Raw genomic sequence first — 230,686 nt, forward strand, 5'->3', positions numbered from 1 at the left:
CTTTCAATTCCTACATAACTAGCAAACTCCTTTTCAAAATTATCAACATTTGGCCCTAACGGAGCAACCCAATTAGTATCAAACGCCTCTTTTACATATTTTTCTTCATATCCCTGTTCACTCATGTGAGGGGATGAAAGAAATATTCTTTCTTTAGTCATCACTTAACTCCCCTTTACCTACTTGAATCATTCGCAAACCGAACCAGTTCCTGACTCAGCTCGTCAGTATCTTCTGGTAGTTGTTCAATAAAACCCATCACATCTTCTAAGCAAAATCCATTCACACTACCAATAAAAATCTTATCAAATACTTGTTCCGTATTCTTTTCTTTACTTACTAGCAACTCTTCATAGAGTTTTTCTCCTGGTCGAATCCCTGTTTCAACAATCGCTATTTCACCTTCTTGGTAACCACATAACTGAATCATATTCTTAGCCAAGTCATAAATCCTAACCGGTTCTCCCATATCCAAAATAAAGATTTCTCCACCTCGGGCAAGAGCACCGGCCTGAATAACGAGACGACTGGCTTCTGGGATCGTCATGAAATAGCGTGTCATTCGGAAATCTGTAATTGTTACTGGTCCACCTTTTCGGATTTGCTCTTCAAAGACAGGAATCACGCTACCACGGCTTCCTAATACATTACCGAAACGAACTGCACAGAATCGAGTCTTTCCTTCTTCATTCATGCCAGTAACGATCATCTCAGCAATACGTTTTGTCGCTCCCATTACATTCGGAGGATTTACTGCTTTATCTGTAGAGATCATCACGAAGCTTTCGACATTTTGCTCTTTTGCCGCTTCTGCCACATTTTTTGTACCAAACACATTATTTTTTACTGCTTCTTCCGGATTATATTCCATCAGCGGGACATGCTTATGCGCCGCGGCATGATACACAATATTTGGTTGGTATTTTTTCATGATCTCAACGATTCGTTCCTTATCTTGTATATCTGCAATGATCGGAACGATTTCAGTTACTTTATCCCCATACTTCTCATTCAATTCTCTATGAATCAAATAAATGGAATTTTCTCCGTGACCAACTAGAAGCAGTTGCTTTGGATTAAAACGAATCAATTGACGGCAAATTTCTGAACCTATCGACCCTCCGGCACCCGTTACCAAAATCACTTTATTCGTCAACTGATCCTTCAACTGGCTGACATCCAGACGCACTTCTTTTCTACCTAATAAATCAACTACATCGATTGGTTTCAAACGAGAAAGTGTAATATTTCCGGAAGCAACCTCTTCTAATGCCGGCATAGCTGTTACAGGAACTCCTAAAGGAGTAATAACATCTAGCATTCGTTGCAATTCTTCTTTTTTCAATGAAGGAATAGCAACAGTCAGCATCTCGATGCCATGCTCTTCAACAAGCTTCGGAATCTGTTGGGTGTTTCCCAGTACCTTTATGCCACCTAGGTACATTCTTTGCTTATCTGGTGCATCATCCACAAAACCAACGACCCGAATATCACTTGTTGTAGAGGTACTCAAGCTTGAGAGCAAGATACGACCAGCTTCGCCTGCACCAATGATCAATGTTTTCTTAGCCTTAACATGGCCATACCGTTTTCCGTTACGCCACTCCACAATCAAGCGCCAGACCAAACGACTTGATATGATTATAAATGTTGTCAACAAGTAGGTCAGTAATAAGAACCGCCGGCTACCTGAAAGCAAAATGAGCCCTTCAAGAAGCACTGTAATACTTGTAGCTGAAAAAATGGCTACCATTTCTCTCAAATTAGTAAAACGATTGATTCGTGTAAATATTTTAAAAATAAACCCAAAAACTATGTAAAACACTAATTGTAGCATTGTTGTTTGAAACACAAAATTTGTTGAAACATGAATATATGGAACCATATAAAAATAAGAAAATACATTCGCTCCGATGATGATGATAGAATCCAACATCAAGAGCACAAATAATTTTTGTCTCCTTGACATACCACTAGCCACTCTTTCTAAAACAATCGGAATTTCTTCCTTTTAACTTCCTTAAATTGCAAAATCTCTGTTTCATCCCCATTCAATATATCTCTTGCACAGTATTCCAATGCAGTTGCTTTTCTTTTCCCATGATCTTGTATGATCGCATCAAATGCTCGCTTCATAAAGAAATTCCGTCGTTTGACATTATGCGCATCAGAAGCAATCATATGAACCAAATTACATGCGACTAATTCTTTCGCTGTTGCTTCAATTTCTTTGCCGAAAACCCCTACATAACTTGGTGCTGTTACCTGTGCCAAAGCCCCAAACTCAATAAATGGAATCAAACGATTCGGGTCATCAATAAACCCTTGATTTCTTTCCGGATGCACAATAATTGGTCGATGACCGCGTTGCACTAAATTGAACAACAGTTGCTCTGCATAAGACGGAATCTCTTCAAAAGGAAATTCGATCAGGATATACCTATTGTTTAAATCCGCAAACAGAATCTCTCCGGTTTCAATTTTTTCTAACAAGTCCTCACTGATTCGAACTTCCTGACCTTCATACAAACTCAAAGGAATATTTCTTCTATCCAACTCATCTTGTAGCTTTTGCACTTTCAAGATGACTTCTGCCGCTGGATTGCTATATCTGCCGTTATTATGATGAGGTGTACAAAGAATATGTTCGATTCCCTGAGCTGCTGCTGTTTCTGCCATTAAAATGGCATCTTCCAAGCTTTGAGCCCCATCATCGACATTCGGTAAAATATGACAATGTAAATCGATCATGTCCATCCTCCACACATTAATTACCCGTAATAATAATTTTGATCTATAAGGTTTTTAGCCCCGTTGTATACGACACCAAGAACGTTCGCCCCAACATACTCAAGCAAACTTTTCGCTTTTTTCAATGATTCTCTTTTCGAAACACCTTCACGAACAACTAGAATCGTTCCATTGACCTTTGAAGAGAGTATCTGTGCGTCCGTCACAGTTACCACTGGCGGCATGTCAAAGATAATCATATCGTATCTTTTACCCAATTCTTCAATCAGTCGCTCCATACGTTGCGAACCTAGCAATTCGGAAGGGTTGGGCGGCTTAGGGCCACTTGTCAAAATACTTAAGTTATCCACCCCGGAATCTTGAATGGTCTGATCTAAATATGTTTGCCTATTTCCAAGAATACTGCTTAAGCCATTTGCATTTGAAAGGTTAAAGGTCTTAGCTACAGTTGGTTTCCTTAAATCGGCATCAACAAGCAACACTCTTTTGCCTGAGTTGGCAAAAACAATCGCCAAGTTTGCTGCAGTCGTTGATTTTCCTTCTCCAGGACCTGATGAAGTGATGACCAATGTACGCAAATCGTAATCGACCATGGAATATTGTATATTTGTACGAATCGTCCGATATTGTTCAGAAACTGGTGAAGCTTTATCTGCTAAAGTAATTAGGCTAACACCTTTTTCGCTGTCTTGATTTTTCAAATATTTTGCCATTCTTTTTCTCCTCTATACTCTTGTTCTATTCCGTCGCATAGGTCCTTGCCCATCATCTGGATTACCTTCCCCATGATGTTCGGTACCCATCGATGATTCATTGGACGGCCGAGTAATTTTCACATTTAGCTCCTTAGCAGTCATATTAGGCACTGCGCCAAGAACTGGCAACTCCAACTCTTCAGAAATGAACTCTTCACTTTTCAGTGATCGGTCAAACATCTCTAACACAAATGCAAATAAAATACCTACCATCAGACCAAAAACAAGACCAATAGCTAAATTTAGTTTATTATTCGGAGATACAGGCGTCATATTTGCCGAAGCATTTGAAATGACAGTAATTTTGTCTATACTAAGTGTCTGCTGTGCCGTTTCCTGAAAAATTGCCGTCGTCTTATTCGCGATCCGTTCAGATAAAATCGGATCTGTTGTTGTTGAGCTGATTGAAAACATCTGTGAATTTTGAGATTGAGTAACCGCTAAGCTACTACGTAAATCTCCCATACTAATCTCTTGTTCATATTCATCCCTCATTCGTTGCTGTACTTCACTCAAAACTGTATCACTAGTAATCAAATCCTTATACGTATTGATCATTTGTAAGTTTGCATTGATATCATTAACATTTGCTGCTTCACTTTGCGGTAATTTAACGATCAGCTGCGACTGAGAGCTGTATTTCGGCGTAATAACAAAAAAAGTCAACACCCCTGCAGCACTGATTCCAAGAATCAAACAAAAAACCAATAGCGCAAACCGTTTCTTCAAAATACTCACTATATCCTGTAAACCAATTGTCTCTTCCATGGTTCCCTCCTGATACCATTTACTATCTATTATACTACTTTTCACTTAACGTTAGCAAAACGTCACAACTGTTGCTTCAAAAATTCCTTGTACTCCCTCTGTTCCTCTGTTTCATGAATTGAAAGTTCTGAAAAATCCCCATTGACTAGCGAATCTAACGATCCCTTAATAAGATGTGTTACGGTCGCATTCCCAATCAACTCCATCCAATAGCCGCCATCATTTGTTTCATGAACAACGGTTTGCACAAATCCTCCCACATTACGAACGGTGATTTTTTCATAAAATTGTTTTGTATGTAACAAGGTATAGAGCAAACTGCTCGCACACATAGCCGTTCCACAAGCACTGGTTAAACCAACGCCACGTTCAAATGTACGGACAAACAACTCATTCCTATTTAAAATTTCAACAAAGCTGACATTGATTCCATCAGGAAAAATTGGATTTTCTCCATTGACATACGTAGCGATTCGCTCTAATTCTCCATCCATCAATCCATCATGATCAACAAAGGCAATCAAATGTGGATTTGGCACAGAGACAACCGAAAACTCCAGTGTATCTGAAAGAGCCGGAATTCGTTCATTAATGATGGTTTGCTGTACACTATTCATTGGTACCGTTTCTTTGTCAAAGCTGACCGGTGAAATCTCGACCTGATAGGCCGATACCTTATCAGAAAAATCTGTGGTTTTCCCTACTTTTAAATCAGCAAACATTGTTTCAACAGAAAAAAAAGCTTCATTATATTTTTCAAATAAATATCTTGCTACTGTGCGTAATCCATTGCCACACATACTAGCCTCAGTTCCGTCACTGTTTATCACACGCATTTTTGCAAGACTGGTCCCCTTACTCGCTTGCTCCACAAGTAGGATTCCATCGGCACCACCCAATAATCCAGACTGACGATTACATAGATTTTTTCTTAATAATTCAATTGCTGCTTGAGTCAGTGGCTCAGCAAGCAGTGTCTCATCTAAGATAAAAAAATCATTCTCAGAACCATGCACTTTCTGTAACTCAATTTCCATTTTAATAAGCCTCCCACCCATTGACACTCTAAGTACTAGTATGCCATAAAAAAAAAGAAGAGAACAGTTATTTTTACTGAACCCCTCTTTATTTATACAAATTATTTAGCTTTGTTGAAATATTCATTAACAGCAGTCCAGTTAACCACATTCCAGAACGCAGAAATATAGTCTGGACGAACATTTTTATATTTCAAGTAATACGCATGTTCCCATACATCAAGGCCTAAAACCGGTGTTTTCCCTTCCATTAATGGAGAATCTTGATTTGCAGTTGAAGTGACTTCAAGTTTGCCATTGTTCACAACTAACCAAGCCCAGCCTGAACCAAAACGGCCAGTTGCAGCTGTTTTGAATTCTTCTTTAAGGTTGTCAAAGCTTCCAAAAGTTTCGTCGATCGCTGCTTTAATTTCACCAGTTGGTTCTCCACCAGCATCTGGTCCCATAATTCCCCAGAAAAATGTGTGATTGGCATGTCCGCCACCATTGTTTCTAACTGCTGTGCGGATGTCTTCTGGAATGCTATCCATATCAGCAATCAGCTCTTCTACTGTTTTTTCACCAAGCTCAGGATGTTTCTCAATTGCTGCGTTTAAATTTGTCACGTAAGTGTTATGATGTTTGTCGTGGTGCAAATGCATTGTTTCTGAGTCAATGTAAGGTTCTAATGCGTCATAAGCATAAGGTAAATCTGGTAATGTGTAAGTCATTGTACGTCTCCTCCAAAATTGTGTTTTAAATTCTATACATCTATAAGAATACCAAATTTAAAGCAAACCTACAAAATAATTGCCTGTAACTTTCACATCATGCCCCCATTCTTTTCTCCTCCGATTCTTTCTATGTTCACAGTAATACCGCACATACTATGATTTTCGATTTCACTCGGTACTTAGCATAATTTTAAACATTTTTTTGGTTCTTCTTGTTGTAGAATGTGGTAGTATAGGTTATTGAGCATTGAGACTGAATAACCACCTAGACATGAATGACTAATCTAAATGAATCAAATGGGCAATTTCTGACTAACAGAAGCGGCTTTTATCCGGTTTCAACGGGCTGACACATACTAATGTCACAATCCCATACAAACAGATTCTTTGTACTTTTGTGCTTTACTGACTTAGAAGCACTTCCTGTAACACTATTATTAAAACGTCCTCACTCAGAAGCTGTGGTACTATTTTTCTACCTATCGTTTCTTCCTATTTTAAACAGAAGAGATCACAGCTCTCAAAACAGTGAATTTTGGACCTAATCACAAAGGAGAGAACTATCCATGAGCACGATGACCCATCGAAAAGATACTCGCCCTGTAAATGTAGGCGGACTGACCATCGGCGGAAGCAATGAGCTATTTATTCAAAGTATGTGTACAACCAAAACACATCATGTAGAAGAAACTGTCGCTCAGATCCTTGAACTGGAAGAAGCCGGTTGCCAGATTGTTCGTGTTGCCGTTCCAGATGAAGAGGCAGCAAACGCATTAGGCGCAATCAAAGAAAAAATCCATATCCCTTTAGTTGCGGATATTCACTTTGACTATCGTTTGGCTTTAAAGGCGATCGAACAAGGTGTAGATAAAATAAGAATCAACCCAGGAAATATCGGTCGAAAAGACCGTGTGGAAAAAGTAGTTACAGCTTGTAAAGAAAAAGGAATTCCCATCCGAATTGGTGTAAATGCCGGTTCACTGGAAAAGAAATTTTTGCAGCAATATGGCTATCCTACCGCTGAAGCGATGGTAGCTAGCGCCATGGAGCATATAAAAATTCTTGAAGATCTAGATTTTTACGATATCATCGTTTCTTTAAAAGCAAGTGACGTCAATTTAGCTATCGAAGCTTATTCTTTAGCAGCGGAAAGCTTTAACTACCCGCTACATTTAGGAATCACTGAAGCTGGAACGAAATTCTCCGGCGGGATTAAATCTGCCGCTGGTTTAGGTGCCTTGCTCTCAAGAGGAATCGGTAATACCTGCCGTGTTTCTCTATCTGCAGACCCTGTCGAAGAAATCAAAGTGGCTAGAGAGGTATTAAAAGCCTTCGGTTTGGCCAGTAATGCTGCTTCATTGATTTCTTGTCCTACATGTGGCCGAATAGAAATCGATTTGATCCCAATCGCAAATGAAATTGAGGAATACATCGAAAAAATCAAAGCACCTATCAAAGTAGCTGTCCTAGGTTGTGCTGTCAATGGACCTGGCGAAGCCAGAGAAGCAGATATCGGCATTGCCGGAGGTCAAGGAAAAGGAATGCTCTTCAAAAAGGGCAAAATCATCCGCACCGTTCCGGAAGAAATCATGGTTGATGAACTGAAAAAAGAAGTGGACCTTTTGGCGGCAGCTTATGCCAGAGGCGAAGAAATTTAACTTGCAGAATGAGCCTTGTTTTTATTACAGGGCTCATTCTTTTTTGTTTTCACTCTTTTTTTGATACAATTAATAGGATGAGCTTTCTCACAACTTGATTTTGTTCCTATCTATTGTATTAAATATATTAAATTGTAGGAAAAGTCAGGTCGATAAGAAGATGGACTTATTTATTGAGTCAGAAAAAGGAGGCCCTACCGTGTCAAAACCAATTATTTTATTAAAAGAAAAATTTAAGCCTGATCAAATCGATCGAATCAAAGCCGCTGCCGAAGAGTACCAAATTATTGATACCCATGATTCGGCTGTTTCCTATCAAGAAGAGGATATTCAGATTATGCTAGGTTGGGATAAAGAACTCGGACCACGCTTATTGAACAACCCAAACAGCAAACTGAAATGGGTTCAATCTATCTCCGCTGGCGTGGATTCTTACGATCTATCTGCCTTTGAAGAACGAAACATCCTACTTTCAAACGGCAGTGGTATTCATACAATTTCCATCTCAGAACATGTCTTAGGTGTGCTTTTAGCAAGATACAGAGGTCTCCTGCAGGCCGCCACTGTTCAACAAGATAAGCAATGGAAAGATGCTTCTGTTGATTACCGTCAACTTTCTGGACAAAGTATGCTGATTGTGGGGACTGGTAACATTGGACAGCAACTGGCTTCCTTTGCTCAAGGATTAAAAATTCGAACGTATGGTATCAATTCGAGCGGACATCCGTCACCTGGCTTCTTAGAATGCTATTCCCAGAAAAACATGAATCGAATCATCAAAGATATGGATATCGTCGTGAACATCCTTCCGTTAACCGAAGCGACATACTATTTGTACAATGAAGAAATGTTTCAATCAATGAAAGAAAACAGCATTTTCATTAATGTCGGACGAGGACGTTCTGTTAAAACGGACGACTTGGTCCAAGCACTTGAAAATGGTCCAATTGCTTTTGCGGCATTAGATGTCTTTGAAGAAGAGCCTTTACCGAAGGATTCTCCTTTGTGGACGATGGAAAACGTTCTGATTACACCACATATTTCCGGTATGACTGATGGATTCAAAGAAAAACTCTTAGCGATTTTCCTTACGAATCTTGCTTCCTTCATCAATGAAGGCACCCTTAAACAAAATCAAGTGAACCTTGAAAGAGGTTATTAACCAAACAATAGGGACAGCGCCTAAGCGCTGTCCCTATTGTTTGGTAGTATTCTTATCTAATCAGACGTTATCTTTCTCAGTCTCTTTTATTAGGTAAACCGGTCGATTTTTGGTTTCCATAAATATTTTCCCAATGTATTTTCCGATAATTCCCAAGCATAGCAGCTGCAAACCGCCTACAAAAAGAAAAATGACGACCATCGAAGGCCACCCGCTTGTCGGATCTCCATACATGAATGTTCTAAAAAGAATGACCAACATAGCAAGCACTGAACCCACACAGGATAAGGCACCTACATAAGAAGCAAAATTTAATGGGGCTTCTGAAAAGTTAATGATGCCATCCAACGAATAACTGAATAAGCTCCAAAATGACCATGAAGTCTCTCCGGCAACGCGCTCTCTGTTTTCATAAGAAAGGTATTTCGTATTAAATCCTACCCAACTAAAAATCCCTTTAGAAAATCGATTATACTCTGTTAATTCGAGGATACTGTCAACCATCTGTCTCGTCATCAAACGAAAATCTCTCGCACCGTCTACCATCTCTGTTTCGCCGATCTTGTTAATCAGCCTATAGAACATTCGTGCAAAGAAACTACGAATCGCAGGTTCCCCATCCCGAGTTGTTCTTCTAGTTCCGACACAATCGAAATCCTCTGTCTCGATAATCTCAATCATCTGCGGAAGCAGATCAGGAGGATCTTGTAAATCAGCATCCATTACAGTGACTAATTCACCTGAGGCTGCTTGAAGTCCGGCATATAACCCGGCTTCCTTCCCAAAATTTCTTGAAAATGATAAGTACCTTACTTTATCAGGATGTTGTTTATGTAAATCGCGTAAACAAGAAAGTGTATTATCCTTTGAGCCATCATTGACAAACACATACTCCACGTCATGCTTAATTAGCTGGCTGATTTTTTCTACCTCGTTAAAAAAAATGGGAATAGATTCCTCTTCATTGTAACAAGGAACGACAATCGATAGCATGTTTCCTTTTCCTCCTATGCATAAATCTGTGTATCTATTATAACACACAGTAAAATTGAAATCTCTCGAAAATTAAATAACAATCGTACGGTTAAATTATAGTTAAAATATAAAAAAAACGTTCTTAATATTAGCTATTTATACTGATTTTTTATATATAAAAAAACATTTTTATATCATTTTCTCTTGTAATTAATCATTTTCATAGGTATTATGTAATAGAGATAGTTAAAGAACTAACATGTCAAACACTTACAAAAGAAGGAGATGCTTATGCTTGAAACAATCATTTTAGATGACTTTGCACAAAAAAAATTAGATATGTTTCATCAATTCCTTGACTGTGATGATGGAACTTATTCCCCTCGACACTTTAAACAATTTTCAGATTTCTCTCACGCTCGTTTGGTCTCTCTATTTTCAGAAATGAACGAGGACCTTATCCAACAAAACGAAACCCCATTACTGTCAGCAGATGGCAAACTCACGATCAACAAGGAGCAACTCATTACTATTCCCTACCAACAATACCTCTTTCAAGAAAGTATCGCTTATAAATTTTTATTAGCGTCTATTTTGGAAAAGAATTACCGACTTGAAGATTTTTGTGAAGAAAATTACATAAGCAGAGCCTCCGTTTTGCGAAGACTCCAACCAATCATTAGCTATCTGAAAAAATTCGACATACAGATAAACTGTTCCAAAATGAGAATCACCGGTAATGAAGCCATCATCCGCATCGTATACTTCAACTTTTTCTGGCTCACCTCTTTCGGAGAAGACTTCTTTTTAGGCTTAGGGGAAAGCAAACGTGGTCCGGAGTTATTCGACTTCAACGATAAACAGTGGATGAAGTACGTTGAACCGAGACAATGGTTTCTGTTAACTTCTATTAATAAATTGAGACTTGAAAAATCTCATTTTCTAGCAGAGACTCCATTTGACCAATTGGTTTACCCAGAAACAAACCTATCCTTTTTCGATGAATTGAAACAATTGGGCATTTCACAAAAATATCGTTCTAGAGAAGCAGATTTCTTGTCATACATGCTCTTTTATTGGATTCCTTATTTCCATTCAGATGATCCACGTATTCCTTACGTAAAATCCTATATGTTTAGCAAGAACCATCCTTTAGGAAATTTGATTGAACATTTTCAAAGTTTTTACATACACTCACTTGGTGAGAACTCTCTAACTGAAGATGAAAAGGAATTATTACATATCAACATCTTCACAACTTTTTTAAACCATGCAATAAGAGAAGATAGACTCCCGTTGGCTGTTGATTTTTCTTATAACTTATTTAATGGGCTCCATCCGTTGTTTGAGCCGCTTTTTCACGACGTTCAGATATTCTTGAAGAAAACAGCACAGTCAAAACAATACCAGTGGATGCTTAATTGCCTGGATCATTTGGTCTTTAGTTGCACCATGTTCTTATTGCCTTTCTTTGAACGAGCAAAAGAGAACCATCATCTACGCGTAGGTGTCATCCTTTTCCAAAATGCGATTGTTTCTCAGTCGCTCTTCGAGTATCTGGGAAAAATTCCCTTTGTCGAAGCTGAGCTGATTACTTCGTTCGAAAAAAAGGACTACGATTATTATATCGCAACCTCTCCGTTACTCTTACCAAAAAGCGTACGACGAAAAGGAAATTTCAAATTGATCACCTTGACTGAAATAGAGAATTATCAAACCATTCTCTTTTCTACATTACAAGAAAAATATGCAGAAAAGGCAGATAGTTTTATTGCGGGGTAATAGCGATTAATAGAAAGCAACCTCCCCTGTTTTCCATTAATGAGCTTTAAAAAAAATAGAAGAATCGAACAAACTATCATACAGTTTGCTCGATTCTTCTATTTTTCATTTTTATCGTTTTTTTCAAATAAATAGGTTGGCTCATCCAACACTTCATCATAATCAACAAGTAGGTTATACTCAGAAAAAAACCAATCATCGTTTTCTTCTACATAATAATTTAGTCCGTCCACTTCTGTTTGGACTAACGGTTTCTCCGGTGTATCAACCGACATTCCTACAGAAAAACCTTCATGCACATTCGTATTGCCATAAACCTTTCCATAAAAGCGAATACCCATTCCAGGACCCACTTGAAGCTCTTGTTTAAACCACTCTTGTGCACGTGGTGTAATTTTCAATTCCATCCATAATCCCTCCCTACCAAATCATTGTAGCATAGAAGAGATTACTTTCCTGTATAAATTGCCTATTGACTCATCTTATCATCCAGCAAGTCCACATCATCCGTATTTCCAATAACCAGCAAATTATCATTTTCTCTAACGATTTCTTCTGCTGCCGGTGACGCAATTACTTCTGTTTTCGAGCGACGTATAGCTACAACGGTTAGTCCAAAGCGCTGACGAAAATTCAAATCAGCCAACGTCTTATTGTAAAATTTAGGATTGGACACTCGAATTTCTGCTAAAGAAAATTCGTTGGAAAGCTCAATGTAATCTAGGATATTTCGTGATACCAGCTTATGAGCCACTCTGATTCCCATATCTCGTTCTGGATGAACAACAGCGTCTGCCCCAATTTTCTCAAGAACACGCGCATGATAAGAATTAACCGCTTTTGCCAGTACATTAGGCACACCCATCTCCTTTACCATCAAGGTAACGAGGATACTTGCTTGGATATCTTCTCCAATTGCGACAACCACATGATCAAAATTACGAATACCTAAAGAACGAAGAGTCATTTCATCTTGCGCATTTGCTACAACAGCATGGGTCGCAATATTCATATACTCATTCACTTTATCCTCATTACTGTCAATCGCTAGAACTTCCTGTCCAGACTCAATCAATGTTTGGCAAATACTTCCACCGAATCTTCCTAAACCAATGATGGCAAAATTCTGTTTCATAATAACTGTCTGCTCCTATTATTCCATTTATTTGAAATCCAAACGATTCAAAAAAATAATTTATTTTACTAGCTTGTGCTTAAATGCGTAAATTGTCGCTTGTGTTCGATCATCAACATCTAACTTAGCAAGAATGTTAGATACATGTGTTTTCACTGTTTTTAGCGTAATGAATAGCTCATCTGCAATTTCTTGGTTACTTTTGCCTTTAGAAATCAGCAACAGAATCTCAAACTCCCGATTTGTTAAGTCGTCATGCAAAACAGGCTCCTGCTTCTTCGTCAGTCGTTCCATCATCTTCGTAGTCACTTCCGGCTCAAGAACACGTTCCCCTCTGAAGGTTGCTCGGATAGCATTCGCAATTTCATGGGCTGTTGATGTTTTCAATAAATAACCAGCTGCACCAGCCTCAATCGCAGGGTACACCTTTTCATCATCAATAAAGCTTGTAACAATGATTATTTTTGCTTCAGGCCAGTCCGATAAAATTGCTTTGGTAGATTCAATTCCATCCATTTCATCCATAACTAAATCCATCAATATGACATCCGGACGTAGTTCCAACGCCTTTTCGTATCCTATTTTACCATTTTCAGCCTCGCCGACCACTTCAATATCATCTTGAATAGACAAATAAGAAGAGACGCCCAAGCGCACCATTTCATGGTCATCAACCAGCATCACTTTGATCATCTGTAAGTTCCTCCTTTATCACGGGTACTTTAATCTCTACGCTTGTTCCCTGTCCTTTGAAGCTGATGATCTTGATCGAGCCACCCATTCCTGCAACTCGCTCACGAATGTTTTTCAGACCATAACTACCAGCCTTATTTTCATTCTCATTCATATCAAATCCGACACCATCATCAACTAGACGTAAAAGAACATTTTCACCGACCTGATGCAAATAAACTTCTAATTCATTTGCTTTCGCATGCCTCAGGGTATTGGACAAAAGTTCTTGAACAATTCGAAACAGATGATCTTCAATGCTATTGTTTAAACAAACATCTTCTACATCCCAGGTCAATTCGATTTTTATTTTCGTTTTAAGCTCCTTCAACAGCTGCTCGATTCCCTTTTTCAGACTCTTGCCTTCCAGACTGACAGGTCGTAAATGCAACAGAAGGGCGCGCATTTCAGATTGAGAAGCATTGATGACATCACCAACGATAGCTAACTGTTTTTTGAAGATATCTGATGTATCTGATTTTTGCGCCTGTTCATTCAAAGCTGAAATCATCATCATTGCACCAAACAATTGCTGACTAACAGAATCATGCAGCTCTCGTGCCAAACGATGTCGTTCTTCCTCAAGAATTTCTTCTCTTGTTTCTCCATCGAATATCTGAGGTCGACTGTTTAACATTTGCAGCTCTTTGGACATCTCTACCAGTTTACTTCGTACGGCGCTGATATCTGCATCTATATCACCAATATACACATCATTATCTGGATGAGGGATCTTTTTACCAATCAGCGGGCTGTCATAATTTCCAGCAGCTAACAAGCGTAACTTTTCTTCAATTCTACCATACTGAGCTTTTTGCACAATAGAAATCAACAGGAAAGTCAACAAACCCGCCAACATAGATAGGAGTAAAATATGAAAAAAGAAAGGTACATAGAAGACTTTTCGACGGAAAAGCTCGACTATCCAATCTTTTTGTTTAATCGCATGAAAATGAGAGAACAGCGTAAACAGCACCACTAGAAAGGTGCTGAACGCAGCATATAAAGCCATCATTTGTCGGGATATCTTCCCAGCTATCATACTCGGATCACCTCTACATCACCTACAAGAGTGTTCGTCATAATCTTCAATCTTCTTGGGTTACTATCATAACTGTCACTGTATAATTTCAATGATTCATTCTTCAAATGGTATTTTTCGTTCTCAAATGTCACATTCCCATAAAAAGTGGAATGCTCCAACATAACAGCCACGCCTAAAGGAACAAGGATGCGTGTTCGACCAAAGCCTTTTCTAACGATAATTACGTTGTCGTCTTTTGGAAGAAGCGTGTTACCAAGATCGATAATAGTATCACCAGATAAGATATCGATATTGATGTCATCCCATTCATAGACATTGCTGCCAATACGCTCATTCGCAAACCACGGGCGTTTAAACTTCTTGCCATTCTTACTCTCAACATTTGTCGTTTCAATAATCATCATTTGTTTCTTTTTCCACGGTGCCCTTTGCGTAAGATCAACGCCTGATATCTCCACTCCTTTAAGTCCTACAAAAAGGATACCAAACACCACCATTAGCCAGAACGCCGGACTATTGATCACACTAATAACTATCAGTATAACACCCATAATCAGCGAAAAACTTCCGAAGCTGTTTCTTTTGTTATTTTTAAGAGCAAAAACAACGCTCAAAACACCTATAATCAATAAAATAAGCAAAGGTGTATTATGTATAATTTGCCATAAAGCAAAGATGAAAAGTAATGCTTCCACGATAATAAAAAATCTCCATGGACTATTCATTTCATTTCCCCCTTTCTAACTGTATGAATACTGTTAAACCCTTTTTCTTTGAAATACGGGTATAAATCATTTTTTGGCTATGCGCAGATTCGTATATAGTGCTTCCCTTACATATCTCTTCTAACAGTATACTTTATTTCCCATACTAATATTAGTTGCTTTGGCAGTATTTTGCTATAGGTCTTTAGCCTGAATTTTCAACAAAAGAGGATAGGACACTATGTTCCCATCCTCAAGAAAAGCGTTTCTGGAAGCCTTCAGCTAACTGCCGAAGCACCTTCCTGAATAATGCTTAGTCAATTTCGGGGCTATGGCATACGAATGTCACGGCCCCGAACAATTGAATAATCAGCTTACTTTTGTAATTTTTACCTGCATGTCTCCACCAGGTGTTGTGATTGTTACTTCATCGCCAAGAGTCTTGCCAATAAGCGCATGCGCGATTGGTGAATCATTTGAGATTTTCCCTGAGAAGGGATCTGCTTCTGCACTACCAACAATCGTATATTCCTCTTCATCACCATCTGGCAGTTCAATAAAGGTAACAGTTTTACCAATAGATACCTCGTCAGAGTCTACACCGTTATTATCAATGATTTGCGCAAAACGAATCATATTTTCTAATGTTGTGATTCTACCTTCAACAAAGGCTTGCTCATCCTTTGCTGACTCATATTCCGAGTTTTCAGACAAGTCACCAAAGCTACGAGCAATTTTGATTCGTTCAACAATCTCTTTTCGCTTCACTGTCTTTAATTCTTCTAATTCCTGTTCTAATTTTTCTTTTCCTTCAATCGTCATAGGAAATACTTTTTCCACCATATTAATTCTCCCTTACTTAACTTACTACAATTTGTTATGTACTTTTTTCTAAAATACAGGGTATTTGTAATCCACAAAGAGATTACCATGCTTTCTAAAAATTGTAAATAAGATTCATTTAAATTTAATTTTTTCAACTCTACATATTCCGTTAAATTACCAAATGTTACCCCTAATTTTTTGTCTGTAGTTCAGACAAATAAATCAGGGATAACACCTAACCAGATCGATAAAAATCTAACGCTTTCATAAATTTATCAAAGCGAAACGAGCCTCACCATAACAGTTTGGCTCGTAAAATAATACTCAAAATCATTCGCTATTCATTTTTTCTTGATTATTCATCTGTATTATTTACATATTTTTCCACTAATTCCAAATGCTCTTCATACGTTTCTGCGAAGTACACTTTTCCTGTAGTGATGTCAGCAACAAAGTACAAGTAGTTGTTTGGTTCCGGATTAAGTACCGCTGAAATTGCTTGCTCACTCGGGCTATCAACAGGTCCAGGACCATAACCTGTATTCTTATACAGATTGTATGGTGAATCAACTTCAAGGTCTTTATTGTACACTTTTTCTTTGTGTTCACCTAGTGCGTAAAGAATAGAAATATCAGACTGCAACGGCATATCGATTTCCATTCGATTGAAGAAGACTTGCGCAATTTTCTTTCGATCCGCTTCTTCTACCCCTTCTTTTTCGACTAGCGCAGCCAATGACAATACATCTTGAATCGTCATTCCTTTTGCACTGATCGATGGGATAAACGGCTCGATTACACTGTCGGTTTTGACGATCATCTGCTCCACAAAATCCTGTAGCGTCGTTTCTTTATAATAGTCATACGTCGCTGGGAACAAATAGCCCTCTAAGCGGTAACGTACGCCTTCTGCTGTTGCTGCACTGCCTAATAAATCAGGGTATTTCGCGTTCATCGCATTGAAATAATCCGCATTTTGCATCAACGCAATAAAGTCAGCTTTCTTATAGTCCGTATTCTCTTCAATCGCATCACCGATTTTATCAATGTCATAGCCTTCCGGTATCGTCACTTTCCCATCTGCAATCTGCATCGGTTCAGCAGTTCCACCTTCCTTCAGCATTGCACCAATATCATCTAGTGTCATATCTGGTGACATTTGATAAAACCCTGCTTGAAAATCGGTCAGGTTCTTAAATTTAATATAGTAATTAAAAACCATAGCACTCTTGATGACTTTGCTTTCTTCTAAAATTGCAGCAATTTGCTTATTGGAAGAACCTGCTGGGACATGAACCTGTACTAAGTCAGAATCCTTTTTATCCAAAGGTTGAAGCCCATCATTTACATATTTATAAAAAGTGAACCCGAAAACTGCAACCACCAGTATCAATACAGATATGATCAATAAGACGATTTTGTTAACGATTCGGTCTTCTTTTCCTCGGTTTTGTTTCAACGCTTCTTTAGCATCTGCTCGACTCTCTGCAACACGGGATAGATGCTCGCCTTCTGGAAAATCTGGCTGTTCTACCTCTGTTTGCTGTTCAAACTGTTGTTCAAATTCATGAGACTCAGATGTTCTTGAAAAATTATCAGATGACTCCTCTTGATTGGAGGTCCAGTTTGATGAACTGGAATAATCTGTTTGTGAATCCAGATTATCATGTTGATAGTTATTTTCAGAAGAAGATGCATGATCATCCTCAATATTATCTCCTCTCAGTGAACGTAATACCTGATCTTTGAAAGAAGAATCCGAATGATCTTGATTATTTTGGTTATCGTTTGCCAAAATTAATCCTCCTTGCTCTCTAATTAACTTCTATAACTCCAACTATTATACATGAAAGTCTTCGAAAATTAAACTTATTTAGAAAAATGTATTATAAATTAACGAATCTTTTACCGTTTTCTAGAAAAAAATGCCCCATAAGTAACTTCGACAAAGGAAGTTACTTATGGGGCATCCGACTATTCTTTTTTTCGTCTTACTCAGCACTTAAAGCAGCCATTGTAATATAGTTATACGGCTGGTTGAAATGCGGCAAGAAGAAGATATCTAATAATTTAAGCTTATCGATCGTTACACTTTCTTCAATCGCAAGAGAGAACATATGAATACCCATTGAGATGTCCTCATATGAAGCAAGTTGTGTCCCTAGTACTCGACGTGTTTCTTCATCGTAAACGATGCGAATCTTAACTTTGTGGTTGTCTTTCATAAACCCAGGCTTTTGTGTATCTTCAAATTGCGTGTATTTCACTTTAAAGCCTGATTTTTCAGCTTCCTGAACAGTTAAACCAGTCGATACCATGTTATAACCGAAAATTGAAATCCCATTTGATCCTTGAACACCAATTGATTCAAGCGGTGTACCGCCAACATTGTGTCCACCGACAATTCCTGAGCGGACAGCATTAGTTGCTAATGCAATATAGGTTGTTGTTTGAACAGCATTTGAGAAAATAGTTGCACAATCTCCTACTGCATAAACATCTGGATCGCTTGTTTGTTGATGGCTATCTACTAAGTAAGCACCATTCGTAAATAACTTCAGATGGTCCTTTCCTAATTGATTGTTTGGTTTGAAACCGATCGCATTGATAACTAAATCAACAGGGTATTCGCCTTTATCAGTAACGATTGCTTCCACCTTTTCGGTACCTTTATACTCTTTTGCCAATTCGTTGTAATGAAGCTCAATGCCATTGTCAGACAATACTTTATCCATGTCGTCTGTAAACCATTTGTCATAGTAGTTTGGTAAGCAACGATCCGCTGCGTCAAACAACAGGACATTTTTACCACGACGTTTTGCTGCTTCGGCAATTTCTACACCAATGTAGCCTGCCCCGATAACAGCAACTGTTTCAATCCCTGGTTGAGCCATTGCAGCATCTACTGCCTGACCATCTTGGAATAATTTTAGGAACTCAACATTTTTCAAATCTTTTCCTGGAATATTTGGAGCAATCGGTGCTGAACCTGTTGCCAAAATCACTTTATCATAAGTTTCGGTAAATTCTGTTCCATCGTTCTTTTTGCAGTGAACGATTTTTTTATCGAAATCAATGCTATCCACAGAGGTTTCCATGTGAATTGTTGCACCTTTAGCTTCAAAATCTTCTTTTTTCGTGTAGAAAAGGTTCTCGTAGGAATCAATCTGACGACCTACCCAAAGTGCTGTTCCACAGCCAAGATAACTCAGGTTTGTGTTTCTATCAATCATTACCACTTCTTGATCTTTGTAGTTATCTAACAATGTGTTTGCCGCTGCGATACCTGCGTGATTAGTACCGACAATAACTGTTTTTGCCATTAAAAAATTCCTCCATTCATCTTTCGTTGGTATTATTTTATTATAACTGATGAAAAGGATTTCTTTTATCAAAATATACAACCATTTTAAAAAATTTTGAGAATTTTCAAACAAATGATTGATTTAACAAGCTTTCGGACCGACACCCACCAATGTAAAAAATAAATTTCGAAAAAAGGATATAATTTTCTCTTATTTGCTAGTAAAATAGAACTATCATCAAAGGAGGAACGAATGAAATGAAATTGAACAAATGGGGTCTAGGGATTCTTACAATACTATCCATCTTTTTATTAGGAGGTTGTTGGAATGATCCTAGAACAGAATTTATCGAGGCACTCTCCAATGCAGGAAGCAGCGCTGCTGAAGCTTCAAAATTTGAATTAAGTGTGGCTGATTTCGATTATGCTGGCGGTGATACAGACAGTGATTTATATATAAGTATGTTCGCCAGTCAGCTAAAAGCGATTTCTCTAAAAGGAACTTTTGCTTCAGATGAAGATAAAGAAGTTTCTGAAACAGAACTGGCTTTAGGTGCCTATGGTCAGAAAATTCCTTTCCAGTTTGTGACAGAAAAAGAAAATATGTACGTATCAACAAGCTTCATTTCCGGTGCTTTAGATATCGCGGATATGTTCCAGTATCCAGTAACTATTGATGAAGATGAGTTGCAGAAATTAGATGGTAAATTCATCAACATCGATAATATAAAGGATCAGTTGGATGGTGAAGATGAGGATGAAAAGGATACAGACAGTAATGTAGGATTCAATTTTTCTTTGATGAAAAAAGCCAAAGAGCTTATGGATATTTTTGACAAGGAATCCTTCACTAAAAAAGATGATGTGATTTCTCATACCTTTACCAAGAAAGAAATCCTCGCTGTTATGGAAGCCATGAAAGACTATGCGAAGGAAGAAAAGGACAAAGAATCACAGAAAACATTTGAAGAAAGCATCACAGCACTGAAAAGCAGCTTCAAAGATCTTAAAATCAAAGTAAGTGTTAATCAAAAAACAAACAAAATTAACAGTACAATCACTATGAGCTACTTGTATGATGCAACAGCAGCTAAGTTCGACGTTTCCTTGAAGCTGACGATCACGCCTCAGAAGAAAACCGGGAAGATTAAGGTACCAGGGAAAAAAGACATTTTAAGTGAAGAAAAATTTGATGAAATCCTGAATTCTATTTTTACTGTAGAAGAAGAGGAAGAAGTAGATTTAGACACTTATAAGGATATCTATGGTGATGACGAATACATGGATGAATACCTAGAAGACTTGATTGCAGAAATCGAAGCTTCACCAGAACTCTTCTCAGAAGAAGAGGTAAATTCTATACGCGAAAATGGTCCTCTTGTTTTTAATAAAGACCAAATGAAACGCTTGAATGAAGCGTTAGATAAAGCATTGCTATAATTTTAAGAGTCTGGACAATTTTTTTAATTGTCCAGACTCTTTGTCTGTTTTACTCGTTTCTTAGTAGGTATTCTTTCAGCTTCTCTGGTGTCGCTGCCAAATAAATAGCTCCTGCATTTTCCAGTTCCTGCCTGTCTCCATACCCATAAAGAACACCGACACAATCGAGTCGATTCTCTTTTGCTCCTAGTACATCATGCTCCCGATCCCCAATCATTAGGCTGCCCGCTACTGAAACATCCCCGGATTCCATTGCATAACGAAGCACAGCTCCTTTTTTGGATCTACTACTATCCAAACTCGCACCATAAATTTCTTCAAAAGAGCTTTCCAAATCAAAGTGCGTCAAGATTTGTCTGGCAAAAACTTCTGGCTTCGAGGTTGCCACATATAGCTTGAAACCCAATTGCTTCAAGTCGGCCAACACTTCAGGAATACCCTCATAAACCAAATTCTCATACATCCCTGTTTTAGCATAGTACTCTCGATAATAGCTCACTGCTTGTTCAGCTTCTGATTCGTTCAATCGATACTTTTCCATAAAAGAATCTTTTAGCGGTGGACCAATAAACGAGTAAAGCTCGGTCACTTCAGGAACAGGCAAACTCATTTTTTCTAAAGCGTAGCAGACAGAATTTAAAATTCCAGGTCCTGAATCCGTAATTGTTCCATCTAAATCAAAAAAAAGTGTCTTATAAGTCATTGTACTTCCCTCCATCTTCATTATCCTAGCATATTTTTAAGGAATACACGATAATGAGAGAGACAGATTTGTTGCTTTTCTTTCATTATGGTTATATACTTACTTTTAGTAAGTTGATGATTTTTGAAAGAAAGATTTGGAGGGTTTTATTATGGATACAAACATTAGAGGATTACACCACGTAACAGCAATGACTTCAAGTGCGAAAAAAATTTACCGCTTCTTCACTGATATTTTAGGTCTTCGTCTGATAAAGAAGACAGTTAATCAAGACGATATTGAAACTTATCATTTATATTTTACGGATGATTTAGGTAGCGCCGGTACAGACATGACTTTTTTTGACTTCCCGGGAATCCCGAAAGGAACCAAAGGGACAGATTCCATTTCGAGAACCTCTTTCCGAGTAAAAAGCGATGATTCTTTGATGTATTGGATTGAGCGTTTCAATGAAAACGACATTTCTCATGGAGAAATCATGGAGCGCTTCGGAAAAAAATATGTAGAGTTTGAGGACTTTGATGAGCAGCGTTATCAATTGATTTCTGACGAAAAGAATAAGGGGGTCGCTGGTGGTACTCCTTGGAAAAATTCAAATGTCCCAGCGGAACATGCAATCATTGGTCTCGGCCCAGTATTTGTAACTGTAGCAAATTTTGAACATATGCAGTTAGTTTTGACAGACGTCTTAGGCTTCCATCTGGTTGACGCAGAAGGCAGCTTCCATCTATTTGAAATAGGAGAAGGTGGTAACGGTGCCAGTATTATTGTGGTTCATCGGGATGACCTTCCGCAAGCAATGGAAGGCTTTGGTAATGTTCATCATCTCGCTTTGCGCGTCGCTGATGAAGATGCGCTACGTTTTTGGATCAACAAAATCGATCAATTAGAGTTTCCAAATTCTGGATTTGTCGAACGGTTTTATTTTGAATCTGAGTACTTCATGGCTGCTCCTCACGTATTGTTTGAGCTTGCTACAGATGGTCCAGGTTTTCTTCAAGATGAAACTTACGAAAACGCAGGTGAAAAGCTTTCTCTGCCACCATTTTTAGAACCTAAACGCAAAGAAATAGAAGCATTTGTTCGGCCGTTTGATACCTCCGATGCAAATCAAGCTCGTTAAGGAGATCGTCTATGTTGCACTACTCAAGTCATATGCTTTCAAAAAAACAGCAATATAAATTTTTATCTGGAAGTATTATTCCTCGCCCCATCGCATGGGTCACGACAATGAACAAAGAATCCTCGGTAGTTAATGCCGCACCTTTTAGCTTTTTTAGTGCGGCATCTTCCGAACTGCCACTGATTACTTTGGCCGTTCTCAGGAGACAGGGACAGATGAAAGATACTGCTAAAAATATCTTGCAGAATCAGGAAATGGTTATTCACATAGTTGATGACGACGTACTTGCAGAAATGAACCAGACAGCTGCCACATTGCCAGAGGATGAAAGCGAACTTTTGCTTAACCATATTGAAACAGTCCCAAGTCAATCAGTCACTGTTCCTGGAATCAAAAAAGCGAAGCTCCGTATGGAAGCAACTCTTTATCAACATGTTCCTTTACAGGATCATGACGGCAATATCATCACGGATTTAATTATTGCAGAAGTAACGGCTTTCCATTTTAGGGAAGACATTTTTGATCGCGAAAAAGAATATATCCTTCCAGAGGCTCTCCAACCTATTGCTCGTTTGGCAGGTAATAATTATGCCCATATTGATAACATCACAGAGCTGAAGCGACCGGATTAATAGAAACAGGAGAATAGATTTCAAGTACTCACCCCATAGATTTTCATCTGGTGTTTAGGACTTGGTATCTGTTCTCCTGTTTTTTTCAAATGAATGGATAAAACTAGTTGGTTATCTCTTCTTCAACCCAAAGTTTTTTCAGGTCTTAAATCAACGATTGGGACATTACTGTCCAATACACCACTAGGACCATTAAGGCGTAGGGTGTGTAGACGATCATCAAAATCTAAGGTCATTGCTTCATCTAAATAACGTTTGGAATAATCCTTGATATAGATATCCCCAATATTATTTTCCAAAAATTCAGCATAGTCCTTATGAGATTGTGCTTTATCCAGTACTAACAGACGGAAGCTCGTATCCAAAGAGCAATAGCCAACCTTAGAATATTCTCCTACACCATCATCTAAATCTAAAATGAGAACCGCACCTTCTTCAATATATGCCAGCAGCTTTTCTTGTGCCTGATCCATAATCTTTAAATACATGAACCTCGCCCCTCTCTATCTCTGATTCTATCACTTAGATTCGAAATTTCCGATCAATCTGCATTCGCGATTACTTCTGTTTTGAAAACATATTATTTTTGTGCTTGCGAGCGAGTTCTATATAATGCTCAGCGTTTCTTCTGTTCTTTTCTATTTCTTCCTCCGTCAACGGTCGGACAACCCTAGCCGGTCGTCCAAAAGCAAGTACCCCCTCTGGAATCACAGTCCCTTCTGTAACTAACGAACCAGCTCCAATCATTGCATTTTCACCAATACTCGAACCGTTCAATAGAATACTACCCATTCCAATCAATGCACCGTCCTTTATTTCACAGCCATGAATCATGCATTGATGACCGATCGTCACATAGTCCCCTACTTGAACAGGTGCATGTTGGTCCACATGAATCACGGTTCCATCCTGTACATTACTCCCTTTCCCTATTTTAATCCGTTGATTATCTCCTCGCAGCACGGTCTGATACCAAATACTAGTATCTTCAGCAAGCTCAACAGTTCCATATACATCTGCACTTTCAGCAATAAAGCGATTCTCATCTTTCATGTTCTTCCCCTCTCTTCTCACTAAAGTATAGCAAAGCATTCACGTTTGACTATAGCAAAAAAACTGTCTACAGTTCAAAAGTCTGACTGTAAACAGTTTCTAATTTTAATGATTAATCGTAATCCCCATCTTCAGCAAATTGACTGTTATACAATTTCTCGTAAAACCCACCTTGCTCAAGAAGTTCATTATGCGTTCCCTTTTCAATGATTTCACCTTGGTTCATTACCAAAATCAAATCTGCTTCTCTGATTGTTGATAAGCGATGGGCGATAACAAAACTTGTACGACCTTGCATCACTTTATCCATTGCTTTTTGAATCAGCGCTTCCAGACGTGTATCAACTGAGCTAGTCGCCTCATCCAGAATCAAAATTTTTGGATCAGAAATCACTGCCCGTGCAATGGTAAGAAGCTGTTTCTGACCAAGAGAGACATTGTCCCCTTCTGCATTGATTGCCATTTCATACCCATCCGGCATGGTTCGAATAAAATGATCTACATTGGCTGTTTCAGCTGCATCAACGACTTCATAATCCGTCGCATCTAATTTACCAAAACGAATATTATCTGCAATCGTTCCTTGATATAACCAAGCATCTTGTAGAACCATACCAAAAATCGAGCGAACATCGCTTCGATTCATTTGCTTGGTATCGACACCATCAACTTTGATTGCTCCTTCATTCACATCATAGAAGCGCATCAAGAGATTGATCAAGGTCGTTTTCCCAGCTCCGGTAGGACCAACGATCGCGACTGTTTGTCCGGCTTTCACTTCAAAATTCAAGCCTCGAATCAACGGTTTTTTCGGATCATAGCTAAAGCTGACATTGTCAAACTGAACATTCCCCTCAACTGGTGTTGGTAATGGCAGATCCTTTTCATTGATTTCTTCTTCCGGTTCATCAAGAATTTCAAATACCCGCTTGGTTGCAGCAGAAGCACTTTGTAACGCAGCAGAAAGCTGAGTAATATTCCCCATTGGTTGACTGATTTGCCAGATATACTGAATCATCGCTTGCAGTTGACCAACTGCAATAACTTCATAAATGACATCTCTACTTCCCAGAACAGCAATAACGATATACGTAGCGTACGCAGTCAGCTGCACAAGTGGCATCATCAAACCAGAAATGAATGTCGCTCTGAATCCGTAATTTTGTAAATTTTGATTGACTTGTTTAAAGCCATCCAAGGTCTGCTTTTCACGACCGTATAGCTTTAAAATACTAAATCCAGTCATGTTTTCCTGAACATAGCCATTCAAATCGCCCAACGCATTTTGCATCCCTTGAAAATATTTCTGAGAGATTCTTACGATTGTCTGAGAAATGAAAATGGACAATGGAATCATGATCATAGAAATCAGTGCCAGACGAACATTGATATAGAACATCATACCCGCTGCCATCAAAATACCTAAAACTGCTGATACGATATTGATAAAACTTTGTTGAAACGCGTTGCTCACTGCATCCACATCATTCGTTACTCGAGAAAGGATATTCCCTTGTTGGTTTCTATCGAAGTAAGAAACCGGTAAACGATTGATTTTTTCATCAATATCTCTACGTAGATCTTTCATTGAATCCTGAACAACGGTTGTCATCATATAGCCTGACAAAAACTGTGCTGCACAATAGCCGATCCCCACAAGTAAAATCCAAATCAAGCATTGCAATACATAAGAAAAGTTAACTGCTTCTCCGCGAGAAAGATTTTTCGCAATTTCAGTTGTTGGAAGTCCTGATACATACGGCATCGCCGCATTAAAAGCAACTGTCAGTATCGTAAAAATGATAACCATGATAAACGATTTCTTGTAAGGCTTGATATATTTTCCTAAACGTCTAATAGAAGAAAGTCCATTTTTCATGCTAATTCCTCCTCTGACAATTGAGAAGCCGCGATGTCATAGTAGACCGGACAGCTCTCAAGTAATTCTCTATGTGTCCCCATTCCAACAATGTTTCCTTCATTTAAAACAACAATCTTATCTGCATGCATGATCGTCCCCACACGTTGTGCGACAATCAATACTGTAGAATTACCTGTTTCCTTTTTCAGACGTGCACGCAGCTTCGCATCCGTCTGATAATCCAATGCTGAAAAACTATCATCAAAGATATAGATTTCCGGATTTCTGATGACCGCACGAGCGATAGATAAGCGCTGCTTTTGTCCACCAGAGAAGTTCGCACCTCCTTCAGAGAGCAGCTCATCAAAGCCTAATGATTTTTGAGAAATAAAATCTGTAGCCTGTGCAATATCTGCAGCACGTTCCATCTCTTCCATCGTTGCATCCTCTTTCCCGTAACGCAGATTCTCTGCAATCGTTCCGGTAAATAGTAATGCTTTTTGAGGAATATAGCCGATTTTTTCACGCAACGCACTAAGCCTATAATCTTTTACATCGACACCATCTACTAATACCTGTCCCTCAGACGTATCATAAAATCTTGGAATCAGCTGAATCAGTGTCGACTTCCCACTACCAGTACTCCCTATAAAAGCGACAGTTTCGCCTGGTGAAGCAGTGAAGCTCACATTTCGAACTACCGGACTCTGTGCATGACCTGGGTAAGCAAAGGTCACATTTTTAAATTCCAGATACCCCTTTTTCTCAGTTTCCGTTACGCCTTGTTCGTTTTCTTTAATGTCCGGCTGCATATCGAATGCTTCCTGAATTCTTCGAGCGGAAACAGCTGCTCGTGGATACATCATGAACATACTGGCAAATAACATAAACGAGAACAGGGCATGGAAAATGTATTCGATAAACGCAATCAAATCTCCGACAGCCAGATTCCCTGCATCAATTTGTAAGGTACCATTCCAAATGATCAATACCATCACAATATTGAATAAGAAGAAAAATCCTGGTTGTGCTGCAGCCATTAATCGGAACAGACTTTTAGAGCTGCTTGTATAATCATCATTCACTCTTTTGAAGCGTGATTCCTCAAACTTCTCATTTACAAACGCCCGGATTACACGCAATCCGGAAAGATTTTCTCTTAAAATACCATTAATTCCATCAAGATTTTTTTGTTGCTTGTTTGATAATGGCTCCGATATTTTCGCAATCAGCACCACTGCAACCAATAAAATAGGCAATGCACCTAAAACGAATAATCCCAGAAACGGACTCGTCCGAACAACCATGACCAAGCTGACAATGAACATCATCGGTGTCATAAAGCCTGTTCTTAATACATTTCCCATAAACAACATGATTTGATATGCGTCGTTTGTTGTACGGGTAATCAATGAAGAAACGCCTAGCGATTCATACTCATGATGAGAAAATGTCTGTACCTTTTCAAACAGGTCATTCCGTATATCCTGAACGATATGCGTTGTGATTCTTGCGCCGAAATAGCCCAACATGATATTCATGATAACACCAATAATCGTAATGCCGATCATTAGAAGGCCTTGTTGTTTCACGTACTCAAAGTCATTCTTCTGGATACCATTATCAATCATGCGCGCCAAAATAGTCGGCAACCCCAATTCAATCAATATAAACCCAAATACACAAATGAAATCTGCAAGCAATAATTTCTTATATCTCATTGTGTAATGCCACATCAATTTCAAGTAATCATCTCCTTCTTCAAAATTTAGCTCAGTGCTTCCACTATAGCATAAAATCAATAGATTGGTAAACTTTCTGAAAAGAAAAATCTGATTTTTTTCATTTGGAAAAACAGGATAAATCCTTCTGATTAACTACGTTTTAATTCTAAAGATCCTGATAAATATTAGGAGTCCTTTCTATACTTCTGAATTGTTCTATGATAAAATAGCAATAATTGTTGTAGCAACAACAAACAGGACGGTTGAAGTTTTTTTACATCATACACATAATAAAATGAAGTAATGACGAGGCTTCATTCTCCATTAACTCTATGTTTTTGGCGGCAAATACTTTTCAGGGTGGAGAACCACCTCATTTTGTTGTGTACAAATTTTAAAAAAAATCAATAAAATTGCGCAAGCATATAGAAGGAGATAATTTACTATGATTTACAAAGTTTACTATCAGGAAACAAAAACAAGAAATCCTAAAAGAGAAGACACACAATCTATCTACGTTGAGGGCGACAGTGATGTTGCCGTTCGCCAACTCGTTGAAGAAAATACCCCTTATAATATTGAATATGTCCAATTGCTTGATGGAAACCACTTAGCTTATGAGCAGGAGCATGCGGATTTCAAATTGACGGAGTTTTAACCTATGAAAGTAAATATTAAAAACAATGAAACCGGCGTCTTCGGTATTGGCGGACTAGGCGAAATCGGTAAAAACACCTATGGAGTACAATTTCAGGATGAAATCATTCTGATTGATGCAGGAATCAAATTCCCTGAAGATGATTTACTGGGGATCGACTATGTTATTCCAGATTACAGTTATATCATTCAAAATTTATCAAAAGTCAAAGCACTGGTCATCACCCATGGCCACGAAGACCATATTGGTGGTGTGCCTTACCTGTTACGTCAGGCAAATATTCCTATTTATGCAGGCCCTTTGGCTCTTGCGCTTATCACGAATAAGCTTGATGAGCATGGCTTACTACGCGATGCAGAGCTTCATGAAATCAATGAGGATACAGTCATTCGTTTTAGAAAAACAGTTGTCAGCTTTTTCAGAACCACACACAGTATTCCAGATGCTTTAGGGGTCGTTGTAAAAACACCTTCTGGTAATATTGTTGCCACAGGCGATTTCAAGTTCGATTTCACACCTGTTGGCGAACCAGCTAACCTTCATCGAATGGCAAAAATTGGTGAAGAAGGCGTACTATGTCTGCTTTCAGACAGTACAAATGCAGAAATTCCAACATTTACTAAATCTGAAAAAACGATCGGCAGCTCGATCAAAAAGATTTTTGAAAAAATAGACGGCAGAATCATCTTTGCTAGCTTTGCCTCCAATATATTCAGACTGCAGCAAGCAGCAGAAGCAGCTGTTCGCACAGGTAGAAAAATTGCTGTATTTGGACGCAGTATGGAGAACGCGATCGTTAATGGCGAGCGTTTAGGCTACATCAATGTACCAAAAGGAACATTTGTCGATGCCTCTCAATTGAATCAGCTTCCTGCAAACGAAGTCATGATTCTATGTACAGGTTCTCAGGGTGAACCTATGGCTGCTTTGAGTCGAATCGCGAACGGGACGCACAGACAGATTTCTGTACAACCCGGTGATACAGTCGTCTTCTCAAGCTCGCCGATTCCTGGAAATACAACCAGTGTGAATCGTCTGATCAACCTGCTTTCAGAAGCAGGCGCAAAAGTCATTCACGGAAAAATCAATAACATCCATACATCCGGTCATGGTGGACAAGAAGAACAAAAATTGATGCTTCGTCTCATGAAGCCAAAATATTTTGTTCCCGTACATGGAGAGTTCCGAATGCTGAAAATTCATGCCTCTCTGGCAAATGATGTTGGTGTTCCAGAAGAAAACTGCTTCATCATGGAAAACGGGGATGTTCTTGCCTTAACAGCTGACAGCGCACGTTCAGCCGGTCACTTCAATGCAAGTGATGTTTATGTTGATGGAAATGGTGTAGGAGATATTGGAAATATCGTTTTACGTGACCGCAGAATCCTATCAGAGGAAGGTCTTGTTTTAGCTGTCGCAACTGTAGACATCAAAAATAAAGAAATTCAAGCTGGTCCGGATATCTTATCTCGCGGTTTTGTCTACATGCGTGAATCTGGCGATATGATCAATGAAGGCCAACGTTTATTGTTCCACGCCATGCGTGATGCCTTAAAGGACAGCAACTGTACTGAAGCGAAATTATGTGAAGCAATCACAGCGACCTTACAGCCGTATCTGTTTGAGAAAACAGAACGCCACCCGATGATCTTACCAATGATTATGACGGTTAATTAGAAACCAAAAGCATGAGACGAAATGGGTCTCATGCTTTTTTGCTATCTAAAATAGGTGTAGATTTCAGCTAATACCCTACTTTATAGTGCCAACAATATAAATAGACTGAGTCAACAGCAAACAGTATGCATGTTGGTCCAGTCTAAATAGAATATTTCAATTAGATGGTTATTCCTTTGTCATTACAAATTCAAAAGGTGTTCCCATATAAACTCCATGTTCATAATTCAACTTCCCATTATTGATCCAAAAGGTGTCATTCGATACGCGCGAACGAGCATATACTTCAAAATAAATCGTTTCATTCTTTGCTAGTTCTATCACTGTGTCATCCGGATGATATTTCAACACCTTACTATTGGACGTCCAACCGTTTGCTGCCGTGTAATAATCGATGTTCACACTATAATAAATACTGTTTAGCTGAGCTAGACTACCATCCGGATTTTTAGCAAACATATCAAAAAACTCATTATAAACGCCATATTCTCGCTCATAAGCCACCGTATCCGGATTATCCAGATCAACAGTCATCGAAAGGCGATAGGTTCCTGCTTCTGGTGCTGTCATTCGATACATTCCTTTACTTCCAGTTGTATAATGTGAACCATACCACAACTCTTCATTCCCGCTGAAATACTCTGTTGCTGCTCCATAATCAAAGGTGTCTGTAATCGTCTGTCCTACGGTTTTTATTAAATACGTCTTGTTGTCCTTATTTGTCACAACTACTTGATAACTGTCTTTAACAGTTCCATTTTTTACAGATTTAGCAGTGATCGTCACGATTCCATTCTTTTTACCTGTCACTAATCCATTTGTGACGGTTGCTACTTGGGTGTTTGCACTTTCCCATACGAGGTCCTCTTTGTTTGCATTGGCTGGTTCAAGTGTCGCAGTTAATTGCATCGTGCCATTCAAATACACTATATTTTTCTCCGGTCTTACAATCGTGATTTTACTAATATCCGGATACGTCTCAAGAACATTGATTGTCGCTTGGGCCGTTTTCCCACCATCTTCAGTCGTTACAGTAATAAGAACCGACCCTTTTTTCTTAGCTGTGACTATCCCATCTACAGAAACACTTGCCACTTCTGTATTTGAACTGCTCCAATTCACTTTTTTATTGCTGGCAAGCTCAGGCTTGACTGTTGCCACCAATTGCTGTGTTTCACCAATCATCATTTCTGCCATAGGTGCAGTGACTTCCACTCCTGTTACAGCAACCTGCTCGCCTTCATATTGATCGTACATCCCCACAAAACGGGTATTGTACTGATACTCTTCCGTATGGCCATTTCGTTCAATTCCTGTAACCTTCACCGTGTACACGGTATCCTTCTTCACTTCGTATGAATTGTTTGGTCTAAAGACGATTGTATCGTAGCCTCTATTCACAGCAGAACTAGAAGTAACATCAGCAACTGTCAATTCACCACCATTTGAATCGTTCACCATCTCTGTTGTAACCCCTGTATCATTATCCGTCAAATAAACCTTGATACCATCCGCTGGAAGATATTGGTTGTTTTGGTGCATGTAGATACTCCAACGCATATTTTTCTCGTGTTTGGCTTTTATCGAAGCATTCGTATTATTCTTATAATAATCTGTATTGTAAGGGTTCTCTGCATTGTACATTTCATAGGGAAATACACCTTCTGCCGGCCAATGACTGATGGTATCTGTACTGTATTTACTGAAAGCAGCCCAACTTGATCCTACATATAAAGCAGTAAAATAATTAGAGCCCGTCGCCTTTACTTCCTCAGATTGAGCATAACCAACACCAAAATCTGTTGCAGTTAACCCCAAAATCCCTCTTCTGTGTCCCGCCTGCTTATTATTTACACCATAATCTACCATAAACCCATTGGCATGATGTTCAAGCGTCTGTTCTGCTAATGAAGAATGGATATTAGAATACTTTGCGCCTTCTCCAGCAGCGCTCCAAAATTCCTCTGTCATCCCAATTGGTTTTGAGAAGTTGTCATAAATATAATGAGATTGTGTCTGTACAGCTGCCATGCCGATCGATCCTTGTTGAGCAATAACCTCTGAAGCCTTTGAATAAGGAACGGCTTCTACTCCTGACAGTTTACGATAAAAGTTCACAATCTCTTCGATACTTTTTGTCTGTTCTGTCTTAAAAGTACCTAAGGCATAGCCATTTACAGCTGACACTACTGGTGCAGTAATAAATTTTTCTCCAGTTGGTAAATTGTCATAGATTGCTCTATATTCTGATTGCAGCTGAAGAACCTGCTGGTATTCTGTTGCAGAGAGTATCGGACTTGATGACATCTGTCGTGCTTTTCTCGTTTTCACTTTAGCAATTGCCTGAGAATTCGTATCCGCTTCCAACTGTTCAGATACCTCACTCTTAATCCCGTTTTCCTCTGCTGTAGCGGTCATTGCACTATAAATACCACCTACCAATATGAAACTCAAACCTAAGAAACCAACGATTTTTTTCTTTTTCATGATTTTCCCCCTTTGACAAAATCTCTGCCAATAATAGTTTTAACTCATTTTGTAAACAAGACACAACTCCATTGTATCATCTAATTAATAAAAGTTAAAATAAATCATTATATAATTGAAATTCATACACATTTTTTGAAATCAATTCATTTATCCAAAATAAAAAAAGATATTCCAGCATTGAAATGCATATTGAGCCTTTACTGTTAAAAAACGAGTTTCTTGAGGCTTGAAACGAAGTTCTCTATGCTATGTAAAATTAAATAGATTTGTCAACAGATGCTTCACCACCAAAACAAAAAAAACACCCAGCACACAGCCGGATGTTTCGAATGGGCAAATTATTGTTTTTCAACGTTTGTAGCTTGAGGGCCACGATCTGAATCTTCTACATCAAAAGTTACAGGTTGACCTTCTTCTAATGTTTTGAATCCGTCTCCTTGGATAGCTGAGAAGTGTACAAAAACATCGCTTCCATCTTCACGAGAGATAAATCCAAACCCTTTTTCTGCGTTAAACCATTTTACTGTTCCTTGTTCCATTACTGTTCCTCCTCGTGCTTAAGCACTGAAATAATTGTAACTTTGCCCGTGTACGATAGAGGGTTTTATTTAACCAAACTTCTATACTGTCCCAAACAAGATTACAAATTCATTTTACACGCGACCTTTTATTTTTGCAAGAAATCTAATTCTCTCCGCTTAAAAAGTTCTCTTCCCGCATACTGACATAGCTTTCTTGTCCAATAATAATATGGTCCAGTACCTCGATGCCCATCATTTCTCCACATTCCTGCATTCGCAGAGTAAAGTTGATGTCGCTCTGAGAAGGCGTTGGGTTGCCAGATGGGTGATTATGTGCAAGCACGATTCGAGCCGCTGAGTACTTGACTGCTCCCTTAAATACCTCTCTTGGATGCGCAATGCTTTGATTGAGTGAACCTTTGAACACTGTTTCTTGACGAATTACTTCATTCTTGGTATTCAGATAGATACAAACCAAGTGTTCCTGTTGAAAATCCCTTAATTCATAAATCAAGTTCTGAGCAATTTGATAGCTTGAGGATATCTTGCCAAATTTCACTTGACTACTTTGCTGCAGTCGATAGCCAAACTCAATCGCCGCTCTCAATTCGATCGCTTTGACCTTTCCAATTCCTTTGAGGATCATTAATTCATGCAAGCTTGCATTTTTCAATTCATACAAATGCTGAAAATGATTCAAGACAGTTGACGCGAGCGCCATGACGTTTTCTTCTCTTGAGCCTGTCCGCAACAAAATGGCCAACAGCTCCTGATTGGAGAGTGCTTTTTCACCAAACATTTCAAGCCGTTCCCGCGGAAGGCAGTCTTCCGGTACTTCGTTGATAAATAATTTTCGCTTTTCCATAAAAAAACTCCTTTACGTATTCATTAGTAACATACGCAAAGGAGAGCTTGTTTTATTAGAATGTGATTGAAAAGTTTACCAGCTGCCCTATTCTGTTAGATATGCCGGGACTTCAATCAAACTGTCGAACACCTGCAAGGTTTTGCTTCGGAGCTCTTCGTCCGGCTGTAGTAAGTCAGGAACCATAATTACTGGTATTCCAGCTTTATAAGCCGCTGTAACTCCGTGCGAGGAGTCTTCTAAAACCAGTGTTTTTTGGGGTTCTGTCTTTAGAAAGCTCGCTGCTTTTCGAAAAATTTCTGGATCAGGCTTCGCACGACTAACATCTTCAGCTGATACGATCCCTTCAAAACGGTTAATAATTCCAGAGTTGGTCAACAATAGCTCAATTGCCGGACGAACATTGCTTGAGGCTACCATCTTAGGTATGCGTTGCTCTTCCAGATAATCCAGCAACTCCATCACGCCGGGCTTCATTGGTACCCTCCCAGCTTCAAAAGCTTCGAGCGTATCTGCATAAGAACGCTGAATGAACTCTTCTACCTTTTCTCTTCCGTATTCCTTGAATATTTGGTGATAGTTTTCTTGCACCTCTTCATCAGAAACACCTAAAAATTGTAGGTACAGCTCCTTAGAATAAGGGAACCCCATATTGTCTGCAATTTTCTGTGAAGATTGATAATAAATCAGCTCTGTATCAAATAAAAGCCCATCCATATCAAAAATGACACCATCAAATTTTTTCATTACTTCCTCCTATTGTTAGTAATAGCTCCCTTACTTGGGAAACAAAATATAAAGAACCAGTGACCAGGAGCATATCCTCGCTACCCATCTTTTCCAATATTTCTCCCAGCCCAAACTGCCATAAAGAGACAATCTCTGTTTTCTTATCTGCATATTTTTCAAGCGTCGATAACTCAACAGCTCGCGGATAATCAAAAGTAGTCAAATAAAGATGGACATTCGGCACCCGTTTCAACAACTGAATCATTTGGTCTACATTTTTTGTCGAAAGAGAGGAGAAAAGAATATGGATTGTACGTCCTTTGAACTCCTTCTTCAAATTATCTGCTAATCGCTGAACTGCATGATCATTGTGCGCGCCATCAAGAACAATCATTGGTTCATCATTTATTTTTTCCATTCTCGCCGGCCATTGTGCCTTCAACAATCCTTGCCGTATCGTTCGAGCTTGAAATGGCTGACCTGTGAGTTGACAATACACATAAAATAACTCGATCGCCACCCCAGCATTTTCTGTCTGGTGCTGCCCTAATAATGGTGTTTTCAGCTTTTCTATTTTTCCGTTCTCCCCTGTAAACGAAAAAACCTCTCCCCATTCTTTATCAAAATGAAGGTATTTAACCGTATAGGCCTCATCAAAATGATAGACAGGCGCTGACATTTTTTTCGCCTGCGCATCAATAACAGCTAATGCTTCCTTCTCAATTTTTCCAGTAACAACGGGAATCTTTTCTTTGATGATGCCAGCCTTTTGAAAAGCAATCTCTTCTATTGTTTCTCCTAAAATATCAGTATGATCCATTCCAATAGTTGTAATTGCCGTTAACATCGGCTCAACAACATTCGTACTATCCATTAACCCGCCCAGCCCGACTTCAATGATTGCTACATCCACTTTTTTATCCAAGAAAAACTCGAATGCCATAGCTGTTAATGTTTCGAACTCTGTGATTCCGCTGATTGCCTCTTCTTTATCCATTTCCTCAACTAAAGGACGATATTTCTCCACATAATGAATCAATTCTGCATCTGCGATTCCCTGTCCATCTACTGCAAGCCTCTCATTAAAGGCTTCTATGTAAGGAGACGTAAAGGTTCCAACGTTTAGACCTGCTTCCTCTAGCAAGCAACGCAAGTAGGTTACCGTTGACCCTTTTCCATTTGTGCCAGCTACATGAATCGTCGGCACTTTCTTCTGTGGTTCGTCTACACGCTCTAATAATGCCACTACTCGTTCCAGCCCTGGTCTTGAACCAAACGGCAAGCGGCTGTGTATCCATTCGATTGCTTCTTCTACTTTCATCGACATCTTCGTCACCTCGCACTTCTTATTATAGCGAAAGCCATCCTTGATTTCACTAATAAAGATAGTTTACTGAAAGAAACGATAAAAGAAGCCACTTTATTCTCACTTTAAATCAGCGGCAGTGCATACAAAAACTTTCTCTCATAAAAATGATTTTTAAAGAATCTGTTAAGTTCTAGACGAAAAACAGCAATGTCTCTTTGTCTTGCTATATTTAGAAAGGCGGTATGATAAAATAACAGATGTCAATATACGTCATGCGTACACTACTAATTGATACAATGAATACTTACATTAAAACCAGCTAAATTTTGCAGAAAATTTCCGTAGTATGCTACACTACACTTACTAGGAAGCAACTCCCGCCAGTCAATGGTTGAAAATACTTTGTTTCTCTGTTACTCCATAGTCATACTTTAACTAGAAAATACACACTTTTGCTTGAAATTATTTGGAAACTACTAATAAAAATGGTTATTACGAGGTGAGAACATGAATAAAAAGAAAACCGGCCTGCTTATAGGGAGCTTTTTGATCCCATTTACTATCGTGATTGTTATTTGGTCACTTCTAGGCGTCGCTCCTTTTGGAGACAATAATCTATTGGCAAGCGATTTAGGCAGTCAATACCTACCTTTTTTAAATAACTTTAAACGATTCGTTGAAGAAGGTACGCTAACCTTTTATTCTTTTACTAATGGGATCGGAGATACGATTTTTCCACTGAGCTCTTATTATTTACTCAGTCCTTTCAACATACTCGCTTTGTTCTTTTCTTATGAAGAATTGCCAATCGCTATTGTCTGGATCATCACGCTTAAAATTACTTGTATTGGCGGCTCCATGTTCTACTATCTGAAAAAAACCTATACAGATGTCTCGGCATTTACATGGATTTTTTCCACAGCCTTCAGCCTTTGTGGCTTCGTCGCAGCCTACAGCATTAATTTTATGTGGTTGGATATCCTGATTCTATTGCCCTTATTAGCGATCGGTCTTCAAAAACTTTGGTATGAAAAAAAGGTCACGCTTTATGTCGCGATTCTGTTTCTATCCATCTTTACGAATTATTACATGGGCTATATGGTCTGTATTTTTGCTGTTGGCTACAGCATCTACTTATACATCAAACAAAGCGCCGCACCATCGATCAAAGGATTTATCCAAGAAGGAAAAATTTTCTTTATCTCGTCTTTGTTTTCGGGTATATCCACAAGCTTCATTTTATTGCCTGCACTGGAAGGAATGTTGCAGACAAAGAAAACCGATTTCAATCTCTCAACATTTATGCCTTTGCCAAAATTCGGACCGTCCTTCTTCTCTCAATTCGGTATCGGAACCGTTGATTTTGATTTACGTCTTTCGCATTTACCTACAGTATTCTCAGGTATCTTAATCCTGTTATTATTTCTAACCTATTTTATGTTAGATTCGATTCCTAAAAAAGAGAAAAAACTGACGCTCTTTTTGGTTCTCTTTCTCTTTGCAAGCTTCTGGTTGGAGCTGATCAATACAATCTGGCATATGTTTCAAAGTCCGGCAGGCTTCCCTTATCGTAACACATTTATCTTCAGTTTTTTGATTATCAAGTTTGCATATGAAGCCTTTTTACGATTGAAGGATGGAGAGAAGCTACCCTTAAAGGCACCGATTGTTTACACTCTCTGTCTGGGTGCGGGATATATTTTCCTTGGTTTCTTCTATCAAGAATTCGTTTTATCCTATAGTTACGCAGCAATCAGTCTGCTGCTCATTTGGCTCTATTACTATTTATTCAATCACAGAAAAATGAACGAAGAACAACATCCCCAGAAAAAATATGTAAGTATTCTGCTGTGCTTGCTGGTATTTGCTGAGCTTGGAGGAAACTATTGGATTTCTCTTAAGGCAATCCCATTCGGTAATCAGTCAGCATTTGAACGTACTTACAAAGAGCAAGAACAAGCCTTAGCTATTATAGAAGGAGAGGATCTGTTTCGAATCAAGCAAACGATCGTCTCTGAAGATGCAGGCTATGCCGAGAAGAACAACGGATATAACGATTCGATTCTTTATGGTTACGCCGGAATTTCAAGCTACACCTCTACTTTACATTCAGAAACGCAGGATAGCTTGAATGCTTTGGGGCTTTATCAAAAAAATGATCGACGGATCGGCTATGTGGATGATTCTCAGGTGGTAAATTTTCTTCTAAATGTTCCTTATCAGCTCTCACCAACTGAAAATAACTTTAGAGAAACTGTCGATACCGTTGGGAACACAACGATTTACAAAAATAATGAAGCGATCGGTATGGGATTTCTTGTTCCACAGGAATTTTCTGAGGTCGATCTGATTACAGACAAGCCGCTCAAAAATCAAGAAGAGCTACTCCAAGCAATCAAATCGAATCCTGATAACTATTTTAAAACAACAAAAAAAATATCCGAACAAGTAGCAGAGGATAAAAAGAGCTATGAGCTTAATATGACGCCAACTGCTGATGGCGAAGTGTACTTTCACCTACCAAAAATGCGTTGGTCATCTATAGAAAGCTTTACCATTAATGGCAAAGTAATCAAGCCTAATGTCTATATTAAAACCAATCAGCTCTTTAATTTGGGCTATTTCAAAAAAGATGAACCTATCCAATTGGTGCTTACCAGTAAGAAAAACTTAAAGCTACAAAGTATGGAGTTGGCTACCTTAGATCAGGCTGCCTTTGATTCATTGGTTGATACACAGAAACGAAAAGCCATTGATCTACGTTGGACGAAAAAGGGCGAGCTGTTTGGAAATATCTCTGTCAAACAAGAGAAACAGTTATTGTACCTTTCTGTTCCTTATGATGAAAACTGGTTGATCAAAGTAAATGGTGAAAAAGTAGAGCAAGTCAAAGTGGTCGGCAATCTCATGGCCATCCCCTTGAAAGAAGGAACCTACTCGATTGCGATGGTCTATCAATCTGTCAGCTTCTATACTGGCGGTCTGATCACACTCTCTACACTTGTCGGCTTCGTGCTTTTCAAATACTGGCTGCGTGTAAAGAAAAAAAGAGAAATGCAGAAGTGCTGACGCACGATAAAAAAAATAGAGGGAACAGGATTTTAGTGTCACCCTGTTCCCTCTATTTTTTAATACGATTATCCGATTGTTTTCAGCTGTTCGATTCTTTCACGGACAGTTTTTTGTTTTTCCAAGTAGTCTTTTTCTTTTTCCTTCTCTGCTTCTACCACATCATCTGGTGCATTTGAAACAAAGCGTTCATTAGACAGTTTACCTTGTACTCGCTTCACTTCCTGATCCCACTTAGCCAGCTCTTTTTCTAAGCGAGCAATTTCTTCTTCGATGTTGATCAACCCTGCAAGAGGCAGATAAATTTCTACGCCCGTCAAGATGGCCGACATCGCTAATTCAGGAGGAGTGATATCTCCACTAATTGTCAGTTCTTCCGGATTACAGAAGCGCTCAATATAGTTTTTATTCGTAATTAGGAAACGGTCGATCGCAGGATCTGTTGTTTTGATCAACAACGTGATCGGCTTAGACAATGGTGTATTTACTTCTGCACGAATATTTCGAACAGAACGAATCACTTCTTTCAATACTTCCATCCCTTGTGCCGCTTCTTCATCGGAATATTCTGACTGAACCACTGGATAATCCGCTACGACTAACGATACGCCTTCATGAGGGATTTTCTCCCAGATTTCTTCCGTCACAAACGGCATGATTGGATGTAACAGACGTAAAATATTATCCAGAACATGAACAAGAATACTCTTCGTCGTTTGCTTCGCTGCTTCATCTTCTCCATAAAGGATTTCTTTACTCATTTCGATATACCAATCACAGAAATCGTCCCAGATAAAGTTATACAACTGACGACCTGCCTCCCCAAATTCAAAACGGTCAAATAGCTCTGTTACGCGTTCGATTGTTTCGTTCAAGCGTGTCAATATCCAGCGATCTGCAACTGATTTCTCCCCACTGAAGTCAATATCTTTCACAGTCATCCCTTCGATATTCATGATAACAAAGCGACTGGCATTCCAGATTTTATTGATGAAGTTCCACGCTGCATCCATTTTCTCATAGCTAAAACGAACATCCTGCCCCGGTGCTGAACCATTCGATAAAAACCATCGTAAAGCATCCGCGCCATATTTTTCAATGACATCCATTGGATCGATCCCATTGCCAAGCGATTTACTCATCTTACGGCCCTGTTCATCACGAATCAAACCGTGGATCAAAGCGTACTGGAATGGGCGCTCCCCTGTAAACTCAAGACTTTGGAAGATCATCCGGCTTACCCAGAAGAAAATGATGTCATAGGCTGTGACTAATGTGCTTGTTGGGAAGTAACGCTGATAGTCACTGCTTGCTTCATCCGGCCAACCCATTGTTGAAAATGGCCATAGCGCCGAGCTGAACCAAGTGTCCAATACATCGCTGTCCTGAGTCCAGTTTTCACTATCTGCCGGAGCCTCCAGTCCAACATACATTTCCCCAGTTTCATTATGGTACCACGCTGGGATTTGATGTCCCCACCACAATTGACGTGAAATTACCCAGTCATGAACATTCTCCATCCAACGGACAAATGTGTTATTGAATCGCTCAGGGAAAAATTCTACAGCGTTATCTGATTGTTGATTTTTGATGGCTTCTTCTGCTAGCGGCTGCATTTTAACAAACCATTGTGTCGATAAACGCGGCTCTACGACAACGCCTGTACGCTCTGAATGGCCAACGCTATGATTCATTTTTTCGATTTTAATCAAACGACCCATTTCCTTCAAATCAGAAACAATCAGTTTACGTGCCGCAAAACGATCCATTCCGGCATATTTCCCTGCCAGCTCGTTCATGCTGCCGTCATCATTCATCACATTTACTCTTGGCAGATCGTGACGATTTCCCACTTCAAAGTCGTTCGGATCATGAGCTGGTGTAATTTTCACAACGCCTGTCCCAAACTCCATGTCTACATACTCATCTGCAATAATCGGTATCTCTTTATTCATTAATGGCAACGTTACAGTCTGACCGATCAACTCTTGATAACGCTCATCATCAGGGTGAACCGCAATCGCTGTATCTCCAAGCATCGTTTCTGGACGAGTCGTTGCGATTTCCACTACTCCTGAACCATCCGTCAACGGATAGCTCATATGATAAAACGCACCTTCAATATCCTTATGGATTACTTCAATATCAGATAAGGCTGTTCTAGCCTTCGGGTCCCAGTTGATAATGTATTCCCCGCGATAAATCAAGTCCTTTTCATAGAGCTTTACAAAAACCTTGCGTACCGCATCAGATAGCCCGTCATCCAAGGTAAAGCGTTCGCGACTATAATCTAATGACAAGCCCATTTTTGCCCATTGTTCACGGATATGAGAAGCATATTCCTCTTTCCATTCCCATACCTGTTCCACAAATTTTTCACGCCCTAGATCATAACGAGAAATCCCCTGTTCAGCCAACTTCTCTTCTACCTTTGCCTGTGTCGCAATTCCGGCGTGGTCCATTCCCGGCAGCCATAAGGTATCATAGCCTTGCATTCTCTTTTGACGAATGATGATGTCCTGTAATGCAGTATCCCAAGCATGGCCTAAATGAAGCTTTCCAGTAACATTTGGTGGTGGAATAACGATTGAATAAGGTTTTGCCTCCTTATTTCCATTAGGCTTGAATAAGTCTTGATCCAACCACTTCTGATACCTGCCTTGTTCGATTTCAGTTGGTTGATATTTTGTGGGTAAATTATTTTCTTCCGGCATCTCTATCTCCTTCTTTCTTTTCCTGCTCTATCAAATTTGGGTAATAAAAAAAGTCCTAAAACAGCAACAGTTGCTGTTTTAGGACGTAAATACTACGCGGTACCACCTAATTTGTAATTGATCAAATAAATCAATTACCTCTTCATTCAACGTGAGATAACGATCACGACTCGAACCACCCTACTGAAAATTGTTCAAATGATTGACTCACAAGCTACCTTCCTGTCAGGATCGTAAAATCTTTCACCAGCCGATTTTCTCTCTAAAAATCCCGCTGACAGTACTCCTCTTGCTCTCTGTCTATTTTATTAAACGGTGCGTGTTCAAAATATGTCTTTCAATGAACAATAAGACACCCCGTTGAATTCCTATAACGCATTTTACAATGAAGCCATCAGATTGTCAATTTCCGTTTGTTCAACGTAATGCTTTTGCCTTTTCTAACGCTTCGTTATAATCAGGTTCTTCTGAAATTTCCGGGCTGATTCTTTCGTAAACCAGCACACCTTCTTTATCAATAACAAAAATTGCTCGAGCCAAGTGTCCCATTTCAGGAATAAACAGACCATATGCCTCTCCAAATGTGTTCGCCTCATCACGAAGCATCTCCATGTCAACACCTTCAGCCGCGCACCAATTGCTTTGCTCTTCTTTGCTATTATTTGAAATCGTCAAGAATGATACACCATCAACAGCACCAGCTTCCTGATTGAAGCGTTTTGTCTGCAATGAACAAATCCTAGTGTCAATATCCGGAACCACGCTGATTAGGACCGGCTGTCCTTTAAGCGCGGAAAGACTGATTGTCTGATCCTCCAGGTTTTTCAACGTAAATTCAGGTGCTAAACTTCCTATCTCCGGTTGTTGTCCTGCTAATTCTAATGCTTGCCCTTTTCTTGTTACGATCATAATAAGCTCCTCCTATATTCCACATCATATAAATCCTACTTTATTTTCCTACTGCCATAACGCTATTTCACTCAACATAATCAAACGAGCGTTTGCTTAATAGGATTCATAATTAAGTATAGTGGAACCATTTTCAGAACTCAAAGAAACTGCCTACTTTGAAAACGCCGTATCAAAGTAAATCAACGTCTGTAATTCTGTTGTTAGATCAATGTATTGTACGTTAACATGGTTGGGAACTGTCACTCTGTCCGGTGCAAAATTCAGGATTGCAGTAATTCCGGCATCAACAATTTCATCGATCGCCTTTTGTGCATACTTGCTGGGAACCGTAGAAATTGCTACTGTCACACCATTTTCTTCGATCATCTTCCTCAGCTGATCCATCGGCTGCACACAGATGTCATTCACTTGTTCCCCAACAATTTGTTCATCACTATCGAAGGCGCAAACAATATTCAGGTTTTCGTTCCGTCTAAAATTGTTCCTAATTAACGCTCGACCAAGATTCCCGCAGCCAATCAACGCAATTCGTTTTTCCTCTTGCGTATTCAAAATATTACTGAATACTTCAATCAGATAAGGAACATCATAGCCATAACCGCTTCTACCAAGCTCACCCAAGTGAGAAAAATCTCTACGGATTGTCGCCGGTGGAATTTGGACGATTTCACTGAATTCTCTGGACTTGATTCGGACAACACTCGAATCGTCGAGCATCTTCAAATAGCGCAAATATAATGGTAGGCGTTTAGCTGTTGCTTTAGGTATTTTCTTTTCATTTGCCAATATTTCCATTTTACTTCTCCTTGTTAATTATTTCACATTCTAGTGTACCATCTGCCGAAGAATACAGCAATCACTTTGTGAAAAAAAGTGATTTTCTTTACAAAAAAGACAATTTCATTAGAAAAATCCTCATTAACAGTTGAAACATTTCGCTGAAGAATGACTGTAAAAAAACAAAGAACTGAGGGAAATATTTCCCTCAGTTCTTGTTTTTGTCTACCTAAAGCAAATCAGAAAAATCTTCCTCGGTTTCTGTCTGACTATCTGCTGTTATTTCACTAACTTTAATCCCGGCGAGCGCACGAGCCATCAATCCTTCCAGATCAAGACGTGCTTCATAAGCTTGTGTCTTTTCCAGCTTTGGCCTTGTTTTTGGTTGAGGCGGTGCAAAAATCGTACAGCAATCTTCAAAAGGCTGAATTGCCAGTTCAAAGGTATCGATTCGTTCAGCAATCTCAATAATTTCATTCTTATCCATTGAAACAACAGGACGAATAATTGGTGTGCTAGTGACTTCATTAATTGCTACCATACTTTGCAAGGTTTGAGATGCAACCTGTCCTAAAGATTCACCGTTAATAATCACCAAACCATTTCGTTGTTCTCTCAGCGCATCTGTCAAGCGAAGCATCAATCTGCGCGTCACAGTCATCAAGTATCCTTGAGGCACTACTCGTTTAATTTCTTCCTGAATTTCAGTGAATGGCACTTCGATAAACTGAACACTTCCTGAGTATGGTGCCAGCTTTCCAGCCAAATCCTTTGCCTTTTGCAAAGCTTGTTCACTTGTATAAGGAGGGCTTGCAAAATGTACGGCTTCGACTTCAACGCCACGTTTCATAGACAAATATCCCGCTACCGGAGAATCGATACCACCGGAAAGCATCAACATACCTCTGCCACTGGTTCCTACAGGTAAGCCGCCAGCACCCAGAATTGTTTCGTAAGACAGATAGACTCCTTCTCTACGAATTTCAACGCGGATATTGATATCTGGTTTCTTCATTTGCACTTGAATATCCGGATAGACTTCAAACACAGCTCCACCTAATTCACGATTCAACTCATTAGAATCCATCTCATATGTATGATCGGAGCGTTTCGTTGTGATCTTGAAAGTCATGCCTTCTTGATAAATAGTTTTGATAATTTCCTGTACCGCAGAACGTACAACCGAAAACTCACGATCCACACGAATACTTGGCGAAAAGCTTTGGATGCCAAAAACCTTTTCTAGCTTAGGTATGATTTGTGTACTATCCTCACCATTTAATAATAGATGCATTCTATCGCGATCTGCATGAATCTTAATTGCCGGAAAGCTGCCTAGTGCATGCTTCACGTTTGCAGCCAACTGCATGATAAATGATTTTCTATTTTTTCCTTTGGTCGATAATTCACCATAACGAACCATTATTTCTGTATATTTCAATTAGAAACCTTCTTTCAATTAATATTATTGGTCATTCTATCAGATGTACTACTATGTATAAAGAGCATAGCCACTCTAGCTCAAACAAAAATACTTGTTGGGAGCAAATGAGTCAGCAAAGCTTCTATAGAAATAAAATCCTGTTCCACTATAACATAGGAACAGGATTTTTCAAGCTTTTGTTTTGTTCAGAAATAATGAATTGTTTATTTCATACGCAGTCATATTCTAAAATCACGTGTTTCAGCCATGTACCTTCGAAAACTTCTTATGCAGCTGATTGAAAATAATCATGAATTGTTCAACTTCTGCCAATGTATTGCTTTCATCCAGGCTTATGCGTACAGCTGAACTGGCTTCTGCTTCCGATACTTTCATTGCGTGTAATGTGCTGCCAACAGTCTTCTTTCGACTAGAACAGGCGCTAGTTGTCGAAATGAAAATCTGCTTTTCTTCCAACGCATGAACCATCACCTCTCCACGAATTCCAGGTAAGGCGAAGCAAACAATATGCGGTGCAAAATCCGCAGCACATTCAGAAAACAGGCGAACATTCGCAAAGCCAGCTAGCTCTTCGATCAGATAATTCCGAAGTTGCACAACACGACCTTCACGTTCCTGTGTTTTCTCCAGATAAAGCCGAAGCGCTCGTGCTGTTGCTACGATCCCCGCAATATTCTCTGTTCCACTACGTTGGTTCTCTTCCTGTCCACCACCAGTCAATAGTGGCGCCAACTTGCGCCCCTTTTTCCAATAAATGAAGCCCACACCTTTTGGTCCATGAAATTTATGAGCTGAAAATACCGCAAAATCTACACGTGGTGTCAGCCAGTCCTCTTTCGCTACTTTACCAATGGCCTGTACTGCATCTACGTGGAAATGAATCGTCGGAAATTCTTCCAGTAGCTCACTGATTTTTTTTATCGGCTGCATTGTACCAATTTCATTATTGACAGCCATCACAGAAACTAAAATCGTGTCTTTTCGAATCAGCTTGCGCAACTCGTCTACTTGAACAACTCCTCGATTATCTACAGGTAAAATAGACAGCTCAAAGCCTAATTTTTCCAGTTGAGCGGCCGTTTCTGAAACAGCTGGATGCTCAACACTTGAGATAATGATGTGTCTGCCAAATGCTTGTTTTTCAATAGCTGTACCCTTCATGATCCAATTATCGCCCTCAGTTCCTCCAGAGGTAAAAAAGATTTCTCCTGTCTCAACAGACAATAGCTCAGCTATCTGCTTTCTTGCTTGCTCCAATAAGCGATGTGCCTGGTTTCCCAAATCATGAAGACTTGAGGGATTACCGATGATTCGCTGACTGGTTTTTATGTAAGTATCCAGTACTTGCGGATAAATAGGAGTTGTTGCACTATTATCAAAATAAATCATTCTATGTCCTTCTTCCCAAAAAATTCTTTACTATTATATCCTTTTTCCTATGCCTCTTCAATCAATCGCCATTAGAAAGCAACCACTTATTAACCAATCCTATCTCTAGTAATTAGGATCAAAGAAAAACAGAGCAGCATATTCAAGCTACTCTGTTTTGACTATACTGCGTCTAAGTTTTTGAAATAGATATTCTCGATTCGTCTAAAGGCACCTGGTTCTACTCGTTCAAGTGCTGTGCCGATGACATCCAGCGCATCTTGATAGCGGTATTCTTTAGAAAACAGATCCAATGTTTTTTCCATCGCCTGACTAATTGCTTCATTCGTATGGCGGTAACGGTTGGCATACTGCATCATTTGCTCTGTCAAAGCTGCTGAGTTAACCAGATCATTGGTTTTCTTATCTAACAGCTCCAAATCTTCTTCACAAAGATCAGCAAGCTTATTGATTTCATCAATGTTGATACGAATACGATTTAATGCTTTACTCAATTCTTCAATACGATCAGTCGCTACAAAGAAGAATTCCAGATAGGTTGTTGGCAACCCCGGCAGACGTTTCTTCTCTACAAAACGCTTCAAGTTACGCAAACGAAATTCGAATTGATCTACTTTATCTTGTGCTTCTTTTTCGCCTTTACGCAATTCTTTCAATGACATGTCGATTTCCATTTGCTGATTTTCGATATCAGCAAGAACACGGTAACAGTCTTTGAAAAATACTTGTACTTCTGAATAAGGTACTGTATGCTCAGCCATCTTCGGCTCATAATCTTCATAACGACGAATCAGTTCTTCAATCTCAGATTGGAACCCTCTTGAACGACCAAGCTCATTGTGATTCAAGGTATAGCTTTGAGACGTATGATCCAATTCAATCATCAACTGACGATTGTTTCTAAGAACGTGTGCAATGTAATCACCAATTGTTTTATGGTTATTCACTACATATTTTTTAGAGTTGATTTCTTTTTCCATTACTTCATACAGTGCATCAATTGCTGCAGCTGTATCTCTATTCGCAACTTCCACAGCAGCAACTTCTGCTTTTTCCAAATCAACCGTCGAATTCTTCACGCGTTTCTTCACACGATTCAATTCTTCTTCAAAATTTTGTTCCGGGAAGACAAAGTGATCTTCTCTTAAACGCTTGTACCCTTCTTCGATTTCCTTGATTTGATCAGGGAACACTCTACTAAGCTCATCGTGTAAAGGCGGAATGCGTTTCATCACGTCGTCAAGCTCATACGTATGACGTTCTGCACTTTCCAATACCTCTCTGGCTTCCACAGGGTCACCGGAAGTATTCAATGTAACAAATTGCGTGAATTCGATTTCGATATTTTTCACTTGCTTTTGTAATTCAGAATAAGCTGGACCAAATCCATCCTTTTCCTCTTGAAGCAAGCCACTGATTTCTTCATAAATGTCCAATGCTTTTTGAACTTCCAGTGAATTACGTCCTTCACTATCATTTAGTTCTTTCAAGCCTCTACGGATTTCTTCAACTTCTGATTCCATCTCATCCATCGTTTGCTCGGCTTCCGCCACTGCTCGTTTTGCCTTCATATAACGGAAAGAATCATTCAACTCTTCAACTTCAAAAATTTGGCTTTCCAGCTCTGCAAATGAACGAGTCGAAATATCTGCCCAACGCTGATTCCACTCTCGGAACGTATTCTGGCTTTGACCGACCATATGCATCTTTTTGATTTCATCTACTTCTTCAATCACAGGCAAATCGAATAGCTCTTCTTTTCTTTTCTCAAGAACCTTGAGCTTAGATTGATTTTGCCTCCGCATAAAATGACCAATCAGGTATAAGATAGCCGCAACGATGATTATCACTAGAACCACGATAATAATCAAATTGTTCTTCATTAATGTTTCCTCCGTTTACTCAGCATTCTATAATAGGAATAGGCAGCTCTCTCAATGAATAATTGCTTGATTACTATTTGAAAGACTGGGACAAATTCTTTATCATTCTCGTCAAAAAGACAACCGTAGAGAATTATATCACAAAGCGGCTCTTCAAGCACTAATTTAATGAGGAAATAACAAAAATCTTTCTGTTGCCCTCTTCCTCTTAAGAGTCTCTTAAGCTTTGTATATTCTAGTCGTAAAATAATTCCATTGCTTCCAGTTTATCAAAATTTTGGATAAAAATGAAGTGATTTATTTAATACTTGAAAAAAGAGACAGAAAAGTCCTTTTTCCTGTTGCTTTTCAATAAAAATTTCGGTATTCTTTATACACCAATATTACAGAACAATGAGAACGAAGCTCTTTATATTTTAATCAAAAAATTAGAAAGTATTGCCTCATAAAAAAATTTGTTAACTAACTGCGTATGCCAGATCAGAAAGCGGTGGAAGAAATTGAGTCAGATTGATAGAAAAGATATAAATGAAGATTGGGCACACACAGGTGTTGCTAAAGCCGGTGATTTTGTCTTTACAAGCTACTGTGTTGGACCTATCGGCGAATCCATAGAAAATCAAATAGCTGGGGCTTTTGATATGTTAGAAGAACGCTTAAATATGTTCGGCCTAACTATTGACTCTGTGGTTAAAATCGAAGCACTCTTTAGAGATATTTGGGACATTCCGGTTTTAGAAAAAATACTAAAAGAACGATTTAAAGAAAAAAACTATCCCGTAAGGAAGTCTATTCAAACAGAGTTTGCTCACAAAGGTGGAAGCAACGGTATGCTATTTCAGCTGGACGCAATCGCATATGCTGGCAAATGAAGAATACCAACAATTACTTGCCCAGTTTCGTCAATAACTAAAAGGCGAATCGCAGTCCTTACTTCTTTTAGAAACAAGGGAATGAGAATAACCGACCCAAAAATGAAGAATTCAAGCAATTACTTGACTGTTTTCCTCTACAAATATAAAGGAGTGCCATTTCCCTTTCTTCAAGTTTTCTAGGGAAATGGACAACGGACCTCTAGAATGTAGGAACTGACCAATTATTTGGACAGTTTCCTCAACAATACAAAGGAGTACCATTATTCTAGTGTAGGAACCTCTAGAGATAATGGATAACGGACCATAAAAATGAAGATTTCAGGCAAATGCTTGACTGAAATCCTCTACAAATATAAAGGAGTGCCATTTCCCTTTCTTCAAGTTTTCTAGGGAAATGGACAACGGACCTCTAGAATGTAGGAACTGACCAATTACTTGGACAGTTTCCTCAACAATACAAAGGGGTACCATTATTCTAGTGTAGGAACCTCTAGAGATAATGGATAACGGACCATAAAATGAAGATTTCAGGCAATTACTTGACTGAAATCCTCTACAAATATAAAGGAGTGGAATTTGTGAAAGTTATTAAGTTTGGCGGGAGCTCTTTGGCTTCAGCGCAGCAGCTGCAGAAAGTGTTTCAAATCGTGAAAGATGACGCAACGCGAAAGTTCGTCGTTGTTTCCGCTCCTGGTAAGCGTTCAGATGCAGATATCAAAGTAACAGATTTACTGATCAGCTATCATGAAAAGTACCTAAAAGACGAAGACACAACAGCGCTCGTTGAACAAATCGTTGCACGATATGAAACTATTATGGATGAGCTTTCGATGGATAAAACGATTTTGGCGGATATTCGCCGATCAGTAGAAGCATTGGCTCAGCTACCAAAAGAAAATAATCCACATTTGTTTGATGCTTTCTTAGCAAGTGGAGAAAATAATAACGCCAAGCTAGTTGCTTCGTTCTTCAAGGAACAAGGCTTGCCTGCTGTCTATAAAAATCCACTTGATCTGGGAATTATTGTTTCAGATGAACCTGGAAATGCGCGGATTTTACCATCCTCTTATGACAAAATCGGCAGATTTAGAGAAACAGAAGAAATTTTTGTTATCCCAGGCTTCTTTGGTTATACAGAAGCCGGCGACATTTGTACCTTTTCACGTGGTGGCTCAGATATTACAGGTTCGATTGTTGCTGCCGGCGTTCAAGCAGATCAATATGAAAACTTCACGGATGTTGATGGAATTTTTGTGGCCCATCCAGGTATTGTTCGACAGCCAAAAACGATTAAGGAATTGACCTATCGCGAAATGCGAGAATTGGCTTATGCTGGCTTTGCTGTGTTACATGATGAGGCTTTAATGCCTGCCTATAAGGCTCACATCCCTGTAGTTATCAAGAATACCAATAATCCGACCCATCCAGGAACCTTAATCACAACTAAACGTGAAGCAGATGAGGGACCGGTTGTAGGAATTGCCAGTGATCAAAATTTTGCTACTATTTATATCAGTAAATATTTGATGAATAGAGAGCTCGGCTTCGGGCGCAAGGTATTACAAATTCTGGAGAACTTGGGACTGAGCTATGAGCATATGCCTTCCGGAATCGATGACATTTCTATTGTTCTGCGAGAACGACAGCTGACTCCGGAAATTGAAGAGCGTCTAATTCAGGAATTGGAGCATGAACTGAAGCCAGATGAATTAAGAATCACACATGGACTTTCCATGATCATGATCGTAGGAGAGGGTATGCAACGTAGAATCGGGGTAACGGCAGATAGTACCGCAGCTCTGGCAAAACACAAAATCAACCTGGAAATGATCAACCAAGGTTCATCTGAGGTCAGTATCATGTTTGGTATTCGTGGTGAAGAAGAAAAGGATGCGATTCGTGCTCTTTACGATACATTCTTTGGCGAGCAAACCGAGGGATAAAATGTTATTGATATTAACAGTAAAAGACAACAATCTTAGAATCATTCGACTCTAAGATTGTTATCTTTTCTTTTTCTGACGCTCTAGCTCTGCCTTGAGCTTCGGTTCAGGTGCATATTTTTCTTCCCAATCATCAGGCTTCAATACTTTATGTGTTACTTCATGGTATCGCGGTTTGCCATCTGGAAAAAGCTTGCCCATGTTCGCTTCGTGAACGATAGTGAATAGTTCCGTCGGATCAACACCTAACAACGAAAATGACCCATACGTAAAATAAAGCAAGTCAATCAATGCGTCTACTTGATCGACTAAGGGGTCTTCAACGACCTTTTCCTTTTGCTTCATCTTTTCTTCTGCACTATCCACATCTGTTTTTAACTGCTCAACGAGTGTATGAAACAAGGTCTGATCATTCCCCGCAGCAGCATATAAAAACTCAACGAGTTCCTCCGCCTTGAAGCCTGCACGAGCAGAAGCTTCCTTGCTGCTGAAAGCTTTCGGTGTTTCCGGACGCCTATTATCGAAGGTTTGATGGAAGAGCTCCGTTTTTTCATAAGGATTATCGATTTTCATAAGAAACCTCCCTGATTATATCGTAATGTACCAACGCATGATAGATGCCATGGTCTTCATTGGATTTCGTGACATAGTCTGCAGCCTTCTTCACTCCAGAAGGAGCGTTTCCCATTGCCACACCGATTCCAGCTCCCGCTAGCATTTCAACGTCATTCCAGTTATCACCAAAAACCATGACTTCATCCAAGCTCAATTGAAAATGCTCGATACATTTTTGAATGCCTCGTAGCTTTGAACCACCTTTCGGAATAATATCTACTACATATGGATTAGAGCGTGTCATGGTACAATTCGGTAGTTCCTTCATAAGAAATTCTTTTTCCTCCACGGGACTGAGTAACACACATTGATAAATATCCTCTCCAAGGATGTTTAACTCATGGTAACGGCATTCTTCTTTTCTTGGGCGATATTTGATAAGAAAATTTTTGACAAAAGCAACAGGAAACCATTTTGGTAGAAAGCGTGCTAATTTTTTGGCTTTGGTATTTTGTCCAAACTTCATCAAAGAGCTGCCCTCCATCCTAGTCCGACCACCAAACATCATTTGTCGATGCCCCTTGTCTGCAAAGTCCACAATTCGCTCTAAGGTTTCTTCAGAAAATGCCTGTGCATGAAGTGTCTCTTCTTTCGTATAAACCAGTTGTCCGTTATATGTCACAAAGACATCCAAATTCAGTGCATCAATTTGCTCTGTCAGATGGATTGGACCTCGCCCAGTTGCAACACCGCAAATGATCCCCTGTTTCTGAGCCGCATGAATTGCTTCTCTGGTAGAGTCCAATGCACGTGCATGCTTATTTACTAATGTCCCATCAATATCAAATAAAATCATTTTTATCATAAATCACCTTAAAATAAACCCATTTGTTTCGGATTCAAATTTTCATAGTCTAATTTTAGTCTTGTCTTCATATCTAACGCATTGCCCGCCGCATCCCCACCGGAATTATTGTTAAAAATAATACCTATTTCTTTTGATTTCTCAGCGATATGTTCAACCGCTTGACTCAATTCATCGATTTCCATTTGATTATAGCGATACAAGGTCCGTTTTTTCCGCCACTCCTTATCATTCGCCATCCAGCCCGCTGCATTTCGGCCATGAAAACGGAACAATGTAAACTCTTCATTCGTCGCAAATGGATAGAAAGGAACAGGATTTAATGGGATTTGGGGTTCATCGACAATCACTAGCGAAAATTTCTGTTGCTTCATGAAACCTAAGGTCTGCTTTATCCGTTCCGGTTGATACCACGTGCTATTTCTCAGCTCTACAGCTATCGGATAAGTTCCAAACCACGTACGTATTTTACTTAGATAATCGACATGCTCCTTTGTACAGCTAAAGCTTCCGGAAAACTGGACTAAAAAGGCAAAAAGCTTACCGCTTTGAATTAGAGGCTCCATGCTATGAAGAAATGCCTGCATCATCTCCTCTTCGCTTTGGTAGTAGGTCTCCCAGTCGCCCTGACAGCTGATGCCGCTATATACTTTAATTACAAAACGAAAATTACTTGGAACAGCATCTACCCAATTTTTGACGGATTCCTGTTTTGGGATACCATAATAAGCCGTATCCATCTCGACCAGAGGCAAATGGCCCGCATATTCATACAGTGTGGTTCGCTTTTTTCCTGTTAAGGTCTCGTGCTCATTAAACGAGGTAAGCCCTATACGGATCATCCTACTCGCTCCTTTTCATTCATCGTTATATTCTATTATCCTACACAAAATAGTAGAAAATGAAAACCTGTACACTGCGAGAAAAATGAACCCGCTCCTTTTACGCATCAAAAAATTTAGATTTCTTGCCAGCGAATGTTTGCTTCACAATACAATTGATCCCCAATACGAATTTCATGACGTGTTTTCAGCTCTGCTTCACCCTCGACTATATCATAGTGGCTTTCTACTACATGACCATATTCGACTTCTTTGTCAAACTTCACATTCACGTGAACAGGTTGATGTGTCGAAAGGAAATCATACCCCAACACATCCAATAGCCAGTTAAAGTAAATTGCATTATTAACATGTTGATTACCATCAATATCAAAATAGCGGACACTATACTGGTGGGATTGGCTATTCTCAACTTTTTCTATTTTTTCACTGCGCTGAATTTTTTTAATCTTTTCACTTTCATAAGGAGCGATGATCTCTTCTGACACACTCCCCATCTTACGATTTTCTTTATTCATCAATACAAACGTCGATTTGATCAGCACACATTCATTTCCAGCTTCATCATGAATCCAAAAATTACGGTAACAGAAGTATTTATTATACGACATTGCTTCTGTTGTAATATCGATTTTTTCTCCTACTCGAGGCAATCGATTGATGGTTATTTCATAATTGGTAATTACCCAACCTAGACCTAAGCTACCAATGTACTCAGCGCTCCGTCCAAGCATGGCACTTTGCTCTTCTGACGTTCTTATTACTACTGCCAGCATTGATGGCAACGTCATCTTTTTTGTGATATCTCCATCATAATAGGCCACTTCATAAGGCATCGTATATCTTTTTCCCATTCCCGATCTCCTTTCAATCTACAGCAGATAACAGATTTTTTATTCTTCCGAACTGCTTTCAGAAACAATAAGTGAATCGATTGCTCCTGATTCCTAAAATATATAATTCATTTCTGTAAATTATAACATATGTACGAAATATGTATGCGTTGTGTGCCGGCTTTTTTTCGATCTTTCTTTTCTCGCACAATGAATCCTTTACAAAGCATCCGCAAACATCATAATAAAATAAAAGCATATCTTTTGAACAGATGAACTATCCATGTTACTTTAGCATTGTAAGCGTTACAAAAAAACTCTAGGAGGCAACACAATGAAGAAAGTATTGTTGAAAACGATTTTGGCACTTGGTCTATTCACCGTAGGTACCGTAGCAGCAGCAACCGTTTCAGAAGCCCATGGCTATATCTCCAGTCCTGGCAGCAGAGCTTACTTCGGCACTGCAGCTGGCGGCAAACTCAATACCAATGTTGGACGCGCAGAGTGGGAACCTCAAAGTATTGAAGCAACCAAAGGGGTATTTACAAATGGAAAGCTTGCCAGTGCAGGTGTAAGTGGATTTGAACCATTGGATGAACAGACAGCTACCCGTTGGCATAAAACAACCGTTTCAACTGGCTTATTACCACTAAGATGGACATTAACTGCACAACATCGTACCTCTACATGGGATTACTATATGACAAAACAAGGCTGGGATCAAAATGCGCCATTAAAAATGAGTGATTTTGAAATGATTGGCCAAGTAAATGATAACAATGCGATTCCCGGCGCAACAGTGAATCATACAGTGACGATTCCAAGTAATCGTTCCGGTTACCATATCGTATACGGCGTGTGGAATGTCGCAGATACAACAAATGCTTTCTACCAAGTCGTTGATTTGAATGTTCAATAAGTAAGTTGAACTGACCTGGTCTGACACAAGTCACTTATTATTTCATAAAAGACAGCAGGTATCCGAATCCATCACTTTCAGATATCTCTTGCTTTGACTATCTACAAAATGAAAACCAGCAGTTGGAAGATTTTGACTCTTCCGGCTGCTGATTTTCGTTTTTATTTATTCGACACTGTTTTCTTCGTACGGTAGACGCCATCTTTTTTTAGATGATAGTAGATCGTTGCAGTCGAAATACCACAACGTTTAGAAATCTCTTGAGCAGGAATATCAGTAGTATGGTACAGGTTCAAAGCTTCTTTTACCTGCTCGACTAACGGGGGTCTGCCCAGTATGACGCCTTTGTTTTTTGCTGCACTTAATCCTGCCAGGACTCGTTCTCTAATCATCTCTGCTTCCATTTCAGCAAAAGCACCCATGATCGTAAAGAAAAAACGACCCGTTGCTGTTGTCGTATCAATATTGTTCTGGATGCTGACAAAATTGATTTGATTGCGTTCAAAATCCTCCATTAGGCTCAGCAGTTGCTTCGTTCCTCGTGCCAGTCGATCCAACTTAAAAATCACAAAAGTATCTCCGGATCGAAGCGTCCCCAATGCTTTATTCAGCTCTGTACGCTCCAGTTTTCGTCCACTCTCATGCTCTTTGAAAATTTTGTCTACGCCATACGCTTCCAACGCCTGCAGCTGTGAATCAAACTTTTGATGTGGCGTACTTACGCGCATATACCCTATCACCGCCATCAAATTCCTCCTTCTTTTGTCTGTCTGTGAGTCACTCAATACTCAATTGAAAAAAAGGGGCGCTCGACGCTTGATTCTGTTGGCTCATGGTAAATCGAATAGTAGTGTCCTTTCTTTTGAATCAGTGTTTCATGTGTACCTTCCTCCACGATTCGTCCCTGATCCACTACCAGTATTCGGTCAAAATGTCTCACTGTATTTAATCGATGCGCAACAACGATACAGGTAAAATCATAATGCTTCAGCTGATTCATGATAAAGTTTTCTGAAATATTATCCAGAGAACTGGTTGGTTCATCCATCAGCAGTAGCTGTGTCTCCTTTACCAATGCACGTGCGATAGATATTCGTTGCATCTGCCCTCCGGAAAGGTTCATACCGCCTTCCGAAATTGGTGTTTCCAGACCTAGTGGTAAATGTTGAATTATTTCACTGACTCTGGAATCATAGATAGCCCGTTCCAATCGTTGTTCATCAAACACCTCTTGATTCATGACAATATTCTCCAGCAACGATGCATTAAAAATCGTCGGCTTCTGATTCACAATACTTGTGATTTTTTTGATTGATTCATCATGAACATTTCGGAGATCCTTGTGATTGACTTCAATCGATCCTTCCGTTGGTTCGTAAAGTCCGGCCAAAAGCTTCAATAATGTACTTTTCCCAGATCCGCTTTTTCCGACAATCGCAATTTTCTCACCCGCTCGAACGCTAAATGAAATATCTTCTAAAATGTTTTCTTCAAAACGACTATATTTAAACGAGACTGCATGGATATCAAGTGACTGGATTTCTTGAATCGTTACTCCTCCACTTTTTTCTCGTGTTTCCGTTGCATCTAAAATCTCGTTCAGTTTTCCGAAGTAAGAACGCAGTAATAAAATCTCTGTGTAAGAATCAAAGACAACCACTATTGGTGTGATAAATGCACCTGCCAATGAGTTGAAACTGATGATTTGTCCCAAGCTCAACTGGTCGTTCATCAACTGAAAAACGCCAATGTAGATTAACAAGACTGGTAGAATAAACTGAATCGAGGTCTGAATTGTACGAACCCATGTAGAGAATCGATCTTTTTCTACACGAAGGTCGATTTGCTGTTTAAAGTTCGTCAACCACTTCGTATAAAACTGCTTTTCTGAACCGGAGGATTTCACGGTTTCCATTCCTTCAAACAGTTCCACCAATATCCGCTGCACGCGAGATTGCGCCAGCAGCTCCTTATCTGTTATCGCCTGTACCTTCTTCGAGTTGACAAAAGATATCCCTCCCATCACAAAAGCTCCGATTAATGCAATCATCGTCATTTGGGGTGAGATCGCCAACATCAAAATGAGGTAGATGAAAACAAATAGGAAATCTACAAACAATGTCAGCATCCGCTGGCTCATGATTTGTTGGATGATCACACTAAGATTTGCTCGAAAAATCAGATCCCCTGTGGACCGATTAACAAAAAAACGTAAGGGCAAATGCATGATCTTCTCCATGAAGGCTTTCATCAAAGTCAAATCAAACAGATTTTCCAGAACGATCAGGGTCAGCCCCCTGGCCACCTGCAGCAGATAATAAGCAATAAACAGGAGGACAATTCCCCAACCGACCTGTGTAATCAATTGTCCTGGCGCCTGCGCTCGATCGATGATCAATTGCGTCAGTCGGGGGACGAGAATACTGACACCTTGAATCAACAGGGTCAGACCGATGAATAGAGATGCTTTCAATTTCTGCTCTTTAAATATTCGTTGAAAAATGGCTACAGCAGCATTTTTCTTTTTTCCAGTCGAAGAGACAGAAATGGACGCTTTCTCCACTAGTAAAGCAAAATTCGTAAACAACTCCGCAAACTCCGCAAAAGAAATTTTCTTCTTACCAAGAGCCGGATCTAAAATAACTGCAAATTCTTCCGTTAGCTTTTCCAAAACCACATAGTGTCTATTCTCCCAAAAGCAAATGACCGGTTCCGTTTGCTCCATCAAAATGTCAAATTCTAACACTCGAATCGCTTTTGTTTCTATTCCTTGCTCTGCCAATATCTCTTTTAGATGCAACAACGTATTGCCCCCCTTGGGAACACCATAGACATCGCGAAGATGATTCAACGTTACCGGGTCTTTGTAATAATTCAAAATCATTGTGACACACGCAAGTCCACACTCACTGTGTTCGCTTGGTTCAACAAATGGTATTTTCTTTTTCAATCCAACTTCTCACTCCCCTCATTCCGGCAAATCCAGCGTTAGTATATTGGCACTTTTATCTGGCTTAAACAACCGTAAATACTGATGGCCAATACCTGATAATCCTGTAAACAGACCATACTTCGGTACTGTCTTTAAGCCTTCAAAATGATAATTGGCGTTGCTTTGCTTCTGCTCAAGCCAGTCCACCTTTTTCTGTAGCTTTTTCTGCTGTTCCGGTTTCAAATAGCCTCTTACACCTAGCAAGTATTCAAGATCGCCAAAGTTTCCATGACAAAGGCAATCGTCGGCTTTTTCTTGATTGAGTAACCGTTCGGCCGCCAACTGCAGCTCTTCTTGTAATTTCATATCCTCAAAACCACTCTCGACGAGATCCAGATAAGCCATACCAATGCCTGTTGCACCATAACACCACAAATCATTGACCATTGGTGTGGCTGGTCGAAGATCCAACCAGCCCTTTTGTATAGGATCAAAGGTCTTTCGCTCTTCTTCCAGACACTGACGAATCATCGCTTCACCAGGCACGGCGTTGCTCATTTTCCGCACACTGTTTGCCGCATGAATCACACCTGAATAACCGTGGGCAAAGCCGCCCTGTGCAATGGATTCTATAGTCAAATCCTGAAGTAGTTGCTCGGCGAATGTTTGATAGTCTTGCTTTCCAGTTACTTTGAATAGCAACGTAAAAACCTTGATGATCGAGGCTGTTCCTCCGGTCCAGTCATAGCTACTGATTTGATCCGCCTGATAGTTCTCTTCATACGCCTGTGCAATTCGTTCTGCAGCGTTTAAGAGCTGCGCTTTTTGAGTCAGCTTAAAAGTGTACAGCAACGGATAAACTGCCGCAAATGAACCATAAAAGGCTGATATGCTATCAATATATTCCTCACTCAGCTTGAGGACCAATGCTTCACTCAATTCATAAGCTTCTTTAAAACGTTCTTCTCCTGATATATGGTACAGTTCACTAAAATACAAATACAAACCAGTAATCCCGTCATAGAGATTTTCGTTCATGACAGTAACCATGTAGTTATCCGTAGATGTTTCCTCAACATTTTTCCAAGCGATTGATTCCTCTCCAATAAAAGCCCTATCCAACAAAAGTTGACCAATTGCAGTAGCTCGGTTCAGGTAGGAATTGCTCTTTTCATCTTTCTCGGTAGTGACCGTTGTTTCTTGTAAGTTCATCGGATCATAGGTGCCAAATGACGTATACAGATAGTCCAACTGCTCCTCTTCCTCATGCTGATCGAAGCGCATCAATTTCTCTACTTCTATATGAATCGCGGTCTCCTCGTACATCTTTCCAACATCTTCTCCTCGACTGGCTGTTAAATGACTGGAATCCGTATGGTTGAAAAAGATCGGGACGTCATGCTGCAGCATATCTCTCACCTCAAACGGTACGGGTTGCTCATTCGAATAGCTGTGCATCCATAGGTTTTCAAATAGCTTTTCTCTCTCAATATAATCCACCATACAGCTTGGATGCGTTGAGTAATCCAGAAGATCGCCGTAGCTCTGAGTTGTTTTGATAACATTCCGGACGAAAACATTAGAAAACAACTCTGTGACCTGTTGGATGAGAAACGTACGATTCTCTCTGGCGAATGCAGAAAATTCTCTGAAGCCTTCAAGTATCACTTGAATATACGGGGTAAAATCTACTTTTTCTCCTTTATACAACGGGATATTCTCTGCCGCATCCGTTATATGTTCTTCATACACAAATTGCATATTATCGGAATCAAAATTGATCAGCTTCAAGACCTTGTATGGCAGCTTCTGTTGATCGCCGCTTAACGCGCTCAGCTGTACACCTTGCGCGGCACCTTCTACATCCCCCTCAATTTTTTCTTCAAATAAATAGATAGGCACCAGTCCACTCATGATCACAGATTCCATGTTCTCTCTTTGAGCCATGACTAGTGCATTCTCGCTATTCGGTGCCGGAAAATTATTTTGAATGATCGTTTCAAGATCGATCATGACAGGATACTTTCCATGTGCCAAAATATTTTCTAAATGAAAATCATTGCCGTTCAGTAAATAAACCAACGCAATGGTATGCCCAAATTGGCGATAATAATGGGCTAGTTCCTCTAAAGAATCACACTCACTATGTGTCAGTCGTTCTTCAAACGTATACTCCGGAGTAACAATTTTTTTTGTTAAGTAGAAGTCAAAACGAGCATCCTTTTCTTGCAATCGCGTAATAAATTGATCGAAGCGTGTACTGATTTCTAGATTTTTCGGTTTATAAACGAGCTCAGAACCATCTTCAAAGGTTAAAATGGCTACTGTCTTTCCTCGGTCATGGGAATCTCCTGCGCCCATCCTCAGCTCTTCCACACAAAATGATTTTTTTATGTCAAAAGTATGTCGCAGCTCAGACTTACTTTCAGTCAAGGCTTTCAATAATGCTCGAAAATTAGTTAATTGATAGCTCATGATTTCAACCAACATTCTAGTCAATACTGGAAAACTGTAAAAAAATTGAACTAGGTCGTCCTTTTTATAGAAGCGTTGCATCAAATATTCTCCGAACCGTTCTTTTTCATCTTCTCCAACAAAGGCCATGTGTTCTTTTTGTTCATGAAGATCGTACACAAATGTCCGCAAACTGATATCTAAGAAACGATTGATCCCTTCTTCTATATAATTACTCAGTGCTCGTTCAGCAATGGTAACTGTTGGAAATGCCTTTATTATTTCTCGTATTTTTAAATCAAAATAATTGATATGCAGACGCAAAGCATAGGTAAAATTAACATTTCTTTGTTTTTCTATATCCTGTTGGTCTGTATCGATCGATGCAAAGATTTCTTTGGTGGTAATCAACCATTCTTCTTTTGACAGCTGTTGGTAAATGTACTGCTTCTCCTCTTCTGTCAGCGCTTTAATAGCAAAGCCAAAATCTTCCGCTGACAATTGCATCATAGAAAGAATGTATTGAAATCGCTCATCTGTTACTAGCGTCGGTCGCTCACGCCATGCTTTAAAGTTTTCTTTCCGCTCTCTTGGATAGGCTATTTTTTCCCTATCATAATATTCTTTTAACAAGGTATATCGTTGCTTGATCGATGTTGCTTTTGCCAGATTTTCAATCCCCATAAGTAACTCCTTTAATATGCTGATTTTTACGCTGACCAAGCTGAATAGTACACAGCTGATCGCGTACCTATGTATATTTTTATGATAAAAATAAGTGCTAGATAAACACTTTTGAAACAGTTGTTTATCTAGCAAATTCAATATTTAATTAACGCCAACCGCAACAACGGCTTGTGAAACAACTATAGCTGCATTTCGTAGAATAACAATTGCTTGAAGATGATGATGAAGACGAAGATGATGAAGACCAGCTCCAGCTTCCTCCGATTCCAAAGAAACTCCCCTGAACATTGTTCATTTCTTCCGGAGTCAATTCTTCAAACGACTTTCCAACTTTTTTCTCTGCTTGTTTATCCACACTTTTTCCTCCCTTCACACAACATATGATTTTGATGCAAATACTCTATATTTAAAATAGCCGCCTAAACGGCTATTTTAAATCAAACATTGAAATCCCTTTAGATACTCAGATTGACGATCGTCAGCTTATCTTTTTGAATCTTGAATGCAGTGTTCTCTTTTACTTCATCAAAGTTCAAATCGATGGCTTGCAGGGTTAACTCTGATTCAGGCGCATGCAGAATTTTGTAATCCCCAACTGGAAGATACGTACTAATTTGACCAAAAGTATTGGTTTCAGCTTGAATCACATTGTTGTCACTATCGATCAACCAGAATTTTTGGCCTCTTGTATCAAGAGACATAGAAGTAACGAAGATCACCGCTCTACCTTCACCTAATCGTTGACCACTAGGTCTGTTATAAACATTTTGAAGGGTTGTCTGACCTACTGTGACTCCCACGGTATACGTGTTTGAAACAGGATCCAGAACATAGCCTGACGGTGCAATGGTTTCTTCTATCACATACATTCCTGCTGATAAATTGTATAGGTTGATTTCACCGTTTTCATCCGTTACCTCTGTCACTACAGTTCCATCTGGATAAGTGATTTTAAAGGTCGCTCCCGGAAGGGTTGTCGTTGTCGTTCCGCCAAATGCATCTCTAGCATACTTCACGATTTTCAGCGCACCAACATCATTGATTTTTACGTTTGGATGAGCAATTTCTGCCGTCTCACCCGCTTCAACTTCAATTGGATAGAACGTATTATCTTCTTCATATCCTGGAGGAGCTGTTTTCTCTACAACATAGTATGTTCCAGGTTCCAGATCATTAATCAGTATCACGCCATCTTGATTGGTTGTATAGGTGCCGATTAATGAATAATTTTTATCGTATACTTCAAATACAGCATTTTGTAAGTAAACAATTGGATCGGAATCCTTCTCATATTTAATAATTTTTAATGAGCCTAGCTCAGGTTCTTCCTCTTTATTAACGACTGTTACACTTGGTTTTGGTGTGTCTTTTGACACGGTTACCTTAATTGGTGTTGCATCCAGTTCATAGCCATCGGGTGCTTTCGTTTCGACTAACGTGTACTCACCATATGGCAGATCATTCAATTGTGCCACACCAATTGCATTCGTCGTAATTGTGTCAATCTTTGTTCCAGAAGCGTCAAACACGTCAAAGACCGCTCCTTCTAATCGTTTACCGGATTCATCTTCTTTGACGACTTCCAAGCCGCCTTTTGATTCCTTGTTTACTACTTTCACACTTGGTTTTGGTGTGTCTTTTGATACCGTTACCTTGATTGGCGTTGCATCCAACTCATAGCCGGCTGGTGCTTTCGTTTCGACCAACGTGTATTCGCCATATGGCAGATCGTTCAATTGTGCTACACCATTCGCATTCGTCGTGATCGTACCAACTTTAACACCTGAAGCATTAAACACATCAAAGACTGCTCCTTCTAGTCGTTTACCGGATTCATCTTCTTTGACGACTTCCAAGCCGCCTTTTGATTCCTTGTTTACTACTTTCACACTTGGTTTTGGTGTGTCTTTTGATACGGTTACTTTGATTGGCGTTGCATCTAGCTCATAGCCGGCTGGTGCTTTCGTTTCGACCAACGTGTATTCGCCATATGGCAGATCGTTCAATTGTGCTACACCATTCGCATTCGTCGTGATTGTACCAACTTTAACACCTGAAGCATTAAACACATCAAAGACTGCTCCTTCTAGTCGTTTACCGGATTCATCTTCTTTGACGACTTCCAAGCCGCCTTTTGATTCCTTGTTTACTACTTTCACACTTGGTTTTGGTGTGTCTTTTGATACGGTTACTTTGATTGGCGTTGCATCCAGTTCATAACCTGCTGGCGCTTTTGTTTCGACCAATGTATATTCGCCATATGGCAGATCATTCAATTGTGCTACGCCATTCGCATTCGTCGTGATCGTACCAACTTTAACACCTGAAGCATTGAACACATCAAAGATTGCTCCTTCTAGTCGTTTACCGGATTCATCTTCCTTGATGACTTCCAAGCCGCCTTTAGCTTTCTTATTGACAACAGTCGCTGTTGGACATGGTGTTGTTTTTGAAATAGTTACTTTGATCGGTGTTGTGATCAATTCATAGCCAGCTGGCGCCTTTGTTTCAACTAAGGTGTACTCACCATATGGCAGATTATTCAGCTGAGCCACACCATTTGCATTGGTTGTCACTGTTCCAACCTTAACTCCTGAGGCATTGAACACATCAAATGTCGCTCCGGCTAATGGTCGACCATTTTCATCTACTTTTTTTATATTCAAACTTCCAGTTGTACATGCTGGTTTATTGTATTTCTTTAAACAAACCGTTAAGCAAGACTTCACGACCACTGAGGCTGGGCTGCTCTCTAGCTCATACCCAGCTGGTGCCTTTGTTTCTACAACTTTATAAATGCCGGTAGATAGTTTACCTGATTTCGCTACACCATAGGCATTAGAGGTAATCACTTCGACCACTTTTCCGGCACTGTTATAAATAGTAAATTGTGCTCCAGCCAATTTTTTAAATGTTGTTGCATCATATTTCGTTATTTCGATATAGCCGCCAAAAATTGGCGTAAAGCAACGGCTGTTCAGACTAGCTGAACTTGCCTGAACACCACTTAAAGCAAAAGCCGTCGGATCAGTCGGACTTTCCTGTGTCCCAGACTCTAGACCAGTACTCCACCCACTCCCTGTGGATAAATTGACTGCAGCCTCTGCCTCCGTTTCCTGAACAGCAAAAAATACAAGTGCCATAATCATCATGATTGCTGAATAAACTACTCTTTTCATTCCTTTTCTCACTCGCAACTCGTCCTTTACATAATTATTTTTTCATCTACCTGTTGATAACATCAGAAAAAATCGGTGTCTTTCATAGATTCTCCCTCTCTTTGCTGACTATCCAACATAACAACAATAGTAACACAAAGATTGAATATCTTCACTATAAAAAATATAATTCTTTCAAAAGATAAAATAATAACGTAAGAATTAGCACCGATTTTATTCATTTGTCCTTCTTTGCTTACCGATCAACCTTGTCTGTAGGAGGCACAAACATATACCCTTTGCTTCGTACAGTCTTGATTACGCTTAAATTTACCGGATCATTTTCTAACTTACTGCGCAAATGAAAAATAATATTTGCAATTCTTGGCTTGCCATTCACTCGCTTCGTTCCCCATAATTTCTCGTAAAGCTCATCATATTTGAATGTCTTCTTAGGCTGCTTACTTAGTACTGATAACGCGCGGTACTCTAAGCCAGTTAGCCCAATTTCATCTCCTCCATTTACAATGACACTTTGATTATCCGGATTTAATTCCAGACGATCCGAGGTTGGACTTTTACGTAAAGAATACTCATGGTCTTTCTCTAGCAACGCTTTTCTGCCTGTCAAAGCATTTCGAACAATCAGGAAAAATTCCTGTCCCTGATCACTGATGATATTTCCATCCACTCCGAGTTGAAGATAGATCATACGATTGACTTCTGAAATTTCATTTCCATATGTCCATAAAAGCATATGCTTTTTTTCACGTAGCTTCGTGATTAATACACAACTTTCACTAACATTTTCCTGATGTTCATCTACGATTACCGTGGCATCCAGAGATAGTGCCTTGTCTATTTCTGTTTTCTCTAATTCAACGATATTGATATTTTCTCTGGCTAAAAGTTCTTTCTGCTGCTGCTTTAGTGTACCGGATAAATTAAATACTCCAATTGTTGGCACAACTATTCCTCCCCTCTTTTATGTGTAGCCATTTAACTCACTAAAAAAGTCTTCATTCGTTTCTACTTCTACCCTCATGAAGTAAGCCACAGACTTCTAAAGTTATTTTCTTACAGTCAACTCCACTAGCTCCTTGTACAGAGTAGCTGAAAAAAGCGACTGAATTTCAACGCATTTATTTTTTTGCAGCCAACTTTTCCATAAATTAAAAAGTCGGTCGAAATAACTTAAAATTGGATAATAAAAAGCACTGGCGCATTCATGCTCAATAATCAAGACCAGAATTGCTGCGCATGCTTGCACAAAAAGGTGATTTGGTAATGAGAAACGTTACCTTTCGCTTCGCTAACCTTCAAGTCTCTATTGGATGATTGGTGATGTCCAGTACTTTTATAAATTGAGCTTTCTGTATTTCTATGTGGGACAGGTCGCTTCTTAGCTCCCAGTCAGTTGTTACTCCATTTTTTAAGGCGTTCCAAATTTGTTTACTTCATAGCCCCAGCTGTAAGGCCTTGGTGATTCTTCTTCTTGTCCACCAGTATCTTTCCCAAGCTTCGGTTCAATAAACATCGTCAGCCAGTATTCAGTTGTATCTATGTCATACGTCAACACAGCTCCGTTTGTCGTTACTAAATCAGCCGTATTTGCAGAAACATGCTTATTACTCAAATCAAGTTTATCCTTCGTCACAATATAGCCGTATAACTCATAATATTCTGGAACAAGATCATTGATCGTTAGACTTGCCTCCCGATTTTCAATTGACAAAGCATATTTTGTAAATAATGACTCCGTCACTTCCGGTGGTGTATTTTTCGTTGTACTTCCAGACGTCAGATTCATTGTTGCTGTCGTCGAATCAATCACCGTATGATAAAAAGCCCTGCTCGGAATCACTAATTCCTCATGAGCATTCAATACGACTTGACGTATATTCAGTGATTTGGAAACCATTCTGTTTTTTACAATGATCTCCACGTTTTCATAACCATTCGAACCATTTACAAATTCAAATTTTGCTGTATTTCCAGAAGTTGACACGCCATTTACTTCAATCGCTGTCGAATACTTCTGTGATGGATGTAATGTTTCTGTCACGCTATAGTCTGTATCTGCTTTCCAAGGATGCACCGTTTCAATAAATTGATCATCCGCTTGTATGTCAAAAGTATCGTTTATCGTGTATTGGTCATTCCCATAAGCAACGTCGAATTCCTCCGTGGAACCAGTGATCTCCTGATCATTTTCGTCGTATAGTTTCTTTTTCAAACGAACAATCGTTGGTTTGACCTTTGGCACCTTAAAATCAATAGAATGATCTACGTCAAAGGCATCTGTGTACTCTAGAATCGTCGGCCCATTGGTTTCTGCCAATCCATTACTATCAAGTACACTAAGCACATCATTGGTACCACTCACACGATAGGTCAGTTCCGCATACATGATATCCTCATCAGGATCATTGCTGATAGGCTTCAACATCTCACCTATATCCCAAGCAATTGTCTGCGAACCAGCTGGACCAGATACTGTAACAGTCCCTTGCGAGGCATTCGCATCTGTCACAGTGCCATTGACCGTAAACCCAGTACCCATCGGATCTGTTACATTCGCTACTTTTACGTTTCCGACAAATTCTCCGGCAATCCCCATTAAAATTTCTTCCAAGTCATCCGGTGTCGCATCATAGCTCTTATCTGGTGACGAAGCAACTTTTTCCATTACCTCTTTCGATGTACGAATAATTTCCGAGGCAACTAACCCATCCACACTAATCTGTTTATCTAAGTCCAACCCAATCGTATAAATGTTGGTAATTAATTTTTCTCCTGCTGATTTATCTATATCTTTGCTTATCGTTGCCTCAGCTATAGCGCTGTTGGCATGATTTCCAAAAAGAACGTCATTACTATTTGTAGATGGAATAAATATTGGCGATTCTCCAATTGACAAATAGGTTTTACCAAAACCATATCGAACGCCATAATCAAACTTATCCTCCGGTATTGTTTGAACCGTTTGATAGGCATCTTTACCAGGATAAATATCCTGATTAAAAGCTTCCATTCCACTTAAACTGTTATATGGTGATTTAGGTGCGTAACTGATCGTGGGTACACCATCTGAAACCAATACAATATTCCGACTATTTGAAGTAGCTGTTTTTATGATATTGGTAGCTTCTTTCAATGCAGCTTGCGTAAACGTCGTCCCTTCACGTGTATAATCCAAAGCTTCAATCGTATTAATTAGTTCCGTCCTATTTTGTGCCCCCACCCATTGACCAGTAGAAAAATTATGTGTTGTAACTGTACTGTCATAGGTGATCAAAGAAATTTTATGGAGATAATTATCTTGAAGCAGCTGCTCAACGAAGCTTTTTGCAGCTTCTTTTGCCTTAGGCATACGATCTCCTTCTGACATACTCCCAGACGTATCTACGATCAGCACTACTTCAGCTGCTGGCGGTGGAAAACTATGACGAGCTTCAACACGTAAGGTAACATCCCATTGGTTGACCATACCGTCAACAGGGGTCGCTATTTTACTGACGCCAACTTCTCCATAATCCAGACCAAACTGATTTCGTGCTGCTGCACTTTTTTCGCCTTCATTTGCCTTGATCGGCGCATTCGTTGTCAACAAAGACTGGGAAAAAATGATCATACTGATAAAGAAAAGAAAAAGTGCGGCAAGCTTGATGACACCCTTATTATTTCTTATTTTGTTCATTCTCTTCCTCCTCTTGTATCTGTTTTTTGAACTAGTTTCCATCTGTTTGATCTTTCAGCAAATCGTCTACTTCTAACAATGGATTCACTATAGGTGTCTGACCATTCCACCATGCATCACGATACGCATATTTCGTAGCTCCGATTCCTTCGACTTTGATTTCAAAATCTAGAACAGCACCAACATATTCAGGTGTGATATTGGCCTGATTCATTCGCACGGTCGTAAATAGAGGCTCTGTCTTCTTTCCTGCAGTTAACTTTTTCTTGTAATAAAAATAGCCATCTTTTCCATCGATCCAATCCGTTAAATTGTAATCAATTGTCAACACAGCTGCTGTCCCTTCCGTTGTTGCCGGAAGAACTGTTACAGCACCACTACTCGCAGTTTTTGTGATGACCGGTAATGCTAACACACGAACAAAACTATTCATCTCTCCCGCATTCTTGACGGTCACTATTTTCTTATAATCAATTTCCGGTTCGAAGGTCCCCGGTGGAACGAAATCTTCTTCGATTTCTGTTCTCAGATCGCTGATCCGAAACTCATTTCGTTTCTCATCCGCATCAGTCAAGGCTGCATATGTCTGCTGCACACCTTTATAGGTTATTATTCCTATAACAGTGACTATCGCGAGTATACAGAAAGACATCTTATTCAAAAGCAGTTTTTTCGGTTTATTTTTCGACTTTTTCATTTATGTCCCTCCTTAATTCTCTAAATAGTCTCTGTACATTTCATGAATAATTCCGGACTGAGGTAAGCTCCACGCAGTGAGAATCACTTCAGTAGCATCATGTGCATCCATTACAGGATTAAATTGATACAAGGCTCCTTTATACTTATTCGGCGCACTAGGATTCAGTAAAATACTATTCAATATCGGCGTTGTTGATTCCCTAGGAGCCACGAGCTCTGAATAATAGAAATAACCATCACTATACAACCAATAATCCTTCGTTCCTGCTGCTGGCGTAGAGGTATAGACATGACTCGGGATATCTAAATCAAACCACTTGAATGGGCCATTTCCTCTATTTGTATCCTGAAATTTGAACATATCCGTGCCAGTTGAACGATCAGGTACAACCGCTTCTTTTGCCAAATAGAACTTTCCATCATAACTGTAGGTACCACCTGCTTGAGCTGCTGCTTCCCAGGTTTCTACGTTTTTACTATTGACACTCGGTGTAATCTCTGTTGGCGAAAGCTTAAGATTGCCATTTCCTGTTTGATCTGTTGTATCTATTTCAAATAGCAATAAATATTCATAAAATGACACCCGAATAAGCGCCGGTACATCTCCGGTATTTTTTACACGGACAACTTTTTGTGTCGTCAATCCCGGTTGCCACTGATAATTCGCTTCAAAATCTTCATCGATTTCTGCCGCTAAACGTGTCCCAACAAAGTTATTTTCCTTTTCATCTTGCGAAGTGAACCACGCATACGTACTTCCCAGAACCATCAAACTGGAAAAAAAGAAAACCAGCAAAAGTATTGGAAGCTTGTTCCCCTTCAAAAGAAAGCTCCACTTTTTCTTCTGTTTCTTTTTTAGCAAACGACCCGTTTTTTTTCTTTTCGACATTTGCTTCCCCCTTATCCTTTAATCGCTCTACGGAAATACATATTGATCCTGCACATCTCCGTTACTGTGATTTCTTTTTGTCTAAAACCTTATGTTTGACAATCAGCAGAGCCAACATAACTAAAAACATACCGATAATGACAAAAATCAGTGCGTTCCGCCATTCTTCCCCTGTATTTGGCAGCTTAAAAATATCTTTCCCAGGTGTTGTACTACTTGATGTCCCTGGTTTTTTTGGATCATCACTACTATTGCTTGTATCCGGTAATTTTGTTTTTACTGCTTTGAAATACCAAATATTCTCAAAAATATTTTTTTCAGCAAAATCTTCATTGCCATATTCTTTTCCATCTAGCTCAAAATAGGCTTCCAACATACGTGTATCACCACTTTTAAAAGTACCTAAATCTACTGGTGAGGCGACGTCTTGAAGATTGATTTTGCCGTTATCTCCCGATACAGGACCAGAATAAATCACTTTTGTGTCATAGACCAAACGCATTTGTATTGCTTTTGACAGATCCAACGTTCCTTGAACCAAGGTTGGTTTACTAACCCGCATCGTCAAATGATAAGGAATATCTCTTTCTAAATTGCTGATAGTGATTTTTACTGACCAGGCTTTTCCCGGTATCACATCACGCACATCAACGAGATACTCTCCATCATCTTTGATTTTTATTCCTTGATCATCTCCAATTACCATACCGGGAGGAAGTTCTACAGCTTGCGCTGTATCAGCAATAACAAGTGATACGAGCAACAGAAGTATCCCTACGCTCATATATATCGCCTTTCCAATATTGCTTTTTATATTCATTTCACTTCCCCCTCAGTTGGTAATCAAATCAAATTAGTGCTTATTTTTCTGGTACTAAATCTTTCAATGCTGTTGCTAAAGGTCCACCTGCAGGCAACCATTCGTCTACAGCGTCCTTGAATGCAGAGATTCCTTTTGCATTTACAGTTAAGTCATATTGTAGTTTGCTATATTCGTTACCAGCAGAACCTAACAATGTTACAGCATCCAATAATTGAGTAGTCAATGCGCCTGGTGCTACAACACTTGTATAGTAGAAGTAACCATCCGCTGTATTAAAGTACCATTTGTCCGCTACAGTTGGATCTGTTGTAATATTGTTGAACAGCAATTCGATTGGATGTTGCGTTCCAGGTGTTACTTCAAGAGAAGTCAACACATCATTATTACCATTAGCAAATGCCGGAGTTGGATTATAGATTGTTGGAACAGTCCAGTCTCTCGTGATTGCTGGTGCATACGTCAAGTCAACATAAGACATTGCCGCTGCTGATCCAGCTTTCAAAGTAATTTGTCCAGTTGTTTCATTTCTGTCATATCCTGCAATACCTGTTGCATGGAATTGTTGCGTCCCATTGTCCCATACTTGACGGTAAGAGTACGTAATAACCCCAGTAGTAGGATGTGTTTCAGATTTTTCTACAACCTTCAATGTGTACGTACCAGCGTAGTCACCACCAGTGATTGTGATCGTTGGTGCTGCACCAGCAAATGTTGAATCTGTGTATCCTGTTGGTAATGATCCCGGTACAACGTAAGCTTGCTCTTCAGTCAAACCATTCAGTTCAGTACCAGTCGTTGTTTGTTTTGCTACATGGTCATCTAGTAATTGTAATGACTCATCCAAACCAACACGAATCAATGCATCATACTTACCAATATTAGCTACCTGTACATCCTTGTTTACTTCTGAGCCTGGCTCCCAATCGGTTGGTGGCTCAAACGTTTCCACGATCTCGATGTCTTTTCCTGTTGCAATTTCACCTTCAAAGTGGTTAGTCTTTGAATCTTCACTTGTAAACCAAGCGAATGTTGCAGATAATGCGGCTACTGCTGCAAAGGTCCCAGCTGCAGCAAGTACTTTTTTCTTCTGAGTCTTATTCAGATTTTTTTTCATTTGTAGAGTTCCCCCTCTTAATATATTATTGACTCCTTGTTTAAGTGTGTGACAAAACTGTTTCATTTAACTCGCTTTGGAATCCTGTTTATTTGAGGTTCAAAAGCTGCCAAGAAGCTTGTGACACGGTCTTTCCCAAAGAGAAAATACCAATTTGTTATTTGTTCATAAAGTAATACCGTATGATTGTTATAAACCCAAACACAGAAAGAACGAAGACGACAGAAACAACCACATTTTCCTGAACGAAATTCAAGAGCCCTCCGACTTTTGGAATAACAAGCATCTTTTTCCCGACTACCTGTTTTGCATTGATTGGCACGTCCTCTGCCTTATTTGCATCACCTTGAGTAATATAGAATGTTCCTTCTGTCTCACCCAATTTGTCCATCTTCTCCTTCACTCTATGTGTTAGAAAAGCGTTACTAGTAATACTTGGTCGAAAAGTAATAATATCTCCCACTTCTGCACTCTCACCAGGTATATCCTTTACAATAATTATGTCCCCAGAATGAAACCCACCTTTTTGTGTTTTCGGATCTCTTGGAACCATCGAATCCGTTAAAACACCAAAAAAACGATAGCCGAGAAATGATTTATTTTCATCACTACTAGTAGCAAATAGAACCGAACCGCCAACTACGAACAAGATAAATACATAAAAGAGAATGTTGAACAGCAAGGATATTGCTTTGGATTGTTTGGTTTCTTTCTTTTTTGGCGCTTTTCTTCTTGAAGCAGAAGTGTTTTTCGTATTTCTTTTCTTTTTTGTTGACCCATTTTTTGACCCATTTTTTTTCGTCCTCTTTTTTTGAGGATTTCCAACAATCTGTTCTCTTTCAGCAAGCGTAGTTGATGACTTTCTTTTTTTGGGATGTTGCAATTGCCGTTTTTTTTGTTGTTGTCGCTTTTTTTCCTGTTCCATAATTGACGACGATTCCCCCCAGCTACCAATGTAACGTGCTAAATCAATGGACCGAAGATGATCTAGCATGTCTGAAAATAGTTTTAAATCGAGAATGCAACTAACATCGTTATTTATTACTACTTATTTTTTACAGCTTTCTCGTTCATACTTAGGATAAAAAAGCATAGAAATAGAAGGCTCTGACAGACTAGAACCTTCTAAAAAACTAATGATATTGAGAAATGCAACTAACATGCAAAAAAAAGAATATGGACAAGAAGGAAAAGTCCTTCTTATCCATATTCCGGAGTGTGTCCACCTATTTTAAATAACAAGTCGTTCTACTTTCTAAAAAACATTAGTTTATTATAAAGATATCGAGTCGTCAACATCTTTTTTTCATCTTGTAAATTATTTTTGAAAGGAGTGAATGATTTTTAATAGATATGAGATGAGGTTATTGGGCTCGACAAAGGATAAACAGGCGCTAAACCTGCTTATTCTGGCAAATCAGCTGCAGCAATAGGCAATACACTCTACCAAAACAAACCAGTCAATTTTTTTAAATACTTTTACAATAAATAAAATAGTATTTATATAATTCTTGATAGAGTTGCCATTTTCGTTGTAGCATGAAACAACTATTAGGAGTGTGATATAAAATGGCAACTATCGGCTATATGCGGGTAAGTACCCATCAACAGAAATTTGATTCACAATTGCAAGCACTAAAGCATTATGGTGTAGATAAAATTTACAAGGAACGAGAAAGTGGTCGAAATCCTGCTCGAAGTGTCCTGAACACAGTTCTTCAGAAACTTCGTTCCGGAGATACCTTAGTCATCTTCAAGCTGGATCGTCTCGCACGTGGGACACGCCAACTGCTTTCTCTGCTTGAGGAGTTTGATAGAAGGAATATCAACTTTGTCAGTATCCAAAACAACATTGATACAAGCACACCCATGGGGCGCTTCTTCTTTACAATCATGAGCGCCTTTTCAGAAATGGAAGCTGAACTGATTCGTGAACGTGTTTTAGCTGGTCTTGACGCAGCTAGAGAAAATGGCAAGCAGCTTGGTCGACCGCCACGTACAGATGAAGTCAATCATGCGTTAGAGCTGTATGTCACCTCGGATCTCTCCGTTTCTGAAATTGCTGAAAGATGTGATATTTCCGTGCCAACTGTCTATAACCATATTCGGAAAAGAAATTTGAGCAGACCCACACACATAAAAACAAGAGTACCACAAAAGCAGTAGCAGCCATATGCTCCTACTATGCTGGTCTTCCCTGATTTTTTAACAGATGGGACTCTTTCCACTATTGTTTTTCAACACATATGAAACTAAGAAAAGATACATAAAAGAAAAACGGGACAACGCCACTGTTGGCAGTCGTCCCGTTTTATTATGTTCTAAGTTATCTACGCCAGTGCGCCCATTGGGTCCCAAGGTGCCAGAACTTTTGGCTCTTCCTCCCAGACCTTCAACAATTCATCCGTTAAGAATTCTTTTCGTATAACGATTTGATACGTGTACTCATCCATCCAAGCATCACTCATCACAAAGAAGCCTTTTTCACCAACTTTTTCGCCCCAACTGTTTTCGACCTTCCATTTTGTAGATTCACCATTGACAATATCAACACCGGTCAAAACCATCGCATGCGTCATCAGGCTTTCTCCATAATCCAGTCGCTCTGCCTTACTCATCGTGAAATCAATATCAAATAATTCGTTAATTTCATATGCATTCAATGCCATGATTCCATTTTGACGATTAGAAGACTGCCCGACATCACAGCCGAACCAAACAGATTCACCTTGTTCCAACTGTTGAACAGCTAATTTTTTGAACGTACTCATATCTACATTTAGATATTTCACTGGCTTTCCACCAACAACATTCCCCAGCATCTCTACTGTATACGTCTTGTTGAATGGTTTGTCTTGCGTCGGTGCATTGATAACGCTGACATATTCATCTAAGTCCACACCTACGTATTTTTCGTAAAAAGATAACGGTGTCAAGCCTTGGTCAAGATGATATTCTTTTGCTTCATCTCGGTATTCAAAATCAAACGATTCCGGAGGCGTTCCCAGAGAAATAGCTAAAAAGGTATAAATCTCTTGTAGAAAGGCTTCTTTCTTCTGCTGAACAGCTTCGACAGATGCGCCCTTTTCGATCATCGTTCTTAAAACAACCGCATCTTTACGCAGTTTTTTATTTAAGTAATTATTCAACTCACTGGAATCTGAGCTATTCTTACTTTCCGGCATCGCAGTCTTAGGAACGACACCATATTTCTTGAATAGTGAAACAATCATATCCCATTGACCGCCATCTTGTTGCGGTGTCGCTAAAAGAAACGCCACTTTACGGGAATCCAATGCCTGATCTGCTGTCGCAAGGATATTTTCATAAAAATAATTTGATTTTTCGTACTTATCCCAGAAAAAAGTATAGTTCTGAGAAAGCTCAAAATCTTTTAATTGAAAGCTATTGATCATTTTATGGCGAAATGTATTTAGAGCCGCAAACATCCAGCAGCGACCGCTTTTCTTTTGATTTGCGACTTTTCCCGTTTCCAAATCCACTGAAAAGACTTGTACATTTTCTACTTTCGCTTCCTGTGTTTCGGCAGCTCGGGTAATCCCATTCGTCACTACAGCATTTTGAACTGCACGTTCTTTCGCCCCTTTAACGAATCCTGCTCTGAATTTTTTGGTTGATTCCTTGTTGATTTCTGCCATATCTTCCATCCTTTCACATTCGAGTGTATCTAAAATTTTGAGTGGCCATTATTTGGCCTATCCGAAAAGCTCTGCGGTATTCTTTTTTCAGAAAATCTAATGAACACCTAGAAAGTAGCCACAGATCATATGGTGTAGAACCGCACGAAAAAGACACTGCGAACCTCGTTTTACCGACTCGTCCAGATACACTCTATTCACTCTTTTCTTATTATATGCCTCAAGTCAAAAACTCTCAACTGTCATCTTATTGCAATTCCAATCATTTTGTATTACACTATATAATACAAAAGATGCAAAAAAGTAGAGTGAGGTGTTTCATCCATGCTAATGGAAATAGATATGAAAAGCGATGTGCCGATCTACCAGCAAATTCGGAATCAAGTTGTACTGGGGATTGCCGGAGGTCAATTGGAAGCTAATGAGTCACTGCCCTCTGTCCGACAATTGGCTGATGAGATCGGCGTTAATATGATGACTGTTTCAAAGGCCTACAGCGCGTTAAAGCTCGAGGGATATATCGTAACAGATCGTAGAAATGGTACAAAGGTTGCCGAATTTCCAAAAGCAACAGAGTATTTCATCGAACAGTTTGGTGCTTCACTTGAACTCATTTTAGCTGAAGCGGCGATTCATCAGATGGACGAGGTAGATATTCACGCTATCGTCAGTCAAATTCTACAGAACTTTAAATAAAGGATGGGATTCCTATGAATATGAACGTAATACTTTTACTTGTACTTATCGGCATGAATTTTCTGATGGCTTTGATTGGTCGAATCGTTGCTAATCCACATAAAAATATCATACTTGAAACTACCTTACCCAAAGACAGGCTCGATGATTTACAGGTGCTTCACGTACGTCAGGAATATAAACGAGCTTTACTGATTATCGCTGGAGTGTTCTCTGTTTTAGATTTACTCATGCTACTCATTTCTTACGATTCTATCGCTCTTATTTTCATGCTTCTTTCGTTATTTAGTATGATTGGGGTAAATTACTACACACAGGTCATCTACATTCGAAAAATGACAACAGTCAAGCTGAAAAACAACTGGATGCTGCCAACTAAGCCTTTATTAGTTGATACCAAGCTAGTTTTAAATAAAAATCGAAATATGCTGAAAGTCTATTGGTTTACGCCTAGTATCCTAATTTCTTTAAGTGGTACTATTTACACGTTGTTTTCATTAAAACAAGCCCCCGGGGCAATCTTGTTTGGCAGTATTTCTTTGTTTACAACTGCTCTTTTCATTTTTTCTTATTATTTGATTCGCCGTCTGCCAGTCAAACCCTTGACCAGTGACGAAAAAATCAATCAACAGGTAAATGATGCGATGCGCTATTATTGGTCGCTGCTTTTTATTCTCTCTGCTTTTGTTTTCAGCCCATTATCCTTTTTACCTGCTCTATCACTTGTTGTTGTCTATGATAAAATAATGATTCTTGCGAGCCTTTATTTTATCGGATTATTTGTATATATTGGTTTTATCTTTGTTCTGATGTTCCGCTTAAGAAGAACACAGGATCAGTTGATTTTGCAAGCGTCTGATTATCGTTATGGCGATGATGACCAATATTGGCGCTATGCCATGTATATCAACCCGAATGATCCTAGAATCATGTTCCCTGATCGCTTAGGAATGAACCTATCAGTAAATCTTGGGCGACCTGCCGGAAAAATTTCGATGATTGTTTTACTGATCGTCATTATAGCTACACTTATTATTTCCAGCGTTCCTTTGTTAGTTAGCGATTTTTCTAATGATCCGTTTCGAATGGCCTTTTCTACAAAAGAGGTTTCGCTGTCTGCACCTTTTTCAAAGACTCGAGAAATAGCCATCAAGGATATTGACGCTGTCTCATTGATCGATCAGATGCCAGATCATGGTATACGGATATACGGCTCGGCGACCGATCATTATCTGACAGGTGAATTCAGAATAAACGACGAGGTTGCGTATCTCCTTGTGTACAAAAAAGAAACACCGATCATGAAAATCGAGACAAAAGACTATACCTATTATTACACGAATAAAGATCCTGAAAAGACGAAGCAAGAATACCGGAATTTATTGGACAGATTGAGTTGACATAAAAAGCGTTCCAAGCCGTAATAGCACTATCGGCTTGGAACGCTTTTTTTATACAGTTACGGTGAACTTCGTATCAGCCAATGCTGCAGATAACTGTTCTTCTGACAGCTCACTTGTTGCATCGATTGTTGCCTGCTTCTCTTCTAGTTGAACATCCACTGATGTTACACCAGCAATTGCTTCAAATTTTTCTTTGACGATTTTGACACAACCGTCACATTTCATACCTTCGATTTTTACTGTTTGACTCATTCTTTTTTCCTCTTTTCTTTTTCTTGATTATCACTGATGCTTGCTTATTCAACAAGCATAGAACGAACTATTTTGATGGTTTGAATCGCTTTAACCGCAATGCGTTCAGTAAAACAGAGACTGAGCTGAAGCTCATTGCCGCACCCGCAATCATTGGGTTAAGCAACGGTCCACCGAATAGGTGCAGAAGCCCCATTGCTACTGGGATACCTAATGTATTATAAGCAAAGGCCCAGAACAAGTTTTCCTTGATATTCTTGATTGTTGAACGGCTCAGCTCAATGGCTGTTGGGACATCCATCAAATCACTGCGCATCAAAACGATGTCTGCTGATTCCATGGCAACATCTGTCCCGGAACCAATCGCAATACCGATATCTGCTTGCGCCAACGCCGGTGCGTCATTGATTCCATCCCCAACCATTGCTGTCTTACGCCCTTCAGCTTGAAGTTTCTTGACCTCTGCTGCCTTATCCTCCGGCAATACTTCACTGAGCACGCGGTCGATCCCCACTTGTTTAGCGATGGCTTCCGCTGTTCGTTTATTGTCTCCAGTAATCATGGCAACTTCAATACCCATTCGATGCAGCTTTTCAATCGCTTGTCTGCTATTTTCCTTGATGGTATCTGCAACAGCAATAATCCCAGCCAATTGCCCATCTTTAGCAATAAACATTGGTGTTTTCCCTTGCTCAGCTAATTGGTTGGATAAATCGTAGTATTCTCCAAGCTCAATCTGTTGCTCCACCATTAGCTTCTTGTTTCCAAGCTGGAAGTTACTTCCTTGAATATCACCTTCGATCCCGTGTCCCGGAATTGCCTGAAAATTTTCAATTGGATAAATCGTCAACCCTTTTTCCTCCGCTGCCGATACTATGGCTTCGCCTAGCGGATGCTCTGAGCCCTTTTCAGCAGATGCCGCATACTGCAGCAATTCGGCTTCCAGCAAACCATTTGCTACTAAAATATCCGTTACGATAGGTTTTCCTTCAGTAATTGTTCCAGTCTTATCGAAGACAATGGTTTGAATTTTATGCGTAGTTTCCAGTGCATCTCCGCTCTTGATCAGCACCCCATTTTCAGCACCCTTACCTGTTCCTACCATAATTGCCGTCGGAGTCGCCAAACCTAACGCACATGGACAAGCAATGACTAGAACAGAAATCGTGATTGTTAAAGCGAACACCCATGATTCTTGACCGATGAAGTACCATGCTAAGCCAGCCAATACAGCAAGTACCATAACAATTGGCACAAATACACCGGAAATTTTATCCGCCATTTTAGCAATCGGCGCTTTCGATCCTTGGGCATCTTCAACCAGTTTAACGATTTGCGCTAACGCCGTATCTTTCCCAACCTTCGTCGCTTTGAATTGGATGCTTCCGTTTTTATTGATACTTGCACCAATGACCGGATCACCAGCCTTTTTCTCCACAGGAATGCTTTCACCAGTGAGCATCGACTCATCGATTGCTGTCGTTCCTTCCAGCACAACGCCATCCACCGGAATTTTTTCTCCTGGGCGAACAATGATGAACTCACCCACTCGAACGTTTTCAATCGGTACATCCATTTCTTTGCCCTCACGAATCACTCGGGCATTTTTAGGTGCCAAGCCCATCAATTTCTTGATTGCTTCTGAAGTCTTTCCTTTTGATACTGCTTCAAAGTATTTTCCTAAAGTGATCAGCGTTAGAATAACAGCGGCTGACTCATAGTATAATTCCATTGAGAAATGTGCATGACCTTCAAATACCATATACGTACCGTATAAGCTATAAAGAAAAGCAGCACTTGTTCCCAAAGCAACCAGTGAATCCATATTCGGATGTCCCTTAAACAGCGAGCGATACCCCACTGTGAAGAAGCTTCTGCCTAAGTATAAAACCGGCAGCGTCAAGATCAGTTGAGTCATGGCAAAAACTGTGCTGTTCGCCATCGGATCGATCACGCTGGGCAATGGCAGTCCAATCATATGCCCCATTGCAATATAAAGCAATGGTACTGTAAAGACTGCTGACAACCAGAAGCGACGCCACATTTCTTGAATGTGCTGTTGTTTTTTCTTTTGGTTTGCGTCTGTCTTTTCACGCTCATTTCCAGTCGTTTCTTCCATCGCTTGAAACCCTGCTTGCTCAACTGCTGCAGAAATCTCCCCACTGTTCAAGACTGTTGGATCAAATTGAACCATCATCTTCTCTGTAGCCAGATTGACATTGGCTTGATCTACACCGGCTAATTGATTGACCGCTTTTTCTATACTTTGTGCGCAAGAGGCACAGCTCATCCCTTCTATGCTAAAGCTTCGCTGTACGGTTTGGCCAATTGCCTGAAAGCCCGCATCTGCTACAGCCTGCTTGATTTCAGCTTCCCCAAGTTGTTCCCCATCATATTCGATGGTCATTTTTTCTGTGGCAAGATTGACGCTCGATTTCACGACACCTGAAAGTTTGCTGGTTGCCTTCTCAACAGATTGTGCACAGGACGCACAGCTCATTCCTTCTATTCCAAACGTTTTTGTTTCCACTTTATTCAGCTCCTTTTTTTCCAATCAAATGACACTGGCATTGACCGGGAATACAATTACACGGTACTTCCTCCACCGCTGACTTTTTCTTTTCTTGAAGCAGCTGTTCCAGCTGTTCGATATCTGAAAAGCTCAGCAGACTATCTTGAATCAGTTGCTCTACGACTTGTCCTACCTTGCGGCTACAGACCTTCGTCAGTAATTCATCTGATAAATCTTGAAGACTTCTTCTTTCTTCAATACGTGCATAATAAATAAATTTATTGCCTAAAGGCTTCGTTGCCAGCATGTCTTTCTCTACCAATCGCCCTAGTAGTGTTTTGATTGTATTTTTCTTCCACTGCATTTTTTCATTAAGAATGGTAAAGACATCATTACTGGTCGTTTCTTTCTGCGCCCAGACAACACGCATAACTTCCCATTCAGCATCCGTTATTTTGGCTTCAGTCATTATTTTCCCCTTCTTTCGAACCATCGTTTACAAATGTAGTCGTTTGATTCATTTTCATTCTAACTGATTTCTTTTGACCTGTCAAAGCTTTTATTCGAGAAAAATTATTCCCTCTTTTATTCATACAAAAAAGACATGAGATTCCCCATGCCTTTGCATTCCGCTATTACTTCTGTACAAATCAACTTTTCCCTATCGCTTCGTTTGAAGTGCTCGTTTCTGTTTATTCACTCACTCTTGAATAAACAGAAGTAATCAAGCCATTTTCGATAGTCGTATCAACAACTGCTAATTGAACAGCAGCGTCCATTTCGTGAAAAAGAGAGATGCCTTGACCAAGTAGGATTGGAACTGTAGTGATGACATACTCATCGATCAGGTTATTGGCAATCAAAGGTGCAATGATTTGTCCCCCTCCGATAATCCAAATATCTTTTCCTTCTTCTGACTTTAGTCGTTGAATCAGCTGTTCTGGCCGCTCATCGGTAAAAATTAATTGATCTGTTCCCTCAATCGGATGGTGCGTGATAATGTAGGATTTTTGTTCCTCATAGGGATATTGGTCCGGCATCAACTCATTTACTAGCTGATCGTAGGTTGTACGCCCTAAAACAACAGTATCGATTCGTTCCAACAGCTGTGTATAGCTATCAAATTCTCCTACTTCCGGGCTAGATTCTGCTGTCAAAAAATCGATTGCTCCATCCTCTTCTGCAATATAACCATCCAAACTAGTAGCAATATATAAAATAATTTTTCTCGACATTCTAACCTCCATCTCGACTCGCTCCGCTCATCGAGTCAAATAGTAATGAAAACTGATGCGGATTTCAGTTTATAATGGAACTAGGAGAGGCACACTACAAAGCACGGTGAGGTAAGTTGTAGGAAACCTCCGGTTTAAACCAGTATTCTAACCAGTGTAAGGCCAGGGCATTCAAGCACAAATGAGTGGAACGTTAGAGTCCGCACACTAATCATTGTTTTAACAACTTCTGTTAAATGCTGCCCCGGCCAGTCACTGCCTCTCCGCTACTTATAGAAAGGGGCGAAGAATCATGAAAGTCGTTTATCCCGTTTGTTGTGGTATTGATGTGCACAAAAGCTTTTTAATAGCTACCGTCATCACCACGAAAGCTGGCGAATTAACGCCGCATTATCAGAAAAAACGATTTTCAACTTTTAACAACCAGATTCTGGCATTGAAAGACTGGCTGTTAGAATGCAAGTGCTACGATGTTTGTATGGAAAGTACCGGTAAGTACTGGGTCCCCGTTTCCAATTTGCTTGAAGACGTGATGAACGTCACGATTGCGAACCCCAAATGGGTTCGTGCAGTAAAAGGAAACAAAGATGATAAGAAGGACTCCAAATGGATTGCCGAACTATTCCGTATGGGATTGGTAAGAGGCAGTTTTATCCCTGAAAAAGATGTTCGAGTCTTGCGTGAGTTTACTCGTTATCGGACCCGATTAGTCAGTCATCGTTCTAGCGAGAAAAATCGACTTCAAAATGCCTTTACCGTTGGTAATGTTGCCATGGACTCTGTAGTTTCTGACATGTTTGGTGTCAGCTCTAAGAGAGTCCGAGATTATTTGATTTCAAGTAAAGCGTTTGATCCGAATCATGTGCTCGACTTGCTTCATGGAAGCATGAAGCCTAAAGGACAGGAGCTCATCCAATCAATTGAAGGTTACTCTTTTACAAATGAACAGATTATTCGAATTCAACTGATTGAAGAACACAAAACTTACCTTGATCACTCGATTAGCTTCCTTGATTACCTATTGGACCAAATGGTTGAACCCTACGAACCAGCTATTCAACTACTAGAGACGATTCCAGGGATTCGTCGCCAATCAGCTATCCAAATTATTTCTGAAATTGGCATTGATATGTCTCAGTTCTCACAGTCAAAAAGATTATGTTGCTGGGCAGGACTTTCTCCTAGTAGTAATGAATCTGCTGGTAAAAAGAAATCTGTCCGCATCTCTCGAGCTGGCGTTTATTTAAAACCAACACTTGTCCAGTGTGCTCACGCTGCGGTAAAAGCGAAAGAGAAGCATCCCTATTACCGTTTAAAATATGAGCGTATTTATAAACGACGAGGTAAAAAGCGCGCGATCATCGCAATCGCTCGGATGATGCTTACAGCTATTTACCATATGCTTTCGACTGGAGAAGTTTGGAATCCGACTGACTTGTATAAGATTGACATGCCAGACAATCTTATTCAAAAGCAGAAAGATAAAGCTCTTAAACAAGCAACCAAACTACTCATTTCAGAAGGTTTATTACCAGATGATTTTGTTAGAAAAGACTTAGCACCACTCATCTAAATAACTTTTTTATCGTCGGACCTGTCGTTTTTGACGTTTATTTGGTGTGCGCTTTATTTATTGGACTGCTTCTTATCCTAGATGGATTAGTTTTCACACTATTTCCTCCTTCAAGGTGTCATCCACTCTATTATACGATGGAGGATAACTTTGTTACTCATAACATGCTCAACGAGTCCCTTTTTTTGAAAAGGTTTGCTTACTTGTTTTGAGGAGAAGGAACAGGCTGACAAAGAATACCAGTAGTTCAACCATTGGCAGACTGCTCCAGACGCCAATAATTCCAAATGTGCTGCCCATAATGAACACAGCAGGTATAATTAGTAAATATCCCCTAAGTAATACTAAGATAAATGAAAAATCTGGTTTTGCAATAGAAGCAAAAAAGATGCTAAATACTATATTCAACCCGGAAAACAGAAAGCTGGCAAGGTAAATGGGGATGCCTTGACTTGCATAACCAATCAGCTCTTGGTTGTTTGTACTATTGAAAAATTGAATGACTGGAAGTTTGAAAATGACCATAGCTGCATATAAAACCACACCGATGCTCAAACTGACCAGACTGCCAAATTTCAATGCCTCTGCTACTGTAATAAAATTTTTCTTTCCAAACTCTCTGCTGACGATTGGCTGTATCCCTTGTGCGGCTCCTGTAAACATAGATAAACCAATCAAGAAAATATTCGCAAGAACACCAAATGCTGCTACCGCAATATCTCCAGCTAAGGATAGTAGGACGATATTGAATATCAAAATGCTGACACCATTACTCATCTCCGTCAAAAATGACGGCACACCCAACTTAACACTATCCTTAACCGTTTTCCATACAGGACGTGTCCACTCTATACTGAGTAGACGATTCGCTTTCCGACGGTGCATCGTCAAAATCAGTAAACTAAGTACCGGTGAAGCCGCAGTCGCCAAGGCTGCCCCAAGCATACCTAGTCCTAGAGGAAAAACCAGCAGGTAGTCAAATACAATATTGAAAAGACTTGATCCAATCATCGCGACCATTGTCAGATGGGGATTATTATCGTTTCTCACAAAGCTGAGAGCAAAATTATTTACTACAAAAAAAGGAGCTGCAATCAATATAACACGTAAATAAGTCATCAAATACGGCAATGTTTCCGTTCCTCCCCCTAAAAGAACGGCCAATGGTTCAACAAAGAACACCCCACATACAGTGAAAAGAAGCCCTAAGATAATACTGATCAACCCTAGCTGAGAAAAATATTTCTTCCCCATTTCGGGTGCTGCACTTTTATTGAGAGAGAACAAAGTTGCTCCTCCCATCCCCATCAATAAACCAAGCCCATTAATCAAATTGAATAGTGGCAGCGCCAGATTTAATGCTGTCAATCCATAAGGACCTACACCATTTGCGATGAAATAAGTATCTGCCAGTATATAAAGTGACAGTCCCAGCATGCTCAACACATTTCTACTGACATAGCCAGTCAGTTCTTTTTTCTCCGTTGTTTTCATCTCTTTTCCTCCAAAAAAAGAGCAGATTGATTATCCTTCGATGGCCTATCGGATAATCTCTCTACTCACTTATTTATGCAAAACCCGGCGATTTTGTTTATTCTCTATTTATTCTGTTTAACTTCATCTGAGCCTAAAACCCTTGTTGATAAGATGAATATCTCCATTATTTTAACAAGTTTTTACTCAGAAAACAACTGTCTGTCCAGAGTTAATTTGACTTACTCACCAACTTGATGCTCATTTTTTAATCACAGCATGGTACCCAGATTTCTGAATGACCTCTTGCGTCGTTTGGCCCACACAGTAAAATTTTAACTCAGTTTTTGCGTTGATTTGACTATATACTGCGTAAAATCTCTGCCACAAAGACAGACTAGTAAAATACACCGCATCAATAGTCGAGTCATTTAGCAGCTGCTGTAACGCACTCTTCTGATTCTCTGAAAACCGATTATCATAGACGATTCCCGTTTGGAAATGATGTCCCTGAACAGAAAAAGCCTCTTCCCATCGACTGTCTGCAAGACTACTTTTCGGATAAAAAATAGTTGTCGGCTCCTTATAGCTTGCCAGCCACTCCGTAAATAACCCTCTTTTAGTTGCAGAACGGGATTGGAAGTTTGGATATAATCCAGCTTTTTCAAGTACTACCGCTGTTTTTTCACCAATCACTGCAAATTTTTTCTTTTGTAGAAAAGAAAAAGAATACTGCGCCAAAAAAAGCTGGAGAAAAAAAGCCGCACTGTGCTGACTAGTCAGAAATAACCACTCTGCTTGTTCCATAGCTTGCAACGATGTCGAAGCCGCTTGATGCAAAGACAGCTCTAATAAAGGCTGTTCTATGCATTGATAGCCTAGCTGCTCAAAGTATCGTTTGTCCTCGTCGTTATCCGCTACCAAACGTGTCAGCAAAATTTTCCTCATCTGCTGTCTTCTCCTAATTCCTTAAGAAGTACTTCTCCAAGCTTCTTTCCAACGCCTGTAATAGAAGCGGCTTCCACGGTTTGAGTCACTGAATGCTTCAATTCTTTATCCCCTAAAAAGCCGGACATTCGATACCCACCATCCGTTTTTTCAGCATAAGCACCTACTGGGATTTCACAATTCCCATTAAGCACTCTTAAAAAAGCTCGCTCTTCTGTAACGAGCAATTCTGTCAGCGAATCATTGATCTTTCGTAAAAAAGCAATCATCTGAAAATCATCGGCGCGACATTCTACAGCTAGAGCTCCTTGACCAACCGCTGGTATACAGGAAGCTACATCCAACTGCTGATACGCATGCGTCGGGGCATCAAACCAACCAATCCGTTCTAAACCAGCCGATGCCAAGACAATCGCATCCAGCTGCTGTTCTTCCATCTTTTTCAGACGCGTCCCTACATTCCCCCGAATGGATTCGACTTGAATATCTTTTCGCAAGCCGCTCATTTGAAACTCTCGGCGTAAGCTGCTCGTTCCAATTCTCGCATTTTTCGGCAACTCTGAAATACTGCTGACCTCTCGAAAAATCAGACAATCAGATGGAACCGCACGCTTCGGTATCGCGGCCAAGGTCAGCCCTTTACCTATAACAGCCGGCATATCCTTCAAGCTATGGACCGCAAAATCGATGCTTCCCTCTAGCAGTGCCTGCTCAACTTCATTAATAAAAAGACCCTTTCCACCGATTTTTGACAAGCTGACGGAAAGCAAACGATCCCCTGTAGTAACCAGGGGAACGATCTCTATTGCAACATCGCCATGAACCTCTCGTAACAGCTCAATAACGATCGTCGTCTGTTTCATAGCCAATGGACTATTTCTAGTCCCAACACGAATGGGTTTCATTTGCTTAACTTCTTTCTTTTATACAATTTCTGCTACAACTTCTTGCCATTCATCGTATTTGATAAATGACCTACACAAAATCATGCGTTACAGGGAAACTACTATTGCCTGTCGTTCATGCACTAGTGAGCTTGTCCTCTCATGTATTTCGTCACACTCATCTATCATACTAAATTTTACTGATTTGACAACTTCTTCGTACCGACTTTGTATGCAAGGAAATACATCCCTGCGATAAACACCCCGCCGCCGACTAAGTTTCCGGTAAAGACACTGACCATATTTTTACCAAACTCAGACCATGTATTTCCACCGAGAATGATCCCCATTGGAATCAAAAACATATTGGCAACCACATGCTGATACCCGCAAATAACAAAGCCCATGATCGGTAAAAAGATCCCTACGATTTTTCCTATGAAGTCTTTCGCCGCAAAATTTAGATAAACGGCTGTACTTACTAAAATATTACATGCCACACCTGATAGAAATCCCTGCAGTAGCGTATCCTTTGTCCGTCCAAGCGATATCTGAATAGCACGCTCCGCAAAATCTCCTTGCAAGGCGCCACTAAGATACCCGAAGAAATACGCAACAAACAATGAACCGACCAAGTTAAAAATCGTAACGATCACAATATTTCTCAGCCATTCTTTCCCACTGATTTTCTTTGCAAACAACGCCATAGAAACAACCATCATATTCCCGGTAACTAACTCTCCGCCTGCCAGTAACAAGCAAATCAGCCCGAATGGGAAAACCGCTGCACCAATCACATTGACTAATGTTCCCCACTCACTCGGCATTGTACCCATCGTTCGGATCATTGCGACGCCGGCAATGGCAATGAACATCCCTGCCATAAAGCCAAGCACTGCCAAAGTTAGGAAGCTGGCACGTGCTTTTTGAATCCCTTTTTCTATCGTAACATCTACTATTTCCGGTGGTTGAAATGACCCCATAATTTTTCTCTCCTTTTTATGTAATTCCTTATAAAGACAATTGGTGATTTGGGTATGTCCCAGCGACTGTTTTCCCTAAATAAATGATTTCATCAAACGAATGGTCTGACAGATAATAGTCATTGACCTCATCAAAACGACGATCTCGTTGTTCACCTGTTTGGACTGCATAGACATCGGCCCCTTGCTGCGTATACGTAACGATCGTCTCAAATGAAATCCTTTCGGTATCCACTAAAAGAATTTTTTTACCGAATAACGGGCGCTGTTCAAACCAGTCTGCTCCCTCTCTTACCGACACAACCTCTCCAACAATGATCATGGATGGATTCTGGATGTCCTGCTGATTGATTGATTCAAGCATCGTTCCTAAATCTGTTATTACGGTCCGTTGTCTTCCAAGTGTTCCCCATTCGATAATGGCAACCGGCATCGTTTCTGAAACCTGTTGTTCCAATAATTTTTTCTGCGTTTCTACAGCGTATTCCACGCCCATATATAGACAAATCGTCCCTTTTTCAGTCAACCCCTTGAAATCCAAGGTCTCGCCGGCTCTACGATGCGCTGTAACAAAAGTAACCTTGCTGCTGTATTCTCTATGTGTCAGAGGAATCCCACTATAGCTACCTGCTGCAGATGCGGCAGTGATTCCCGGTACGACCTCGTGGGGAACACCAAGCTCTCTTAGTACTGCGATCTCTTCACCTACACGACCAAAAATTCCCGGATCACCGCCTTTTAAGCGAACCACGACCTGTTCTTTCTGCCCTTCATCCTGAAGCAATTTATTAATGTTCTTTTGCTTTAGAACATGATTTTTAGGGTATTTTCCGCTATAAATAAACCGAGCATCGGCTTTTGCCAGAAAAAGAAAAACAGGATGCACCAACCGATCATAAATGATAACATCTGCGGTTTCGAGCAATCTTTTCCCCTTAAGGGTGAGGAGCTCAGGATCACCAGACCCGGCTCCTACAAAATAAACGATCCCCATCTAGTCCACCATCACGTAAACTTGATCACCCTCGACAACTGTTTCGAATGTACGGACGCATCCTTCATCAGGATCTTGTACGATCCCATCATTCAGCGAAATTTTGTAGTCATGCAGCGGGCAAAAAACAAACTCACCTGAAACAATACCTTCTGCCAATGGCCCCTGCTTATGAGGGCAGATATTTTCGATCGCCTTTACTTGATCATCACTCAAACGATATACAGCGATTTTCTGATCACCAACCAGTACTTCTCTTCCGATTCTAGGCACTAGCTCATTCATGGAAGCTACGAATATTTTTTTCATGCTATACTCTCCCTACTGTATATAGATCTTTTCGAAGTGCTTCATCCTTGATAACCTCTTCCCAAGGGTTGCCTCGGCGTCCTTCAACTGCTTCATCCAGTCTGACAATCAATTCTTTTCTGTGATCAGAATCAAGGAGTACTTCTTTGACCTTATCAAACCCAAGACGATCCATCCACGGTGCCGTACGTTCTGCATAAACACCTGTTTCTCTATAAAACTGCAGCATCGCACCACAAAGCTCAATGACTTCTTCTTCTGTGGCAACCGTCGTCAATAGCTGAGCCTCTTTGACCTCAGTTCCGCCGTTACCGCCAATATAAATCTGGAACCCGTTCTCTACACCAATAATTCCGAAGTCCTTCACACCACTTTCTACACAGCTTCTCGGGCAAGCAGAGACGCCCATTTTGAATTTATGTGGCGTATCGATAAATTCAAAACGCTGCTCCAGCTTGATTCCTAACCCTAGTGAATCCTGTGTGCCAAAACGACAGAAGTTTGCGCCCACACATGTTTTCACGGAACGAACAGCTTTCGCATAAGCTGCTGCTGCAGTCATATCCAGCTCTTCCCAAATTTTAGGCATATCTTCTTTTTTTACACCAAACAAGCCAATACGCTGACTACCGGTGATTTTGACCATTGGAACATCATATTTTTCAGCTACCTTAGCGATCAACATTAGCTGTTGCGGATCTGTTTTTCCGCCTCTCATTCGAGGAATCACAGAATATGTGCCATCGTTTTGAATATTTCCATACATCCGTTCATTCACATATCTTGATTCCCGTTCATCTGCATGTTCTTTCGGCCAAGCAACATTCAAGTAGAAGTTGACTGCTGGACGGCATTTTGGGCAACCTTCCGGATTTTGGAAGGCCAGTTCTTTATAAACCTCTTCAGAGGAAGTCAAATGCTTCGCATGGATTTGCGTCACAATCTGATCTCTAGTCAAAGAAGTACAGCCGCAAATCCCAGTTGGTCCGCTGGCAACAGCGCCACCAAGAGTATACGCCAAAATATCTCCAATCAATGGTTTACATTTTCCGCAAGAACCACCGGCTTTAGTATATTTTGTCACTTCCGCAATCGATGTCAGTTCCTTCTCCTTGATTGCACTGACGATCGTTCCTTTTGTCACACCATTACAGCCGCAAATCATTTCATCATCCGGCCATTCGCCAACATCCGTACTTGTTTCTTCTCCTGCCATATGCAATAGAGATACCGGCGTATAGCCATCGATCTCTTCATTTTTCTTCAAAATATTGTAATAGCGGTTGCCCTCTGAAGTATCGCCATAAAGAACAACACCGACGATTTTATTTTCCCGAACAAATACTTTTTTATATGTAAAGTTTAGTCCGTCAAATGCTTCGATACTATTTACGCCTTCGCATTCTTTGATCTCGCCGGCTGAATATAGATCACAGCCTGATACCTTCAAGGAAGTAAATGTCGTACTTCCTTGGTAGGGGGCTGTTTCTTTATCTGTCAAAATATCTGCCAGCACTTTTCCCTGCTCAAATAATGGTGCAACTAATCCGTAAACTTGGCCGTTATGCTCCACACATTCACCAACTGCATAGATATGTTCATTGCTTGTATGCATAAAGTCATTGACCAATATCCCACGATTAACATCCAGCCCTGCTTCTCTCGCTAAGGTTGCTTCTGGTCGGATACCGACTGACATGACCACAAGATCGGTTTCAATAGACGAACCATCACTGAATGTGATACCTGTCACATGATCTGTTCCCAAAATCTTTTCTGTGCGTTTTTCCATTAGAAACTTCAGACCTTGTTTTTCTAAGTCAGCCTTAAGCATCTCGCCGGCTTTTGCATCCAGCTGCGTTTCCATCAACCATTTTTCAAGATGAATGACGGTTACTTCCATGCCTTGATCAACTAAGCCTTTAGCTGCTTCCAGACCTAATAGTCCACCACCAATAACCACCGCTTTTTTATAACTTTTCGCTGCTTCCAGCATCGCTTCTGTATCATCGATCGTACGAAAACCAACAACCCCCGGCAATTTGGAACCTTCCACAGGTAAAATAAACGCTCTTGATCCTGTTGCAATAATACACTTGTCATACGCGATTTCTTGACCAGAAGCACTATGAACAAGCTTGTTTTCCTTGTCGATCTTTATCGCTGGATCATGGTTGACCAAACGAATGTTGTTTTCTTCATACCAAGTCAACGGATTCGTGATGATCTCCGCAACCTCCATCTTCTTTTGAAGAACATTTGAAAGCATGATTCGATTATAGTTGGGGTACTTTTCTTCCCCAAAAATCGTTATTTCGTATCTATCCGGGTCACGTTCCAGAATTTCTTCGATTGTTCGAACACCAGCCATACCATTACCGATTAATACAAGCTTCTCTTTCATCGTATATATCTCCTCATTGTGATTATTTGAACATTCTTTTTTTCAGGATACCAATCATGAAGAAATTTGAATATTAGGGAATCTCCTAATAAGCAGCAGATAGTTGATCTTTTTTTAATGCCATAGACACACAAACAAAGAGACAATCTTCACTAATGAATCCGCGAAGATTTTCTCTTTGTTTTAAGCCTTTATCTATTGACCCAATTGTAATAACCAGAAGACTCTCTATTCTATTTTGTTGTGAAGCAACTCTTTCTCACACAAGAGCGCTTCTATTTCCTGCTTTAGCTTCTTCGTTTCTACCGGCGACTGGCCATTGCTTGAAAAAGCAACGACACCGGTCTCATGCTGTATAATGCTCATGTTGAAAAAGTCACTGTTTTCTTTTTTACTGCAATCATTGACCCACTGCCAAGGTTCCGCTTCCTCAACAATTTGCTGATTGATGACTTTGGAATCTGTACAGGCAAAAATCAAGTGTGCCTCTTTGCAATCACCTGTGCGGTACGGCCTCTTAATAAGTGCCACATTTTCAAGCGACTCAAATTCTTCATCATGCATAGGTGCAACTACTACCACACGACCGCCTGCCTGCAACAAAGCCTTCGTCTTTCTTAAAGCAATTCTTCCACCACCGATAATCACAATTGTCTTATCCTTGAGATCAAGCATGATCGGATACATGAAAGGCTCCTTCCACAATCTGCTTTAAATCCGGCAGAATCTGCTGATCAAATGCCAAGGTCGGCGTTATAATAAACGTCTGCTCCGGAAATGCTTCGGCTACTCTTTTTTTCATCAAATGAATCAAATGTCCATCGAATAAAAAGAATGGTACGATGATTGGCTGTCGGTTTTCAGCTACTGTCTGACGAATTTCTTCAAGGTAATCCCCCTGCCCTTTCAGACTGACCGCTTTGATAGGAAATCCAACCTTTTCCTGTATTTCTACAGCGATTTCTTCCAACAGACGTTGAGGTTCATCTGTCATCTTTGTCCCATGAGCCAATAGGATCCCTGTAAATTCCTGTGACGGATTTTCTTCTTTTACTGTTGCAAAACGTTCCAAAAGCACCATTCGACTTCCTTGTCGATGCCCAAATGTCTCCGCCTGTGTGAAGCGAACCTTAGGATGTTTCTGCTCAACTTCAGCCGTCTCTGCTGGAATATCGACAAGTGCATGCTTTGCTGCAAACAGCAACACTGGTACAACCACAATATGATCTGCGCCTTGAGCAATCAATAGCTCTGACTGTTTCAAAATCGTATGGGGATGGTTTTCTAAAAAAGCCGTTTCCTGCGGAATATCTGCCCCTATCTGTTGCTTCAACTGCTCAACGAAAGCAATCGCTGCCTTGTTTTTCTCATCTTTCTGACTGCCATGAAACACATATAACACACTATTCATTTCTTTCCACCTCACAAATCGATTAAATGATGTTTGATACTATAGTGCAGTAACTCAGAAAAGCTTTCAACTTCCAGCTTCTTCATTAAATTAGATTTATGTACTTCGACCGTTTTTACAGAAATAAACAGACGCTCTGCAATTTCTTTATTTGTATAGCCTAAAGAAACCAAAGGCAAGATTTCCCGTTCTCTTTTAGATAGGCGCTCGTAATATTGATTATTTTCTCCCTCCAGCTCATCCAGCCATTTTTGTGGATCAGCAATAGCAAACAGAGGATCAACAACGCGCAATCCATTCATAACTTTTTGCAACGAGTCCAATAAAACCTCATCGGATGAGCTTTTCAAAATATAGCCTGCTGCGCCATATTCCAAAGCTTTTCTCAAGTATTCTTCTTCTTCGTGCATACTCAAAATAATGACCTTGACGGCTGGAAAATGTTCACTGATTCTGCGAGTCGTCTGCAACCCATTTTCTCCCGGCGGCATACGAACATCCATTAAGACGATATCCACAGGGTATTTTTCCAACAATAAAAATGTCTCTGTTCCATCTGCGGCATCTCCGACGACACAGACCTCAGGGTAAGACTCTAATAATAAGCGCAGACCGCTTCTTACGACTGCATGATCATCAGCTATTACTACATTCATCTCGTTTCCCCTCCCAGTCGACCGGCAGCTTCAATGATACCGTCGTTCCTTCACCGGCTGTGCTTTGAATCTTCAATGTGCCACCAACAGATTCGGCTCGTTCCTGCATATGTAAAAGCCCCAAGCCTTCTCCAGTCCCTTTGCTGACAGCAGCTAGAGAAAACCCTTTGCCATGATCCCGGACTTCTAAAACCAAGTACTCATCAACTTCTCTTATTGTCACCCATAGCTCATCGACTTCCGCATATTTGACGCTGTTCATCACACTTTCCTGAAGCACGCGATAGGTCACCGTTTCCAGTCGCTCCGAAAAGCGCTGTCGGCTCAGCACCGGAATAAAATGAACAACCACTCCTGTTGTTTCTGTCATACGATGCAAGAGGGCTTCGATTGCGGGAACCAGTCCCAGATCATCTAATACAGTTGGTCGTAAATCAACAGCGATCTGCTTGACCTCCTGCAGCAGTGAAACAAAATCTTCATCAATCTGCTCGATTCGTTGAATGATTTCTTCTCTATCATCGATTCTCTTTATTTGCCGAACATCCAACATCAAGCTATAGATGCTTTGTGCCAAGCCATCGTGCAGCTCTTGTGAGATAGCACGGCGCTCCTTCTCATGTGCCTGATTGACGTATTCAATCAATCGTTTATTGTCGATCACATGCTGCATCGTCTCTTGATGCTCAATACTTCGTAAGCTTAACAGCTGCGCCGTTTCATTAATCAACGTCAAGCTTCCACTAAAGCGCTCCTGCCCCCCTTCCTTCGATTCCAATATCAAAGGAAATACCGTCGGACTCCACGTCTCCTTCACCTCACAGTTCAGGCATTTATCCGTCGTGGTATGGAGAACACAGCCCTTGCCTTTGGCAATCTCGATCACTCTGTCCAATGGAACAATCGATCGCGCCTCTAATTCGATCGCTGCTTTATTTTTTTTGACTTCTCCGGAATCAGATAACAGGTACAATCCATCCTTCGCTTCCATGAATACTTGTTCAAAAAACTGTTCCTTCATTTTTTAGGTTTCCTCCAATAATGCCAGAAGTTGCTCAGCTCTTGACTCTACCACTCTTAAAAAATCATCGCTTATCTCCAATGGCTTGCGATAGCCGAATAATAACACACCCTGTACCCGTCCTTTTTTTAAAATGGGGGCAGCAACTGCTGTTTCGATTTTCTCCATTCGAGCAATCGGCAGCTCCACAAGCTCTGTGGGATCTACTTGCAGATTCGTCTCACAATAGCTTCTGCCTGTGCGCCAGACAATCCCGGCAATGCCTTTGCCAACCTGCAGTCGGATACGCTTATAATTTTGATTAGTATTCCCTGCAACATACTGCCAGTGAATCGTGCGAAGGTTCGTTCCGGTATTGACTTTGGATAAAGCAATCCCAATAAAATCAACCTGCAGCTCCTCTCGCATGCTATCGATTGCCTGTTGTATTTGAATAGACATTTGACTACTCCTATTCCCTAATTTTTTCAAAAAGCTCTTGTATTCTTCCATTTATTTTTCTATGCTGAAATCACTATATCACGAAAAGAAAAGGATTGCTTCTTCATGCTTAAAAATCGCCAGCTTTTTAGTTCAAAACGTCTTGTGATGATTATCACAACAACTGTTTTTTCATTTTCAAGTTTAACAACAGCCTTTTTCCTCATGGGGATGAAAGCCCTCCCCTACTTTATCTGGGCAGCTGTTTTTTACTTTATTCCCTACGCCCTTATTATATCAGAATTTACGTCTGTGTATAAAAATGATTCCGGCGGATTGTATCAATGGCTCTCAGACTGTTTATCTGAAAGAACAGCGTTTATCGCTGCTTTTTTGTGGTATTGCAGCTACTTCGTCTGGATGATCAGTTTGTTCATGAAGCTCTGGATTCCATTATCCTTGCTGCTCTTTGGCGAAGATCTGACCAAGCAGCAAAGTCCGATACCCTTTCTTTCGACAACCCAATTAATCGGGGTTCTATCGATTTTTGCTGTTGGCTTGACGTTGTTCGTTGTCAATAAGGGGTTCAAACAGATAGCTCATTTATTGTATGCCAGTAGTGTCCTTATGTTTCTGTTAGTATTTATCAGCTTCGGCAGCAATCTGATTCTATGGCTGACTCATCCCGGGGAAATCCTTCCTCATCTAACCTCTAGTATTCACTCTGCTTCTGCTATAACAGGTGACAATACATTTGTCTCACAGCTGAGCTTCTTGATTTTTGCGGTCACTGCATTTGGCGGCCTGGATACCATTGCCAGCTTAGTAGACAAGACCGGTCAGCAGAAAAATAAATTTTCAAAGCTAGTGGTTTTTGGCAGCTTCTTGATTGTCATCTGCTATTTTGTTGGCCTACTGTTATGGAGCGGCGCGCTCAATTGGCAAGAGCTTCAGGCAGATCAATCCCTTCATCTTGGTAACCTAATGTATGCGTTAATGAACGACTCCGGACAACGACTCGCTGCAAGCTTAGGTGGTTCCGCTGAGATGATTCAGTTTATTGGGCAACTCTTTACACGTCTGACTGCATTGACCCTGTTAATCTCTTATATCGCGCTTTTGTCCTCCATCTTCTATCTACCATTGCGAGTGCTGGTAGAAGGAACGCCGAAGCATTATTGGCCCTCTTGGGTCCGAGCCAGAAACGCAAAGCAAATGCCAACAAAAGCCTTGCTTGTTCAAGGAAGCTTGATTATTCTGTTTATCAGTGCCATCACTTGGGGTAACGCCTATGTCACATTACTCTATAATCAACTCACTATGATGACCAACATTTCACGTGCATTGCCTTACTTACTTGTAGCATTGGCTTATCCGGCATTCAAACGTAAATACAGGACACAGACAGAACTTGTCCCTTCATCTAATTTTTTACCACAGTTTCTTAGTTTCAGTGTCGTTCTTACGATTGCTGTGTCTATTTTCTCACAACTGTATCTACCGCTTATAGAAAAGAATTACCTGCAGATGTTTAGCTTAGCTATCGGTCCATTATTCTTCTCTGCTATCGGAGCATGGCTGTATCAACGTTTTTTCAGAAAGAGAATGGTCAATCAATAAGTGGGAAGATGGCGTTTTTGCTAAGAAAAAATCAGAGGAGACGCCACTCCTAAAGCTAAGGTTCTTGTTACGTTCCGATTTTTGAAGCAGGGAGAAGCTTCGCCATTTTAGTTATTCATTGTTTATTGCAGAGGCGTTTGGGGTTGGAACAATACCTCAAACGCCTCTTGTTTTTAAGAGAATCACTATACCTATCTCGATTTGTATTGTAAACTGGAGGAAACATTGAAAAAAGAGGTGACCTTCCTTTGTTCGATCTGGAAAAAGTCCAGTCACTGAATGATCTGGAACTGATTGTCTATCAATATATTCTTGAACATATTACGCAAATTCCCAAGCTGACCATTCGCGAGCTCTCTGCCAATTGTCATGTATCAACCTCCACGATCCTCCGTTTTTGTACAAAAATGGGCTTTGAAGGTTTTTCTGAATTGAAGTTTGCTGTAAAAAAAGCCCAAGAACAGCCCATCGGCTTTGAAGATTATTATGCTTCAGCGGTACATGTCGATTCTTTCTTAAAAAAAATCAATCAGGGAAATTATCAAGATACCTTCAAGCCAGCGATTGATTTGATTATCGAGGCACGCCATGTCGTTTTTATTGGACTGGGTACTAGTGGTGTCCTTGGCGCTTACGGCAGTCGCTACTTTTCCAATATCGGGATCAACGCCTACAGCGTCAGCGATCCGTTTACACCGATACCGCCACGTGGCTTTGAAAGCTCCTTGGTGATTGTGCTATCTGTCTCTGGCGAAACATCGGAAATCCTAAAAATGGTGTCCGATTTCAAACGCTCCAATGCAAAAATTTTGAGCATCACTAACGATGAAAATTCCACGATTGCCAAGTTGGCAGATTACAATATTTCCTATTATATGCCGGAAGAAAAATCCGCCTATGCAGATCCATTCATCAATCTGACCACTCAAATCCCCGTGATTGCGTTGGTTGAGCTTTTGGCACATCAAGCCGGAAAACAGCTCTTACAAGAGCGGTCGGCAGAAAAAGAATAGCTGTAGACCAAAGTAAAATCGATTCACTGATTTACTCGAAAAAAGCTCTTTTTTTGTTCCAACATCTTAAAAAGCAGATACAGAAATACTGTTAAATCAGCATTTCTTATCTGCTTTGTTTTTTCGCGCGTAACATGTTTCTCAAACCAGCGAAACTATTCCATTTCCAGCCAGAATCTTTTATATTAAATGTGTAAACGTATTCAATATAAAAAAGGAGGCCAACATTTACTTTCCGGATACTCTACATGAACTTATACTTATTTTATTTATTCAAGAGGAGATGAGTTAAAAATGAACGAATGGATTAATGAAAAACTTCTTCCACCCGTACTAAGATTTGTAAACACGAAACCTATTACTGCGTTAAGAAACGGTATGCTTTATACGATGCCATTTACAATTGTCGGTTCCATTTTCCTGTTACTTGCCAATATTCCTTATGAGCCGGCAGCTAATTGGGTAACAGAATCTGGCTTAGGCGTTTATTTCAACCAAGCGTTTGGTGCTTCCTTTGCTATTATGGCCGTTTTTGCTGTTATAGGTATTGCCTATTCTTATGTAAAAACTGAAGGATTTGAAGGTCTGCCTGCTGGTATGATCGGTCTGGTCATCTTTATTATGTTTATGTCAGCTGAACTAACAGATGCAGAAAGCGGCATAACAATCGGAAATATCATCAATAAAGACTGGACTGGCGGAAAAGGAATGATTACAGCTATTCTGGTTGGTCTAATTGTTGGTTGGGTCTATAGTTGGTTCCTACGACATGATATTCGTATTAAATTGCCGGAACAAGTACCTGAGAACGTAGCGAACTCCTTTACGGCATTGATACCTGCTGCCGTGTTGATTACTGGTGCAATGTTCGTCTACATCTTCTTTGATAAAGTGTTTAGTACAACATTCTTTGAATTCATTTATGATGTTTTACAGTCACCATTACAAGGAGTAACAGATACATTGGGCGGCGCTTTGATTATTGGATTCTTGGTTCCATTCTTCTGGTTCTTCGGCGTACATGGTTCAACCATCGTCGGTGGTATTATGGAACCTATCTTGCAAGCAAATTCATTGGAAAATACAGAAATTCTGAATGCAGGTAAAGCCTTGACTATCGAAAATGGCGGACACATCGTTACCAAGCAGTTTATGGATCAATTCCAAACAGTAACTGGTGCTGGTATGACGATCGGATTAGTTGTCTTCATGGTATTCCTTGCGAAATCCGCACAGTTCAAGCAACTGGGACGTTTATCACTTGCACCTGCCTTGTTCGGTATCAATGAGCCAATCGTTTTCGCAACACCAATCGTTATGAACCCAATCATGGTTGTCCCATTCATTTTGACACCTGTTGTGTCTTCCGTGATCACCTACTTTGCCCTTTACACTGGTTTGGTGCCACTCTTTACCGCGGTACAGGTTCCATGGACCACCCCGGCTATTCTTTCCGGTCTATTAGTCGGCGGTTGGCGTACGGCACTCCTGCAAGCCTTCGTATTGGTTCTTGGCTTCTTCATCTATCTGCCATTTGCAAGAAAAATGGATGCCATCAACTATGCACAGGAAACAGGTCAGCCAGTTGAAGAAGACGTATTAGAAAAAATCGAAGCAGAACAATAATACATTACGGGGCAGAAACCACGAATCAACAGCTAGCCATCACTGATTCGGTTCCTGCCCCGATTCTATTTAGACACGAGCAATACTGTTTAAATCTTGAAAAACATTACACGAAAAGGAACATGGCACCTCGTTGTAAAGTTTAAGGAGTACCCTTTAAAGCGTGAAGCTTTTGCAAGATTTATACAAATACTAATAATTAAAGAGGTCGATGATTATGTCAATTTTGAAAAATGATTTTCTATGGGGCGGTGCTGTCGCTGCCCATCAGCTGGAAGGCGGCTGGGATCAAGGCGGAAAAGGGATCAGTGTAGCCGATGTCATGACGGTTGGCGCGCATGGTGTTCCCCGCAGAATCACCGATGGCGTCATTGTCGGTGAGAACTACCCGAATCACGAAGCCATTGATTTCTATACTCACTATAAAGAAGATGTAAAACTATTTGCTGAATTAGGCTTGAAATGCTTCCGGACCTCCATTGCCTGGACACGTATTTTTCCAAAAGGTGACGAGGAAACACCCAATGAAGAAGGCCTGCAGTTTTATGATGACTTATTTGACGAATGTCTGAAATATGGCATCGAACCAGTCATCACCCTTTCTCATTTCGAGATGCCTTATCATTTAGTCACAGAATATGGCGGCTGGCGCAATCGAAAAGTTATTGGTTTTTTCACTAAATTCGCTGAAGTTTGTTTCAAACGCTACAAAGACAAAGTTACTTATTGGATGACCTTTAATGAAATCAACAATCAAGCCAATTTCGAAGAAGATTTTGCACCATTTACAAACTCAGGAATCAAATATGAAGATGGCGAAAATCGTGAAGAAATCATGTATCAAGCCGCGCATTATGAACTGGTTGCCAGTGCGGAAGCCGTTCGGATCGGTCATGAAATCAACCCGAAATTCCAAATCGGCTGTATGATTGCTATGGTTCCAATTTACCCTTATTCTTGCAGCCCAAAAGATATGATGGCTGCAGTTAGTGCCATGCAGAAACGCTACTGGTTTACAGATGTCCATGTTCGTGGTCATTATCCGAACTACATTGAACGCTATTTGGATCGTCAAGGCTATCGCTTAGACATCACTCCACAAGATCTGGACACATTGGCACACGGCTGTGTCGACTATATCGGCTTTAGCTATTATATGTCCTTTGCTGTTAAAGACCATAACAAAGGACCTGCATATGACTATGATGAATCAAAAGATCTCGTAGAAAATCCATATGTGGAAGCTTCTGATTGGGGCTGGCAAATCGATCCAACTGGTCTGCGTTATGCCATGAATTGGTTCAATGATCGTTATGAGCTTCCTTTGTTCATTGTTGAAAACGGCTTTGGTGCAATCGATGAGCTGACAGCTGACAATACAGTAGATGATCAATATCGAATCGATTATTTGAAGGCACACATCGAAGCTATGAAAGAGTCTGTTGAATATGACGGAATCGACCTGATTGGTTACACGCCATGGGGCTTTATCGATTTAGTCTCTGCCGGAACAGGGGAAATGAAAAAACGTTACGGCTTCATCTATGTAAACAAAGATAATGAGGGAAATGGTTCATTAGAACGCTACAAGAAAAAATCCTTCAATTGGTATCAAAACGTGATCGCTACTAACGGCGAAGATCTTTAAACGACAACTCCTATAAATACAAACTCCGTTCAAATAAAAAACGTCTAGTTGAAGCATTCAACTAGACGTTTTTCACTTAAACAGCTTGTTCCAACATTTAAATATACTGACCAGTTAAAGAGTCGGTCGCCTTGATTGCAGTCGGATACCCCTCAAATACAATCTCGCCTCCCTTATCCCCTCCATCCGGTCCAATATCCACGATCCAATCTGCTTGGCGAATAATATCCACATGATGTTCAATGACAATCACTGTGTTCCCCTGATCAACGAGGTGATTCATAATTTCCATAATATGCGCGATATCAGATAAATGTAGACCGGTGGAAGGCTCGTCCAGAAGATAGATACTTCCCTTTTTGTAAAATTCACTGGCAAGTTTCATTCTCTGACACTCTCCACCAGACAACGTGCTCATCGGCTGACCAATCGCTAAATAATCAAGCCCCACCTGGGACATCGCTTTAAGCTTTTTCACGATGGCATTTTCCTGAAAGAAGCTCAAACTCTCTTCTACCGTAAGACCGAGCACTTCATTGATATTCTTCCCTTGAAATTGATAGTCTAACACCTCTTGATTGAACCGTTTCCCTTCACATACTGGACACTCATTTCGCACGGCATCCATGAATGCCAGATTCGTTTCAATGTATCCTTGCCCTTTACAGTTGGCACAAGCGCCTTTGGAATTATAGCTGAATAGAGAAGGCGAGACATTATTTGCCTTTCCAAATAACTTTCTTATAGTATCGAGAATCCCGATATACGTTGCAGGATTAGAACGAGAATTCGTTTGAGCCGCCGCTTGATCGATCAAAATCGTTTCCGGAAATTGGGTCAGGAATGAGTCTTTTACTAAGGTACTTTTCCCTGAACCTGCTACTCCCGTAATCAGTGTCAATGCTTTTTTCGGTATATTCAACGAGACATTCTTCAAATTATGTTTTGAGGATGCCTTTCCCTGATAAAAGTCGTTGACCTTACGTGGTGTTTCATTGATCGCTACCTGATTATTGAGAAATGTTCCTGTTAATGTCTTTGAATTTAACAGCGCTTCATAGGTTCCCGTAAACATAATCCGCCCGCCATGTTTTCCGGCTTGCGGCCCAACCTCGATCACATGATCCGCAATTTTGATTACATCAGGATCGTGCTCAATAACAATCATAGTATTCCCTTTATCTCTCAGCTTTATCAGCAAATCATTCAGACGATGTACATCTCTCGGATGCAGCCCAATACTTGGTTCATCAAAAATGTACAATAAATCGACCAGACTATTATTCAAATGCTTGACCATTTTGACACGCTGAGATTCACCCCCTGACAAAGTTGACGTCTCACGATTCAAGCTAAGGTACCCTAAACCGATATCAACAAGATTGCCGATTTTTTCCTGAAGACCTTTCAAAATCGGAAAGGCCTCCGGCAGCTCGATTACAGCTAAGACACGCTGCAGATCCGTCAACTGCATTTCTAGTAAATCCGTGATGCCCCAACCAGCTACCCGAACAGATAAAGCCTGCTGTGAAAGTCTTTTTCCTTCACATAATGAGCAAACCGCTTCATGACTATGTTCCTTCAATATTTTCTGTGCCCGCGGTGTAAGTTCGCCTTCTTTGAGCAAGTACAGGCGATTGAACTTCGTTACCAGCCCTTCATAGCTGGAATTCACGCCATCTATTTTTACCTTCATGTCTTTCCCGTATAAAAGTAACTCACGTTCCTCCACTGAATAATCGTCAATCTTTTTAGTCACATCAAACAAACCAGATTCAAGATAGCTCTTCATATACCAATCAGTATTTTTAATTGGTGCAAAGATGATCGCTCCCTCTGCCAGAGAAAGCTTAGAGTCAAGCAGCTTACTTTCATCAACCACAACATTTTTTCCGATACCATGACACTGCTCACACATTCCTTCTTTATCATTGAAAGAAAAATAATTTGCTGTACCGATACTGGGTTGTCCAAGTCTTGAATACAACACCCGTAGCAAGGAATTGATATCTGTGATTGTCCCCAAAGTCGAACGAGAATTGCCACCTAATCTTTTCTGATCGATGACCACTGAGGTAGACAAATGCTCGATTGCATCCACATCTGGCTCTTTATATTTGGGTAGAAAAGAGCGCACAAAAGCACTGAAGGTCTCATTCAGCTGTCGCTGAGATTCGCTGGCGATCGTTTCAAAAACGATCGAAGATTTTCCTGAGCCTGAAACACCAGTGAATAAAGTGATTTTCCGCTTCGGAATCACGACATCCACATTTTTCAGGTTGTTTTCTCTTGCTCCGGTAATTCGTAGATATTCTGTCATATCCATTCCTCCTCTAATTCTTTGTGCCTGACAGCCCATTACTTCCGTTTAGCTGCTCTGTCCTTTTCAATGACCTCCTTCACTACTATTCAATAACTGTCCTTTGTTTCCAAATCCCAATCATCCATTTCAAAAAACAGCAGCAATCTTATAGTATCACTTTAATGCAAGTTCTAAACTTTTATTACAAAACTAGTGTTCTTAAAGTATAATCATAGATAAAGTTTAGCACCCGGAGGAGAACCATGAATTATCGACCGATCGATATTGCAAGAAAACTGACGATTAGCACTAGTTTACTACGACATTATGAAAAGCATGAGTTATTCCCAGCACCAAAACGCTCCAAAAGCGGCTATAGAATCTACTCTGAAACCAGTTTTCTTTATATTCAAGCCGTACGTACTGCTACACTGGCTTATGGGTACCGAACTACGAAGAAGCTGATGGATCTGGTTCGTGAAAAGAACTACACCCAAGCGCTTTGGCTCATTACGCATGAACAATACCAACTACACCAGCAAAAAGAAATCTCCGATCAAACACTGGCACTGCTTCACAAAGAAGAAAGTGAACTGATCACTCAAATGCCTAGAAAAGGATGGATTACTATCGGCGAAGCAGCAGAACGACTTTCTATTACTGAAACAACCATTCGCCATTGGACCAAAGAAGGCTTATTAGAAGTGAGTAGAGATGCTGAAAGCAATTACCGGAAGTTCGACGAACAAGCATTGAGACAGCTGCTGATTATCCGACTGATTCGAGCGTCTACATGGTCATTAGATGTGGTCCGTGATATCCTTGCAACCTTTAAAGCAGAAACACCCACTGAAATGATTCAGCTAGCGGAGCAATCTTTGCAGATGTTAAATAAGCGATTGGAACGGCTGTTCATTTCCCAAAAATACCTGTATCAGCTAATCACCTTTTTATCGCCAGACTATTTTACCGATTTTCCCGGAATGGAATTTTATGATTTTTAACGATCAGAGCACATATAACTGAAGCTTTTTAAGCAGTCAAAAAAACATGAGTCTGACTCTTCCCAGTATCGAAAAGTACAAGCTCATATTTTTTTGACTGCTATTTTAACAACTGGTTATTGGTACAATAGAATTTGTACCAAACTGAAAGCCCTCACGAGGTCACTCTACCTTTAAGGCTCTGCTCCTTTCTGGTATTGGGTAAACAGAGACTGCCAGAAAAGCGGCTAAAGACTACTCAGCGCTCAACACCTGATCTTGAAAAATCCCTGCCGCTTTAAGAAACATGCAAGTAACTACCGGTCCTACAAAAGAAAAGCCACGCTTTTTCATATCTTTTGCAATGACCGTCGCCTCTGGAAGCGTATTTCCTACCTCTTCAGCTAACTCATACTGTTTAACAACTGGTACACCACCAACAAAATCCCATAAATAATCAGCAAAGCTATCATACTCTTCTAAAAGCTTGACGATTGCTCGCGCATTTTGGACAACTGCTTTGATTTTTCTTGGGTTTCGAATCATCTCAGGGTCATGAGCAATCCGATCTATATCATCTGGAAAAAAAGCGGCCACTTGACGAACATCCATCTCACAAAAATTCTTTAAAAAGACTTCTTTTTTCCCAGCAGCAGCTTTCCAACTCAACCCTGCTTGAAAAACACCAATCGTAAGAAGTAGAAACAGTCGACGATCGTCTCTTGTCGGTTCCCCCCAATGATCACTATACCATTGATACTTTTTCATCCGCTACACCCTCTTTCCCTACCATTGCTTTCACAGATTTTATGTTGATTGTAGTTTTTTTCTAACAATCAACCTTCTCATCTATTGTACCATAGCTACTAACGGGAAAAAGAGAACCGAAACGTTGGACGCTTCGATTCTCTCCACACATGACCATCTACAGATGAGTCCTGTTTTCTTACGATGGACGTTCATCTTTCTTATATGCAATAACCTTGGATTCCTTATTTTGGGCCATTTCTTTTGCTCGTTTCACTGCCTCTTCTTTTGTTTTGAAAGAATCAGCGGCTTTTTCAGCACCTTTTGTTTGAACAAACCATTTATCATCCTTATAGAAAACAAGAACATCATTGTCTAAAAGGTCTTGATTGATTTGTTCTCCACTATGTTTATCATTCTTTTTAGGATAGTTCTCTTTTGAAAATGCCTCTTTCTCACGTTCTGTTGCTTCCTCCAGCCATTTTTTTGACTGTGAAATAGCAATGGGAATGGCACGCTCTTCCGGATAACCTTCTGCAAGCAACGCATTTCCTATCTCGATTGCCTTCTTTCTCAACGATGGTTCAAAGTTCTTGAATGAAGCTGGATAATCCTTTTTATCCCATGGCATGACGATCCCTCCCTTTTCTACTTCAATCAGGCAAAGAAACTGCCGCCTGTGATTGCATATACCTGTCCAGTCACATAGCTCGCTTCCTCTGAAGCCAAAAAAACATAAACTGAAGCTAGTTCAGCCGGTTGTCCGGCACGTCCGATTAATTCATCCTGTCCAAACTCGGGAATTGCTTCCTGCGGTTGTCCACCACAAATCTGCAACGGCGTCCAAATCGGTCCGGGTGCAACTGTATTGACTCGAATCCCTTTAGAAGCCACTTGTGCTGCAAGCCCCTTACTAAACGTCGTTATCGCTCCCTTAGTCGCCGCGTAGTCCAACAAATGTGCACTTGGTTCTGCACTTTGGATAGAGGTCGTTGTGATGATACTCGCCCCAGATGGCAAATAATCCAGTGCCTCCTGAACAGTCCAGTACATAGAAATGATATTGGTTGTAAAAGTATCCATAATTTGTTGAGTGGTCAGCTCCTTGATGTCTTCCACCGCTTGCTGCATACCAGCATTCAATACTAGAATATCCAACCCGCCTAACGCTTCTGCTGCTTCATGGACTAATTTTCGAGCAAATGACTCATCCTTTAAATCTCCTGGAAGTAAAATAGCCTTTTGTCCAGCTTTCTCAATCCATTCTTTAACCTCTTGCGCGTCTTCTTCTTCAAATGGCAGATAATTGATTGCTACATCGGCGCCTTCTCTTGCATAGGCAATTGCTGCTGCACGACCTATTCCGGAATCGCCACCAGTGATCAATGCCTTCCTACCTGCCAACTTTCCACTGCCTTTATATACTTGTTCTCCACAGTCCGGTACTGGTGTCATCTTAGTTTGCAATGCCGGAGCTTCCTGCTTTTGTTTCTCAAAAGTACCTGCATAAAACTGTTCTAACGGATTTTCAAGTTTTTTTTCTGACATCCTTTATCCCTCCTGAAAGTTTGATTGCTCTATTTTTAGCCTATAACAATCAAGAGATAGATTCAAATCATCCGCATCTTTTCCTACTATGCAGCTCATTCTTGCGCTTATTACGACTTTCCTTCACAACCTCTTTCAATTAACAAACGCGACTCCCCAATGCGCAAATAGCTCAAGGGCCTGTGCTTCTTTTCGTTCATCTCTTGAAGAGACGACATTCTTTGAAATCACAAATTTTGCTTCTGGAAATGTACTCATAAAGATAATCAGATTTGCGAGTACACAAATCTCCGTCTCTACACCAATAAATTCAATCTTTTCTTTTGTAAAATCAATGTCTGAAAGCTCTTCCTTCAAAGCCAACATTTTCTTCGGTGGTATCCCATAATAGTGCTTTTTTACCTCAATTCCCGTACTAAGTATTTCCTGTAGCTCGTCAACGATCTGCAAATCCCATATATCCTCATTTCCATCCTTGTGCTCTATCGGAATATCTCTTGTATAAATAATAGGCTCGCTTCGAGCCAAAGCATCCTGTGTTTTTTTTACCAGCGCAGCAATCAGCCGCTGTCCATCTCCTATGTATGTTGCTCCCTTGGCATGCAGGTTGCTGTTTTGCGCATCAATAATAACTAGCATGATTGCTCTCCTCTCTAATCGTATCTCTTCTCAGTATACGGACATTCCTCTGCTCCTTCTAATCATTCGCTCTAATTCGAAAGACAAAAACATACCACGACTGATTCACTAGGAATCAGTCGTGGTATGTCTCTATTTTTTAATTCAGATTATCCAAAAGTAAGGAAACGATCTGCATCGTTCATATACTCTTTTTCACCAGCTGGTGCTTCAATAGAGCCGATAACCAATTGTGCTCTTAATTTCCAATTTGCCGGGATATTCCATTCCTCCGCTACTGCATCATCGATAACAGGGTTATAATGCTGTAGGTTTGCGCCAATGTTTTCTTGCGCCAACGCAGTCCATACGTTTGCTTGAGTTAAGCCACTTGCTTGTTCAGACCAAACAGGAAAATTGTCTGCATACAAAGCAAATTGTTCCTGTAAGTTTTTAACGATATCCTGATCTTCAAAGAAAAGAATTGTACCAGCTGCACCAGCAAAACCTTTCAATTTTTCTTGTGTATTTGGAAAAGCTTCAGGTGGCGTAAGTGGTTTTAATGCTTCTTCTGTGATGTCCCATAATTTTTTATGTGCATCCCCAAATAGGAAAACAACACGTTGTGTTTGAGAGTTAAAAGAAGACGGACTTTCTCTTACAACCTCTTTGACCAAAGCTGTGATTTCATCCTTTGATTGTGGTAAGTTATTTCCTAAAGCATAAATTGAACGACGGTTCTTTAATTGGTTAACAAAATTTGACATAGTTTATTTCATCCTTTCATCATTACAAGTCAATAATTACTATTACTTCTTTAGTATAACAACTTATTAAAAGTAAGTAAAAGAATATGCTTCAAATAAAAAAAGAATCCGATTGCCGTAATTGTACGGGCCGGATTCTGATTTAGATACTTGCTTATTCGTAACGCAATGACTCGATTGGATCTAATTTTGCTGCTCTTCTTGCTGGTAATGTTCCTGCAAGGAACGCTATCAACATAATCACTAAAACAATGACGATCATCGAAGGTATTGAGAATTGTAGTAGTGTGAAGCCTGTCATACCTTCAAGGAAGGATTTCAAGGCGTACTCATTTAGTAAAGCTCCAGCTCCCATTGCTCCTAGAATCCCCAGCGCTGATCCCCAGAAACCAATCAACAACGCTTCAACACTGAATGATAGGAAAATTTTTCCACTGCCCATTCCCATCGCTTTCATCAACCCAATCTCGCGGGTACGATCCTGAACAGACATATACAAGGTATTCACGATCCCAAAGCTGGCCGCTAGTAGCGCGATTGCTCCAAACACGGTCAGAACACCTGTGATTGCGTTCACAACCTGGCGAATCATGCCAATTTCATCTTCCACAGTCATCGCAGAATAGTCCTGATCGCTTAAGCGCTCTTTCAACTTGTTGATTTTATCTGTTTTACCTACATAGCCTTTTTCCATTGTTGCAAACGCCATATAATACATATCCTTCATGTTCTCCGGCAAGCCTTTTTCGCTGATCTCAACGATTTTATTGGCCAAACCATTACTGATAATTGACTGTCCATTTTGGACTAAGCTAACATTACGAACACCTACGATCGTCGCATCAACAACCTCTTGCTCGCCAGTTGCTTGAGAAGTTACTGCGATTTTTACTTTTTTGTTCAAGGCATCCTTTGCAGAGGAATACCCCAAGCTCTTCACAAATTCAGGTGCCAGATTCACTTCATACGCATCACCAGTCGTACTGACTTCTTTTCCTTCTTCCAGATCGATCGTGATATCGCTTGAACTAGCAACAGAAAATTCGTATTTTTTCCCTGATTCCCCTTCAATATAGTCAGGAGAAAGCATCAAAAATGGTTTAACAGATTTAATTCCATCAATCCCTTTGATTTTATCAAGATCTTTCTGTGTTAATGCCTCTGCTTCTGTTGCGCTTCCTTTATCCGCATCGTACTCTGTCGGCTCATCACCGCCGCCTACACTAACACCCAGCGAATCAGCACCAGGAGACACCATCAATTGATCCTCTCCACCTACGCTGCCTATTTGCTTATCAATATAGTCATTTACACCAATATTCACACCGGTCGTCAACGTAATGGTGAATGCGCCGATAAAGATTGCAATGATGGTTAAAATCGTTCTTCCTTTATTTCTCCATAGATTCGAACTTGCTGATTTTAAAATATCTGTTATCTTCATAGCGCTTCTCCCTTAACAATCAATCCGTCTTTGATATGAATCTGACGATCACAACGTGCAGCCAGATCTTCATCGTGCGTCACGATAATCAACGTGATTCCTTCTTTTTTATTTAAATCAAATAATAATTTCTCTATTTTTTCCCCAGTAGTAGAATCTAGGTTTCCTGTAGGCTCATCCGCAAAAATAATTTGTGGATTATTCACCAATGCCCGTGCAATGCAGACACGTTGCTTTTGCCCACCAGATAGGTCATTGGCCTTGTTGTGTATCTTGCTTTCCAATTCCACAGATTTCAATGCTTTTAGCGCCATTTCTTTTCTCTTTCTACCGGAAATACCCGCGATTTTCAGCGGTAGCATTACATTGTTCAGCACGCTATCTTTTGGATTCATGAAAAACTGTTGGAACACAAAACCAAATGCTTCATTTCTAGTATTGTTCAATTCCTTTGTTTTTATGTTGCTGACACTTTTATCATTTAATAAAATATCACCTGAGCTTGGCTTATCTAATAATGCCAAAATATGCATTAACGTTGATTTTCCTGACCCACTTTTTCCGATGATTGCAACAGACTCCCCTTTTTCGATCTGTATGTCGATTCCTTTCAGGGCATCAAATCTTGTTTCATTACGCCCATAGCTCTTTTTTAGATTTCTAGCTTCAATTACAGACATTTCTTCCCTCCATCATTCTCACTAACATTTTTTTCACATCTTTCATTTTGAAGTAACGCCAGTTATTTGTCATGGTACTTGAGATGTATTTCTTACTCGTCTTAAGTCTTGTATCCCTTTCCAATTAGTAAAAGATATATTTGTAGGAGGTTTTTTAGAAAAGAAAAGAGACTGAAAATTTTTTCAGTCTCAAAAAAAGGTTATTTTTTCGTTATTATGTCGCCTTCAAAATACAAGTTCACAGTTCCGTCCTCAGTTGCTTCAAAATCGCTTACAGGATGTCCCTCTACAAAACTGACACCATCAGCAAATGGATGTTTCGCTTTCAGTTCCTCAATAGAAACCATTTCTCCAAGCTTGTATTTGGGAGACTCTGTTTTATACAATATATAATCACCAGACCCGTCTAAATCAATCCAATAATTCACTGTAATTGTTACTGTAAATGCTGTTGGCGCTTCTGAGAAAATTACTTGGTGTACACCACAAGTTTTCAATTGTGTTGGCTCACACTTCACACCATAGTTAACAATGCAACAGTTTTTTGCTTGGCGTGTACCGACTACTCTCATTGAAGAAGGGGTGCCTTTTGCAGGATCTGCCAATAGCCCACCTTGGTTATTCAAGTAGACCCCACCAGGTTCAGATGTCCAATTGTAATTCTTCATATTGTTCATATTCCGTTTTACTGACTTGTAGTTTGTTACAAATACTGGTGTTTCAAAACTGAGCTCAAAAGTTGGTTTTCTATACTCTTCACGAACTACAGCACCACAGTATGCACGAAGCATTTTTTTGTCAGCTTGCAATGCAGCAATCCCACTGTTGATATCATTAGAAATACCAGTAATCGAGCTTCCTTTACCTTCTGCTTGAATATGTGCAATCGCTGAGCGTGCACCGGAAACTTTTCCTTCACCGACAACTGTTGCGCCAGTCCATGCATAGATATCACGATACGCCCAGATTCCTGTTCCTTGCGTTGCAGTTCCTTTGAGAACTGAGCTTAGGAAAGGCTTGATATCGTTATTACACCAGATACCATAATTTGTTCCGTAAGCTTCTACAGTACCTGCTTTCATACGAATCTCGTTGTGGACACGGATTCCTGCTTCATTTCCCTTTGCAGTGATTTTTCCTTTTCCACTGCAATAGAATGGTTTGAAGTAGCCGCCTACATTGATCCCAAACTGACCTTGTTTTGTGTCAGCATTCAGTTCACCATTCCCATTCACATATAGGGAACTCTTTGTGTAAATAGAATCGATATTTACCGGAAGAGTATTATTCAGGTTCACTGTCAGTGCACAAGAGCTATAGATGACTGTTTCTTCGGTCAACTCATACGATTTTTTTCCTTTCTTTAGTACGTTGACTCCGTTTTCTGTAACAATTGTTGTCGTTCCACCCTTTAAATCAATTGAGCCTTTCAAAACTTCTGCAGAGGATTCCTGTCCGCCGATAAACAATGCTCCGACAAATCCTAAAGCCAGCATTCCCGCAAGATGTCTCTTTTTCATCTTCTCCATCCTTTCATTTAAAACAAATATTTTTAACACACATATAAATTTTATCACAATAAATAACTTATTATCTATCACGTTTTTTATAAGACCATAGAAACAATTGATAAAAAAGTATGTTATAAACATCTAAAAGAAATTAATAGATTACTTAAAATCATGTTATTTTTTATAAAACAAACAAACTCATAATCAAACAAATGCACAAAAAATAATTAAATAACAAAAAAACAGAAAACGACCCTTCAGTCGATTTCTGTTTTCTATTCCAATTACTCAGCATCACCTTCGAAGTAAAAATCAATCTCTTTATCTTCTTCAGCAATAAAATCTTCCGTTACAGTTCCAGTAACAAAGCTCACACCATCCGAAAACGGATGTCCCTCTTTCAAATCAATTACAGACACAGGTGAACCTGGTTCATATTTGAATTCTTTTGGTTCACTTACTTGATCGTATTCACCGTCACCATCAATATCGATATGATAGTTTACTGTGATGGTCACTTCATTCGCTGTTTTAGCATTTTCAAAAACAACTTGATGAGTACCATTGTAAGTCAACCATACAGATTCTTCTTTCACGTACTTGTTAACGATTGCGTAGAACCCAGTTGTACGAGTACCAGTGATCGTCATGTTCATTGGCGCACCGTCTTTACTGTATAGTCTGCCATTGTTCAACTCAACTAAACCAGCAGGGTCAGATGTCCAAGTGTAGTTTTTAGCATTTTTCAAATGCCAACCAACTTGTGTAATATCTTCAACTTTGATGCCATCTTTTTTGTCTACAACAATTGTTGGGTTTTGGTATACTTCACGAACTAAACCACCACATCTTGCACGAAGCGTAGTTGAGTTATGCAACGCTGCATAACCACTATTGAAGTTACGTGAAATACCAGTGATTACACTACCTTCATGGTCTGCTTTGATCAATTCACCAGTGAAAATACCAGCCAATTCACCTTCAGCAGTCAACTTAGAACCTGAACGTACAAAAACATCTTCTCCGGCATATACACCGAATTTTTCTTCAGAGTTCGCATTCAATACAGCACCTGTATAAGTCTGTACGTCATTTTTCACCCAAACACCATATTGTTTTCCGTAGGCGTTGATTGTTCCACCATGTTGCTCAATTTGAGAAGAAGTGCGTACACCAGCTTCATTCCCTTTAGAATTAATTACTGCTTTACTCTTAGAATCAACAACCAGGTCATCACCTACATTAATACCAAATTGACCTTCTGCATCTGCGTTCAATTCACCGTTTCCGTAAATTTTCAGATGGTTTTTAGTATAAATAGAATCAATATTTACTGGCGATGCATTATTCAACGTTAATTTCAATGTTTTAGAACTATAGATCATGCTATCTTCTGTTAATTCATACGTAGCACTTTTTGTCTTAAGCAAGCTCACACCATTTTCCACAACAATGGTAGAATCTGCACCTTTCAAATCGACATTTCCAGTTAGTACTTGTGCTGCTGAAGCATCACTAGCTCCTATAAACATTGCACCGGCAAACCCTAAAGCCAGCATTCCCGCAAGACTTCTTTTCTTCATTAACATTCATCCTTTCAAAAAACGAGTATTTTCTTTACTCTTATATACTACCACAATAAATAACATCTGTATTATCACTTTTTTATTAAACAAACTAAAACAATGATAAATCAGTAAGTTATTTCTTCCATTGAATAACATAAAAACCGCATAAAATCAACGTTACACAATTGAAAAGAAAAAGATTTTATAAAATCATCAATGATACATAAATAACATTTTTAGTTAAAAAATAACAACTAACAAACGTTAATGTTCATAAAACTTCAACTTCTTCTTAGTGAAAAAATGCGTAAACGAAAACATCTCCCATATTTACCAACAAAAAAAACAGCTATCCATAGAACTCGCCGAATAGCTGCCTTTTCTAATTCAATTACGCTTGGTAATAATCCTGTAAAAACACTTGGATTTTAGCTAAAATTCCATTCTCTGCATACGTAAGCTTGATCTTTTTTCCTAAGCCTTTTTTCTCTTTCGCCTTATCATACGTATCATACAAAACAATTTGCTGATTTTTCAGTTCTTCTTTTGTTTTTCCTAACGTCACTTGCAATTCACCTAGGATATCTTCCTCCGGTATATTAATCATTTTCCCAAGCGCTAGAACAAAACCTTCCAAATCAGTGCCATTATATTTCCCAGTTATTGCGCTATTGTCGATTTTCAACTTATACCTATCAAAATACGCTTTCTTCTTATTACTATTAAAAACGTATTTTACTTGACTTGACATTGCTATAGGATAGAGTTCTTCTTTATTCTTCACCGCAAAAGAATGAATATAGCTTGCTTCTCCACTCATCGAGGAGATGGAACAGCTCTCTTCCGTCTTCTTTTGTTCTTCTGTAACCAGATGTTCTTCCACTAACTCGCTTATCTGATCCACAAATCCAGAAAGCTTCAACTCAAGATCGTTTTCTACTACTTCTTCTGCTTCAGATCTTTCTAATTCTGGCAAGCTATATACTGAAAAGCCATTTTCCCTCTCAAAGGAATTGGCCAGTAGTTCATCGCCGTCTGCCAAATCAGTCCTTTTAATCGTATTTTCTTTTTGAGCGCAGCCAGAAATCAGTAGTAACAGTAAACTAAAAAAGAATAATGTACTTTTCTTCAAAATTTGTCTCCTCTTTTCTAATTGAATCTGCTTAAATCGAATCCAATGGGTTCCGCCTGCTCAAATTCCGACTCCAAAAATTCTACATAGGCCTTATCTTCCTCATCGGTAGATATAGAGTAAAATGCCAACCCGTTGCCCGTCTCGCCTTTTTTCAATTTTTTTGTATTATCTTCTGCTAAAACTTTTAAGTTTCCAACAGCATCATCATTTGGAAAATCTGCTTGAGCCAACACATCATCCCCAAGCTTCACTTTCGCTTTTTCATACCAAACAAGCGGTTCAAGTTCAGATTCACTCTTATTTGTCACAGTATATCGAATAGCTAAATACGCTTGATCACCAACAGTAAGATTTCGATAGCCAGTTACTGCAATTGACATTTCCTTATTCTCAACCATAGTTTCAGAAGACTTCTCTTCCTTCGATTCTTGAGATGGCGTCGTTACCTCTTCATCAGCCGTTGACTCCAACGGTTCTTTTTCAGTCAAAGTACTGACTGATTCATCAATAATTTCCACCCGTTCCTCAAATCTGTTATCATCCGCAGAATAGAAGATGAACTCAATCAATTCATTGTCTGTTATCACATAATAGCAATGCACCCAGACACTGTCTCCTTCGTGCTGACCATTCAGAGTGTACTTATAGGCTTGATTCTTTCCTACTTCATATTCCTTCATATAAATGTCATCTAGCTTACTATAGTCATAAATTTCTTGAAGGTTCTTTCTAGTCTTAGCGCCAAAATCCGTTAAATCAACCTCTGATAGTGACGAAGCTTGAATAAACATCTCTGATTTACTTATGCTATCTTCCGCACCAAAAATGGCTTGATTCCCATATTCTCCCTTATAACTACTTTCATCCTGCTTATCCCAACTATCCGGCAATTGAAATTGATAAGCATACGATGAACTTTTAAAGGTTACTTTTTTTTCTGATAATTTCGCTTGACAACCAGCTAAGAAAAATAGAACTATCACCATAAAACAGCCTACGCTTTTCTTGTTCATACTGTTTGCTGCTCCTCTCTGCTTATTCTATTACGGTATAACCAACCGCAATAACCAATAAATAATGCGATGCAACTCCCAAAAAGAATAGCACCAATTTTGAATCCTTGAGGGAGAAAAACAAACTCAATTTTATGACTTCCTTTTGGAATATTCAATGTAAGGAATGCTTTCTTAAGATTCGGCATTTCAACCTCTTTTCCATCAATATAAGCTTTCCACCCCTTGTCATACGGAATCGTTGTAAACAACGTTTGAGCCTCATCAAGGCTTACTGCAGCAGTCGCTCTTCTCCCGGAAGTTTTGATGTCTACACCCTTTTTAGACATTTCTTTCACAGCGTTCTCGAATTTTTGTGTATCAAGCAGCAAAACATCCGGTTGATACAGCTTTACTACGCGTGTTCCAGTGAATGAAACAGTAACTGTAACAGCTGTCCCTTTTTCATAGTAGCCCAAATTATAATATTGCCCTGTAGAAGCCAAGTTATTCACTCGTTTCACGCCATTGACGGTCACTTCAACATTACATTCTCCCATATAAGAAAATGTTGCAGGATACAGACTCAGATACGCTTGTTGGTTTGCAGGCACATACACTTCCCATTTAACTTTCTTGCCTTTTGTAGGGCTTATTTCTGTATAGGTTACCGCACCATCAGCTTCTGTTACAGTAATATTGTCTGTTTCAACAACTCTAGGCTCAATGACCTGTGTCATCGTTTCTTCCAAACCAGACAGTTGATTAAACAACCCACTTTGGCTCTTAATAGCGTCCGTTTCAAAAATTTCCTCATCGGTCAAAATCCCCAATGGCAATGCCAGTTTATTTTCATAGAGGGCGTATTTTCCCTCTTCCTTTATTTTGGTATAACCAAATTTCATCACATCTGATTCCGAAATGTTATACTTTACTCCCAATAACGAATCCATTAACAAGGTGTTATTTTCATACTTTATATTCAAATTACTTCCTGATGATCGATACCCCAAGTTATTCAAATACGCAGAAGAATGACGATTACGAATAGACGAGAACATCGAGACACCACTGTATCCATAATTAAAGCTATCATTTAATGTAAGTCGATCCAAATTTTCCAATCGATAGAAATTGGCATTTTCTTTCTTGGTCATATCAACAAGCGCTCTTGTTGCTTCATGCCTTTCATCATAGTTAAAAATTTCCTTGGTTGGATAGCCCCACTCCACCCCTATTCCTTCAATCAAAGCATTCGCGTTAAATGAAGCCTCTGTAATCATCACCATTAGCAATAACAACGGAAATAATTGTTGAAAACGCCCATTTTTCCTTTTCAACAGTATAAGAATGAGGAACAGGACTAAGAATCCAATGGTCAGATACAAGGACAAATCCGTAATATAGTCATACCGTTTCTTATTTGAAAACAGAACAGCAGCTAAAAATATACCGCCCATAAGGAGTATAAGATTAATAATATGGTTTGTATCTTCCTTCTGAAACACTTCAAAACCATAGCCACATAGCAAAATAATCAAAAAGGAAAAAAGGAAACTAAAGCGAAATAGAAACATATTGGGTGCATGCAACCCATGCCAAAATAAATTCAATGGATTGACATACACGCTAGCTATCAGCAATAAGAACAAACTGCCATACACAAGTTTATTTCTTAAAGGTATTTTCTTGGTTGAAAAATAGTAAAGAAAAAACAACAATGGAAACAAGCCGATATAGATGAATGGCGCAGCCTCATATTTACTGGTATCATAAACAGCTACCATATTTTTCACAACAAGATCCCATACACCCGTATCATAAGTCCAAAGCTGCGTCAGCGAGTCCATTCCTTCCCCATTATTTTTTAAATCCAGAACAGTCGGCAGAATAGTTATCATAGAGGCTCCACCAGCTAACAGAGATGTAAGCAAATAGGACAAGATACTCTTTTTATACCGTTTTGGATCTGTAGCTAGCCTCGCCCAATAATATAGGAAAGAGAAGACACCTACGATAAATGCCATATAAAAATTCGATACAAACAACAATAGGTAACTGATAAAAAGAAGTAAGGGTTTCTTTTCATCCATCACTCGATGAATCCCGAGTATAATCAAAGGAAGATAAACAAAGGTATCTAGCCACATGATTACTTCTGAATAAGCGACCGCATACCCCATCAACCCATAAGCTGAACTATAGGCTAACAATTGCCATTTGGATGTTTTCTTGAATGTATTATACGCAAACACCCAAAATGACAACCCTATAAATCCAAATTTTACCAACGTGATCACATATAAAGCATCTGGCATAGCTCCATTACTAAATAGCGCAACGAGTGGAGTAAATATCCCGTTCAGATAATAGGCTGAAAAAGCCCAGTAGTTTAATCCTAAAGAGCCATACCATGTATAAAAAATATTTTGTTCACCTTTCAACACATTATTGAAACTAGCATGGAAATTCGAATATTGAGAAAAGCTGTCGCTCGCCAATATCGTTCTGTCACTGCCAAAATAAATATCATTCAGCGCATATACAGCAATCATCACCACTACCGGTATCAAAAAACTAAGTAGCAAAAACAGTCCATTTTTCTTTATAAAGCTCATCCATTTTTTTATCATAAAAAACCTCTCGTATCAGTTAAATTAGTTGATAAATCCTATAGAATCAAAAGGATAATATCGAAACATGACGACTCCCTCTATTTGTTTTTTTTCAACAAATCCAAAGTGACGGCTATCTGTGGAATTATTTCGATTATCACCTAGAACAAAATACACATCTTCTGGAATTTCTTCTATATCCACTAATATATCCCAGACATTTTTCGTAATCGTCACCTTCAAGGTACCATCCGGCAAATCCTTTGCTTTCGTATCCGATCGAAGTGCTTGATCCTCTCTCATCTGATGATTTATATATAATGCATTCCCTTCCGTATATATCTTATCCCCAGGTAGCCCAACCACTCTCTTCACATATGAATCACTTGGGTTTTCTTTTGGATAAAAAGTAATCAACTCATATCTTTTCGGTTGCTGTGTTTTCTTAATAAACAATCGATCTCCATTTTGTAAAGTCGGTTCCATAGAGACTCCATCAATTTGATGCGGTCGAATAGTTATTAAAAATACCGCAAGCAACCCGCCTAAAAACAGAAAGAAGAAAGCAGAAAGAATCACTCGTTTCTGCTTTTCTCTCCTAAGATTTCCAGGACGTTTAAATTTAAATTTTGTCGTGTTCATCTTCTATTCCTCAACTTCTTAAAATCCAGATAATGTGTGGAATGGGAAAAACCGAAATTCAACAACACCAATAATTTCTTTCTTATCGACAAAGCCAAAATGCCTACTATCTGTAGAGTATTGTCTGTTATCGCCTAAAACGAAATAGTTATCCTCCGGCACACTGTTTTCTCCAGTGAGTTGCTTCAACGTAAAATCCTCAGTAAAACGCATATTTCCCTGATTGGCTATACTTACCGCCTTTTCCAGATAACGTTCTGTTTGGTAGGATTCATTCACAAACAACTGATCTTCTTCATAATAGAGACGCTCACCAGGTAGCCCAATCACTCGACGTACCACCTGTTCACCCTTTTCATTTTTGAAAACAAGCAAACTAAAACGTTTTGGCGTTTTGAGTCGGTTGATAAACAGTCGATCCTTGTCATTGACCTGTTCTGACATAGAATAACCATCCACCTTGATTGTTGTAAATGTAAATTTTGATAAAACAGCAATCATTATCAGGAATAAGAATAACGTAATACCAAGTTCAATAAGAATAGCCTTCCTCTGTTTCCATTTCTTTTTCGACCTCTTTTTAATTGGTCGTACAGAACTATTGGCTTTTCTCCTTTTATCAGTTACTTTTCTTGTTTTTTGACCAGACCTTTTCTTGGCTTGTTGAACGTTTCGTCGTTTTTTCTTTCCAGACTTTTTTTTCGTGCTTTCTCTTTTTTCTGAATTATCACGTTTTTTTCTGTTTTTTTCTTTTTTCCGTGAATCACTCATCCCTTACACCTTGCTTCTTATTTTTTCTGCTGCAAAGCACTTTCATTCACTTCAAATTCATCAATTATTTTCTTTTGACGTTCTTTTATTTTCGTAATATCCTCAACATATGAATCAATATTTCCCGTATTTTGCAAAGACTCCAAGTTTTGTGCCCCCAAATTGATCCCTAATTTCCGCACTTGATCAAAATATCGATTCAACAGTTTCTGGTAATCTGAACTCATTCCACCATATGCTGTTTCCATTCCCACAGAAACCAACTGAGAGCTCAACTCTCGAAAATTATTTAACGTTTTTTCAGGACTGGCACCATTTTTCAAACTTTCAAACTGCTGTTCTGTTTCATCCAATAAATAATACCCTTTGGACAAAGCAGTTGTATTTGCTGTACTCATATTCGTGAGCTGATAATATCTAGCATAAAATCCGCTGGCACCAAACAGTAACGCTAATACAATCAGAAGAACGCTATTTTTGAAGGAGGAGTTTCGTTTCTTTTTCAATGCTGCACAAGCACGTTTCCATCCTTTTCTTTTCTTCTTAGCCTTAGGACGTCTTCGCTGTAGCTTTTTCAAGCGGTTACCAGTATTAATCCCTAAAATAACAGACAAAACAGCAAACAAAAGTAGGAGAATGGCTAGCGCTAACAACCCTATGAAGGCCATATCCAGCACACTCATATTCAAATTCATTTCTTTTTCCTCCTACTGTTACTCAGATTGATCAATTACTTTTTCTTCGTCAGTTTCTTCTTCCGTTTTTTACTCGATTTTCTATTTTCTCGCACTTTTCTAACGGCGAAGAAAATACTCAATAGAAGAACAAAAGCAATTGCGGCAAGTAAGGCAATCAGCTTCCAATCAATTCCTTTTTCTTGAACCAAATAAACATCCTGACCGTTGAACTTATCCGCTTCTTCATCTGTAATCGTAAACTCTCTTGTCCATTCCCATTTACGTTCTCTGGAAGTAACAATAATATGCGCTTTATAATCTCCTGGCTCCATCCTTTCCCCATTCATACTGACGGGAAAATTGATCATAGAATTTGGCGCCATGCGCATGCCTGCTTTTTTGGTATCATAAATTACTTCTTCTGAATCCTTCGGAGAGATCTGCACACTTACAGTCATATCATCCAAAATGACTGCTTGCGTATTTGAAAAATTGACAAAAACGGCATTTTGATAATTCGCTAAACCAGCTGATACATCGTTTAATTCAAGATCCGGTTCAACTGGCGTTTCATTTTCTCTTAATACCAAAGCAATCAAATATGCGTACTCATTGATGATTCCCGTTTGAGATTCATCTCTTTTAATTACTTGTTTTAGCTGAATCCCTCCCGCTAGAATACCATCATAAGAGGTTTCAGGCATTGCGATATTTATATCTAACGGCACAATTGTATGAGGAGGGATCGTTACCTTCTCCTCTGATTTGACTAAATCTTTAAACTTGAATTTTAATGACTTATCATCTTCCATTGGTGATGGTCCATATTCGATAACACCATTCCGATTGGTTTTCGCTCCATTCAAAGAAACAGCAATGGTCATTTCTTGATCAGACGCATTTTCCAACTCAATTTGAACCGTCTGTTGTTGGCCCGGCGTCATCATCAAATCAAAATAAGCCGCTTCCCGATCGTGCTGGTTCTCCGGAACAACAAGTCTATAATTGAATGCCCCATAAGAATCTGCGCCACCTTCAGCAGTTGTTTCTTCTGCATATGTAGTTGTTCCTGTAATAAAAAATAACACTATGTACAGAAGGATAAATGGCCCAAATTTTCTATTCTTAGTACTCATCACTTCACTACCTCTCCTAACTAAAATAGAAAGAATTCTGCCGACTTACTAAAAGCCGACAGATTCTATCTAGTTTAACGAAATTTAATTATCTCATTCATTCGCTAAAAAAATGATTACGCAACTGCTTCCATTGTCCATTGGATAACAGCAGTGTATTTACCATTGTAGACCATTGTTGTATTAGGAACTGTTAGCTTCACTGATTCTGCTGCTGTATTTTTATCATCATCACCAAAAACTAACTCATAGATACCGATACCTTTGTCAGCATCCTTGTTGTTATACATAGTTACTTTTGTAGAGTCTTGTCCATCCCAAGCAATTGTAGCTCCATTTATGAACTCATTATCTGTAGAATAGAACACAGGATTATCTACAGATTTTATTCCCATGTTATTGTATGTTAGTGTAGCTCCATCCAATGTTTTATCTGTGTTTTCAACTTTTGTCGTAAACTGCGTTTGCAAGTCTGCAGATAAAGAATATTTATGGTTCAATGTTTGACGATCATCCACAAATTTGACGAAGTTTGGAGAATCCCATCTGTCTGCACCCGCTGCATTCCCTGTAAACGGTGCTGCAAAATACTCTTCTTTTACTGTGTTGTTTACAATTGCATGATCTTTAAAGTTCAATGGTGTTACATAGATGATACCGAAATCTCCTGGGTTTTTCGGTGGGAAATCAGGATCTAAATCTGTTGCTTTACTACCACTTGTAGTTCCCGGTTCAGTGATTTGCGTTTTGTCATCATCACGTTTTGAATCACGTGTGAACTCAACGTAGGCATTTCCTTGTTGAGTGTCAGTATCTACGGCCTTAGTAGTATTTGGTACAGCTAATGCTACACCTGCTGCAGCAACTAATGCTGCACCACATAATTTGTGTGTCAATTTCATTTGTGTTTCCTCCTAATAAATAATTGTGTGTGTGTTTCATTTATGGTAACTCGGCTAATACCCAAGTTAACACCGTTGTGTAATTGACCGGATCTTTTTCTGTCTTTCCCGGTATGGACAAACGAATAGCACTATTTTCATGCACTTGTTGGTTGTTAAAAACCGAATCCAATACTGGATTGCCTTTCTTATCAACTTTAGGAGTCAGCGTAGAGATCATATCTGCCGGATTATCAGCAGATGCGCCAAAACTAATACTCCAAGTACCAGTTCCATCACCCTCTTCAGCAGTTGCCAGATTATACGTGTCTCCAATATTTTCTAATCGAATGATTTCTTTCGAAACAATCGGAGAAGTAACGCTGTCCTTGTTGACAGAATTTGTCCATGATTTATCAAAGGACAATACTGCACCATTGAGGACACTGTTCTTTGTATCTGGGTTTCTGAATTGACCATCTTGGCGTAATTGTAGTTGCCAGCCTTTAGCTGTTTTTCGATAGTCAGAAATTTGAACAAAATTTCCTCTAGCTTCTGTTTTACCATCTAAAAACAACTGAGCATTAACTGGGTAAGACACATTTTCATTTGAAATCGCATTGACGTGAAAATTCAACTGCGGAACAAAATCAATACGTAAAGGACCTGATGTACTAGGACTATCACCTGGATCGACAGAAACACCTGGATTTTCCGGATCACGGATATCATCAATTTCTGTGTCAGTATCCGTATTGGAAAATTCAATTGCCGCTCCACCGTTTGCTAAATCAGATTCCGCACTTACCAGTTCTGGACTCTCTAATAAGAACATACTCAAAAGAACAGCAACAGAAATTAAAGATTTATTTTTCATCTATTAACTCCCCCTTCTCTGTTCTTCCTTTTCCAAATCAGGAATAGTACTGCCATAACAAGCAACGCTATACCACTGATTGTTAAGCTGTTTTTCACCAACTCACCAGTTGAAGGGAATTTACCGGATGGTTTTGATGTGCCGCCGGTTGGCGGCAATGTTGATTGTGTGGTTTCAGAAGTTTCACTATCTGATGAGCTACTTTCTGAAGTACTACTTTCACTCACATCTTCCTCATAGAAACCTATAACTCCATTTGTCTTAACTGCTCCACCATTGCCACTTGCATCGGTTATTACGGGAATAACAAAGCAACAAGCAAGCCCTAAAATGAAGGAAGCAATCAAAGAAATAACCCGCGATTTTTTCATATCTCTTCCTCCATCTTATGGTGTAGCAGACAGTTTGAATTCAAGAACAGCTTGATATTTACCTAGCTTGTTCACTGAACCGCCAGCTGCATAGAACTTAAATCCCTCACCTGTCTCACTCCATCTAGAACTGATATCGTATTCACCGGCTCTGTCATGTGTATGAGAAATAATTGGCGTTTCAGCATTATCAATGACAATCTCATCTGTCCCATCGTTATAGCGAACAGCCTTCGGCAAAACATATCTTATATCCGTTTCTCCTATCGGCATCATCGGTGTCAGCAGCCTCGCAGTTATGGTCCAACTCTTTCGAGTGACACGATTGTCTGACACGATAAAATCACCGGTGATATCCGGATCGATAACCTTGGTATCTTCATTCAGTTTCGCCTCTTCGGTTTTAAAATCAATAGATGATGGTACTGAAACCAAACTTATCGTACCAGCTACAGTAATTGTCGCTGAATCAGACGCAGAGATTTCCTCGTATTTTCCAGTTAAGCTTCCCGGCCCATCCTCAAAACGAGGGGATGTACCTAAAGCAGTTGCTGTATTATCAATAGAGCCAGATGCACTTCCAGAAACTGTCGCTTTAAACGTAATCTGCGCACTTACGGCACTAGTCAAACCACCCAAATTAACAGTCAATAGACGTGTTCCTTCATCGTACGAATATTCATTTACTCCCGGTGTTCCTGTTACATAAGTAGCAGGAGTACCGTTGATCGCCAATGCAGAAGTTGCAGGACTAAATGTCAATTTTGGTGATAAAGTATCTGTGACCATAACATCTTTCCAAGTAGTTGTTACAGAAGCCGGTCTATTATTTTTAGCTGTCAGAGTATACGTAAGTACATCTCCTGCATCTGCATTAGCAACACTACCGTTGCTAGATAGAACGGTTTTGGTCATAACTGGAAGATTCGGTAAAACATCCGCTACGATATACTTCTTAACACATTCAAATACAGCATCATGATACGTATAATCAGCACTATATGGATTGATATTCCCCACACCACTAAGATTTGTTACAGGCGGTTTGATTAATCCTATCTGATCATAAAGTACAGGTGTCTCTCCTGACGGAGAAGTAACTTGCTCTTCAGCTGCTGTATGTTTAATCACACTGTCACCCAAATAAACACTCAATTCTTTTGCGTCCGTAAGATAATATGGAAGCATATAAGACCACGTTCCATCATCAAGGACAGTACTTGTTCCTAACAGCATTCCAGAATCTCGATTACCGTTGTCATAATAGACATAGACAGTTGCCCCTACTTCAGCTCCTGTTCCCGAAAGAACATTTGTTGCATTATTCAAGCTTTCATCGGTCAATTTAGTCGGTTGCGGTGGTGTGACATCAAGAACTGTTCGTAGTGGTGTTTTTATATCTGTAAGCTCACTAGTATGAACATTCGATTTCCCTTCATCCTCTAACGCACCACGCCAAGCTGTTTCAACTTCTATCTGCTGCCCTTTAACTAAAAACCCGCTATCAAAAGTTGGAATCTTGAAAATCCCTGTACGCGCATCATCTCCATAAACTGAGACTGTCCCCGTACCTGCTGGATCTTCAACAACAGTTCCTTTGGTTGTATAAGCAGCAACAGAACTCACACCTGATACAGAAACCTTTACGGCAACCTCACCTGTGTATGCAGCACGAATCGGATCATGTTTTCCTTCTGGTACTGTCGCATGTCCCCAAATATACTTGTCTGCATCTGTCGGAACCCGTAGTTCATCAATACTTGGCGTTTGATTATTTGCTGTGATACGCGAATAAGTTTTCATCGTCCCCAAATTACTGATAGCACTACCGCTAGATGTCGTAGCACTCACTCCATCACCTAAATCTACACCAGTCCAAACAGCATCAAGCATATTCCATGAATTGGTCGGATTACCATCCAAATTACCAGAGACTTTATCATAATCCCAGACTTGTAAATCCGATTTTTCCATAGAAAATTTTGAAGCATCATTCCCTGAAAACAAAAGACCACCACTATTATTTCTAAAATCAAAATACTTAGGTTTGACCATATTAAATGTAAGTTTATTTCTAGTCCCAGTATTAGTGGTGTTACTAAATATGGCTGTCTCTCCCCTTGTTGGGTGTATTGGCGTATTTCCTCGAACAACAAAGTACGTGCCCTCCGATGCATTTATATTCAACATTTGATTATTACAATCAATAGCCGCACCATTGTCTGCACTAATTGATACATTTGAATCCTCACCAGTTACTGAAAAACTACTGGTTTCATCTGAAGCACCATTCCGATACTGTATTCCTTGATTTCCGTTGTTTGCACCGGGAGCCTGCGGTACCCCGCTTCCAACATTATGGAGAATAAAATCTGCACCACTTTGAATATCGATTTTATTCGCATTTCCATACATTCGAATCACCGGAGTTGCCCCGCCTGTCTTGTTTAATTTAACTTTAGAATTGAATGTAGCCTTGATCTGGTGATTTCCATACGTGTCCAAAGCGGGGTCTTCATAACGAAGCAAAGCTGTGTTACTTGCAGAATCTGAGCTAGCAGAATTAAGCGCGAACTCGGCTTCATTACTGGTAACGATCTTACTATCTCTTGAATATATTTGCAGCGTCGGAGCCCCTTTAATTGTTTCACGAGATTCAAAAGTTACTTTTGCACCATCATCTATTGAGATTTCTGAACCAATCGCAGCATCAGAAGCTTCTCTTACATCCCAAATAGCAACTACAGCACCGCCTTGCTTAGAATCAACTTTATTAGGGTTTGTAGTACTCCAAGCTGTACTTGAAATATTTCCTGAAAGCATTACATCTGTTTTCTGCCCAATAAAGTTCATTTTGGCTTGCTTAGAATTAATTTTGACAACGGGCGCTTCTGCATCTACCCAAATATTCATTTTTGCGTTATTTACTTTAAAGGTAGAATTGTCTACTAAAGTTTCAAAAAATATTGTCTGTAAATTCCCTTCCACAGTAGCATCTTCTTCTACCAATAATGTTTTTGCCCGAAGAAACGGTGACAAAACAAAGCCGCCAGATTGGAAATTATTTTCTCCAAATAACTGAATTCCCCCATTTTCCAGCTGTGCCAGTGAACGCTCATTTCCAGAAAGCACATTGACATTATTTGTTACGAACGTCCAGTTAGTACTTGCAGCAGTGTTGACTGCGCTAAACATTGGATCGACAGCTGAACCTGTCAAATCAACATCAGTCAATATAAGCTGGGCACCTGTTGCTGTTGCACTCAAAGTTATTTTTTGATCCCTCATATCAATTTTTCTTCTCACACCATTGTCATTACCATTAATCACCTTGGATACCGAAACATTACTTACTGCAGAGCTTGCAACAAGGTCAGCTTTAATATTGATCCAATCAACCGTTGGAGAGGCCATTGCCAATTCAAAATCTGCCCAATCGCTTACATTAGCAATTGTTCCTGGTGTTGGTAACGTTAATCCGAATGTCGCAATATCAACTAAATCAACATCCTTTGATTGATCATCAGATTCGATCACTTCAGAATCATTGGTATTGTTTATATCAAAAGTGTCTTCCGCAAGTACTTGTCCATCCTCTGTCAAAAATTGAATATGCCCTTTTTTCAACTGACTATTCCTATCAATGATTGCAGAAAAAGGAGACTCGAAAGACTTACCATCATCTACAAACTCAATAGCTAAAGTATTCTCATCATCTGTTTTTGTAATAGATAAACGTTCAAAATCTTCATTACTCAAATGGCTCAAAATATCATCAGCATGCAATGAATCAATACCTTCTGCTTTTAGTAGAATCTTTTGTCCAGAAAGCTTAGGGATATTAAGTTTTGCACTAACAAGTTGGTTATATTCCTGTACCCTGACTATCTCCAACTTATACTCATCAGAAGATGCCTTGATTGCATTCGTTTTTCCAAGGAAAGGAATGCTTCCTAGTAATAGAGCCACTATTACAGCCATTAATAGGTAAAACTTTTTTCCGATTTTCATTTTTTATCTCAACTCCTTTCCAATTAAAAGATTGTTCGTATGTTCGTCCAACACACTATATATTTCAATTTTTTGGACGACTGATACAAGAAGCCAACCCTTTCTACTCCTAATCAACCTCAATCTGTCGTTTCCAAAAAAGTGAAACCACATTTATTTTTCTTATATGCAGTTTTTTATCGCTGCACTTCTTCCACATTCAATAAATACCCTTTTGAATGAACCGTTTTAATATACCTTGAACCATCCAAATCACCCAACTTTTCCCTTATACGAAAAATGGTATTACTGATTCGATACCGTCTGCTACTATGATATTCCTGATGCCACAAGTGTTCATAAATTTCTTTATAAGCAAATGTACATTTGGGTTTGACCGATAGGAATTCCAGCAACTTGAACTCCATTTTAGTTAGTTCAATCTCTGATTTGCCATCTAAGCTGACCGAAAAATTACTATGGATAAGTTTGATGTCACAGCTTTCTTCTCCGCTGTCAATTCCCTTCGCCTGCTCTTCTGTTTTACAGGGATATTTTATAGAATTATCAATAGAGAGAAACAGTTCAGACAAGCTGAATGATTTATCAAATACACCATTCACTCCTAATTGTAGAAACAGCAATCGCTCATACGTCAATTCTCGCTCACCAAAAACCCAAATTGGCAACAAGCCAAATCGGCTGTTCCTGATACTTGTAATGACTTCACAGACAGCATAACTATCTTCATCACCTATGTTTATAATCACTGTATCCTCTTGATCTAAAACATTGTTATCAAAAAGTTCGTCTTTATTGATTTTATGTACAGAAAAATCTTTTTTTAAAAACTTTTGTATTTTGTCAAATGTTTCTCCATCATCAGAAAAATCAACAAATCCCAATGCTACGCTCATTCGCTCACCTACTTTTCTTTTTTATCAAAAGAAACAAATTTTCTTATTAAGTATATCAAAGAATTTTCTCTTTTCGCTCTCACTTTTTTATCAACAAAAAACATATTTTGATGATAAAAATTATTTCAAAAACAAAATATTTTCTTTTTATATTCTCTTCTACTTTTAAAAAAATGCTCACAATATCTCCTAAAACGCTAGTACAACGGTGTTTACATCTATCTATTTCAGCCTAATAAAAATCACGAAAAAGAAATATATCAGACGATTTCCTTACATTTCAAACTCATTAAAATGTGATTTCGATTAGAATTAATAAAAATAATTTCATTTCCGTTATATTATAAAGTTCAGAGCAATCCTGCCTTGGGTTTCCTCTCCAGAAGATCATCTATCTTTTTTTAAACACAAAAAAACCTGAAAGAATTTTCCTTTCAGGTCTTACTGATATTTGAGAATCAAGGTATATACAACTTGATAGCTCTATGATTTAAGAATAATTTGTTCCAACAAACGATTTTCAGTTTGGATGATATCAAAGAATGCACTAATTCTCTCCAACTGTTCATAATCAATTTGATATAGCTTAACATGAGGTTTGATAAAGAAGAAAAAGCCTCGATGAATCCTTACTCTATTATTGATCAAATGACATTGCTCCATCATTGATTGAAGATCCATCTCAGAAACGCTGTTTTTGATTCGCTCTACTCGCTCTCGCTCATAAGTCAATTCATTATTGGTCACAGTCATTTTTTCAGTGATTGTCACCAACTCCTTGTTCAGCTTCCAGGATTGTTCAATGAATTTTGCCTTTTTATACAAATCATCATAATGAATAAGGTCAATTTTTACTGGCTTGTACCAGTCCTCTTCTTCTACCTTTATTTTTCTATTTTTCTTGAATCGCTTTAACCCACTGACAAGCAAATTATTTTCTATAGCGAGCAGTTCTTGTTCCAATTTTTCTTTTGCTACCCGCACACGTTCCTTTGACGCTTTTTCCCGTTTCAAGCTTTCCTTTAGAAAAACGACTTCATTTTCCTCTGAGCGAACAATAGGATGTTCACTGACTTCTCTTACTTTACGAGACGTCTTATCTGAAGCCTTCTTTGCTTTTTTACTCTTTTCAGTTTTCTTCGGGACTTCTGGTACAGACGTCACACTCACATCAACTGGAAAAGAAAGCTCGCCAACATCAAACGTTGTATCATCTTCATCCTTTAGTATCTCATGAAGATGCGCTTCTACTTGTTCACTGATTGATAACTTAAGATCGCCTTTCATTTGTCTCAAACTTTCCTTCAAGTTAAAGGCGATAGGTTCTTCTTCCGCATCATTTTTGAAGAACAGAGGTAAAAACTCACAGGCATACGTGCTGAATTCTTCTTCAATTTCTTCCGATACTTTGACCCAGACAAACTGAGGGAAAAGCTCCTTCAATTCATCCAGTAACGCTTCTTCATCTAATTGAACTTGGAAAAACTGGATTTCAAGGTAGTTACGATGATTCTGTGAATGCCGCAACTGTTCCAACAGATCATCACTCTCTGTTAAAGACAGACTCTTACCAGTTACTCGGCTATAGATGGCTTCACATTCAACTGCAAGCTCTTCCATAGACTCTTGTTCAAAAATGGTCGTTCCAAAATAATCAGGAATTGCTTTTTGGTGAAAAAATACATCAAATGCCTCATTCACTGAATCTCTCCTCCTTTTAGATATCCATCTGATCGTCTTTAACTAAATCAATAATTTGATTAAAGGCCAACTCAGATTCTTCCTTCACATTCTTGATTCGGTTGTAGTAATTCGTATATTCTTTTTCTGCTCTTTCAAGACGTTTCAAGATTGCCGCTTTTCTTTGAACCTCTTCATTCACTAATTGTGCGCGATGGTTCGCTTGATTAATAATCTCTTTTGCCTGACGTTTGGCTTCCAATAATACTTCACCAATGTCTTCTTTGGACAGCTTCGTTTCATTCGAAAGTTCTTGCTGAGCTAAACGACGCTTCGCTGCTTCAAGCTCTTGACGCACTCTTGATAATTCTTCATAAGTACCTGTGTCAGTACTTACTGGATCACTCGCCATGATAACGATTCGATCTTCAGATAACTTATCAATTTCATCTTGTTTTGAAAGCAACTCTTGCTCATATTGACGAATTTTTTGTGAGAAACGTTCTGCTTTCTTACGATTTAGATCAAGCTCATCTGTTTGTCGTGTATGATCTCTTGATAGTTCATCATACTGACGTTGAAGCTGCTGTAGCTCAACCAACCGCGCTTCATAGTCTTTCGGAACAGCTTGAACAGTTGCAAGCTCATTTTCCAACGACTCATTTTCTTCTTTCAGATCAGCAATCTCTGCTTCAACCTTAGCTGATGCACGCTGACTCTTACGAAGCTCTGCTTTTAATTGGCGCAGTTCTTCTTGAAGCAAATCATTTTCTTCTTGAAGTTCATCAAGCTCATCAGTTTCTACGCGTACAGGACGTTTCTTCTTAGGCGCAGATTGAACAACCTTCTCTTTCTTTTTGAAAGGGAAACGTTTTGGCGCTTCGTCATAATCATCATCGTCGTCATCGTCATAATCATCGTCATCGTCATCGTCGTCATCGTCATCGTCATAATCATCATCATCGTCATAATCATCATCATCGTCATAATCATCATCATCGTCATCGTCATAATCATCATCGTCGTCATAATCATCATCGTCGTAATCGTCATCGTCGTCATAATCATCATCATCGTACTCGTCGTCATCGTAGTACTCATCTTCATCGTAATCATCATAATCTTTTCTAGATTTATTTTTGCCTTTTTTTAAAAAAGAGAACATGCGTTCACAGCCTTCCTAGTTTATATTAAAAAATCGCTACATATCTATTTTATCCTATCCTCCTTTTCACTTCAATCGTACCAATCATCAATTTTTTATAGTTTTATATAAATTATAGAGATAAGTCGTTAATTGATCGTATCTTTCTATAATATTTTTATGATTTCTTATTTCTTTCAACGACTGCTTTCTATCTATAAATAGGTTGCCTTTTTGGAGACAAGTCATCCAATTCAACTCACTCATATTATTTATTTCAAAGATTTTTCAAACAAAGTATCATTTTCATTCCTATCTTGAATAATCGAATCAAGGTACTCCTTCAATTCAGATGACTCTTCTGAAATAATCTGATATGCTTCTGATTGCCTGATTTCTTCTACCTCACCATCAGAAATGAAGTCTTCACCAGTAAAAAAACGTCGATTCAATTCTCCAACAAGTTCAGCCGCCGTATCAAGCTCTGACTCCTTCGTGTACCCAGCTTCAAGTAAATAGCGATACCCCAGACTTCGGCTTTCTTTAAGGAATATTTCTTCCAAATAGCGATCATGATTTAACAGATCCTCATTCGTCAATTGATTCCCTTTCGCCCATTGTGAGACATTGATGGCTTCTCTAGCATAGGTAAGTTTTTGATCGTTTAGAGTTATTACCCCAAGCGGATGTGGCGTAATAGCATATGAAGCTGTAACAATTTCTGTGATACCGGTCTCTGCGTCTGTTAGAATATCTTGAGCATGGATATGCCCTGAAAAAGAAACAGGAATTTCGTACTCTGAAAAAAGTGTACGCATTTCCGCTGCATTATTCAAGACATAGCCTTTATTAACGAGTTCATTATGAGAAAATAAGTTATGGTGCATAAAGACAAGAGTCTGTTTCCCATTCTCTGTACCGAAACGAAGTTGTTCTTCAATCCATTTCTTGGTCTGTTCATCTATCCTACCAGCAGTTGTTGGGTTTCGAGTAGACGGCTCCAAGGTATATATATTGGTATCCAAAAAAATGAAATTGTACTTGTCATTTATTGAAATCAAATAGCTCAAAGACTTTTCATCCTGACTAATCGACTGACTGTAACCGTAATCGGAAAATATTTCCTTAAAATCTGCTGCAGAAATCTGTGCTGTTTTTTCCTGTGTATCCCCTGTAAACTTTCTTGCCCAGCCATCATGGATATCGTGATTACCCGGAATAACAAAAACCTTGATTTTCGCTTGTCTTATCGGTTCTAGAATTTCAGCAAATTTTTCACCACTGACAAGCTCTCCATTCAACGTAACATCTCCTGTAACGATTAAGCCATCTGGTTTTTCTTTTAGCACCTCTGCAACTAAGGCTTGTAAGCTTTCCTTCTGATAGGTCAGGTCTTTTCCTGCCGCCGTTGTTTTGATGTACTCAAATGCAGACCCGTCATCATAAAGCGTCTCATCTATGTAGTGCGGATCTGTTATAAGCCAAAACTCCATGTCTTCTTTTTGAAATAACACATCTGACGCATCGATGTTTTGGGTTGATTGGCCCTTCTTAGACTCCGTATAAAAAAAAACGAAAACAACCAAAGAACTCAGCACACCGAAGAATACCACAAACTTCTTTTTCATTTATTCCCCACCTAGCATCATAGAATCAATTACTTATAGAAGTTAGAAAATCAGAAAAATCGAACGAGCTCATTCAGCTTGTAATCAATAGACCTTCGAGAATTTATCTCCTGCTTCGTTTGCTTTAGTCATTGATTTTTCTAGTAGAAATGATACCACAAAAAAATAAATAGCGGGACAGAAGCCACTTCTGTCCCACCCTTCTTTTTCGATTACATTTGTCTTAAAGAGAAGTCGCATATGGCGGAGTCAAAACCAATTCCTGTCCTTCGGTCAAGAAATACTGATCCAAATTATTCCATTCTTTCAATGACAGAACTGAAATTCCTGTTTTCTTGGAAATTTTTGCCAAGGTATCTCCGGATTGCACTTCATATACACTTGAGCTTTTTTGCTTAGATGCAGTCAAATTATACGATGATTTCTTATTGCTTTCTCCACCGCGAAGTGAATTAATCACCTGTTGAACACTTCGTAAAGAACGATCAACAATTTCCTCAGTTTTGACTACTGTTGTTTCCTCCACTACTTCAGTAGTAGGAATAACCAGCTTTTGCCCAACAAAAATCATTCGACGTTCAAATTGATTTCGTTCTAAAATAGCAGAAATTGGAATGTTGTATATTTCACTGATAGATTTTAAAGATTCACCTTTTTTAACAACATGGTAGAGGATATCCAACTTCTCATCCATTTCCTTGCTGTCTTCTTTTTTAGATAAATCTGTCTTCTTGCTCTTTTGTCGAACATCTTTATCCATACTGGCAAATGTTTCACTTTTTTCTGTCAGTTCATCGTACTGCATAAGATCATAGGCTTCGATTAAGCTGTTCAGCTTAGATGCATAGCTAGTATCCGTTGCATACTTACCTGTCAAAAACTTAGTTGCATCCTGATAACTGTCTGTCTTGCTCTTCCATGTACCACTGTAGAAATTATCATTTCCACTAATACCGCCACGCAACAGCTTCATGTAATCAGTTAATGATTCTTTATACGATGGGTACTTTCTGAAGCTGGCACGGATACTGATCATGTCTCCGCCACCTGTGTCTTCCTGCGTTAGGAAATTGACACTTGCACCTTCATAGCTGCCTTTGATACCAAACAAATTATAGTTTGGTGCAGAAGCTAACGCACTGTTTCCGGAACCACTCTCAAGAATCGCTTGAGCAATCATTACAGAAGCATACAAATTATTCTTACCGGCAATCTCACGTGCATCCTCTGCAACTTCATCAATAAACGCCTGTGTGGTCAGATTTCTCGGAATATAGTAGACTGCTGTAGAAATTCCATTCTGATTGGTGCTTGTTGCATTTGTTGTCTGGTTATACTGTGTGACATTCTGAGTAGGACCAACAACATTCGTTGAGGTAGAATTATTCCCACCTGTTGCACCACTTTGATTATTATTGTTCGAAATACTCGGTTTATTCGGTTTGTTCGGCTTGCTTGGTTTATTCGGTTTGCTAGAGCTTGTCGTTGTACTTGAACTGCTTGATGTGCTCGAGCTACTTGACGAAGACGAACTAGAGCTTGTCGAGCTACTAGAACTTGTTGACGTATCCGAACTACTGCTTGACGAAGTCGAACTGTCCGAAGTCGATGTACTACTATCTGTCGTACTTTCCTCCGTATCAGAAGATGAGTCGGTTGTTGACGTATCGCTCTCTTCCGTACTACTTTCCTCAGTACTTGTTTCCTCCGTTGACTCGTCTACAGTTGTTTCTTCTGTAGTCTCCACCGGTGGTATCTCAACTGATGAAGACGAACTTACTTCCAAATCTTCATAAGAGGTTGCTATTTCTGTATCCAGTATCACTTCTTGATTCTGCTCTGTACTTTCAATCACCGAATCATCTGTTTTATTCTGTGCAGAAATAATCGTATTTCCTGTGAAAGCGGAAGCCGTAGAAGCAGTCAAAAGTCCAGCACTGGCAAGACATATTCTTTTTAGACTTTTTTTCCTTTTCATAAATTTCTTCCTTTCAGCACATAAACATTCTTTTCATTGTCTACACACTTCTCTTATCTTATGTATCCACTACAAAGTAATAACCAATATCCCCCTAGGACACTCGTTATCATTATACCAGAAAAAAGGGGCGTTTTCTTCTCAAATATTTATAAAAAACAAGAAATTTTGAAGACAAACAGAGAGAACCTGTACTTTTTCTAATCTAATTATCATTCTGAACCTGTATGCGAATAATCATCTGCGTTTTTTTATCAAATAGCAGAAACTGAAAACTATTTTTTGAAATGCTTCTCTTACCAAACGGACATCGTTACCGACAGTATAAATTATTCCCTTATCCCTTACTAATACTTTGCTTATTACCTACATAACTAGAAAGAGAGTATGAAACAATCATCGAAATGAACATTGTCTCACACTCTCTATATGGATAAATTCTAAGCTAGTTCGTCTATACTTGAAACATCTATTACTAGCTAATCGGTCATTTTACGAGCCTTCCCTTATAAGAGCAGTCTAGATTGCATCTGTTGTTTTCTCACATTGATCCGCTCAACTTTTATGAAATGCTTCTTTTCAATTTCATAAACTTGGCATTATACTTAACGTTTTACTAAGCACACCTAGACTAGCAGAACTAATAACACATCAGACTTTAGAGATACCCATATAGTGCCCAAGCTCTGATATCGTTCTTTATAAATTTCCTATAAAATGCAGATACCTCTGAATTTTTTCGATATGCTCTCACGCCTACTTTAAAAAGCAGGAAGTAAGGTGTCACTATGATCATTAACCAAAAACAAGCGAACTTTTTCACTGGTCATCGCTTTTTTTAATGCCTTGATTTTTTCAGAATCCTGGTTGTCTTCTCTGGCAACCAAGCTAATCGCAAATCGGTCATCGATATTTTTTTCGAGAAACAGCGCGTCATCTGGTGTCAAACCAACTTTTGCAATGTAGGTAGGATAGTTATAGACCAAAGCGACATTCTTTTCATTGTATGCTTCAGCAAGATTCAGCAAATCTACAGAAAGCCATTCCAGTTGTTTCGGGTTCTCTACGATATCCTTGATTGTCCCATCAAAACCAACACCTGCCTTCAACTTGATTAGACCTTGATCGGCTAAAATCGCCAACGCTCGTCCCTCGTTAGAAACATCACTTGGAAGAGCAACTTGTGCACCATCGGGTATTTGGTCAATTGCTGTATATTCTTTTGAATAGAAACCAACCTTTGCATTATAGATTTTCTGAATCATGACCAGATCAGCATCTTTTTCACTGTTAAATTTCTCCATAAATGGTTCATGCTGTGCAAAATTAGCATCTATTTCCTTGTTATTGAGCAACTCATTGTACTGAATATTATCATTCACCTGAACGAGTTCGATTTCATATCCCTCTTCTTTGATCACCTCTCCGGCAATCTCCACTACATCTGTCATCGGAGGCATATGAGAAGCAACCTTTATCACACGTGCTTCTTTTGATTGTGCATCATTCGCCTTTTTCTGAGCACCACAGCCGGTAAAAATGAGTAGTGCCACCCCCGTCGCCATGACTATTCTTGCAAACTTTTTCATTTTTCTTCCTCCTAATGCTTCTTATCTATATATTTTGCCAGTCGACTACCGCCAATCTGGATAAAGCTAACCACAATAATCATGAGAACAATAGCTGTATACATTAATGCATATTCATATCTTTGATACCCATAGCGCATAGCAAAATCGCCGATTCCTCCCCCGCCTACAACCCCCATGACTGTAGAATAGGAAACCATACTTACGACAACCGAAGTTAAGGTCAGCACTAGTCCCGATCTGGCCTCTACATATAAAAATTGAAAAATCAACTGACGACGACTGGCACCCAAAGTGTTCGCCAACTCGATGACCTCTTCCGGGATATCTAAAAGCACCTGCTCGACAAGTCGTGCATAAAGTGCTGCTGCGACAAATCCCAGAGGAAAGGCGGCTGCTCTTGTCCCAAAGGCCGTGCCCAATACTACTCTGGTCAGAGGAATTAGTGCTATAACCAGCAACAAAAATGGAAAAGAACGAACAACATCTACCAGCCGATTCAAAAAAATAAGCAGTGCCCTAGATGAAGTATCAGGCCTTTTCCCCATAAGATACAGAAGCGTACCCAATGGTAACCCGATAAAAAGTGCTGCCAGTGTAGAATACAGCAACATTTCTCCGCTCTCTAACAAGGATTTTGACAGTTCAGGCAAGTAATAGGTAAGCTGATTCACGTATTCATTCATTTCAAACGCTCCTTTACCCGTTCATAATAGGAGGGAAATGCTTGTTCTTTCGGTAACGGAGCTAAAGAAACGGTTTCAATCAATTGCCCTTTTTCCAAGATAGCCGCTCTGCTGCACAATTGTTTAATTAGCTCCAGCTCATGACTGACCAAAATAATCGTTGTTCCCAACTCTTGATTGATTCTTCGTAGTAGCTCCATCACTTCATACGCATTTTGTCCATCTAATGCTGAGGTTGGCTCGTCACATAAAAGCAAGCTTGGATCATTTACAAGTGCTCGAGCAATAGCAACCCGCTGTTTTTCACCACCACTTAGCTGCTTCGGATAATTTGTCAACTTGTCTTCCATCTTCACAAAGCGCAATGCTTCTCGTGCTTTTTCCTGATTTTTCGATCCTGCCAACTTCAATGGGAGTGCCACATTTTCCAATGCTGTTCGATTATACAGCAAATTAAAATGCTGAAAAATCATCCCCACCTTTTTCCGATTCTGCCGCAACTCTTCTTTCGTTCCAGAAAAAATATCGCTATTATCAATAAAAACCCGTCCATAGTCAGGCTTTTCCAGTGTGCTAAGCAGTCTTAACAGCGTTGACTTGCCCGAACCACTTTCACCGATCACCCCAAATATTTCCTGTGATGGAATCGATAGGTCCAGCTCTTTCACTGCATATTTTTTAGTCCCTTTATAGTCATAATATTTGCTTACCTTATCAAATAGAATCATTGCTGTTCCTCTGTTTTCCCCATCAAAAGATGAATGAATGCCGTTTTAGAAATATTAGTGAAATACTCACTGAAATCAAGAGCTATCAACGCTTGTTCAATCGCCTCTATTCTATACTCTTGTCCAATCAAGCGCTCCTCTATTTCTCGTGTGTCTCTTTGGCTGAAGTAGTCACCATAGATTTTCAACTGAGCAATTCTTCCTTTTTCTATAGACAGACCAATCTCGATCAATCCGCCTGGAAATTTCTTTTCTCTGTGAATCGTAAACCTCGGGGCTTCCCCGTAAATCCACTGTTGATTTCCATAGACTTCTTCGACAAGCTTCTGTATCCCTTCATGGTCAGAAGTCGTTAGTGTGTATTTTTTTTCTTGAGTCTCTTCAAGACTGGACGACCCAAGCAGCTGTAAAAGTAGTTGATTCCGAAATTCTTCGATGGTCAACCTTTGATACTTCTCGTCAAGATAGGGCTTCAGATTTGTGACATGCTTTCTGACGGATTTGGTTCCTTTGGATTCGATTTTTATCTTGGATACATTCAATACATTCGTCATTTCCGCTAAATCAACATCAAACATCAGCGTGCCGTGCATGTACATCTTTTCCCCTCTTTTATACATAGCATTACCAGAAAATTTTTTTCCATCAATAAAAAGGTCATTTCGACCATTCATCTCTGCACCAACAGCCCCCAGCTTGTGCAGCGCTGCCAAAATAGGTTTGGTTAGTGTGGTGAAATCACCAAAATTCTTCCCTTCTGCATTCATTACAAAGCTAAAGCTGACATTCCCCAAATCATCATAAACTGCACCACCACCTGATTGTCTTCGAGTGATCGTGATATTTTTCTTTTCGGCATAAGCCATATCGATTTCAGCTAATGCATTCTGATTCCGTCCAATAATCACACAGGGTTTTTGAATATAAAAAAGGACGAGTGGCTCGTCGAAATCCAATTGATTCAATAAATACTGCTCTGCAGCTAGGTTTTCTCTTATATCTCTGGATTCAAGCAAAACATAATACATAGCTGACCTCCATTTCTTCTAGCATACTATTTGCTTATAAAACAACGGCTTCATTATAGCATCGAGAATATTAAATCACATCTTTTATGCTCACAAAGTCATACCAATTATAGTGGAACACCCCTTTTATATAACAGTTTATTACATTAGTACAATTGTTTTTCAAAAGAGAAAAAAGCATAGATCATGGGTGATTGAGCAACCCAATTAGTTTTTAATAAATCAAATAGAGCATTCGGCTCCTAAACTTCTTTTTCCCTTATCAGCCAAAATAAAAAAAGCGGGCCTGTGACATAAGTCATAGCTCTAAAAGCAAAAAACCTTATGAAACGACTGAAACCAGTTCATTTCATAAGTTTTTTTGGGTACAATAAAAGAGTACAGATTGCACTCCGTACTCTTCCCATTCTACTCCTCGAAAGGACTAAAATCATGCATACTTATTATAACATGAATCAACTAACTTTAGATATTACTACTTCCTATATTCCAAAAAAAGAGAATACGGCTTGGTTCATCAATGAACTAGTTGAATCGCTTCAAATCAGTGACCCTTATTTTTTTGGAAGACCTAGAGAATACGACTTAGCTGCTATGTTGAAATTAGTTTTATTTGCCTACACTCGTAGTGTGTTCAGTAGTCGTAAGATTGAACAACTGGCAGAAGAGAGCCTACCGGCTCGTTGGTTGACGCAAGAACAGCTACCTTCTTATCGGACAATTGCTCGTTTTAGGGTTTCTGTCGAAATAGAGAACCTACTTACTAAAGGGCTGGATTCATTGGTCGATTATCTGCGGAAATGTCAATTGATTGATGACGCAGTGTTTATTGATGGAACGAAAATTCTAGCCGATGCGAATAAATACAGCTTTGTCTGGAAAAAGAGCACCATTAAATTTGATCAGATGAATCGAGAGACCATTCTTCAGATGATGGCGGAATTGAAAGAAGCTTATCGAAACAAGCAAATCCCTGATGGTTCATCCCTCACGCTAGAGATGGTTGATGAAGTCATTACTCGAATGGAGCTGCGTCTTGAAGAGCTAGAGGAGAAAGTGAAGGAGACCAAGAAGGTCTCTCCTAACCCAGCGAAACAAGAACGGCGGACACTAAAATCACAGAAACGTAAGTTGATAGAACGGCGTGAAAGGATGGTTGAACACCAAACTCGACTGTCTATTTGTGGTACTCGAAATAGTTATTCAAAAACAGATCATGAGGCTACTTTTATGCGAGTCAAAGAAGACCCGATGAGAAATGGTCAATTAAAACCTGCCTATAATTTACAAATTGCGACCTGTAACCAGTTTGTGTTAGGCTATGACGTTTATCAAAATCCAACAGACACAAAAACACTGATTCCATTGTTGGAAAGAATGAACATAGCTGAACAAGAGAAGACATACCTTGTAGCAGATGCCGGCTACGGTTCTGAAAGAAACTATCGTTATTTGGAGGATGAGTTATCGACACATACTGCATTGATCCCTTATGGGACAATGCACAAAGAAAAAAGTCGTAAATGGCAAACGGATGAACGAAAAATAATAAACTGGATGTATCATGCAGAAGAAGACTATTACATTGACTCCAAAGGAGTTCGATTCAATTTTAATGCCTATCGAAAACGTCCTGATAAAGAGGGATTTGTACGAGATTTCAAAGAATATCAAGCAGAGAAGTATGATGAGAATAAACGGGTGATTCCAGAAGCTTTGACTCGAAAAGGAAACAGAAGAAAGATTACGGTCAATCCTTCGTGGGAATATTTTAAGGCAAAACAAAGAGAATTGCTTTCAACTTCAGAAACAAGTAAGATTTACGCGCGTCGAAAGATTGATGTGGAGACTGTTTTTGGAAGTATGAAAGCTTGTTTAGGTTTCACACGATACCATGTTCGAGGCTTGGCGAACGTCCGAAAGGAATCAGGCATCGTTGTCATGGCATTAAATATGATGAAACTGGCTGTCAGAGAGAAAAACAAAGGGCTAAAAATCAAAAAGAGAAGCGAACCAAAAAATTATTTTACAATTTTTTGGTTCGCTTCTTTTTGATAGGCTCTCACAATGAGTTATGTCACAGCCCCGTTTTTAAACCTATTAATCATCTATTTTTCGCAGTTGGATAAGAGTCAAAAATTCTGATATCCCCATAAAGATCAAGATACCGCCAAATATTTGAAATAGTAGCAGTACACTTCTGAATGGATTAAATACAAGTAGCAAGCCACCGATCAATAGAATGATCCCGTAAATCAGAAAAAGTGTCCAATTGACATTCACATATTGTTTCAGATTGAATGCCTGCACGATACGTGAAGCACCAAAAACTGCAATTAATAATCCTAAGAAGATCGGCAAAATGCTGACAATTCCTTTGGCAAAAATCAATACGATCGCAGCGACGATCAATAGGAAAATACCTAAAACAAAGCTACTGTTATAGCCGCCAGTAGAACGCTTTTCCTTGATGCCATCCATCAAATCAAGTATCCCCATAAAGGCCAGATAACCTGACACTGCGTAAACCGCAAGTTTAAATACTGCAGACGGATTGATTACAACCGCTAATCCTAATAATATATATACAATTCCTCTGAGTAACGCATATTTCTTAATGTTATGAATCAATGTATCCATTTTTCTTCCTCCTTCTTTCTTTTCCTTATTGTATAAATTTTTCCTCATAAACACTACTAATTTGAATTACGCTGTTCCTTTAGTGCTATTTCTGCATCAAATAAAACAAAAAAAGGCTCTATAATAAATGGGACTGATGAAAGTAGAAATACTTTTTTCAGTCCCATGTTTATTTTTATCTAAAAAAACATATCGTTCTCTGATAGGATTAAGTCACCACAACCAAATCTAATCGGAAGGAACGATATGCTATGACTAATACTATCAAAAAAATGCTACGAATAATAGACAAAAACCTAACTATTTCAGAAGTCTCAGAACAAAAAATCAAAGGAACGCAGACACTTATCGTTCACGCCAAGCTTTCTCCCTGTATGGCTCATTGTCCCTACTGCTCTTCTTCAAAAGTTCCCCTCACGGGGAAACAAGCAGTGGTTAAAAATGGAACAAAAGCGACAATGATTCGTTTTGATTCCTATCAATACTTGCCCCTAGCCATGAAATTAGCGAAACAACGCTACTTTTGTCGTTCCTGTTCTCGCCACTGGACGGCTCAGTCTTATTTCGTTGCACCACATTGCTTTATTGCCAAACAGTTACAGATTAAAATTCTTGCACTACTAAAAGAGAAGATATCTCTTCGCCTGATTGCCTCTCTGTGCCATGTCTCTATTACGACAGTCATTCGTGTACTTAAGACAACAGAAGCCTATCTTCCTACACGAAAACGAACCTATCTGCCTTCTGTTTTAATGGTTGATGAATTCCGTTCTCATACGTCTATTGAAGATAAGATGAGTTTTATTTGTGCTGATGGAGAAACAGGTGAACTGATTGATATTCTTCCTTCTAGAAAATTGAACCATTTGGTTCATTACTTTCAAAAATGTTCAAATCCGGAGAAGGTACAATTTCTAGTCACAGATATGAATGCCGCTTATTTTCAATTGATTCCCCGTGTATTCCCTCAAGCAAAGTTGGTCGTTGACCGATTTCATGTTGTTCAACACCTTAATCGGGCCTTTAATGCCTTTCGTATCAAAGAGGTTGCGCGATTGAGACAGGAAAATAAACATCCTTTAGCGAATAAATTAAAAAGTAATTGGCGCTTTTTATTGAAAAATCGAGCCCATGTTAATCATTCGACCTACAAAACTTGGCGCAGCTTTAGAGCCCCTAAGTTTCCTTATCTGACAGAAGCCATGATGATTGATCGACTCCTTGAGTTTTCTCCGGCACTGCGTTTTACGTATCAAGTATTTCATGAATTAACCGAGGCTTTCCGAAGGAAAGATCATGAACAATTCTTTGAACAACTACGGACCCTTCCAGAAGAATTAGATGAAGTATTTCGTCAATCAATCACCAACTTATTAACCTATGAAGAAGGAATCCGAAACGCCATGATTTATCCTTATTCGAATGGAAAAATAGAAGCAATGAATACTCATATAAAAGCACTAAAGCGTGTCTCTTATGGGTTTAAATCCTTTCAAAATATGAAAACACGAATTTTTCTTATGAACGATCTGATAAAAATGACATAACAAAGAAGTTGGTTATCAAAAGATTTTCTCTTTCAATAACCAACCTCCTTATTTCTACTCATCAGTCCAATTTGACAATGAGCCCAAAAAAAGGAACAACAATCAGAATCCTCTCTGACTGTTGTTCCAAACATTCGTTTATTCTATTTTACTCGCTTTTGATTAATACCAGCCATTAGCTAACCAGAATGCTTGGGCTGCTTCCCATGAGCCATAGCGTTGTGCTACGTATTGATCGGCTACACGTTCTTGATTGGCTTCTGAATAGTCACCATTCAGGTATGAAGAATCTAATTGGTATCTTCCGATATATCTGCCGTTTGTCGCTGAATAAGAACCGCTTGATTCTTTTTGAGCAATCCATTCTTTGGCAGAAGAGGATGTTCCTGTATATGTTGATTCAGCTACTGCAACAGGTGCTGCAGCTGTTTCTGTTGTTGGTTGTGTTTGTACTTCTGCTTGTACCGCTGGAGCTGCTGTTTCAACAACTACACCATCATTTGTTCTGATTGTTAATTGTTGTCCGGCAAAGATCACATTGACATTCGAAATGTTATTGTCAGTAGCGATTGCTTCAATCAATGAATTGTCTCCACTGAATTGTTGTGAGATTTTAGAAAGTGAATCTCCTGATTGTACTGTATATAAAGTGTCTGCATGTGCGTCCGCTGTTCCGGCAAAAATTCCAAAGCCTGCTGCTAAAATTGTTCCTACAAGAATTGTTTTAATAGATCGCATTTAGTTAATTCCTCCATAAAAATGTTTTGTTATCTCTCGTTGAGACTGTCCATACTTTATCATCCCTCCATATTTCATAGGTAAATATACCGTGACAATTCATTACAAGGATTTATTTTTCGTAACACTTTGTAAAAAAATATGCTAGAAAAGCCTTTATTAGTGAGTTTTCATAGTTGTTTTCTAATTTCAAAAAACTTACATTTTTTATAAAAAAATGACTAAATGATAGTTTCCTTAGTTTTTTTTAATCTTTTTCTTGTGTTACTTATTCTTTTTTTTCAAGAAAAGGACCGTTTATCGCAAAAATGTAATGTAAAAAGTCAAGATTTATGCTGTTTTCAATCTATTTTCAGCAATTTTCCGTGAAAAAGACAGGTAAATTTAGCCCAGTTTCTACTAAATAAATAGAAAAAGAATCGAAAGATGCTTCCCCTTATAGGAAGTTTCTCTCGATTCTGCTAATTACTGCATATACTTTTGTTGAAAAAGCTGAATTTCTTCTTTACTTAATCCTAAACCTTCTATTAAATAGTTTTCTTTCGACCCATATACGGCGAACATCTCGTCAAACCCACTCTCTAGGTAATGAATCCGCGTATCCATCAAGCTATATAAATAATCCAACACAAATCGATCCTCTGTATACTGCTTATACTCGTTCAGTCTTCGTTGGTTGCGCACACCATTCATTGCTCTTGTCAGCAAATAATCCAGCTTGATATCTTCATCAGAAACACCAAAGATCATCAATAGAATCACGCTGCCCCAGCCCGTTCGATCCTTTCCACCATGACAATGCTGCACCATCGGCAACTGTTCTTCTCGCCTCAGCACATTAACCAAAGCACGATAGACAATCAAGGATTCTGGCAAACTAACCAAGTCTCTCATTTGTTGACTCATGTCCATTTGACGGTCAACCAGCATCTTTCTGCCTTGTTCTGTTTTTGCCAGCTTATTTAGTTTTTCAACCTTTGACTGATCACTACTAGCTTCTGCGGAAGCGACAACTGCCACTTCTGCTTTCGGCGAATAATTCAATGTTTGGGTATTCATAACCTCTTTATTGGGTCGAAGTTGACGCTCCACCTGATTTCGATAGTCAAAAATCGTACGCAGTTCCATGTCAACTAATCGTTGACAGTCATGCTCTGTCAACTGTGACAAATCGTCCGAGCGAAAAAACAAGCCGGTTTTTACTTTTTTATTATTCACGCCTTTATAGCCGCCAATATCTCGAAAATTGAACGTTCCTTCCAAAACTACCTCGTGAAGCGACTTTAATTCTCTTAACTGTTCTTCTATCACTCCGCTTCCACTCCTTTTGTAGATATTGCGTCTACTGTAACTTTCTCCTCCGGCTTTGTCTCTACCACATTTTCTTCTGTCACTTTTTGCTTATCTAAAGCTTTTAAAAATGGCAAATACAATGCAATGATTGCGATGAACTGGATAATTTGGATGAAAGCTCCTTGCCAGCCTCCAGCTAATATTCCACTAACTATCGGCGGCATTGCCCACGGAAGCGTCACTCCTACTTTTGGTAGAAACCCAATGATCGTCGCAACATAAGCAATCCCAATTGAAAAAACGGGTGCCAAGGTCATCGGTACGAAAATCAACGGATTTAGCACCATTGGTATCCCGAATTTCATCGGTTCACTAATCCCAAAGAGTCCCGGCACGACAGAAATTTTCCCAACTGATTTTAATTGAATGCTGCGGCAAACGATGACAAGCAGTAACGCCAAAGCCAAATGTCGGGGACCTTTATAGACATTCAGAAATGATTCAGTCAAAATATTCGGCATCTCAATACCGTCTGCATAAGCATTGATATTTTCAATCGATGGAGGCAAATACAAGGTAGAGGTGATTGCACCTAGTGCCCCACTGCCATGAATACCAAAAAACCAAAGGATTTCACCAAAGAATACAATAAACAACATGGTAAAGATAGAAGCACCCAAGCCCTGTAATGGCGTTTGCAATAGGGTATAAATACAATTATGAATATTACCAAAAGCTGTTGCCTGAAACAGCCCGCTGATCGTAATCGTCACAACAGCAATAATTAGTCCGGGAATCAATGAAGAAAAGGTTCGTGAAATCATAGGCGGTACTGATTCCGGTAGCTTGATCGTTAGATTCAAATCGATCAGTTTGGCATAAAGATATGGCACAGTCAGAGCCACGAGCATACCGACAAACATCCCTTTTGACCCTAATAAAGATAATTCAAAGGCTCGTGTCGTGCTGTCCCCTACCTCAAATACGGCGATCGGTGTCAGCATAAAGAAGCTCATCATTGAAAACATAATAGATTCCAGCTGGCCTTTTTTTAGATTGTTCGCCATTTCAGTGGCTAGCGCCAGAATAACATAAATCGTAATAATATCTGTAGTCAGTGCTGAACCAAGTCCAATGATGCTGCTTAGTCCCGAGTTTTCCAAAAAGTTTTTCCAAGCTGGAATCTCTAAGTTCAATAAAATGACTGCAATAGAACCAATAATAGTGATTGGCAGTATTCGCAGCATCCCATTGGCGATCGTCTTGATAACCAAATTATTAGAAAAGCGAACGACACCACTTTGGAGCTTATCAGAAAATTTGCCTGCGTTACTTTTATCCATTCTTTTTTCCTCCTCTGAATTTACAAATAGCATGAAATCGAGAAGTATTTTTTTCGCGTTCATCTCTCCGAAGTCTTCCTTAGCAATCTCGTAGATAGGGATTTCACGCGCTCCTATCAAGCTTTGGATCGTTTCCATTCGAAAGCTCAGCTGCGGGGAAACCAAAATATAATCTGTTTGTTTGATAAATAATGCCAGATTTTCTAACGAACAGGCCCCAACCCTGATCTCTTCCAGGTGATTATTTTTTACCTCCTCCCGTAATTTTCTTACGAGGATACTTGAAGACATACCCGACGAACAACAAACTAAAATATTCATCTTCTTCCCCTCCATCTTAAAATTTATGTTATCTCCACTCAACATAGACTATTTCCGTTATTTGGCGGAAATAGTCTAGCTCGAAAGAATCTTGAAAAAATTGAAAAGCCATTATCGTCAGTTTATACTATTCATAAGAAATAGAAAATATGTTTTTCAAGTAGGTGTCCTATGAAAAAAAGAATGATCGATCTTTTGCAGCTCTTAGCAATTAGAACTGACTATATAAATGGAAATGAATTAGCAAATAAGTTGGCTATCTCTTCACGAACGTTACGTACAGATCTACGGCAGCATGAAGAGGAGTTGAAGAAGAACGGTTGTCGCATTTTATCCCGACCCGTTTTAGGCTACAAGCTTCATATTGATGATCAAGCGTTATTCTCAACCTTCCTAGAACGTACATCTGATACGACAGAGGATATTCCACAAAATAATCAGCAACGCATAGAGTATGTGCTTAAAGTCCTCTTGCTTTCCGAGAAAAAGTACACGGTGGATCTCTTCTGTGAAGAACTGTTCATCAGTCGTTCTTCCTTCACGCTTTTGATTAAAGAGGTCAAACAACAGCTTGAAAAATATGCATTACAGCTCGTGTTTGATCATCACTACTATCTGAAGGGCTCTGAGAAGGACATTCGATTGTGTATGGCGGAATATTTCTTTCATCAGCAGAACTATTCATCTGCACAAAATCATTTGGATGCCATTTTTTCTAAAGAAATTTTTCTGCGTATCTCCACAATCGTCGATCAAGAATTAGAGAAACAACCTATTGCAATGACCGATACGGCCAGAAAAAACCTAGTCATCCATTTGGTTATCGCGGTCCTGAGAATTAAAGCAGATGATTTGATCCATGTGGAACAAGGACAGTACCACCATCTTGAACGCAATCAGGAATTTGTCATTGCCGGAGCTATCGCTGCCAGAATCGAGCAGGAATTCCACTTGATTTTTCCTTATACAGAAATTTATTACGTGACGATCCACCTGCTCGGTAAACGGACAATTCAAGCATTGGATCGAAACTCTGCAGACTGGGAAACTGCTGAGCGGCTTTTTGAAACAATAGCAGCTGCACTGGAAAGCTCCTATGGCATTTCTCTTGCAACAGATTTACAGTTCTACAGCAATTTCACGATTCATCTCTGCGCTTTGATCACCCGAGCGACTTATGGACTTGTTGGCCGTAACACGTTATTGACTGAAATCAAAAAAAATTATCCCTTTGCTTTTGAGCTAGCGGTTTTTTCAAGTAATTTGATTGAATCACAATTAGGCACACAAATCTCTGAGGATGAAACAGGCTTTTTAGCATTACATCTAGCATTGGCCCTTGAAACAAAAAAAACGGAACGAAAATTCCATATTTTGATCGTCTGCGCGAGCGGTCGCGGTACTTCCCAGCTATTGGCATTCAAAATCCAGCAGCGCTTCGCCAATCAAATTGCTCGCCTCGAAATCATCGAGGCCAGTGAATTGGAGAAACGAACATTGACAGACATTGATTATATTTTTTCCACCATCGAATTAAACACTGAATTCCCTATACCTGTGATCCAAATATCCAATTTTTTAGAAGCACAGGATATTCAAGCAATTTCTGGCCGATTAAAACAGGCTGAGGTTCCTAATAAATTTTCAGATTATTTTTCTGAAGAACTATTTTTTGAAAATATCGACTTATCTACGAAAGAAGAGGTTCTACGATTCCTTGTTGCCCACATCGCTGATAGCGACACTCAAGAGCACTATTTTCATTCTATCTTACAACGTGAACAGCTAGGAGCAACCGAATACGGGAATCAGATTGCTTTGCCTCACCCTTTAGAACCTGTTGGAGATACAAGCATAGTAGCCGCTCTTTCACTAAAAAAGCCTATTTTATGGCAGAAAAAGATGGTTCGTTATGTCTTTCTTTTCTCTTTCTCAAAACAATCCGAAAAAGACGTGTTGATCGTTACCGATTTTCTAACGGAATTACTATTTGATATAAACAGTCTCCAACAATTAAAAAAGAATTTTTCCTTTCCTACTTTTCAAACTCTTTGGAATGACCATATCGGATATAAAGAACCTTTGACAGAAGAATCGATTTTCAAATAATGTTGTTCCAACTACCACTAAAAAAACCAGAAATCAGATTTCTTGTCTGACTTCTGGTTTTTTCATTGCTTCTTTACTTAAGAGCACTTTTTGTCAATACTGCTATCGCCACTTCAAGCTCCAACAAGACGTCTTCTTCCTTCTCCTTTTGTTGGAGTATTTTAAGAATCCCCAGCCATTTTTCCGGCTCACGATTCCCCAGCTTGCTGATTGCCCAGACTGCAGTCCCTCGAATCACAGGCCGCACATCTTCTGTACAAGCGAGAATATCGGGTAACGCTTCTCTACCACCAAGATTTGCTAAAGCAATCAAGGCATTACGCTGTAGTGGTTTTTTCCCACGCCAAGATCCAGCGAGATGACCAAACTGCTTTTTAAATGCCTTATTCGATAGACTAAGCATGGGCTGCAATCGTGGGTAAACCTCTTCGATATCCGGTTCCATTTCTTCGTGAAAATGAAAATCCTTTCCTCTATTGTAAGGACAGACTAGTTGGCAAATATCACAGCCATAAATCACACTACCCATTTTCTTTCGATACTCTGTTGGCATCATGCCTTTTGTCTGCGTCTGGTAAGAAAGACATCGTTTCGCGTTCATACGTCCGTCACCCAAAAGTGCATCCGTTGGACAAGCCGTAATGCAACGTGTACACTCACCACAGCCAAAAGGAACGGGCTCATCTTGTGCAAACGAGATATTGGTCACGATTTCGCCTAAATAAACAAAAGAGCCAAACTCTTCTGTTATCAATAGCCCATTTCTACCAATAAAGCCTAGTCCTGCACGCTGTGCCGCTGCAACATCGATCAGCTCTCCAGTATCCACCTGCGGTTTGAACTGCCAGCTCTCCGCTTCTTCTAACGATTCTGCCTGCGCTCGAATGAACGCAATGAGTCGTTCTAAACGTTCGCGAAGAATATCATGGTAGTCGATCCCCCATGACGCACGGGCAAATTGCCCTCTTTTTTCATCTCGTGGTATTTTTTCTCTTGCCTTTGTTGGATAGGCCAATGCAATCGCAATAATCGTCTGAGGATTATCAAATGTTCGCTCCGGATAGAGCCGCTCTTCGATCACCGGATGCTCAAAGCCTGAGGTATAGCCCCGATTTTTCTGTTCTTCCAGTGATTCCTGCAACTGATCAAAGGGCTCCGCTGAAGCAAAACCAATTTTATCAATACCCAGACGTTTGCTTTCTGCAATGATTTTTTCTTTTAATGTCACCATTGTCAGCAGCTCCCTTCATTCTCTTTCTACTATCTAGTGCATCATATCATGAAAACAAGAAAAGCCCCTAGCTCAGGACTCTTCTTTTGACTCTATCCAATTTTATTATTTTGATGGTTCTCTTTTATTCAATTTCATACTGCGCTTCAGCATCCATTCCACGACTGGTCCCGTCAATAATAGACAGACGAATGTAGCGATATGGAAGTCTTTACTTCCTAACAATAACCCCAAAATCACAAACGATGCATCAATACCTATACGAACCGTTCGTAGGCTGAATTTCGTTCTTGCTTCTAACATAAAGGACAAACACTCGATCGCTGCTGAACCCATTTGTGCAGATACGTAAAATCCGATGCCAATGCCATACAAAACGGCCCCAAGTAGTCCCCAAAACAAGGGTGCTCCCATCGTCCAATCGCCTAAAATATAGAAAAAGAAATTCAAGATCAGCCCGAGACCAAAACCGTTGATGATCGTCCCGACACCCATCAATTCTCTTTGAATAAAAAAAGCTAAAATAATCACTAAAAGATTGAAGAGCATACTAAGATACCCAAATTCTATAGATACATGTTGTTGGATTCCTGTTAGGAAGACACTCAAGGTATCCGTCCCAAAACCGCTTTTTAGCAGCAAAAAAATAGCAAACGCTGTCAATGTTGTCCCAAAGAATACAGAAAAAATACGATATACTGGATTTAATTTTGTCATTTCTACTCACATTTTCCTTTAATTATTTGTAGTTCCCAAAATAACTACAACTTTTCACTTACTACTCCAAGCAATTGAACTGCTCAGTCTCATATCCCTTATCATACAGTAAAAACGCAGAATAATCATGAAGAAACTCACATTTTTGTTCATGAAACACGAACATTCTTTCAAAAATAAATGAGCAGCTTATCTTTGAATTCCCTCATATCAATGAGCAGGTTCTATAAAAACACTCAGTGTATACTAATAAATAAATCTTCCAAGCATTATCCCTCTGAATAAACGATTGACATTTTGAGCTATATAACGTAGACTAATTACTACTTGAAAAACAACTGAATAGTACCTCAATATGAGGTAGAGGTCGCGATTTTTATTAATCTTGTGGAGTGAAAGGACACGTCGAAGCAAGCCTAGGAACAATCGCCGAAATGTATAGCAGCCTTTCTGTTGTATGTTGGGACATCACGCGAACAGCTGATGGACTGTCTTGGCAGTAATGCTAAGTTGCGCTATGTTTTCGTTGAGGGATCCTTTGATTTCAACAACCTGCTGGCGCATGGTTGTTTTTTTGCTTTTATCAGAGAAAGGGAGAGTTATATGAAAAGACGTTTTTTATCTTTCAGCTTGTTCATTACGTTGCTTGCAGGACTATTCTGCGCACCGCTGATCAGTCAGGCTGAAGGCAATACCAATGGAGAATTTCGTGTGGGGATGGAAGCTGGTTATGCCCCATTTAACTGGACACAGACGACCGACGCCAATGATGCAGTTCCGATTCCAGGCGATCATTCTTATGCTGGTGGATACGATGTCCAAATAGCGAAAAAAGTTGCTGAAGGGTTGAATAAGAACCTAGTCATCGTTAAAACCAAGTGGGATGGACTTGCTCCGGCACTCCAATCTGGAAAAATAGATGCAGTTATTGCTGGAATGTCTCCAACTCCTGAACGAAAAAAGGAGATTGATTTCTCTGACGCTTATTATGAATCAAACTTAGTCATTGTGACACGCAAAGACAGCCAATATGCGAATGCGACAAGCATTGATGATTTCAAAGGAGCAAAAATTACCGGTCAATTGAATACCTTTCATTACAGTGTGATCGATCAGATCCCAGATGTACAAAAGCAACAAGCACAAGCTGATTTCGGTGCCATGCGGACTGCTTTAGCCTCTGGCGTGATCGATGGCTATGTCAGCGAGCGACCGGAAGGTGTGACTGCTGAAACAGTTAACCCAGATATTAAGATGGTGGAATTTAGTGAAGAGAATGGCTTTCAAACCGATCCGGCGGACACAACTATTGCTGTTGGCGTTCGAAAAGGTGACCCAAACCTCGAAAAAATCAATACCATTCTAGCCGGTATTTCTCCGGAAGAGCGGACCAAAATCATGGATAAAGCCATCCTTGATCAACCAGCTGCTGAAAATACTGCGGATGGCGATGAAGCAGAAGTAAAAACAGGGGTTCTCAATGATTTCAAAAATATCTTGGATCAATATGGGATTTTGTTCCTTCGCGGTACAGGAACAACCCTTCTTCTAGCATTAGTTGGTACAATTATCGGTACATTGATCGGGCTGTTGATTGGTGTGATTCGTACAATTCCTGAATCAGAAAACAAAGGGAAACGTGCTTTCCAGAAAGTCGCAAACTGGCTGTTATCTGCCTATATCGAGATTTTCCGCAGCACCCCAATGATGGTGCAAGCGATGGTCATTTACTACGGGATCGCACTGGCATTCAGCATTGATCTGAATCGAATGGCTGCTGCGTTCTTCATTGTATCAATCAACACAGGTGCCTACATGTCTGAAATCGTTCGTGGAGGAATCTTCTCTGTTGATAAGGGGCAATTTGAGGCTGCCCAAGCAATCGGGATGACACATAGTCAGACAATGACAAAAGTCGTATTGCCACAGGTTATCAGAAATATCATGCCTGCAACTGGGAATGAGTTTGTTATCAACATCAAGGATACCTCTGTTCTGAGTGTTATTTCTGTTTCAGATTTATTCTTCCAAGGGAACTCAGCTGCTGGGGCAAACTATCAGTTCTTCCAGACCTTCTCAATCATCTGCGTGATTTACTTTGTGTTGACCTTTACGATCACACGTATTCTACGTTGGGTTGAAAAACGAATGGACGGCCCTTCTGCCTACATTCCAGTTGAAGAAACCACGCAGGCTGTTGCGACAGGCGAAGACAAATAAGGAGGCCGCTCATGAATTCGATTATTGAAGTAGAACACTTAAAAAAGAACTTCGGTGAAAATGAAGTGCTAAAAGATATCAACTTAACAGTCCATAAAGGAGAAGTCGTGACGATCATCGGATCTTCCGGTTCGGGAAAATCGACCATGCTTCGTTGCATCAACCTTTTGGAAAAACCAACTGCCGGGAAAATCATCTATCAGGATCAAAACGTTTTAGAGCCTGGCTATGATTTACCGAAATACCGGACACACCTTGGCATGGTGTTCCAACAATTCAATTTGTTCAACAACTTAAATGTTTTAGATAACTGTACAACAGGGCAGATAACCGTCCTGAAGCGCTCCAAAAGCGAAGCAGAAAAAACAGCGTTGGAAAATCTGGAAAAAGTCGGTATGGCTCGTTTCGTACAGGCAAAACCGGCCCAGCTTTCCGGCGGACAAAAACAACGTGTGGCAATCGCCCGCGCGCTGTCTATGAACCCTGATGTTCTTTTATTTGATGAACCGACCTCTGCACTTGACCCTGAAATGGTAGGAGAAGTGTTAAAGACAATGAAGAGTCTGGCCCATACCGGGCTGACGATGATGATCGTGACACACGAAATGGAATTTGCCCGTGAAGTCTCTGATCGTGTCATTTTCATGGATAAAGGTGTCATTGCAGAGGAAGGAACTGCTGAAGATATTTTCGTTCATCCAAAAGAAGAACGGACAAAAGAATTTCTTAAGCGGATTCTATCAAAAGAATAGCTATAAAAAGGAAAAGAAGATGCTCTCGGGTGAGCATCTTCTTTTCCTTTTTATAATTTTTTACTTGTTGCAAAACTAAGAATTACGCGTTTAAAAAAATTATTTCTCGTATTTTCTGATTTCTGCTACTGTGTGATTATCAAAAAATCCCTTCATTTCTTCCAATGATTCAGTAATCAATATTCTTTCCCGATCCTCTTGCGTTAAGAATCCTTCAGTCACCATTTTATCGAAAAATGCCGCCAACAGCTCATAATACCCATTGACACTCAAAAGAACACACGGATTTCCATGCTCACCGACACGCGCCCATGAGATGGCTTCTACTATCTCTTCCAATGTTCCTGGTCCACCCGGTAAAGCAATATAGGCGTCAGCTAAATTCATCATTTTCTTTTTCCGCTCGTGCATGTCATTCACAATAATCAGCTCCGTCAGCTTTGGATGAGCGATTTCTCTCTCTACAAGAAAAGTGGGCATCACACCAATAACTTCCCCTTCTGCGGCTAAAACTGTATCAGCAATATGCCCCATCAAACCAACATCACCACCACCATACACTAAACCAATTTTCTGAGAAATCAACCACTCTCCCAGTTGTTTCGCCAATTCCTGATATACAGGACTATTCCCCATACTCGCACCACAATAAACAGCGATTCGTTTCATCAAGCTTCCTCCGTCCAGATCTTCTATAGATAATTAAGACATCTCACTCCTTAATGAATGAAATGTCTTAATCTTCGATTATTGATAAGAAATATCATTAAATCGTTCAAGCTCCCAACTGTCTGCGTGTTTGTTCAAAACAGTTAAACTCGTATTTTCAAGCGGACTGTTTTGGCGCCAATCCTTCTTCTCTTTTCCTGTCAGATAGTTGATCAAGACAATCAACAGCACCCCATGAGCAACAACTAATACGTTGCCCTTCGGATGTTCCTCGGCCAGACGATCGATCACCGGAATTGACCGTGCCACCAGCTCATCATACGTTTCTCCGGAAAATTCAGTTGGGTCATACAAATCAGGTCGCGTACGCAACAGCTGCGTCTGTTCATTATCCAAATCTACAACGATTCCTTCTTTCTCTCCAAACCCAATTTCTCTCAATCCATCATGATAACTGACAGATAGTCCATCCAAATGCAGATTTTCTGCTAAAATAAATGTGGCTGTATCCATCGCTCGTTTTTGAGTGCTAACAGCGACTGCTTCAAAAGCAACTTGCGATAAATGTCGACCCAGTTGCCCTGCCTGTTCGATTCCTTCCGGTAGCAATGGTGAATCGATGCCGCTTCCTTGAAAACAATTTAATACATTTAATTCTGTTTTTCCGTGTCGTACAAAATAAAAAGTTACCATTATCCGTTCTCCCCCCGCGCGTTCATTCTCTTCGATTATAGCAGTTATTTTTTTATCTGTCTTATTCATTTCTTCCAGAAGAACTTATGATATGATAGGAAAAGAAAAAGGAGGCCTAAAAATGGATATACAAGAATACCAAAAATGGATCAGTACCTTTTATAAAAAACGCGGCTGGTATGCTCTCGATCCCTTTGTTCGTGTCAGCTTTCTTTCCGAAGAAACTGGCGAGGTTGCTCAAGCCGTACGAGCGTTGGAAATCGGTCGGGACAGACCAGACGAACAGCCAAAATCTCCGGAATTATTGAAGCAGCAATTAACGGAGGAGTTGGGTGATGTGTTGGATAATATTTTTATTCTCGCTGATAAATACGAGATTCAATTAGAAGATATTCTAGTGTCTCATAAAAATAAATTAACGGAGCGCTTTAAGGAGGAATCCGTGTGACAACTACTATTCAGATAAGAGAGGTTCAAGAATCGGACTATCCCGCACTAATGGCGATTGAGAATCTGATTTGGACAACAGAGAATTCACCGATCGTCCATCATTATACTGATGTGACAGACTATCGTGCACGAATGAGCGAAAAACAAGTGTTTGTTGCTGTGTTGAATGAGACGGTCATCGGCTTTGTCGATGTTCATCATCCGACGCCCTTGCCTTCACACCGACACCAGTGGATGCTTGGTATTGGGGTTCATCCTGACTACCAATCCTTCGGTGCCGGCAGACGATTACTTGCCCATTTGAAGAGCGTTGCACCAGATTATGGCATTCATAAGCTATCCTTAAGAGTCATGGGAACAAATACAGCCGCGATAGCTTTCTACAAGAAAAATGGCTTTGTACAAGAAGGACATCTGAAGGATGAATTTTATATGGATGGTACCTATTGCGATGACTATTTTTTTGCTTACATCCTGAATAATTAGAAACATGATTACCTCTATTAAGGGACAGGCAAACAAGAAAAATTCATGTATATGATTTTCTTGCTTGCCTGTCCCTTTTAACTCTGTTATTTTTATAAAGGTGATGCAACGAGTGCGAATCTCTGATTCACCTCACAATTTCATCTATATGATCCCTCTTAAATAGTTCATTACGCGAAAAATATCTTCGGCTTGTATTGTGGTCGAAGAAATTGCTGTTCGTTTTTCTTATTTAGCAAGGGTTCTATAACTTTTTAAAGGAGCGCTTATTATTGAATAAAAAATTATCTTGGCGGGAATATCTTTATGTAGGTTCCATGCTATTCGGCTTGTTTTTCGGTGCCGGAAATCTTATCTTCCCTGTGCATATGGGACAGGAAGCAGGCAGTGCTATTTTTTCTGCCAATCTCGGCTTTCTAATTACAGGAATCGGGCTGCCTTTTCTTGGTGTCATTGCTATCGGTATTTCCAAAAGTAATGGCGTTTTTGACTTAGCCAAACGTGTAAATCGATCCTATGCTATTATTTTTACTTCTTTGTTATACCTGACGATCGGTCCATTTTTTGCTTTACCCAGATTAGCAACAACTTCCTTTGAAATCGGACTGGCACCCTTTATCGAGACGAAACAACAGCCGCTTTTTCTAGCATTGTTTTCTGCGTTGTTTTTTCTTACTGCATGGTTTTTCTCTAGAAAACCAACGAAAATCTTAAATTACGTAGGGAAATTCTTAAATCCAGTTTTTCTAACATTGCTAGGTATTCTATTGCTGCTGGCATTTATCACGCCTTTAGGTTCTGTTGCTTCAGCACCTGTTGGCGAGGCCTATAGTTTGAATCCTTTCTTCAAAGGATTTACAGAAGGATACAATACCTTAGATGCCTTAGCCTCACTGGCATTTGGTATTATCATCGTAACAACGATACGTGGAATGGGCGTCGAAGAACCCAATGCAATTGCAAAAGATACGATTAAATCAGGGGCTGTCAGTATCGTTTTGATGGGGATTATTTATACGCTGCTAGCTTATATGGGGACAATGAGTATCGGTACTTTCCCATTAAGCGACAATGGTGGGGTTGCATTAGCTCAGATTGCTAATCACTATTTGGGTAATTGGGGGAGCTTGCTTTTAGCCCTGATTATTATTGTAGCTTGTCTAAAAACAGCCATTGGATTGATTACTGCCTTCTCAGAGACTTTTGCTGAACTATTTCCAAAAGCCAGCTATTCTTTCTACGCCATCTTGGCAAGTGTTCTACCTTGTCTCTTTGCTAACGTAGGGTTAACAAATATTATCCAATTTTCGATTCCGGTATTGATGTTTTTGTATCCTTTAGCTATCACACTGATGCTACTAGTCATTTTCGGTCCATTGTTTAAACATCATCCTGGTGTGTACCGCATGACGACCTATGTGACACTTCTAGCCGCATTAATTGATGCGTTGAACAGCTCTCCTGCGTTTATCAAGGATACAGCATTTGCTACTTCAATCATCGAATTTGCGGATGTTTATCTACCATTCTTTTCAATCGGCATGGGCTGGATTATTCCCGCTCTCATCGGTTTTATTTTAGGACTGGTTTGGAGCAAGCTACAACCCAATCAATTTTCTTATAAATAAGATAGAATTCACCAAAGAATTATCTGTTTCTACACAGATAATTCTTTTTATTTATTTATTTTATAGAAAAAAAGCGATATTTATCAATTTTATGTATTATAATGGGCATATTAGGCTATTTACAGTACAATGACCTGTGGGAGGGATATCCGTAAATGATGCTATTTGAAGAGCTAATGATGGATAGCAGCACATTAGCCAAATTCACTATCTATAAAAAAATATATCACTTGAAGCAGACAGCTCTTCCTATTTCTCAGTTAGCAACAACATTTGATTTAAATTATCAGCAAGCGTTGATCGTTTTAGCTGAGATTAATCAGGAAATTATGGACTACTCAAAGCGGCAACCATCTATATTAAAAAAAGCCGGTAAGATCAATACCGCGTCTTTGACAGTCAGTATTGATGAGTATCGGTATTTATTATTAAAAAAATCAATCCCTTTTATGTTTATTCTCTATCTTTTGAATCATGATCAGCCATCGATTGAAGACTTTTGCAGTAGACATTATGTCAGTCAATCAACTGTAGCCAGAAAAATGGGGCCTCTAAAAAAGCATGTAAAACGCTTTAACTTACGCTTCAGCTATCGTGAAGCTAATCTTGTCGGCGATGAAAGAATTGTTCGAGTTGCTTTGTTCAATAGCCTTTGGCTCGGGACAAGAGGGCTTAGTTGGCCGTTCAAAAATGTGCGACGGTCTGAAGCTGTTGATTTAGTCGAAGCTTTTTCTGAATACTTTCCTTCCTCTAAAACTTATTTAGGCGCTCAGGAACTTTCCTATTTCGCTGCCATTTTCTTGTCTCGTATAAGAAAAAAATCCTTTGTTTCCTATGATCCAAACTATGATTTTTTGATGAAGGATAATCCTTATTATGATTTCAAACGTTTAAATAGAGTATTGGGACCGGTTAAGGCTCTCTCAGCAGAGCATCATAAAGCAGAAAGCAGCTTTATTTTCTTCCTAGCACATTATGCACCATTCTATACACTTGAAAGTGATCCGTCTCTACAACAGACGCTTACTGACTTTCTTAAACGAGAGAACAGTATCCAACAGTTCGTTGAGACATTTATCACCTATATGCAAAAGGAAGTTTTCTATAAAGCACCTGCGCTATTAGACCAACCGCTTTTGAGAGGAAACCTGTTCAATGTCTTTTTTGTTTTTCATGTGATTCGACAACCATTCCCAAGTCTTCAGGGACTTGTTGCTTTGCCAGAGAAAAATCAGCAGCAGATGGATCTTTATCTTGAGAAAAAAATACGAAACTTTCTTATCCAATACTGGGACCACCACACTTATCCTTATCTGACACAAGTACAATCAAACTTAATTTTGTCCTTAAAAAATGTCTTGCTTCCCTATCTAGATCAAATCGAGCACACAGATAATCTGAAGGTTGGTATTGCTTTCGAACATGAATTTTTACTCGTCAGAAACCTCTATCAATTTTTGAATCGGCTAGGATTTGTCGAAGCGCATCCATACATAGATGAACACACACACAGTTATGATTTAGTCATCAGTTCATCTTTGCTACCACTAAAAACATATCCAGATCTGCCTCTTTATTTTATGGATTTATCTTATGGAGACGAAGAACTGGCAGCCCTTTATGTTCGACTGAACAAGTTGTTTAAAGAAAAGAACACTGTCCTCGACTAAAGTGCTTGAAAATCTGAAATTTTCGACATGCAAAAACACTCGGTGTACTTTCCTCATTAATTAGAGGCTCGTACACCGAGTGTTTTTATAATCAGAGAGCATGCCACATCAAACAAGCATAACGTTGCTTCAGCCCACTTTTATTTTACATAGACTACTGTTTATTCATAGGTTACTTCAACCAAATAGAGCCCTTCTGGATGAGCTGTTGGTCCAGCCAAATTTCGATCCTTGGCAGCTAAGATAGCGGGAATCGAGGTTTCATCCATTCGACCATTACCAATCTTCAGTAAAGTGCCAACCAATATACGAATCATTTTGTATAAGAAGCCGTCTCCTCTAAACGTAAAGAGCAGCTCATCACCTTGCGCATTGACCTCCAGCTTCGCTTCATGGATAGTACGGACCTTATCCTCCACGCTACTGCCAGAAGCACAGAACGATGTAAAATCATGTGTCCCAAGTAAATCAGGCAATGCGCGACGAATCTTATCTAAATCCAATGGGTATGGATAGTAGCTAGCATAGAAACGGCGAAACGGACTTCTTGGTTTACCAATATCCACTCGAAATTGATACGTTTTTTCAGTCACATGATAGCGCGAATGAAAGTCCTCCGCAACCTTCTCCACTTGTTTGACACTGATATCTTCCGGTGTTTGCGTATCTAATGCATAGCGGATTCTCTCTAATGGTCTGTCCTCCGGATAATCAAAGTGAATGACTTGTCCTTCAGCATGGACACCAGCATCTGTTCGACCAGAACCAAAAATTTGTATAGTTCGGCCATTATTCATTTTCTTTAGCGTCTTCTCCAGCTCTTCTTGAACCGTTCGACCATTTGGCTGCGCTTGAAAGCCATTAAAGTTTGTTCCATCATAAGCAATCACTGCTTTATATCGAGGCATACAATTTCACCTTTTCCTATCTCTAACTTCTTACTAATACCAGAACAACCGTCAATAAGGCAAACACGATCATGACAGCCGTATCTCCTTTTTCCCAATGCAGAATCCGGTATTTGGTCCGGCCTTCGCCCCCTTGATATCCTCTGGCCTCCATTGCTGTTGCCAAATCCTCCGCCCTATTAAAGCTACTAACAAATAGCGGGATCAATAGCGGAATCACTGCTTTCATCTTTTGAATCAAATTTCCTTCACCAAAATCGACCCCTCTGGCGCGTTGCGCATTCATGATTTTCTCCGTTTCGTCCATTAGCGTTGGCACAAAACGAAGAGCAATTGATAGCATCAATGAAATTTCGTGAACAGGAAGCTTCACGACTTTAAAAGGGCGCAATAAATACTCAATTGCATCGGATAAAGCCAATGGTGGTGTTGTCAGCGTCAGCAAGGTTGACATGAAGATAATCAGTACAAACCGACAGAAGATGAACAATCCATTGACTACGCCAAACTCAGTAACAGAGAATATCCACCATTGAAAATAGACGGCCCCCCCTTGTGTAAACAACATCTGCAAAGCAACAGTGAACAGGATCAACCACAAAAGCGGACGAATCCCACGAATGAAAAAACGCAGATTAATTTTAGAGACAGCAATAGCACCTAATGTAAATGCACCGAAAATTGCAAAGGTCAGCCAATTGTTTGCTAGAAAAATAATGGCAATAAAATAGAAGCTGGCAAGTAATTTTGCTCGTGGGTCCATCTTATGAATAAATGAATCTCCTGGGATATATCGACCAAAAATCAGCTTATTCATCATGCTTCTTCACCAGCCTTTTTAGATAAAATCAAATCAGCCAGTTGATTGGCAGTTAATGGTAGTTCCGACATTACAAACCCCTTCGCTGCTAATCGCTCCGCGAATTCTGCAGCAGTAGGAACACCTAACTGTCTGTCTTTCAGCCACTGTGTATCCTGAAATACCTCATTGGGCTTTCCAGTCTTTACTACATGGCCTTTTTCAAGAACAAAAACCTGATCCGCGTAGTTTGCTACATCATCCATTAAATGCGTAACCAACACAATAGTCATTCCTCTTTCTTTGTGGAGCTGCCAGAACATCTCCATCATCTCTTTACGTCCTTGAGGATCAAGTCCAGCTGTTGGTTCATCCAACACAAGCACTTCCGGCTCCATTGCCAAAACTCCTGCAATTGCCACACGACGCATCTGACCGCCAGAAAGCTCAAAGGGGGAACGTTCAAGATAGCTTTCATCCAGACCAACGAGCTTCAGCATTTCCTCTGCCAGTTTCCGTCCTTCATCAGCTGAAGCCCCAAAATTCTGCGGGCCAAAGGCAATATCCTTGGCTACCGTCTCTTCAAAAAGCTGTGCCTCAGGAAATTGGAACACAATTCCCACCTTTTTCCGTAATGGCTTCAAATTTTTATTATCAGTTTCAGGTGTGATCACTCGATCACCAATTGACACAGTCCCTTTGGTCGGCTTGACCAAGGCATTCAAATGTTGCAGTAGCGTAGACTTGCCGCTTCCTGTATGACCGACGATTGCTGAATAGGAACCATCCTTGATCAGCAGATCAATATCAAACAGTGCTCGCTGTTCAAAAGGCGTATTCGGCTGATACGTAAAATCTACTTGTTCAAAACGGATGTCCATAACCATTCCACCATACTTTCTTCAGTCAGATACTCTTTTGGTACAGCCATCCCACGTTCCTCAAGAGCGATTTTTAATTTTTCCGGGAAAGGAAGATCTAACCCCATACCGATCAAATCGGTTCCTGCAGAAAAGATTTTCTCCGGTGTCCCTTCATCGATCAATTTCCCTTGCCTCATTACTAAAATGCGGTTCGCATTCGCCGCCTCATCAATATCATGTGTAATTGAAATCACTGTTAGATTATTTTCTGCCTTGATTTTTTGAATCGTCGCAATTACTTCTTCGCGACCTTCCGGATCAAGCATACTCGTTGCTTCATCAAGAATGATAATATCCGGACGTAACGCTACAACACCAGCGATCGCCACACGTTGCTTTTGCCCTCCGGAAAGCCGAGCCGGCTCCCGCTCGGCAAAGCTGTCCATCCGGACTTGCTTCAGTGCATCATAGACACGTGCAACCATTTCATCTCGAGGAATTCCTTGATTTTCAAGACCAAAAGCCACGTCATCCTCTACCGTTGAACCAACAAATTGATTGTCGGGATTTTGAAACACCATTCCGACCATGCGACGGATATCCCAAACATTTTCTTCATCCAATAGATTTCCTCCGACAGAAATGCTTCCAGAAGCTGGTAACAGTAAGCCGTTGATTGTTTTTGCTAATGTTGATTTTCCCGACCCATTATGGCCAATGATCGCGATCCATTCCCCTCGTTCAATGCTAAAGGATACATCATCCAAAGCAGGAGAAGCATCTTCCGGCTGATAATTGAAACATATATTTTTAAGTTCGATTATTGGTTCCATTTCTTACTCCCTCAATCTTTTATTCTTCCTGATTCTAACAAAAAATCAGTTCTTTTGCTTGTTTATTGATGCGCAATATTTCATAACCTTCATTATAGCAAAAGAAGCCGTCAAATGGCAGTTGAAACTGTCAAGACAACATGATTATCGTCAATTCTTTTCACCGCATTTTTATGGTAGTATGGAAGTGTTCATATCTTTAAAAATAGAAAAACGATTTCATTCTTACTATACAACAAAAGGGGACACCTATATGGAGAGTTATCTAAAGAATTATCACACCACACTAGCCGAAAAAGTCAAAAAGAAACTGATACAGCGAAATTTTAATACGATCATCTGTGAAACACTTGAAGAAGCAAAGGAAGAGGCCTTACTCCTAATCGACAAGCAGGCGGTTGTTGCCTTTGGCGGCTCTGTCACCCTGGAAAAATCGGGCCTTATTGACGCTTTATACGATAGGAATCAGCGGATTATCAATCGAGAGCTGGCCGCTGATATCACTGAACGCCATCAGCTGATGAAACAATCCTTGCTTTCTGATGTGTATCTGACTAGCATTAACGGGCTGACAGATAATGGCATCTTGGTCAATATGGATAGTGTAGGCAATCGAGTCGCTGCACTGACATACGGACCCGATAAGGTTTTTGCTTTTGTAGGAATCAATAAGATTTATGGAGACTTGGAAACCACTATCTCCATGGTCAGAAATGTTAGTGCACCAAAAAATGCTTTCCGCCTTGAGCTAAAGCAGACACCTTGTGTGAGAACAGGATCTTGTGGGGACTGCCTAAAAGAAGAATGCATATGCAGCACACTAGCAATCACACGCAGATCCAAGCTAAGTAATCGAATTACCTTATTCTTGATTTTAGAGGAAATCGGGCTCTAATTGCGCAAAAGAGGAAGACACTCCCTTAATGGCCGTCTTCCTCTTTTCGCTCTATATTATTTATTTTTGATTGTCACTTACATTCGCGTAGATTCCTTCTACGACACCCTTGTCCGTGTATTGAACTGTTAAAGTCTTTTTAATTCGTGCATCCTCTTTATCTGCATAGACTGTAATCAGTTCTCCCTTAATAGCCTCCTCATCCGCTATTTTTTCTTTAAAATCAGTTACCAATTGATCCACATCGTCCAATTTTAGAATCTCACCAAGCTTCTTCAGCGTATCCTCTAAGGATTTGCCATGAAATTGATCGTCGCCTACCCAATTAAGGATTTCCAGCTGCTGACTAGCTAGTTTCACTTGCTTTGCATTAGACATATACTCATAAGTAGCCTTCACTGTTCCCAATGAAACTAGCTCTTCTTCCTTAGCAAATCCTGTTTCCCTAGAAACCATTAACTCATAATCAGAACCAGTAATTTGATATTCGTTCTCTGTCTTTGTCACACCTTCAATAGAGAATCCCTCTTGATAAGCTTCTTCAAATTCGAAATAGGAAGCAGGTAATTCAATGTTAAATCGATCGCTTAGCTCGCTCTCAAGCTCATCGCTTGAAACCGTATAATCATGTCCACCGAATTTTTTTTCTTGATCAGTTTGCCAGACAAAAGCAGATTCAGCTTCTGATAATTTCTCTGTTTCTTTCTCTTTGTTTTCCTGCTGACACCCACTAAATACTAGTAAAGGTAAAATCAGTAGCCATTTGCTGTATTTCTTCATTGTACTCCTCCTGTTGTTTCCCAACCCAGTTCACATTTATTTTCTTTTTCATTTTTTAACTATCCATCGTGCCGTAGTTGTGAAACAGCAACAGCTTAATCATTCGTATTCGATGATTTCCATCGTTGCACGAAAAACCCAATTTGCTGAGTCGACCACTTGTTATGGTAGTAGACTACTTTCTATTACTCCGACATTTTTATCAAATAAATACACATACCAATATTATATTTCATGACTATCTCAACGTCCATATTATTTTCGGCAAATAATTCTCAATTTTTTCATTTTTTTCTTTTCATATTGAGAAAATAGTACAACACAATCATTGGCTTCCAACTACTGTCCGAGCGAGTATCCACAAGGAAATTGTCCCGAAATATCTACTGTCTATACACAAATCAGCTCCGTGATTTATCTATCAAGGATTTTTTCCTACCCATGACTGCTCATATCTATCCAAAATAAAAAAAAGACTGAATCAGCCTCCTTAGAATAAAAAATATTTCTGTTCCCGCAATGTTGAAAGCCTACCTGTTAGATAAGAAAATGTATTGCAGTTTCATTCTTAAAGATCATATTTCCTGTCTAAATTGCCTTCTATGTATAAAAAAACACCTTATATGATGAGTGCCTGTCCGCTGGAAACCAGCGGACACGGCGCGAGCTAGACTCGGAGTCGCCTCCAACATCATAACACTCTAAAAGAATCATCTATAAAGTGACGGTATAGTTTGATTATTAAACAAATTCAATGATTACCATTGGCGCAGCATCTCCGCGTCTAGGTTCAGTTTTAAGGATACGAGTGTACCCACCTTGGCGCTCAGTATAACGAGGTGCTAGGTCGCTGAATAGTTTTTGCAAAGCTGATTCAACTACGATAGTCTCATTTTCTTCACGAACGCTGGCAACTTCATTACGTACAAAAGCCGCAGCTTGACGACGTGCATGAAGATCTCCACGTTTACCTAAAGTAATCATTTTTTCTGTTGTTGAACGAATTTCTTTCGCACGAGCTTCAGTCGTAACGATACGTTCGTTAATAATTAAGTCAGTTGTTAAGTCACGCAACATCGCTTTACGTTGGCTTGATGTGCGTCCTAATTTACGATAACCCACGTTGGTTTCCCTCCTTCGTAAAAAGTATTAATCGTCTTTACGTAAGCCTAAACCTAAATCATGTAATTTCAGTTTAACCTCTTCAAGAGATTTACGACCTAAATTACGTACTTTGATCATTTCAGGTTCAGATTTGTTTGTAAGCTCTTGTACAGTATTGATTCCTGCACGTTTCAAACAGTTATATGAACGAACAGACAAGTCTAGTTCTTCGATGGTCATTTCCAACATTTTTTCTTTTTGTGTTTCTTCTTTTTCAACCATGATTTCAGCGTTTTTCGCTTCATCCGTAAGATTCACAAAAATATCTAAATGCTCAGTCATAATCTTAGCAGCTAAGCTAAGAGCTTCTTGTGGAATGATTGAACCATCTGTCCATATTTCCATTGTTAATTTATCGAAATCATCACGACGACCAACACGTGTATTTTCTACTTGGTAGTTCACACGGCGTACTGGTGTGTAGATAGAATCGACAGGGAGAACACCGATAGGCATATCTTCCTTTTTGTTTTCGTCTGCTTGAACATAGCCACGACCAGGTTTCACTGTTAAGCGAGCATGGAAAGCAGCTCCTTCAGCGACACTACAGATAATTAAATCTTTATTTAGGATCTCAACATCACTGTCAACAATAATATCACCGGCAGTTACTGTAGCGGGTCCTGTAATATCGATCTCAAGGGTTTTTTCATCTTCAGAATAGAGCTTTAATGCCAATCCTTTGATATTCAGAATGATTTGTGTCACATCTTCTCTCACACCTTTAACAGTAGAGAACTCATGCAGTACACCATCAATTTGGATATTAGTAATAGCTGCTCCGGGTAATGAAGACAATAAAATACGACGTAGAGAGTTACCTAAAGTAGTCCCGTATCCTCGTTCAAGAGGTTCTACAACGAACTTGCCATAATCTCTATCTTCATCAATTTTTTCGATTCTTGGTTTTTCAAATTCAATCATTCTTATCTATACCCCTTTCAAAACGAAAAGTGTCTTGTTCAATGACGTTTTTGGTTCAAACTCAAAATGAGCAGCACTCATTAAACACGACGGCGTTTTGGAGGGCGGCATCCATTATGAGGAACTGGAGTCACGTCACGAATTGCAGTCACTTCTAAACCTGTTGCTTGTAATGAACGGATTGCTGCTTCACGTCCAGAACCAGGTCCTTTAACTGTTACTTCGACAGTTTTCAGTCCATGTTCTTGTGCTACCTTAGTTGCAGCTTCTGCAGCCATTTGAGCGGCAAAAGGAGTTGATTTTTTACTTCCTTTGAAGCCTAATGATCCAGCTGATGACCATGCTAAAGCATTTCCATGAGTATCAGTGATCATGATAATTGTATTATTGAATGTAGAATGGATATGCGCGATACCTGCTTCTATATTCTTTTTCACACGGCGTTTACGACTAACTTTTTTTGCTGCCATGAGGTTCTAACCTCCTTCACTTAGGAATTATTTTTTCTTGCCTGCTACTGTACGAGCTGGGCCTTTACGAGTACGTGCATTATTTTTCGTGTTTTGTCCACGAGTTGGTAATCCACGACGATGACGGATTCCACGGTAAGAACCGATTTCCATCAAACGTTTAATGTTCAGGTTGACTTCACGACGAAGGTCACCTTCAACTTTCAAACTATCAATTTCCGCACGGATAGCATCTGTTTGTTCATTCGTTAAGTCACGAACACGAATTTCTTCAGATACTCCTGCATTCGCTAAAACTTTTTTCGCAGTAGTGTTACCAATACCGAAAATATAAGTAAGAGAAACTACTACACGTTTATCACGAGGAATGTCTACTCCTGCAATACGAGCCATTATTCGTTACACCTCCTATTATCCTTGACGCTGTTTATGTTTTGGATTTGCTGGGCAAATGACCATAACGCGTCCTTTACGACGGATTACTTTACAATGCTCACACATTGGTTTTACTGATGGTCTTACTTTCATGATAATACCTCCTGAGATTTTACGGAGTACAATTATTTAAAGCGATAAGTGATGCGACCGCGAGTTAAATCATATGGTGACAACTCAACAGTTACTTTATCCCCAGGCAGAATTCGGATGTAATGCATACGAATTTTACCAGAAACATGAGCCAATACAACGTGCCCATTTTCTAATTCAACTTTAAACATTGCATTCGGCAAAGTTTCGACGACTGTACCTTCGATTTCAATCATATCATCTTTTGCCACGCACAGTACCTCCTTGTACTTGTTTCGCATTTTCACACGATAAAACGGCGGAAACTGCTGCTCCCACCTAGAATCTTCAAGTTAGACTTCCCTAAAAATTTTACATAGAAGTCGGACTGATACATTCTATCATAAATCATTACATTTAGCAAGAGACTCAAAGCACAACAACGGTTACTCGCGAGCAGTCAAATGAATTTATCAGTTTTCGTCAATAATTGCTTTCACGTCAACGAACACATCATCAATTTCACGATTCCCATCGATTGTATGCAACACGTTCTTTTCTTTGTAGTAAGCTAAAATCGGCGCACTGCTTTTAATGTTTACTGTCAAGCGATTTTTTACCGTTTCAGGCTTATCATCTTCTCTTTGATAAAACTCATGTCCGCCACAACGGTCACATGTTCCTTCCTCAGTTGGAGGATTGAAGATCTTGTGATATGTTGCCCCACAGTTTTTACACATAAAGCGTCCTGCGAGACGTTCAATCAGCACATCTTCTTCCACATGGATGTCAATAACGGCATCAATTTTTTTATTTAATTCTTTAAGCATGTTATCCAAGGCTTCTGCTTGATCAAGCGTTCTTGGAAAACCATCCAACAGAAATCCTTTGTCTGTATCCGGTTCAGCCAAGCGTTCTTTCACAATTCCATTTGTTACTTCATCAGGAACCAGCTCGCCTTTATCGATATAAGATTTTGCTTCAAGCCCAAGAGCAGTCTGGTTCTTCATCGCTGCACGAAACATATCACCAGTAGAAATATGAGGAATCCCATACCCGTCGATAATCCGTTCAGCCTGCGTTCCCTTACCAGCTCCAGGCAGTCCCATTAAAATGAGGTTCATCTGACTTCCTCCTAATTTAAAAGGCTGACCACAAAATTAGCCATATGTGAGAATGGTGCTGAGGAATATCCTCAACACACGATTCTTACTTATTGATAAAGCCAACATATTGACGTTTCAACATTAAACCTTCTAATTGTTTTGCTGTTTCCAACGCAACACCGATGATGATCAGTAAACTAGTTCCGCCTAACCCAATTGATTGAGGCAGGTTCCAAAGCATTTGCGCGATGATCGGCAATAATGCAATAGTTCCCAAGAAGATTGAACCAACTACACTTAATCTCATCAACAAACCTGATACATAATCTTCTGTCCCTTTACCTGGTCGTACGCTTGGAATGTAGCTTCCTTGCTTTTGTAGGTTTTCCGCTAATTTCTCAGGGTTTACCTGAACAAAGGCATAGAAGAACGTGAAAGCGACAATCAGTACAGTATAGATTGTAGCACCTGGTATAGTGTTATAATCGAAAATTTGTGTCATTACTTCATACCATCCTTCACCAGAATAGCTTGATGCAAAGCCCTGCAAAATTGCATTTGGCGTTGATATCAATGAACTGGCAAAAATGACCGGGATAACTCCTGCTGCATTTACTTTTAATGGTAGATAGCTGCTTGTAGGTGCTCCTGATACACGTTTCGTATATTGGATTGGAATCTTTCTTTCTGCCTGCTGTACAAATGTAACAACAGTCACGATAATCAAGATTGCGATAATCAAAATAACAACGAAAATGATTGAATTTACAAGATCTGAAGAAGGAATATTGATGAAATAGTCTTCAATGATCTCTTTGACTGATCCAGGAACTCCTGAAATGATACCGGCAAAGATAATCATGGAAACCCCATTACCAATTCCTTTTTCTGTGATTTGCTCACCCATCCATGTAACAAAAAGCGTACCAGCAGTTAAAATGATTGAAATCATCACATAGGTTGAAGGCGTAGGGTTTTTTACAATCCCGATACCACTTAAGGAATTAAATCCATAAGTCAGTGCGAACGATTGAGCAATTCCCAAAACGATCGTTAAGTAACGTGTCGCCTGGTTCAATTTCTTACGTCCAACCTCACCTTGCTTTGACCATTCAACAAATTTTGGTACGATGTCCATTTGCAATAGCTGGATAATGATTGAAGCAGTGATATATGGAGAAACCCCCATCGCAAAGATAGAGAAGTTCTGCATTGCACTACCACTCACAATATTCAACATATTCAGAAAAGGCAGACCGCTCAATTCCTGTAATCCTCTGGCATTCACCCCAGGAACAGTAATGTGCGCACCTAAACGGAAAATAAACAAAATGAACACTGTAAAGAAGATTTTTGATCTAATGTCTTTGACTTTAAAAGCATCCTTTAATAGTTTAAGCATTAGATCACCTCGATAGATCCACCAGCAGCTTCGATAGCATCTTGCGCTGCTTTAGAGAATTTTGCTGCTTTAACAGTCAATTTCTTCGTTAATTCACCATTGGCAAGAACTTTGATTCCAGCTTTTTCGCTCTTAACGATTCCAGCTTCTTTCAAGACAACAGGAGTTACTTCAGCTCCATCTTCGAATCGATTCAATACATCTAAGTTGATGACTGCATAGTCTTTACGATTAATATTTGTGAATCCGCGTTTTGGTAAACGACGGAACAATGGAGTTTGACCCCCTTCAAATCCTAAACGTACACCGCCGCCTGAACGAGCTTTTTGCCCTTTTTGTCCACGGCCGGATGTTTTACCATTACCAGATGAAGTACCACGTCCAACACGGTTACGTACTTTACGGGAACCTTCAGCAGGTTTTAATTCATGAAGTTTCATTATGGTTTGGCACCTCCTTAAACATTATAAATTAAGTTCATTAAACTTCTTCTACGTCCACTAAATGAGAGATAGTGTTAACCATACCTTTGATTGCTTCATTGGCAGGTTTAACAACTGTACTGTTCATTTTTTTCAATCCCAACGCTTTTACTGTATCACGTTGGTTTTGAGGACGTCCGATAACACTGCGTCTTAAAGTAATTTTTAATTCAGCCATTATTTTTGTCCTCCTTAACCGATTATTTCTTCTACAGATTTACCGCGAAGTGCTGCCACTTCTTCGGCGCGTTTTAATTGAGTCAATCCATCAACAGTTGCACGAACAACATTGATTGGTGTGTTTGAACCTAAAGATTTAGATGTGATATCAGCTACCCCAGCTAATTCCAATACGGCACGAACTGGTCCGCCCGCTGCAACCCCAGAACCTTCTACTGCAGGTTTCATAAGGATACGGCCGCCACCGAACACTCCAATAACTTCATGAGGGATGGTAGAACCAACCATAGGAACTTCAATTAAGTTTTTCTTCGCATCTTCGATAGCTTTACGAATTGCTTCTGGTACTTCTTGTGCTTTACCTGTACCAAAACCAACGTGACCGTTTTTGTCACCGACAACAACTAAAGCAGCGAAACGTAGACGACGTCCACCTTTAACAACTTTTGTTACACGGTTGATCGCAACAACGCGGTCTTCTAATTCCAAATGTTTTGGATCAATATAAACCATGAATGGTGTTCCTCCTTCTCCTAAAATTCCAGTCCATTTTCACGAGCAGCTTCTGCTAAAGCTTGCACGCGGCCATGGTAAAGGTACCCACCACGGTCAAAGACTACTACTTTAATACCTTTTTCAGCAGCACGTTCTGCAACCAGTTTACCAACTGAAGCAGCCTGCTCAACTTTTGTTCCACCTGAAATATCTTTTTCCAAGGCAGAGGCACTTGCTAGCGTTACACCCGCTACGTCATCAATGATTTGCGCGTAGATGTTTTTGTTTGAACGGAAAACGTTCAAGCGTGGGCACTCAGCAGTACCAGAGATTTTGTTACGAACACGACGATGTCTCTTCTGACGTGTTTTATTCTTATCTGGTTTTGTAATCACAATTGTCACCTCTTTGATTTGATAAACTACTTATTCAGTAGCTTTCATTCAGGAACAGTAGAAAACGACAGTCGGAAAACCAGCCGAAGCGATTTCCCTACATATCTTTTACTATTTACCTGTTTTACCTTCTTTACGGCGTACGTATTCGCCAACATAGCGGATACCTTTGCCTTTATAAGGCTCTGGAGGACGAACGCTGCGGATGTTCGCTGCTAATTCGCCAACATGTTCCTTGTTGATACCTTTAACAATCACTTGCGTGTTTGAAGGTACTTCAACTGTTACGCCTTCAGGTGCAGTCATCTCAACTGGGTGAGAGTAACCAACGTTAAGCGTTAATTTATTTCCTTGTGCTTGGGCACGGTACCCAACCCCGATAAGCTCTAAAGCTTTCTCGAATCCAGCACTTACACCAACAACCATGTTGTTGAAGTTCGCACGAGTTGTTCCGTGGATTGTTTTCATTTCTTTGCTGTCATCCGGACGAGTGAATGTAACTTCGTTTCCTTCGATATTCATTGTGATATCTGCAGAGATTTCACGAGTCAATTCACCTTTTGGACCTTTTACAGTGATATTGTTTCCGTCTTGCTTAACTTCAACGCCAGCAGGCAGAACAACTACTTTATTACCAATACGGCTCACTTAGAGACACCTCCTTGTGTATTCTTTTAAATTACCATACGTAGGCGATTACTTCGCCGCCGATGCTTTTCGCTCTTGCTTCTTTATCAGTGACAACACCTTCTGAAGTAGAGATGATCGCGATACCTAAACCATTCAGTACTTTTGGTACTTCGTCAGCTTTTACATATGCACGTAAACCTGGTTTAGAGATACGTTTTAAGTTAGTGATAACGCGCTCGTCGTTTCTGCCGTATTTAAGGAAAACACGGATCACGCCTTGCTTGTCATCTTCAATATATTCTACATCGCGGATGAATCCTTCACGTTTCAGGATTTCAGCGATATCACGCTTGATTTTTGATGCAGGCACTTCCAAACTCTCATGTTTGACCATGTTCGCATTACGAATGCGAGTTAGGAAATCTGCAATTGGATCTGTCATGACCATTGAACTAGTTACCTCCTTTATGCAAGTTTACTTGTTTACCAGCTAGCTTTCTTCACGCCGGGAATTTGACCTTTATAGGCAAGTTCGCGGAAGCAAATACGGCAAAGATGAAATTTACGATAAACTGAATGTGGACGTCCGCAACGTTCGCAACGAGTATAAGCCTGTGTTGAATGTTTAGCTGGGCGTTTGTTTTTAGCAATCATTGATTTTTTAGCCACGTAGTTCGCCTCCTTTTTTTATTTTTGGAACGGCATGCCTAATTGTCCTAACAACTCACGAGATTCTTCATCAGTGTTTGCTGTTGTAACAATGACGATGTCCATACCACGTACTTTATCTACCAAATCATAATCAACTTCTGGGAAGATTAATTGTTCTTTAATACCTAAAGTATAGTTACCGCGACCGTCAAAGGCTTTTTTGCTGATACCGTGGAAGTCACGTACACGAGGTAGAGAAACTGAAACTAGTTTATCTAAGAATTCATACATTCTTTCTCCACGTAAAGTTACTTTCGCACCGATCGGCATTCCTTCACGCAGACGGAATCCAGCGATTGATTTTTTAGCTTTTGTGATGATTGGTTTTTGACCAGAAATCAATGCCAATTCTTCCACAGCTTTATCTAAGTTTTTAGCGTTAGATACTGCGTCACCGACACCCATGTTGATAACGATCTTATCAACTTTTGGTGTTTGCATGACTGAACTATAATTAAATTTTTCCATCAATGATGGCGTTACTTCTTTAACATATTTTTCTTTCAGGCGGTTCATTCAACAAGCCCCTCCTTCCTTAGATGGTTATTTTTTTTCTGCTTCCGGTTTAACAGGAGTTGAAATTACTTCGCCTGTTTTTTTAGAAACACGTACTTTTTTACCGTCTACTTCTTTAAAACCAATTTTAGTAGCTTCACCATTTGATGGATCAATCACCATTACGTTAGAAACGTGAATTGGTGCTTCTATCTCAAGGATTCCTCCTTGTGGCGCTGCTTGATTAGGTTTTTGGTGTTTTTTCATCATGTTAACACCTTCAACGATAACTTTATCTTTTTTAGGAAACGCTGCTAATACAACGCCTTCTTTATTTTTGTCTTTTCCGGTAATAACTTTTACCTTATCGCCTGCTTTAACAAACATTAGTGTTTCGCACCTCCTTTGATAAGTGTCTCGATTATAATACTTCTGGTGCAAGAGAAACGATCTTCATAAAGTTGTTTTCACGTAATTCACGTGCAACAGGTCCGAAGATACGTGTACCGCGCGGGCTTTTATCATCACGGATGATTACCGCAGCATTTTCGTCAAATTTGATATATGAACCGTCAGGACGACGAGCGCCTGATTTTGTACGAACGATAACGGCTTTAACTACTTCACCTTTTTTGACAACCCCACCTGGCGTTGCTTGTTTAACCGTAGCAACAATAACGTCACCAATATTAGCAGTTTTACGACCAGAACCACCAAGGACTTTGATCGTCAAAATTTCACGTGCACCTGAGTTGTCTGCAACTCTTAATCGGCTTTCTTGTTGGATCACGATGTGTATCCCCCTTTCAGATTTTGTACTTCAATCTATATAGGAAAATCTCGTTTTATTTAGATAACAACTGCTTCTTCGACTACCTCTAGTAAACGGAAACGTTTTGTAGCTGATAATGGACGAGTTTCCATGATTCTTACGATGTCTCCAACTTTTGCTACGTTGTTTTCATCATGAGCTTTATACTTTTTAGAATATTTCATACGTTTACCATAGATAGGGTGATTTTTCTTTGTTTCAACGACAACAGTGATAGTTTTATCCATTTTGTCTGAAACCACACGACCTTGGTAAACCTTGCGTTGATTTCTTTCTTCAGTCATACGCGTTTGGCCTCCTTCCACTATTAGTTAGCTTGTTCACGCAATACTGTTTTGATGCGTGCAATCGATTGACGTACTTCTTTAATACGTGCAGTGTTTTCTAATTGACCTGTTGCTAATTGGAATCTCAGATTAAACAATTCTTCTTTAAATTGTTTTTCTTGATCAAGCATTTCGGCAGTGGTTAATTCTCTGATATCTTTAACCTTCATTCGATTCACCACCCATTTCCTCACGTTTTACGATCTTAGTTTTAACTGGTAATTTGTGAGATGCAAGACGAAGAGCTTCACGAGCTACTTCTTCAGGTACGCCGGCGATTTCAAACATGATCTTGCCGCGTTTAACTGGAGAAACCCAGCCTTCTGGTGCACCCTTACCTTTACCCATACGAACACCGATCGCTTTACTTGTATAAGATTTGTGAGGGAAAATTTTGATCCACACTTTCCCGCCACGTTTCATATAACGAGTCATAGCGATACGGGCAGCTTCGATTTGACGGTTAGTGATCCAATGAGATTCAACAGCTTGTAATCCCCATTCACCAAACACGACTTCTTTTCCGCCTTTTGCTTCACCGCGCATTTTACCTCTGAACTCACGACGGTGTTTTACACGTTTAGGTACTAACATGCTTATTTCCCTCCTTTCTCAGTGTTTTTTTTCGTTGGAAGAATCTCTCCACGATAGATCCACACTTTTACTCCTAGTTTTCCGTAAGTTGTGTCTGCTTCTTCCCATGCGTAATCAATATCTGCACGCAATGTATGAAGAGGAACAGTTCCTTCTGAGTATCCTTCTGAACGAGCGATATCCGCACCATTCAAACGACCAGATACTTGTGTTTTGATTCCTTGTGCGCCTGAACGCATTGTGCGTTGGATCGCTTGTTTTTGTGCACGACGGAAAGCTACACGGTTTTCTAATTGACGTGCAATCCCTTCGCCGACTAATTTAGCGTCTAAATCTGGTTTTTTGATTTCAACGATGTTGATGTGAACTCGTTTACCAGTTAGTTTGTTCAATTCTTTTCTAAGGTTTTCGACTTCAGATCCGCCTTTACCGATAACCATACCTGGTTTAGCTGTGTGGATTGAAATATTCACACGGTTTGCAGCGCGCTCAATCTCAATTGTAGACACAGCGGCATCAGCTAGTTTTTTGGCGATGAATTTACGGATTCTCAAATCTTCGTGCAAGAATTCAGCATACTCTTTTTCAGCATACCATTTTGCATCCCAGTCGCGGATGATGCCTACACGCATTCCAATTGGATGTACTTTTTGACCCACTGATTGTCCCTCCTCTTATCTTTTGACGTTTTTTCCATTGAAGGAAAAAACTTCATTTCGAGGTCCGGTATCCATTATCTCTAAGTACTAAAGTACTAAGAGCTAGTGGTCCGCCTCTTCATTGTTGGCATTTCCTTCTATTGAAAGAAGTCCAGTATGAGGTTTGGTGTCTATTACTTCTAGGTTTCAAAACACTAAGAGTAATAGTCCGCCTCAATTATTTTTCTGCTACTACTACTGTAATATGGCTTGTACGTTTGTTGATTGGTGATGCTGAACCTTTGGCACGTGGACGGAACCGTTTCATAGTTGGTCCTTCGTTAACAAAAGCTTCAGATACAACCAAGTTTTCAACATCTAAGTCATAGTTGTTTTCTGCGTTAGCAACTGCTGACATTAAAACTTTTTCAATGATTCCAGCAGATTTGTTTGGCATGAATTTCAAAACTGAAATTGCATCGCCAACGCTTTTCCCTCTGATAAGATCAATTACTAAACGTGCTTTACGAGGAGAAGTGCGAACTGTTTTTGCAGTTGCTTTAGCTGATGTGATTTGTTCTGCCATGTTGTTATTTCCCTCCCTCAGTATTAACGTCTAGTCTTCTTATCATCGGCAGCATGCCCACGATAAGTTCTAGTTGGTGCGAATTCACCTAATTTATGTCCTACCATGTCTTCTTGGATGTATACTGGAACGTGCTTACGTCCATCATATACAGCAATTGTAAATCCTACAAAATTTGGGAAGATTGTAGAACGACGAGACCAAGTTTTGATTACTTTTTTCTTTTCAGCGCCTTGTTGAGCTTCCACTTTCTTCATCAGATGATCATCAGCGAAAGGCCCTTTCTTTAAACTACGACCCATGGTGAACCTCCTCTCAAAATGTGCGACACATGGTCAAGTGTGTAAATTCTGTTTAACAAACAAAATTTACACAAATTATTTAGTACGACGACGAACGATAAGTTTGTCGGATTTTGCTTTTTTGTTACGTGTTTTGTAACCCAATGCTGGTTGACCCCAAGGTGATACTGGAGCTTTACGTCCGATTGGAGTTTTACCTTCACCACCACCGTGTGGGTGATCGTTAGGGTTCATTACGCTACCACGTACAGTTGGACGTTTACGCATCCAACGAGAACGACCGGCTTTACCGATGTTGATCAATTCGTGTTGTTCGTTACCTACAGAACCGATAGTTGCACGGCATGCAGCCAGAATCATACGAACTTCGCCTGAGTTCAAGCGGATCAATACGTATTTGCCTTCTTTACCAAGTACTTGAGCACTTGTACCAGCTGAACGGATCAATTGTCCGCCTTTACCTGGTTTCATTTCGATATTGTGGACAACAGTACCCACTGGGATGTTTGCCAATGGCAGGCTGTTACCAATTTTAATATCTGATTCAGGACCTGAAACTAGCTTCATGCCAACTTCTAATCCTTTTGGTGCTAAGATGTAAGCTTTCACTCCATCTTCATAATGTACTAACGCAATATTCGCTGAACGGTTTGGATCGTATTCGATCGTACGAACAGTTGCAATAACGTTGTCTTTGTTACGTTTGAAGTCGATTACACGGTATTGACGTTTATGTCCGCCACCTTGGTGACGTACAGTAATACGACCGTGGTTGTTACGACCGGCATTATTTTTTAATGGCTGTAATAACGTTTTTTCTGGTGTCGAAGTTGTGATTTCAGCGAAATCAGAACTTGTCATATTACGACGGCCATTTGTGGTAGGTTTGTACTTTTTAATCGCCACGTCTTGTTTCCCTCCTACTTTACTTTGATCAGTATTTCATGATTCTACTGATTATTCAGCAGCTTCGAAAATTTGGATTTCTTTGGATTGTTCAGTCAACGTCACAACAGCTTTGCGACGTTTCTTAGTATATCCTGCATATTTGCCCATGCGTTTGAATTTAGGACGTACGTTGATGATGTTCACGTTTTTCACTTTTACGTCAAACGCAGCTTCAACAGCTTGTTTCACTAAAGTTTTATTCGCACGAACATCTACTTCAAACGTATATTTTTTGTCATCCATAGCAAGCATTGATTTCTCAGTGATCACTGGGCGTTTGATTACGTCTAGTAAGTTCATTATGCAAGCACCTCCTCAAGTTGAGTAAGAGCAGTTTGCGTTGCTAACATTTTTTGACCTGAAACGATATCCAGAACGCTGATGTTGTTTGAAGTAACAACAGTTACGTTTGATAGGTTACGAGCTGATAATGCTGCAAAGTCATTCTCCGGCTCTACTACCACCAATACTTTTGTATCGATAGACAAGTTAGCAAGAACTTGTTTGAATTCTTTTGTTTTTGGTGCGTCGAAGTTCAATGCTTCGATTGCTACCAAGTTGTTTTCAGCAACTTTTTCTGACAATACAGATTTCATTGCTAAACGACGAACTTTTTTAGGAAGTTTGTAGCTGTAAGAACGTGGTGTTGGTCCGAAAACTACGCCACCTCCACGCCATTGTGGTGAACGGATTGACCCTTGACGGGCACGACCTGTTCCTTTTTGACGCCATGGTTTACGACCACCGCCGCGAACAGCACTGCGGTTTTTCACAGCATGTGTTCCTTGTCTTAATGAAGCGCGTTGCATGATGATTGCATCGTAGACAACACTTTCATTCGGCTCAATTCCGAAGATTTCTTCATTTAAAGTGATTTCACCATTTTGAGTTCCATCTTGTTTGAATAATGCTACATTCGGCATTCCTTAGTTCCTCCTTTCCTAATGATTATTTAGCTTTCACAGCTGATTTAATTGTAATTAATGATTTTTTAGATCCAGGAATGTTTCCTTTAATTAGGATAACGTTCTTCTCTGCATCTACACGAACGATCTCAAGGTTTTGAATCGTTACGCGGTTACCACCCATACGGCCGGCAAGCTTTTTATTTTTAAATACACGGTTAGGTGCAACTGGACCCATTGACCCAGGACGACGATGGTAACGAGAACCGTGGGACATTGGTCCGCGGCTTTGGCCGTGACGTTTGATAACCCCTTGGAATCCTTTACCTTTCGTAGTACCCGTAACATCAACGATGTCACCTGCTTGGAAAATACCTACAGTAATTTCTTCTCCAACTTTATATTCTCCTAGCTCAACATCTTTGAATTCCTTAATGAAGCGCTTAGGAGCCGTGTTTGCTTTTGCAACATGACCTTTCGCTGGTTTGTTCGCTAATACTTCACGTTTGTCTTGGTACCCGACTTGAATCGCTTCGTAGCCGTCTGTTCCGACAGTTTTCACTTGTAGTACTACGTTTGGAGTAGCTTCTACAACTGTTACTGGGATCAATTCACCTGACTCAGTAAAGATCTGCGTCATTCCAACTTTTTTCCCTAAGATTCCTTTGGTCATGAGTACACCTCCATCATCTTGATTTTTTTATTATAGTTTGATTTCAATATTCACACCAGATGGTAAGTCAAGCTTCATCAAAGCATCAACTGTTTTTGGTGTTGGGTTCACAATGTCAATCAGACGCTTGTGCGTACGCATTTCGAATTGTTCGCGTGAATCTTTGTATTTATGTGTCGCACGGATAACTGTGTACAATGAGCGCTCTGTTGGCAATGGAATCGGACCTGATACGCCAGCTCCAGTTCTTTTTGCAGTCTCCACAATTTTATCCGCAGATTGATCTAAAATACGATGTTCATACGCTTTTAAACGGATACGAATTTTTTGTTTTGCCATTTTTTTCCCTCCTTCGCCTATTTTGAAAAGTAGACATGGCTCCACGAAAATCTCCGTCACGCTCGTCCATGGCAAAGCGTCCGGGCGTGTCGCAACCTCTCGTTTCCTAGCCGGTAAATTCTTTTTTAGAATTACCAGTGCGTTTACACTTCTGTAAACAGCACCTTTATGATTATATTATAGAAATACGTGAATAGCAAGGCTTTTTTCAGACTTTTCACGATTATTTTCACAGTCTTTCATGCGATGAAAGTTTTTTCAAAATATAGAGATTTTTGCATATTTTTTTCTCGTTCTACCATTAAATATTCATTCTTTTATTAAGAGATCATTTGATTCGCAAATCATTCTTAACAAAGGGCAACCTCCCTTACTCGGTAATCGATTTTCATAATAAAAAAGACGGGATAGAAAGTTAGCTTCAATCAATTAGCTACTTCTGTCCCGCTGTTTATTCAATTTTAGATAGAAAAAGGGAACGGGATTGAATAGCGTTTCATTCTCCCTCTGCTTGTAATACAGCCTTTTTCTTCTATACTATTCTTTCTTTTCTTTAAACCCTTGTTCCAGCAACAATTCCTTTGATTGTTTCATACTGATGTATTTCACTTTCTGATTCTCATCTTCTTGATCATTGATTGTCCCCATAAGTGTCATCACTTCTTGAATATCAGCCTTTTCATAGTCAACTGTTACATCCTCAGTCATTTCAGTATCACTGAACTCAGATTTATAGGTGACACCCTCAATATCGTATTCATCTTTTACAAACGAGAACATTTCTTCTGCTTCTTCTTTCGATTCAATCCCCAATGTTTCATATTTCAAAACGGAATGACTTTCTTGCTTCACTACCTTATCACCTTTATGTGTATAAGTCATTTCAGTAATAACCCCATCAAGATCCGCTTCAAACACCGTTGTTGATAATCCATCATCCTTTTTTTCCTTCTTAGATGATGTTGATCCACCAGAAGAACAAGCTGCTACCATCAAACATACAACAAGTAACATTAACCCTAATAACCAATTTCTTTGTTTCATTTTCATCACTTTTTTCTCCCCTTTGTTTTTATTACACCATTTATCCTACGGGTTTTCGCCAAAGAAAGCAATCCTTTCTTTCGATTCCCTATTGACAAAGTTTTGATTTCAAAGTAATATTGAGTCACGATATATCGAGCTTCGATACAAAGAGGTGCAAGGTAACTAAAAGAACACATAAGGAGCTATTTTATGATAGAAGAGAATTTAAGAAGAATCTACATTCCCATGACAGAGACTGGATTTTACATTCTTTATTGTCTTCAAGATGAAAATCATGGATACGGAATCATACAACTCGTCAAAGAACTAACAAACCAAGAGATCACAATCAGTGCAGGTACAATGTATGGCAGCTTGAGCAAGATGGAGAAAGACGGATTGATTACTGTAACAAAAGAAGAAAATCGGAGAAAGTTCTATCTCATCACTGATTTGGGCAAGGAGATACTTTCTATAGAAATAAGAAGAATCAAGCGATTATATAAAAATAGTATTGGGGAGAAATTTACATGAAAAAAGAGGTAGTTAAATATTTCGGACTTGCAGATTATTTAGAAGAAGAGCGTTTTTTAGCCGATCAGCATCGCTCCGGTTGGAAAATGGTTGGTGCAAAAAAATTAGGTTGGTCTTACGTCTTCGAAAAATGCGAGCCAGAAGAATATATTTATCAATTAGATTTCATCGAGAACGATCAGGTAGATGAGGACTATTTTCAACTATTTGAGGACTGCGGTTGGGAATACTTCCATAAACTAAATAACTGGTATTATTTCCGGAAAAAGAAATCAGAGAATAAAGATGAAAATGCGATTTTTAACGATGCTGCCTCGCGCGCCGAGATGGCTAAAAAGGTTATGCGCTCCCAGTGGATTATTCTCCTCCCGCTTTTGATTATTTTCTTTTCTCTCTCAAATACATTTCGAGATAATTCCAGTAGCATCATATGGATAGCCGTTTTCACTATTTACTCCTGTCTCGTAGCAATTATTGTTGGTTTAAGTATTAGAACCTATCGGAAACTGGATAGGATCATCAAAGCGAATCAGCCCTTATAAGCCAAGCCTATCTATCTTATACCCATCAAACACAAAGAAACCGAAGAGACATGAAATGTTCAACAGCCCTTCGGTTTCTTTGTGCAATAGTTTTTGTAATAGCTTCAGCTTACATAAATGCACCGATATTCCAATAGAAATAGTTTTTACTGTACAATAAATCTTTTTTTTGCACAAAAAGATACCATTTCTTTGTGTCTTTTACCTGTATTTTGTGAACAGTTTCCACATAGTAATCATCTGGGTTCTCTGGTGTATCATAAAAGTAGCGAGAAACATAGGTGTGCACACTCCAGCCCAGTTGTCCGCCTTTAGTTTCGAATAAAACTTTATTTGTATGTCTGTTTTTTACCCTCACAATCGTTTGCGTCTCCGAAACTAATTCCTTTCCTTCAAGTATCTCTGTATGCGCATTAATAAATGCCCATCCCCAGTAACCTTTTCTTGAAATCAAGCAAGAAACTTTGATATCTTTCCCAACCAATAGGTGTTGATCCGCTCCAGATTCCCCTATAACTGATTCAGAGACAATAATCCCATTTGATGCAGCATCTGCTGAATCATGAATAGCGAATAACCCAAAAATAACCACAACCAAAGAAACGACCATCCAAATGAACTTCTTCATAAGATACCTCCAATTCAATTTATTTCTTACACAGAAACTATATCATTCATATGTAATTATTTCAAACATAAAGTAATCAAAAATAAATAAAAAAAGACCACAGAGAAATTCTCTGCGGTCTTACGTCCGAGTACACCAGCTTTTCCAAGCCGGATTATTACTTTATGTTAAACGAATTATTTAACGATTTCAGAAACAACGCCTGAACCAACAGTACGTCCGCCTTCACGAATAGAGAAACGAGTTCCGTCTTCGATCGCGATTGGGTGGATTAGTTCAACGTCCATAGCTACGTTATCACCAGGCATTACCATTTCAGTTCCTTCTGGTAATTCAACTACACCAGTTACGTCAGTTGTACGGAAGTAGAACTGAGGACGGTAGTTAGTGAAGAAAGGAGTGTGACGTCCGCCTTCTTCTTTTGATAATACGTAAACTTCTGCTTTAAATTTAGTATGTGGAGTGATTGAAGCTGGTTTAGCCAATACTTGTCCACGTTCGATATCTTCACGTGCTACACCACGTAGTAACGCACCGATGTTGTCTCCCGCTTCAGCGTAATCCAACAATTTACGGAACATTTCAACACCTGTAACAGTTGTTTTAGAAGTTTCTTCTTGAATACCAACGATTTCGATTTCGTCACCAACACGAACTTGTCCACGTTCAACACGTCCAGTTGCAACAGTTCCACGACCAGTGATTGAGAATACATCCTCAACTGGCATCATGAATGGTTTGTCAGTATCACGTTCTGGAGTTGGGATATACTCATCAACTGCAGCCATCAATTCAAGAATTTTTTCTTCATAAGAAGCATCGCCTTCAAGAGCTTTCAAAGCAGAACCAGCGATAACTGGAGTGTCATCACCTGGGAAGTCGTATTCTGACAATAGGTCACGAACTTCCATTTCTACCAATTCAAGCAACTCTTCGTCGTCAACCATATCCATTTTGTTTAAGAAAACAACGATGTATGGTACACCAACGTTACGAGATAACAGGATGTGCTCACGTGTTTGAGGCATAGGGCCATCAGCAGCAGATACTACTAAGATAGCTCCGTCCATTTGTGCAGCACCAGTGATCATGTTCTTAACGTAGTCCGCGTGTCCTGGGCAGTCAACGTGCGCATAGTGACGTGCGTCTGTTTCGTACTCGATGTGAGACGTGTTGATTGTGATACCACGTTCTTTTTCTTCAGGAGCGTTATCGATATCAGCGTAGCTTGCAGCTTCTCCGCCACCAGCTTTAGCTAGTACAGTTGCAATTGCAGCAGTTAATGTAGTTTTACCATGGTCAACGTGTCCGATAGTACCAATGTTTACATGGGGTTTAGAACGGTCAAATTTTTCTTTAGCCATTTTAAAATGTTCCTCCTAAAATCAATTGATTATTTTTTTATCTGATAGACGGTTCAACGACCGACTGATCATCTTTATTTATTCTACCTGAAATCTTGAAAAAAGCCTAGTCTAAAAATAGACCCTTTAAGAAAATTGAATATACAGCTATTTTCAAGCTGTTGTCTCGGTCATTACCTCAACAATTATTCTGATTTTCCGCCATTTTTCTTGATGATTTCTTCTTGGATAGACTTAGGTACGTCTTCATAGTGGTCAAATACCATCATGAATGTTCCGCGCCCTTGTGTTGCTGAACGTAATGTTGTTGCATATCCGAACATTTCAGCCAATGGAACAATCGCATTAACGATTTGTGAGTTACCATGAGCTTCCATACCTTCAACGCGTCCACGACGACTTGTTACGTGTCCCATGATATCACCTAAGTAATCTTCTGGTACAGTAACTGTTACTTTCATCATTGGTTCCAAAATTACAGGGTTTGCTTTCTTAGCTGCAGCACGAAGTGCCATAGAAGCAGCTACACGGAAGGCAGTTTCATTGGAATCGACATCATGGTAAGAACCATCATAAAGTTTCGCTTTGATATCAACCAATGGATAGCCGGCAAGAACACCGTTATTCATTGATTCTGCCAATCCTTTTTCAACTGCTGGGATGTATTCACGAGGAACCACACCACCGACAATTGCGTTTTCGAACTCGAAGCCTTTTCCTTCTTCGTTCGGTGTAAATTCAACCCATACGTGACCGTATTGACCTTTACCACCAGACTGACGGACAAATTTACCTTCAGCTTGAGTAAGAGGCGCACGGAATGTTTCACGATAAGATACTTGAGGCGCACCAACGTTTGCTTCAACTTTGAATTCACGTCTCATTCTGTCTACCAATACGTCCAAGTGAAGTTCTCCCATACCTGAGATAACTGTTTCACCTGTTTCAACGTTTGTTTCAACACGGAATGACGGATCCTCTTCTGCAAGTTTTTGCAGAGCCACACCCATTTTATCTTGGTCAGCTTTTGATTTAGGCTCAACAGCAACCTGGATAACTGGTTCTGGGAATTCGATTGACTCAAGGATAACCGGCGCATCTAACGCACACAGTGTATCTCCTGTTGTCGTATCTTTAAGACCAACCGCTGCTGCGATATCCCCTGAAAATACTTTATCAATTTCCTTACGTGTGTTCGCATGCATTTGCAGGATACGACCGATACGCTCTTTTTTGTCTTTAGAAGCGTTCAATACATATGAACCACTTTCAAGGACACCAGAGTATACACGGAAGAATGTCAGACGACCTACGAATGGGTCAGTCATAACTTTAAATGCTAATGAAGCAAATGGACCATTGTCATCAGCCGGACGAGTTGTTTCTTCGTCAGTCTTAACATCAACACCTTTAATAGCATCGATATCAAGTGGTGATGGCAGATAATCAAGTACTGCATCAAGCATTAATTGAACACCTTTGTTTTTGAAGGCTGAACCAGCTAATACTGGGAAGAATTCAACTCTGATAGTTGCTGCACGGATACCCGCTTTCAACTCATCTTGAGTAATTTCTTCGCCTTCAAGATATTTCATCATTAAGTCTTCATCTGTTTCAGCAACAGCTTCGACTAATTTTTCGCGCCATTCAGTAGCTAACTCCATGTAATCTTCTGGAATGTCAGTTTCTTGAATGTCTGTTCCCAAATCGTTAGTGTAGATTTCAGCTTTCATTTTAACTAAGTCAATAATTCCAGTGAAATCTTCTTCAGCACCGATTGGTAATTGAATTGGGTGAGCATTCGCTTGTAAACGGTCGTGCAATGAGTTTACTGAGTATAGGAAGTCCGCACCGATCTTATCCATTTTGTTACAGAATACGATACGTGGAACTTTATATTCAGTAGCCTGACGCCAAACTGTTTCCGTTTGAGGCTCAACACCTGATTGTGAGTCAAGAACAGTTACCGCTCCATCCAATACACGCAATGAACGCTGTACTTCAATTGTGAAGTCCACGTGTCCTGGTGTATCGATGATGTTTACACGGAAGCCATTCCACTCTGCTGTTGTTGCAGCTGACGTGATTGTGATACCACGTTCTTGTTCCTGTTCCATCCAGTCCATCTGTGACGCACCTTCATGCGTTTCACCGATTTTATGGATTTTACCAGTATAGTAAAGGATACGCTCTGTTGTTGTTGTTTTACCAGCATCAACGTGAGCCATGATTCCTATATTACGAGTTTTTTCCAGTGAAAATTCTCTTGCCATCTCAGCTTGTATCTCCTCTCTTTATTAAAATCAATGGTAAACAACTGTTCTGTCATACGTATTTTAACTTGGTACGCAGAGAGGATCTTACCAGCGATAATGTGCAAACGCACGGTTGGCATCAGCCATTTTATGTGTGTCTTCACGTTTTTTAACTGAAGCGCCAGTGTTATTAGCAGCATCCATCAATTCTTTCGCAAGACGTTGTTCCATTGTGTGTTCACCACGCAGACGTGCGTAGTTAACCACCCAACGAAGACCTAAAGTTGTACGACGTTCTGGACGAACTTCAACTGGTACTTGATAGTTAGAACCCCCAACACGGCGAGCTTTTACTTCAAGAACAGGCATAACGTTCTTCATTGCTTGTTCAAACACTTCCAATGGATCGTTACCTGTAGATTCTTTGATGATATCAAATGAATTATAGATGATATTAGCAGCAATCCCGCGTTTTCCATCAACCATTACACGGTTGATTAAGCGAGTTACTAATTTTGAGTTATAAATTGGATCTGGTAAAACATCACGTTTTGCAACAGGACCTTTACGAGGCATCCGTAACTCCTCCTTCCGAACTATATTCTTTTTATGTTAGTTAATGTCAAATTAATTAGCAGCTTTAGGTCGTTTAGTACCATATTTAGAGCGGCTTTGTTTACGGTCAGTAACACCGGCTGTATCAAGCGCACCACGAACGATATGGTAACGTACTCCTGGTAAATCCTTTACACGTCCACCACGTAGCAAGACAACACTATGCTCTTGCAAGTTATGGCCGATCCCTGGGATATAAGCTGTTACTTCAATCAGGTTTGACAAACGAACACGTGCATATTTACGCAAAGCTGAGTTCGGTTTTTTAGGTGTCATTGTTCCCACACGTGTACATACCCCACGTTTTTGCGGAGAGTTCACATTTGTTTGAGCTTTCTTAAAGCTGTTATATCCTTTATTCAATGCTGGTGAAGTAGATTTCTCTATCTTCGATTTACGAGGCTTACGTACTAATTGGTTAATTGTAGGCATTCCTTGTTTTCCTCCTTCCTCAATTCGCTTCTAGTCCCACACATCCAGGTGGGTCTTTTTTCGCGATAAAAAATAATGCATTCATGCATCCTTTATCAAATATGCTTTGATAGACAGTCAGCACGTCTCAGCGAGAGACCTGTACATAAAGCACCTTTGCAAGGATATCACGATAGCTCTACTCTGTCAACCTTTTCTCGCGCTTTTTTAACATGTTTTTTTACCTTCTTTTTTTTGATTAAAATTTACTTCATTTATGAAATCGTTCTATCTTTTCCCTATGATAAACGGTACAATTATTTTGATAAAACGAAAGGAGCAGGCACTGAAATGAATCTTAAGCAAATGGCTGGCATTGAGGCAGCAACTTACGTTAAAAACGGGATGACCGTTGGACTTGGTACTGGATCGACCGCAAAGTATATGGTGGATGAAATTGGACGCAGAGTGAAGGAAGAAAACCTTGAAATCATCGGGGTTACCACATCCAAAGCGACTGAGAAGCAAGCATTAGAATTGGGAATCCCTTTAAAAAGTATCGACGAGGTTCCTTATGTAGACATCACAATTGATGGAGCAGATGAAGTCAGTGCTGATTTCCACGGAATAAAAGGCGGCGGTGCAGCATTACTTTTTGAGAAAATCGTTGCTACCTATTCTAAAAAGAACATTTGGATCGTTGACGAGTCGAAGCAAGTAGAAAAATTGGGTGCTTTTCCATTACCTGTGGAAGTCATTCCTTATGGTAGCCAGCAGCTCATGCGCATTTTTGCAGAAAAAGGTTTTAAACCAACGCTTCGTATGACAGAAGAACAGTCGATCCTTGTGACGGATGGCGGCCATCATATTATTGATCTTCAAATGGATGTTATAGAGGACCCGATTGCACTAGGCAATTATCTGGACCAACTGGTAGGTGTAGTAGAACACGGATTATTTTTACAAGTGGTTTCTACGGTGATTATCGGAAGCGAAACTGGCCCACGAACCATCCATAATCCAATGGCAGAATAGTTTCATTTAGGAGCATTGTCATTTACACTATGAATCGCATTGAATAGTGCATTATAAGAAAAAAACAGTTATTGTCTTTAGCAAATAGCTGCAGCAATCGTTTTCTTTCGTGCTTATTTAATCATGTTCCTACCTATAAATTCTATTAGAGAGGCAGTCCTACATTGTTGCTCCTTTCTTTATAATAAGGGATGGTACTTCTTTTAACAGGATTTATATGGCAAATAAATCTATAGGAGAAAGACGCAATGAATTTAATCGGTTATGCACGAACAACAATCAACGAAAATGATTTAGATGCACAGCTTTCTCTCTTATCAAAATACGGCTGTGACAAAATCTATCAGGAGACTTTCGAGCTCTCCGGCGACAGAGCCTGTGCCTCGTTATTGGATTCAGTAGTTGCTGATCTGGAAACAAACGATACACTGGTAATTTGCCGTTTAAACTATCTAGGTAAATCAACAAGACAGCTGACAGAATTAACGCAATTATTCGAAACAAACACCATTCATCTTGTCAGTCTGGAAGAAAATATAGACACTCGTGGAAAAGAAGGATCTATCTACTTTCGATTAATGGATGATCTCGCTCGGATGGAGTGCGAACTACTTAAAGAGCGGACACTTGTCGGACTGACAAATGCTCGCAAAAAAGGCAAAATTGGCGGACGTCCCAAGACGAACAAGAAGACTGTCCTCAAAATACGTAAAATGTATTACGAGAAACAGGAAACCGTTCAAGCAATAGCTGCAAAATGCAATGTTTCTCTGGGTACCTGTTACAAGTACATCAATTTATCTGAAGCTGAAGTAGCAACCTTTGAATAATGAAATACCTAAAAAAGTTTGAGCGCGGAATGAAAGCCACGCTCAAACTTTTCTTCATCTAAAACTGTAAATGACTAAAAACAACTCGCAACGATTAACCTCTATACTTAAGTCCTCAATCAATATCCTCAATATTGGTTCTCGTCCCCCAATGTGTAATCTTATGACAAGTGAATGTGGCATATAGCCTGACTATTTTTAAAACAATACTTGCCCACAAGGTTGCGATTGGTGTCAATAGATACCCTGTCCAGTTATTTCGTATATCAAGTCTCTTTACATGCAAATACCGTGTGTAGTACCCGATAGAAAGCGCAAAAGCTATCTGGGTCATCAAAAGCAATTGCACCCAATCATTGTTAGCGATACAATTCGTAATAACAATGATTGCAATGGTGAATATGGTCCAAAAAGATATCCAACCCAGCAACTGTCTTAAAAAACCCGGAATTGTATGTTTTTGGTCTAACAAATATTTCAATCTCCAAATGCCACGAACAGTAGACCCTCGTTCCCAACGTAGCTGTTGTCGAATATGGTGGCTTAGTTTAGTAGGCATGTCAGATAGTACGATTGCGCTTGGTTGAAAAACAGTATGCCCCATTAACAAAGCACAGAGTGTCAAATATGAATCATCTGAACAACGAACCTCCTGTTTTAAAAATTCTTCATAATGGTATTGGTTATTTATTGCATTCTTCACCACATCATAGCGGTAAAACGCAGAAGGACCACTATTCACAAGCACATTCCCAAACAGAGACACGGCGCCACGACCGATCAATTGTTGACAAACCATAATCAAATCATACATTCTTGTCAACCAGCTATTCTGGACATTTTTGGCAATCATCAATCCCGCCACAGAAGATACTTTAGAATCATTGAATGGCTTGATACCTTCTTCAAGCATTTTTGGATCTAAAATACTATCAGAATCCGTGGTCACAATAATCACATAAGGATCTTCCGGAACATTTTTGAATCCCTTTATTTGAGCAATTCTCTTTCCTCCGTTTTGTGGAAGCCGGTCCCAGGTAGCCATCACCCCATGTTCTTTTGCAGTAGGAAGAAACCATTCTTTCACCTCTGAATAATCACTTTCAGTAGAGCAGTCATCGACAACATGTATTCCACTCGGAACAAGACCTTGACTCAAGCAAGATTCAAGACAATTCTTCAAAGAGTTCTCATCTTCATTAAACACTGGTATCAAGACGTGCAATTTCAATAAGCCGTTTGCTTGCCCCTTTACTGGTTTACAAAAAGAAGACAACAACATTTGACCTAAAAAGAAAATTCCTGCTGCTATATAAAAAATACGATAAACATGCCATCCGTGTATGTCCGTCAGATACGCTTCAAGAATAATCCAGCCTATTATTGTACTCAATGTAACGATGACAGCTACAACTGTTCCTGTCAGAAAAACTGCTAAACTTTCAACTTTTGAATCATCCATAGGTTCAAAATCGATAACCCAGTTTTGTTTTTTTTCATCAACCGGTTTGTCATATGTTTTTCTAAAGATAAATTTGGCATACACCGCCACAACTAAAACTAAAAAAGCAGCAATAAATGGAAGCAATACTACAATATCAGCTTGTTCAGACATTCACTTTCTCCTCCAGCTGTGCCACTTCAAAATCAGTGTTATCCTGACCGATACCAAAATAGGCATATCCACGTGATCTTATGTCGCTTGAAGAAAACTGGTTACGAAAATCCGCAAACAAAACCTCTCTCTCAGGATTAGCATTCTGAAAATCGTACTCAGTAATATGTGGCCATTCAATCAAAGATATGATCACATCTGCATCGGCAATAGCCTGTTCAATTGTCTTAGCTTGCTTATAGCGAATATGACCATTGATTTCAGCATCGTCGATTTGTTTTACAACAGGATCATAGCTAACGATAGTTGCTCCCTCTTCAAGAAGTATCTTGCTGATTGCTTTCGCAGGAGCTCCTCTTTGATCATCCGTATTAGGTTTAAAAGATAGACCTAACACTGCTATAGTTAATCCTTCAAAACAACCTCCTAAGGCTTTTTTCATCTGGGCTAAAATTCGGTTTGGTCTCTCATTATTGAGTCTGTGTAATTCTGCAAATAAATTATTAGTATCCTGTACATCTGCCATATTTGCCAATGCTTCTACATCTTTTGAAAAACAAGGACCACCATACCCAACACCCGGATAAAAAGGATAGTCATTTATTGTTTTACTATAGGGAAGACCTTTGACAACTTCATTGATGTCTGCACCATACTTTTCGCACATATCAGCAATAGCGTTTATGAAAACTATTCTCATTGCACCATGAGCATTATTCGCGTACTTCATGATTTGAGCCGACTCAGGTCGCATCGTGATTATCTTATCATGACCAAAAAAACGATTCATCTCAACTAAACGACGCTCTGTTTTACTATCATCCACTCCTATCAGAACAAGATCAGGAGTCAGACTATCTGACAATGCCTGTCCTTCACGTAAGAACTCCGGCATACTTGCTAATCGTAACTCTGTCGTCTCTACCATCTTTCGAATCTCTTTATAAACATGTGATGGGGTCGTAGACTTGACTACAATAATCGTCTTCGGCTGAGCATGTTGAATAATTGCCTCCATCGATTCATATAAGTACCTTGGATTACAACTACCATCCACTCCGTTGGGCGTATTTACACATAGAAAAACAACTTCTGCGTTTCTTAGTCCCTCTTCATAGCAAGTAGTGAATGTCAGCTTTCCCTTTTCTAACGTTTGAAGTGTCTCCTCAATTCCAGGCTCATGACTTACTGGTTCACCATTATTCAGTCTATCTACTTTCTCTTGGTCGATTTCAACACCGACTACATTAAACCCATTTACAGCATACGTTAATGCCGTAGCAATTCCTACGAATCCTACCCCCACAACAGCAACACCATTAATTTCTTGATTATTTTGAACATTCAAATCCGTTCTCCCCTTTCTTACAATACGTCCATTCTCTCTATAATTAGTTCATTAAGTATTTTCGTTTTGAAATCATCACTCATAACAGAGAATGCGCTTTCAACTTATTCCCTTACACACTATTAAAGTTAAATACAATAATTTTAGTAAGAAAAACAAAACTTAATGAATATTAATAATATCTTTTAGGTATCTTTTTGGCAAGTGTTTCAATCTAAATAATATAAATTAATGACAAAAATATTATAACTAATTTGCCGAATATCCAGATACCGCTGTATCGTTAATTTTTTTACTTTCACATTTAATTGTCGTTTCATTCTTTAAATACTTTTCGACAAATATGAGCCATCCTTCCACACTTAGCTTCATTTTTCTTCCAGACATACAAAACGCCCTCTACACGAGACGTTTTATGTTTCAATGTCCTGTGTAGAGGGCGCATATTAAAGTAAATCTAGATTTTTCTTTTCTTTTTTCCTTAAATTCTTCTGTTTCATGAATTTTCATTGGAAATTGCCATGGAAACATTGTACAATAAACGAGGAATGAAATTTTCAGAAACTATATACAAAGGAGACTTATCATGCCAAAATTAGTTTTTTCTCGTCACGGACTAAGTGAATGGAATGCATTAAACCAATTTACTGGATGGGTTGATGTAGATTTAGCACCAGAAGGTATCGAAGAAGCCATCGAAGGCGGACGTAAAATCAAAGAAGCTGGAATCGAATTTGATATTGCGTACACATCTGTTTTGAAACGCGCAATCAAAACTTGTAACCTGCTTTTAGAAAACTCAGATCAATTATGGGTACCACAAGTGAAATCATGGCGCTTAAACGAACGTCATTATGGTAAATTACAAGGATTGAACAAAAAGGAAACAGCTGACAAATACGGCGATGACCAAGTGCATATTTGGCGTCGTTCTTATGACACTCTTCCTCCACTATTGGAAGCAACTGATCCTGAATCAGCAGCGAACGATCGTCGTTATGCAATGCTTGATAAACGCGACGTCCCTGGTGGCGAGAACCTGAAAGTTACATTGGAACGTGCACTGCCTTTCTGGCAAGATGAAATCGCTCCTGCTTTGTTAGATAATAAAACTGTTTTAGTTGCAGCGCACGGTAACTCTTTACGCGCATTAGCTAAACACATTGAAGGCATTTCTGATGATGATATCATGGATCTTGAAATCCCAACTGGTCAACCTCTTGTTTATGAATTAAACGATGACTTGACTGTTGCGAAGAAATATTACCTATAAGAAGTATAATAAAATCCCTGTTCCGATTGGAACAGGGATTTTGCTATTGAACCGTGTATTCTCGCGCTATAGCCTATAGTTTATCGGCTTTTTTCAGAATAGCTTTTATTTCATGAACAGCCTTTTTTTGTTCTAAATAGCTTTTTACTTTGTTATCATCTTCACTGATACCACTTAGGGTCGCATCCAATTTTTCTATTTCCTGGGCGATTCCTTTTACCAATGAGTCTTCATGGTTCAACCATGCTTCCGCTCCGGCAACTTCTTCCTCCTCCGCCTTCACTTCTTCTTTTTCAATTTTCTTTTCCTTGCGAATAATCGATTTCACTTCATGTAACGCTTTTTCCTGCTCATAGAAATGTTTGATTTTGCTGTCTGTATCCTCCATTTTAGCTAGAGAATCATCTAACTTCGACATTTCCTTACCAATTTTTTCTAATAATTTCGCTTCTTTTTTTGCATAGTCTGTCATTATGTTTCCTCCTAAAATCAGTTTTTCATCCAATTTATTCAGAACAAATACTTCTATGAAATAGACTACGCTCTAAAGTTGTGACCGTCAAAAGTTACGCTCCAATTTTAGTCTAAAAAGACTGGGGCATGAACTGCTCTCAAAATTAGAATGCCCTATTTTAGTTGTCTGCTTCAGTCGTTTATTTCGTATAGCTGAAAGTTAGATAATACGGTGCATTGACTTTCCGATTCGCGATATGCACATACACATAATCATCTTTTTCATAACTCAATGGTAAATTACCACCGCTAGTATAACTTCTCCCCCCTATCGCAAAATCTCTATAATGATACCCTCTCCATTGTGTTTCATTATAAAAGTTAGTTTCTATTCTGTGCTTCGATGTAATTGTATCTTGCGAAATTAGAGTTTGTACTGCATATTTTGCAGTTTCAGGTGCTCTAAATTTAAGCCATCCTGTTTGATTAGCAAAAATCTCTTTGTTGCCAAACACAGGTTGAATTTCTATAGCAGACTCTTGTGTCTGCCCTAAAGAAAATACCTCAACTTCCACTGAATCTTCTTGATTGCTTCCGCTCACTTCTCTTATGTGAATGGTGGTTTTTCCTATTTTTTTCCCAACAACTTTAATGGAACCATTACCATTACTAACTATCTCAGCAACCTCTTCGTCATCAGAAGAATACCGCATATCATTTGGTTTTGTTGTAAAACTATCAACTTTATACGAGTAAAATGTTGAACTACCAGGATTCAACAAGGCTTTATAATTATCCTTAATTGTTACTTTTTTGTATAAATAGGTTGAGCATTGTTTGTATCTCTTGTTAAACTAAAATAGAATGGTTCACCATCTATACTCGTAGAAAGCTTCAGATAGACATAGTCTCCAGCAGCATAATAGACAGGAAGATTGGATGATGCCGTTCCTGAACTTGAAGTTTTTCTTTGTAATGAACTATACCCCAAAGAACGGTTCTCCCAACCATTATGGAAATTTATTTCTGATTTTTGATTGACCACGTTGGTTCCAAAAATTCCACCTACCAATCCATACATCGCAGATTCATTTGCTTTGAATTTTACCCACCCTGTTTGATTAACATAAATTTGAGAAGATTGGCCATTAGCAGCTACAAAACCAGGCTCTATTTCCTGGGCACTCTCTTTTGTCGCTCCTAGTTGAACCGTCGCAACAGAAACTTTGATGGTTTTTCTTATCTTTCCATCCTCGCTTGTAACTGTAATAGGGACACTTTGCCCATTAGCCGATTTTGCCTTAAGAATCCCATCTTGAGATACACTGACTAAATTAGCATTAGAACTTTTCCAAACTAATTTCCCAGTGTATTCTGCATCATCTGGTGCATAGCTCACAGTTACTTTTCGTTCCTCTCCTAGTTGCATCTTAATGAAATTTTCATCAAAATTGAAATCTTCCATTGGGATTTTATATTCTTTATTTAAATCATAAAGCTTGGTCGTATATTCATAGGAACTAACCTTTCCGATTAAGCCTTCCACTCTAACCGTATATTCATCACCTTCAGCATAGTTAATCCCATTCGGAGCAAAAACAACGGTATCATACCCCCAATTATTCGTGGAAATAGTAAACTCGCCATCTTTTTGTTCATTTGAAAAGTTCCATTCCTGTCCACTTTTATTATTTGTTAATGTAACCTTCAAATTCTTCTGATCAAAATCATATCCAATAGAATTGAAACTTACGGACCAACGAAGGGTATTGTTATATCTTCTCATATTTTGTACAGGAAAAATCGTTTCGGTTGGCCATGTTGTAATGGAATCATCTGATACCGTATTTCCACTATCTCTTTGAGCATAAAGAGTACCTGTATATTCCACTTCTCTTTTTTCAGGGACTTCCAGTTGAGCAAAACCAAAACCGATTGTTTTGTATAACGGATTTAGGATGATTCTCCTGTGACCGACAGTTTGGTTATTACTTCCATAATCAAACATGTACATATCACTAAAATCATTTAGTGTTGGAATTAAATCCCCATGAATTGGACTACGAACACTCCGGACCAGATTGCTAGACCGTGCTCCCTTCGAAGCCTCTTGCCAAAACTGCTCCGTCATCCCTTCTGGTTTTGTGTAATTCGTTTCAATATAGTGGTCGATCACTCGGAGTGAGGCAAGTCCAACTGCTCCGTGTTGCGCGATGCTTACTCTTGACTGTGATATTGAAACTGGAGGCATCCCTGTACTTTCTCTTAGTAAATTAATATAAGCAGTTGCATTTTCTAATGTTGATGGTTTAAACGTTCCTGTTGTGTATTGATCAGGACCAATAATCGGAGCAATATCAAACTTTTCATCGACAACTTCATTATTACGTATTTCCCTATACTTTTTCTGATAGTCTTGGATTTTCCTTACTTGCTCAACAGAAAAATCTGAACTATCAGACACACCTAACGCATGTTCTGAAACTACTTTTATATCGTTGCTTCCAACCTCTTCAACTATACCTTCGACCAGGATTTCAGATTCCTCAGCAAATATCTGTTCTCCACTTTGACAAGCCATAAAAGTCAGCAAAGCCATACCAAATAACCAATTTTTCTTTTTCATGTTCTCCTTCTCCTCTTCTGTACAAAAATCGTATAACTAATTTTTTACAGTTATACTAATAAATAATAACATATGTTATAAAAACAAAAATATCATTATTCACTAATTTTTTTGAAAAAAATTAGCGATTTTATGAAGAATATACATTTTTAAACTTAAGATATCCTACAGAGTATAGCCTCACTCTTATTCGATTATTCTAAGTAAATACAATATGATACTTACAATTCCACCGAGTTTGTGCTAAACTTTCGTCGTCTTTTGACATAAAAAACTTCTTTCGATTTGATAACGGTTGGTAGCCTTTATCTAGTATATCGAAAGGAGTTTTATCGCTAAAGCTACTTCTTCCACACGCAGTACGCATGTTTTTTTGTTCTAATCGCTTTAGCGATTGAAACCAACTAAAGTCATAAAAAAACAGAGCACAGCTTAGCCATGCTCTAAAAAGTTTTCTTTCGTTATTTTTAATCGTCAAACCCATTATTTTCAGATACCGCTTTGAACCAGTGTCCGGATTTTTTGATTGTTCGCTTGCCATCTTGATCAAGATCGACACCGATAAAGCCATAGCGATTTTTGTAGGCGTTGGTCCATGACCAGTTATCCATGCAGGTCCACATGTGATAGCCTAGACATCCGCTACCTTCTTCCAATGCTTGATGTACATAACGCAAATGATCCTTCACGAACTCGATACGGTAATCATCTTCGATTGCGCCTTCCGCATTTCGATAGCGTTCTTCCCCCTCAACGCCCATCCCATTTTCAGAGACATAACAAGGAATATTGCCATAGTTTTCTCGTACATTGGTCAGGATATCATAAATCCCTTTCTCATAGATTTCCCATCCACGATAAGGATTCATTTTCTTGCCTGGCATATCATAGTTATCAAAATAATCATCCGGCATGGGACCATGCGTGTGGTCGATGGCAGATTCCTTCGCCTTGATTCGACGCGGTTGGTAATAGTTGATTCCTAAAAGGTCGATCGTGTTTTCTTTGATAAGTGCTAAGTCACCCTCTTCTATAGCAGGAACCATGTCCAGTTCTTTCACGATTTCCACAAGTTCTGCTGGAAACTCACCTTTAACCGCAGGATCAAGGAATGAACGGTTGAAAAAAGCATCAGCAATTGCAGCAGCTTTCACATCAGCCGGGTTATTCTCATCTCGTGGATAGCTTGGGGTCAAGTTTAAAATAATCCCTATTTCACCATCAAGATTTAACTCATGATACGCTTTGACTGCTAATGCGTTAGACAACACTTCATGATACCCTACTTGAACCGCATGCTTCATGTTGATTTCTTCTGGATAATGGAATTGATATAAGTACCCTCCTTCAACTGGAACGATTGGTTCATTATGCGTAAACCATTTTTTGATACGATCACCAAACAAGTCAAAACAGATTTTTGCAAATGCAACATAGGCATCCACTGTTTTTCTGTTTAACCAGCCCCCTTGCTCTTGAAGAGGCATTGGCATATCAAAATGATAAAGATTCATGAATGGTTCGATTCCCGCTTCAATGAGGCTATCGATATAGTCGTTATAAAAATCCACGGCCTTTTGATTCACTTCTCCGGTTCCATTAGGAATCAAGCGACTCCATTGAATCGATGTTCTAAAGCTGTTATGTCCTGTTTCTTTCATTAGTTGAATATCTTCTTTATATTTTGTGTACACTTGAGATGTTTTTTCCGGTCCAACCTGATCAAAGAACTTATCCGATGCTTGCTCGTACCAGTAATCCCAAATACTATCTCCTTTGCCATCTCCGGCGATACGCCCTTCTGTTTGAGGACCACTAGCGGCAGACCCCCACCAAAACCCTTTTGGAAATTTGTATGTTGTCATAATCATCCATCCTTTCATTCTCTTTTCAACTCCATAATAATCTAGCTAACACTAAAAATCAATCTTTTTAATAAAATGACTAGACATTATTTTGAAAAGATGCTATATTATTTTTGTAATCGATTGCAACAAAAATAATCAATGGGGTGATATTATGAATGGCTTTATGGATAAGCTCGGTGAAAAGATTATGCCTATGGCTAATTGGCTGGGTCAAAATCGCTATTTAACTGTTTTAAGAGATGCATTTATGCTTTCATTTCCACTAACAATGTTCGGTTCTATCGTTGTGGTTATCAACAACTTGCCATTTTTCAGTGATGAGTTAAAAGGAAATTTGGGTAATCTATTTGGAAATGGTCAAAACGCAACAATGAGTATCATGACTGTCTTCGTTACTTTTGGTATTGGCTATTATTTATCTAAATCTTATGATGTAGAAGGGATTTTCGGCGGGGCAGTTTCCTTTGCCAGCTTCCTGATCTTAACACCTTTCTTCATGAGTACTGAAAGCGGCGAAACTGTAAGCGGTGTCTTAAGTCTTGATCGTTTGGGTGCCAAAGGAATGTTTATCGGTATGTTTGCCGCATTTATCGCAGCGGAGATTTACTGCCGCATCACAAAAAAAGGCTGGCAAATCAAAATGCCTGATGGCGTTCCCCCAGCAGTAACAAAATCCTTTGCAGCGTTGATTCCAGCAGTTATCACATTAACTGTCTTCCTGTTCATCAATGCAGGAATGACTGGTATCTTCAATACAAACCTGCATGATGTTGTTTATGAAATCATTCAAAAACCTTTGACAGGCCTAGGCAGCAGCTTACCTGCAACCTTGATTGCCTTGTTCTTTGTCCAATTCTTGTGGTTCTTTGGTCTTCACGGCCAAATCATTGTTAACTCAGTAATGGACCCAATTTGGAACACATTGATGCTCGATAATTTAGAAGCTTATCAAGCAGGAAAAGAATTACCACACATTATTACAAAACCATTTATGGAAACTTTCACGGTTGGCTTAGGTGGCTCCGGTATGACCTTGGCAGTTGTTCTGATCATGGCGTTCTTTCTTAAGAAGAAACAATATCGAGATGTCGGTCGTTTAGCTTTGGCACCTGGTTTGTTTAACGTTAATGAACCAGTCATCTTCGGTTTGCCGGTCGTACTGAACGCATCCATTTTCATTCCATGGCTATTAGCACCACTTGTTGTTACGACACTTAATTATTTAGTGATGGCTGCCGGAATTGTTCCTGCACCAACTGGGGTGTCTGTGCCATGGACAGTCCCAATCATCGCTAGCGGTGTGCTCGCAACAAACTCTTGGCTAGGTGGGCTTTTACAAGTTGTAGACTTCTTGATTGTAGCTGCAATCTGGTATCCATTCTTGAAAATCATGGATAAGCAAGTAGATGTTGATATCTAATTGCTTAATACTACCTTGAATACAACGGATAATGCATAACTGACAATCTGTTAGTCTAACAAATTGCCTTATCCATCCATCACTGCTTCAAGGCGAAAGGGCAGCACAATTTTCAATGGGAAAATTGCGCTGCCCTTCTTCTTTTAATGAAAAATAAGATTGTAGAAAACGGAAGAGTTCGTTATACTCAGATGGAGGTGAACATGTATGCCGAAATATGAAGAAATCGCAAATATCCTAAGAGAACGAATAAAAAATAAAATCTATCCTGTCGACAGCCTTCTGCCAAACCAAACAGACTTAGTAGAAGAGTTTTCTGTTAGCCGGATGACGATCAAAAAAGCGATAAATATCTTAACAATGGAAGGACTTGTCTATTCACAGCGCGGCGCCGGAACACGAATATTGGATCATTCCTTTTGGGAAAAAGATACATCGCCAGCGAATGAATATCAGGGACTTAGTGTTCAAATGGCCGCAGCCAACCGTAAATTATCTAGCAAAGTCATTTTATTTGAAGTAGAATTCCCCTCGAAGGACGTCCAAGAACGACTGTTGATCCCAGCAGAACAGCCTGTCTATAAGATCATTCGTTTGAGAATCCTAGAGGATAAACCTTACGTATTAGAGCATACCTTCATGCCTGTGAACCAGGCACCTGGTCTGACGAACGACATTCTCTTAGGCTCTATTTATGACTTTCTAAGAAAAACAGTTGGGCTTCAATTCGCTGGAGCTTTCCGGACTATTCAAGCCGCTAAAAGCGATGCCTACGACCAAGAGTATCTCAATTGTGGCGTCAATGATCCGGTACTCGAGGTGGAGCAGGTCGTCTATTTGAAAAATGGCAAACCTTTAGAATATTCCCGCAGCCGCAACCGCTACGACCAGCGTAGCTATTCTGTCTTAGATGTAAAAGGGATATGAAAAAAAGCGAGACGAATTAGCTTGCTCCCGATAAATACAGAAACACAGCTCAGTACTCTTCTTATGATAAGAGTGCGTTAAGCTGTGTTTTTGTATTATTTAGATAAAAGAAGATTCAGTTAAACACTCCTGATAGATGTTTGTCACGTCTGCAGCAGTCAATGGCACATACGCTGCTTTTTCAATCGTACTGTGCTTCACTGCCTGTTCTGCCATAATTTCTAATTTCTCTTCATCAATACCGACTTCCGGCAAAGTCATTGGAATACCGCACGCCTTAAAGAAATCATAAGTTGCTTGAATTCCTTTTTTAGCCGCAGTAAATGGATCGGTCTCTGTTATGCCCCAAACATTATGAGCAAATTGCTGGAATTTACCAACTGTAGTATCTGATAAAATATACTCCATCCAACGTGGAGTTAAAATCGCCAACCCAACACCATGTGTGATGTCGTAAAAGGCACTCAGCTCGTGCTCCATCGGATGACAAGACCAAGCACCACCTTTACCGCCCCCGGTCAAGCCGTTCAATGCTAAACTGCTGGCCCACATCAAGTTAGCCCGTGCATCATAATCATCCGGTGTTTTCAAGGCAATCGGACAGTTTTTGATTACTGTTTTCATCAGGCCTTCCGCAATACCATCTTGAACATCTGTCCCTTCTGTTACTTTAAAATAGTTTTCAAACAGGTGACTCAAAATATCCGCTGAGCCAGCGGCTGTTTGATACTGAGGAACAGTAAATGTATTTTGAGGATCTAAAAATGACGCTTTTGGAATCATGGAGGCCGCACCAACACCAAGCTTCTGATTCGTAGCAAGGTTGCTGATAACTGCCCCACTATTCATTTCGCTACCTGTCGCAGCCAAGGTAAGAACGGTCACCAATGGCAAAGCCGGTCCAGCAAATGTCCGACGAGCCAATACCAAGTCCCATGCTGATTGGTCAAAATAAAAGCCGGCAGCTACTACCTTCGCACAGTCAATTGTCGAACCACCACCAACAGCCAAAATGACATCCACTTGATGCTCACGACACAAGGCAACACCACGATCTACCGTCTCCGTTCGAGGATTCGGTTCAATGCCACTCAACTCGACTACTGTATTTCCATTTGCTTCTAATAGTTTGGTTATTTGATCATACAACCCATTTTTCTTGATACTACCGCCGCCATATGCCAAAAGCACTGTTTTACCATACGCATCTAAAACATCTGTCAGCTCTTCCTCCAAACGGTCTTTTCCAAAACGCACATCTGTTGGTACATAAAAACGAAAATTATCCATTCTTTCACCCACTTCAAAAGTATAGTTTTGTCCCAAGTCAATGATATACCTTTTTCAGCACTTCCGCCAGTCGCTGATTTTAACGCAATCCTCATTTCAATTAGGTTTTGCCTCTCTCTAAAAGAAGTCTCCCCTCTTTGTTTCACAGTACATAAAAATAACTGAGGCAGACAGACTTATCCCCTCAGTTAATCGATTCTTTTAAATAGCTCATTTATCGCTTTTCAACAGCAAGTAAAGAAAGTACGGCGCGCCAATAATTGCTACGATCACACCAGCCGGTATTTCTCCGGTAGGCAACAGAACGCGCCCAATCGTATCGCTTATTAATAGTAGTAGACCTCCTGTCAGCAATGATGCCGGTAACAGGTTAAAATGCTTTTTGATTCCCAAGCCTCGAACGATATGCGGGGCAATCAGACCTAAAAAACCGATACCTCCAGTGACAGAAATGGCCGCAGCTGCAGCAACAACTGCTAAAACAAGAGACAGCAGGCGCTCACGCCCAACATTCACACCAACCGAAACCGCTGTCTCATCGCCCAGTTGCAGAATATCATAGATGCGATGCCGACTCATAGCCAGCAAAAAGCAGAGCAACAGCCATGGAATCATCGCAACGACGAAGGACCAGTTACTCCCCCAAATCGTCCCCGCCTGCCACATGGTCACAAAGCGATAATTTTCCGAATCAAGCTTAGTCGTCAAAAGAATCGTCATAGCAGATATCCCTGTACTAAGAACAACCCCAGTCAAAACCATCCGAACAGGTGTCAATCCTTTTCGCCTATCAAAAGCAATCAGAACAATGCCTCCCGCTGCTGCTAATGCACCGACCAAGGCCACCAGTGGTAATAGAAAAACGGTGGCTGTGGTTGTTTCAACAAAGCTTATAAACAAAAGAACGGTGAACCCAGCGCCAGCATTGATCCCTAAAATCCCAGTATCTGCCAACGGATTCCTTGTCACGCTTTGTAAAATCGTTCCGCTCATCGCTAAAGCTCCCCCAGCTAAAACAGCCAGAATGATCCTTGGCATTCGAAAATCAAAAACTAATAATCTCTGAGCTTTACTGCCGGCTCCTCTCATAACTTGCCACAGGTCAGCCGCTGAAATAGCCAACTGTCCATGAGTCAGGCTGTAAAAAGCAACAACAAGGAGTAACCCAATAACTATCAAATAAAAACTGGTCAGCTTCCCTTTGCTCATCCCAGATTCCCTCCTTTACGAAATAGATAAATAAAGAACGGAATCCCGATAACTGCGACGACTGCGCCAAAGGGCGTTTCAAAAGGCGGATTGATTATTCGAGCCACGAAATCTGCCAACACAACCAGTAGTGCGCCACCAACTGCAGTAAAAGGAATGAGCTTGCGATAATTTTCGCCAGCAAAAAAGCGCATCATATGTGGAACGATTAAGCCAACAAAGCTGACCGATCCGGCAATAGCTACCGAAAGGCCTGATAATAACAGAATGAGTACACTGATGATCAATCGAATACGTTGAGGTTTTTTCCCCAGGCTAACAGCAGTATCATCACCGAACCTTAAAATTGTCACAGACGAGCTGTAGCCTAATGCAAGGAGTAACGCAATCAAGAAAAATGGCGCCGCAACCTGAAGTTGCTTCCACGAAATTGCACTGACTCCTCCCATAGACCAAAAAGTGATATCCTGACTTAAGTTAAATTGCAGAGCAATGAATTGGCTAAGAGAAATGAACAGCGCACTGATTCCCGCACCAGCCAAAACTAAACGAATAGGTGTTGCGCCTCTGCTCGAACGCCTTGATATAAAATAAATAATGACAATGCTGACACCAGCACCTAAAAAGGACACCAGTAGAATCTGCCAATAACCTGCAGTAGGAAAAAAAGCAAAAACAGTCGCTAATCCCAACGCAGCACCAGCATTGATACCCATAAGTCCTGAATCCGCCAAGGGATTTTGAGTGATCCCTTGAGCCAACCCGCCGCTGACAGCCAAGCTGGTTCCAACTAAAGCAGCGCCCAGCACTCTAGGTAGACGAATAGAATAAATGACTTGGTGGAGCTGATTCTCCTTATCGAAATGAAGCAAGGCTTCCCAAAAGGTTGCCAACGGTACTTGAACTGCGCCATACCGAAGGGACACTGCCATCGCTCCCAACAGCAGAAGTAAAAATGAAACAAAGGTCAGCCATTGATGCTGCTGCAGCTTAGCTTTCAGATTCATGCCTGGTCTCCTTCATCATTTCATAAGATAGTAACAGCGGCCGCTTGGTTTTTCCATGACAGACAATCTCTGCATCAATTGCGAAGACCTGCTTCAAGGTTTCCACCGTAATCACCTCAGTCGGTGTTCCTTCTTTTAAGATTTGCCCCTCTTTCATCGCAATGACTCGATCAGAAAAGCGAGACGCTAAGTTAATATCATGAATCGTCATTATAATTGTTTTTTTATGTTCTCGATTGATCATCTTCAAAACATTCAAAATTTCCAGCTGATGTGCCGGGTCCAGATAAGTTGTTGGTTCATCCAACAGTAAAATCTCTGTGTCCTGAACAAGTGCCATCGCGATCCATACCCGTTGTCGCTGACCACCGGAAAGAATCGCAACAGATTCTCGAGCCAACTCGGTCAATCCAGTCAATTCCAAAGCCCATTGGATGTACTGTTGGTCTTCATTCGTCAAGCTTTTCCAACCAGATTGATAAGGGTGACGTCCGAAAGAAACCAAATCAAAGACCGACAAATCGATTGTACTTTCCGGATTTTGCGACAAAACTGCCAGCTTTTGAGCAATCTCTTTTGATGTATACTGATTCAATGTTTTACTTTCTAAAAAGACATGCCCATTGATTTCAGGTTGAATTCTTGCCAATGTCTTTAGTAGTGTAGACTTTCCGCAACCATTTGGACCAATGATACTCGTAATGGTCCCCGCTTCAAAAGAACTGCTCAGTTGTTCACTAATGATTTCTTTTCCATAGCCGGTTGTCAGTTCTGCAGTTGATAAAATTGCCATAATTATCCTTCCTCTATGAGGTACTTAATTGATTGTTTGCTGTAACATATAATATTGAGAACGATTCTCAATAGACTGCACTTTATTATAAGGAACTATTTCTTAAAAAGCAATGCTATTTCCATGATCTGCTTTGACAGGAAAATTTGCCCAATTCTTTATATAAGGATTGACAAATGACTCTATATAAATGATAATGAGAATCGTTATCATTTATATTTTAACACCATCGAAGTAAAAAAACAGTAAGCATTAGACCAACAAACGAAGAGGGAGTTTACAACATGAAATTATTTAATAAATACGCTGTACTGGGCTTATCTTTATTGGTGGGCGGCGCGTTATTGGCGGCCTGTGGCTCAAACGATTCTGCAACAAAAGCTTCTACTGAAAGCACCACAGCGGAAGAACACGTAATGACAGATGCATTGGGTAATGAAGTGACCATTCCAGCTAATCCAAAGAAAATAATCGGAAGTTATCTGGAAGATTATCTAGTTGCATTGGATGTAACACCCTTTGCACAATGGACAGTAAACAATTCAAGCATTCAAGATTATTTACAGGATAAGCTGGATGGTATTCCCACAATTTCTTATGACTTACCTTACGAAGAAGTATTAAAATATGAGCCGGATTTATTACTGGTCAGCTCTTCCGCTTTGGTCGAGGGTGGGAAATATGATGAGTATAGCAAAATCGCTCCTACCTATGTGGTAAAAAACGGGGATGATGTAACCTGGAGAGATCAATTATTGGATGTCGGTGCAGTTTTGGATAAAGAAAAACAGGCGGAAGCAGTCCTTTCTGACTATGATGCTCTTGCTGAGAAAACAAAAGAAGACTTAGCTGATAAAGTTGGTGAACAATCTGCAGCTGTTTTGTGGATTACGAATAATCAAGCATTCATGGTTGGAGAAACTCGTTCAAGTGGTACCGTTCTTTACGGTGATCTTGGTTTGAAGGTCCCTTCATTGGTCAAAGAGGTTTCTAAAGACGCTACTGCCGATTGGAGCAGTGTTTCACTAGAGAAATTGGCGGAGCTGGATGCGGACAACCTTTTTGTCATCAACAGCGACGAATCTGACCCATTCTTCCAAGAAGACGTTTGGAAGAACCTTCCAGCAGTGAAGAACGATAAAGTCTTTAGCTTCGGAAAAGATTCAGGCTGGTTGTATAATGGCCCCATCGCCAATACCAGAATTATTGAAGATGTAACAGCTTCGTTAGCTGGAAAATAAACGAGTGTTGAAATCACTAATCCCCCCCCCCAAAAAAAACATAAATAATTTGTACTAGTATCATCTATTATAAAGAAGCTGAGAAGATTGAACGATTTCCAATCCTTTCAGCTTCTTCGCTTGTTTCATGATTCTAATAACTTTATTTCGCTATAGCTGTTTCCAAACCAACCTCAATCATTTCATTGAAAGTCGTCTGTCTTTCCTCAGCCGTTGTTTCTTCTCCAGTGATGATATGATCACTGACTGTGCAGATCGCCAAAGCCTGAACATGGAACTTCGCACCAAGATAATAGAGCGCTGCTGCTTCCATCTCTACACCCAGAACACCTAATTCTGCAAGCTTCATGGTTTCTGTTGTATCATCTTTATAGAAGGTATCTTCTGACAAAACATTCCCAACATGTGTCGTAAAGCCTTTTTCAGTTGAAAGTTTATATGCTTTCAACAATAAATCAAAGTCCCCGATTGGCGGATAGTGGAACTGCTGGAAATTTTTAGCGATCATCGCAGAGCTAGTTGCTGCCCCTTGCGCAATAATCAAGTCACGAACATGAACATCTGTTGAAAGTGCGCCACAGGTACCGACACGAATCAGCTTTTTCACATCGTAAGAATTGATCAGCTCATGTGCATAAATCGTTGCAGATGGCATCCCCATCCCTGTCCCTTGAACAGAAACACGTTCCCCTTTATAGGTTCCTGTATACCCTAACATTCCACGTACTTGATTGTAACAAACGGGATTTTCTAAAAAGGTTTCTGCAATATATTTGGCTCTCAATGGATCGCCCGGCAGTAAAATTTTATCAGCAATTTCACCTTGTTTCGCTTCAATATGAACACTCATTTGTTTCGCTCCTTTTTCCTATTTTTAACGGTATTATAACTCTTCCAGCGTACTCTTGATCAGCTGCTTGAACTGCTCTTTGACACGCTGGGTTGTTTCAACAACTTCTTCATGGTTCAAACTACTTTGCATACCGGCAGCTAAATTGGTGATGCACGAAATGCCTAGAACCTTCAGCCCGCTATGAGCCGCAACAATTACTTCTGCAACAGTCGACATCCCAACCGCATCTGCACCGATTGTGCGTGCCATATGGATTTCAGCTGGTGTTTCATACGTAGGACCTGAAAAGCCCATGTACACACCTTCTTTCAATGAAATCCCTTGTTCAGCCGCGATTTTACGCGCTATTTCTTGATAATCTTTTGTATACGCCTGACTCATGTCCGGGAAGCGTGGACCCATTTCATCTTCATTTTCACCAATCAATGGATTGTCCCCAGTAAAGTTGATATGATCTGTAATCAGCATTAGATTTCCTGGTTCAAAGGCTTTATTCACACCACCTGCAGCATTTGTTACCACGATGGAATGAATACCTAGTGCAGCCATCATACGAACCGGATACGTAACAACTTGCATAGAGTGTCCTTCATAGTAATGGAAGCGCCCTTGCATAGCCAGTACTTTTTTCCCTGAAAGAGTCCCATAAACCAATTGGCCGGCATGACCGACAACCGTTGAAACGGAAAAATGCGGTACTTCTGAAAACGGCACAGCAATTGGCTCTTCGATTTCATCTGCCAGTTCGCCCAAACCTGAGCCTAAAATCAAGCCAAAATCTACATCACCAATTCCTTTTTCTTTTAAAAAAGCCGTAGTTTCTTGTAATTGTTCCTTCAGTTTTGTCATTGTCTTCCCCCTATTTCAAGTCTTTCAAGAAGCTTGTCCCATTTTTAGTGGGTGCAACTTCAAAATTTTCAGCTATTGTTGCAGAAATATCTGCATAGTATCCTTGAGCTAGTTTCCCTTGACTCTTCATATTCTTACTATAAGCAAGTAACGGAACATACTCTCTTGTATGATCTGTTCCCGGGAAGGTCGGATCGTTCCCATGATCGGCAGTAATCAGCAGTAAATCATCGTCCTGCATAGCATCCAGTAATTCAGGGATACGTAAATCAAACTCTTCGATTGCACGAGCATAACCCGCAACATCACGACGATGACCAAACAATGCATCAAAGTCTACCAAGTTCGTAAAACTCAAACCGGTAAAATCTTTCTTCATCACATTCAACAGCTGATCTACACCATCCATGTTACTTTTCGTGCGAACAGATTCTGTGATTCCTTGACCATTGAAGATGTCGTTGATTTTCCCAACAGCGATCACATCTTTCCCGCCCTCTTTTAAAGAATCAAGGACTGTATGGCCAAATGGGTCCAAGGCGTAGTCATGACGGTTACTTGTACGAGTAAAGTTGCCCGGTTCACCAAGATAAGGACGCGCAATGATTCGTCCAATCATATAAGGCTCATCCTTGGTAATATCACGAACATACTGACAAATACGATACAGCTCTTCTAAAGGAATGATTTCTTCATGTGCCGCAATCTGTAGGACTGGGTCCGCCGAAGTATAAACGATCAGATCACCCGTCTTCATTTGATGCTCGCCATAGTCATCGATAACAGCCGTACCACTGTAAGGTTTGTTACAGACAATTTTCCTTCCGGAGAATTCTTCAATTTGTTTTAAGAGCGCATCTGGAAAGCCTTCTGGAAATACACGGAATGGCTTTTGAATGTTCAAGCCCATAATTTCCCAGTGACCTGTCATTGTATCTTTACCAACAGAAACCTCTTCAAGCTTCGTTGCATATCCCACATGATCTGTCTTTGCTTCTACATTGTGAAGAGGCGCAATCGTTCCTAGCCCCAAATTCTCTAAATGAGGAATTGTCAGGCCTGCTTCTTTCGCAATATGACCTAGTGTATCGCTGCCCACATCTCCAAATTTGTCAGCATCCGGTGCTTCACCGATCCCAACAGAATCCATTACAACTAAATGTACACGTTTAAACATAACCATCCTTCTTTCTTCAAGTTTTGTTCAGTGCTTTATTCGTGACTGAACTGTTGCCGCTCCAAAACTATATTTCTGGAAACAAATACTACAGCCAGCCTCGATGAAAAACAGTGTGACTGTTTTTTTCAAAAGTTTAGTACCGATCGCAGTGCGATGCTCTCTTTTCTTCACTCTACTCATTTCTGCAAAAAAAGGCAAGACTAAAGAAATGTTCCCATAGTCCCGCCCTTTGCATACAATCTTTTATTTCGACTTGATATAATTTTGACCATTGGCTTTTGGTCCGGAAGCTTTTCCAAGGAAAAGTACCAGTACGACGATCGTCAGTACATATGGTGCCGCCTGTAGATAAACATCTGGAATCTTCGAAATGATTGGGATACTTGACCCGGCAATACTCAAGTTCTGAGCAAAACCAAAGAACAACGCAGCGCCCATCGCACCAAGTGGATTCCATTTACCAAAGATCATCGCTGCCATTGCAATAAATCCCTGTCCGGCAATTGTTGTTGCTGAAAAACGTCCAGCAATTGATTGAGCAAATACTGCCCCACCCATACCGCCAAGGAACCCTGACAGCATCACGCCTGAATAACGCATCACATAGACATTGATTCCTAACGTATCCGCGGCCTGCGGGTTTTCCCCAACAGAACGTAAACGCAAACCAAAACGTGTTTTGAAAATTACGAACCAGGCAATGATCGCAATGATTACAGCGAAATAGGCTGGCAGGAATGTCCGTTTGAAGAATAAATCTCCAATGATCGGAATCTCCTTCAATACAGGGAAAGAGAAATAACCAAAAGATTGTGCGATCGTATCAGTCTGACCCTTACCATAAATTACTTTTACTAAGAAAATCGCTAATGCCGGTGCCATCAAATTGATAACGGTCCCGCTAATAATATGATCCGCACGTAAATTGATCGTAGCTACCGCATGCAGTAATGAAAAAGCCATGCCGATAAGACCACCGATAAGCAAGGCCAACCAAGGAGTCAAACTGCCGAAGGTTGCACCAAAGGTTAAGTTGAAGACAATCGAGCTGAAGGCTCCCATGACCATGATTCCTTCCAATCCAACGTTAACAATACCGCTTCGTTCTGAGAATGTTCCGCCCAATGCTGTCAAAATCAGAGGAGTGGAATAAAATAATGTTTGGTTGATAATTGTTTGAAGTGTTGACAATAATGCTGCATCCATTAGATTTTCCCTCCTTCTTGACTGTTATCATTACTCGACGCTTCTATTTCCTGAACAACCGCAACTTCCTTCTTACTACCAGAAGTTTTAGCCATCAAGAAGCGAATTAAGTAGCTGATTCCAACAAAGAAAATAATTGAAGCAATAACAACGTCTACCAACTCAGTAGGAACACCTGCTCTAAGCGGCATCCCTTGTCCGCCCAGCTTCAAGACGCTGAACAGCACAGCTGCCAGTAAGATCCCTGCCGAGCTGCCTGCACCAAGTAATGAAACGGCCATTCCGTCGAATCCAATACTTAATGAAGAGCCTTGAACAAAGAAATTCTGGAATGTCCCCAAGCCTTGAACAACGCCACCCAGACCAGCAAGTGTACCGGAAATGATCATCGAAAGGATGATTGTACGTTTGCTACTCATTCCGGCATATTCAGAAGCGAAGGGGTTTAGACCCACTGAACGAATCTCATAACCTGCTGTTGTCTTTTTCATCAAGAACCAGACAAGTACTAAGAAAATCAATGCTAAGAAAATTCCAAGGTTCATCCGTGAACCATTTGTCATTTCTGTCAAGAACGCACTTCTAAGCGTTCCATTTGCCCCAACCATTTTCGTTACGCCTTTGTTACTCATAACATCTGGTGACATCACATTATTCACAATATGCGTACTGGCATACAACAGCACATAGTTCATCATGATTGTAACGATTACTTCACTTGTACCAAAGTAGGCCCTTAAAAACCCAGGAATAGCTGCCGCAACTGCTCCAGCCAACGCTCCGGCAATTACTGCTAACGGTAAGACAATAGCCCTTGAAGCATCAGGCATGGAAAGAGCCACCCAAATACTTGCGACCCATCCACAAAGCGCTTGACCTGACAGCCCGATATTGAAAAATCCGGCTGAATTTGCTACGGAAAAGCCCAGTGCTGTAAAAATCAATGGTCCGGCCGTTACGAAAATTTCTCCAATATTTTTAGGTCCTTGACCAAATACTGTTGTGAACATGGCTGAGTAACCCTGAATTGGCGAATAACCGAAGATCAACATAATGATTGCTCCAAGGATGAACCCCATGATTACTGATAGTACCGGAACCATAATATTTCTTAATTTCTCTGACTTGTTATTCAACAGACTCACCTGCCTTCGTACTGTTTAACTCTTTACGAGCCTCTTCTAACGAATACCCCGCCATCAATAAGCCCAGTTCGTTTTCAGACGTTTCTTTCGGATCAACGATCCCAACGATTTTACCCGCATGAACAACGGCGATGCGATCAGATACATTCATGATTTCATCCAGTTCAAAGCTAACAACCAAAACAGCTTTGTTTTGATTTCGTTGCTCAATCAGACGTTTATGAATATACTCGATTGCTCCTACATCTAGTCCACGTGTTGGTTGAGAAACAATCAATAAATCTGGATTACGGTCAATTTCTCTGGCAATGATAGCCTTCTGTTGATTTCCTCCGGACAAGGCTTTTGAAGGAACAAGCTCATTCGTTGTCCGAACATCATATTCTTCAATCAATTTTCGTGCGTATTCATTGATCTTGTTATAATTTAATACGCCATTTTTACTTAATGGCTCTTTATAGTAGGTCTGTAAAGCGATATTCTCAGCCAAGGTCATTTCCAAAACCAGCCCGTACTTATGACGGTCTTCCGGTACATGCCCGACACCAGCCTCAGTAATTTGGCGTGGCTTTTGATTCACAATCGATTTGCCATTCAACTCGACGGAGCCACTCTCGATTTTTCTTAACCCTGTCAATGCTTGGATCAGTTCAGACTGCCCATTACCATCGATTCCGGCAATCCCGACAACCTCACCTGCTCTGACATCTAGACTCAAGCCTTTGACTGCTTCCAGTCCACGGCTTTCTTTTACAACAAGATCTTTGATAGATAGCACTGTGTCTGTTGGCTTCGCCACTGTTTTCTCTGTTTTAAAGGAAACAGAACGTCCAACCATCATATCTGCCAATTGTTGAGAAGAAACATCTTTGATATCTACCGTACCGATACTTTGTCCTCGACGGATAACTGTACAGCGGTCTGCTACTTTTTTGATTTCATCCAATTTGTGTGTAATTAGAATAATGGATTTGCCCTCTTTAACAAGCCCTTGCATAATCACGATCAGCTCATCAATTTCCTGAGGTGTCAGAACCGCAGTGGGTTCATCAAAAATCAGTATATTAGCACCGCGATAAAGAGTTTTCAAGATTTCCACTCTTTGCTGCATCCCAACAGAAACATCACTGATATAAGCATTTGGATTAACATCCATCCCGTATCGTTTTGATACTTCTTGAATTTCTTCAACGGCTTTTTTACGATCCAGCACGCCGCCCTTAGCGGGTTCATTTCCTAAGATAATATTTTCAGTTACTGTAAACGCATCCACTAACATAAAATGCTGGTGAACCATGCCGATTCCCAAACGGTTGGCAGCGGTTGGTCCATTTATGTCCACTTTATTCCCGTCTATGTAGATTTCTCCTGAGGTCGGCTCCAAAAGTCCGGATAACACATTCATCAGTGTTGATTTTCCTGCACCATTTTCACCTAAAAGTGCGTGGATTTCTCCAGGCTTCACTTTCAAGTTAATATTATCATTCGCCTTGAATGTACCGAATTGTTTAGTAATATTGCGCATCTCAATCACATATTTTTCTTGAGCCACGTTTTTTTCACATCCTAACATTATTTTCACTTACGACAAGTGTCATTTCCAAACCTTAGCCTGACATAACGACCCAAAACAACTGTCTCAATAATTATTTCCAGTATACCCATGGTGATATGAAACCAAAAGCCAAAGGGACGTCTCCCTCTTCTTCCATCATTTGCTTGCAATACGCGTCAAAAAAGCATCAAGAAAAAAACTCGGAGTGTGTCAAAAAAATTGGGAAAAATAAGTGCTTACTCCGACGATTGATTTTCCTCTAGCTGCTTTTGAAACAGCGCTGCGTTGAAAAGACAGTATCTGTTGTTTGACTTTTAAGAAAACAGACTAGTAAACTGGTTTATCTACTCTGCTTTCTTAGAACCCGGAACGTGTATTTTCCAGTGGAATCACTGGGGCTTTGATACGCCCCAGTCACTTCTCACTGTCAGTACCATGGTTGAGAGCTTCGTGTGTTCTAACTCTCGAAGCTGAACACTCTTTCACAACCTCATTACGTTCAACAATTCAATTAGTCTTTTACGTCTTCTGGTGTTTCTGGTACTTCGATTTCTTCTGCAATTACTTTTTCTTTCGCTGTATCAACTGCTTTTTGTGCATCGTCTGAAAGGTAACCAGCTGTTAAATCAACACCGCCATCTTTCAAACCATATACTTTGTGGTCTCCACCAGGGAACTTGTCTTCCAAAGCCAAGTCAGAGATATCTTTCACTGCTGCACCCACACCTTTAAGTGTAGAAGTTAGTGTCAAGTTGTCGTCTTTACCATCTTTTGTTGTATAAGCGCCATCTTCGTCTTGGTCTCTGTCTACACCGATAACCCAAACTTTGTCTTGGTCACCAGATTCGTTCAAGTCCTTCGCTTCTTGGAAGACACCCGCACCAGTACCACCTGAAGCGTGGAAAATGATATCTACTCCGCCTTGATACATTGCTGCTGAAAGTGATTTACCTTTCGCAGGATCTCCGAATGATGCTGCATATTTCACATCAACACTAATTGTTTTGCCTAATTCTTCTGCTGCATCTGCTACACCTTGACGGAATCCAGCTTCAAAACGGTCGATTACGACGCCTTCTTCACCACCGATGAAACCAACTTTGTCAGTTTTCGTCGTATTTGCTGCTGCTACACCTGCAAGATAAGACGCTTCGTTGTCTTTAAATGTAGCTGAAACAACATTGTCTTTGTCTTCGATGACACTATCAATAATAACGAATTGCGTATCTGGATTCTGATCTGCTGCTGCACTGATAGAATCTGCTAGCAAGTAACCAATACCGAAGACTGTTTTAAATCCATTTGAAACAGCTGTATCGATGTTTGTTACGTACTCAGAAGCATCATTTGACTGGATGTAGTCATAGCCGTCCGCGCCTTTTGGCAGGTCATGTTCTTTGCCCCATTCTTGAAGGCCTTCCCATGCAGATTGGTTGAATGACTTATCATCTACACCGCCGATATCCGTTACGATTACTGCACTATGTGCCGCATCGCCTGAACTTGAACCTCCGCCTGTTGAATCAGTAGTCTTGTCGTTGCCTCCGCCACATGCTGCCAGACCTAAAGTCAATCCGGCTGCAACTACGCCTAAACCAAATAATTTCGCTTTTTTCATTTCTGTAAAGCCCCCTAAATAAAATAGTTTTATATTTTCAACAGTCAGATGACTGAATGAAACAAATGAAATGCTGATTCTTAGCAACAGGATAATACATTGCTGATTGAATCATTTTTATTCGCTAACTAAGTGAAGCTAGTGACAAGTTGATCTTTCTATAGGTCATCTTCCGTAAACGCATATGGCAATAACTGCGCAACCGTCGTTTCTTTGGTCACACCGTCATCACCGACCAGTGTCACAGGCATATCTGGTTCACAAAACTCAGCAATTACCTGACGGCACGCACCACAGGGTGAAATTGGCCGTGGCGTGTGACCGGCAACAACCAGATGTTGGAAATTGCGTTGACCTTCAGAGACAGCCTTGAAAATCGCTGTTCGTTCTGCACAATTCGTTAAGCCATAAGAAGCATTTTCAATATTGATTCCTTGGTACATCTGTCCATCTTCAGCAACAAGACAGGCACCTACGGGGAATTCTGAATACGGTACATAGGCTTTGTTCAACGCCTCTCTTGCAACAGTGATCCATTCTGATTTCGCAGTCATTCTTTTCCCACTTTTCTATAAGTTATTCTATATATTGTACCTATTTCTTAGTACCCAGTACCTGTTTCGCCGTCCATAATAGCTACGCCGGCACTTGTTCCGATTCTGGTTGCACCTGCATCAACCATTGCCTGTGCTTCTTCTTTGTTATGAATACCGCCGGAAGCTTTCACACCCATATCAGGTCCAACAGTGCTTCTCATCAGTTTAACATCTTCAACTGTTGCACCACCTGTAGAAAAACCTGTAGATGTTTTTACAAAATCAGCACCTGCTTCTTTTGCCATTTCACACGCTTTGATTTTTTCTTCGTCTGTCAGTAAGGCTGTTTCGATGATTACTTTAACTAATGCTTTACCGTCAGCTGCCTGAACAACTGCTTGAATGTCCTTCAATACTTTTTTATATTGCTTTGATTTCATCGCGCCAACATTCAAAACCATATCTACTTCGTCCGCACCATTTGCAATGGCATCTTTTGTTTCATAAGCTTTGACCTCAGAAGTATTTGCTCCTAAAGGAAAACCAATAACTGTACAGGTCGAAACCTTTGTACCAGCCAATTTTTCATGCGCCAACGCTACCCAGTAAGGGTTCACACAAACAGAGAAAAATTCATATTTCTTTGCCTCTTCGATAATTTTCAGCACATCTTCCTCAGATGCATTTGCTTTCAGTATTGTGTGGTCGATCATACGATTTAATTCCACGATTACACGCTCCTTAGTTTTATTGTGAAAAGCAACCAAGTTATTGTCTGCTTTTTTCATTTTAGTGGTCCGATGTCGATTGCTTCTAGATGCTCCTACAAAAGAGCAATCGCTCTCCTTCTTATATGTTGAGGAAAACTATCAGGTAACTGCTTGCTTTCTTCATTCTGGTGATCCTACGTCCATTTCCCTAGCATTCCTAATAAAAGAGAAACGACCCTTCTTCTTATAACTTAATGAAAGTAATCCGATATTTTCTTCGTATTACAGCACAGCATAAAGCAACTATAAATATCTTCACGAGAGAACCATATTCCTATTTGCTCTCATTAGCTATCAATAGTATGAACCAAGCTACAAAACAACTGTTTTAACACTATACTCAAAACATTTTTACCACGCTAAATCACAAGGTAATTATATCATGAATCAGTACAGGTTCCTCGCCTGAATCACCGATTTCGATATTTTTATAAATCAGCTCTTTTACCTCGTCAATATTTTCTGAATCTGCATAAATCGTTAGTAAGGATTCACCTTCCTTAACAGGCATCCCAACTTTTTTATGCAGCTTGATTCCTACAGCATAGTTGATGGCATCTTCTTTGGTTGCACGGCCTGCCCCCAAAAGCATTGCAGCAATTCCGATTTCGTTGGCAACAATTTTCTGCACAACACCTGTACTCTTTGCAGGAAGCTCGATTTGATATTTCGCTGACAGTAAGCGTGCCGGTTCATCAACGATCGTATCGTCTCCCCCTTGGTTACGAATCATCTCTCTAAACTTCTCTAACGCTTTACCAGAAGCCAATGCCTCTTCCAACAGACCTCGCGCTTCTTCCAAAGTAGCTGCTTTTTCTGCAAGAACGACCATTTGACTTCCCAATGCGTAACACATTTCAACTAAATCTTCCGGCCCGTTGCCTTGAAGTGTTTCGATTGCTTCGACGATTTCCAAGCTGTTTCCGATTGCCTCACCCAATGGCTGAGACATGTCTGAAATTACAGCCATTGTCTGTCTGTTCGCAAGCTTCCCGATACGCACCATCGTCTCTGCCAGACGACGTGCTTCCTCAATATTTTTCATAAAGGCGCCTTCGCCAGTCGTTACATCTAAAACGATCGCATCTGCTCCCGCCGCAATTTTCTTACTCATGATCGAGCTTGCGATTAAAGGAATCGAATTGACAGTCGCCGTCACATCTCTCAATGCGTATAATTTTTTATCTGCCGGTGCCAAATCTCCTGACTGCCCAATAACTGCTACATGACTTTCATTGACCAGCTGAATAAATTTTTCATCCGGTAATTCCACTTGGAACCCTGGGATAGCTTCTAGCTTATCGATCGTACCACCTGTATAGCCTAAGCCTCTGCCAGACATCTTCGCTACGCTGACACCCACACTGGCAACTAAAGGAGCCAAGATCAATGTTGTTGTATCACCTACGCCACCTGTTGAATGCTTATCTACTTTGATTCCCTGAATCCCGGAAAGATCGATCATCTCACCTGAACTCGCCATCGCTAACGTCATATTGGTAATTTCTTCATCGGTCATATCTTGATAAAAAACAGTCATTAAAAAGGCACTAAGCTGATAATCAGGAATATCCCCTTTTGTATAGCCATCAATGATGAACTGGATTTCTTCTTTGCTTAGGCTGCCACCGTCGCGTTTTTTCTCAATCAAATCTACCATTCTCATTATAATTTCCTCCGAATTCCCAATGTTGTATTATACACTAAAAAAGGCCGTCTTAAAACATTTAGTAAACCAGTTTACTAACCATTATTACCAAAAAAAGAAAGCGCTTATAAAACGAACATTACTATTTTTCTCCTTAATTGTCAATCATTCGTGTGCTATTTCTCTCGATAAAGGTTGTTTCAAATGTTTTATTTGGGATTATTTTTACGTCACCATGAATCGCCTCAACTAAGAATTTTGCTGCATAGTAGCCAATGTCAAACGCCGGTTGATACACAGTTGTCAGACTTGGCGCCAGATACTCCGAGATTTCCAATCCATCAAATCCTATGACAGAAATATCTTCTGGAATACGTAAATCCTTTTCATAGATTGCTTGATATGCTCCTATTGCCATCTCATCATTCCCGCAAAAAATCGCTGTTACTTCTTTGTTTTCCAACACCGCTTTTGCTGCACGATAGCCACCCTTCAATGTCAGTTCCCCACTTTGGATGTAGTCTTCATTAATCGGTATGTCATGCTTTTCCAGCACCGCTCTATATGCTGCCAAACGTTCTGTCAGTTGGTAATATCCATGTGTCTCCTTCAACATTCCGATATGTCGATGCCCGTGTGCAATCAGGTATTCTACTGCTTGAGATGCTCCTACATACTCTTCAACCAGTAACTGTCCTTCTTCTCGGGTATTGATCCCTCTATCGATCAATACCACTGGAAAAGCAGATTGTCGTTGCTTCTTCAATACATGATCCTGTGGAAGTACATTAGGTGTTGCTAGAATAATACCATCTACTGATCGATGAAGCAGTTCAGTCACATACTGTGTTTCCTTTTTCACACTATGCTTTGAGTTACATAATAGAATCATATAGCCGAGTGAGTTCAAATAAGTCTCCACACCTTCAACCACTTTAGAAAAGAAAAAATCTGTGACATCGGGAACAATCATTCCGATGGTCTTTGAGTGTCTCGTAATAATGTTTGAAGCAAAAAAATCTGGCTTGTATTGATATTCCTCGACGATTTCCAATACCTTCTTCTTTGTCGCTTCGCTGAATCGACTGCCCTTATTGTTGAGGATCTGAGAAACCGTTGTTACTGAGACTCCAGCCATGTTGGCTATCTCTCTTATCGTCAGCTTCATCCCTGTCCCCCTCTCCCATTGACATGATGCTTGTGACATGGTACATTCTTCGAAATACTTTTTTCTAAAATACTTACCGAACAATCACATGATAGCAGAAACGTTCGGAAAAAAACAGATAAATGAAAATTTTGTAATGAAAAAGAAAGGACAAAACCGTGGAGAAAGAAATTGTAATCAAATTACCAAAAATCGAGTTACACTGTCATTTAGATGGGTCCGTAAGCGTTGAAACTTTACTGAAAATTTCCAGAAACCAATCGTTTAGCTCCCAAGAAGATTCCGAACAATTACGAAAAGCAGTAACAGCACCCAAAGACTGCCGAAACTTGAAGGACTATTTGACATGCTTCGATGTTATTTTAACGTATTTACAGACAGAAACAGCCTTAGAGATGGCTACACTCGATGTCATCGCACAAGCAGCTCGGGACGGTATCTCTTATATCGAGTTACGGTTTGCCCCAACGCAGCATTTGGAACAAGGATTGTCCTTAACTCAAGTCGTCACAGCTGTGCTCAAAGGGTTGAATGCCGGTGAAAAACGTTATGGGGTAAAGAGTAATGCAATCCTTTGCGGCATGCGCCATGATGAGCTAGAAAAAATCGAAGCGGTTGTTCACCTTGCAAAATATTTTCAGAAAAGTGGCGTAGTGGCCTTCGATCTAGCGGGCGATGAAGCGGCTTTCCCACCTAGGGAATTCGAAGAAACACTAGCTTTAGCCAACCAGCTAAGCATTCCTTTGACTCTGCATGCCGGTGAATGCGGCTGTGGGAAAAATGTGGCAGATTCTATCTCTCTTGGTGCAAAACGAATCGGGCACGGTATTGCGCTCAAAGACACACCGGAATATTTTGATTTATTACGGGAAAAAGATGTTCTATTAGAGCTTTGCCCGACCAGTAACTTCCAGACGAAGACAGTAGAATCATTGGCAGATTATCCATTCCGACAATTCTTAAAGGAAAAAATTAAAGTCTGTATCAACACGGACAATCGAACAGTTTCTAACACAACATTAGTGGACGAATACATGAAGCTGTCTGAGTGGTACCAATTGACCTACGATGAAATGGAGCAGTTAAACCATGACGCAGTCGATGGTGCCTTTATCTCCGATGAAGAAAAAGCAGCTCTTCATCAGCTGCTAACAAAAAAATATAGAGAGCTTACAAAAAATGGAGGCCTATCATGAAAGTCACGACGTATATTTTACATGCATTTACAAAGGATGGCGGTGGCGGAAACCTTGCCGGAATCGTCTTAGATACTGCTCAGCTTTCAGAAAATGACATGCAGCGTATCGCAAAAACACTTAATTTTTCAGAAACGGCTTTCCTGCTACCTTCTGATAAAGCTGATTGGCGGGTACGCTACTTCACACCTGTTGAAGAGGTCGCTATCTGCGGGCATGCGACAGTCGCATTATTTTCAGCGCTTATCCAGTTAGGAAAAGCGGTTATCGGTACGTACCAAATAGAAACTAAAGCTGGGATTTTAGCCGTAACAATTACAAAAGACAAGCAAGTTTTCTTGCAGCAAACCAGCCCTCAATATTTGGATATCTTAGCCATTGAAGAGGTCGCGGACTCCTTGAATCTTTCGACACAGGATTTCCATGAAACCTTACCTATTCAAGTCGTTTCAACTGGTCTTAAGGATATCCTTATACCAGTCAAAAGCTTAGATATACTAACGAACCTGACACCTGATTTTGATAAAATTGCTCAAATCGGGAGAAAATATCAACAAGCTGGTTACCACGTCTTTTCTTTGGAAACATTACAGCCAGAAGCAACGGCTCACTGTCGAAACTTTGCGCCATTGTTTGATATTCCGGAGGAAAGTGCTACTGGGACGTCTAACGCTGCCCTGGCTTGCTATTTGGCAAACTACCTAATGCACGAAGAAAGTTTGACAAACGAAGCCTTTCTTTTCGAACAAGGCTATGCAATGGGTATACCGTCTGAAATTGTTACAAGACTATCTCAGAAAAATGGACAGATAGAGGGTATTTACGTGGGTGGATATGCTTCACAATTCGTCGAACGGGAATTAAACATTTAATTGCTGCTTTACTAAAATATTCATTATTACAAAAAAGTGGGCAAGATATTTGATCAAATATCTTGCCCACTTTTTTATTTTCATTGTTGTCATTCGTTGGAAATGAATCTTTTATTTCGGTAAATCAAACTCAACCGTTTCTCTCTTAAACGTTTCACCATCGACCAAATTCAAATTAATACTGAAATCTTTTTCACGCCAAATTTTTTCATATTGCTCTTGATCCAGTACAAACACCTGCAATAGGTCCTTCTTCTCACCAGGACTTACGACATCTGTCGTGTAGTTCGTTAGCATTCCTTCACTCAGCACACGTTGGGAATCGTTATTGACACGTAAGGTCGCACTGGAGCTGCTCATAGAAATTGTCTTTTCCCCTTTATTATCAAGCACAAATTTAACTGTCAACAGAACTGTTCCATTTTCAAAATTGCTGAAGCGCTCTGCTTCTACTTCATTAGGCTCAAAGAACGTAAACTGGTATTCTGACAATATGGCATCAACACCATCGACACTCTGAGTCGTATTTATATCTTTCTTCTCCATATCAAGTGTCTTGGTACCCATATCATCTGTACTTACTTTGTCCTGCAAGAATGACGCATTGTCACTTGCTGTTTTCTCACCATCAGAAGAGACGGAAAGCTGAATATTCTGCTTATCGCCTACCTTGTCTTCAGATTTAAAGCTTTCAGCTTTCGTATAGCCGTGTGGTACTTGCATCGTTACTAAGCCAAGATCCAAAATAGCTGACAACGCCTCATCACTAAACAAGTAGTTGACCGTCATTGTTTGCGTTTCCCCAGCTTTGATTTCGCCTTTCGTATCTACGACGATCGCACCCATATTATCACTATCATCGGCATTGTCTTCAACGACTGTTCGATTATTCGTATAAGCCTTAGTTGCTCCTGTAAAGGTCAAATCCGGAATTGAAGGATAATACAACGTTTTATCACTAGTATTTGCAATAGAAATCGTCGCAAGGATTATCCCACCTTCATCTGTTTGATCCCCAAATGGAATCTTAAAATTGGAGTCAAAATCGGTCACTTTCACTAATTCATACTCATCCACTGATACTTCAAAATCGCCCATTTCTACGATAGTTGGCTCAGATTGAGCGTATAGCAGTTCCATTTCTTGCGCTTCAATATACTCTTTCATCGTCTCTGCTCTCTTTGAAGGAGCTGACGTTGCACTCTTTTTAGTCGTTTTAGATTCTTCCGTCGTTTCTTCTGTGGACTCTTCTGTTGATTCCTCAGACTCTTTCGATACAACCGTCGACTCCGCTGTGGATGAATTTTTTGTCTCTTTTTCTGTATTGCCGCAAGCAGCTAAAATAGCAGTAGACAACAGCAATGCTAAAATCACTTTTTTCATTTCTCTATCTTACCCCTTTTTTTATGATGAAAAAGACAGTGTTTTTCAACTAATTGAAGCAGCTCCCCATAAAAAACTACCTCACAAAAGTCTTTTCCCCACAAAAAAGTATAGCATAGATCCACACCTTGAATGTCTCAGTTTTTTCGGAGAAACTAGATATTATTGAGTATTGAGTAAATATTATTTCTTTTATGTCGTCGTTTCATAGCGTCTATTTCACATATTTCTCGGTACGTTCATCTGAGATTGGTCCCTCGTAGTTCAGTCCATAGCCAAAATCGTAGGTATTTCCTTCTGAATCCTTGTATGATTCCATATCATGAGCCACATCTTCCTGCTGTTTCTCAACCGTATCCATATCTGCCGGAAATTGCATCGGCAGCAACCCTTTCGGCTCTTGCTTGCCTAAAAGAATATCAAAATAGGCTTGATCGCTGACTGAGAAACCTGTAACAATTGCGTCTGCCCCTTCTTCAAATTCACTGACGACCACAGGATTTTTTGCTTTCAGTACAACGACGACAGGTACTTTCTTACCTGTTTCCTTTTCAATCGTTTCACTTTGTTTTTTCGCATTTTTGAAGGCTTCTAAATCATAGCTATTGCTGATGATTGCCGTTTCTCCATAATAGCTGCGATTTTCTTTCTTACCATCCTCAAGAATATCGCCGCTGATCGATGTTTTTCTGACAGAATCTCCATCCGCTTTATAGGTGCCATATTGCAAGCTAAGAGGATAGAAAGTATTATCCTTCAGACCGGCGCTGCTGAATGGACTTCCATTATCTGGGCTACCCATTCCTACGATGATCATATCTACATCCTTCAAGTCCGGCGCTTCAAAACCAGTCACTTTTCCATCCTTTTCAATTGGCGTATCAGTCACCACTTCCTTGAAATAGCCTTCTGCAATGTCTACACTCATTGTTGGGTTGGCAGTATCCTGTGCATCCGCAAATACTGTCTTGAATTCATGGTGGATCGAGCTTGGAATATACACGACCTTCTCTTTGTAGTCTTTCTCAACATCCGCTTCCTTGATGGTTTCTTCTTTATTTTTCAGCATCACGATCGAATCCAGTTGGGCCTGATACCCATCTTTTGTTTTGTCTTCACTACCTACAATCTCAGAAGAAGCTTCAAGAGAAAGATAAGGATTTTCAAAAATGCCCGGTAACATCATCATTTTCACTAAACGTGCCCCAGACTGCTGGAAGCGTTCTTCGGCCGAAACATCTACATCGCCTTTTTCATAGGCTTTGTCCCATAAATCATACGCATCAAGAACAGGTTGGATCGCGTTGTTCCCGCCAAACATATCTACTCCTGTCAGTAGCACCTCGTAATGACGCTGTGCCACTGTTTCATCCTCGACACCCCAAGCGGTGCCAATACCAAGAACATTGTCTGGATCATCAATCGCCGAAGTCACCGTCCAGTCTGTACAAATAATCCCTTCGTAGCCATTGTCTTTACGCAAAATATCGATCTTTTCTTTATCATAGGCAGAGCCTTTGTTTACGCCAAACAACGGATTGCCGTCTTTATCGATGGCCACAGAATATGAACTCATCACAGAAGCCGCTTCTTTGGTTTCCCCATCCAGCTTCATCGCACCATCCAAAAATGGCTTCAAATGCTCTTCAAAGTTATCTCCCGGATACACCGCATATTTCCCGCTATTCATGTGCGACTCACGTCCACCTTCGCCCATGCCATCTCCTGGAAAATGCTTGACCATGGCATTGATCGAATCAGAGCCCCAACCGAGGTCCTTCCCTTCTTCACCATAAGAAGACTGAGAGCCATCCACATACGCTTTAGCCATATCAGTAGCTAACGCAGTGTCTTCGCCAAACGTGCCATCTGCACGCAACCAACGCGGATCAGTCGCTAATTCAATTTGCGGCCCTAATGCTGTAGCAATCCCCATCGCCCGATATTCTTCTGACGCCGCCTTGGCAAATCTCAACATCGTCTCTGTATCGAAGGTTGCGGCAAGCCCCAAATTAGACGGCCATCTAGAGATATCGTCTCCTTCTGCATTATACGCAGCATCAGATCCAGCTGTACTTCGCGGATCAGAGCTAAAGTTGACTGGAATAAATTTCTTGTCTTCTCCTGTGCTCAGCTCTTCCACATATGCCTGCATCTCGTTGTTCCAATTGACTGCCGCTTCCACATCATTCCCACCGGCATTCAAAACATTCCTCAAATTATCATCCTTCAAATAAGTTTTCTGATCATCTGTCAGTCCGTTTTCCGGCTCTCTTTCATGGCTGCTGAACAACATTAGCCCGGCAATTTCTTCTTTTGTCAGCTCTTTAGCCAGAGACTTCGCTCGTGTGTCAATGTCCTTACGCCAATCCTCCCACTCTTCCAGCTTACCATTCCCGTTCATGTCCTTGAATGCATAGACGTAATCGCCGTCCTCTTCCTCTAAAAGGCTGACACCGCCATCTTTCAAATAGCCTAGAATAGCACCATTGTTAGGATTCTTAACCTGCATGTAGGTTACAGTTCCTTCTGTCTTTTCCTCTGTTGTATATTTTTCCGGAGTCGCTTCTTTCATTTTCTCCTCCTGATTACAGGCTGTTAATAATACGGACATCGATAATAATGTAATAAATTTCCCTGCTTTTTTCACAATATTCCTCCGCTCTTTTTCATTTTTAACGATGATATACGTTCTTATGATGCGATGAGCTATTTATGCAATAAGACCGATATCATTAATAAACCTGAAAGAAAACATGTCAGAAATACTCCTCCTTTCCGATCCCCTTCTGTTCGTGCATTCCTCCAGCGATTACCAAAAATACAACCACCTAAAAACAGGCAGAATCGATTGTTATTTCGCCATAAAAAAAGACCCGAATGAACCAAAAAGGGGCACGCCACAAGGCATGTTTCTTTGGTCCATACAGGTCTAGCTTGTTTGTAAACAATCACTATCCATTTGGAAAATATTCTGCTCTATTCTATTTTATTGTAGAAGAAAGATTGCATAATATCAACGCTTTCTTTATTGTTTTACCGATACTTTCAGAAATTGATTCTACTTCAGTCGGTTTGCCATACCGCTATGCTCGTCACCATCTTTCAATTTTGTTCGTTTCCTGTTACCTGATTCTATGGAGCAACTTGATAGGTCCATGATAAGTTAGTTATCGTGAGAAGTCTGACTTAATGCCGCTTTACTCAGAATCAAGCTATTCATCCGCTCGTTGGCATCTACTCATTGGCTGAGTTGCATGAATGCCATAAAACGGACGATACATATCACTTATAAACGATACCCAAAAGAAAAGGACGTGCTTTTTTGAATGCAAACCAATTAAAATTTTTTATGATGGGACTAATGGTCCTTGACCACATCACCTTCTTCGTCTCTGACAACACTTCGATTATTTTTCACATCATTACTCGATGTGTCGGCGTATTTTTTGCCTATATGATCGTTGAAGGATTTTTTCATACCAGTAATCGAAAGAACTATCTATTCCGTCTAGCTGGCGCTGCCGGTGTGATGTTTGTCGGCAGCACTTTGCTGAATCTTTGGCTAGGCGACCCAATGATCCAGGTACACAACAATATCTTTTTAACTTTGACGGTCGGGCTCCTTCTGCTGATTGTTGTTGATTGGGTCAAGGAAGTTCCCCACCTCGCCTTCAAGCTCGCTGGCACTTTGGTTGCTGCCACACTCTTGATTACCGGCGCAATACTGACAGAAGGTGGAACTGTTCTATTGCCATTTATCCTGATCACTTATTTCACATACAACAAGGTTTTGTTAAGGGACGCTTGCTATCTCGGCTTTTCATTATTCCTTTTATTTACCAGCTTCCAATGGATGGGGGATTGGTCAACCACACTCCTAATGTTAGGCATGAACTCAGATTTCGCGTTTATCTCTGTGATTCCATTCCTTCATTTATATAACGGAGAAAAAGGGAAAACATCTGCCTTTTCAAAATATGCTTTTTACCTGTTTTACCCAGCACATCTATGGATAATAGCTATAGCTTCTAAGCTGATACTGATGAATGGATAATCATTTTCAAGCTTAAAAATTATTCAATACACTTTACTGTACGCAAAAGTGTGTGGGACATAACTCAATCCCACATACATCTAAAACCGAATAAACGGTGGGACAGAAGCAACTTCTTCGACAATAAGTCAAAATTCAACAAAAATTTGTGATGCACCAAGTAGGAATCAATCAACATCGGAATGATACATTCCGTGTTTCTTGTCATTTTCGTGAATTCCGCCTTATTGCTTAGAATCACTGTGATTGCTCTTTTGAGCAGAACAGATGATGAAAAGTACCTACTTTTGGTGCTTGAAGCTGAACGTTTCTGTCCCAACCTCTTTCCTACGATTAGTCAAGGGGAAAGTGGAAACAAATTCCTTATAGTTTTTAAAGAAGTGAAGAACTATCTGAAAGTACACTAAATAAACTAGATGGATCTCTGAATTTTTCATCTAGTTTGTGCTATAATTTTAGAATAAGGACTCGTCCTTATTGGTCGTTGGAGGCCGTATACGCATAAGCGTACCTTGTATGATTCCTAACCATGGAATGCATACACTTCAGGAGCTTGTTCATGCAGGCAACTGTGGCAACCTTTTCCATTTTAGGAAGGGGTTGCTTTTTTAATTTATAATAATAGTCGACGATATGATTGGAGGCGGCGTGTTGTTGTCGAATCATATTACGAATAGTAAAGTAAAGAATCTTTCGCCCCTTTGGATTCCCTCTTTTATTGATATGATCCTTTCCTATATATGATCCAGATTGAAACCGCCGGATATCAATCCCGACAAATGCATTGAGTTTGTTTGATGTAGAGAAACATCGAATATCGCCTAATTCTCCAATCAGAAGTGCAGCCGTTGGCGCACCAATTCCTGGAATCGTCTGATACAACTCAAATTCTTCAAGAGGATGAGCAGCGTTCATCATTTGTTCCATCAATTTATTTTTCTGTTCTAATAGGTCCTGAAGAAGCTGGGCATAGTAAATGACTTTCTGACAGAGAACACTATTGGACTCAACAGCTGGATAAGAGTTTGAGGCGTAAATGAAAATCTGGTCAGCTTTCTGCCAAGCCCTATTTTCAGAAATTCGTTTCCTCGTTGTTTTCATCAATCGATTTTTGATTTTTGTTCGACTGGAAGCGAGAACGAAGGCAGGATGTGGAAAACATTCAATCAGGGATAAGGCATAGGGAGTGATACGGCTGGAAAAGAACTGTTCCAATTCAGGAAAAGTCAATTGAAGAGCATTATGAAGATTCATACGAACATGACTGATTTTCGTCTCAATTTCCTGATAGAAGCGGGCAAGTTCTCGTAGTTCGAGATAGATTGCTTGTTGGTGTAGCTTTGGTTGGCGTCTATTTTTACAATGAGTTTGAGCCAGTTTATGAGCATCAAATTTATCCGTTTTCCAGCTACGAAGCGAGCCTTCCTCCATCTGTTTTTTTGCTTCTAAAGGATTTAGAAGGCAGTAGGTCAGTTTATTATCCTGACAAAACTTTTCTAAGGGACGTGAGTAGATACCAGTTGCTTCAAAAACAATTTCAGGGACCTCTGGTAAGGTCTGAATTTCCTCTAATAGCAGCTGAAATCCTTCTTGATTGTGAACTACTTTTCCCTCAGATAAGCAAAAGTTGTCCTGATAGAGTACTTTGTAACTTTCTCCTTTTGATACATCAAAAGCTAAAATAGATGACATAGTTTTTTCTCTCCTTCTCTTTTTATAGAAAGACCTTCACTGAACCATTTCAATTCTACTTTCCTTTACACGGACTCGGAGTCCCAACATACTTAAACCAGATTCTAAAATGTCAGTGAAGGAGCTCATTTTGCACTTCGGACTCGAAGTCCACGAGGTCATGTCCGAGCTTCCTTTCACTCCCACTATACGCTATAAATAGAAAATAGTGGGTAAGCTATTCCGTCGAATATCTTACCCACTAATCTTAGTATGTTTCATTTAGTCCATTTATGCTTCTTTCACACTTCTCAAAATATAATAGCCTTTGTCTTTTGTCACGATCTCAACATTGCCAAAGACTTCTTCCATGCGCTTCTGGGCACTCGGTGCTCCCTGTTTCTTCTGAATAACAACCGTTAAGGTCCCGCCTACTGCCAGTAATGGCTCAGCTTCCGTCAATATTTTATGAACTACCTTTTTCCCCGCACGAATCGGCGGATTGCTGACGATCGCCGCATATTGCTGCTTATTTAAGGTTTCATAAATATTGGATGCATGGATATCGACCGTTTTGATCTGATTTTTCGCTGCATTTTCCACGGCCAAGGCAACTGCACGCTGGTTCACGTCAATCATTTCGACCGTTCGACCAGATACATGGGCCAATGACAGACCGATTGGGCCATAGCCGCAGCCGACATCCAATATCCGTCCTTCCGGCAAGTCCTGCCAATCAAACGCATCAATCAACACGCGCGACCCATAATCTACACCATTCCGTGAAAACACACCGCTATCTGTTACAAAACGAAAATTTTTCCCCACTAATTCAAATGACCATTCTTCGATGTCATGTGCTGTATTTGGATTTTCGGTATAATAATGATTTGTCATTTTCTCGTTCCTTTACTCAAAGTCGGACACTCGCTGAACTCACTTGCTCCAACCTGTTCATTTTAGCGGCCTTCTGCTGCTACGAAATCAGTTTACCTTTTATCTCTCGAACAATCAAGGCAGCCAGAAACTCATACCCGTACTCAGAAAAATGCAGCCCATCCTCCTGCAAAAATTCAGCCACACCTGGATAGACGCTGAGTGCATGATACATGTCAACTGTCGGTACTTCGTACTTCTCTCCAACCTCTTTCGCTGCTACCACAAAACGACGGACCTCTTCATCCTGACGACTTGGCTGTCTAGCTGCATCAATAAACGGCGGTGTAAGTAAAACAACCTTTTCCTCACCGATCTGCTCGATCATCTGAGAGAGATTATTGCCGTAATCCTCTGCCGTGATTGGATGGCTTTCAGAACAGTCATTGGCCCCAAAGAAGAGTACGACATAATCAGGGGCAACAGCCAGAACATCTTTTTCCAGCCTGCGCAAACCACCAACAGATGTATCTCCCGGGATTCCTGCATTCACAATAGAAATATCTGTATATCCTTGTGCAGCCAAATCCTCTTTAACTAAATTTGTCAGTATAGGCGAAGCCGCTTCCCCAAAATCTCCTGCGGTGATACTATCACCAAATAATACTAGTTTGGTCATCCTTATTCCTCTTTTCTTTCACGTGAACAGTCGCTGCTTTGAACAGGCGCTTCTCCTGTCCGTATGGCTAGAGCCAAGCGAATGGTCTATTTCAGACTATCTCTGCACCTAAATGCATTTTTTACGACTGTTTTTCTGAATTCTGACTTTATCATACCATTGAGAAAAACTTTTTCCCAAACAAACATTTCTTTCACGAATTACTGTGTAGAATTACAGCCGTTTGTGTTAAAATAAGCAAAGAAAAACATGTCACTCTTGGTCGGAGGAACAAATGGACGAAAAAATGAATTACTATCGCATTCCTCGCGAGGAATGGCTGGGATTCTACCGAAAGGGAGAAGCCCCAATGACAGAAGAAGAACTGGAAAATATCAAAGGATTCAATGATCAGATTTCACTGCAGGATGTAGAAGACATTTACGTCCCACTGACTCATCTGATCCATTTGCATATGAAAGAGTTTGAGTCTCTGACATTGAGTAAAGGGTTGTTCCTACACAGATATGTGCCTGTTCCACCTTTCATTATCGGTATTGCCGGAAGTGTCGCTGTTGGTAAAAGTACCACTGCTCGACTACTGCAAACGATTCTGTCGCGCGTTTTTAAACGCCGCAACGTACAGCTGATCACCACCGATGGGTTCCTTTACCCAAACAAGGTGCTGGAAGAGCGTGGGATCATGAACCGGAAAGGATTCCCCGAAAGCTATGACATGGAAAAATTGATCGAGTTTTTAAATCGGGTCAAAAATGGCGAAGATGAAATTCGTGTACCGATGTATTCACACAGTGTGTACGATATCATCGATGGCGAATACGAGCTCATCACTCAGCCGGATATTCTGATCGTAGAAGGAATCAACACTTTGCAGCTGCCTGCCAATCAACAAATTTATGTCAGTGACTTCTTTGACTTTTCCGTTTTTGTCGATGCTGATCCAAAGCTGATTGAAAAATGGTATTTAGACCGCTTTGGTGCCTTACTTGATACGGCTTTCCGCGAACCAGACAATTATTACTACAAATATGCGACTGGCGACCGTGAAGCAGCCTTTAAAATGGCAAGAGGCGTATGGCAAAGTGTGAATTTGAAGAATTTAGAAGAATATATCTTGCCTACAAGGAGCCGAGCTGATATCATACTCCATAAAACAGAGAATCACATCATCGACGAGATCTACTTGAGGAAGTACTGATTTTCACTCTAACAGACATTGTCTGTTCTGGTCAGCCAATGACCGAACGCTATATCATTGCTTTTAAGGAGAGTCACTGTGGCCCGTAAGAGCTGCAGTGTTTCTGAATGTATTTATCGGTGACAAAGGATCAGATTTCTTCTCTTCCTTATTAACCGTGATCCCTTCAGGTTCTCTTTATATAAAATTCTAATAGATAGGGGTAATAAATGTGACGAACGTGTCCGAAATGACAAACGTTGAAAAAATCATCGTGTTGGACTACGGCAGCCAATACAACCAATTGATCACCCGCCGTATTCGCGAATTCGGCGTTTTTTCAGAACTATTGAGCCACCGTATCACCGCTGCAGAAGTAAAAGAAATCGCTCCGAAGGGAATCATTCTTTCAGGAGGTCCTAACAGTGTCTATGACGAAAAAGCGTTTCGTATCGATCCGGAAATCCTTGAATTAGGGATTCCAATCTTGGGTATCTGTTACGGTATGCAGCTTCTGACGTATTGCTTAGACGGAAAAGTAGAACCTGCGAAAAACCGTGAGTACGGAAAAGCAGAATTAGAAGTCCTCGCAAAAGACGCGGCTCTCTTCAACGGACTGCCTTCTCCACAAACAGTCTGGATGAGTCATGGCGATTTGGTCACAGAGCTGCCAACAGGCTTCGAGCTTGTTGCAACAAGTAAGGACTGCCCTATCGCTTCTATTCAAGACACAACACGCAACTTCTACGGTGTACAATTCCATCCGGAGGTACGCCATTCTGAATACGGAAATGACCTATTACGTCATTTTGCATTTGATGTTTGTCAGTGTTCCGGTAACTGGTCAATGGAGAATTTCATTGATATGGAAATCGCAAAAGTACGCGAAAAAGTCGGTGACCGCAAAGTATTGCTAGGTCTTTCCGGCGGCGTAGATTCTAGCGTTGTAGGTGTCCTTTTACAAAAAGCAATTGGTGACCAGCTGACATGTATTTTTGTAGACCACGGCTTACTACGTAAGGGCGAAGGCGATCAAGTAATGGATATGCTTGGCGGAAAATTCGGTCTGAATATTATTCGTGTGAACGCACAAAAACGTTTCTTAGATAAATTGGCCGGTGTTTCTGATCCGGAAGAAAAACGTAAAATCATCGGAAATGAATTCGTCTATGTCTTTGATGATGAAGCAACAAAGCTGCAAGGAATCGACTTCCTCGCTCAAGGAACGCTGTATACAGACGTAATCGAGAGTGGAACGGAGACAGCTC

General features: G+C 39.9%; 213 protein-coding genes, 1 riboswitch and 1 other annotated feature (2 of these 215 cut by a window edge). Of the genes, 44 read left to right on the forward strand and 169 right to left on the reverse strand.

Annotation, left to right across the window (positions count from 1 at the left end; all coding sequences use genetic code 11):
* The 7 genes from A5888_RS10215 to A5888_RS10245 all read right to left on the reverse strand — a co-directional run.
* Positions 1-161, reverse strand: partial view of a DegT/DnrJ/EryC1/StrS family aminotransferase gene (locus tag A5888_RS10215; RefSeq protein ID WP_086349810.1) — the 5' portion only. 952 nt of this gene lie to the left of the window's left edge; 161 of the gene's 1,113 nt are visible here — the first part of the coding sequence; its start codon is at positions 159-161; its stop codon lies off the left edge, out of view.
* A gap of 14 nt (positions 162-175) precedes the next feature.
* The gene (locus tag A5888_RS10220) at positions 176-1,969 is read right to left on the reverse strand and encodes a polysaccharide biosynthesis protein (RefSeq protein ID WP_086349809.1); all 1,794 of its coding nucleotides are present in this window, start codon (positions 1,967-1,969) and stop codon (positions 176-178) included.
* A gap of 17 nt (positions 1,970-1,986) precedes the next feature.
* Complete coding sequence (locus A5888_RS10225; protein ID WP_086349807.1) at positions 1,987-2,751, reverse strand: tyrosine-protein phosphatase; 765 nt, start codon at positions 2,749-2,751, stop codon at positions 1,987-1,989.
* A gap of 20 nt (positions 2,752-2,771) precedes the next feature.
* Complete coding sequence (locus tag A5888_RS10230; protein WP_086349806.1) at positions 2,772-3,464, reverse strand: CpsD/CapB family tyrosine-protein kinase; 693 nt, start codon at positions 3,462-3,464, stop codon at positions 2,772-2,774.
* A 12-nt stretch (positions 3,465-3,476) separates the two neighbouring features.
* Positions 3,477-4,274 (reverse strand): YveK family protein, encoded by a 798-nt coding sequence (locus A5888_RS10235; protein ID WP_086349805.1) that lies wholly within the window; start codon positions 4,272-4,274, stop codon positions 3,477-3,479.
* Positions 4,275-4,336: 62 nt separating this feature from the next.
* Complete coding sequence (dapF, locus tag A5888_RS10240) at positions 4,337-5,311, reverse strand: diaminopimelate epimerase (RefSeq protein WP_086349804.1); 975 nt, start codon at positions 5,309-5,311, stop codon at positions 4,337-4,339.
* Between the two features lie 101 nt (positions 5,312-5,412).
* Positions 5,413-6,021, reverse strand: coding sequence for a superoxide dismutase (locus A5888_RS10245; protein ID WP_086349803.1), 609 nt, complete (start codon positions 6,019-6,021; stop codon positions 5,413-5,415).
* A gap of 569 nt (positions 6,022-6,590) precedes the next feature.
* On the opposite strand from A5888_RS10245, the gene ispG reads away from it, so the two are divergent.
* Both ispG and A5888_RS10255 read left to right on the forward strand, forming a co-directional pair.
* Complete coding sequence (ispG, locus tag A5888_RS10250; protein ID WP_086349802.1) at positions 6,591-7,682, forward strand: flavodoxin-dependent (E)-4-hydroxy-3-methylbut-2-enyl-diphosphate synthase; 1,092 nt, start codon at positions 6,591-6,593, stop codon at positions 7,680-7,682.
* A 199-nt stretch (positions 7,683-7,881) separates the two neighbouring features.
* On the forward strand, positions 7,882-8,844 hold the full coding sequence (locus tag A5888_RS10255; protein ID WP_086349801.1) for a phosphoglycerate dehydrogenase: 963 nt from the start codon (positions 7,882-7,884) through the stop codon (positions 8,842-8,844).
* A 60-nt stretch (positions 8,845-8,904) separates the two neighbouring features.
* On the opposite strand, the gene A5888_RS10260 is transcribed toward A5888_RS10255, so the two are convergent.
* On the reverse strand, positions 8,905-9,837 hold the full coding sequence (locus tag A5888_RS10260) for a glycosyltransferase family 2 protein (RefSeq protein WP_086349800.1): 933 nt from the start codon (positions 9,835-9,837) through the stop codon (positions 8,905-8,907).
* Positions 9,838-10,110: 273 nt separating this feature from the next.
* On the opposite strand from A5888_RS10260, the gene A5888_RS10265 reads away from it, so the two are divergent.
* Entirely contained in the window at positions 10,111-11,601 is a 1,491-nt protein-coding gene (locus A5888_RS10265; protein ID WP_086349799.1) for a helix-turn-helix domain-containing protein, read from the forward strand.
* A 98-nt stretch (positions 11,602-11,699) separates the two neighbouring features.
* Here A5888_RS10265 and A5888_RS10270 read toward each other — a convergent pair whose 3' ends face one another.
* The 8 genes from A5888_RS10270 to nox form a co-directional block, all read right to left on the reverse strand.
* Positions 11,700-12,008 (reverse strand): HesB/YadR/YfhF family protein, encoded by a 309-nt coding sequence (locus A5888_RS10270; RefSeq protein ID WP_086349798.1) that lies wholly within the window; start codon positions 12,006-12,008, stop codon positions 11,700-11,702.
* A gap of 62 nt (positions 12,009-12,070) precedes the next feature.
* Positions 12,071-12,736, reverse strand: coding sequence for a potassium channel family protein (locus tag A5888_RS10275; RefSeq protein WP_086349797.1), 666 nt, complete (start codon positions 12,734-12,736; stop codon positions 12,071-12,073).
* 60 nt (positions 12,737-12,796) lie between these two features.
* Positions 12,797-13,429, reverse strand: coding sequence for a response regulator transcription factor (locus A5888_RS10280; protein ID WP_086349796.1), 633 nt, complete (start codon positions 13,427-13,429; stop codon positions 12,797-12,799).
* Positions 13,407-14,507 carry a sensor histidine kinase gene (locus A5888_RS10285; RefSeq protein ID WP_086349877.1) on the reverse strand — a complete coding sequence of 367 codons (1,101 nt, stop codon included), beginning with the start codon at positions 14,505-14,507 and terminating at the stop codon, positions 13,407-13,409. Before A5888_RS10285 ends, A5888_RS10280 begins: the two co-directional genes overlap by 23 nt.
* Positions 14,507-15,238 (reverse strand): cell wall-active antibiotics response protein LiaF, encoded by a 732-nt coding sequence (liaF, locus tag A5888_RS10290; protein ID WP_086349795.1) that lies wholly within the window; start codon positions 15,236-15,238, stop codon positions 14,507-14,509. The genes A5888_RS10285 and liaF overlap by 1 nt, the downstream gene beginning before the upstream one ends.
* Before the next feature lie 348 nt (positions 15,239-15,586).
* Entirely contained in the window at positions 15,587-16,060 is a 474-nt protein-coding gene (gene greA, locus A5888_RS10295; RefSeq protein WP_086349794.1) for a transcription elongation factor GreA, read from the reverse strand.
* A gap of 337 nt (positions 16,061-16,397) precedes the next feature.
* A complete protein-coding gene (mltG, locus tag A5888_RS10300) occupies positions 16,398-17,837 on the reverse strand; it encodes an endolytic transglycosylase MltG (protein WP_086349793.1) in 1,440 nt (479 codons plus the stop codon).
* Between the two features lie 196 nt (positions 17,838-18,033).
* Complete coding sequence (nox, locus tag A5888_RS10305) at positions 18,034-19,365, reverse strand: H2O-forming NADH oxidase (protein ID WP_086349792.1); 1,332 nt, start codon at positions 19,363-19,365, stop codon at positions 18,034-18,036.
* Between the two features lie 239 nt (positions 19,366-19,604).
* On the opposite strand from nox, the gene A5888_RS10310 reads away from it, so the two are divergent.
* A complete protein-coding gene (locus tag A5888_RS10310) occupies positions 19,605-20,786 on the forward strand; it encodes a hypothetical protein (protein WP_086349791.1) in 1,182 nt (393 codons plus the stop codon).
* 49 nt (positions 20,787-20,835) lie between these two features.
* Here A5888_RS10310 and A5888_RS10315 read toward each other — a convergent pair whose 3' ends face one another.
* Positions 20,836-21,489, reverse strand: a complete 654-nt coding sequence (locus A5888_RS10315; RefSeq protein ID WP_086349790.1) for an HAD family hydrolase — start codon at positions 21,487-21,489, stop codon at positions 20,836-20,838.
* 151 nt (positions 21,490-21,640) lie between these two features.
* Between A5888_RS10315 and A5888_RS10320 the strand changes: the two genes are divergently transcribed.
* The gene (locus A5888_RS10320) at positions 21,641-22,612 is read left to right on the forward strand and encodes a ring-cleaving dioxygenase (RefSeq protein WP_086349789.1); all 972 of its coding nucleotides are present in this window, start codon (positions 21,641-21,643) and stop codon (positions 22,610-22,612) included.
* A gap of 11 nt (positions 22,613-22,623) precedes the next feature.
* Entirely contained in the window at positions 22,624-23,244 is a 621-nt protein-coding gene (locus A5888_RS10325) for a flavin reductase family protein (RefSeq protein WP_086349788.1), read from the forward strand.
* Positions 23,245-23,366: 122 nt separating this feature from the next.
* On the opposite strand, the gene A5888_RS10330 is transcribed toward A5888_RS10325, so the two are convergent.
* The 4 genes from A5888_RS10330 to A5888_RS10345 all read right to left on the reverse strand — a co-directional run bounded on the left by A5888_RS10330 (position 23,367) and on the right by A5888_RS10345 (position 27,903).
* Entirely contained in the window at positions 23,367-23,732 is a 366-nt protein-coding gene (locus A5888_RS10330; protein WP_086349787.1) for an iron-sulfur cluster biosynthesis family protein, read from the reverse strand.
* 70 nt (positions 23,733-23,802) lie between these two features.
* A complete protein-coding gene (locus tag A5888_RS10335; RefSeq protein ID WP_086349786.1) occupies positions 23,803-24,297 on the reverse strand; it encodes a gamma carbonic anhydrase family protein in 495 nt (164 codons plus the stop codon).
* Between the two features lie 112 nt (positions 24,298-24,409).
* Positions 24,410-26,176 (reverse strand): ABC transporter ATP-binding protein, encoded by a 1,767-nt coding sequence (locus A5888_RS10340; protein ID WP_086349785.1) that lies wholly within the window; start codon positions 26,174-26,176, stop codon positions 24,410-24,412.
* Positions 26,173-27,903: an ABC transporter ATP-binding protein gene (locus A5888_RS10345; RefSeq protein ID WP_086349784.1), complete on the reverse strand. Its 1,731-nt coding sequence runs from the start codon at positions 27,901-27,903 to the stop codon at positions 26,173-26,175. Before A5888_RS10345 ends, A5888_RS10340 begins: the two co-directional genes overlap by 4 nt.
* A 424-nt stretch (positions 27,904-28,327) precedes the next feature.
* On the opposite strand from A5888_RS10345, the gene A5888_RS10350 reads away from it, so the two are divergent.
* Together A5888_RS10350 and rnjA are read left to right on the forward strand one after the other, a co-directional pair.
* Complete coding sequence (locus A5888_RS10350; protein WP_086349783.1) at positions 28,328-28,540, forward strand: DNA-directed RNA polymerase subunit epsilon; 213 nt, start codon at positions 28,328-28,330, stop codon at positions 28,538-28,540.
* 3 nt (positions 28,541-28,543) lie between these two features.
* Positions 28,544-30,217: a ribonuclease J1 gene (rnjA, locus tag A5888_RS10355; RefSeq protein WP_086349782.1), complete on the forward strand. Its 1,674-nt coding sequence runs from the start codon at positions 28,544-28,546 to the stop codon at positions 30,215-30,217.
* Positions 30,218-30,385: 168 nt separating this feature from the next.
* Here rnjA and A5888_RS10360 read toward each other — a convergent pair whose 3' ends face one another.
* From A5888_RS10360 to A5888_RS10380, 5 genes are all read right to left on the reverse strand, one after another.
* Complete coding sequence (locus A5888_RS10360; RefSeq protein ID WP_086349780.1) at positions 30,386-32,704, reverse strand: Ig-like domain-containing protein; 2,319 nt, start codon at positions 32,702-32,704, stop codon at positions 30,386-30,388.
* A gap of 341 nt (positions 32,705-33,045) precedes the next feature.
* The gene (locus A5888_RS10365) at positions 33,046-33,246 is read right to left on the reverse strand and encodes a cold-shock protein (protein ID WP_086349779.1); all 201 of its coding nucleotides are present in this window, start codon (positions 33,244-33,246) and stop codon (positions 33,046-33,048) included.
* A gap of 145 nt (positions 33,247-33,391) precedes the next feature.
* The gene (radC, locus tag A5888_RS10370; protein ID WP_086349778.1) at positions 33,392-34,093 is read right to left on the reverse strand and encodes a RadC family protein; all 702 of its coding nucleotides are present in this window, start codon (positions 34,091-34,093) and stop codon (positions 33,392-33,394) included.
* An 87-nt stretch (positions 34,094-34,180) separates the two neighbouring features.
* Positions 34,181-34,840, reverse strand: coding sequence for an HAD family hydrolase (locus A5888_RS10375; protein ID WP_086349777.1), 660 nt, complete (start codon positions 34,838-34,840; stop codon positions 34,181-34,183).
* Positions 34,827-36,149, reverse strand: coding sequence for a bifunctional folylpolyglutamate synthase/dihydrofolate synthase (locus A5888_RS10380; protein ID WP_086349776.1), 1,323 nt, complete (start codon positions 36,147-36,149; stop codon positions 34,827-34,829). Before A5888_RS10380 ends, A5888_RS10375 begins: the two co-directional genes overlap by 14 nt.
* Before the next feature lie 489 nt (positions 36,150-36,638).
* Between A5888_RS10380 and A5888_RS10385 the strand changes: the two genes are divergently transcribed.
* A complete protein-coding gene (locus tag A5888_RS10385) occupies positions 36,639-39,200 on the forward strand; it encodes a YfhO family protein (protein WP_086349775.1) in 2,562 nt (853 codons plus the stop codon).
* Between the two features lie 68 nt (positions 39,201-39,268).
* Here A5888_RS10385 and A5888_RS10390 read toward each other — a convergent pair whose 3' ends face one another.
* The 6 genes from A5888_RS10390 to A5888_RS10415 all read right to left on the reverse strand — a co-directional run bounded on the left by A5888_RS10390 (position 39,269) and on the right by A5888_RS10415 (position 48,319).
* Positions 39,269-41,914, reverse strand: coding sequence for a valine--tRNA ligase (locus tag A5888_RS10390; protein WP_086349774.1), 2,646 nt, complete (start codon positions 41,912-41,914; stop codon positions 39,269-39,271).
* A 76-nt stretch (positions 41,915-41,990) separates the two neighbouring features.
* Positions 41,991-42,220 (reverse strand) — a binding site (T-box leader).
* Between the two features lie 111 nt (positions 42,221-42,331).
* Positions 42,332-42,823 carry a thiol peroxidase gene (tpx, locus tag A5888_RS10395; RefSeq protein WP_086349773.1) on the reverse strand — a complete coding sequence of 164 codons (492 nt, stop codon included), beginning with the start codon at positions 42,821-42,823 and terminating at the stop codon, positions 42,332-42,334.
* A 153-nt stretch (positions 42,824-42,976) separates the two neighbouring features.
* A complete protein-coding gene (locus tag A5888_RS10400) occupies positions 42,977-43,621 on the reverse strand; it encodes a redox-sensing transcriptional repressor Rex (RefSeq protein WP_086349772.1) in 645 nt (214 codons plus the stop codon).
* A gap of 211 nt (positions 43,622-43,832) precedes the next feature.
* A complete protein-coding gene (thiI, locus tag A5888_RS10405) occupies positions 43,833-45,044 on the reverse strand; it encodes a tRNA uracil 4-sulfurtransferase ThiI (RefSeq protein WP_086349771.1) in 1,212 nt (403 codons plus the stop codon).
* 243 nt (positions 45,045-45,287) lie between these two features.
* Positions 45,288-46,436, reverse strand: coding sequence for a cysteine desulfurase family protein (locus A5888_RS10410; RefSeq protein ID WP_086349770.1), 1,149 nt, complete (start codon positions 46,434-46,436; stop codon positions 45,288-45,290).
* A gap of 161 nt (positions 46,437-46,597) precedes the next feature.
* Positions 46,598-48,319 carry a septation ring formation regulator EzrA gene (locus A5888_RS10415; protein ID WP_086349769.1) on the reverse strand — a complete coding sequence of 574 codons (1,722 nt, stop codon included), beginning with the start codon at positions 48,317-48,319 and terminating at the stop codon, positions 46,598-46,600.
* A 500-nt stretch (positions 48,320-48,819) separates the two neighbouring features.
* Between A5888_RS10415 and A5888_RS10420 the strand changes: the two genes are divergently transcribed.
* Entirely contained in the window at positions 48,820-49,191 is a 372-nt protein-coding gene (locus tag A5888_RS10420) for a RidA family protein (protein ID WP_086349768.1), read from the forward strand.
* A 581-nt stretch (positions 49,192-49,772) separates the two neighbouring features.
* The gene (locus tag A5888_RS10425; RefSeq protein ID WP_086349767.1) at positions 49,773-51,137 is read left to right on the forward strand and encodes an aspartate kinase; all 1,365 of its coding nucleotides are present in this window, start codon (positions 49,773-49,775) and stop codon (positions 51,135-51,137) included.
* Between the two features lie 60 nt (positions 51,138-51,197).
* On the opposite strand, the gene A5888_RS10430 is transcribed toward A5888_RS10425, so the two are convergent.
* From A5888_RS10430 to A5888_RS10445, 4 genes are all read right to left on the reverse strand, one after another.
* A complete protein-coding gene (locus A5888_RS10430; protein ID WP_086349766.1) occupies positions 51,198-51,710 on the reverse strand; it encodes an HAD family hydrolase in 513 nt (170 codons plus the stop codon).
* Positions 51,697-52,548, reverse strand: coding sequence for a Cof-type HAD-IIB family hydrolase (locus A5888_RS10435; RefSeq protein ID WP_339102063.1), 852 nt, complete (start codon positions 52,546-52,548; stop codon positions 51,697-51,699). Before A5888_RS10435 ends, A5888_RS10430 begins: the two co-directional genes overlap by 14 nt.
* A gap of 17 nt (positions 52,549-52,565) precedes the next feature.
* Complete coding sequence (locus A5888_RS10440) at positions 52,566-53,399, reverse strand: DUF72 domain-containing protein (RefSeq protein WP_086349764.1); 834 nt, start codon at positions 53,397-53,399, stop codon at positions 52,566-52,568.
* Positions 53,400-53,515: 116 nt separating this feature from the next.
* Positions 53,516-54,253, reverse strand: a complete 738-nt coding sequence (locus tag A5888_RS10445; protein WP_086349763.1) for an acyl-ACP thioesterase domain-containing protein — start codon at positions 54,251-54,253, stop codon at positions 53,516-53,518.
* A 313-nt stretch (positions 54,254-54,566) separates the two neighbouring features.
* On the opposite strand from A5888_RS10445, the gene A5888_RS10450 reads away from it, so the two are divergent.
* Positions 54,567-55,151, forward strand: coding sequence for a lytic polysaccharide monooxygenase (locus tag A5888_RS10450; RefSeq protein WP_086349762.1), 585 nt, complete (start codon positions 54,567-54,569; stop codon positions 55,149-55,151).
* 161 nt (positions 55,152-55,312) lie between these two features.
* Here the strand turns inward: A5888_RS10450 and A5888_RS10455 are convergent, their stop codons facing one another.
* The 12 genes from A5888_RS10455 to A5888_RS10510 form a co-directional block, all read right to left on the reverse strand.
* Positions 55,313-55,897, reverse strand: coding sequence for a recombinase family protein (locus A5888_RS10455; protein WP_086349761.1), 585 nt, complete (start codon positions 55,895-55,897; stop codon positions 55,313-55,315).
* Positions 55,898-55,932: 35 nt separating this feature from the next.
* Positions 55,933-58,101 carry a peptidase domain-containing ABC transporter gene (locus tag A5888_RS10460; protein WP_086349760.1) on the reverse strand — a complete coding sequence of 723 codons (2,169 nt, stop codon included), beginning with the start codon at positions 58,099-58,101 and terminating at the stop codon, positions 55,933-55,935.
* A gap of 18 nt (positions 58,102-58,119) precedes the next feature.
* Complete coding sequence (gene lanM / locus A5888_RS10465; protein WP_086349759.1) at positions 58,120-61,221, reverse strand: type 2 lanthipeptide synthetase LanM; 3,102 nt, start codon at positions 61,219-61,221, stop codon at positions 58,120-58,122.
* Between the two features lie 148 nt (positions 61,222-61,369).
* On the reverse strand, positions 61,370-61,579 hold the full coding sequence (locus A5888_RS10470) for a mersacidin family lantibiotic (RefSeq protein WP_212647212.1): 210 nt from the start codon (positions 61,577-61,579) through the stop codon (positions 61,370-61,372).
* Positions 61,580-61,679: 100 nt separating this feature from the next.
* Entirely contained in the window at positions 61,680-64,415 is a 2,736-nt protein-coding gene (locus A5888_RS10475) for a SpaA isopeptide-forming pilin-related protein (protein WP_339102064.1), read from the reverse strand.
* Positions 64,416-64,638: 223 nt separating this feature from the next.
* Positions 64,639-65,349, reverse strand: a complete 711-nt coding sequence (locus A5888_RS10480) for a winged helix-turn-helix domain-containing protein (RefSeq protein ID WP_086349758.1) — start codon at positions 65,347-65,349, stop codon at positions 64,639-64,641.
* A gap of 465 nt (positions 65,350-65,814) precedes the next feature.
* The gene (locus tag A5888_RS10485; protein WP_170924809.1) at positions 65,815-68,082 is read right to left on the reverse strand and encodes a VWA domain-containing protein; all 2,268 of its coding nucleotides are present in this window, start codon (positions 68,080-68,082) and stop codon (positions 65,815-65,817) included.
* A gap of 31 nt (positions 68,083-68,113) precedes the next feature.
* Entirely contained in the window at positions 68,114-68,779 is a 666-nt protein-coding gene (locus A5888_RS10490) for a hypothetical protein (RefSeq protein WP_086349756.1), read from the reverse strand.
* A 12-nt stretch (positions 68,780-68,791) separates the two neighbouring features.
* The gene (locus A5888_RS10495; protein WP_086349755.1) at positions 68,792-69,670 is read right to left on the reverse strand and encodes a BsaA family SipW-dependent biofilm matrix protein; all 879 of its coding nucleotides are present in this window, start codon (positions 69,668-69,670) and stop codon (positions 68,792-68,794) included.
* Between the two features lie 61 nt (positions 69,671-69,731).
* Positions 69,732-70,490 carry an LPXTG cell wall anchor domain-containing protein gene (locus tag A5888_RS10500; RefSeq protein WP_086349754.1) on the reverse strand — a complete coding sequence of 253 codons (759 nt, stop codon included), beginning with the start codon at positions 70,488-70,490 and terminating at the stop codon, positions 69,732-69,734.
* A 40-nt stretch (positions 70,491-70,530) separates the two neighbouring features.
* Positions 70,531-71,607 (reverse strand): BsaA family SipW-dependent biofilm matrix protein, encoded by a 1,077-nt coding sequence (locus A5888_RS10505; protein ID WP_249274502.1) that lies wholly within the window; start codon positions 71,605-71,607, stop codon positions 70,531-70,533.
* Between the two features lie 157 nt (positions 71,608-71,764).
* The gene (locus tag A5888_RS10510) at positions 71,765-72,532 is read right to left on the reverse strand and encodes a signal peptidase I (RefSeq protein ID WP_086349753.1); all 768 of its coding nucleotides are present in this window, start codon (positions 72,530-72,532) and stop codon (positions 71,765-71,767) included.
* Positions 72,533-73,176: 644 nt separating this feature from the next.
* Here A5888_RS10510 and A5888_RS10515 point away from each other — a divergent pair.
* The gene (locus tag A5888_RS10515; protein WP_086349752.1) at positions 73,177-73,773 is read left to right on the forward strand and encodes a recombinase family protein; all 597 of its coding nucleotides are present in this window, start codon (positions 73,177-73,179) and stop codon (positions 73,771-73,773) included.
* A gap of 164 nt (positions 73,774-73,937) precedes the next feature.
* On the opposite strand, the gene A5888_RS10520 is transcribed toward A5888_RS10515, so the two are convergent.
* Entirely contained in the window at positions 73,938-75,266 is a 1,329-nt protein-coding gene (locus A5888_RS10520) for an aminopeptidase C (protein WP_086349751.1), read from the reverse strand.
* 324 nt (positions 75,267-75,590) lie between these two features.
* Between A5888_RS10520 and A5888_RS10525 the strand changes: the two genes are divergently transcribed.
* Positions 75,591-75,962 carry a GntR family transcriptional regulator gene (locus A5888_RS10525; protein WP_086349750.1) on the forward strand — a complete coding sequence of 124 codons (372 nt, stop codon included), beginning with the start codon at positions 75,591-75,593 and terminating at the stop codon, positions 75,960-75,962.
* A 20-nt stretch (positions 75,963-75,982) separates the two neighbouring features.
* Positions 75,983-77,362, forward strand: a complete 1,380-nt coding sequence (locus tag A5888_RS10530) for a PH domain-containing protein (protein ID WP_086349875.1) — start codon at positions 75,983-75,985, stop codon at positions 77,360-77,362.
* A 51-nt stretch (positions 77,363-77,413) separates the two neighbouring features.
* On the opposite strand, the gene A5888_RS10535 is transcribed toward A5888_RS10530, so the two are convergent.
* The 4 genes from A5888_RS10535 to A5888_RS10550 form a co-directional block, all read right to left on the reverse strand.
* Complete coding sequence (locus A5888_RS10535) at positions 77,414-77,617, reverse strand: heavy-metal-associated domain-containing protein (protein ID WP_086349749.1); 204 nt, start codon at positions 77,615-77,617, stop codon at positions 77,414-77,416.
* A 67-nt stretch (positions 77,618-77,684) separates the two neighbouring features.
* Positions 77,685-80,147, reverse strand: a complete 2,463-nt coding sequence (locus A5888_RS10540) for a heavy metal translocating P-type ATPase (RefSeq protein WP_086349748.1) — start codon at positions 80,145-80,147, stop codon at positions 77,685-77,687.
* Between the two features lies 1 nt (position 80,148).
* Positions 80,149-80,598 (reverse strand): CopY/TcrY family copper transport repressor, encoded by a 450-nt coding sequence (locus tag A5888_RS10545; protein WP_086349747.1) that lies wholly within the window; start codon positions 80,596-80,598, stop codon positions 80,149-80,151.
* A 223-nt stretch (positions 80,599-80,821) separates the two neighbouring features.
* Complete coding sequence (locus tag A5888_RS10550; protein ID WP_086349746.1) at positions 80,822-81,364, reverse strand: dihydrofolate reductase family protein; 543 nt, start codon at positions 81,362-81,364, stop codon at positions 80,822-80,824.
* A 292-nt stretch (positions 81,365-81,656) separates the two neighbouring features.
* Between A5888_RS10550 and A5888_RS10555 the strand changes: the two genes are divergently transcribed.
* Positions 81,657-82,937: an IS110 family transposase gene (locus tag A5888_RS10555; protein ID WP_086349540.1), complete on the forward strand. Its 1,281-nt coding sequence runs from the start codon at positions 81,657-81,659 to the stop codon at positions 82,935-82,937.
* A 168-nt stretch (positions 82,938-83,105) separates the two neighbouring features.
* Here A5888_RS10555 and A5888_RS10560 read toward each other — a convergent pair whose 3' ends face one another.
* The 12 genes from A5888_RS10560 to A5888_RS10615 form a co-directional block, all read right to left on the reverse strand.
* A complete protein-coding gene (locus A5888_RS10560) occupies positions 83,106-84,431 on the reverse strand; it encodes an MATE family efflux transporter (protein ID WP_086349745.1) in 1,326 nt (441 codons plus the stop codon).
* 240 nt (positions 84,432-84,671) lie between these two features.
* Positions 84,672-85,358: a uroporphyrinogen-III synthase gene (locus tag A5888_RS10565; RefSeq protein WP_086349744.1), complete on the reverse strand. Its 687-nt coding sequence runs from the start codon at positions 85,356-85,358 to the stop codon at positions 84,672-84,674.
* A complete protein-coding gene (hemC, locus tag A5888_RS10570; RefSeq protein ID WP_086349743.1) occupies positions 85,355-86,263 on the reverse strand; it encodes a hydroxymethylbilane synthase in 909 nt (302 codons plus the stop codon). The genes A5888_RS10565 and hemC overlap by 4 nt, the downstream gene beginning before the upstream one ends.
* A 176-nt stretch (positions 86,264-86,439) precedes the next feature.
* Positions 86,440-87,225, reverse strand: coding sequence for a formate/nitrite transporter family protein (locus tag A5888_RS10575; protein ID WP_086349742.1), 786 nt, complete (start codon positions 87,223-87,225; stop codon positions 86,440-86,442).
* Positions 87,226-87,253: 28 nt separating this feature from the next.
* Positions 87,254-88,219: a uroporphyrinogen-III C-methyltransferase gene (cobA, locus tag A5888_RS10580; RefSeq protein ID WP_086349741.1), complete on the reverse strand. Its 966-nt coding sequence runs from the start codon at positions 88,217-88,219 to the stop codon at positions 87,254-87,256.
* The gene (gene nirD, locus A5888_RS10585) at positions 88,220-88,528 is read right to left on the reverse strand and encodes a nitrite reductase small subunit NirD (RefSeq protein ID WP_086349740.1); all 309 of its coding nucleotides are present in this window, start codon (positions 88,526-88,528) and stop codon (positions 88,220-88,222) included.
* A gap of 1 nt (position 88,529) precedes the next feature.
* Positions 88,530-90,932, reverse strand: coding sequence for a nitrite reductase large subunit NirB (gene nirB, locus A5888_RS10590; RefSeq protein ID WP_086349739.1), 2,403 nt, complete (start codon positions 90,930-90,932; stop codon positions 88,530-88,532).
* A gap of 228 nt (positions 90,933-91,160) precedes the next feature.
* Positions 91,161-91,619 (reverse strand): precorrin-2 dehydrogenase/sirohydrochlorin ferrochelatase family protein, encoded by a 459-nt coding sequence (locus A5888_RS10595; protein WP_086349738.1) that lies wholly within the window; start codon positions 91,617-91,619, stop codon positions 91,161-91,163.
* Positions 91,600-92,343: a sirohydrochlorin chelatase gene (locus A5888_RS10600; protein ID WP_086349737.1), complete on the reverse strand. Its 744-nt coding sequence runs from the start codon at positions 92,341-92,343 to the stop codon at positions 91,600-91,602. Before A5888_RS10600 ends, A5888_RS10595 begins: the two co-directional genes overlap by 20 nt.
* An 11-nt stretch (positions 92,344-92,354) precedes the next feature.
* Complete coding sequence (locus tag A5888_RS10605) at positions 92,355-92,999, reverse strand: response regulator (protein WP_086349736.1); 645 nt, start codon at positions 92,997-92,999, stop codon at positions 92,355-92,357.
* Entirely contained in the window at positions 92,980-94,020 is a 1,041-nt protein-coding gene (locus A5888_RS10610) for a sensor histidine kinase (protein WP_086349735.1), read from the reverse strand. The genes A5888_RS10605 and A5888_RS10610 overlap by 20 nt, the downstream gene beginning before the upstream one ends.
* Before the next feature lie 3 nt (positions 94,021-94,023).
* Positions 94,024-94,461, reverse strand: a complete 438-nt coding sequence (locus tag A5888_RS10615; protein WP_086349734.1) for a GAF domain-containing protein — start codon at positions 94,459-94,461, stop codon at positions 94,024-94,026.
* A gap of 105 nt (positions 94,462-94,566) precedes the next feature.
* Here A5888_RS10615 and A5888_RS10620 point away from each other — a divergent pair, with 105 nt between their 5' ends.
* The 4 genes from A5888_RS10620 to A5888_RS10635 all read left to right on the forward strand — a co-directional run bounded on the left by A5888_RS10620 (position 94,567) and on the right by A5888_RS10635 (position 100,347).
* Positions 94,567-96,060 (forward strand): amino acid permease, encoded by a 1,494-nt coding sequence (locus A5888_RS10620; protein WP_086349733.1) that lies wholly within the window; start codon positions 94,567-94,569, stop codon positions 96,058-96,060.
* Positions 96,061-96,308: 248 nt separating this feature from the next.
* The gene (locus A5888_RS10625) at positions 96,309-97,073 is read left to right on the forward strand and encodes a MurR/RpiR family transcriptional regulator (protein ID WP_086349732.1); all 765 of its coding nucleotides are present in this window, start codon (positions 96,309-96,311) and stop codon (positions 97,071-97,073) included.
* 294 nt (positions 97,074-97,367) lie between these two features.
* Entirely contained in the window at positions 97,368-98,699 is a 1,332-nt protein-coding gene (locus A5888_RS10630) for a PTS sugar transporter subunit IIC (protein WP_086349731.1), read from the forward strand.
* Between the two features lie 217 nt (positions 98,700-98,916).
* Positions 98,917-100,347: a 6-phospho-beta-glucosidase gene (locus A5888_RS10635; RefSeq protein WP_086349730.1), complete on the forward strand. Its 1,431-nt coding sequence runs from the start codon at positions 98,917-98,919 to the stop codon at positions 100,345-100,347.
* A gap of 97 nt (positions 100,348-100,444) precedes the next feature.
* Here the strand turns inward: A5888_RS10635 and A5888_RS10640 are convergent, their stop codons facing one another.
* Complete coding sequence (locus tag A5888_RS10640; protein WP_170924808.1) at positions 100,445-102,667, reverse strand: ATP-binding cassette domain-containing protein; 2,223 nt, start codon at positions 102,665-102,667, stop codon at positions 100,445-100,447.
* A 245-nt stretch (positions 102,668-102,912) separates the two neighbouring features.
* On the opposite strand from A5888_RS10640, the gene A5888_RS10645 reads away from it, so the two are divergent.
* Positions 102,913-103,653: a MerR family DNA-binding transcriptional regulator gene (locus A5888_RS10645; RefSeq protein WP_086349729.1), complete on the forward strand. Its 741-nt coding sequence runs from the start codon at positions 102,913-102,915 to the stop codon at positions 103,651-103,653.
* Positions 103,654-103,887: 234 nt separating this feature from the next.
* Here A5888_RS10645 and A5888_RS10650 read toward each other — a convergent pair whose 3' ends face one another.
* From A5888_RS10650 to A5888_RS10790, 29 genes are all read right to left on the reverse strand, one after another.
* On the reverse strand, positions 103,888-104,400 hold the full coding sequence (locus tag A5888_RS10650; RefSeq protein WP_086349728.1) for a DNA-3-methyladenine glycosylase I: 513 nt from the start codon (positions 104,398-104,400) through the stop codon (positions 103,888-103,890).
* Positions 104,401-104,578: 178 nt separating this feature from the next.
* A complete protein-coding gene (locus tag A5888_RS10655; protein ID WP_086349727.1) occupies positions 104,579-105,010 on the reverse strand; it encodes a DUF2188 domain-containing protein in 432 nt (143 codons plus the stop codon).
* A 26-nt stretch (positions 105,011-105,036) separates the two neighbouring features.
* On the reverse strand, positions 105,037-105,927 hold the full coding sequence (locus tag A5888_RS10660) for an SDR family oxidoreductase (RefSeq protein WP_086349726.1): 891 nt from the start codon (positions 105,925-105,927) through the stop codon (positions 105,037-105,039).
* A 135-nt stretch (positions 105,928-106,062) separates the two neighbouring features.
* Entirely contained in the window at positions 106,063-106,566 is a 504-nt protein-coding gene (locus A5888_RS10665) for an isochorismatase family protein (RefSeq protein ID WP_086349725.1), read from the reverse strand.
* A 149-nt stretch (positions 106,567-106,715) separates the two neighbouring features.
* Positions 106,716-107,312, reverse strand: a complete 597-nt coding sequence (locus tag A5888_RS10670; RefSeq protein WP_086349724.1) for a nitroreductase family protein — start codon at positions 107,310-107,312, stop codon at positions 106,716-106,718.
* A gap of 154 nt (positions 107,313-107,466) precedes the next feature.
* A complete protein-coding gene (locus A5888_RS10675) occupies positions 107,467-108,756 on the reverse strand; it encodes an ABC transporter permease (protein ID WP_086349723.1) in 1,290 nt (429 codons plus the stop codon).
* Complete coding sequence (locus A5888_RS10680; protein ID WP_086349722.1) at positions 108,753-109,436, reverse strand: ABC transporter ATP-binding protein; 684 nt, start codon at positions 109,434-109,436, stop codon at positions 108,753-108,755. The genes A5888_RS10675 and A5888_RS10680 overlap by 4 nt, the downstream gene beginning before the upstream one ends.
* Before the next feature lie 200 nt (positions 109,437-109,636).
* Positions 109,637-110,956 carry a hypothetical protein gene (locus tag A5888_RS10685; protein WP_086349721.1) on the reverse strand — a complete coding sequence of 440 codons (1,320 nt, stop codon included), beginning with the start codon at positions 110,954-110,956 and terminating at the stop codon, positions 109,637-109,639.
* 275 nt (positions 110,957-111,231) lie between these two features.
* Positions 111,232-112,530, reverse strand: a complete 1,299-nt coding sequence (locus A5888_RS10690) for a carbohydrate-binding domain-containing protein (RefSeq protein ID WP_086349720.1) — start codon at positions 112,528-112,530, stop codon at positions 111,232-111,234.
* 376 nt (positions 112,531-112,906) lie between these two features.
* Positions 112,907-113,647, reverse strand: coding sequence for a hypothetical protein (locus tag A5888_RS10695; protein ID WP_086349719.1), 741 nt, complete (start codon positions 113,645-113,647; stop codon positions 112,907-112,909).
* A gap of 17 nt (positions 113,648-113,664) precedes the next feature.
* Entirely contained in the window at positions 113,665-114,663 is a 999-nt protein-coding gene (locus A5888_RS10700; protein ID WP_086349718.1) for a DUF5067 domain-containing protein, read from the reverse strand.
* Complete coding sequence (locus tag A5888_RS10705; protein WP_086349717.1) at positions 114,660-117,275, reverse strand: YfhO family protein; 2,616 nt, start codon at positions 117,273-117,275, stop codon at positions 114,660-114,662. The genes A5888_RS10700 and A5888_RS10705 overlap by 4 nt, the downstream gene beginning before the upstream one ends.
* 24 nt (positions 117,276-117,299) lie before the next feature.
* A complete protein-coding gene (lepB, locus tag A5888_RS10710) occupies positions 117,300-117,899 on the reverse strand; it encodes a signal peptidase I (RefSeq protein WP_086349716.1) in 600 nt (199 codons plus the stop codon).
* 18 nt (positions 117,900-117,917) lie between these two features.
* Entirely contained in the window at positions 117,918-118,670 is a 753-nt protein-coding gene (gene lepB / locus A5888_RS10715; protein ID WP_086349715.1) for a signal peptidase I, read from the reverse strand.
* A 17-nt stretch (positions 118,671-118,687) separates the two neighbouring features.
* Positions 118,688-119,365: a hypothetical protein gene (locus tag A5888_RS10720; RefSeq protein WP_086349714.1), complete on the reverse strand. Its 678-nt coding sequence runs from the start codon at positions 119,363-119,365 to the stop codon at positions 118,688-118,690.
* Positions 119,366-119,400: 35 nt separating this feature from the next.
* A complete protein-coding gene (locus tag A5888_RS10725) occupies positions 119,401-120,483 on the reverse strand; it encodes a DUF916 and DUF3324 domain-containing protein (RefSeq protein WP_086349713.1) in 1,083 nt (360 codons plus the stop codon).
* A gap of 116 nt (positions 120,484-120,599) precedes the next feature.
* Positions 120,600-121,385, reverse strand: a complete 786-nt coding sequence (locus A5888_RS10730; protein WP_086349712.1) for a WxL domain-containing protein — start codon at positions 121,383-121,385, stop codon at positions 120,600-120,602.
* Positions 121,386-121,425: 40 nt separating this feature from the next.
* Positions 121,426-122,241, reverse strand: a complete 816-nt coding sequence (locus A5888_RS10735) for a WxL domain-containing protein (protein WP_086349711.1) — start codon at positions 122,239-122,241, stop codon at positions 121,426-121,428.
* On the reverse strand, positions 122,238-122,612 hold the full coding sequence (locus A5888_RS10740; protein WP_086349710.1) for an LPXTG cell wall anchor domain-containing protein: 375 nt from the start codon (positions 122,610-122,612) through the stop codon (positions 122,238-122,240). The genes A5888_RS10735 and A5888_RS10740 overlap by 4 nt, the downstream gene beginning before the upstream one ends.
* Before the next feature lie 15 nt (positions 122,613-122,627).
* A complete protein-coding gene (locus tag A5888_RS10745; protein WP_086349709.1) occupies positions 122,628-126,623 on the reverse strand; it encodes a pectate lyase-like adhesive domain-containing protein in 3,996 nt (1,331 codons plus the stop codon).
* Positions 126,624-126,799: 176 nt separating this feature from the next.
* Positions 126,800-127,519 (reverse strand): winged helix-turn-helix domain-containing protein, encoded by a 720-nt coding sequence (locus A5888_RS10750; protein WP_086349708.1) that lies wholly within the window; start codon positions 127,517-127,519, stop codon positions 126,800-126,802.
* Positions 127,520-128,002: 483 nt separating this feature from the next.
* A complete protein-coding gene (locus tag A5888_RS10755) occupies positions 128,003-129,220 on the reverse strand; it encodes a hypothetical protein (protein WP_086349707.1) in 1,218 nt (405 codons plus the stop codon).
* A gap of 16 nt (positions 129,221-129,236) precedes the next feature.
* Entirely contained in the window at positions 129,237-130,364 is a 1,128-nt protein-coding gene (locus tag A5888_RS10760; protein ID WP_086349706.1) for a hypothetical protein, read from the reverse strand.
* 251 nt (positions 130,365-130,615) lie between these two features.
* Positions 130,616-131,971 (reverse strand): metallophosphoesterase, encoded by a 1,356-nt coding sequence (locus tag A5888_RS10765; protein ID WP_086349705.1) that lies wholly within the window; start codon positions 131,969-131,971, stop codon positions 130,616-130,618.
* A 223-nt stretch (positions 131,972-132,194) separates the two neighbouring features.
* Positions 132,195-133,949, reverse strand: coding sequence for a glucosaminidase domain-containing protein (locus A5888_RS10770; protein ID WP_086349704.1), 1,755 nt, complete (start codon positions 133,947-133,949; stop codon positions 132,195-132,197).
* Positions 133,950-134,710: 761 nt separating this feature from the next.
* A complete protein-coding gene (locus A5888_RS10775) occupies positions 134,711-135,538 on the reverse strand; it encodes a MetQ/NlpA family ABC transporter substrate-binding protein (protein ID WP_086349703.1) in 828 nt (275 codons plus the stop codon).
* An 11-nt stretch (positions 135,539-135,549) separates the two neighbouring features.
* On the reverse strand, positions 135,550-136,224 hold the full coding sequence (locus tag A5888_RS10780; protein WP_086349702.1) for a methionine ABC transporter permease: 675 nt from the start codon (positions 136,222-136,224) through the stop codon (positions 135,550-135,552).
* A complete protein-coding gene (locus A5888_RS10785; protein ID WP_086349701.1) occupies positions 136,221-136,952 on the reverse strand; it encodes a methionine ABC transporter ATP-binding protein in 732 nt (243 codons plus the stop codon). The genes A5888_RS10780 and A5888_RS10785 overlap by 4 nt, the downstream gene beginning before the upstream one ends.
* On the reverse strand, positions 136,949-137,980 hold the full coding sequence (locus tag A5888_RS10790; RefSeq protein WP_086349700.1) for a lipoate--protein ligase: 1,032 nt from the start codon (positions 137,978-137,980) through the stop codon (positions 136,949-136,951). The genes A5888_RS10785 and A5888_RS10790 overlap by 4 nt, the downstream gene beginning before the upstream one ends.
* A gap of 432 nt (positions 137,981-138,412) precedes the next feature.
* Between A5888_RS10790 and A5888_RS10795 the strand changes: the two genes are divergently transcribed.
* Entirely contained in the window at positions 138,413-140,035 is a 1,623-nt protein-coding gene (locus A5888_RS10795) for an IS1182 family transposase (RefSeq protein ID WP_339102065.1), read from the forward strand.
* Positions 140,036-140,080: 45 nt separating this feature from the next.
* Here A5888_RS10795 and A5888_RS10800 read toward each other — a convergent pair whose 3' ends face one another.
* The gene (locus A5888_RS10800) at positions 140,081-140,620 is read right to left on the reverse strand and encodes an HdeD family acid-resistance protein (RefSeq protein ID WP_339102066.1); all 540 of its coding nucleotides are present in this window, start codon (positions 140,618-140,620) and stop codon (positions 140,081-140,083) included.
* Positions 140,621-140,871: 251 nt separating this feature from the next.
* Between A5888_RS10800 and A5888_RS10805 the strand changes: the two genes are divergently transcribed.
* Positions 140,872-142,167: an ISL3 family transposase gene (locus A5888_RS10805; protein WP_339101632.1), complete on the forward strand. Its 1,296-nt coding sequence runs from the start codon at positions 140,872-140,874 to the stop codon at positions 142,165-142,167.
* 162 nt (positions 142,168-142,329) lie between these two features.
* On the opposite strand, the gene A5888_RS10810 is transcribed toward A5888_RS10805, so the two are convergent.
* The 3 genes from A5888_RS10810 to A5888_RS10820 form a co-directional block, all read right to left on the reverse strand.
* A complete protein-coding gene (locus tag A5888_RS10810; protein ID WP_339102067.1) occupies positions 142,330-142,905 on the reverse strand; it encodes a LysM peptidoglycan-binding domain-containing protein in 576 nt (191 codons plus the stop codon).
* 465 nt (positions 142,906-143,370) lie between these two features.
* Complete coding sequence (locus tag A5888_RS10815; protein WP_339102068.1) at positions 143,371-144,216, reverse strand: tyrosine-protein phosphatase; 846 nt, start codon at positions 144,214-144,216, stop codon at positions 143,371-143,373.
* Complete coding sequence (locus A5888_RS10820; RefSeq protein ID WP_170924807.1) at positions 144,213-145,862, reverse strand: PTS transporter subunit EIIC; 1,650 nt, start codon at positions 145,860-145,862, stop codon at positions 144,213-144,215. Before A5888_RS10820 ends, A5888_RS10815 begins: the two co-directional genes overlap by 4 nt.
* A 171-nt stretch (positions 145,863-146,033) precedes the next feature.
* Here A5888_RS10820 and A5888_RS10825 point away from each other — a divergent pair, with 171 nt between their 5' ends.
* Positions 146,034-147,971, forward strand: coding sequence for a BglG family transcription antiterminator (locus A5888_RS10825; RefSeq protein WP_086349696.1), 1,938 nt, complete (start codon positions 146,034-146,036; stop codon positions 147,969-147,971).
* Positions 147,972-148,044: 73 nt separating this feature from the next.
* Here the strand turns inward: A5888_RS10825 and queG are convergent, their stop codons facing one another.
* Positions 148,045-149,199, reverse strand: a complete 1,155-nt coding sequence (gene queG / locus A5888_RS10830) for a tRNA epoxyqueuosine(34) reductase QueG (protein ID WP_170924826.1) — start codon at positions 149,197-149,199, stop codon at positions 148,045-148,047.
* A 108-nt stretch (positions 149,200-149,307) separates the two neighbouring features.
* Positions 149,308-149,919 (reverse strand): YczE/YyaS/YitT family protein, encoded by a 612-nt coding sequence (locus A5888_RS10835; RefSeq protein WP_086349694.1) that lies wholly within the window; start codon positions 149,917-149,919, stop codon positions 149,308-149,310.
* 353 nt (positions 149,920-150,272) lie between these two features.
* Positions 150,273-150,445, forward strand: a riboswitch (Lysine riboswitch).
* Positions 150,446-150,522: 77 nt separating this feature from the next.
* On the opposite strand from A5888_RS10835, the gene A5888_RS10840 reads away from it, so the two are divergent.
* Positions 150,523-152,139 carry an ABC transporter permease subunit gene (locus A5888_RS10840; RefSeq protein WP_086349873.1) on the forward strand — a complete coding sequence of 539 codons (1,617 nt, stop codon included), beginning with the start codon at positions 150,523-150,525 and terminating at the stop codon, positions 152,137-152,139.
* A gap of 11 nt (positions 152,140-152,150) precedes the next feature.
* Positions 152,151-152,891, forward strand: a complete 741-nt coding sequence (locus A5888_RS10845) for an amino acid ABC transporter ATP-binding protein (RefSeq protein ID WP_086349693.1) — start codon at positions 152,151-152,153, stop codon at positions 152,889-152,891.
* 99 nt (positions 152,892-152,990) lie between these two features.
* Here the strand turns inward: A5888_RS10845 and A5888_RS10850 are convergent, their stop codons facing one another.
* Entirely contained in the window at positions 152,991-153,560 is a 570-nt protein-coding gene (locus tag A5888_RS10850) for a TIGR00730 family Rossman fold protein (protein WP_086349692.1), read from the reverse strand.
* A 78-nt stretch (positions 153,561-153,638) separates the two neighbouring features.
* Positions 153,639-154,253 carry a histidine phosphatase family protein gene (locus A5888_RS10855; protein ID WP_086349691.1) on the reverse strand — a complete coding sequence of 205 codons (615 nt, stop codon included), beginning with the start codon at positions 154,251-154,253 and terminating at the stop codon, positions 153,639-153,641.
* Between the two features lie 121 nt (positions 154,254-154,374).
* Between A5888_RS10855 and A5888_RS10860 the strand changes: the two genes are divergently transcribed.
* The 4 genes from A5888_RS10860 (at position 154,375) to A5888_RS10875 (ending at position 158,487) form a co-directional block, all read left to right on the forward strand.
* Positions 154,375-154,701 (forward strand): MazG nucleotide pyrophosphohydrolase domain-containing protein, encoded by a 327-nt coding sequence (locus A5888_RS10860; protein ID WP_086349690.1) that lies wholly within the window; start codon positions 154,375-154,377, stop codon positions 154,699-154,701.
* Positions 154,698-155,189 (forward strand): GNAT family N-acetyltransferase, encoded by a 492-nt coding sequence (locus A5888_RS10865; RefSeq protein WP_086349689.1) that lies wholly within the window; start codon positions 154,698-154,700, stop codon positions 155,187-155,189. The genes A5888_RS10860 and A5888_RS10865 overlap by 4 nt, the downstream gene beginning before the upstream one ends.
* 272 nt (positions 155,190-155,461) lie before the next feature.
* Positions 155,462-156,817, forward strand: a complete 1,356-nt coding sequence (gene brnQ, locus A5888_RS10870) for a branched-chain amino acid transport system II carrier protein (RefSeq protein ID WP_086349688.1) — start codon at positions 155,462-155,464, stop codon at positions 156,815-156,817.
* A gap of 155 nt (positions 156,818-156,972) precedes the next feature.
* Positions 156,973-158,487 carry a helix-turn-helix domain-containing protein gene (locus A5888_RS10875; protein WP_249274500.1) on the forward strand — a complete coding sequence of 505 codons (1,515 nt, stop codon included), beginning with the start codon at positions 156,973-156,975 and terminating at the stop codon, positions 158,485-158,487.
* A 161-nt stretch (positions 158,488-158,648) separates the two neighbouring features.
* On the opposite strand, the gene truA is transcribed toward A5888_RS10875, so the two are convergent.
* From truA to A5888_RS10895, 4 genes are read right to left on the reverse strand one after another with little or no spacing between them, the layout of a single operon-like run.
* Positions 158,649-159,395, reverse strand: a complete 747-nt coding sequence (gene truA / locus A5888_RS10880) for a tRNA pseudouridine(38-40) synthase TruA (RefSeq protein WP_086349687.1) — start codon at positions 159,393-159,395, stop codon at positions 158,649-158,651.
* 22 nt (positions 159,396-159,417) lie between these two features.
* Positions 159,418-160,215, reverse strand: a complete 798-nt coding sequence (locus A5888_RS10885; RefSeq protein ID WP_086349686.1) for an energy-coupling factor transporter transmembrane component T family protein — start codon at positions 160,213-160,215, stop codon at positions 159,418-159,420.
* Positions 160,212-161,075: an energy-coupling factor ABC transporter ATP-binding protein gene (locus tag A5888_RS10890; protein ID WP_170924806.1), complete on the reverse strand. Its 864-nt coding sequence runs from the start codon at positions 161,073-161,075 to the stop codon at positions 160,212-160,214. Before A5888_RS10890 ends, A5888_RS10885 begins: the two co-directional genes overlap by 4 nt.
* The gene (locus A5888_RS10895; RefSeq protein ID WP_086349684.1) at positions 161,051-161,890 is read right to left on the reverse strand and encodes an energy-coupling factor ABC transporter ATP-binding protein; all 840 of its coding nucleotides are present in this window, start codon (positions 161,888-161,890) and stop codon (positions 161,051-161,053) included. The genes A5888_RS10890 and A5888_RS10895 overlap by 25 nt, the downstream gene beginning before the upstream one ends.
* A gap of 253 nt (positions 161,891-162,143) precedes the next feature.
* On the opposite strand from A5888_RS10895, the gene A5888_RS10900 reads away from it, so the two are divergent.
* Entirely contained in the window at positions 162,144-162,785 is a 642-nt protein-coding gene (locus A5888_RS10900) for a lactate utilization protein (RefSeq protein ID WP_086349871.1), read from the forward strand.
* A gap of 60 nt (positions 162,786-162,845) precedes the next feature.
* On the opposite strand, the gene A5888_RS10905 is transcribed toward A5888_RS10900, so the two are convergent.
* From A5888_RS10905 to A5888_RS11055, 31 genes are all read right to left on the reverse strand, one after another.
* The gene (locus A5888_RS10905) at positions 162,846-163,565 is read right to left on the reverse strand and encodes a hypothetical protein (RefSeq protein ID WP_086349683.1); all 720 of its coding nucleotides are present in this window, start codon (positions 163,563-163,565) and stop codon (positions 162,846-162,848) included.
* A 741-nt stretch (positions 163,566-164,306) separates the two neighbouring features.
* The gene (rplQ, locus tag A5888_RS10910) at positions 164,307-164,687 is read right to left on the reverse strand and encodes a 50S ribosomal protein L17 (RefSeq protein WP_086349682.1); all 381 of its coding nucleotides are present in this window, start codon (positions 164,685-164,687) and stop codon (positions 164,307-164,309) included.
* A gap of 27 nt (positions 164,688-164,714) precedes the next feature.
* On the reverse strand, positions 164,715-165,653 hold the full coding sequence (locus A5888_RS10915) for a DNA-directed RNA polymerase subunit alpha (protein ID WP_086349681.1): 939 nt from the start codon (positions 165,651-165,653) through the stop codon (positions 164,715-164,717).
* An 80-nt stretch (positions 165,654-165,733) separates the two neighbouring features.
* Entirely contained in the window at positions 165,734-166,123 is a 390-nt protein-coding gene (rpsK, locus tag A5888_RS10920; RefSeq protein WP_086349680.1) for a 30S ribosomal protein S11, read from the reverse strand.
* A 27-nt stretch (positions 166,124-166,150) separates the two neighbouring features.
* A complete protein-coding gene (rpsM, locus tag A5888_RS10925) occupies positions 166,151-166,516 on the reverse strand; it encodes a 30S ribosomal protein S13 (RefSeq protein ID WP_086349679.1) in 366 nt (121 codons plus the stop codon).
* Positions 166,517-166,534: 18 nt separating this feature from the next.
* Positions 166,535-166,651: a 50S ribosomal protein L36 gene (gene rpmJ, locus A5888_RS10930; RefSeq protein ID WP_002288710.1), complete on the reverse strand. Its 117-nt coding sequence runs from the start codon at positions 166,649-166,651 to the stop codon at positions 166,535-166,537.
* 32 nt (positions 166,652-166,683) lie between these two features.
* On the reverse strand, positions 166,684-166,902 hold the full coding sequence (gene infA, locus A5888_RS10935; protein ID WP_067395111.1) for a translation initiation factor IF-1: 219 nt from the start codon (positions 166,900-166,902) through the stop codon (positions 166,684-166,686).
* A 201-nt stretch (positions 166,903-167,103) separates the two neighbouring features.
* Positions 167,104-167,754: an adenylate kinase gene (locus A5888_RS10940; RefSeq protein WP_086349678.1), complete on the reverse strand. Its 651-nt coding sequence runs from the start codon at positions 167,752-167,754 to the stop codon at positions 167,104-167,106.
* An 85-nt stretch (positions 167,755-167,839) separates the two neighbouring features.
* Positions 167,840-169,138 (reverse strand): preprotein translocase subunit SecY, encoded by a 1,299-nt coding sequence (gene secY / locus A5888_RS10945; RefSeq protein WP_086349677.1) that lies wholly within the window; start codon positions 169,136-169,138, stop codon positions 167,840-167,842.
* Positions 169,138-169,578: a 50S ribosomal protein L15 gene (gene rplO, locus A5888_RS10950; protein ID WP_086349676.1), complete on the reverse strand. Its 441-nt coding sequence runs from the start codon at positions 169,576-169,578 to the stop codon at positions 169,138-169,140. Before rplO ends, secY begins: the two co-directional genes overlap by 1 nt.
* 40 nt (positions 169,579-169,618) lie before the next feature.
* The gene (gene rpmD, locus A5888_RS10955) at positions 169,619-169,798 is read right to left on the reverse strand and encodes a 50S ribosomal protein L30 (RefSeq protein WP_086349675.1); all 180 of its coding nucleotides are present in this window, start codon (positions 169,796-169,798) and stop codon (positions 169,619-169,621) included.
* 14 nt (positions 169,799-169,812) lie between these two features.
* The gene (gene rpsE, locus A5888_RS10960) at positions 169,813-170,313 is read right to left on the reverse strand and encodes a 30S ribosomal protein S5 (protein ID WP_086349674.1); all 501 of its coding nucleotides are present in this window, start codon (positions 170,311-170,313) and stop codon (positions 169,813-169,815) included.
* Positions 170,314-170,333: 20 nt separating this feature from the next.
* Positions 170,334-170,690: a 50S ribosomal protein L18 gene (rplR, locus tag A5888_RS10965; protein WP_086349673.1), complete on the reverse strand. Its 357-nt coding sequence runs from the start codon at positions 170,688-170,690 to the stop codon at positions 170,334-170,336.
* A gap of 111 nt (positions 170,691-170,801) precedes the next feature.
* Entirely contained in the window at positions 170,802-171,338 is a 537-nt protein-coding gene (gene rplF / locus A5888_RS10970) for a 50S ribosomal protein L6 (RefSeq protein WP_086349672.1), read from the reverse strand.
* Positions 171,339-171,369: 31 nt separating this feature from the next.
* Entirely contained in the window at positions 171,370-171,768 is a 399-nt protein-coding gene (rpsH, locus tag A5888_RS10975; protein WP_086349671.1) for a 30S ribosomal protein S8, read from the reverse strand.
* Between the two features lie 35 nt (positions 171,769-171,803).
* Entirely contained in the window at positions 171,804-171,989 is a 186-nt protein-coding gene (locus tag A5888_RS10980) for a type Z 30S ribosomal protein S14 (protein ID WP_002356214.1), read from the reverse strand.
* 18 nt (positions 171,990-172,007) lie between these two features.
* Entirely contained in the window at positions 172,008-172,547 is a 540-nt protein-coding gene (gene rplE, locus A5888_RS10985; RefSeq protein ID WP_086349670.1) for a 50S ribosomal protein L5, read from the reverse strand.
* Between the two features lie 27 nt (positions 172,548-172,574).
* Positions 172,575-172,913, reverse strand: a complete 339-nt coding sequence (rplX, locus tag A5888_RS10990; RefSeq protein WP_086349669.1) for a 50S ribosomal protein L24 — start codon at positions 172,911-172,913, stop codon at positions 172,575-172,577.
* A gap of 34 nt (positions 172,914-172,947) precedes the next feature.
* Positions 172,948-173,316 (reverse strand): 50S ribosomal protein L14, encoded by a 369-nt coding sequence (gene rplN / locus A5888_RS10995; RefSeq protein WP_086349668.1) that lies wholly within the window; start codon positions 173,314-173,316, stop codon positions 172,948-172,950.
* A 59-nt stretch (positions 173,317-173,375) separates the two neighbouring features.
* On the reverse strand, positions 173,376-173,642 hold the full coding sequence (gene rpsQ, locus A5888_RS11000) for a 30S ribosomal protein S17 (protein ID WP_086349667.1): 267 nt from the start codon (positions 173,640-173,642) through the stop codon (positions 173,376-173,378).
* Positions 173,643-173,665: 23 nt separating this feature from the next.
* A complete protein-coding gene (gene rpmC, locus A5888_RS11005; protein ID WP_086349666.1) occupies positions 173,666-173,854 on the reverse strand; it encodes a 50S ribosomal protein L29 in 189 nt (62 codons plus the stop codon).
* Positions 173,844-174,278: a 50S ribosomal protein L16 gene (rplP, locus tag A5888_RS11010; protein ID WP_086349665.1), complete on the reverse strand. Its 435-nt coding sequence runs from the start codon at positions 174,276-174,278 to the stop codon at positions 173,844-173,846. The genes rpmC and rplP overlap by 11 nt, the downstream gene beginning before the upstream one ends.
* A 2-nt stretch (positions 174,279-174,280) precedes the next feature.
* Positions 174,281-174,937, reverse strand: a complete 657-nt coding sequence (gene rpsC / locus A5888_RS11015) for a 30S ribosomal protein S3 (RefSeq protein ID WP_086349664.1) — start codon at positions 174,935-174,937, stop codon at positions 174,281-174,283.
* A 217-nt stretch (positions 174,938-175,154) separates the two neighbouring features.
* Entirely contained in the window at positions 175,155-175,502 is a 348-nt protein-coding gene (gene rplV, locus A5888_RS11020) for a 50S ribosomal protein L22 (RefSeq protein WP_086349663.1), read from the reverse strand.
* Between the two features lie 23 nt (positions 175,503-175,525).
* Complete coding sequence (gene rpsS, locus A5888_RS11025) at positions 175,526-175,804, reverse strand: 30S ribosomal protein S19 (protein WP_010756443.1); 279 nt, start codon at positions 175,802-175,804, stop codon at positions 175,526-175,528.
* 75 nt (positions 175,805-175,879) lie between these two features.
* Complete coding sequence (gene rplB, locus A5888_RS11030; RefSeq protein WP_086349662.1) at positions 175,880-176,710, reverse strand: 50S ribosomal protein L2; 831 nt, start codon at positions 176,708-176,710, stop codon at positions 175,880-175,882.
* A gap of 51 nt (positions 176,711-176,761) precedes the next feature.
* The gene (gene rplW, locus A5888_RS11035; protein ID WP_086349661.1) at positions 176,762-177,052 is read right to left on the reverse strand and encodes a 50S ribosomal protein L23; all 291 of its coding nucleotides are present in this window, start codon (positions 177,050-177,052) and stop codon (positions 176,762-176,764) included.
* Positions 177,052-177,675 carry a 50S ribosomal protein L4 gene (gene rplD, locus A5888_RS11040; protein WP_086349660.1) on the reverse strand — a complete coding sequence of 208 codons (624 nt, stop codon included), beginning with the start codon at positions 177,673-177,675 and terminating at the stop codon, positions 177,052-177,054. Before rplD ends, rplW begins: the two co-directional genes overlap by 1 nt.
* 25 nt (positions 177,676-177,700) lie before the next feature.
* On the reverse strand, positions 177,701-178,330 hold the full coding sequence (gene rplC / locus A5888_RS11045; protein ID WP_086349659.1) for a 50S ribosomal protein L3: 630 nt from the start codon (positions 178,328-178,330) through the stop codon (positions 177,701-177,703).
* Between the two features lie 30 nt (positions 178,331-178,360).
* Positions 178,361-178,669 (reverse strand): 30S ribosomal protein S10, encoded by a 309-nt coding sequence (rpsJ, locus tag A5888_RS11050; RefSeq protein WP_010734471.1) that lies wholly within the window; start codon positions 178,667-178,669, stop codon positions 178,361-178,363.
* 537 nt (positions 178,670-179,206) lie between these two features.
* Positions 179,207-179,719, reverse strand: coding sequence for a DUF1307 domain-containing protein (locus A5888_RS11055; protein ID WP_086349657.1), 513 nt, complete (start codon positions 179,717-179,719; stop codon positions 179,207-179,209).
* 186 nt (positions 179,720-179,905) lie between these two features.
* Here A5888_RS11055 and A5888_RS11060 point away from each other — a divergent pair, with 186 nt between their 5' ends.
* Together A5888_RS11060 and A5888_RS11065 are read left to right on the forward strand one after the other, a co-directional pair.
* Positions 179,906-180,229 (forward strand): PadR family transcriptional regulator, encoded by a 324-nt coding sequence (locus A5888_RS11060; RefSeq protein WP_212647210.1) that lies wholly within the window; start codon positions 179,906-179,908, stop codon positions 180,227-180,229.
* Positions 180,226-180,771 (forward strand): DUF2812 domain-containing protein, encoded by a 546-nt coding sequence (locus tag A5888_RS11065; RefSeq protein WP_086349656.1) that lies wholly within the window; start codon positions 180,226-180,228, stop codon positions 180,769-180,771. Before A5888_RS11060 ends, A5888_RS11065 begins: the two co-directional genes overlap by 4 nt.
* Before the next feature lie 109 nt (positions 180,772-180,880).
* Here the strand turns inward: A5888_RS11065 and A5888_RS11070 are convergent, their stop codons facing one another.
* The 5 genes from A5888_RS11070 to rpsL all read right to left on the reverse strand — a co-directional run bounded on the left by A5888_RS11070 (position 180,881) and on the right by rpsL (position 186,065).
* Positions 180,881-181,399, reverse strand: coding sequence for a hypothetical protein (locus A5888_RS11070; RefSeq protein WP_086349655.1), 519 nt, complete (start codon positions 181,397-181,399; stop codon positions 180,881-180,883).
* Positions 181,400-181,575: 176 nt separating this feature from the next.
* Complete coding sequence (gene tuf / locus A5888_RS11075) at positions 181,576-182,763, reverse strand: elongation factor Tu (RefSeq protein ID WP_086349654.1); 1,188 nt, start codon at positions 182,761-182,763, stop codon at positions 181,576-181,578.
* 185 nt (positions 182,764-182,948) lie between these two features.
* Positions 182,949-185,036 carry an elongation factor G gene (gene fusA / locus A5888_RS11080; protein ID WP_086349653.1) on the reverse strand — a complete coding sequence of 696 codons (2,088 nt, stop codon included), beginning with the start codon at positions 185,034-185,036 and terminating at the stop codon, positions 182,949-182,951.
* An 87-nt stretch (positions 185,037-185,123) separates the two neighbouring features.
* Positions 185,124-185,594 carry a 30S ribosomal protein S7 gene (gene rpsG, locus A5888_RS11085; RefSeq protein WP_086349652.1) on the reverse strand — a complete coding sequence of 157 codons (471 nt, stop codon included), beginning with the start codon at positions 185,592-185,594 and terminating at the stop codon, positions 185,124-185,126.
* A gap of 51 nt (positions 185,595-185,645) precedes the next feature.
* Positions 185,646-186,065 (reverse strand): 30S ribosomal protein S12, encoded by a 420-nt coding sequence (rpsL, locus tag A5888_RS11090; RefSeq protein ID WP_086349651.1) that lies wholly within the window; start codon positions 186,063-186,065, stop codon positions 185,646-185,648.
* A 330-nt stretch (positions 186,066-186,395) separates the two neighbouring features.
* Between rpsL and rpiA the strand changes: the two genes are divergently transcribed.
* Together rpiA and A5888_RS11100 are read left to right on the forward strand one after the other, a co-directional pair.
* Positions 186,396-187,079 carry a ribose-5-phosphate isomerase RpiA gene (gene rpiA, locus A5888_RS11095; protein ID WP_086349650.1) on the forward strand — a complete coding sequence of 228 codons (684 nt, stop codon included), beginning with the start codon at positions 186,396-186,398 and terminating at the stop codon, positions 187,077-187,079.
* 248 nt (positions 187,080-187,327) lie between these two features.
* Positions 187,328-187,909, forward strand: coding sequence for a recombinase family protein (locus A5888_RS11100; RefSeq protein ID WP_086349649.1), 582 nt, complete (start codon positions 187,328-187,330; stop codon positions 187,907-187,909).
* A gap of 115 nt (positions 187,910-188,024) precedes the next feature.
* Here the strand turns inward: A5888_RS11100 and A5888_RS11105 are convergent, their stop codons facing one another.
* Entirely contained in the window at positions 188,025-189,524 is a 1,500-nt protein-coding gene (locus tag A5888_RS11105) for a glycosyltransferase (protein WP_086349648.1), read from the reverse strand.
* Complete coding sequence (locus A5888_RS11110) at positions 189,517-190,872, reverse strand: UDP-glucose dehydrogenase family protein (RefSeq protein WP_170924805.1); 1,356 nt, start codon at positions 190,870-190,872, stop codon at positions 189,517-189,519. The genes A5888_RS11105 and A5888_RS11110 overlap by 8 nt, the downstream gene beginning before the upstream one ends.
* Positions 190,873-191,458: 586 nt before the next feature.
* On the opposite strand from A5888_RS11110, the gene gpmA reads away from it, so the two are divergent.
* Positions 191,459-192,145: a 2,3-diphosphoglycerate-dependent phosphoglycerate mutase gene (gene gpmA, locus A5888_RS11115; protein WP_086349646.1), complete on the forward strand. Its 687-nt coding sequence runs from the start codon at positions 191,459-191,461 to the stop codon at positions 192,143-192,145.
* A gap of 73 nt (positions 192,146-192,218) precedes the next feature.
* Here gpmA and A5888_RS11120 read toward each other — a convergent pair whose 3' ends face one another.
* From A5888_RS11120 to A5888_RS11140, 4 genes are all read right to left on the reverse strand, one after another.
* On the reverse strand, positions 192,219-192,617 hold the full coding sequence (locus A5888_RS11120) for a hypothetical protein (protein ID WP_086349645.1): 399 nt from the start codon (positions 192,615-192,617) through the stop codon (positions 192,219-192,221).
* A gap of 181 nt (positions 192,618-192,798) precedes the next feature.
* Positions 192,799-193,380: a hypothetical protein gene (locus A5888_RS11125; protein WP_339101610.1), complete on the reverse strand. Its 582-nt coding sequence runs from the start codon at positions 193,378-193,380 to the stop codon at positions 192,799-192,801.
* 23 nt (positions 193,381-193,403) lie between these two features.
* Entirely contained in the window at positions 193,404-195,224 is a 1,821-nt protein-coding gene (locus tag A5888_RS11130; RefSeq protein WP_339101611.1) for an Ig-like domain-containing protein, read from the reverse strand.
* A gap of 467 nt (positions 195,225-195,691) precedes the next feature.
* Entirely contained in the window at positions 195,692-197,089 is a 1,398-nt protein-coding gene (locus A5888_RS11140) for a glycoside hydrolase family 1 protein (protein ID WP_086349869.1), read from the reverse strand.
* Between the two features lie 154 nt (positions 197,090-197,243).
* On the opposite strand from A5888_RS11140, the gene celB reads away from it, so the two are divergent.
* Both celB and A5888_RS11150 read left to right on the forward strand, forming a co-directional pair.
* Positions 197,244-198,512 (forward strand): PTS cellobiose transporter subunit IIC, encoded by a 1,269-nt coding sequence (celB, locus tag A5888_RS11145; RefSeq protein ID WP_086349641.1) that lies wholly within the window; start codon positions 197,244-197,246, stop codon positions 198,510-198,512.
* A gap of 207 nt (positions 198,513-198,719) precedes the next feature.
* Positions 198,720-199,439: a GntR family transcriptional regulator gene (locus tag A5888_RS11150; protein ID WP_086349640.1), complete on the forward strand. Its 720-nt coding sequence runs from the start codon at positions 198,720-198,722 to the stop codon at positions 199,437-199,439.
* A gap of 99 nt (positions 199,440-199,538) precedes the next feature.
* Here the strand turns inward: A5888_RS11150 and A5888_RS11155 are convergent, their stop codons facing one another.
* From A5888_RS11155 to A5888_RS11170, 4 genes are all read right to left on the reverse strand, one after another.
* Positions 199,539-200,729, reverse strand: a complete 1,191-nt coding sequence (locus A5888_RS11155) for an iron-containing alcohol dehydrogenase (protein WP_086349639.1) — start codon at positions 200,727-200,729, stop codon at positions 199,539-199,541.
* Positions 200,730-200,939: 210 nt separating this feature from the next.
* Positions 200,940-201,938 (reverse strand): FecCD family ABC transporter permease, encoded by a 999-nt coding sequence (locus A5888_RS11160; protein WP_086349638.1) that lies wholly within the window; start codon positions 201,936-201,938, stop codon positions 200,940-200,942.
* Positions 201,935-202,945: a FecCD family ABC transporter permease gene (locus A5888_RS11165; protein ID WP_170924803.1), complete on the reverse strand. Its 1,011-nt coding sequence runs from the start codon at positions 202,943-202,945 to the stop codon at positions 201,935-201,937. Before A5888_RS11165 ends, A5888_RS11160 begins: the two co-directional genes overlap by 4 nt.
* Positions 202,929-203,738, reverse strand: coding sequence for an ABC transporter ATP-binding protein (locus tag A5888_RS11170; protein ID WP_086349637.1), 810 nt, complete (start codon positions 203,736-203,738; stop codon positions 202,929-202,931). Before A5888_RS11170 ends, A5888_RS11165 begins: the two co-directional genes overlap by 17 nt.
* 284 nt (positions 203,739-204,022) lie before the next feature.
* Here A5888_RS11170 and A5888_RS11175 point away from each other — a divergent pair, with 284 nt between their 5' ends.
* Positions 204,023-204,979 (forward strand): ABC transporter substrate-binding protein, encoded by a 957-nt coding sequence (locus A5888_RS11175; RefSeq protein ID WP_086349636.1) that lies wholly within the window; start codon positions 204,023-204,025, stop codon positions 204,977-204,979.
* 142 nt (positions 204,980-205,121) lie between these two features.
* On the opposite strand, the gene deoD is transcribed toward A5888_RS11175, so the two are convergent.
* The 11 genes from deoD to A5888_RS11230 form a co-directional block, all read right to left on the reverse strand.
* Positions 205,122-205,829 carry a purine-nucleoside phosphorylase gene (gene deoD / locus A5888_RS11180; protein ID WP_086349635.1) on the reverse strand — a complete coding sequence of 236 codons (708 nt, stop codon included), beginning with the start codon at positions 205,827-205,829 and terminating at the stop codon, positions 205,122-205,124.
* A gap of 33 nt (positions 205,830-205,862) precedes the next feature.
* A complete protein-coding gene (locus A5888_RS11185; RefSeq protein WP_086349634.1) occupies positions 205,863-206,681 on the reverse strand; it encodes a purine-nucleoside phosphorylase in 819 nt (272 codons plus the stop codon).
* Between the two features lie 10 nt (positions 206,682-206,691).
* Positions 206,692-207,858: a phosphopentomutase gene (gene deoB, locus A5888_RS11190; RefSeq protein ID WP_086349633.1), complete on the reverse strand. Its 1,167-nt coding sequence runs from the start codon at positions 207,856-207,858 to the stop codon at positions 206,692-206,694.
* Between the two features lie 246 nt (positions 207,859-208,104).
* The gene (locus A5888_RS11195; RefSeq protein WP_086349632.1) at positions 208,105-209,067 is read right to left on the reverse strand and encodes an ABC transporter permease; all 963 of its coding nucleotides are present in this window, start codon (positions 209,065-209,067) and stop codon (positions 208,105-208,107) included.
* Positions 209,067-210,203 (reverse strand): ABC transporter permease, encoded by a 1,137-nt coding sequence (locus tag A5888_RS11200; protein WP_283160595.1) that lies wholly within the window; start codon positions 210,201-210,203, stop codon positions 209,067-209,069. The genes A5888_RS11195 and A5888_RS11200 overlap by 1 nt, the downstream gene beginning before the upstream one ends.
* Positions 210,196-211,764 (reverse strand): ABC transporter ATP-binding protein, encoded by a 1,569-nt coding sequence (locus A5888_RS11205; RefSeq protein WP_086349630.1) that lies wholly within the window; start codon positions 211,762-211,764, stop codon positions 210,196-210,198. Before A5888_RS11205 ends, A5888_RS11200 begins: the two co-directional genes overlap by 8 nt.
* 514 nt (positions 211,765-212,278) lie before the next feature.
* Complete coding sequence (locus tag A5888_RS11210; protein ID WP_086349629.1) at positions 212,279-213,385, reverse strand: BMP family lipoprotein; 1,107 nt, start codon at positions 213,383-213,385, stop codon at positions 212,279-212,281.
* 158 nt (positions 213,386-213,543) lie between these two features.
* Complete coding sequence (locus tag A5888_RS11215; protein WP_086349628.1) at positions 213,544-213,939, reverse strand: cytidine deaminase; 396 nt, start codon at positions 213,937-213,939, stop codon at positions 213,544-213,546.
* 47 nt (positions 213,940-213,986) lie between these two features.
* Positions 213,987-214,649: a deoxyribose-phosphate aldolase gene (gene deoC / locus A5888_RS11220; protein WP_086349867.1), complete on the reverse strand. Its 663-nt coding sequence runs from the start codon at positions 214,647-214,649 to the stop codon at positions 213,987-213,989.
* A gap of 406 nt (positions 214,650-215,055) precedes the next feature.
* Positions 215,056-216,357 (reverse strand): pyrimidine-nucleoside phosphorylase, encoded by a 1,302-nt coding sequence (locus A5888_RS11225; protein WP_086349627.1) that lies wholly within the window; start codon positions 216,355-216,357, stop codon positions 215,056-215,058.
* A gap of 136 nt (positions 216,358-216,493) precedes the next feature.
* Positions 216,494-217,507, reverse strand: coding sequence for a LacI family DNA-binding transcriptional regulator (locus tag A5888_RS11230; RefSeq protein WP_086349626.1), 1,014 nt, complete (start codon positions 217,505-217,507; stop codon positions 216,494-216,496).
* A 158-nt stretch (positions 217,508-217,665) separates the two neighbouring features.
* Here A5888_RS11230 and add point away from each other — a divergent pair, with 158 nt between their 5' ends.
* Both add and A5888_RS11240 read left to right on the forward strand, forming a co-directional pair.
* Positions 217,666-218,703, forward strand: coding sequence for an adenosine deaminase (add, locus tag A5888_RS11235; RefSeq protein ID WP_086349625.1), 1,038 nt, complete (start codon positions 217,666-217,668; stop codon positions 218,701-218,703).
* A complete protein-coding gene (locus A5888_RS11240; RefSeq protein WP_086349624.1) occupies positions 218,700-219,575 on the forward strand; it encodes a PhzF family phenazine biosynthesis protein in 876 nt (291 codons plus the stop codon). Before add ends, A5888_RS11240 begins: the two co-directional genes overlap by 4 nt.
* Positions 219,576-219,686: 111 nt before the next feature.
* Here A5888_RS11240 and A5888_RS11245 read toward each other — a convergent pair whose 3' ends face one another.
* Both A5888_RS11245 and A5888_RS11250 read right to left on the reverse strand, forming a co-directional pair.
* A complete protein-coding gene (locus A5888_RS11245; RefSeq protein WP_086349623.1) occupies positions 219,687-220,958 on the reverse strand; it encodes a DUF5068 domain-containing protein in 1,272 nt (423 codons plus the stop codon).
* A gap of 214 nt (positions 220,959-221,172) precedes the next feature.
* Positions 221,173-223,608, reverse strand: coding sequence for a glycoside hydrolase family 3 protein (locus A5888_RS11250; protein ID WP_212647209.1), 2,436 nt, complete (start codon positions 223,606-223,608; stop codon positions 221,173-221,175).
* Positions 223,609-224,283: 675 nt separating this feature from the next.
* Between A5888_RS11250 and A5888_RS11255 the strand changes: the two genes are divergently transcribed.
* Entirely contained in the window at positions 224,284-225,015 is a 732-nt protein-coding gene (locus A5888_RS11255) for a TraX family protein (protein WP_086349622.1), read from the forward strand.
* A 474-nt stretch (positions 225,016-225,489) separates the two neighbouring features.
* Here the strand turns inward: A5888_RS11255 and A5888_RS11260 are convergent, their stop codons facing one another.
* From A5888_RS11260 to A5888_RS11270, 3 genes are all read right to left on the reverse strand, one after another.
* Positions 225,490-226,707: an IS110 family transposase gene (locus A5888_RS11260; protein WP_086347488.1), complete on the reverse strand. Its 1,218-nt coding sequence runs from the start codon at positions 226,705-226,707 to the stop codon at positions 225,490-225,492.
* A 270-nt stretch (positions 226,708-226,977) separates the two neighbouring features.
* A complete protein-coding gene (locus tag A5888_RS11265; RefSeq protein ID WP_086349620.1) occupies positions 226,978-227,583 on the reverse strand; it encodes a class I SAM-dependent methyltransferase in 606 nt (201 codons plus the stop codon).
* A gap of 79 nt (positions 227,584-227,662) precedes the next feature.
* Positions 227,663-228,241, reverse strand: a complete 579-nt coding sequence (locus tag A5888_RS11270) for an SGNH/GDSL hydrolase family protein (RefSeq protein WP_086349619.1) — start codon at positions 228,239-228,241, stop codon at positions 227,663-227,665.
* Between the two features lie 274 nt (positions 228,242-228,515).
* On the opposite strand from A5888_RS11270, the gene coaA reads away from it, so the two are divergent.
* Positions 228,516-229,439, forward strand: coding sequence for a type I pantothenate kinase (coaA, locus tag A5888_RS11275; protein WP_086349618.1), 924 nt, complete (start codon positions 228,516-228,518; stop codon positions 229,437-229,439).
* A 211-nt stretch (positions 229,440-229,650) separates the two neighbouring features.
* On the forward strand, positions 229,651-230,686 hold the 5' portion of the coding sequence (guaA, locus tag A5888_RS11280; RefSeq protein ID WP_086349617.1) for a glutamine-hydrolyzing GMP synthase. 521 nt of this gene lie beyond the right edge of the window; the window shows 1,036 of its 1,557 coding nt (coding positions 1-1,036); the start codon lies at positions 229,651-229,653; its stop codon lies off the right edge, out of view.

This window comes from Enterococcus sp. 9E7_DIV0242 (genome assembly GCF_002140975.2).
Classification (GTDB): Bacteria; Bacillota; Bacilli; order Lactobacillales; family Enterococcaceae; genus Enterococcus_L; species Enterococcus_L clewellii.

Excerpts from the sequence above, each read along its gene's own strand:
- A5888_RS10220 (WP_086349809.1), bottom strand. The coding sequence starts at position 1,969 with ATGTCAAGGAGACAAAAATTATTTGTGCTCTTGATGTTGGATTCTATC.
- A5888_RS10225 (WP_086349807.1), bottom strand. The coding sequence starts at position 2,751 with ATGATCGATTTACATTGTCATATTTTACCGAATGTCGATGATGGGGCT.
- A5888_RS10230 (WP_086349806.1), bottom strand. The coding sequence starts at position 3,464 with ATGGCAAAATATTTGAAAAATCAAGACAGCGAAAAAGGTGTTAGCCTA.
- A5888_RS10235 (WP_086349805.1), bottom strand. The coding sequence starts at position 4,274 with ATGGAAGAGACAATTGGTTTACAGGATATAGTGAGTATTTTGAAGAAA.
- dapF (WP_086349804.1), bottom strand. The coding sequence starts at position 5,311 with ATGGAAATTGAGTTACAGAAAGTGCATGGTTCTGAGAATGATTTTTTT.
- A5888_RS10245 (WP_086349803.1), bottom strand. The coding sequence starts at position 6,021 with ATGACTTACACATTACCAGATTTACCTTATGCTTATGACGCATTAGAA.
- ispG (WP_086349802.1), top strand. The coding sequence starts at position 6,591 with ATGAGCACGATGACCCATCGAAAAGATACTCGCCCTGTAAATGTAGGC.
- A5888_RS10260 (WP_086349800.1), bottom strand. The coding sequence starts at position 9,837 with ATGCTATCGATTGTCGTTCCTTGTTACAATGAAGAGGAATCTATTCCC.
- A5888_RS10265 (WP_086349799.1), top strand. The coding sequence starts at position 10,111 with ATGCTTGAAACAATCATTTTAGATGACTTTGCACAAAAAAAATTAGAT.
- A5888_RS10270 (WP_086349798.1), bottom strand. The coding sequence starts at position 12,008 with ATGGAATTGAAAATTACACCACGTGCACAAGAGTGGTTTAAACAAGAG.
- A5888_RS10275 (WP_086349797.1), bottom strand. The coding sequence starts at position 12,736 with ATGAAACAGAATTTTGCCATCATTGGTTTAGGAAGATTCGGTGGAAGT.
- A5888_RS10280 (WP_086349796.1), bottom strand. The coding sequence starts at position 13,429 with ATGATCAAAGTGATGCTGGTTGATGACCATGAAATGGTGCGCTTGGGC.
- liaF (WP_086349795.1), bottom strand. The coding sequence starts at position 15,238 with ATGAATAGTCCATGGAGATTTTTTATTATCGTGGAAGCATTACTTTTC.
- greA (WP_086349794.1), bottom strand. The coding sequence starts at position 16,060 with ATGGTGGAAAAAGTATTTCCTATGACGATTGAAGGAAAAGAAAAATTA.
- nox (WP_086349792.1), bottom strand. The coding sequence starts at position 19,365 with ATGGCAAAAACAGTTATTGTCGGTACTAATCACGCAGGTATCGCAGCG.
- A5888_RS10310 (WP_086349791.1), top strand. The coding sequence starts at position 19,605 with ATGAAATTGAACAAATGGGGTCTAGGGATTCTTACAATACTATCCATC.
- A5888_RS10315 (WP_086349790.1), bottom strand. The coding sequence starts at position 21,489 with ATGACTTATAAGACACTTTTTTTTGATTTAGATGGAACAATTACGGAT.
- A5888_RS10320 (WP_086349789.1), top strand. The coding sequence starts at position 21,641 with ATGGATACAAACATTAGAGGATTACACCACGTAACAGCAATGACTTCA.
- A5888_RS10325 (WP_086349788.1), top strand. The coding sequence starts at position 22,624 with ATGTTGCACTACTCAAGTCATATGCTTTCAAAAAAACAGCAATATAAA.
- A5888_RS10330 (WP_086349787.1), bottom strand. The coding sequence starts at position 23,732 with ATGTATTTAAAGATTATGGATCAGGCACAAGAAAAGCTGCTGGCATAT.
- A5888_RS10335 (WP_086349786.1), bottom strand. The coding sequence starts at position 24,297 with ATGAAAGATGAGAATCGCTTTATTGCTGAAAGTGCAGATGTATATGGA.
- A5888_RS10340 (WP_086349785.1), bottom strand. The coding sequence starts at position 26,176 with ATGAAAAATGGACTTTCTTCTATTAGACGTTTAGGAAAATATATCAAG.
- A5888_RS10350 (WP_086349783.1), top strand. The coding sequence starts at position 28,328 with ATGATTTACAAAGTTTACTATCAGGAAACAAAAACAAGAAATCCTAAA.
- rnjA (WP_086349782.1), top strand. The coding sequence starts at position 28,544 with ATGAAAGTAAATATTAAAAACAATGAAACCGGCGTCTTCGGTATTGGC.
- A5888_RS10360 (WP_086349780.1), bottom strand. The coding sequence starts at position 32,704 with ATGAAAAAGAAAAAAATCGTTGGTTTCTTAGGTTTGAGTTTCATATTG.
- A5888_RS10365 (WP_086349779.1), bottom strand. The coding sequence starts at position 33,246 with ATGGAACAAGGAACAGTAAAATGGTTTAACGCAGAAAAAGGGTTTGGA.
- radC (WP_086349778.1), bottom strand. The coding sequence starts at position 34,093 with ATGGAAAAGCGAAAATTATTTATCAACGAAGTACCGGAAGACTGCCTT.
- A5888_RS10375 (WP_086349777.1), bottom strand. The coding sequence starts at position 34,840 with ATGAAAAAATTTGATGGTGTCATTTTTGATATGGATGGGCTTTTATTT.
- A5888_RS10380 (WP_086349776.1), bottom strand. The coding sequence starts at position 36,149 with ATGTCGATGAAAGTAGAAGAAGCAATCGAATGGATACACAGCCGCTTG.
- A5888_RS10385 (WP_086349775.1), top strand. The coding sequence starts at position 36,639 with ATGAATAAAAAGAAAACCGGCCTGCTTATAGGGAGCTTTTTGATCCCA.
- A5888_RS10390 (WP_086349774.1), bottom strand. The coding sequence starts at position 41,914 with ATGCCGGAAGAAAATAATTTACCCACAAAATATCAACCAACTGAAATC.
- tpx (WP_086349773.1), bottom strand. The coding sequence starts at position 42,823 with ATGATCGTAACAAGAAAAGGGCAAGCATTAGAATTAGCAGGACAACAA.
- A5888_RS10400 (WP_086349772.1), bottom strand. The coding sequence starts at position 43,621 with ATGGAAATATTGGCAAATGAAAAGAAAATACCTAAAGCAACAGCTAAA.
- A5888_RS10410 (WP_086349770.1), bottom strand. The coding sequence starts at position 46,436 with ATGATTTATTTTGATAATAGTGCAACAACTCCTATTTATCCGCAAGTA.
- A5888_RS10415 (WP_086349769.1), bottom strand. The coding sequence starts at position 48,319 with ATGAAGAACAATTTGATTATTATCGTGGTTCTAGTGATAATCATCGTT.
- A5888_RS10430 (WP_086349766.1), bottom strand. The coding sequence starts at position 51,710 with ATGAAAATCGATAATCCTTATGAAAAAACGGAGCTCTTCCATCAAACC.
- A5888_RS10435 (WP_339102063.1), bottom strand. The coding sequence starts at position 52,548 with ATGATTTTATTTGATATTGATGGGACATTAGTAAATAAGCATGCACGT.
- A5888_RS10440 (WP_086349764.1), bottom strand. The coding sequence starts at position 53,399 with ATGATCCGTATAGGGCTTACCTCGTTTAATGAGCACGAGACCTTAACA.
- A5888_RS10445 (WP_086349763.1), bottom strand. The coding sequence starts at position 54,253 with ATGGGAAAAAGATATACGATGCCTTATGAAGTGGCCTATTATGATGGA.
- A5888_RS10450 (WP_086349762.1), top strand. The coding sequence starts at position 54,567 with ATGAAGAAAGTATTGTTGAAAACGATTTTGGCACTTGGTCTATTCACC.
- A5888_RS10455 (WP_086349761.1), bottom strand. The coding sequence starts at position 55,897 with ATGGCGGTGATAGGGTATATGCGCGTAAGTACGCCACATCAAAAGTTT.
- lanM (WP_086349759.1), bottom strand. The coding sequence starts at position 61,221 with ATGGGGATTGAAAATCTGGCAAAAGCAACATCGATCAAGCAACGATAT.
- A5888_RS10485 (WP_170924809.1), bottom strand. The coding sequence starts at position 68,082 with ATGAACAAAATAAGAAATAATAAGGGTGTCATCAAGCTTGCCGCACTT.
- A5888_RS10490 (WP_086349756.1), bottom strand. The coding sequence starts at position 68,779 with ATGAAAAAGTCGAAAAATAAACCGAAAAAACTGCTTTTGAATAAGATG.
- A5888_RS10495 (WP_086349755.1), bottom strand. The coding sequence starts at position 69,670 with ATGTCGAAAAGAAAAAAAACGGGTCGTTTGCTAAAAAAGAAACAGAAG.
- A5888_RS10500 (WP_086349754.1), bottom strand. The coding sequence starts at position 70,490 with ATGAATATAAAAAGCAATATTGGAAAGGCGATATATATGAGCGTAGGG.
- A5888_RS10505 (WP_249274502.1), bottom strand. The coding sequence starts at position 71,607 with ATGAAAAAAAATCTGAATAAGACTCAGAAGAAAAAAGTACTTGCTGCA.
- A5888_RS10510 (WP_086349753.1), bottom strand. The coding sequence starts at position 72,532 with ATGGAACAGGAAAAAAAGCGACAACAACAAAAAAAACGGCAATTGCAA.
- A5888_RS10515 (WP_086349752.1), top strand. The coding sequence starts at position 73,177 with ATGGCAACTATCGGCTATATGCGGGTAAGTACCCATCAACAGAAATTT.
- A5888_RS10520 (WP_086349751.1), bottom strand. The coding sequence starts at position 75,266 with ATGGCAGAAATCAACAAGGAATCAACCAAAAAATTCAGAGCAGGATTC.
- A5888_RS10525 (WP_086349750.1), top strand. The coding sequence starts at position 75,591 with ATGCTAATGGAAATAGATATGAAAAGCGATGTGCCGATCTACCAGCAA.
- A5888_RS10530 (WP_086349875.1), top strand. The coding sequence starts at position 75,983 with ATGAACGTAATACTTTTACTTGTACTTATCGGCATGAATTTTCTGATG.
- A5888_RS10535 (WP_086349749.1), bottom strand. The coding sequence starts at position 77,617 with ATGAGTCAAACAGTAAAAATCGAAGGTATGAAATGTGACGGTTGTGTC.
- A5888_RS10545 (WP_086349747.1), bottom strand. The coding sequence starts at position 80,598 with ATGACTGAAGCCAAAATAACGGATGCTGAATGGGAAGTTATGCGTGTT.
- A5888_RS10550 (WP_086349746.1), bottom strand. The coding sequence starts at position 81,364 with ATGTCGAGAAAAATTATTTTATATATTGCTACTAGTTTGGATGGTTAT.
- A5888_RS10555 (WP_086349540.1), top strand. The coding sequence starts at position 81,657 with ATGAAAGTCGTTTATCCCGTTTGTTGTGGTATTGATGTGCACAAAAGC.
- A5888_RS10560 (WP_086349745.1), bottom strand. The coding sequence starts at position 84,431 with ATGAAAACAACGGAGAAAAAAGAACTGACTGGCTATGTCAGTAGAAAT.
- A5888_RS10565 (WP_086349744.1), bottom strand. The coding sequence starts at position 85,358 with ATGAGGAAAATTTTGCTGACACGTTTGGTAGCGGATAACGACGAGGAC.
- hemC (WP_086349743.1), bottom strand. The coding sequence starts at position 86,263 with ATGAAACCCATTCGTGTTGGGACTAGAAATAGTCCATTGGCTATGAAA.
- A5888_RS10575 (WP_086349742.1), bottom strand. The coding sequence starts at position 87,225 with ATGGGGTCATTTCAACCACCGGAAATAGTAGATGTTACGATAGAAAAA.
- cobA (WP_086349741.1), bottom strand. The coding sequence starts at position 88,219 with ATGGGGATCGTTTATTTTGTAGGAGCCGGGTCTGGTGATCCTGAGCTC.
- nirD (WP_086349740.1), bottom strand. The coding sequence starts at position 88,528 with ATGAAAAAAATATTCGTAGCTTCCATGAATGAGCTAGTGCCTAGAATC.
- nirB (WP_086349739.1), bottom strand. The coding sequence starts at position 90,932 with ATGAAAGAGAAGCTTGTATTAATCGGTAATGGTATGGCTGGTGTTCGA.
- A5888_RS10595 (WP_086349738.1), bottom strand. The coding sequence starts at position 91,619 with ATGTATCCGATCATGCTTGATCTCAAGGATAAGACAATTGTGATTATC.
- A5888_RS10600 (WP_086349737.1), bottom strand. The coding sequence starts at position 92,343 with ATGAATAGTGTGTTATATGTGTTTCATGGCAGTCAGAAAGATGAGAAA.
- A5888_RS10605 (WP_086349736.1), bottom strand. The coding sequence starts at position 92,999 with ATGAATGTAGTAATAGCTGATGATCATGCAGTCGTAAGAAGCGGTCTG.
- A5888_RS10610 (WP_086349735.1), bottom strand. The coding sequence starts at position 94,020 with ATGAAGGAACAGTTTTTTGAACAAGTATTCATGGAAGCGAAGGATGGA.
- A5888_RS10615 (WP_086349734.1), bottom strand. The coding sequence starts at position 94,461 with ATGTCTATTCAAATACAACAGGCAATCGATAGCATGCGAGAGGAGCTG.
- A5888_RS10620 (WP_086349733.1), top strand. The coding sequence starts at position 94,567 with ATGCTTAAAAATCGCCAGCTTTTTAGTTCAAAACGTCTTGTGATGATT.
- A5888_RS10630 (WP_086349731.1), top strand. The coding sequence starts at position 97,368 with ATGAACGAATGGATTAATGAAAAACTTCTTCCACCCGTACTAAGATTT.
- A5888_RS10635 (WP_086349730.1), top strand. The coding sequence starts at position 98,917 with ATGTCAATTTTGAAAAATGATTTTCTATGGGGCGGTGCTGTCGCTGCC.
- A5888_RS10640 (WP_170924808.1), bottom strand. The coding sequence starts at position 102,667 with ATGACAGAATATCTACGAATTACCGGAGCAAGAGAAAACAACCTGAAA.
- A5888_RS10645 (WP_086349729.1), top strand. The coding sequence starts at position 102,913 with ATGAATTATCGACCGATCGATATTGCAAGAAAACTGACGATTAGCACT.
- A5888_RS10650 (WP_086349728.1), bottom strand. The coding sequence starts at position 104,400 with ATGAAAAAGTATCAATGGTATAGTGATCATTGGGGGGAACCGACAAGA.
- A5888_RS10655 (WP_086349727.1), bottom strand. The coding sequence starts at position 105,010 with ATGCCATGGGATAAAAAGGATTATCCAGCTTCATTCAAGAACTTTGAA.
- A5888_RS10660 (WP_086349726.1), bottom strand. The coding sequence starts at position 105,927 with ATGTCAGAAAAAAAACTTGAAAATCCGTTAGAACAGTTTTATGCAGGT.
- A5888_RS10665 (WP_086349725.1), bottom strand. The coding sequence starts at position 106,566 with ATGCTAGTTATTATTGATGCGCAAAACAGCAACCTGCATGCCAAGGGA.
- A5888_RS10670 (WP_086349724.1), bottom strand. The coding sequence starts at position 107,312 with ATGTCAAATTTTGTTAACCAATTAAAGAACCGTCGTTCAATTTATGCT.
- A5888_RS10675 (WP_086349723.1), bottom strand. The coding sequence starts at position 108,756 with ATGAAGATAACAGATATTTTAAAATCAGCAAGTTCGAATCTATGGAGA.
- A5888_RS10680 (WP_086349722.1), bottom strand. The coding sequence starts at position 109,436 with ATGTCTGTAATTGAAGCTAGAAATCTAAAAAAGAGCTATGGGCGTAAT.
- A5888_RS10685 (WP_086349721.1), bottom strand. The coding sequence starts at position 110,956 with ATGAAAAAGAGACATCTTGCGGGAATGCTGGCTTTAGGATTTGTCGGA.
- A5888_RS10690 (WP_086349720.1), bottom strand. The coding sequence starts at position 112,530 with ATGAAGAAAAGAAGTCTTGCGGGAATGCTGGCTTTAGGGTTTGCCGGT.
- A5888_RS10700 (WP_086349718.1), bottom strand. The coding sequence starts at position 114,663 with ATGAACAAGAAAAGCGTAGGCTGTTTTATGGTGATAGTTCTATTTTTC.
- A5888_RS10705 (WP_086349717.1), bottom strand. The coding sequence starts at position 117,275 with ATGATAAAAAAATGGATGAGCTTTATAAAGAAAAATGGACTGTTTTTG.
- lepB (WP_086349716.1), bottom strand. The coding sequence starts at position 117,899 with ATGAACACGACAAAATTTAAATTTAAACGTCCTGGAAATCTTAGGAGA.
- lepB (WP_086349715.1), bottom strand. The coding sequence starts at position 118,670 with ATGAGTGATTCACGGAAAAAAGAAAAAAACAGAAAAAAACGTGATAAT.
- A5888_RS10720 (WP_086349714.1), bottom strand. The coding sequence starts at position 119,365 with ATGAATTTGAATATGAGTGTGCTGGATATGGCCTTCATAGGGTTGTTA.
- A5888_RS10725 (WP_086349713.1), bottom strand. The coding sequence starts at position 120,483 with ATGAGTACTAAGAATAGAAAATTTGGGCCATTTATCCTTCTGTACATA.
- A5888_RS10730 (WP_086349712.1), bottom strand. The coding sequence starts at position 121,385 with ATGAAATTGACACACAAATTATGTGGTGCAGCATTAGTTGCTGCAGCA.
- A5888_RS10735 (WP_086349711.1), bottom strand. The coding sequence starts at position 122,241 with ATGAAAAATAAATCTTTAATTTCTGTTGCTGTTCTTTTGAGTATGTTC.
- A5888_RS10740 (WP_086349710.1), bottom strand. The coding sequence starts at position 122,612 with ATGAAAAAATCGCGGGTTATTTCTTTGATTGCTTCCTTCATTTTAGGG.
- A5888_RS10745 (WP_086349709.1), bottom strand. The coding sequence starts at position 126,623 with ATGAAAATCGGAAAAAAGTTTTACCTATTAATGGCTGTAATAGTGGCT.
- A5888_RS10750 (WP_086349708.1), bottom strand. The coding sequence starts at position 127,519 with ATGAGCGTAGCATTGGGATTTGTTGATTTTTCTGATGATGGAGAAACA.
- A5888_RS10760 (WP_086349706.1), bottom strand. The coding sequence starts at position 130,364 with ATGTTCTCTTTTTTAAAAAAAGGCAAAAATAAATCTAGAAAAGATTAT.
- A5888_RS10765 (WP_086349705.1), bottom strand. The coding sequence starts at position 131,971 with ATGAAAAAGAAGTTTGTGGTATTCTTCGGTGTGCTGAGTTCTTTGGTT.
- A5888_RS10770 (WP_086349704.1), bottom strand. The coding sequence starts at position 133,949 with ATGAAAAGGAAAAAAAGTCTAAAAAGAATATGTCTTGCCAGTGCTGGA.
- A5888_RS10775 (WP_086349703.1), bottom strand. The coding sequence starts at position 135,538 with ATGAAAAAGTTTGCAAGAATAGTCATGGCGACGGGGGTGGCACTACTC.
- A5888_RS10780 (WP_086349702.1), bottom strand. The coding sequence starts at position 136,224 with ATGAATGAATACGTGAATCAGCTTACCTATTACTTGCCTGAACTGTCA.
- A5888_RS10785 (WP_086349701.1), bottom strand. The coding sequence starts at position 136,952 with ATGATTCTATTTGATAAGGTAAGCAAATATTATGACTATAAAGGGACT.
- A5888_RS10790 (WP_086349700.1), bottom strand. The coding sequence starts at position 137,980 with ATGTATTATGTTTTGCTTGAATCCAGAGATATAAGAGAAAACCTAGCT.
- A5888_RS10795 (WP_339102065.1), top strand. The coding sequence starts at position 138,413 with ATGCATACTTATTATAACATGAATCAACTAACTTTAGATATTACTACT.
- A5888_RS10800 (WP_339102066.1), bottom strand. The coding sequence starts at position 140,620 with ATGGATACATTGATTCATAACATTAAGAAATATGCGTTACTCAGAGGA.
- A5888_RS10805 (WP_339101632.1), top strand. The coding sequence starts at position 140,872 with ATGACTAATACTATCAAAAAAATGCTACGAATAATAGACAAAAACCTA.
- A5888_RS10810 (WP_339102067.1), bottom strand. The coding sequence starts at position 142,905 with ATGCGATCTATTAAAACAATTCTTGTAGGAACAATTTTAGCAGCAGGC.
- A5888_RS10820 (WP_170924807.1), bottom strand. The coding sequence starts at position 145,862 with ATGAATATTTTAGTTTGTTGTTCGTCGGGTATGTCTTCAAGTATCCTC.
- A5888_RS10825 (WP_086349696.1), top strand. The coding sequence starts at position 146,034 with ATGAAAAAAAGAATGATCGATCTTTTGCAGCTCTTAGCAATTAGAACT.
- A5888_RS10835 (WP_086349694.1), bottom strand. The coding sequence starts at position 149,919 with ATGACAAAATTAAATCCAGTATATCGTATTTTTTCTGTATTCTTTGGG.
- A5888_RS10840 (WP_086349873.1), top strand. The coding sequence starts at position 150,523 with ATGAAAAGACGTTTTTTATCTTTCAGCTTGTTCATTACGTTGCTTGCA.
- A5888_RS10845 (WP_086349693.1), top strand. The coding sequence starts at position 152,151 with ATGAATTCGATTATTGAAGTAGAACACTTAAAAAAGAACTTCGGTGAA.
- A5888_RS10850 (WP_086349692.1), bottom strand. The coding sequence starts at position 153,560 with ATGAAACGAATCGCTGTTTATTGTGGTGCGAGTATGGGGAATAGTCCT.
- A5888_RS10855 (WP_086349691.1), bottom strand. The coding sequence starts at position 154,253 with ATGGTAACTTTTTATTTTGTACGACACGGAAAAACAGAATTAAATGTA.
- A5888_RS10860 (WP_086349690.1), top strand. The coding sequence starts at position 154,375 with ATGGATATACAAGAATACCAAAAATGGATCAGTACCTTTTATAAAAAA.
- A5888_RS10875 (WP_249274500.1), top strand. The coding sequence starts at position 156,973 with ATGATGCTATTTGAAGAGCTAATGATGGATAGCAGCACATTAGCCAAA.
- truA (WP_086349687.1), bottom strand. The coding sequence starts at position 159,395 with ATGCCTCGATATAAAGCAGTGATTGCTTATGATGGAACAAACTTTAAT.
- A5888_RS10885 (WP_086349686.1), bottom strand. The coding sequence starts at position 160,215 with ATGATGAATAAGCTGATTTTTGGTCGATATATCCCAGGAGATTCATTT.
- A5888_RS10890 (WP_170924806.1), bottom strand. The coding sequence starts at position 161,075 with ATGGACATCCGTTTTGAACAAGTAGATTTTACGTATCAGCCGAATACG.
- A5888_RS10895 (WP_086349684.1), bottom strand. The coding sequence starts at position 161,890 with ATGGAACCAATAATCGAACTTAAAAATATATGTTTCAATTATCAGCCG.
- A5888_RS10900 (WP_086349871.1), top strand. The coding sequence starts at position 162,144 with ATGGAGAGTTATCTAAAGAATTATCACACCACACTAGCCGAAAAAGTC.
- A5888_RS10905 (WP_086349683.1), bottom strand. The coding sequence starts at position 163,565 with ATGAAGAAATACAGCAAATGGCTACTGATTTTACCTTTACTAGTATTT.
- A5888_RS10915 (WP_086349681.1), bottom strand. The coding sequence starts at position 165,653 with ATGATTGAATTTGAAAAACCAAGAATCGAAAAAATTGATGAAGATAGA.
- rpsK (WP_086349680.1), bottom strand. The coding sequence starts at position 166,123 with ATGGCAGCAAAAAAAGTTAGTCGTAAACGCCGTGTGAAAAAGAATATA.
- rpsM (WP_086349679.1), bottom strand. The coding sequence starts at position 166,516 with ATGGCTCGTATTGCAGGAGTAGACATTCCTCGTGATAAACGTGTAGTA.
- rpmJ (WP_002288710.1), bottom strand. The coding sequence starts at position 166,651 with ATGAAAGTAAGACCATCAGTAAAACCAATGTGTGAGCATTGTAAAGTA.
- A5888_RS10940 (WP_086349678.1), bottom strand. The coding sequence starts at position 167,754 with ATGAACCTCATTTTAATGGGACTGCCTGGAGCTGGTAAGGGAACGCAG.
- secY (WP_086349677.1), bottom strand. The coding sequence starts at position 169,138 with ATGCTTAAACTATTAAAGGATGCTTTTAAAGTCAAAGACATTAGATCA.
- rplO (WP_086349676.1), bottom strand. The coding sequence starts at position 169,578 with ATGAAACTTCATGAATTAAAACCTGCTGAAGGTTCCCGTAAAGTACGT.
- rpmD (WP_086349675.1), bottom strand. The coding sequence starts at position 169,798 with ATGGCTGAATTAAAAATTACTTTAAGACGCAGTGTTATCGGACGTCCT.
- rpsE (WP_086349674.1), bottom strand. The coding sequence starts at position 170,313 with ATGGTTTATATTGATCCAAAACATTTGGAATTAGAAGACCGCGTTGTT.
- rpsH (WP_086349671.1), bottom strand. The coding sequence starts at position 171,768 with ATGGTCATGACAGATCCAATTGCAGATTTCCTAACTCGCATTCGTAAT.
- rplE (WP_086349670.1), bottom strand. The coding sequence starts at position 172,547 with ATGAACCGCCTGAAAGAAAAATATGTTAAAGAAGTAACGCCATCATTG.
- rplX (WP_086349669.1), bottom strand. The coding sequence starts at position 172,913 with ATGTTTGTTAAAGCAGGCGATAAGGTAAAAGTTATTACCGGAAAAGAC.
- rpsQ (WP_086349667.1), bottom strand. The coding sequence starts at position 173,642 with ATGACTGAAGAAAGAAATCAACGCAAGGTTTACCAAGGTCGTGTGGTT.
- rpmC (WP_086349666.1), bottom strand. The coding sequence starts at position 173,854 with ATGAAGGTTAAAGATATCAGAGAATTAACCACTGCCGAAATGCTTGAT.
- rplP (WP_086349665.1), bottom strand. The coding sequence starts at position 174,278 with ATGTTAGTACCTAAACGTGTAAAACACCGTCGTGAGTTCAGAGGTAAA.
- rplV (WP_086349663.1), bottom strand. The coding sequence starts at position 175,502 with ATGGCAGAACAAATCACATCAGCTAAAGCAACTGCAAAAACAGTTCGC.
- rpsS (WP_010756443.1), bottom strand. The coding sequence starts at position 175,804 with ATGGGTCGTAGTTTAAAGAAAGGGCCTTTCGCTGATGATCATCTGATG.
- rplW (WP_086349661.1), bottom strand. The coding sequence starts at position 177,052 with ATGAACTTACTAGACGTAATCAAACGCCCAGTGATCACTGAGAAATCA.
- rplD (WP_086349660.1), bottom strand. The coding sequence starts at position 177,675 with ATGCCGAATGTAGCATTATTCAAACAAGATGGAACTCAAAATGGTGAA.
- rplC (WP_086349659.1), bottom strand. The coding sequence starts at position 178,330 with ATGACCAAAGGAATCTTAGGGAAAAAAGTTGGAATGACGCAGATCTTT.
- rpsJ (WP_010734471.1), bottom strand. The coding sequence starts at position 178,669 with ATGGCAAAACAAAAAATTCGTATCCGTTTAAAAGCGTATGAACATCGT.
- A5888_RS11055 (WP_086349657.1), bottom strand. The coding sequence starts at position 179,719 with ATGAAAATGAAACAAAGAAATTGGTTATTAGGGTTAATGTTACTTGTT.
- A5888_RS11060 (WP_212647210.1), top strand. The coding sequence starts at position 179,906 with ATGATAGAAGAGAATTTAAGAAGAATCTACATTCCCATGACAGAGACT.
- A5888_RS11065 (WP_086349656.1), top strand. The coding sequence starts at position 180,226 with ATGAAAAAAGAGGTAGTTAAATATTTCGGACTTGCAGATTATTTAGAA.
- A5888_RS11070 (WP_086349655.1), bottom strand. The coding sequence starts at position 181,399 with ATGAAGAAGTTCATTTGGATGGTCGTTTCTTTGGTTGTGGTTATTTTT.
- tuf (WP_086349654.1), bottom strand. The coding sequence starts at position 182,763 with ATGGCTAAAGAAAAATTTGACCGTTCTAAACCCCATGTAAACATTGGT.
- fusA (WP_086349653.1), bottom strand. The coding sequence starts at position 185,036 with ATGGCAAGAGAATTTTCACTGGAAAAAACTCGTAATATAGGAATCATG.
- rpsG (WP_086349652.1), bottom strand. The coding sequence starts at position 185,594 with ATGCCTCGTAAAGGTCCTGTTGCAAAACGTGATGTTTTACCAGATCCA.
- rpsL (WP_086349651.1), bottom strand. The coding sequence starts at position 186,065 with ATGCCTACAATTAACCAATTAGTACGTAAGCCTCGTAAATCGAAGATA.
- rpiA (WP_086349650.1), top strand. The coding sequence starts at position 186,396 with ATGAATCTTAAGCAAATGGCTGGCATTGAGGCAGCAACTTACGTTAAA.
- A5888_RS11100 (WP_086349649.1), top strand. The coding sequence starts at position 187,328 with ATGAATTTAATCGGTTATGCACGAACAACAATCAACGAAAATGATTTA.
- A5888_RS11105 (WP_086349648.1), bottom strand. The coding sequence starts at position 189,524 with ATGTCTGAACAAGCTGATATTGTAGTATTGCTTCCATTTATTGCTGCT.
- gpmA (WP_086349646.1), top strand. The coding sequence starts at position 191,459 with ATGCCAAAATTAGTTTTTTCTCGTCACGGACTAAGTGAATGGAATGCA.
- A5888_RS11120 (WP_086349645.1), bottom strand. The coding sequence starts at position 192,617 with ATGACAGACTATGCAAAAAAAGAAGCGAAATTATTAGAAAAAATTGGT.
- A5888_RS11130 (WP_339101611.1), bottom strand. The coding sequence starts at position 195,224 with ATGAAAAAGAAAAATTGGTTATTTGGTATGGCTTTGCTGACTTTTATG.
- A5888_RS11140 (WP_086349869.1), bottom strand. The coding sequence starts at position 197,089 with ATGACAACATACAAATTTCCAAAAGGGTTTTGGTGGGGGTCTGCCGCT.
- celB (WP_086349641.1), top strand. The coding sequence starts at position 197,244 with ATGAATGGCTTTATGGATAAGCTCGGTGAAAAGATTATGCCTATGGCT.
- A5888_RS11150 (WP_086349640.1), top strand. The coding sequence starts at position 198,720 with ATGCCGAAATATGAAGAAATCGCAAATATCCTAAGAGAACGAATAAAA.
- A5888_RS11155 (WP_086349639.1), bottom strand. The coding sequence starts at position 200,729 with ATGGATAATTTTCGTTTTTATGTACCAACAGATGTGCGTTTTGGAAAA.
- A5888_RS11160 (WP_086349638.1), bottom strand. The coding sequence starts at position 201,938 with ATGAGCAAAGGGAAGCTGACCAGTTTTTATTTGATAGTTATTGGGTTA.
- A5888_RS11165 (WP_170924803.1), bottom strand. The coding sequence starts at position 202,945 with ATGAATCTGAAAGCTAAGCTGCAGCAGCATCAATGGCTGACCTTTGTT.
- A5888_RS11170 (WP_086349637.1), bottom strand. The coding sequence starts at position 203,738 with ATGGCAATTTTATCAACTGCAGAACTGACAACCGGCTATGGAAAAGAA.
- A5888_RS11175 (WP_086349636.1), top strand. The coding sequence starts at position 204,023 with ATGAAATTATTTAATAAATACGCTGTACTGGGCTTATCTTTATTGGTG.
- deoD (WP_086349635.1), bottom strand. The coding sequence starts at position 205,829 with ATGAGTGTTCATATTGAAGCGAAACAAGGTGAAATTGCTGATAAAATT.
- A5888_RS11185 (WP_086349634.1), bottom strand. The coding sequence starts at position 206,681 with ATGACAAAACTGAAGGAACAATTACAAGAAACTACGGCTTTTTTAAAA.
- deoB (WP_086349633.1), bottom strand. The coding sequence starts at position 207,858 with ATGTTTAAACGTGTACATTTAGTTGTAATGGATTCTGTTGGGATCGGT.
- A5888_RS11195 (WP_086349632.1), bottom strand. The coding sequence starts at position 209,067 with ATGGATGCAGCATTATTGTCAACACTTCAAACAATTATCAACCAAACA.
- A5888_RS11210 (WP_086349629.1), bottom strand. The coding sequence starts at position 213,385 with ATGAAAAAAGCGAAATTATTTGGTTTAGGCGTAGTTGCAGCCGGATTG.
- A5888_RS11215 (WP_086349628.1), bottom strand. The coding sequence starts at position 213,939 with ATGACTGCGAAATCAGAATGGATCACTGTTGCAAGAGAGGCGTTGAAC.
- A5888_RS11225 (WP_086349627.1), bottom strand. The coding sequence starts at position 216,357 with ATGAGAATGGTAGATTTGATTGAGAAAAAACGCGACGGTGGCAGCCTA.
- A5888_RS11230 (WP_086349626.1), bottom strand. The coding sequence starts at position 217,507 with ATGAAGCTGACGATAAGAGAGATAGCCAACATGGCTGGAGTCTCAGTA.
- A5888_RS11240 (WP_086349624.1), top strand. The coding sequence starts at position 218,700 with ATGAAAGTCACGACGTATATTTTACATGCATTTACAAAGGATGGCGGT.
- A5888_RS11245 (WP_086349623.1), bottom strand. The coding sequence starts at position 220,958 with ATGAAAAAAGTGATTTTAGCATTGCTGTTGTCTACTGCTATTTTAGCT.
- A5888_RS11260 (WP_086347488.1), bottom strand. The coding sequence starts at position 226,707 with ATGTCATCTATTTTAGCTTTTGATGTATCAAAAGGAGAAAGTTACAAA.
- A5888_RS11265 (WP_086349620.1), bottom strand. The coding sequence starts at position 227,583 with ATGACAAATCATTATTATACCGAAAATCCAAATACAGCACATGACATC.
- A5888_RS11270 (WP_086349619.1), bottom strand. The coding sequence starts at position 228,241 with ATGACCAAACTAGTATTATTTGGTGATAGTATCACCGCAGGAGATTTT.
- coaA (WP_086349618.1), top strand. The coding sequence starts at position 228,516 with ATGGACGAAAAAATGAATTACTATCGCATTCCTCGCGAGGAATGGCTG.